This is a genomic window from Companilactobacillus sp., assembly GCF_022484265.1.
In the GTDB taxonomy this organism is placed as follows: Bacteria; Bacillota; Bacilli; order Lactobacillales; family Lactobacillaceae; genus Companilactobacillus.
Window position 1 is genome coordinate 2,076,170 of record NZ_JAKVLR010000001.1, and the last position, 230,686, is coordinate 2,306,855.

Below are 230,686 nucleotides of genomic sequence, written 5' to 3' on the forward strand. Positions count from 1 at the left end.
AAAGATCAAGAGATCCCCGAAGAAAGCCAGGAATAAAGGCTTTCTTTTTTTTTACCATTAGTTACGAGAGCTGATATTATTTGGTTTTATCTTTTTATAGTGGAAACGCGAAAAAAATTGAGAGTCACTGCATAAGCGAACCCAACATTCTGGGGCAAAACAGGGTCGTCGTATCGCTCAATCTTATGCTCTGACATCAACCTGGGGTTCTTTACGTTCTTTTTGCATTTATTACCAAAATTAATTTCACAATATGAGAGATTAATTGAATGGAAATTGCATATTATTGTGTTTATAGAAAATGGATAGATGATTTTCTATTTAAATATTATTCAATCAGAATTTATGCAAAGGTTGGTAATGTAAAAAAATGATTTTTCATGAGAAGGAAAATCGAGGCGTAATATCTTTTAGCCTGTTTATGATATTTGTTTTTCTAGCGTTTGCGGTAAAACTTCCAGCAGACTGGTTATTAAGCCTTGATACATTGATCCAAAAATTTACCACGATTCCAGCTGATTCAGTATTAGCAAAGATTTTTGAAACAGTCGCGTTCTTTGGCAGTCCGGCGGCCACATTAATCATCAGTGCAGGATTGGTAATTTACTTTATCATTAAAAAAGAGCGAGTCACCGCTCTATGGATTGCCTTTACCATCTTGGGCGGGGATGCAATTGCATTTTTCGTCAAAGAATTTATTCAAAGACCACGTCCTAGCGATATCATCGGCGGAGATAGCGGTTATAGCTTTCCCAGTGGACATGTCTTTGGAACGACCTTATTAGTACTATTCTTGATCTACATAGTTACGCCACGAATCAAAAATTATCAAAATCGTTTTATCGTTAATTGTTTACTTTGGATCTGGCTCTTTGTTATCGCTACATCCAGAATTTATCTACGAGCACATTACCCATCAGACATAGTTGGAAGCTTACTTTTAGCAAGTAGCTGGTGGGGATTTGCCCAGATCTTGTATTTAAAATTTTACGATCAAGCTTATCGAGTTTTGTATCGGATGAAGCTGAATAAGGATTCAGAATAAAAATAAGACTCAGAAATCATTTTGATTTCTGGGTCTTTTCGTGTCTAAGTCTATTTAATTTAATGGTTAAGCTACGATTTGATTCATTTTTTCAAGCATGTGGTAAGTTGCCTCAAAAGTAGGGCAGACATCGTTAGGAATTGCGTAATTATTAGTGATCTTAGTAAGTTTGTCGAAATCGCCAGATAGGTCTTCGTTGCCATTTTCGATCTTTTGGTTGATATCGTCATAGATATCCTTCACTTCAAAAACCTCGGGATGATTTTTACCGTGAGCTCTAGTGATTGCCGTGGTAAAAACATCAAGTTGGTCTTTGTTCTCTTCTAGATAATCTTTGATTTGTGACATAAGTTTAACCTCGCTTCTAATTTATAACCACAGTATAAGTAAATTGAGAAAACGATTACTTGATCTTCGTCAAGAAATGAAAATAAATCAGAGAAATATTAAAAAATAATTTTTTCAGTAGTAAACTGTGTTTGTAAGTAAACGATTTCATTTGGGGAGATGAGGAAATGCGCTTTTTTAAAAAATTGTGGGGATTACTTGCAATGATAATAGTGGCCATCTGTGGTGGAAGCTTTGTTGCCACTACTCAGAATGCTCAGGCAGCTTTGCAACAAGCGGATTATTTGATGATCGAGCATGCCTATGATTGGGGACCAGCGGTTGATCAAGTGGTCATCAGATTAGATCAGCCGGTCACTGCTCAGGGCTTAAATCCAGAAACGTTTGACGTTACTAATAGTAATACGTACATCAAGCCGACGCCACGAGAAGTTACCAAGGCCTTTTTATCGGATGTGAATGGAAAAGCGGTCGATTCGACGTCTAGTCGATACATCACTTTGGATATGACCGTCGGACCGACGATCGACGTCGCCAGGGCACTGTCGTATCGAGCTGATTCTGGCTTAAGCATTCCTGTGAAAATGCAATACCAGATCAAGCAGAAAACGGCTTTGCATACGCAAAGTGGCCAGACTTTGGAAAATATCGATCCAGTTCAAACTGATACCGATGTTAAAGCTCCGCAGGCCAAGGTCTTTGAACCTGAAAAAGCCTTTACTTATCAGGATAAGCACTTTGGGACAGTTTCGATGAATTATACGACTTATTCGCCAAAGAATAATCAAAAGCATGCGTTAGTCATTTGGCTGCATGGTGCTGGCGAAGGTGGCTACGACAACAATCAAGTTGGATTATACGGTACTAATTTGGTTGATCTAGCAACGAATAAATTCCAGAAATATTTTGACGGTGGATTCGATATTCTAGTTCCACAGGCCAAAACTTATTGGATGGATACTAGAAAGACTGACTACTCTAATCGTGATGACATTGGCGGACTTGGTCAAAAAGACACGACATCAGCTGATGCCTTAACTCAGCGTTCTAAATATGAAGACGCACTAGATTCATTGATCCAAAGTTATTTGACAGGTCATCCAAACGTTGACCGCGACCGGATCTATATCGGGGGATGTTCAAATGGGGGGTATCTTGCTTTGAGAATGTTGGTCAAAGATCCTGATAAATATTCAGCTGTGTTCCCGATTTGCGAAGCATATTTGGATAAAAATATCAGGGATCAAGACATTCAAAATATCAAGGATACGCCGATTTGGTTCACTCAGTCTAAAGGTGACCAAGTTATCGACCCTCAGCAAAATGCGATTCCAACTTATCAAAGACTAGTAGACGCCGGCTATAAGAATGTCCACTTTACTTTGTTGAATGGCGTTTACGATAAGACTGGTCAATTTAATGATCCAGACACCGGTCAACCGCATCAATACAATGATCATTTTTCATGGTTAAACGTTTTAGACGATTATCCAGCAACCGAATACGACGGTACGCAGTCGAAAAATTCCGATGGCTCTGATATGACGGTCTTTAGTTGGCTTGCGACCCAGAAGAAAGCCACAAATTGGAAGTAGGGGGAAAAACTAGTGAAGCTCAAAAAAATATTTTTAGTCTTATTGCTATTTTTTAGTACGCTTCTCGGACTGCAATTCGTAATCAATTCAAATACAGTTCAAGCTGGCGTTCAAAATTCAAATTATCAAATGATCGCGCATTCCTATGATTGGGGACCTGCAATCGATCAAGTCGTTATCAATACTGATCAGGCAGTTAAATCAAAGGACCTAAACGATCAAACATTTACTGTTAATAGTAGTAATCCATATATTGAAAGTACGCCACGTGAAGTTACTAAAGCTTATCTTTCAGATGCTCAAGGAAAAACTGTTAAATCAAACAGCAGCAATTATTTAACTCTCGATCTTAAAGTTGCACCGGATCTGACGATTTCAGATCCATTCCATTATGACAATGGTGCAACTAAATTGAATACTCAAACCAAAGTACAGTTCCAAATTACGCAACAAAATCCACTTTATTCTTCAACAAATAAAAAGATTTCTAATTTTGCACCAACTCCAAAATCAACCGATGTTTCATATCCAGAAACCAAGGATTTTTCAAAGAACTACTCATTTAATTACAATGACAAACATTTTGGTAGCCAAACTTTGCAATATACATACTACCAAGCACCAACTAACAACAAACATGCTTTGATCATCTGGTTGCACGGTCAAGGCGAGGGTGGCTCTGATCCTAATCCAATTTCATTGGAAGGAAACAAAGTCGTTGCTCTTTCGCAAAACAAGATCCAAAGTCACTTCCAAAATGGTGCTGACGTGTTAGTTCCTCAAACTAGAACATTTTGGCTGGATACTAGAATCAATAGCTATGCTAATCAAGGAGCCTTCGGTTCTGAAGGCATGGGCGATCAATTGATTGACACTTCCACTTATGATGGACAGATTCAACGTTCACGCTATGAGGATTCGTTGACAGCTTTGATTCAAAGTTACTTAACTAGTCATCCAAACATCGACCGCAGTCGTATTTATATCGGGGGATGTTCAAACGGTGGCTACATGGCCTTACGCATGATGGTCAAAGATCCAAGCAAGTTCTCAGCTGCTTATATTAGTAGCGAAGCTTATATGGACAAAAATATTACCGACAAGCAGATCGACAACATCAAGGATTCATCACTTTGGTTCATCCATGCAGCAAACGATCCCATTGTCGATCCACAACAGACAACAGTTCCAACGTACAAACGTTTGTTAGCTGCTGGAGCCAAGGACGTTCACTTCACTTATCTAGATGACGTTCACGATCAAACAGGTCAGTTCAAAGGTAGCGACGGCCAACCTTATCAATACTTAGGCCACTATTCATGGGTCAATTTATTAGATGACTACGCTGCTCCAGAATTTGACGGAACCCAGACGCAAACTAATGGTGCAGATACCACGATGATGAGTTGGTTGAGCACGAAGACAAAGACAACAACTTGGAAATAATTTTTTAAAAAAGCGAACCTTCAAACCTTTAATATAGGTCTGAGCGTTCGCTTTTTTGCGTAAGGGCTAGCACACACATAAAATCAGCAACTGATTTACAATTAAAATAATGATAATTAATTATTTTTTGGAGGAATCTTATGTCAAAATTACTCTCACCAGTTGATATTGCTGGATTATCCTTAAAAAATCGAGTAGTCATGTCACCGATGTGCCTATTCGATGTTCAGAAAAAAGACGGCGTGTTGACGCCAGTTCACTTTGCCCACTATATTACTCGTGCGATGGGGCAAGTTGGATTGTTGATCATGGAATCAACTGCAGTTGATCCAGATGGCGGTATCACCGAACACGATTTAGGCTTGTGGAATGATCAACAAAAAGAAAAATTAAGTGAGTTAGTTACAGACGTACATCAGATCGGTTCAAAAATCGGCGTGCAGTTAAATCATGCTGGTCGAAAAGCAGAAAATGCTGAACGACCGGTTGCCCCGAGTGCAATTGCCTATGATAAAGATTGGAGAACTCCTGCCAGTCTTACTACCCAAGAAATTTCTAAAATTGTTGATGAATTTGGAGCAGCTGCTAAACGTGCCCAAGAGGCGGGTATCGACATGATAGATATTCACGGAGCACACGGATACTTGCTTGATCAATTTTTATCTCCAGAAGTAAATCAGCATATCGATGAGTACGGTGGTAGTCTTGAAAAAAGATATCGTATCATTAAGGAAGTTATTGCTAGCATCAAAGCTAATTTTAACGGTTCGCTTTGGATCAGACTTTCTTTGACTGATTACATTGATAATCAAAATCCATTGGATGAATGGAAACAAGTTGGACAATGGTTGCAACGTGATGGCATCGATTTGATCGACGTATCAACTGGCGGACTATTCCCGGTGAGTCCTGATTTCCCAGTTCATGATGGTTATCAGACTCTTTTTGCGACCGAGATGAAACAAGCTGTTGATATTCCGGTCTCAACAGTTGGATTATTAGATAATCCTGGATTATCAGAGTATATTCTCCAAAACGACCAAGCTGATCTGATCCTCGAGGGTAGAGGATTGATGCGCAATCCCAACTGGGTCGCATATGCTGCCAAAGAATTACACGACCACGATTTAGAAAACTATTCCTATAATCATTCATATTATCGTGGACTGAAAAATATTTAGAATGCGAAAAAGGGAAAACCATTTTATTGTGGTTTTCCCTTTTTATACTGATTATGAAAGTAATAGATCAACTAATGGTTTAGTGTCAATGTTTCCGAGATTTGCTTTAAGGTCAACCTTTGATAAAGCGTCAGTTAAGCCTTGTTCATCAAAGTCAGCACCAAGCAAGGCATTCTCAATTAAGCTGATGTCTCCACCTGTTATGAAGTCGCCGTATATCTTGACGTTTGAGATCTTGGTATCTTTTAGTGAGAAGTTAAAAGCCACGGTTCCGATATCAAAATGTTTTGAGACGTAATTAGTGAAACCAGGATTTTCGCCATAGTTCCAAGCGTCAGTATCATATTTGCCCTTGAGTCTGGAATCGATGACTTCCCAGTCATGGTCGTTAAGCTTGTATGTCTCGATATCATCCAATGAATCAGCTTTAAAAATCCGTTTCAGCAATTCAACTTTAAATTCGTCAGCTGACATACTTCTGAAGGGTTCGTCGAGATAATCCTTGATGTTCGTGATCCGTTTGTTGACGGACTTAACACCTTTTGATTCTAGTTTATCCTGTTCAGGAGTTAGGACTTCGCTGGCAGTATCCATGCTGAGGTCAAACATCAAAGTCCCACCGGCGGCGTAAGAATGACCAACTTTAAACATAGTCATGCCAGAAAACTTTTTATCATCGACGACAATGTCGTTTCTACCACGCATTTCAACGCCCTTTGCACCCATATCATGCAAAGCATCAACGATTGGTTGAGCAAAGTATTGATAGTCGCCAAAGTGGTCATCGTCATCAATAATGATGTTTTCAAAAACTAAGTTTCCGAAATCATGATAAACGGCACCACCACCGGAAGTTCTTCTAACTAATTGAATATTATTCTTTTTCAAGTAGGGGAAATTAACTTCTGCATATGCGTTTTGATGCACGCCGACAATCACAGATGGATTGTTGATATACATGATTAATCCATGCCCAGGCAGCTTCAAGTCGTTGACCAGATAGTTGTCCAACGATTGGTTAACAATTGCGTCATAAACTGGTTTACCGTTTCTAGATGTATCAATAAAGAACATACAAACACTCCCTCTTAAATGTCATAAGGTTATTGTATGCCTTTACATTGTTAAAACAAAATATTTATTATTCTTGTTGCAGTCCCTTAACGATGGAATCAATTGTGTGATCGATCTCGGATTTTTCATCGAATTTTAAATCAGGAAAGATCAAGAAGTGCTCAGCCACATAGCCAAAGAAGGCTGAAAAAATGAAGCGGAAGATCTCACTGTTAGTCCAGTCGACAATCAAATTACGTTGCTTAAAATCATTCAAAATATCATTAAAATTTTTGACGTAATCATAGGGGATGGCCTTGACCATCCGATCTCTGATCTTTAAATCGTAAATAAATTCATCGACGAAAATTTTGATAACATTGACGTTCTCTTTGACAAAAACATTGCGATTGTTGATGACTGCCGCAATAAAATCACGCAAGCTATCATAGCGAGTCTTCAGCGTTTCCTCAGAAAATTCATTGACCACTTGGGGCAGAATGTTTCTCAAAAGCGGATTTAAGATCGAGAATAGTAAGTCTTCCTTATTCTTAAATTTTTTAAAAATGCTTCCTTCAGATACGCCAGCGTTTTCAGCGATTTCCTTGGTGCTAGTGTTGGCATAGCCACGTTCAGCAAAAAGTTGAATCGCCGACCTAAAAATCTTTAATTGTTTCTCAGTTAATCCATGTGTCTCAGGTGAGTCTTCATAAATACTAATAATATCGTGCATGGTCCTTACCTCGCTTATCGTTACTACTAGTGTAAAACAAAAAGGTTAAATAGCCTATGCTATTTAACCCCAGGTAGGAAAAATGAAAGTGGTGAATTATGCTTCGTGAGTAGTATGACTTGAATGGTTAACACCGTGGTAGCCAATGTAGAATTGGATAGCAGCTACAATAATATTGATGTAATTGAGTGCATTGAACCATGTGTCGATTCCACCAACTTTAGTTGCAGCGAAGTATACCCAGAATCCAACGATAATTGCTACGACGTTGATCCAAGCAAATGTCTTCTCTAGATTTGAGTTGTCCATTACGAACCACATCCAGATGACGTTAACTACGAACCAAACTGCTAAAATCCAAAACATTGTTGTGAACATAATAATCAACCTCTATTCTATAATAATTTCCGAATTATTCTGCGGGTGAGTACTCACTATCTCATCTGCAATTACAGAATAACACCAATAGAATTATTGTCAATATTATTTATCAAAATATTTGTATATTTCGAATTGATAATTAGATATTTTGAAAAAATTGTCTTCAGATATTGTTGATATATCGGCATTTCAAGCTAGAGAGAATCAATTTCTTAAAAATAAGTTTACACAAATATGGAGAAAATCTAATTTAAAAATTTTTCCTTAATTGATATAATGAAAGCGTAAACACATGCAATTGGAAGCTAAATATGAGGTTGATATCGATGCTAGTCGTGTTTCGACATTATATGATCTGACTCGTATGTATTTGTGCGTATTACAGGCGTGAACAGTTTCAAATTAATTGAAAAGGGGTATTTGATCATGACACAAAAAGTTGCATTTATCACCGGAGCTGCACAAGGAATTGGGAAAGCTATTGCTGAGAGACTTTCAAAGGATGGCTTTGCAATTGCAGTTGCAGATTTTAATTTAGAAGGAGCTCAACAAACAGCCGACGAGATCAATAAAGATGGCAAGGCAATTGCCGTTAAGGTTGATGTATCAGACCGAGATCAAGTTTTTGCAGCCGTTGAAAAAGCTTGCAATGAATTGGGAGATCTCAACGTGATCGTCAACAATGCTGGTCTTGGACCAACCACACCAATTGAAACAATTACACCAGAACAATTTGAAAAAGTATATTCAGTTAACGTAGGTAGTGTTTACTGGGGAATTCAAGCAGCCATTAAATGCTTCCACGAAAAAGGCCACGGTGGCAAGATCATCAATGCATCATCTCAAGCCGGCCAAGTAGGTAATCCAAACTTAGCACTATACAGTGGTACTAAATTTGCTATCAGAGGAATCACGCAAACAGCAGCCAGAGACTTAGCAAAAGACAACATCACCGTCAACGCCTACTGTCCAGGAATCGTTAAGACACCAATGATGATGGACATCGCTCATCACGTAGCAGAAGCCAACGGTAAGGATGACGAATGGGGAATGCAACAATACACCAAGGACATCGCTTTAGGCAGACTATCAGAACCATCAGACGTAGCAGCCTGCGTATCATACCTAGCAGGACCAGATTCAGACTACATGACAGGCCAAGCATTACTAATTGATGGAGGAATGGTATTTAATTAAAAAAGAGCGTAAAAACACAAGGGCTGAGGCCAGAATATAAGATTGAGCAATACGGCGGGGCCCGTTTGGCCCCAGAGTGTTGGCCGGCATTATATGCCCTGCCTCAATATCTTTTTTCGCGTTTACTCCTTGGTTGTTCGTTGGCACAGCCAACACTTTACATAGTTGCGCACGCGCCAAAGGCGACGTACGTTCCATTACAAAAAATGCATCATAAATTATCAAATTAAGGAGCTTGCACAAGACAAGCTCCTTTTTGATACAATTACCAATAAGCCCGTAGGAGGAATCAACATGTCAAAACAAGCTCAAGTATTGATCGTAATGGATATGCAGCAAGGATTTTCTGATGCATATCAGTTCAATGAATTAGTCGAAAAAATCAATGACCGCATCAAGGATTATAAAGATGCAGGTTTACCGGTAATTTTTATTCAACACAACGAAAAAGGTCTTCTTCAAGGCAGCAAAGAATGGGAATTAGCAGGCGGATTGGATGCAAAGCCCGATGATATGACCGTCCAAAAAACGCATCTGAATGCTTTTTACAAAACAGAGTTGAATGATCTATTAACTGAGAATGGTTTAAATCAATTAGAAATTTGTGGACTGCAAACCGAATACTGCGTCAATGCAACAGTTACTATGGCACACGGATTAGGATACGAACTGTTTATGCGTCCCGATATGACGACTACTTATGATAATGAATACATGACTGCCGAACAGACGATTCAATTTTTTGAAGACATTTGGAACAGCAATTTTTTGAAATTTATATAAATTATTTTTTATAAATATATATGTTATGAGCATATTTTGAACTATTATCATTTCATCGGTCTATAATAGATTCTGTGGGAGTCTGGTCTTTCAAAATAAATGAAAGGTAGCGAAAATATGCAGGGATATAAGAATTCAGCAGATCTAATTGAGCACTTGAAAGAAAGTTATCATAAATTCATTGAAGAGTATGAAGGAATTTCTGATAGTATTGCTGACAATAGAATCGCCCAAGTGGATAAAACTCCACGGGAAATGCTTTCGTACCAAGTTGGTTGGCTTCATATGATCTTATCCTGGGAACAAGCCGAGGAAAGTGGCAAAGAAATCACAACACCAACACCAGGATACAAGTGGGATCAAATGAGACAACTGTATGATGATTTTAACGTAAAATATGGCTCAGAAGGTCTGCAAAACGAGGAAAAAGAACTAAGTAGCTTGGTCAAGGAACTGACAGAATGGGTCGACAAGATGCCTGAAGACGAGTTGTTTAAGCCCGGTCAAAGAAAATGGGCAACAACAAAGGCAATGTGGCCTGTTTCTAAATGGATCAGAATCAACGCGATTTCGCCATTTACCAACTACAGTCGCCAAGTACGCAAGTGGAAGAACTTCACGATGCGTAAAAACGAAGCTCAAAGAGCTTAAATTAGATAATTAGGTTAAATTAAAAACACTTCTAAGAGTGCATCACCCAATCAGGATGATCAGCTTAGAAGTGTTTTTTGTATACTCTCTCTAGCGCAAAGAGCGCGTAGAGAGAGTGAACGGCGATTAGGGAATCTTAGCACAAAGTGCTTAGATTCCTTTATGGCGATGTTCGAAGAACATCGGCGATCCCATGCCTTTACGAAAGTGAACAAATGTAATTACCAACGAAATTCGAAGAATTGAGTGAATCAAGGTGAACCAAAGTGAACCGACAAGTTTCCATCCGGAGCTGGGTCTCATACCTCCAAAATAAAATCCATTGCCATAACTTTATCTTTTGATCATCTTATAATCATCGTCATAATAAGAACCTGAACGGATATCATCAGTCATTCCTTCATATGGCGCCTGATTAATAACGTCATCATTATTTTGACCAGCATCGCCCATATAAGTGATGTTAGCAAATTCTGGAACAACAAGCTTAGGATAAGTTTCGTACTTTTCACGAGATTCTTCCATCAAATCAATATGTTCATTTTGGAAAGTAACCGTGATTTCAGGATGTTCTTCGACCCACTTAGGGAAGAAAATAGTACCATGTAGTTTCTTTTCATTAGGCATGAAATCCAAAGCAACATCAGTACCAGTTGGTTCAGTCCAAGAAATCTTGTAAATACCTTCTGTCAACATAACAATGTCAGCTTCTTGGTCCTTGACCCAACGACCAGCTACCATGCCACCGTGGATACGATAATCGACAGTGTGATCGTTCTTGGCATACCATTCGTATTCCCAACCATTGTCATACGTGTAAATAAAGTGTGTTCCTAAAAAGTCGTCTAAAGTTTTAAATGTTTTTGCAGTCATTATTAGTACCTCTTTTATGTTATTTAAGACATGTAAATAAATACATGTTTTTGATTACTTGATTAATGTATACTCATCATAGTTAACTGTCAAGGGAGAACTTTGAAAAATGGCACAAAAAAATAGGCTTCAATACATAATCCTTGGATTATTGAATATTGAATCCCAAACAGGATACGATCTAACAAAATCATTTGATTCCGATATTGGTGAGTTTTGGTCGGCTAATCATAGTCAAATTTATCCATTGTTAAAAAAGATGGAAGAAGATAACTTGATCTCTCATCACGACATTCAAGTCGGAACTAAATTGGTTAAGAAAAGTTACGACATTTCTGACGCTGGGAAAAAACTTTTTGACGAGTGGCTTCAAGAGCCGTCTGATTTAGACAACAACCATGATGAATTTATTCTGAAATTGTATTTTATTAACGACAAGAAGTCAGAATTACTGAAGAATATGGTGGCCGAACAGCTTAATATCCGAGAAGATAAGCTTTCTGCATTGAAGACACAGATGGCAGATAAGTTTCCTAATGCGACTGCAAAAAAGCAGCAGTACGGACATTTCTGCGTTTTACAGCATGCCATTGAGCGTGAAGCAGGATATATTGACTGGTTAAAGCAGATTTGACTTAAGTGGTTTGATTTGATTGAAATAATACTATAGACATAGTATTATATTTACAGACGAAAAGAACCTATGAGGATTGCGCCCTCATAGGTTCAACATAGATTTAAAATGTTCATATTTTTACCTCCAAGATTTAGAGTCGTGACGAGGGGTAAAAACATAACATTCGATCTACTACACCCACCTCAAGCTACAACGCTCTTTGATGAATATGGATTAAGTATACATCATGAAGAGATGCGTTTTGAAAGCTGGTTTTAAAATCAGTCATATAAAAAAAAGCGATGCATACGCATCGCTAGGTTGGAATTATATCAATTAAGAAGAATCCGACGATTCCTAAGATAATCAGCAACGAGAAGTTGACGACTGAGAATCGAATTAAATACTCGCCAGGATCTTTTTTGAAATAGTAACGGTATTGCTTGAAAGCTAACAAGTTAGCTAGAGAGGCAACGACTGATCCTAAACCACCAACGTTAGTACCAAGGAAAATTGCGTGAACGTAACTTGAGAACTTAGATACTAAGATGGTTGTGGGAACATTACTGATAAATTGACTGGTAATGATTGAAGTCAAGTAAGTACCAGTCTTTGATTGGATCAAACCTGATAAGTGGTTAACAATCGAAGGATCACGGTTGATATTTCCAACTGCAATGAAGAAGCACATGAAAATCAAAACAATGGAATAATCAACTACTTGTAAGATCTTTGGATTTATGAAAACCACTAATAGCAAGGCTGCAACTAGTGACGACCACATTGGGATAACTGAGAATATACCTAAGAATATAACGATTGTAACACCCAATGTTAGGGTAAGATGCGGCATGTTCAAATCGACTGAAGGAAGCTCGGTCAATTCAATTTTTTTCTTCTTAAAAAATCTAGTTACGATAAAGATAACAATGAAGTTAACAATCGTAATTGGTGTCGACATAACGAAGAATTGACTGATATTTAAATTAAAGTGCGTCAGTAAGAATAAGTTATGAGTGTTACCAAATGGAGTGAAGATACTTCCTAAGTTAGCGGCTAAGGCAATTATAATAACTGGATAAATTGGATTGATCTTCAGATTCTTGGTGATTTTATAGAATAATGGAACCAGAGTCAAAATTGTAACATCGTTAGTTAAAAACATAGCGCCGAAGAAAGATAAACTAGCTAGCATGAAAACTAATTGTTGTTGAGTTTTAGCACGTCTGGTCAAATATGAAGCGTAATACTTTAATAAATCAAGGTAATCATAAATCTGGATGATGATCATCATTGAAAGCAATGAGGTGATCGTTTTCCAGTTAATATCTGAAAGCTGCGGTGGACTGATAAAAGATGTAATAATGGCAGCCGCACCAGCAATCCATAACACCTTGTCCGAGAAAACTCGTTTTAAGACATTCATATATGTTCTTCCCCTAGGAAATGTACCCTCTAAAATATTGATAACAAAAAAATAGCGTTATGTATATTATACATAATGATATTGATTTTGATTTATAAAAATATGCTGAATAATTCACTATTCATTGTGGACTATGGCAAGGAAAGGGTCAATATATCAAGAGATAATTATTGAAAAAATTATGATAGATATTATTGAAACAAAAAAAGAAGTTGGATTTCTCCAACTTCTTTTTGACCTTTTGACTAAATGAAAGTATATTTTGAAACCAGCCGCTGGAACGATTATTTTTCGTTCTTTGTAATGACTTCTTGTCCACGCAAGTTCCAAGTGACTGCGAACAATGCGGCAGCAATTAGACAAGAAATGAAAATTGTAATGAAACCAGCTGTCCAGCCCATGTGATCAACGATCAATCCCATGATGGCGTTGGCAGCAACTGAACCGAACAAGTATCCGAACAATCCTGTTAGGCCAGCAGCTGTTCCGGCAGCTTTTTTAGGAACAGAATCTAGGGCTTGCAAACCAATCAACATAACTGGTCCATAGATCAAGAAACCGATCATGAATAATGAAATGTTGATCATCATTAAGCTCTTAGCTTGCCAGTACATGATTACGAAGACACTAACCACGACCATGAAACTGAATCCAGCCGGACCACGACGTCCATGGAAGAGTTTATCTGATACCCAACCGGCAAAAATCGTTCCGGGGATACCGGCTAATTCGTAGATCATGTATGAGTTTGAAGAACCTGTCAGAGAAATATGTCTCATTTCAGTTAAGAAAGCCGGTGCCCAGTTTTCAACTCCGTAACGAACGAAGTAAACGAAAATATTGGCAAAGGCAATGATCCAAACCCATTTGTTGTTAAGAACATGTTGGAAAAGAATTTCTCTAGGAGTTAATTCTTCTTCATAAGTGATGTGTTCTTCGTTAGGATAGTCATCCTTGTATTCCTCGATAGGAGGCAAGCCTTGTGACTCAGGTGTATCACGCATCAAAATGTAAGCGATGATGGCAACAATGATACCGACTACAGCTGGAACGATAAAAGCACCAGTATAAGATTTCATACCAGTCACATGTGCAGCAAATAGTGTAATACCACCAGCTGCAAGTGGTGCCATGAATCCACCACCGACGTTGTGGGCAGTGTTCCAGACTGAAGTCCAGCCACCACGTTCAGAAACTGAGTACCAGTGGGTTAATACACGTCCTGAAGGTGGCCAGCCCATACCTTCAAACCAACCGATCAAGAATAGTAAGATGAACATTGCAGTGATCGATTGAGTTAGAGCCGGGATAAATCCGAACATCAAATTGACGATAGCTGTCAAAATAAGTCCTAATGGTAAAAATATTCGTGCATTGCTTCGATCAGAAATGATTCCACTAAAGAATTTACTGAAACCGTAAGCAATTGACACGGCTGAAAAGGCGATACCGAGTTGTGTTTTCGAGAATCCCTCGTCAACTAACTTAGGTATTACTAATGAAAAATTATTCCGTAATAAATAGTAGCCAGCGTAACCAATGAAAATACCAATGAATACCTGCCAACGCAACCGTTTATAAGTCGAATCAACTTTATCCTTTGGCACCATCTTTTTGGCAGTTGGCGGTGTTAAAACCCCCATGAGATAGCCCCCTAAATATGATAGTGATTACTGCGAATCAAAAAGTAACCGTTTTCATAATGAACATAAAAGTGATAAAAGTCAATAATATTTATAATAATATGTCATTTAATATTCTGAAAACTCAATAATGACAAGCAATCCAAATTGAATTTAATTTTTTACTAAATTTATCGACTGATAAAATCATTAAAAATAATATTCAAATGAAAACGTACTTGGTATAATTAGATTGAATTTTAGGGGGGAGACGAAGTCATGAATAATATCAGACTCAACTTATTTATACTAGTCTCAATGATTTTTACAGTTGTGGAGTTGACGGTAGATCCAGCACTTTATGTTGGTCGTATTTTCTTAGCGGTTTCCGCATTTTCATTTTTTGCATTCGCAATGTCGTTTATCAAAGAAAATTGGCGTTACGATTCACCAAAATCAAAACGAGAATAATGTAAGCCACTCAAGCGAGTGGCTTTTTTAATACTCGAATAATTGATATGCTTATTAGAAATGTTTGTGGAGGAACAATTAATGGATGATGTGAAAAAATTACCATCCGAAATAAAAAGTATTTGGCGCTTGGATGCTGGCATAAATTTTATCAGTTTGTTGATAGTAGCTTTAATCGTTTGGCTGATCAGATTGGCTACATCTGGAAGCTTTAAAACGGTTCTGACGACGACCATCTCAATCATTTTAGGCGCAGCCTTAGTAATTCTATTGATACAATTGGCGTTAATTCCATATCGCTGGAATTTTTGGACGTATTATATTGATGAACGACAGGTGCAGTTGCACCACGGATATTTCTTTAGAAAACAAATTATTATCCCGATTGCTCGAATCCAAAACGTTACTTTGAAGCAAGGACCGATCTTGCATTGGAAGAATTTGCAAAAAGTTATTATCGTTACCGCTGCGGGATCCAGTGAGATTTCTGGCATCAAGTCTTCTGAAGCTGACGATTTAAAAGAATTGATCATGAAGTTAGCACGGGAGGCTAGAAATGACCTCTAAACCAACTCGACTCAGTTTTGCATCACTGATCTTTTTCATGTATGAGGTCCTTAAGGGGACCATCGTGCCATTCGTGGCGGCGTTGTTTGGAACTGCAAATTTAACTTCTCGCATCTGGCAAATTGCAATCATTGTCGTATTCGTAGCGTTTATGCTTGGCACAGCGATTGTTAGGTATCTGATGTTTACATATCAATTGTTGGAAGACGAGATCGTCGTGCGTTATGGCGTCTTTGTCAAAAAGGTCAATCATGTGCCGTATGATAGGATTCAGAACGTTACGACTAACCAATGGTTTTTTCTAAAGCCATTTGGATTAGTGGAATTAGAAATTGAGACGGCAGGACATTCTGAAAAACCTGAGGTAGAACTAAAGGCTGTTCCAGAAAGTCTTCGTAGTGAAATCGATGCCTTGAGACAACGTAGTAAACAAATGGAACCTGATGAAGAAGTTGAGGTTGAAGAAACCTTTCAACCAGTTCCAGAAAATACTTATCAGATCAGTTGGAAAGATTTGATCAAATTTGCTTTAACCTCGCCTGCATTTTTAACTGGATTATTAGTTGTGTTAGCTGCCTACGGGAAAGTATCTAATTCGATCAGCAAGGAAGTTTATCAAAATTTAGCCAATGAAGCCTCTCATCTGGGTATCTTATTGATAGTCGGACTGGTAGTTTTAGTATTGCTGATTTTCTATGTTGGTTCAGTTATTGTCTTAATTGTTCAGTATTATCATTTCAAATTGACTGAGGAAGATTCAAAGTTTGAAATGGAGCGCGGACTTTTACAAACCAAAAAGACCAGTATCGCTCGTCCGCGGATTCAAGCAGTATTAGTCAAACAACCATGGCTGCGAAGCTTTTTAAAAATCGTCACAGTTCAATTAGTCATCGTTTCTAATTCGAAAAAAGGCGATTCGGAAAAAGACATCATTGTAATGCCAGTGATTGCTACTAATAAATTAGCGGAGTTCATGCAGCAATTTTTTGCAGAGATACCGCTGGAGATCCCAGATTTTAAACCAGATAAATGGACTTACTACTATAAATTACGGAATGCGACATATTTTGCGGTTCTAGGATCGATAATTTTAGTAATAGCCACGCATTGGTTTCTCTGGTTAAGCGTGACTCTAGTGATCATCTGGGTATTCATATGTTATTTGCCGGCTTATTTTTCGATAAAACGTTCGTACGTTGATGTGCCAAGAGACGATTACTTGGTGATTCAAAATAATAAACTCCTCACAAAACAGCTATTTTTTGTTCCTAAAGAAAGCATTCAATTTGTCGAACGTCGGCAAAGCATCTGGTTAAAAAAGCGTAATATAGCTAGTCTGACAGTTAATGTCCGTTCCGGTAATCGCCAGCGTAAATTGAATGTCGATTATTTGACGGAAGCAGAAATTGACCGAGTAATTAAGTGGTATAAGGAGAGTACAAATGTCGCATAAACAAAAATACATCGCAGCACTGATCTCAATGGTCGTAGTCGATTTGATCGTATTTGGACTGTATTTCTCTAATGCAATTCCAATGAGCAACGGAGTAGTGCTGACGGCGTGGCTAATAGTTGCAGTTGTGGGAATGTATTACGTGATCACTCAAATGAGAAAAATATCTCCAGATTATCAACCTAATACTAAATTTGAAAAAATATTTATCAGTGTCATAGGCATAATTTTATTGGTCATGCCTTTTTCAATTTTATTTATAAAGTAGAGAAACTATAGAGTGAAGTTCAATTGGCCGTAACTTTTTTTCAAATAAATACATACAAAAAGGAGAGCTCACAATGTGGGCTCTCCTTTAAATTTGACTTTATTTTATAAATCGCCGTCAGCAATTTTCTCAAGAACTGATTTTGAAGGGATGAAGAACATTGTTCCGGTAACGGCTGTACTGAAATCAAGTAAACGGTCGCTCTTAGTAAACATGTTCGTCAACATAGTATTTGTAATGTGGAAACTCTTTGAGTATCCGATGAAGTAAGTACCAGTGTGGTCTTTTGAAGGGTCAGAGAATGGAACGTTCATCCGAACGATCTTGTGTTCAACGCCGCCTTCTTCATCTTTTGAGACAATATTGTGGGCATTTGGAGATTTTTCGTCTTCTTCAAGCTCACGGTCAGAGAATTTTCTACGACCGATTGTCTTTTCTTGTTCGTCAGTAGGAAGAGCCTTCCAGGCATCCATGTTGTGGTTATATTTTTGAGCAAAGGCATATGAACCATTTGCAAATTCTGGATCATCGTCGCTGTCAATCAAAGTGTAATCCATTGATTCAACGCCAGCGGGATTTTCAGTACCATCAATAAATCCAACGATAGCACGTCCTTCAAGATAACGGAATCCATGAGTTTCATCGACAACAGTCGTAATCGGACGAAGGATATCCATGAATTGATCTAACACTTCATATACAACAGCGTTGATCTTGGCACGAACGTGGAAAAATAGATCTCCAGGTGTTGATGGAGCGGTATACTTTTGACCTTTGATCTCTTTGAATGGAGCTAATTCTTTTGGCTTATCAGCATTTGGGAATAGATAATCCCAAGCATCAGAACTGAATCCCCATGCGACAGCAAGTTGATCGTTTTGGTTTCTGATTCTCATACTATTGATAATTGAATTTTGTAAGTCGGCAAACTCAGCGATAACTTCGCGTTCTTTTTCGACATTTTCACGCTTTAAATTAAGAATGACAAAGTCAACGCTTTCACCAGCATCCTTAAACACGTCTTGAGCATCTTTGATATTAATTGACATAAATTAACCTCCGTATACTTTTTAATTCCAACTATAATATTACTATACAACGCAATTACCCACTTATTAAATTTAACGTGTTTTATTTATTGATTTTGATATAAAAAAGTACAACAATAAACAGATATTATAGTTTGGGGAATAACAAAACAGGAAAAGGTGAAATATATGTGCACAAGTCTTAGTTATCAAGCACTAGATGGATCAAAATTTTTAGCAAGAACCATGGATTTTGCGTTTGAATTAAACGGCAAGCCAACATTTTTGCCACGGAAGTATCAATGGTTGTCCTCATTTGATCAAAAAACTTATTCAACTGAATATGCAATTATGGGTACTGGCTCACAATTTGGCAGCAACTACATGATTGCTGACGGCTTCAACGAATATGGATTATCTGCCGCTGAATTATATTTTTCAAAAGCAGCTAAATACGATGAAGAGCCGACTGCTGGCGATATTAACGTTGTGGCAGAAGAGTTCTTGCTATGGGCGTTAGGAAACAACAAGTCGATCAAAGAATTGAACGAAAATTTAAAGCACGTCCACTTGATCGATTCAGATAAAGGTGTCATGGGAGTCAATCAACCGTTGCACTTTATCTTCAGCGATACGACAGGTTCTACCTATATATTGGAACCAATGGGGAACGGACTAGTTCTTCAAGAAGACAAAGTCGGCGTCATGACCAACACTCCTGACTACAACTGGCACAAGACCAACCTGTCATTTTATCTAGGTGCACAGACGACCAATTTCCAAACTAAGAAGATTGGCGATGAAGAGATCGAGCCTCTAGGACAAAACGGAACGTTTAGACTTCCTGGCGGATATACAGCTACTGATAGATTTGTCAGAACTGCCTTTATCCGTAATGCCGTTGAAACTCCCAAGGATAGCGATGAAGCCGTGAATTCGATTCTGCATATCCTCGACAGCGTGACGATTCCTCGTGGCGTCAACATCAAGGATAATGGCAAACCCAGTTACACTCAATATCAAACGGTACTCGATCTAACGAACCGTGTGATGTACTTTGTGCCTTATGGCAATAGAACTGTTTATTCAACCAAAATGACTGATGAATTGATCCAGAATCAAACCGAACCAAAGGAATTCCCAATCATTCAGACCCAACAATTCTCAGCCCTTAATTAATATGAAAAAATTGAACTCCTCTAATCTGCGGATTAGAGGAGTTTTTTTAATCTGTAAGCAGTTTCATTGATTGGGATGGAATTTCTTGAGAAAATAAGATATACTACAAGAAAATAATGCAACCAAATTTTATATTGGTGCGACCCAATATAAAAGAGGAGGATTTCTTGGCAGATTTAATCTATAAAAAAATCATCGATTCACTCACTAAAGAGATCGACGATGGTAAATTTCCTGACATGCGCTTGCCAGATGAACGATCATTGGCAGAAAAATATAGCGTCAGTCGAAGTTCCATCAAACGTGCTCTGGGAACGATGGCAGAGCAAGGAATAATTTTTAAGAAACGTGGTTCTGGGACTTTCGTCAACCCGCTTTACTTGAAACAAGATTCTTATTTCAACTATAGTGGTAAAAATTTGGGAATCACTGACAGTTTCCAAATCAATGGACAAAAGCCAAGCATCAAAGTTTTGAATTTCGATGTTGTTCGACCAGACAGTGAGCTACAGGACAACTTGTTTTTAAAACCTAGCGAATTTGTATACTCTTTCAAGCGATTGCGCTTGATCGACTCAGTTCCATTCATGATCGAAACTGGCTATATCCCAATTAAATTGGCGCCAGAATTATCGGAAGATATTGCCTCAGAATCGATTTTTAATTATGTCGAATCAGAACTAGATCAAGAGGTTAACAAGACGTATTTGACTATTTCAGCAGCTCCAAGCGATGAAGAAGGTCAAAAGTTATTGGACTTGAAACCGACTGAACCATTGGGGATGATGGAAGGTATTTTCTTCTTAAATGACGGAACGCCTTTTGAATTCTCAACAATGAAATTGCACTACAAATATTTCAAATACGACTCATTTGTTGATTTAGGAAACCGTTAGCAAAAATTGGGGCGGTCCAATTAATTAAATGGTTGACTTTTATTAAAATGGCGTATATTATACTAGATAAATACATAAGGAGTGTGCAGTACTAATGGCAGATTATTCATCAAAAGAATACTTAAACTTAGTAGACAAATATTGGCGCGCAGCCAACTACATTTCTGTAGGACAACTATATTTCAAAGATAACCCATTGCTAAAACGCGATGTTAAACCAGAAGATATCAAAGTTCATCCAATTGGACACTGGGGTACTATTGCAGGACAAAACTTCATTTATGCTCACTTGAACCGTATCATCAACAAATACAATGTGAACATGTTCTATATTGAAGGACCAGGTCATGGTGGCCAAGTTATGGTTTCTAACTCATACTTGGACGGTAGCTATACAGAAGCTTATCCAGAAATCACACAAGATGAAAAGGGTATGCAAAAGTTATTCAAACAATTTTCATTCCCAGGTGGCGTTGCTTCTCATGCCGCTCCTGAAACACCCGGATCAATGCATGAAGGTGGAGAACTAGGTTACTCACTTTCTCACGGTGTTGGTGCTATCTTAGATAACCCTGACCAAATCGCCGCAGTTGTTATCGGTGATGGTGAATCAGAAACTGGTCCACTTGCTGCATCATGGTTCTCAAATACATTTATCAACCCAGTTAATGATGGTGCTGTATTGCCTATCCTTGACTTGAATGGATTTAAGATCTCAAACCCTACAATCTTGTCACGTAAGACTGACGAACAATTAGCTTCATACTTCAAGGGTATGGGTTGGGACCCAATCTTTGTTGAAGGCGACGATCCTGAAAAGATGCATCCAGAAATGGCTAAAGCTCTTGATGGTGCCATTGAAAAGATCCAAGCTATTCAAACAGAAGCTAGAAAACACTCAGCAGAAGATGCTAAGATGCCTAACTGGCCAGTAGTTATCTTCCGTGCTCCTAAGGGCTGGACTGGTCCTAAAGAATGGGATGGCGTTCCAATTGAAAACTCATTTAGAGCTCACCAAATTCCAATTCCTGTAGACCAAAACCACATGGAACATATCGATGCTCTATTAGACTGGATGAAGTCATACAAACCAGAAGAATTGTTCAACGATGATGGCTCACTTAAAGATGACATCAAAGAAACAATTCCTGCTGACAATAAGAGAATGGCATCAAACCCTGTTGTAAACGGTGGTCTAGATCCAAAACCTCTTACATTGCCAGACTACAAGAACTACGCACTTAAGATCGACAAGCCTGGTCAAAAGACTGCTCAAGATATGATTGAATTAGGTAAATATCTTGAAGACGTTATTAAAGAAAACGACAAGACATTCAGATTGTTCGGACCTGATGAAACTATGTCAAACCGTCTATATGGCGCATTTGATGCTTCACCACGTCAATGGATGGAACCAGTTCATGAACCTAATGATCAATTTGAAGCACCAGCTGGTCGTATCATCGATTCACAACTTTCAGAACACCAAGCTGAAGGATTCCTTGAAGGTTACACATTGACAGGACGTCATGGTATCTTTGCTTCATACGAAGCCTTCTTAAGAGTTGTCGACTCAATGCTTACACAACACTTCAAGTGGTTAAGAAAAGCTGACGAACTATCATGGAGAAACAAGTATCCTTCATTGACAGTTATCGCAACTTCAACTGCTTTCCAACAAGATCACAATGGTTACACTCACCAAGACCCAGGTATCATTACTCACTTGGCTGAAAAGAAACCAGCATTCATTCGTGAATACTTCCCAGCTGACACAAACTCATTGTTAGCTGTTATGCCACAAATCTTGAACGATCAAGAAAAGATCAACTTATTAGTTACTTCAAAACAACCTCGTCTACAATTCTTCACAATGGACGAAGCTGAAGAATTAGCTTCTAAGGGTTACAAGGTAATCGACTGGGCTTCAAACGACAACGGCGATCCTGATATCGTTATCGCAACAGCCGGTACAGAACCTACAATCGAATCACTTGCTGCTATCAGCATTTTGCGTAAGCAAAAACCTGACATCAAGATCAGATTCGTAAACGTTGTTGACCTACTCAAGTTACGTTCACCAGAAGTTGACCCTCGTGGTTTGACTGATGAAGAATTTAACGACGTATTTACAGTCGACAAACCAGTACTATTCGCATTCCACGGCTTTGAAGATATCATTAAAGAAATCTTCTTCGACCGTGACAACCATAACTTGTATGTACATGGATATCGTGAAAATGGTGATATCACAACACCATTCGATATGCGTGTAGTTAATGAAATGGACCGTTTCCACTTGGCTGAAGAAGCTGCAGTTGCTGTTGAAGGCGATGCTGCTAGTGACTTTGCTGACGAAATGGAAGCTAAAGTTGACAAGCATAACAAGTACATCCGTGAACACGGAGACGATCTTCCAGAAGTAAACGACTGGAAATGGGATTTATAAGATTTAACCCCTAAAACTTAATTTTATAAATTCTGTTAGTTGGTCCCTTGCCTTAATTGGCTTGGGACTTTTTTTGATTTTTGATTTGATAAAATTGACTTATGTGCGGTATGAGGGCCGACTCCGGGCTGGTTCCGCTCTTTCGGCTCTGGAATGTATTGGTACCTGTCAAGTTGACATTTGATTTTTATAAAATTATAAACTCAAACTAATGGCTTTATTCCAGTATTCTGCTGGAGTAAGGCCATTTCTTGTTTCTGATCGATCATTATTATTAAAATAATTTATTCCTGCTTCTACCAATCTTTTCAATTCTTCAAAAGTTGTAGGAGTTGGAAAACGGTCCATCCATCGATTTTTAAATTCTCTCCACCAGTGTTCCATTGGAGCGTTGTCAAAAGGTGTTCCTGGTCTGGACATACTTCTAGTAACTTGATGTTGCGATAAAAGCTTATTGAACTTATTTGAGACATAGGCTGATCCCCGATCAGTATGAACAAGAGGATGTACATCACCCATTTTGTCGAACACATTTTCAAACATTTCTGTTTCAGCTTCTGCGGTCTCAGATGGGGTTAAATTGAATCCAATCAAATGTCTACCATAAAGATCCAATACACCACTTAGCTGTATCTTTTGTCTCTGTTCGATTCCGAATTCTAATTGAGTTGAATCAGATAACCAAATTTCATTTGGAGCTTTGGCATCAAAATTTTGATTTAGCACATTATCTTTAATGTATCTATCTTCATCGTCTTGACGATCCTTTTTCTTTGTACATGATTTACAGCGAATATTTAGTTCTCTCATAACTCGCTTGATTTGTTTGAGCGTAACACCAAACTCCAATGATCCTTCCATTCTAAGATTGAGAAGGATTTTACCTGCACCAATTGTTTGGGTATGAAAGTTGTAAATCTCAAGGACTTTTTTCTTTAGTAATTCATTTCTTTTTTCCCATGGACTTTCTTTACGTTTAACAAATTTATTAAAGGCCTGTCTGCTTACGCCCATATACTCTAATAAAATGGACTTCCATCCATGATGATTTTGACAAACCTCAATTATTGCCTGATAAGCTTGTCTGTTTTGTTTGTTCACTCCCCACGCTGGATTTCGTTGAATTTTTTTTCAAAGGCTTCAATTGCTTTATGTTTTTCAAGTTCAGCTTTGAGTTGACGATTCTCTAATTTTAATTTATCTAATTCTGTCAATTCAACGTGATCTCTGGTTTTCTTATGACCGCGTTCGTCTGCCAAAGCAGAATATCCAATATGTTCAGCTTTCATTACCCACATGCGTACTTGTTGGTAAGATACTTGAAAATGTTCTGAGGCTGCAGCGTAAGAATGATCTTGTAGGGTAACGTACTCAACCACTTGAATTCTTTCTTCTAACGTTGTTTTCTTTGACACGTGGATGACCTTCCTTCCAACAGGTGAATCTGTCAGTTTCTTGTCATCATTATACTGTATTAGCCAGTATCTAAGCTGCTTTGTGTCCTTAATACCATATTTACTTGTTACTTCATGTAAAGTTCCTTCACCATTTCTATATGCCTTTACAGCACTGATCTTAGTTTCCGCACTGTAATGATTAGGGGTTTTCTGCTTTTTCAAGCCTTCCGCTCCATATTCCGTATAAACCCAATACCATCCTCTAAACGTTGTACATGGTATATTTTTCGATTTCGCAAAGGTTTGTTTTGGAAGATTAGATTGTTTGAACTCTTCAATTAAATTAATCTTCTGTTCGTAAGTATATTGTCTGCCCATAATAATCCTCCATGATTATGCATGAAATTATTCCATTTCAAATGTCAACCATAAAGGGATTATCGCAGAACGTAGTGGGCCCACTTGAAGCTTACTGCAAGGTCCGCAGCAATCTCCAAGCTGCACCTTTTACTAAGCACTGCTTCGCATTGCTAAGAAAAACGTCACTACTGAGGCCGAGCGCTCCACCACCCCTCCGTCTAAATAGAGTCAAATCTCTCTCCTTGTTGAAAGAAGGTATGTCGGCAGTATTAGTAAATACTAGGAACTTGTCCATTCACTCTAGTACCCATTCAGACTATTATTTTGAATACCGCTTGAATGTAGCTAGTGGAGTCGGCCCGCATACCGCACAAAAATATCGGAACCACCCCGGAGTCGGCCCGCATATGTCCAACAAAATATACTTAGTCCAACAAATTAGTTTTAATCTAATAAATTTTAATAATCACTAAACATAAATGAAAACTACTTTTTACAAAATCCTACTGCCAGTATGCTTTTTTCACAAATAGATTCTAATTTTTAACGACTATCCATAAAACCTTTATTAGAGCCGTTCAACAACCCTTTTGTGATTAATATTACTTGATCCAAAAGTGTTGCAAGTGAAGAAATTCCGTGTTAACTTGTGTTTGTAGGAAAATATTTATAGAGGCGGGTGGAAGTTATGACAATTCAAATTATCGAATCACTTATCAAATTAACTGTGGCTGCAGTAATCGTTGCATTTGCCATGTTATTATTCGTGTTGGGAAGCCGATACACTCTACCCGTAGCTGGCATTGGAGCAATCGTCTTCGCAGTTTATGCAACTGGCAGAATTGCTAGAAAAGGCCTGCTACAACTTAGATAAGTCGATTCTTAATTTATAAATCAAATGGAGTAGATGTTCTGGTGACGCTGTTCGCTAAGACGCCAGTACTCGAACTGACCATTTGATTATCACTTACGAAAAGAGCTGGAACATTCAATGTTCCAGCTCTTTTTTTGTTAGAATGAAATCATTACTTACAAGAGGTGTGCTATGGATCAAGCAAAACAAATTCAAGAGATACGTGATTTTTCTTATCAGAAAATGTCTAAAGACAAGACGGGTCATAACTTTGATCATATCGAGAGAGTTGTGAAGATGGCTAAAAGAATTCTTAAAGAAGAACATACTGATCCGTTGATCACGATTGGTGCTGCTTATCTCCATGATGTTGCTGACGATAAATTGGTTGATGATCCTGCCAAATTGGAACGTGAGATCCGTGAATTTTTGAAGAGTATTGAGTTGAGCGATGAACAAATTGATGAGATCTTGTACATTACTCATAATTTAGGCTTCAGCAAATCTTTAAGCGAAAACCCACCTAAGCTGTCGCTGGCTGGACAAGTAGTTCAAGATTCCGACCGACTGGATGCAATTGGTGCGATTGGAATCACTCGTGCAGTTTATTACGGTGGCGTTTATCATGAGACGATTTATGATCCTGAAATTTCTCCTCGGGAAAATATGTCGATTGCTGAGTATCGTGATTTAAGCGATGAGACGATCATCAATCATTTTTATGAAAAGTTGTTTAAACTAGAAAGCATGATGAATACGCATACAGCTAAATGGATTGCCAAAGACCGTCACAATTTTATGGTGGAATTCATTGATGAGTTTAAAGCAGAATGGGATTCTAAAAGATAATAATAAAGCCACCTGATTGACAGGTGGCTTTTGTTTTGTAAAGGATAGGTTGGAATTGCAATTACATTCGGAGCGTTCCGTCCAGTTAGAGTACGCACCTTCGGTGTGCATAAAATCAAGGAATCGCAACGTTCTTACGAAGCGTTGCGTATAGTTAGAGTACGCGCTTTTTGCGCTACTCTAACTAGAAAAAGCCTGAAAGGAATCACCCTTTCAGACTTTATGCTTTTGAGTAATTTGAGCTTGAGGAGGGCTCAATTACTATTTGTTTTATATATTATGAGAATTATATATACGTTTCGAATTATGAGAATTATTATGAAGAGGTATAAGTTAAGGTGTCTTTGTTGCTCCTTTAACTTATAAATCTATAATAACGGCTAAATATGAAGAAATTATGATGCTTTTGCAATAAAATGTGGAAAAACATGTTAAAAATTTATTTCAATAAATAAATTTTTTTCAAATCGTCTATCTCATGATTGCTAACTTTAAGTTCGTTTTTGATATAATTATCAAGACTACCAGATGTCTCCTCAATCGCTTTCTGAGCGACATTCAAGTAATTTTCGTTAACTGTTAATAATGCTCTAATTGATTCAACTAAGGTTGGATCTTTGGCCTCAACTTGTTTTAACACGTTTGCAACATAAACTTTGCTAGCTTGATTTGTTAATAAATAATCTTCTTTAATAGTTGGCAATGGAACGCCCAATGTGTATAGGAAGAAAACTGCTCCCATACCGGTACGATCTTTACCTGCTGTACAATGGAATAAAACAACGTCATTGTCGTTGCTGTTTCCTAATAGTTCATCGAAAAATTGACGATATGCGTTTCTGGCGGTATCTTCGACGATCATATTGCGATAGACGTCTAACATATGGTTATATCCGTCATGCGGGTCAAAATCGATTTCAGGTATCACTTCATTCCCAATTTTGGAAGCTTCAGTTTGATCTTCACTAAATACTGGCAATGAAACGTACTTTGCTCCATTTGGAACGCGGTCTGGTTTCTTATTGATTTCATCTTGAGAACGGAAATCAACGTCTGTCTTGACGCCATAGTCTTGAAGATACTTGATATCCTTTTGAGTTAAATCACCTAAACCTGCGGAACGTAGAACTTTATGATATTTAAGAGATTGTCCAGAAGTTGTCTGGTAACCTCCTAATTCACGAAAGTTGATTCCGGCTTCAAGGTCTAAAATACGACGAGTGCTTTCAGTAGCTCTGTCCATAAAAACGAACCTCTCTCTCAATTCAATCTTAAGATTGAATAATTATATTATAGCAAAAGGAAGATTCATCCATGAAATTTCTTATCGCTCCAGGAAAATATCATGACTCATCCATTAGCTCAAAATTAGTGGGTCAAGCGATATACAGTGGTATTTCACGGGCATTGCCTAATGCTCAAATTGTTACGATGCCGGTGACCGATAGTAAATATGGTATGCCGGCGTTAGTTGCTCATACGATCGGTGGCCGTTGGGTCGATCTGCCGTTTTTTGATGCCTTCTGGCAAAACAAAATGGGCACGTATTTGCTAACTAACATTGATAGTCAGGATACCGCAATAATAGATACAGAACAAATAGTAGGTCCTGAGCTAGCTACCTCAAAAACGCGAAATGATCTTTTTCATGCTACGAGTTATGGAATCGGCGAATTCATCATGGACGCGGTGACTAGCGGTATTCATGAAATAGTTATCTGTTTAGGGACATCTGAAACGTTTGATGGCGGTTTAGGAGCCTTACAAGCTCTTGGAGCAAAGATTTACGATGAAGGCGGGGATTTGATACCGGAAGGTGAAAATCCACTGATAAACGGATATGAGGCTGATTTAGATGACGTCTATCGTATCTTGAGAAAAGTTCGGATCACAGTGCTGCTGAGTTATTCATCCAGCTATGAATCCAAAGAAAAACGTGATTATTTATCAGAAACACAAAAAGATTTTTTAGAAGATAACTTACTTTATATTACAGAAAAAATTAATAAGAAGTATAATTTAGATATACATCCAATGCCTCACTCAGGGGCAATCAAAACATTAGCTGGGGCTTTTGCTATGATGAGAGCTCATATTTCCCGAAGTTCGTTTGAATGGATAGCAAACGTGACTGGGATGGATGAGACGATTCGTTCAGCCGATGTGATGATCACTGCCACGGATGAGGTGTCGGCTGAATCTATGCATGATGAAATTCTGTTTCATTTGAGTAAAATTGCCGGATATTCGAAGATGCCGACGTTTGTCTTGTGCAACAACTTTATCGACGATTTTGAAGATTATGAACAACTTTTTACCGGGATCTTCTCAACTCAGATGTCGAATTACTCTACAAAGGTTCAGGACGAGCAATTAGTTTTTGAACATTATGAATCGATTGCTAATCAATTAGCACGAACATTGGGTGCATTTCATAATGTAAACCATTGAAATAAATAAAATTATGCATTAATCTTAAGGTAAAGCTTTTGATTAAGCGTGTTGTTGGAGGATTAAATTATGGAACAAGATTATGAAAAGATTCTAGTACCAGTTGATGGTTCTAAAGAAGCTGAAATGGCATTTCGTAAAGCCGTTAAAGTTGCACAAATGAACAAGGGTCATCTAGATGTTTTGACAGTTCTAGATACTAAGCAATTTATCGGACTTCACGGTGGAATGTTAAATGGGGATGTAATTTACCAACTTTCAGAAGATGCTCAAAAGTATCTTAATGAATTAAAGGATGAAGCTGTCAAAGATGGATTCAACGCTGATGACATTGCTATCCACGTTCGTTTTGGTGAACCAAAGACAGTTATTGCTACAGAATTTGTTGAAGAATACAAGAACGACCTCATTATGATCGGTTCAACAGGTATGAACGCTGTAACTAGATTGTTGGTTGGTTCAGTTTCAGAATACGTTACAAGAAATGCTCGTACTGACGTTATTATCGTTAGAACAGATGTTGATAACAAAGCAATCGGCAAATAATTAAATGTTTTCGTGCGACCAAATAGTTGGCACGTTCCCGCAACAACAGCAATTCAGATTTGGCGACTAAATAGAAGCCACATAATACTCGAAAAAGGATGGACAGATGTTCATTCTTTTTTATTTTCTGAAATTTTTTTGCTTGTGACTTTGCGTGCGGTTAACTACAATGAAACTGGAATAGATTTGAAGTTGGCGTCTGCCAGCTTTTTTATTTGTGGAGATAACTATGAAAAGATGCACGTGGGCTGAAGACAGCTTTAAAGAAATGGAAGATTATCACGATCACGAGTGGTGCAAACCTAGCCATGATGAACGCTACTTTTTTGAAATGCTGACTTTAGAATTATCTCAAGCGGGACTATCTTGGTCGACGATCATCAAACGCCGCGATGGCTACAAAAAAGCTTTTGCAAATTTTGATTACGATAAAGTGGCTCAATTTGATGAAACAAAGCGTGATCAGTTGTTGCAAGATTCAGGAATCATCCGCAACAAGTTAAAGGTTAACGCGACTATCAACAATGCTAAGATCATTGTTGAGATGCATCAAAATGGCGAACGATTCTCAGATTATATTTGGAGCTTTGTCGATAACAAGGCAATCGATCATCATTTGCAAGATGAGTCGCAGATGCCTGCACAAGATGAGTTGTCGCAAACCATCAGCAAGGATTTAAAGAAAAAGGGATTTCGGTTCGTTGGGCCAACGATCATTTATTCTTTTTTACAAGCTGTTGGTGTAATAAATGATCATTTAGATCAATGTGATTTTAAATAAACAAAATTTTCAGTATAATGATAGCTAACTGGAGGAAGTAATATGAATTCTGAAACTATTAGTGAGTTAGGCGAGTGGCTTGACCAAAACGCAAAGCAGATCGAGGACAAGTCAGTGGAGTTCGACCCACAACGTGTCTACAATGTGATCGATAATTTGGAGGTCTTAAGAAAGCCAATCAAAGAATACTTTGATATGACTGAGGAAGACTACTATGAAAATGAATCAGATCATCAATTAACTTTGCAAAAGCCTGACGCTAAATTGAGTGAGCTTAAAGACCGTGTCTTGGTGAATCATATCGACGGATCTTTAGCTGACCACCAAGTCAATTTTACTTATAATCATGAAAATCCTTTCCCTGACGGACAATATGATGCCAAGGTTGATGTCAACATGATCAACTATTCTTTTATTGTGATCGGCGCTGTTTTTGCCAACACAATTATCGCTGACGTGAGAAATTCAATTTCAAGAGATGCTATCTTGTCCATTGGATTAGCAGCTAAAGCGTTGGATGACTGGCAAAAATAAATGAATTTATTATCAGTCAAGGATCTATCGTTTGAAATTGGAGGTTACTTTGCGTACAAGCATGTAACCTTTTCTTTATCTCAAAATGAGGCAATCGGCATAACAGGGGATGGCGGTTCAGGCAAGACAGCCTTGTTGGAAACTATTGTTGGGATGAATGATTCTGATAGCGGATCGGTCAAGTTTGCATCAGGAACTAGAATTGGCTTTATGCCACAATTAGAAACTGAACAAATTGATGAGACGGTCAGTCAATACTTGGAAACTAATCGTCAAATTGCTGGAAAATTAGCAGTTAGTTCAGCACAATTAGTCGATCTGGCATCGTTTATGGGAATGAGACCCTATATGGATCGTTCAGTCGAAAACTTGTCAATGGGAATGAAACAGCGCGTTAGTTTTTTGAATGCAGTTGCTAAAAGACCAAATGTCTTGATCTTGGATGATCCATTTTCATTTCAAAATAGTTTTTATGCTCATAATATGATGGAAATCATCAAAGATCTCCAAGGGCACGGCTCGGGTATTATTATCGCAAGCCCAATGCGAGATACGATCATTGAAGAAAATTTGAATACTCATTATATTTTGAATGAGAAGACCCTCAATATTTTACATGTCGACCAAAGTGCTTATTTATTAGCATTTCGTGCCACGACAGATTCGATGGCGATCACTAAAGATATCGCACAGTATGCGACTAGCTCGGCAAATGGCTTGATTGAGATCAAAGTACCATTCGTGCAAAAAGAACGAGTCTTAGCTACGATGCTAGATATGAATTATTTGTTTGAGGGGATGGTAAGCCTTGAAGTTTAAACTTCTGTATGCAAATTTCACTAAGTTATTATTAGCAGATCTGATCTATCCTATTCTATTAGCGTTTATGATCATTTTTGAGATCATGTTCAACATGCTCATCGGCAGCAATACTACCATTAAATTTACTAGTATCATTATCATGAATTTCTTTATTGCAATTATTTTAGCAATGTATTTTTTGAAAAAAGATACCGATGAGAACCGCTATTTGAAACAACGGGTCAATAATTATCATTTATACGCCATCACTCAAATGCTAGTGTTGGTAACTGCCAACTTGATCTTGGCGATTTTTTCAGGAATATTTACATTTATGTTCTCGAATTCACCAGGAGCAAATGCGACAATGCTCCTGACCTTGATCACCACGCAATGGGTCGCAACGGCAATCGTCTTCACGTGTCGTTCGCAATGGACCAATCACAAATACATCGCAACCATTTGTTTAGTGATAGTGGTATTCTTTGCATTGGCAGACAGCAATAATGCCGTGTTAGTCTATATCAACTGGATTCTCCCTCCAGTTTCAAATATGGTCGTGACTTTCCAGGAAAAGTCCAAAATGTTGGCACTTTTTCCATTGGTGATTCGTCAATTAGCGTATGCTATTATCCTTTTCGGGATCAGCGAATTCTTCAATAAAAAAAGTTACATAAAGTAATAAAAAAAGCTTGCTATCGAAAGCTCAATTTGTTTAAATATCGGAATGAAGAATTTTAGTTTATGGAGGTCGTAAAATGAGTAACATCTATTTGCGTCAAGCTAGAAGTGAAGATTTACCAAAAGTATTAGACATAATTTCCGGTGCGAAAAAAACACTTAGAGATCGTGGCGTTGACCAATGGCAAACCGGCTATCCTGATGAAGCGATTTTGAAACAAGATTTAGATGATGGAATCAATTATGTAATGTTATTAGATGGTGAAGTTGTGGGAACAGCTGCACTACAACAAGGAATCGAACCTAACTACGAGAAGATCGTTAATGGTAGCTGGGATAAAGACTCTAACAAAGAATATTCAGTAATTCATCGAATTGCAGTTGAGCCAGGACATCAAGGACAACATTTATCAGCTGCTTTGATCCGTCAATTATTGACGATTTCATATCAATTAGGATACACAGATGTAAGAATCGATACTCATCCAGAAAATCTCGTAATGCAACATGTTATTACAACCAATGGCTTTGTTGAAAAAGGCGAGATCAGTATGGAAGAAGACGAAGGCGTACGTAAAGCTTATCAATTGCTTTTGTATTAATCCTTCTTACATTAATGTAAGGTCAAAAGAACTTGCAATAGTTGTATAATTATATTTATTAAAAAACCATCTTTTATGATGGTTTTTTTGTTTGTTATGGTCTAAAACATGATAATATTTAGTCGATTAGGAGAATGCAATCGTGAAAATTAAATTCCTTACTAAGAAAATTTTTAGACCGAGACCAACAGAATTTATCTCTGTTCAAACGGATAGTTTTTTGAGAAAATTGAAGCCGAGACCATTTTTTACAGAATATATCGGCAATGTTTTCACGAAAAATGTCAAACCAAACTTAACTGACAACTGTTTAACTTTGTCAGTTTTGACTGACACGCATGAAAAAGCGGTCGCCAGTTCCTCATATTATGGTCTCAATGGGGTACGTCATATTATCGAAGCAAATCGTGCCTGCGATGAGCTGCCTGTGGATTATAATGTTCACTTAGGCGACATGATCGACGGTAGCGATAAGCCCGAAATCAGTCGTGGACTTCTAAGATTTACGATGGAAAACTACGAAAGTAGCAAGCATCCATTCTTTGTTTTGGAGGGTAATCATGATGAAAACGATAAATATGATGAACACAAATTCATTACATCAGCGTCATTTGAACGTGACGACTATTATGACTTAGTCACGAAACACAATTTTGAACAATCATCAATTCATCGTCTGAATGAAGTTTCCAAAGTCGGTTGGATCGACAAAGGCGATATCCGAGCAATCTTTTTGAATACTAGCGACATTCCATATATATTAAATGGAGGCACGAAGAAATACGATTTTAAGAAGGTTCGTGGTATTAGAGAGCAACAGCTTGAAGATTTAGTTACTATCCTTGAAAAAACAGTCGACAAGCATGTTGTCGTTTTTGGTCACGCCAATTTGATCAGTCCAAGCGGAAGGTCAGCTTTGAATTTTAATGGCGATCTAGTTCAACAGATTTTTACCAGCTTCAACAACAAAGATAGCGGACGAATTAAAAATGAGTTAACAGGAGATTTTGGAGTTAACTTACGCTATAACTTCACTAACACAGGGATTTCGAAGGTCTCAAATTATATTTGTGGTCACATGCATTATGAAAAGTCCTTCAAAGTCGATGGAATTAATCATATAATATTAAATTGTTCGGCTCTTATGGGGAAAAAACATGGGCTGACTACAGATTATAATCGCAAATGGGACAGACGATACAATGAAGTGTCTGAATTAGCGGGCTATTTCATAAATATCAATCCCGATAAAATGCTGTTACAGATTTTTGGATATGGTGCAGCAACAAGATTTGTAAGTTTTGAAATTTAAGGAGAAATAATATGTGCGGTATCGTCGGTTTTGTAGACAAGAAAATTGCTGACAAAAAGCCAGTTATAGAGGCAATGATGGAAACGATCAAGCATCGTGGTCCTAATAGCTCAGGGGAATTAGTAAATGGAGACACAGCACTAGGCTTTCGTCGATTGAGTATCATCGACATCAATAGTGGTATGCAACCTATTTATAACGAGGAAAAAGATAAAGCCGTTATCTTTAACGGTGAGATTTATAACTACCAACCAATTAGAAAAGAATTGATCGAATACGGTCATACTTTTACAACAGAAACAGATACAGAAGTATTGCTTCATGGTTACGAAGAATGGGGCATGGAAGGATTACTCAACCGAATTCGTGGTATGTTTGCCTTCGTTATTTATGATTTGAAGAGCGGCGAGATCACAGGTGCCAGAGACTTCTTTGGTATCAAGCCACTTTATTACTACAATCGTAACGGCACTTTCATTTTTGGTTCAGAGATCAAGTCTTTCTTGAAACAACCAAACTTTGTTAAAGAACTAAATAAGGAAGCTCTTAAACCTTATTTGACATTCCAATATTCAGCTTTGAACGAAACATTTTTCAAGAATGTTTTCCGTATTCCTGAAGGTCACTATTTTACTTTCAAAGATGGCAAACTTCGCATTAAGAAGTATTGGGACGTTGAATTTAAAGAAAATCATTTGAGCTTTGAAGAGACTGTTGAAAAAATCGACGAAGCTTTACGCGAATCAGTTAAAGCTCATGAAATTGCTGATGTTCCAGTTGGATCATTGCTTTCAAGTGGTGTCGACTCAAGTTATATAACGGCGATCTCTAAGCCACAACATACTTATTCAATTGATTTTGACACAAGTACTTATGAAGAAGGCTCTGCAGCTAGATTGTTAGCTGACAAACTTGGACTAGAAAACACTCGTGGAATCGTTACTGCTGATGAAGCGATGAAGTCAATTCCATTGATCCAATACTATATGGATGAGCCTGATTCAAATCCATCATGTGTACCACTTTATTTCTTAACGAAACTCGCTAGTCGAGATGTTACTGTTATCCTTTCTGGTGAGGGTGCCGATGAATTGTTTGCTGGCTATGCCAACTATGGCTATCACTCACATTCGAAGACAGTTCGTGTCATAGCACAAGAATTGAAGAAACTACCTAAGGGTGCTCGTTATAAGTTAGCTCACGGTTTGAAGAAGATGCCTAACTTCCCAGGAAGATTGCATCTATACGAATCAACTGCTAAGGCAGAAGAATTCTTCATTGGACAAGCTAAGGTCTTCAGTGAACAAGAAGCAGCCGCAGTAGTTAAACCAGAATTTGAAAAATCACGTTCAGTTAAGGATATTGTTATGCGCAGTTATCGTAAGGTAGCTGACTATCCTGATGAAGTTAAGAAGATGCAATATCTTGATCTTCACCAATTTATGGCAAATGATATCATTCTTAAAGCTGACCGTATGAGTATGGCTAACTCAATGGAATTACGTGTTCCATTCCTAGATAAGAAAGTTGCTGAATTGGCTGAAACAATCCCAACTAAGTACCTTCTAAATAGTAAAGATAGCAAGTATGCACTACGTGTAGCTGCAGAACGTGCTCTACCAAAAGAATGGGCAAAACGTGAAAAATTAGGATTCCCAGTGCCAATTCGTGACTGGATCCACACTGAAAAAGTTTATAAAGAAATGCATGAATTGTTCAGTCAAGACTTCGTAAACGAATTCTTCGACCAAGACAAGATCTTGGCAATGTTAGATGGATTCTACAACGGAGAAAACGACGACCGTCGTAAGATCTGGACAATCTACACATTCTTGATCTGGTACACAGTTTACTTCATAGATGACGGTAAGAAGCCAGACATAGATCCACAAGTGAAACTATCTACTGAAAAATAGAGCGTAAAAATGACGAACTGAGGGCGGAGCATAAGCAAAGCCAATACGGAGTGGGGCTCTCCTTGCACTTCGTTCGCAGACAAGCGCTAAAGGGTTCTCATAGGATGGCGTAACGCCCTCGCAGTGTTGGATTTGTTTATGCAGTAGCCTCAGTCTTTTTTTACGCGTTTCCACTATAAATCAAAGAAGCGACCAGCAAAAAATTATAAGGATAAACGCGAAGAAAAACTCGCCAAGTCCTAGCAGTGTTGGATTGCCTTATGTAGTAAGTATCAGTGAATCTTTTCGCATTTAAGCTATAAAGTGGATAAGCGACCAACAAAAATAAATACAATTAAAAATTAATCTATAGTTCCACTCAAGAAGTTCAGCTAACCCTGAACTTTTTTCTTTTCCCACAGCACCTTTTTTCAGATAGTGCTAAGGTAATCTTAAGAAGTCAAAGGAGGAATGTTTATGGAAAGCTATACGTTGCTTGATGGTTTGAAGTTGCCAAAAGTGGGGTTTGGAACTTACAAATTAAATGGCGCTCAAGGTGTCCGCGTGATTGATTCTGCAATTGATCAAGGATATCGTTTATTGGATACAGCTTTTAATTATGAAAATGAGGGTGCTGTTGGCGAGGCTGTTCGCAGATCGTCTGTTCCTCGTTCAGAGTTGCTCATCTCATCAAAACTTCCTGGTAGACATCATGATTACCATGAAGCTATCAATACGATCGAGGAATCGTTGTATCGAGCAGGATTAGACTACTACGATCTTTATTTGATCCATTGGCCAAATCCTAAAGAAGACCATTATGTTGAAGCATGGCAAGCTTTGATCGATGCCCAAAAGTTTGGACTAGTTAGATCAATCGGTGTATCAAACTTTTTGCCAGAACATTTGGACCGTCTTGAAAAAGAAACTGGTGTAATGCCAGTGATCAACCAAATTGAGTTGCATCCTTACTTTAATCAAGAGGATCAACGCAAGTATGATCAAGAACACGGAATTTTGACACAGGACTGGAGTCCATTAGGTCGTGCCAGCGAAATGCTTCAAAATCCTACCTTGAAAAAGATTGCCGCCAAATACGACAAGAATGTTGGTCAATTGATTTTACGTTGGGAATTGCAACTAGAAACTTTGCCAATTCCTAAATCTTCGACTCCAAGTCGTCAAGCTGGCAACATCGACTTATTCGATTTTGAAATTGATGCAATGGATATGAAGACTATCAACGGTTTAAGCAAAGCTGATGGCAGATTAAAGAATCAAGATCCAGCTGTATATCAAGAATTTTAGGTTAATTATGTAGAAGCAACTAATTGCAAGGTTAGTTACTTCTATTTTTTTCAATTTGGGTATAGTTTTAGTTTGGAACTAGTATTGGTCAATAGCTGCGTGATTCGTTAAAATACTAAAAGGATTACCACAAGATTATGGATGAAAGTGATTATTGAGGAGCGTTAAAGAAGGGTAATCAATTATGACTGAAAAAATTGCAGTATTCGTTGACTCATGTTGCGATATTCCCCAGGAATATGTGCAAAAGGATGGCATTTTCGAACTGCCAATGCAGATTATTTATAAAGATGAGAACTACTTAGATCGTGTCAATATCTCCTCAGAACAAGTTTATGATAGCTTGGATAGAGAAATTCCTAAGACTTCTTTGCCATCAGGAGATTCAATCGAACGCAGTCTAGATGAGGCTTATGCGAATGGCTATCGCAAGATCATTTCAATCTCGATTTCATCGAATTTGAGCGGGACGTTCAACTTTTTAAAGACGTTCTTGGAAAACGATGGACGTTTCGAATACAAAGCCTTTGATACTAAACAAGTTGCCGTTGGTGCAGGACTGATTGCTGTTGTTGCCAAAGATTTAGTCGATGAAGGCAAAAGCTTTGAAGAGGTCGTTGATGGCGTTCAGAAGGCTTGCGACCACACGGTAACTTACTTCTGTATTCCTACTTTGACTTATCTTAGAGCTGGTGGCCGGATCGGCTTAGTTTCCTCAGTTGTTGGTGGAGTGTTAAAACTAGCTCCGATCATCACTTGCAATGAAGAGGGGATTTATACCGCAATCGCCAAAGCTAGAGGTATGAAACGTGGTCAAAAGATCATGCGCGAGAAGATCAAGGATTTCGTCGGCAGTCATCAAAAATACTTGTTAGCTGTCAGTCACGGAAATGACGAAGCAGCCGGCGGTAAAATGCTAGCTAGTTTGGAAGAAAATGGTCTGCATGGCCAAAAGGAATTCTTTGGTATAGTTGGTCCTGCATTAGGAGTTCACACAGGACCCGGACTAGTTGGAGTGGCCTGCACATTGCTAGACTAAAACTTATATTAAAATTTAAAAATCATGAAAAATGCGATAATCATAAGGAATGTAGTTTAAATAACTGCATTCCTTTTTGATTTCAGTTAATTTTTTAAAAAATATTATTGGAAAAATACGAATTTTAGTTAATATATACAATTTTACTGATAAATGAATTCAATCCTGTGGTCCTTTTCAGTTCTAAAAAACAAATATGGTATAATCAACTGTGATTGTAAATAATTAAAATAATCGAATTAGAGTGAGAGGCTGATACCTATCGAAACTGAATCAGGAAAGAAATTCACACCCGTACTTTTAGGTAGTGATATGAACGTATACGGAATGGCCCGTGCTTTCCATGAGCTATACGGTGACACAGTCAAAGCCTATGCCGAGACCCAATTGGCACCTACACGGTATACTAAAATACTTGATTTGACGCTTTTTTCAGGATTCGCCGAGGATCCAGTTTTTATCGAAAAAATGCGTGAAATCGCTAAAATATATGACAAACATGAAGAACCAGTAATATTGATCGGCTGTGGGGACGGCTATGCCGAACTTATCAGTAAACATAAAGAAGAATTGTCGAAGACATTTATTTGTCCATACGTTGACTATGACTTATTAAAATCATTGAACAACAAAGAGAGTTTTTACAAAGTTGCTGACAAGCACCAATTACCACATCCATTAACAACGATCATTACTAAGGCTGAATATGAAGACAAAGACGATATCAAGAATCCTTATGACTATCCAGTAGCTTTAAAGCCTGCTAATAGTGTTGAGTGGTTGGATATCCATTTTGAAGGCCGTAAAAAGGCATTCACCATTCATTCAGACGAGGAATTCAAGGATATTGTCGGCAAAATTTATGACAACGGCTATACGTCAGATTTGATCTTGCAAGACTTTATTCCAGGGGATGATTCCAACATGCGTGTGCTAAATGCGTATGTCGATCAAGAGCATCATGTCAAAATGATGTGCTTAGGTCATCCAATTCTAGAGGACCCAACTCCGCAATCAATTGGTAATTACGTTGCTATCGTTCCAGAATTTAACCAGGACGTTTACGACTTAGTTCAGAAGTTCTTGGAAGATATTAAGTTCACTGGATACGCTAATTTTGATATGAAGTATGATTCCCGTGACAAGACTTTCAAATTCTTTGAAATCAACCTACGTATGGGAAGAAGTAGTTTCTTCGTCACATTGAATGGCTATAACCTTGCCAAATATGTAGTAGAAGATTATATTGAAAATAGTTTAGAAAATGAACCAACTGTTTACGCAAATAAGAACAAGGCACAACACAAACTTTGGCTAGGAGTTCCAGTTAAGGTCTTCCGCAAGTATGCTGCGGATAATGACGCAACTCATTATGCTGACGAACTTATTAAGCAAGACAGAATTGGCACAACCGTTTTCTACGATAAAGATCGTTCATTCAAGCGTTGGCTATTATTGACATACATGTTCCACAACTATGTCAAACGATTCGACCAATACTTTGAAGCTAATAAAGGACGAGACTTCGAAAAATAGGGGGCTGTACAGATGGATGAATTAAAGGATTACCAAGTCACAAAGATTGAATACGATAGGATCTTGATCTGTGTAGATTCAGATGACTTCGTTTCTTCAAAAAATGCCTTTAACTATGCATGTTCTTTAGCTAAGCATTACAACGCTAAATTAGGGATCGTTTCAGTATTGGAAACAGGAGATTTGAACATTTTCCAATCATTGGACAAGGACACTCTAAACCAACGTCGTGATCAAATTAAGGATCTGCTAGAAGCTTATGGTCAAAAAGCCAAAGAATATGGCGTTGAAGATCTTCACTTGATGGTTACCGAAGGAAATCCGGGCCATGTTATTGTGGAGCAAGTAATTCCTACATTTAAGCCAGACCTAGTGATCGTTGGTGTTGAAGAGAAGAACCGTAATAGAAATACTATCGGATCTCAAGCAGCACGCATCGTTAACGATTCCAAGGTTTCTGTCAGTGTCATCAGATAAGTTAAACCTGTATTAATAACAATAGTGCTAAGAGGCAGGGAGTTGTTCCTGCCTCTTTTGCGTTCCTAGGCTCAAGGCCTAAAGATATTTTTATATCAACAGAAGTGTTATAGTATTATTCACAATATACAAAATAGACAAATTTTTTTGGTGGTGAAGGTATGTTTACAAGTAAAGTAGTTGGTGGCGCAGGCGACATGGTCAATGCTAAACCAGCTAGCTATAAAGATAATTTATACTTGGCAGTTAATGGTGAATGGCAAGAAACAGCTAAAATACCTGCTGACAAGCCTAGAACTGGTGGATTCATGGACCTTGACGAGGGTGTTGAGAAGACCTTGATGAATGAATTCCATGAGTTTGCAAATGATGAAAGTAAAGTTGACGATAAATTGCTTTTACAAGCAGTTCGTCTCTATCGTTTAGCAAATAATGTTGAACACTTGAATAAATTTCATCAACAGCCAATTCTCAAAGATATTCAAAGAATTACAGACCTTAAAGACTTAAACGATTTAAGCGAACATTTAGCAGATCTTTCGGCAGATAATTTTCCACTACCAATTGACGTCTCAATTGATGCCGATATGAAAGATACTTCGACTAATGTTGTTTATATCGAAGGAGCAAGTTTGATCTTGCCTGACAAGTCATATTACGACGATGACAATGAATCAGGGAAGACTTTGTTGAAGAAATTCAGCGAGGTTTCTGTTAAGTTGCTCTCAATGATCGGATACGACTTAGATAAAGCAAAAGCAATCGTTGAAAAAGCTTTGGCATTTGATAAATTGTTAGTTCCAATCGTTAAGAGTCAAGAAGAGTGGGCAGATTATACTAAGATTTATAACCCAATGGAATTTAGCGAGTACATTACTAAATCGAAGTCGCTGGATCTCCAAAAAGAAGTAGTTGATCTGATCAACGATACTCCTGACAAGGTTATTATCGAAGAACCACGCTACTTAGATAATTTGGGTAAAATTGCTAATGATGCTAACTTTGACGATATGAAAGCTTGGATGTTAGTAACATACTTAACAGATAATGCTTCAAACTTGGACGAAGAATTCCGTCAAACAATTGGCGAATACTCATTGGCATTGAGTGGTGCTGAAGAGCTTCAAAATAGAACCAAATATGCCTATCACAAGGCATCAAGAATTTTTGACCAAGTAGTTGGTACTTACTATGGTAAAAAGTACTTTGGTGAAGATGCTAAAGAAGACGTTCGTAAAATGGTCAAGAAGATGATCTCAATTTACGAACAACGCATCACTGACAATACTTGGTTAGGCGAGGATACTAAGAAGAAAGCCATTGTTAAACTTGAAAAAATCAAGATCAAAGTGGGTTACCCTGACAAGATCGACGATTTATATAGTAAGTATGAAGTTGAAGAAACAGCTTCACTTTACGACAATGTCATCAACTTCCATCGTATCAAGCGTCAAGATGAATTAGACAGTTATCACAGACCAGTTAACCGTGGAAAATGGCTCATGCCAGGACACATGGTCAATGCATGTTATGATCCATCAAGAAATGATATTACGTTCCCAGCTGCAATTTTGCAGGCACCATTTTATAGCTTGAAACAATCAAGCAGTCAAAATTACGGTGGAATTGGAGCCGTTATCGCACATGAAATTTCTCATGCCTTCGATAACAACGGTGCTCAATTCGACGAGTTCGGTAATATGAACAACTGGTGGACAGATGAAGATTATGCTAAATTCAAAGATCTGACACAAAAAATGATCAAAGAATTCGACGGAATCCCATACGCCGGTGGCAAGGTCAACGGAAAGCTAGTAGTTAGCGAAAACGTAGCCGATGTCGGTGGTTTAAGATGTGCCCTAGAAGCAGCCAAGACAGAAGATGATGTTAATTTGAAAGAATTCTTCATCAACTGGGCCAGAGTATGGCGCCTAAAGGCAACCCAAGAATTCAACGAACTATTGCTAAAGACAGACGTACATTCACCAGGCCCACTACGTGCAAATGTAATGGCCCAAAACATGGACGAATTCTATCCAGAATTCCAAGTAACAGAGAAGGATGGAATGTGGCTGGAGCCAGATAAGAGAGTAAATATCTGGTAAAACCAAGAGCGTAAAAAGAAATGATTTTGAGGCAAGAACATAAGATCGACAGAGACGGAGTGGGCGCGTCACGCCCCGCAGTCTTTGGCGAGCTTATGTGTCCTGCCTCATTTTCTTTTTACGCGTTTCCGCTATAAAGCATAAAAGCGACTAGCTATTAAGCATAAGATTAACTATGAAGAGAAAACGTGGCTTATGTGTCCAGCCTCATTTTCTTTTTACGCATTTCTGCTATAAAACAAAGAAGCGACTAGCTATTAAGCATAAGATTAACTATGAAGAGAAAACGTGGCTTATGTGTCCAGCCTCATTTTCTTTTTACGCATTTCTGCTATAAAACAAAGAAGCGACCAACAAACAAACTCAAAACCAACCTCAAAAACCAAGGACAACACAGTCCTTGGTTTTTTAATTACCATAATATCAAGCTAACTAAAGCCTAACCCAAAATGTAATGTTACTAACGTTAATTAGCTTTTTTCCATTCCAAAATGTAATATATTCCAAAAAAATAGGAATGTTACAATCCAAATATCCGTCCAAATTTTTCAAAATCTTGTGATAAGCTTTTGTCAGACAAGGGGGATATGAAAGTGAAAAAAACTACCATAGCTTTATTTACTATGTTTCTAGCTATTTTAGTTTTGGCTGGGTGTTCGAGTAATAAAAACTCATCATCTGATTCCAAAACTTTAAAAGCTGGTGACTTATCATCAACCAGTTACAAGAAATCGACCACATATTATCGTGGAGGCACAACTTACAAAGGCAAGTCGATCAGCCTAAACTTCGATAAGGCCAAATACACTACCAGAACGATCACTTCTGGCAACAAGAAAATCAAATATCGTGCTTATGAAAATATTGTTTACGTAAGCAAGCCAGTTGATAAAAAATACGAAACTATGAACATCTATATTCCTGAAGCTTATTTCAAGAATAAGAAGTTAAACGGATATACTAAGAATTCTGCACCAGTCTTCTTACCAAATTCAATTGGTGGATACATGCCTGGTGAAGCCACAACAGTGGGCAAGACTAGTTCATCATCAAGTGCTGCACCAGTTGCCGGCGCTCCTGGTGCAGGAGGTGCCGGAGTTTCCGCTACAGGTGGTGCACCATCTGGTCAAAATTCTGCACCAGAAAAAGCACTTAAAGAAGGATACATTGTCGCAGCCCCTGGTGCTCGTGGCAGAACTACCAAGACAAACGGTAAGTATACAGGTAAAGCACCTGCAGCTATTGTTGATCTAAAGGCTGCTGTACGTTACTTGAAATTAAATTCTAAGAAGATTCCTGGAAACCAAAACAAGATCATTTCTGATGGTACTAGTGCCGGTGGCGCAATGTCAGCCTTATTAGGTGCATCAGGAAATAATAAAGATTACGCACCATATCTTAAAGCTATCGGTGCTGCCGATACCTCGGATGATATTTTTGCATCAATGGACTTCTGTCCAATCATGAACTTGGAAAATGCTGATCCTGCCTACGAATGGGAATTCAACGGCATCAACAGTTACCAAGGAATGGCAATGCCAGGAACAACTGCAACAGCTTCAACTCAAACTTCAGCACAAAAGAAATACTCAAATGCTTTGAAGAAACAATTCCCTGACTACGTCAACGGATTGAAACTCAAAGATGACAATGGCAATACCTTGAAGATGAACGCTGACGGAACTGGATCATTCAACAATTTGATCAAGAAGACTGTTATGAATTCAGCCCAAACAGCTATCGATAAGGGTAAAAATATTACCGAGAAGAAATATCCTTGGTTAACCATCAAGAACAAGAAAGTTACTGATGTTAACTTGGCTAAGTACTACAAAGCTGTAGGTAGAATGAAGACAGCTCCTGCATTTGATGGAGTGGACTTGTCAAATGCTGAAAACCAAGAAATGGGTACAGCAACAGTCAACAAGAAACACTTTACTAAGTACAGTCAAGACAACAATACTGCCAAGAATAAGACAGCAATTGCAGATAAATCGATCATTGCATTGATGAACCCAATGGACTACGTAGGCGAAAACAACGCCGACACAGCATCTCATTGGTACATCAGATATGGTGAAGAAGATGCCAACACATCAATCGCCATACCAACAATCTTCGCTCAAAAACTAAAGAACGAAAACAAGGATGTAAACTATCACCTAGAATGGGCAAAAGGCCACGCAGGTGATTACAACTTGAACGAAATGTTTAAATGGATGAATAAAATAAGTAGAGCGTAAAAACACCCGCTTTGAGACATGACCATAAGATAAGCCAATACGGAGTGGCGCGCGTCACGCGCTCGGAGTGTTGGATTGTCTTGTGGGTTCTGTCTCAGGGTGTTTTTTCGCGTTTCTGCTATAAAGCAAAAAAGCGACCATCAACATAAGCATGCTCCAAAACACGAAGAGAAATGCGTAACGCCCACGCTGTGTTGGTTTGACTTATGTAGTAGCTTTCAGTGAATTTTTACGCGTTTCCACAACAAAACATAAAAGCGACCAACAAAAAAGCAGAGAACGCCAAAAATCCTAAAAATGGCATACTCTGCTTTTTCCATTACCATCTCTCCCAAAAAGAACTATAATAATCTAACAATTTTGGATTAGAGGGAAGTTACTATGAAATTCAAAAAAACAATCATTGCTGGAACCATTGCTTTAGCATTGTTTAGTACGGCTCCAGTGTTCACGACCAGCAATAGCGTCCAAGCTGCGGCAACTACCACGAAGATCCAAGCTAGCGCCGAATCAGATCAAACTCAAACTATGCGTTTAGCTAATCCGAAAAAAGTTACTGTCGCATACTCTCCAAACTTGTCTGCTCAAGTGAAGTCACAAATCAAATATGCAATGAAACAGTGGAATTCAACCAAAATAGTAAATTTGATCAATTATTCTGGCGACGATCCATACCAGGCCAACATTTACGTATCTAACAATAATCCGACTACTGATAGCTGGGGTTATTCTTTGAACGCGAGTGTTTCGACCAACGATTCTAATGTCAGAACATTAATCTGGACGAAGATCGATTTGGATTCTGGATTGCGTGCTGGACAGTATGATAATGCTGCAGTCGCACATACAATTTTGCATGAAATGGGTCACGCATTGGGAATGCCAGATAATTATCAAGATCCAAATGCAATCATGTATCATACGAGCGACTACATATCTGGAGTTGATCCAACGGTAAAATTGGACGCCAGCGATTATCAAATTTTAAAGCAACTTTATGCAAGTGAAGAATAGTTTAAAGCTTGGGTTAAGTTTTTCTTGATAGTTTAAGAGTGGGGAATTTTTCCCACTCTTTTTTTAAGGAGACCAAAATGACAATAAAGAATAAACGAATTCTAGTGGTAGGCGGAACGTCAGGCTTTGGACGAGAGGTTGCCTTGCAGGCTCAACAAGCAGGTGCCCAAGTTCAAGTTATCGGACACGACCAAGGACGCTTACAAAAATTTGAAGAAGAGCATCAAGGTATTTCAGCAACAGCATTAGATGCTCACAATGCTGACGATTTAAAAAGTTTTTTCGAGGCCAATTCAAATTATGATCACCTAGTTTCGACCTTAGGAGGAGCTATGGGTGGCGGATTCTTAGATAGCTCGATCGATGAAATCAGACAAACAATCGAAGATAAATTTTTTGCCGACCTGCAATTGGCTCAAATTGCCAGTCATTCGTTAAATAAATATGGCTCTATGATCTTTACGTCAGGATCTGGCGGACATCCATCGGATGCATCTGGCGCGATAGTTGGAAACTCTGCAATTAATATTATGGTTAAAGGTCTAGCAGTAGAAATGGCACCTAATTATCGAGTCAATGCAGTGTCGCCGACCTGGACGCCAACTGGTTTGTGGCGCGATATGTCCGAACCAGACGTCATGAAACAAGTCCAACAATTTTCCCAAAATGTACCACTAAGACGAGTTGCTACGATTCCCGAAGTTGCCTCCGGATATATTTACTTGATGCAAAATAATTTTGTGACCGGACAAATATTAAATATTGACGTTGGAATAGATTTAAATTAAAAAATAAGTTTAATTTAAGCTTGAATTAAGGTTGAGGAGTGATAATTATTTCATCAAGTCAAGGAGGAATCATTTATGATTATTCTAAATTCATTAAGAGCCGGCATTAGTACAGGTATCCACACTGCAGGAAACGATATTGCCGCAGTAGGTCAATTATTCAATAACATTACTAGTTTCCACTAATAAACGATTGATAGCAGAAGAGAGTGAATTAATTTAACTCTCTTTTTTAATAAACAGATATAAATATTTGCATTTTAAAAAATTGATGCTAGACTTAAAGCTAACTTCAGATAAATTATGAAAAGAGAGATCCTATGTCCACAGAAACTATGCATGAGACGGAACAACACTACCGCATTGGTGATTTCGCCGAAATAACTGGATTAACCAGTCCAACCCTAAGATATTACGAAAAAGAAGGCTTAGTAAAACCTCATCGTTCAGATAACGGTTTGAGATATTATACTGATGCCGATGTCAGCTGGATCAAATTCTTGCTGCATCTCAAGAGCACTGGCATGTCGATCGAACAGTTGAAACAATACGTTCAATGGCGTGCAGAAGGCGACTCAACGATTAATAAACGTCTTGATTTATTGAAAGAAGTTCGTAGCGAATTCTTGAAAAAGATGGATGACCTTGACCACAGTTTGACTATCTTGAATGACAAGATCGATTGGTACGCTGGCAAGAGCAATGGCGATATTCAAGACAGTGAAGATTTTGCAAGTTATTTAAAAAATATGAATCACGCAGAATAATGGAATCCAGATAATTGGATTCTATTTTTTTACATCATCTTGTGATTTATGTAACTAAATACTGCCATATATATCATGATTGCCAATTTATTAAGTTGTATAAATGTTATTGATTTTACAATATGAATAAGTTATATTTGACATATAGACAGATATCTATATGTTTGAGGTGACAAATATTATGGACTATGACAAAAACGCAGAATTGCTCAAAGCTTTAGCAGACCCTAATCGGTTAAAAATCGTTGATCTATTATCATGCGGGACACTCTGTGCCTGCGATATTTTGGAACATTTTGAATTCACGCAGCCAACGCTTTCTCATCATATGAAGGTGCTCAAGGATGCCGGAATCGTGAGTTCTGAAAAGATTGGCAAGTGGCAACACTACACTTTGAAACCTAGTTTTACTAAGGAACTTCCCAAGTTTGTCTACCAATTGCTCCTCAACGATGAAGATTGTATTTGCCATCAAACATCGACGTCTAATTGTAAAACCTGCAAGGAGGCATAGATCATGGAACGTTATAATCCGAAAGTGGATGAATTGACGCATTATTTATTCTTTACCGGAAAAGGCGGAGTCGGTAAGACCACGGTTGCCAGTGCGACCGCAATGAAGTTAGCTGACCAAGGACATTCAGTGGTGCTAGTTTCGACGGACCCTGCCAGCAATTTACAAGATGTTTTTGAAATGGAATTGGATAACAAATTGCGGCAGATACCAAGCGTACCGAATCTTTCAGTCGCAAACTTTGACCCATTGGAATCCGCTAAGGAGTACCGTGATTCCGTTATTGAGCCTTACATTGGCGTCCTGCCAGAAGCTGCCTTGGACAATATGAAAGAACAACTGTCAGGCTCATGTACCGTCGAGGTTGCATCGTTTAATGAATTTACTCATTTCTTAACTGATCCCGAAATGAACAAGAATTACGAATATATTATTTTTGACACGGCACCAACTGGCCATACATTGAGAATGCTACAACTGCCAGCTGCTTGGACTAACTTTTTAGACAACAACACTACTGGAGCTTCATGTTTAGGACAATTAGCCGGCTTAGACCAAGACCGTGCTGTCTATAAAAAAGCTGTCGAGACTTTGACTGACGGGACTGAGACAACTTTAGTGTTGGTCACTAGACCACAGCGTAGCTCGTTATTGGAAACAATCAGGACGTCAAATGAGTTGAATAAATTAGGTATCGACCATCAGGAAGTGGTTGTAAATGGCTTGTTGTCGCATGCCGACGATTCATTGTCAGAAGAAATCATGCAGCAACAACAAGCAGATCTTGATGAATTGTTGCCAAAGCTCTCTGACTACAAACAAACTTGTGTCTATCTTCGAGCAGCCAGCACTGTTGGGATCGACAACATTAGAAATATTTTGAATCCTGAAAAAATCGAAACAGTTCAGTCAGATGAAAATAAGTCGCGTAATTTTAATACGTTAGATATGATCATCAACGATTTGAACGATAGCGATAAGAGATACATTTTTACCATGGGTAAAGGTGGCGTTGGTAAAACGACTACCGCAGTTGAAATCGCCTCAGGATTAGCTGATAAAGGCAAATCGGTGCACTTGATCACCACCGATCCAGCTGATCACTTAGGGATGTTCCAAATTGACAGCGATAAAATCAAAGTTGACCACGTTGACCCAGAACATGCTTTAGAAGAGTATCAACAAGAAGTGCTGGACAATGTTTCTGAGTCGATGACCGAAGCAGACGTGGACTACTTGAAAGAAGATCTCCGTTCACCTTGTACGCAAGAGATTGCTCTATTTACAGTATTTGCACAGCTGATCGAACAGACTAAATGCGATGTGACGGTGGTCGATACTGCACCAACTGGACACACATTGCTACTGCTTAATTCAACTGAGGAATACGCTGAAGAAGTTAAACGGACCTCTGGTAAAGTTCCAGAAGCAGTTATGAAATTATTAAATGAAGTTCAAACTGGCAAAGACGTTGAAATCGTCATGGTGACCTTGCCAGAAGCAACGCCAGTCTACGAAACTCAACGATTGAGCAAAGAATTAGATCGTGCCAACATGCCACATAAATGGTGGTTGATCAATGAAAGTCTTCAGGCGACCGACATTGATAGTCCATTGTTGAAAGCTCGTGCCAGAAGTGAAGACAGATGGATCGATGAAGTCGAAAAGCTTTCTGGTGGAAAGTTTGCCGTAACGGGGTGGCAGACTAATTACGAGAGGCAACATTTAACAGTCTAATTTTTTGAATTGTAGGTGGGGGATTTGTTAGTTTTTGGATCGATATTCATATTTCTTTTAACATTAGTTTTTGTAATTTGGCAGCCTAAGGGACTGTCGATCGGCTGGTCAGCAGCCGGTGGTGCCGTTTTGGCACTCGCATTTCAAGTAGTATCTTTTAAAGACGTTGGGACGGTTACGGGAATCGTTTGGAACGCAACCTTGTCATTTGTCGCAATTATCTTGATTTCATTAATCTTAGATCAGGTAGGATTTTTTGAATGGGCCGCTTTACATATGGCTAGATTGGCTAAAGGTAATGGTGTCTTGATGTTTATCTTGATCGCCGTACTTGGCGCAATCGTAGCAGCACTATTTGCTAACGATGGTGCAGCCTTGATCTTGACGCCAATCGTGCTTTCAATGGTCCGTTCATTGAAATTTGACGACCGCAAGATTTTTCCATTTATCATTGCCAGTGGATTTATCGCTGATGCAACGTCGCTGCCACTGGTAGTAAGCAATTTAGTCAACATTGTTTCAGCAGATTTCTTCGGATTAACTTTTTCAGAGTATGCTTTGAGAATGTGGATCCCAGATATCTTTTCATTAGTTATTAGTATCGTTATTTTATACATTTACTTTAAAAAGGCGATTCCCAAAGAGTTTGATGGTAATCACTTGGCTGAACCTAAGACAGCTATCAAGGATATCAGAATGTTCCATATTTCATGGTGGGTCTTAGGATTGTTGCTTGTTGGATACTTCAGCAGCAGTTTCCTAAAAATTCCCGTATCATTGATTGCATTGCCAATTGCAGCTGTGTTCTTACTACTAGGTTCAAGAAGCTCCAAGGTTGACGCCAAAGCAGCTTTCAAAGGTGCACCTTGGAACATCGTGGTATTTTCAATCGGTATGTACGTGGTAGTTTATGGATTGCAAAATGCTGGATTAACTCATTTGCTAGCTGGAGTAATTGATCAAATGGCAAACTGGGGGAGATTTGGAGCTACGATGGGAATGGGATATTTAGCAGCATTCCTATCCTCAGTTATGAACAATATGCCAACAGTCATGATCGATGCATTATCGATTCAAGGTAGTACTGCAGTCGGACTGATCAAGAAGAGTTTGGTTCTCGCCAATGTCGTTGGTTCTGATTTGGGACCTAAGATCACGCCGATTGGTTCATTAGCAACCTTAGTCTGGTTACATGTCCTTGACCAAAAAGGCATCAAAATCAAATGGGGAACTTATTTCAAGATTGGTATCACAGTTACCATTCCAGTTCTATTTGTAACATTAGTTGGATTGTATTTATCACTATCAATTTTTCATTAAAAGGAGAACAGGAAGATGAGAAAAGTAGAAATTTATGAAAGAGCTTTATGTTGTTCAACTGGAGTTTGCGGTCCAAGTGTCGATGATGATTTAGTCCGGACCACAAATGTTGAAAGAGAAGTAAACGAGGCATCAGGTGATGCTGAAATTATTCGTTACAATTTAGCTTCAAATCCTAAAGCATTCGCACATAAACCAGAAATAAAGGCCATTTTGGAAAAAGAGAAGATCAATGGCTTGCCAATTATTATGATCAATGGTGAGATCGTCAAACATGGTGCATATCCAAGCTTTGAGGAATTTGAGGAATATACTCAAATGAAATTACACCATAGCATGACGGTTCCAGAAGATTAATGAGTGATAAAAAAGTATATTTCATTTGTACCGGCAATTCCTGCCGTAGCCAAATGGCAGAAGGCTTTGCTGAAAAATATTTCAATTCTGATTGGGAAATTCGTAGTGCCGGAGTTGAAACGCATGGATTAAATCCATTAGCTGTCGAAGTGATGGCTGAAGTTGGAATCGATATTTCCCATCACACTTCGGATTTGATCAATAATGATTTTTTACAGCAATGCGATTTGGTCGTTACACTTTGCGGTAACGCCAGAGACAAGTGCCCAATGACTCCTTCAGAAGTGAAGAGGATTCATTGGCCATTGCCCGATCCGGCACAGGCAACAGGCACGAAAGAACAAGTGTTAGCTGTATTTAGAAAAGTTCGAGATCAAATAAATACTAATGTCAGAGATTTGGCACAGAAATACAATTAAAACTTCATTCTTGGGGATGAAGTTTTTTTGTTGGTCGCGTCTTTGTTTTTTATCAGAAACACGCAAAAAGACTAGGTGATACTGCATAAGCAAAGCCAACAATGGGGGGCGTTATGCGTTTCTCTTCATGTTTTGGGTCATACTTATTTGCTAGTCGCTTCTTTGTTTTATAGTGGAAACGCGAAAAAAGAAAATGAAGCAGAACATATAAGCTTGTCCAACACTACGAGCGCGTGACGCGCGCCACTCCGTATTGGCCAACCTTATATTCTTGCTTCACCCTTTTCTTTTTTCGCTCTTTTCCCTTGACTTAATCTGCACTTTAAGTTGTTTACTATAGTCAATCAATTAATTACGGAGGTAATATTATGGCTGAAAAACAAACTGCTGGTCGCGACAACCTTGGGGAATTTGCTCCTCAATTTGCTGCATTGAATGATGATGTTTTATTTGGAGAAGTCTGGGACAAGGAAAATGAATTATCTGCCCATGACCGTTCATTGATCACTATTGCAAGTATCATGTCGGCTGGAAATATGGAACAACTTGATGCTCATCTTAAAATTGGTAAGAAAAATGGTATCACAAAAGAAGAAATTGTTGCAGAAATCACCCATTTAGCTTTTTACGCTGGATGGCCAAAGGCTTGGTCTGCATTTAATCGAGCTAAAGAAATCTGGAAATAATAATAATTGAAGGAGAAACAAATATGGCTAAAAATGAAGAACTTAAAACAAACGGAGTATTTCCGGTTGGAGACAAGAATGATGCTTATGCTCAATACTTTATTGGACAAAGCTATTTGAACGGACTAGTTAGTCCAGAAGACAACATCGACTTTGGAGTTGGAAACGTTACTTTTGAACCTGGTTGTCGCAACGATTGGCACATCCACCATGACGGATTCCAAATTCTTTTGGTTACTGGTGGTGAAGGCTGGTATCAAGAATGGGGCAAACCTGCTCAATTGCTGAAACAAGGTGATGTTGTCGTCATTAAAGAAGGCATTAAGCATTGGCATGGAGCAAACAAAGACAGTTGGTTCAGTCACGTTGCCATCACAAAAGGAACATCAGAATGGCTTGAAAAAGTTACTGATGAAGATTACGCAAAATTAGGAGAGTAATTAATGACAGTAAAAGACAAAATCGTTGTTATTACTGGTGCCTCATCAGGTATCGGCGAAGCAACTGCTAAACTTTTGGCAGCAAATGGCGCCAAAGTAGTATTGGGAGCACGTCGTGAAGCTAGACTTCAAGAAATCGTGGACGACATTGAAAAAAATGGTGGCGAGGCCGACTACCGTGTTACCGACGTGACTGTGCCTGAACAGGTAAAGGCATTAGTCCAACTTGCCAAAGATCGTTTTGGCGGATTAGACGTAATTTTTAACAATGCTGGGATCATGCCAACATCGCCAATTAGTGCACTTCATACTGACGAATGGAACGATATGATTGACATTAATCTAAAAGGTGTATTAAATGGAGTAGCAGCAGTTATGCCTGACTTTGTTTCTCAAAAACACGGACACATCATTACTACTTCATCAGTCGCAGGTATCAAGAGCTTTCCTGGTGCCGGTGTTTACGGTGCGACAAAATTTGCTGTCCGCAATTTGATGGAAGTTATCCGCACAGAAAGTGCCAGTGAAGGTACTAATATTCGTACATCTACTTTATATCCAGCTGCAATCAATACTGAATTATTGCACACGATCACTGATTCAAATGCCAAGAAAAATATGGACGCACTCTATGATCAAGTTGGTATTGCACCAGAAGCGATTGCTAGAGTTGTGAACTTTGCAATTGACCAACCTGAAGAAGTTAATGTAAACGAGTTTACGATCTACCCAACAAAACAAGCATAACCTGTCGAAATTTTATATACGCGAGGCAGGAAAATGAAAATTTTAAGTTTTATCCCACTTACTGAACAGCAGCAACGTGAGATCCGAGAATTATCAGATGATCTGACCCTAGAAGTTGTATCACCAGATAAGGCCACTAAGGAAGATCTACACGAAGTCGATGCCATTTATGGCTGGTCGAATCGGTTAGAGGATCATGCCGTAGCAAACGGTCACTTGAAATGGATTCAAACAATTCGTGCCGGAGTTGATGCACTGCCACTAGATGATCTCCGTAAGGAAAATATCGTCGTAACTAGTGGCTCAGGTGCAAATGCAATCAACATTGCTGAGCAAACATTAGCCTACATGTTGATGTTTGTCAGAAAGCTACATCTTTCGATGAGAGATCAGGACAATGACTATTGGAACGTTGACGAACCTTACGATGAGGTCTTTGGTAAAAGCGTCCTGATCGTTGGAGCCGGAAATATTGGCAGTATTTTAGGTAAATACTGCAAGGCTTTAGGCATGAAGACAATTGGTATCAGAAGAACTGCTAAAGCAACCGAGAACATGGATGAAATGATGTCGATGGATCAGTTGGACGAAGCAGTTGGCAAGACTGATTTTGTGGTCAATATTCTTCCTGACACTAAAGCCACTGAGAAAATTTTTAATGCTGATACCTTCAAGCATATGCAATCAAGCAGTATCTACATCAACATCGGACGTGGAAAAACGACAGATACTGATGCCTTGATCGATGCACTTGAAAGCAAAGAAATCGCTGGAGCAGCACTTGACGTGTTCGAACCTGAACCATTGCCAGCTGACAATCCGCTCTGGGATATGAAAAACGTGATTGTTACGCCACACAATGCAGGTCGTTCTAAACATTATGCAGAAAGAGCCTTTGCAATCTTCAAAAAGAATTTGAAGTCATTACTGGAAAACGGCGAAGTAATTGAAAATGTCGTGGACCTTAAACTAGGCTATTAAGCTATATTTGGAGTCGGAATTCCGACTCCATTTTTTGTGTCCAGATAAGTCTCTAAATAGTAAAAATTACTAACTTGTAGTATACTTTTTAGTAATGAAAAGGAGATTTTGCATCATGACTCAGACTACCGAAACTTACGATGAGGCAATCGAATTGCTCAAAAATGATAACGTCCGGATCACCAAACAACGGACAAGCATGCTGGATTACTTGTTCAACAAACGCGACTACTATGTGCCAATCACGGAGATCGACCATAAGTTGCGACAAGAATTCAGTCGGATGAGTTATGAAACTGTCTACCGCAATGTTGAAATGCTTGAGGAATTACACGTCGTTGAAACACGCATGTTCAATAATGGACTCAGAGCCAAGTACCAATGCGATTTTAACAATATCAATCACAGTCACTTCATCTGCGAGAATTGTGGTAAGGTCGTTGAACTTGACCAACCATCGATCGATGACGTAAAGAAGAAGATACCTAATTTCCAAATTGAAAAGCAGCATTACGAAGTTATGGGATTGTGCGATGAGTGCGTTAAAAAATTGAATACCGATAAATAGAAAGAGTCGCTATTAGTTAGTGACTCTTTTTTTATAAAAATCATGGTTTTAAAAGTTGTCTGGGTATAAATTAAAGTCAGTAAATTGGAGGGATGTTCAGATGACTATCAAAGAGATTCAAATTAAACCGTGGGGAAATTCTCAAGGAATTGAGTTATCTAATGAAATGTTGGCACAAATTGGGATCGATGATATTGAGCATCAATGCGTTACTGTGGAAGTAAAAGACAATTCATTGATTTTGAAAAAGGCAGATGAAAAGTCGAGATTAATGAGAAGGTTTGGTTGCCTAATTGACGAAAAACGGGTTGATGAATTCAGTTTTGGTAAACCGCTAGGAAATGAGATTATTTAACCACAAAAAAGGGGTAGGACAATTGTCCTACCCCTTATTAGCAACCTTAGCAAATTGATCAAGTGTCTGATTCATCCACTCATAATAGCCTAAGTTGCTTGGTAACGTCTCTGTCAGATAAATGATCGGAACATCATTATCTTTAGCTGTTTGTTTGATTTTATTTACGATGCTGCTGTGAACTTGTTTATTTACGACTAAGAAATCAACTTGATGATTTTTCAAACCATTTTGAATATCTTTGATGTCCTTGATCGAAGGATCAGTTCCATCTTCAATCGATTTTGCAAAATGGTTATCTTTGACAGTCACGCCGAGATCCTTTAATAAATAATCTGGCAGTGGCTCCGTAACGTAAGCATTTTTTCCATTTAAATCCTTTTTGATCTGAGATTCTTTATCGATCAACTTGTCTAATTTTTGATTATATTTATGATAATTATTCTTATAGTACTTTTTATTTAAATTATCAGATTCTGAAACTCTTTCATATAAGGTCTTTGTCAATAGCTTCATATGGGAGACACTGAACCATAAGTGTTCATTAGCTCCGTCTTTATAATGCAAAACATCAGAACCGAAATTGATTACTGAGTCTTGCTTATTATTAGCTTCAGCAAGTTTGTTGATCCAGTCGTCATAGCCAATACCATTGGAAATGATCAATGGAGCTTTGGCAACTTTTTGTGAAACATCAGCTGTGGGTGTATAACTGTGCGGATCAACATTAACTGATTTGACGATCGATTGTACCTTGTACTTGTTGCCAACAATACTTTTGACAGGTTCATAGTAAGTATTAGTCGTAGTTAAAATCTTTTTCTCAGTCGACTGTTTGCTACAACCGACTAATAGTAATAAAGATAGTAGTAATATCCCGAAAATATATCGTTTACGTTTCATAAAACCGTCCCTCTAAAAATTTTTAATTCAGCTGTTAGTTGGCTTTTCTAACTGCCAAAGTACGTTTAGCCTCTTTAATAATCTTTAAAGCACGCCGTCTAGTTTTGATGTTTGTGCTGTGAATACGGCGATTAGCACTAGCAAGATCTACTTTTTCACTCATAGCGATACCTCTTTTTCTTTAATAGTAATTGTTACTATTAAGAGTATACACCGTTTAAACGAAAAGACAACTCTAATGATTTTTACATATTTTGTAATATTACAAAAACAAAATATCGTTTATATTTAAGACTTCTTTAAGCTACCAAAGCGATTATGGAATACATAAAGGAGGTAGCTAATATGATTATTCTTAATTCAGTAAGAGCAGCTGTTGGCACAGGTATCCGTACCTTTGGTAACGACATTAATGCTGTAGGCCAATTCTTTGACCAAGTAACAAGCTTCAGATAAGGAGCCGAAGAAATTTAGTATAAATTGGCAAGAGCTGATCTTGAAAAATTTATACCGCATTTCTGGATGAACGAATACCAAGTCAAGGAGGTGCTTTGAATATGATTATTCTTAACTCAGTACGTGCCGGTGTAAGCACAGGCATCCATACAGCAGCTAATGATGTACAAGCTGTTGGTCAATTGTTTGATAACGTTACACGTTTAAAAATAAAAATCAATTAAATTAAAAACTATAAGAGGTAAATAACTATGATCATTTTAAACTCATTACGCGCAGGCGTTTCAACAGGTATCCATACAGCAGCTAACGATGTACAAGCTGTTGGTCAATTCTTCGACAACGTTACTCGTTTCTAATAAAAACTAGAGTGCCTAATTAACATGGTCTGAAGTCGGAGCATAAGATAGGCCAATACGGAGGCGGTCCGTAAGACCGGTGCAGTGTTGGACTAGCTTATGCAGTAGACTTCAATGTTAATTAGCACGTTTCAGAACAGAGTGCCTAATTAATACGAGTGAAGTCGGAGTGATCTACACAGTAGACTTCAGCAATAATTAGCACGTTTCAAACTAGAGTGCCTAGCACTCCACGCATCAATGATCGCGTTCCGCATCAAAGCCACAATTAGAATAAACTGATTTGAAAGAGGTAACACGATTATGAACAATTTCCCAAATGATTTTCATGATGCAGTTCAAGAAGCTGCACAACCAAAGCCAATGGTACATCCCGCACCATTGAAGCATTTTATCGACAAAGTATTGAAACCAATGCCTCGTTAAGATAAATCCCTAAATGTTAATAACTAAATAATAAGTGAGGAAACAAATTATGAACAATTTTCCAAATGATTTTCATGACGCAGTCCAAAAAGCTGCAGAACCAAAGCCATTAGGCCAACCAGAACCATTAAAACCTTTTATCGATAAAGCATTGAAACCAATGCCTCGTTAGGAATTAGGAAGAGTAACTTCGGTTACTCTTTTTTTATGCAAAAAACAGCTTATTAATTGACAATTATTTTACCGTTATATAACGTATAGTGTGTGCCATGAATAGACTTCACAAAGTACCGTATCAATTGTTAAATAAAATGTGTATCAAATTTCAAATAAAATAACGCTCTTTAGACTAGATCCGCTGTATTTTGAAAACCGTTTTGGTTTATTTTTTGCTTGTTCCATTTATAATTAAATTGTGAGATTGGTTATCAATAACCAAAATGAATACCATTTATGAAATTATATAATACAAAATTTAGTCTACAGATGATTGATAAATTGATGATTATTCATCAATCTTTACTCCAAAATAATTGATTTTATTGCCTATTAGGTCAAATTTACGTTTAACACATCTTATGTGACGTATTTCTGCGTAAGCTATTGAGGTAATGATTTTTGGATAATACAATTTAATAGTCAAGTTTATATTTGGAAAAATAAGTTCGCAAAAATTTAATAAAGCGGAGTGATGAGATTGTTGACGAATTCTGGGTTAGTTTCATACCTTGTTGTTCATAAAATCAGACAAAAAGCTATTGCGGATGCATTAAACGTTTCCATTTCGACTGTGTACCGTAAAATTAAGGGGTTAGGTTTTACGCAACAGGAAGTGTTTCTATTGAATCAGAAATTAGACATACCTGTACATACGTTCTACGATGAGATAATTGAGTTAAGTGAACACGAGTAAATAACTATTGGTTCAATATAAATACGACTACTGGTATGCGGACTAAATGGAGGACAACTAGTCCTCGGTATTTAACGTAATTGGCAGTTGCTACTTGTATTGTAAAAAAAGAGATCAACCATTTCGAGTTGATCTCTTTTTTTGACTTCTATTCTCTTATTTGACCATTTCCGTTTACTAAATACTTGGTTGTGGTTAGTTCGTTAGCACCCATTGGTCCTCTAGCGTGGAGCTTTTGAGTACTGATCCCAATTTCAGCTCCAAATCCGAATTTGTTGCCATCGGTGAAACGAGTTGAAGCATTGACGTAAACAACGGCGGCATCAATTTGCTTCTGGAATTGACGACTATTTTGATAGTTATCGGTAATGATAGCTTCACTATGTTGCGTATTGTATTTATTAATGTGCTTAATGGCACTATCAAGGTCTGAGACGACTTTTATTGCAATAATATAGTCATTATACTCAGTTGACCAATCTTCTTCTGTGGCGGGTATAACGTTGTCTATGAGATCTTGTGTTTCTTGATCGCCACGGATTTCAACATTATGTTTCCGCAATTCTTTAACTAAGGTTGGTAAGAATGTTGCTGCAACGCTTTGATGAACGATAACTTTTTCAGCTGCGTTGCAGACAGAAGGACGTTGGACTTTAGCATTGATGATGATCTTGAGTGCCTTATCCAGGTCAGCAAATTCATCAACGTAGATGTGGCAGTTACCGGCACCGGTCTCAATGATTGGGACCTTAGCTTTGTTGACGACCATTTTAATGAATCGTCCACTTCCACGTGGAATCAAAACGTCTAAGTATTCGCTTAACTCCATCATCTCTTGGGCAACTTCGTGACTAGTGTCATGAACTAATTGAACGGCATTTTCGTCTAGTCCGGATTCCCGTAGTGATGCTCGTAAAGTATCTGATAGGGCAATGTTGGAATTAATAGCTTCTTTACCACCTCGTAAAAAAGCTGCGTTTCCGGATTTAAAACATAATCCCGCTGCATCAACTGTCACGTTAGGGCGAGCTTCAAAGATTATTCCAATCACACCTAGGGGAACTCGTTCTTGAACGATGTCTAAACCATCTTCAGTCGTCCAGCCTCGATCGATTTTGCCAATAGGATCTTCTAGATCAGCAATTTCGCGTAGGCCATCTGCCATCCCTTTGATACGGTCGTCATCAAGCAATAATCTATCTTGCATTGCTTGAGTCATATCGTTTGCTTTGGCATTGGCTAAGTCCTTAGCGTTCGCAGCCAAGATCGCTGCAGAATTTTTTTCAAGGTCGTCTGCCATTTTAACTAAGGCTTTATTTTTTTGTAAAGTACCCAGTTGTCCGAGTCCGAACTCAGCCTTTTGAGCGGCTTTACCCATTTGATTTAAATCAGTCATAACAGTTCCTCCTTAATTAGTTTCAGAGAAAAGCGTCCCGACGTTATCGCCTGCCAGGATATTTAAGACGATGTCAGGTTCTTTACCATCTGCCAAGATCATTTGTTGATGATGCTTCAAGATCAACTTAGCAGCTTTTAATTTTGTAGTCATACCGCCAGTTCCGTACTTACTGCCATGTCCGCCAGCAGCGCCAATGATCTCTTCGTTGATAGCGTGGACAGTGTCGTATTTGACCGTGGATTCTTTTTTTGGATTGCCATTATAAAATCCGTCGATATCAGACAGCATGATCAAAAGATCAGCGTTGATTAAGTTAGCGACGATGGCTGACAATTGGTCGTTATCGCCAAATTTAGTATGGTGGTCCATTTCTGAGACAGTTATTGAATCATTTTCGTTAATGATCGGAATTGCGTTTGGAATTTCTAACAATTCCTGAAAGGTGTTCATCACATTCGTGTGACTTTCAGGGTAGTCAGTAATGTCTCGAGTTAGCAACATTTGTGCGGCTACCATATCGTTTTTGTGGAGTGCTTGATTGTACAATTGGATCAGTTCAGTTTGACCAACAGACGAAACAGCCTGTTGCTTTGAAATTTTAAATGGTCGTTCTTTGAGTCCTAAAACTCCCATACCGACGCCGATGGCACCAGATGAAACTAAAACTACTTCTTTGCCGGCTTTTTTCAAGCTACTTAAGACGTAAGCTAGTCGTTCGATGACGTGCATATTAGGTTGACTATTGTTGTGGATCAAGGTGCTGGTTCCAATTTTGATTACGATTCGATCTGCGTGAATTTCTCGTTTGTTTTGCATGATTTAATGTCCTTATTTAAAAAAATTGATTGTAGTATTCCAAATAAGTTTCATCTTCATTTAAGGAAACAAGTTTGGTAACACTAGTGTTTCTTGGTTCAGGAAGGCTCATTAAATCACTGGGTCGAAGGACGTCTAGGGCAAAGGCTTTAACTGTAAAACCGTGTGTGACAACGATGATTTTTTCAGAAGGATATTTCTTAGTCATTTCGATCCGAAAATCTCGTGCTCGGTCGATCACATCTTCAAACCTTTCACCCTCAGTGGCGTATTTGACATAGGTTGGCAAAACATCGTTTAGATAGTCGTTAAAAACGTCAGGATAATCTTCACGTAGTTCGGAGTTTTTCTTGCCGTCCCACTGACCGTAAGAAATTTCTAACAACCTATCATCATAGGTGATCGGGAGATGATGTTGGGCATTTAGCGTTGCGGCAGTTTTGCGAGTCCGGTCAAGCGGGCTGCAAATGATCCTGTCAGCGAAACTTATATCAAAATTATCAGCTAAGTTTTGGGCTTGTTGTTGTCCGACATCGTTCAAGTGGGTAATGTCCGTGTTGATCACGCCTTGCTTGAGTCCTAGGGCATTTGCACTTGTTTGGCCATGTCTGATCAAATAAAATTCAGTCATGTATTCTCCTTCTTCCTCTATGTATTAACTTAATTATGCACTGAATATGATTGTATAGCTAGTTGACAATTTAATTTCTAATTGTTACAGTGATTTTAAGTTAATTGGAGGTTTTTTAATATGTTTAATAAAAACAATTTTAGCCTAACAGTGTCCTCCTTGTCTACACGTATATACATGTAGGCTTATTAACGTAGCGTTAAACCTCATGTATGATGGACAATCTTATCTGTGAGGTTTCTAATAATTGACTAGTCGTCCTCACAGAATCTGTCTGTGAGGATTTTTTTATCTCGACATCGCTGATTGTCGTTGGTTGATGTCAAAAAAAATAGGGAGTGGAATGATGACAATTTATAATTTTTCAGCTGGTCCAGCAACTATGCCAGATCCAGTCATAGTACAAATCAAAGCAGATTTACCTTCATATAAAAATTCTGGAATGAGTGTAATGGAGATCTCCCATCGTTCTGCGCTTTTTGACGATATTATCAATCAAGCACAACAAGACCTCCGTGACTTGCTGCAAATTCCAGACAATTACAGCGTGCTGTTTTTTCAAGGTGGAGGGACTTTGCAGTTCACCGCAGCACCATTAAATTTAGCAACCAAATATCATCGCATCGGATTGCTCGACAGTGGCCACTGGGCTGATCGTGCGGGTGATGAAGCTAGTCGAGTTAATGTCAAAGTCGACGTTTTAGCTTCTACTAAAGATGATAAGTACACGCACTTGCCAGAAATGCCGGACTTAAAACAAAATACTTACGACTACGTACACATTTGTACTAATAACACGATTGAAGGAACAGCCTATACGAAGCTTCCTGATACTGGAGACACAGAATTAGTCGGCGACATGTCGTCAAACTTCATGGGTCAACAATATAACGTTAAAGACTTCGGTGCTATTATGGCTGGAGCTCAGAAGAACCTTGGCATTGCCGGATTGACCATCGTGATCGTCAGAAATGACTTGATCGGCAAAGCTCAAAATTTACCAAGTATGTTAGATTACGAGCTTTTTGCTAAAAAGAATTCGATGTTCAATACGCCACCAGTTTTCGCCATCTATGCCGCTGGTCTAGTTTTGAAATGGCTCAAAGAACAAGGCGGAGTTGCAGAAATGGAAAGACGCAACCGGAAAAAATCAAACTTGCTGTACGACTTTTTAGATGAGTCGAAGATGTTTACGGCTCCAGTTGTCAAAGCTGACCGTTCGCTGGTCAACGTACCGTTCGTGACTGGCAATAAAGATCTTGACGCAAAACTGATCAGTGAAGCAACTGAACAAGGCTTGCTCAATATTAAAGGTCATCGTTCTGTTGGTGGCATGCGTGCCAGTTTATACAATGCAATGCCTTATGAGGGCGTTGAAAAATTAGTCGACTTTTTAAATAACTTTGAGAAAAATAATGGGGGAGTTCAATAATGTTTCAAGTAAAAACTTTTAATGCAATTGCAAAAACTGGTTTGGAAACTTTTGACGATAATTTTAAGATCAACCAAAGCGAGGACCCAGATGCTTATTTGATCCGTTCGGTCAATTTGCTAGCAGCCGAATTTCCAGAAAGCTTGAAGACAATCGTCCGCTGTGGCGTGGGCTACAACAACGTACCGCTAAAACGTGCCACTGAAAAAGGTATCGCTGTCTTTAATACTCCAGGAAGCAACGCAAATGCGGTCAAGGAATTGATCATCGCATTGATGATTGCGACTGCTAGAAACCTTTTTGCAGCGAATGCTTATTCAAATCAACATACTGAGGCGGATATTTCACAACGTACTGAAAAAGATAAGACGAAGTTTAACGGAACTGAATTGGCGGGCAAGAGATTGGCTGTTATCGGCTTAGGAAACGTTGGCTCACGTGTTGCTAATGCTGCTTTGGCATTAGGGATGAAGGTTGTCGGTTACGATCCATACTTGTCAGCTAATGCTGCTTGGAGAATCGACAACAAGGTCAAGCGTGCTGGCTCGATTCGTCGTGCGGTTAAAAATGCCGACTTCGTGACGATCCACGTGCCAAAGAACGATGAGACGGTTGGCTTGTTTAGTACGACTGAGATCACTGCGATGAAGGATAAGGCAGTCTTGTTCAACTATTCAAGAATTGGAATTGCAGACAATAAGGCTGTGGTCGAAGCGGTCAAATCTGGAAAAATTGCTCATTATTGTACTGATTTTGGTGAGCCTGTAATTGCTGACCAACCTAACGTTACGATCACGCCTCATATTGGTGGTTCAACTTTGGAAGCTGAATCAAATGGGGCTGTGCAAGGCGCTAATACTGTGATGAATTATTTGAAGTCAGGGGATACTAAAAATTCGGTCAACTTGCCTAATATGACGGTGCCGTTTGAAGCTCCTTATCGTGTGACAGTAATTCATCAAAACGTGCCTAATATGGTTGGACAAATTGCTACGGCGATGGCTGAACGTGATATCAATATTGAAAATATGGCCAATGCTGCTAAGGAAAAAACTGCTTATACAGTTGTGGATGTTAATTCTATCGATGGTGATGAGGGGCGTGATTTGGTGGAGGCACTGAACGCTATTAAAGAAGTCTATCGTGTTAGGATTATTGAACATCAATAAGAAAGTGCAAGTTTAAGTTCAAGTTCATAAGACCTTTGCTGGTGCTGGAGACCGACTCCGGACGAAAATCGCTTTCGGGGATCCGTGACATGCTGGGCACAACTTTAAGCCAAGTGTCACTGCGTGACGGCTTGTCTTAAAGCTTGGCCTCATCCTAAGCAATAAATTGCTAAGGATGATTTCAGCATTTGGTCCCCACGCGATTTCCGTCCTCCGTCTAGGTTAGTGGTTCCTATATAATAAACAGCTGGATTTTTTCTATTGAAGTTTAGTGTCATTTTCGTTCAAAGGATAAGTATGCTGTTTATGCGCATTACTTTTATGAGTTCAAAGGAAAAGTATGCAGTGTTTGCGCTCCACTTTTGTGAGTTCAAAAGCATCCTCTGACTTTGATTCCTCTTAAACAAAGTGTCCGTTTGTGTAATTTTTTCAATTGTTGGTATACTTGGTTTAATTAATTAATGTACGTTTTCTGCGGATGCGTGCTTCTGTCGTGATGTTGGCTTGGCTAACCTCTGGCAGTTAGAAAGGGTAATCCTATGTACAAAGTTTTAGTTGTTTTACATGATGGCGATGATTATATCCGAATGAACAAGGTCTTCTTGGAGAGTATGCCTGTTGCTGGGGAGTATATTGTTCACTCTGATGGTTTGCCTTATTTGGTTGAAGAGGTCACGACTTTTGTTGGCTACGTTAGTTCTAAGGGTGCAACGACTATTTTGGTGGTCCATCCTGCTGATAAAGATGCTGCGGTCAATGATTTATATGGGATCGACATTGCTCGTGATATGGATGACCCTGAGTATAATAAGAAAGAATGATTTTTGCGGTATTATTCATAAATAAATCGCTATAAAATATTAGAAAATCATATTTAAAAAATTATGAGGGTTGATACAGTACGTATCGACTCTCTTTTTTTATTAATAAATATTAAAAATTTTTTTAATCTAATTTCACAAAACTATTTCAATGTTTCTTCAGTAGTTGTACAATTTAATACAATCACGAAACAAAAATGGGATTGATGCGGGCATTGTTCGTATTCATTCTAAATTGAAGTGTTGTTGTTAACTTACAAAAGCATCGAGGTATATTTTTTTTGCCTTCTTTAGCTTTTGAACAGGTCAGTTTATCAACGAAAGGGGCGGAATAATGAAGCGTTACTTGGTATTAGAAGATGGCAATATTTATCCAGGACAAGCATTCGGCGCAGAAGCTACCGCAGTGGGCGAGTTAGTTTTCAGTACCGGTATGTCCGGCTATCAAGAATCAATAACAGATCAGTCATATAATGGCGAGATCTTAATGTTTACTTTCCCACTAATAGGAAATTACGGTATTAACCGCGATGACTATGAATCAATTACTCCAACTTGTAAAGGTGTAGTAGTACATGAACTGGCCCGACGAGCTAACAACTGGAGAATGGACTTATCACTGGACGAATATTTAAAAGAGAGCGGCATCCCTGGAATTCAAGGTGTTGACACTCGTGCGGTAACGCGACACATTCGTGCTAAAGGTGCTTTGAAGGCAACTATTGTTGACGAAGTAACTGAGAACACAGTGAAAGATCTCCAGAACACTGAATTACCAACTAATCAAATTGCACAAAGTACTACCAAAAGTGCATACCCAGTACCTACACACGGTAGAAAAGTTGTCTTGATCGATTATGGTCTCAAACATTCTATTTTAAGAGAATTAGCTGACAGACATTGCAACTTAATGGTCTTGCCTGCTGACGCAACTGCTGAACAAGTTCTCGAACAAGATCCAGATGGCGTTATGTTGACTAATGGACCCGGTAATCCAAAGAGCGTACCAGCTACTTTAGATATGATCCGCGAAGTTGAAAAACATGTACCACTATTTGGAATCTGTATGGGTCATCAACTGTTTGCTTTAGCAAATGGCGCTGATACCTTTAAAATGAAATTCGGACATCGTGGTTTTAATCATCCTGTCAGAGACTTAACTACTGGTCGAATCGATTTTACATCTCAAAATCATGGGTATGCTGTTGATCGTAACTCACTTGATGGTACAGATTTGGAAGTAACTCATGAAGAAATCAACGATAATACTGTTGAAGGATTGAGACATAAGATCTATCCGGCCTTTTCTGTGCAATATCACCCGGATGCTGCTCCTGGTCCTCACGATGCAGATTATTTATTTGATAGATTCATGAAGTTGATCGATGAAAATAAAGCGAAGGGGACAATCACAAATGGCCAAAAGAACTGATATTTCAAAAATTATGGTGATCGGTTCTGGTCCAATTATCATTGGCCAAGCTGCTGAATTTGACTATTCAGGAACTCAAGCATGTCTAGCTTTGAAGGAATTAGGTTACCAAGTAGTTTTGGTCAACTCAAACCCAGCTACGATCATGACTGATACTGAGATCGCCGATAAAGTTTATATCGAACCAATCACATATGAATTCGTATCAAAAATTTTACGTAAAGAAAGACCTGACGCCATCCTACCTACATTAGGTGGTCAACAAGGTCTTAATATGGCAAAGGAATTAGACGATTCAGGCATTTTGAAAGAACTCGACATCGAACTACTTGGTACTAAGATGTCAGCAATCGATCAAGCCGAAGACCGTGAAAAATTCCGTGCTTTAATGAATGATTTAGGTGAACCAGTTCCAGAATCTGCCATCGTTCATGAAGAAGAAGAAGGAGTCGCTGCTGCTAACCGTATCGGCTATCCGATCATTGTTCGTCCAGCTTTCACCATGGGTGGAACTGGTGGCGGTATCGCTAACGATGAAAAGGAACTCCGTGAGATTTTGCAAAACGGACTTAGTCTTTCGCCAGTGACTCAATGTATGTTGGAACAAAGTATTGCCGGATACAAAGAAATCGAGTTTGAAGTTATGCGTGATGCATCAGACAACGCAATGGTAGTCTGCAACATGGAAAACTTTGATCCCGTTGGTATCCATACTGGTGACTCGATCGTTTATGCGCCAGTGCAAACTTTGTCTGACCGTGAGGTTCAAATGTTACGTGATGTTTCCTTAAAGATCATCCGTGCTTTGAAAATCGAAGGTGGCTGTAACGTTCAATTAGCTTTGGATCCTAACAGTTTCAAGTACTTCGTGATCGAAGTTAACCCTCGTGTTTCACGTTCTAGTGCCTTAGCTTCTAAAGCTACAGGTTATCCAATCGCTAAAGTTGCTGCTAAGATTGCTGTCGGTCAAACTCTTGATGAGATCATCAACCCTGTTACCGGAACAACTTATGCTGAATTTGAACCAGCTTTGGACTACGTTGTCTGCAAGATCCCACGTTGGCCATTCGACAAGTTCACGCACGCTGACAGAACTTTAGGAACACAAATGAAGGCAACTGGTGAAGTTATGGCTATCGGTAGAAATATCGAAGAAGCTACTTTAAAAGCTGTTCGTTCACTAGAAATCGGCCTAGTGTCACTCGACAAGCCAGAACTACATGAGATTTCTGATGAAGAACTTGATCATGGCTTAGTTCATGCTCAAGATGACCGTCTATTTTATCTAGCAGAAGCAATTCGTCGTGGCTATAAGATTGAAAAAATCGCTGACATGACTAAGATCAATTTGTTCTACTTAGATAAATTGCTTCATATTGTTGAAATCGAGCGTGAACTTCGCGACAATCCACAAGATTTAGATGTATTGTTGAATGCTAAAAAGAACGGTTTTGCCGACAAATCTATTGCTAAGATCTGGAACGTCGACATTGACTCAGTTCAAAAATTGCGTGAAGACAATGATATGAGACCAGTTTATAAGATGGTTGATACTTGTGCTGGCGAGTTCGATTCGCAAACGCCTTACTTCTATAGTACTTATGAATTCGAAAACGAAAGCATCGTTGACAAGAAGCCATCGATCTTAGTTATCGGTTCAGGCCCAATCAGAATCGGACAAGGTGTCGAATTCGATTACGCCACAGTACATTCAGTTAAGGCTATTCAAAAAGCTGGTTACGAAGCTATCGTTATGAACAGTAATCCTGAAACAGTTTCAACTGATTTCTCGATTTCTGACAAATTGTACTTTGAACCATTAACGCTTGAAGATGTTTTAAACGTCATCGAACTAGAAAAACCAGAAGGAGTTATCCTTCAATTCGGTGGTCAAACTGCAATCAACTTAGCTGAACCACTCTTGGCTCATGGCGTAAAAGTCTTAGGTACTAGCGTTGAAGATATTAACCGTGCCGAAGACCGTGATGAGTTTGAAAAAGTTATCGTTGCAAATAACATTGCTCATCCAACTGGCGACACAGCTTCTGATGAAGGTACAGCCGTGAAGATTGCTGAAAAAGTCGGCTATCCAGTCTTAGTTCGTCCTAGTTATGTTCTTGGTGGTCGTGCCATGGAGATCATTAACAAGAAAGATGAACTAAATTACTACATGCACAACGCGGTCAAAGTTTCTCATGACCATCCTGTTTTGATTGACCATTACTTAGTTGGCAAGGAATGTGAAGTTGATGCCATCTGCGATGGTACTGATGTCTTGATCCCAGGAATCATGGAACACGTTGAACGTGCCGGAGTTCACTCAGGAGACTCAATGTCAGTTTATCCTGTTCAAACTTTGTCTAAGCACGTCCAAGACCAAATCGTTGAGTATACTGAAAAATTAGCTCATGACTTAAATTGCTTTGGTATGATGAATATCCAATTCGTTGTTCAAAACGACCAAGCTTACGTCATCGAAGTTAATCCAAGAGCTTCACGTACAGTACCTTTCTTGAGTAAAGTAACTGATATCCCAATGGCACAGATTGCCACTAGAGTTATCTTAGGTCACACGCTTAAAGAACAAGGCTACAAGAACGGTGTTGCTCCAGTAAGCAAGTTGATCCACGTTAAAGCACCAGTGTTCTCATTCTCAAAACTAGCAGATGTTGATAGTTTGTTAGGACCTGAAATGAAGTCGACCGGTGAAGTAATGGGAACTGACAAGACTTATGAAAAAGCACTTTACAAGGCCTTTGAAGGAACTAAGACGCATATCCCTTCAGCTGGAAAAGTTATTTTTAGCGTTAAAGACGCTGATCTGGAAGAATCTCTTGGTCTAGCTAAGAGATTCGTTGAACTAGGATTTGAGATCTTAGCCGAAAACGATACTGGTGACTTCTTCAAGAAGAACGGTATCGAAGTCGAAGGTTTCGATGATTCATTTGATGGCATGATGCAGCTAATTGGCGACAAGCACGTTCAAGTAGTCGTAAATACTATCGATGAAGAAGAATCTGGCGAGACAGATGGTAAGGTAATGAGAGGCGTAACAACCGAACATTCAGTACCACTGTTTACAGCACTAGATACAGTCGATGCAGCACTTAAAGTGTTAGAAGCACAAAGTTTCTACATTCATTCAATTTAAAGTTAAAGGCATCCTATTTATGGGATGTCTTTTTTTTTACAGATCAAATCGATTTGGGGGTTTTGTAAAAACATTTAATATGCACATATGAACATACAAACATATGTAATATACTTAATGTACAAGCTGATAAGATTCAATGATTAGTGTTATATTGAAGTTATTAGTAAATATATATCAGAAAGAGGTTATTGTATGTCAAAAACTAAGGTAGTAATTATTGGCGCATCACACGGTGGTCATCAATCAATTTTGGAATTGTTGAAGCGATACGATGATGTTGATATTAAGTTATTTGAGGCTGGCGATTTTGTCTCATTCATGTCTTGTGGAATGGAATTATATCTGGAAGATAAAGTTACCGATGTTAATGATGTTCGCAACTTTAGTCCTGATGATTTTGCAAAAAATGAAAACGTTGAGATTTTGAACAATCATGTTGTGACAAAGATCAACACAGATAAGAAAACAGTCACAGTCGTTGATAGCAAATCTAATACTGACCAAGACTATCCATATGACAAATTGATTTTGAGTTCAGGTGTAACTCCTAAATCACTTCCTGTCCCAGGTGCAGATTTAGAGAATGTCTTCTTAATGCGTGGATATGACTGGGCTACAAGTATTAAAGCAAAGCTTGAAGATGCTTCTGTCAAAAATATTACTGTTATTGGTGCCGGATATATCGGTATTGAAGCAGCTGAAGCCAGTCGAAAAGCTGGTAAGAACGTCACTTTGATTGATGTGATCGACCGTCCATTAGGAACTTATTTGGATTCTGAGATGACTGATATTCTAGCTAAAGAGCTCGAAGAAAAAGGTGTCAAAGTAGTTACAAGTGCTAAGATCACTGAATACGTTGGTACTGATAAAGTAACTGCGGTTAAAACTACTGATGCCGAATATCCTAGTGACTTAGTCATCCAAGCTGCCGGTGTTAAGGCTAATACCGATTATCTAAAGGGCACAGTAGATCTTGATGATCGTGGTTGGATCAAGACTGACGAATATTTACAAACGAATGTTCCTGATGTTTATGCAGTTGGGGATGCTACTTTGGCATACTCGATTCCAGCTAACAATCATGTTCCGATCGCCTTGGCAACAGTTGCTCGTCGAGAAGCAAGATATGTTGTTGAGCACTTGTTTGAAAAACAGCCATCAGTTCCATTTGGTGGCGTAGTTGGATCATCAGCTTTGAGCGTATTTGATTATCACTTTGCCCAAAGTGGTCTCAACAGTTTCACGGCTGGTCGTTCGAACGTTAAGATCAATTCATCATTTTATGTTGGTCAATTAAGACCAGCTTATATCCCAACTGGCAAAGAAAACCCTCAAGTATGTGTTCAACTATTCTTTGCACCAAGTTCACACGTTCTTTTAGGTGGAGCTGTCTTATCAAAATATGACGTTACTGCACAAGCCAACGTTTTGGCATTAGCCATCCAGCATAAACTGACTGTTGAAGATCTAGCCGAAGCAGACTTCTTCTTCCAACCAGGATTTGATAGACAATGGAGCATTTTAAATGTTGCTGCACAACATGCTCTTGGGGAAAAAGATTTTTAAAGCAAAGTATTTCATATTGAATTTGAGTTGATCCAAAGGGGCTAAACTCCTTGGATGTTAAATCGTCTGATCACGTAATGTGATTGGGCGATTTTTTTATTCACATCATCTTCACAAAATGTCTACATCATTTTAAGGGACTTTAAAGCTTCAGACGCAATAATGTAACACATAGCAAGGAGGAAACAACAAACCACTTGCTACTAAAAATGATATTAAACTTACTTATTACATAAAAAAACAAACCAAGGAGAAACATTATGAATAACTTTCCAAACCAATTCCCCGAAGCATTACAACAAGCAGTAAAGCCAGCTCCAAACGGTCAAGCTCCAATCGACCAAAAGCTATTGCACCCAGGTAAATAGTTTTACCAAACTGGATGAAGCATAAGTGTCACAAGATCTCACCCAAAATATTATCTTGAGAGACATTTATTCAACGTCCCCACTGAACTTAAAAAATAAAAACGAAGAAGGATACAAACTATGAATAACTTTCCAAACCAATTCCACCAAGCATTAAATCAAGCAGTAAAGCCTGCACCAAATGGTCAAGCACCATTGGACCAAAAGATTTGGCACCCAGGAAAATGATTTTTCCCCGATAATTGTTTACAAACAAATTGATAGATTGCAAAGGCCCAACCGTAAGGTTGGGTTTTTGTTTTGTCCAAATTATGTTGTCAGATAAGGATATACTGAATATATAAAATTATTTGTATGGAGTGATCTTATGAACACTAAAGATCTGCAAGTATTTACGACAACTTATAAGAGCAATTCTTTTTCGCAGGCGGCTGCCAAAATTTATATGTCTCCGCAAGGGGTGTCAAAAACGATTACCAAATTAGAGACAGAATTAGGCGTCCAATTGTTCGATCGAACTAAACAAGGCATCGAACCAACGACCTCTGCGCGAATGCTGTACGAGAAATCCACTGACCTGCGAGTGATTTTTCAAAGTATCTCGATGGCCGATTCAGAGAACAACTTGCATCAAGAGATGATCAATCTGTTCATTGCTGATGACTTTTCATCATATTTGGGATTCGATTTTTTTTATAATTTCCAATTGGAAAACCATAATAAGACCCTCAATTTCGTTGAATTTCCGGATTCGATGCTCAATAAAGCTTTGATCAGTCATGGAAATATTGGCTTTATCGAAGGCCCAATTGACTTTAAAAAATTTGATGGGATTTATTTCGACACTAATTATTACTGTGCAATCATGTCGCCCAAAAATCCCTTGGCAGTGGGTGATAAGGTCAACATTCAAGACCTAAATCATGAATCTCTGGCAACTAAGAGTAAGGAATTTCAAATTTTTAACGCACATCTTAGCGAATTAGTTAAGCATCATGTTTTTCCAATTCATACCTTGCAAACTTCGAATAATGATTTCATTGTAGAATTTGCTCGTCGCAATTTAGGTATCGGGATCGTGCCCAACTATCTGATGTCGCTGCCACACTTTAAGGATTTGGCTGAAAAAGGCGAGGTAGTTCAAAAGCAGTTAAATGGTGCGGAATTAAAACGCGATATTTATTTTGTGCAAGTGAAGGGTAAAGAATTAACTGCTGGTGAGCAAATGTTTAAAGACTATGTGGTCAACTATCTTGAAAATAAAGAGAATCATTGGCGTTGCAACTTTTAGTTGAAAGCTGACACCTGAAAAGTATATTCACTGAATTGTGGAAAGGGGTTACATTCTACTTGTGAATATTTTTACTAATTCAGGAGGATTTATCATGGCACTTACAAAAAATAAATCATATGATCTCGTAATTATTGGAGCTGGTGCATCAGGCTTCACGGCTGCCTATCAAGCAGCAAAAAACGGACTGTCAGTAGTTGTCTTAGAAAAAGGCCGTCACACTGGTGGTAGTGGCGACTGGGTCGAAGGGATTTTTGCTGTCGACTCAGATATGCAAAAAGCTAAAAACGTTAAACTAACTAAGGATGACGTTTTAAATGAAGAACTCGAATACTCTCACTATGAGGCTGACACCAATAGCTGGAAACAATATATCGACCACAGTGCTGAAATGATCAACTGGCTCAAAGACTTGGGCGTTAAATATGTTGACGTTCAAGGACTTGGTTCTGGGAATGTTACTTGGCACTTGATGGAAGGTAATGGTAAACAAGCAATACACACAGCAATTGAACCTGAAACCATCAAAGCTGGAGCTGAGATCGTTACCTCAGTTGCCGCTAAGTCATTGATCAAAGATGACGAAGGCAAGATTTCTGGCGTAGTCATTGAAGACCAAGCTGATAAACATACCGAAACGATCGATGCTAAAGCTGTTATCATCGCAACTGGTGGCTACTTGAACAACAGCAAGTTGATCGACCAAGACACCAACTACAACGCTAAACAATTGATTCCAGTTAACTCTGGTAAAAATACTGGTGATGGATTGGAATTAGCTTGGGATGTTGGCGCTCAAAAATATCGGATGGGCATGGCAATGCTCTTTGGCGGATACGTTAAAGACTCAACTAACCCTTCATATATTTACAGAACTTCAGATATGAACGGGGCTGTGACTCAACAATCATTATTGTGGGTCAACGAAAATGGCCAACGCTTTACTAATGAAGAAGTCGTTGATAACTTCTCGCACGCTGGTAATGCATTGTTTACACAAAATAAAATTTTTAGCATTATCGACCAAGGAACTATCGATCACTTGATGAATGTTGGCTTGTACAAAGACATGGGAACATACTTTACAACTCAAAAGACTTTGGACGGTTTACAAAAAGAAATCGATGAGTCATTAGACAAGAATTTGCCATTTATTCATAAAGCAGACACGATTGCTGAGCTTGCCAAAGAAACTGGCTTGACTGGATTAGAAGATGAAGTCAGCCATTACAACGAACTTTGCAAGAACGGTAAGGATACAGACTACAACAAGGATCCTAAGTTTATGGTCGCAGTTGACCAAGGACCTTATTATGCATTTGAACTTGGTATCGGTGCTTTTTGTACCATGGGTGGCTTAAAAGTTGACCTTGATAATCGAGTTCTGAATGACGATGGCGAAGTGATCGAAGGATTATACGCTGCCGGAAACGATGCCGCTGGTATCTTGGTCGGCGATACATACGGACCAAATATGCCAGGAACTGAAGGTGGTTACGCATTTTACTCCGGCCGCCACAGTGCAAATACAGTGACAAAATATTTGAAAAAATCGTCAGTACTAAACTAAAGTAAAACAGACTTGTTCTTATTTAATAGGAACAAGCCTGTTTTTGTTAATTTAGTTTTATCCAAAATATACTTTGATTTTCACGCGTGATGTATATATACTGCATTTGAAAATTAACATACTTTATATATAAGGAGTATATAAAATGTCTGAAAAAGTACTAGTTTCTTTTAAAACTAATAAACAGGATAAAGAACGAGCAACTGACACCTTCAATTCTCTCGGCTTAAATCTTTCAACTGCCATCAACATATTTCTTAAACGTAGTATTACTGAAGGTGGACTACCTTTTGAAGTTAAAGATCCATTTTACAGTGAAGCCAATATGAAAGAGTTGCGGAAGAGAGCAATGGAACTTGAGAACGGAACAGCAGAAGTTGAGAAACATGAAATTGAGAGTGAGTAATTTTGGGACATGCTTAGGCATGTCTTTTTTTAGGCAGTGTTGGTCGCTTCTATCTTTATAGTGGAAACGCGCAAAAAAACATTGAGGCAGGACACACAAGCCAATCCAACACTACGAGCGCGTGACGCGCGCCACTCCGTATTGGCTTGTTTTGTGTTCTTGCCTCAGAACATGTTTTTTTGCGCTCTTTTTTGTCTATTCACATTTCTTTCAACTCCTTTTAAGTTACCTTTAAGTTCGGCCTGCAATAATGTGTACTTGTAAGGGAGATATAGATAAACATTTTTTCCCTTACACCTCCTCATAATTCAAATTCTCAAGATAAATTCTCAAAATACATTCTCAAATTAAAAAATTCAGCGAGTTGATAGGCGTTGGATTTTTCTCAAAAGATTTAACTTCTCAAATATTCAAATTCTTACAGTATTACAAAATTACAAATAAACAATAAATAGAGGTGTGCTTATGATTGAACCTAAAATTTACTACCCTGAAGTTACTATAAATAAAATGAATGAACCGTTTACGATCAAACTAGCTGTTACTCAACCTGGTCCTGTTATTGACCATATTCTTGAAACAACAACTGCTTTGGTTACCAAAGATTTAGATGAAATCGATAATAAGTTTTCACCTTTAAAAATTGATTCATTGATTTCAAAATTTCATCGCGGAGATAACGAAGTATTTTTCCAAGATGCAATGTTCCAAAGCGTTTATAACCAATGTGCCATCGCTAAAATAGCTACGAATGGCTACTACGATGCATTTAAAAATGACCGATTTGATCCAACTGACATTTTGCTCGGCTGGACGATCGAGACTGAATTCCAGAAACATCTCAAGCCACTGTTAGTTGATCCTAGTATCGTCGGAGTTTCGTTGAGCTCTAACGAACAAATGCAGTTGGCAACGAAGACTGATAGCAATTTTGCCTGGAATATCGGCATTACTAATCCTGACGATGCACGTGATATCCTAGCAGAATACAACATTCAAAATGGAGCCATAGCTACCGCTACCATGAATTCTGCCGATCATGCGCGTCACAATTTCAAACAATTGACGATTTTATCTAAAGGTTTAACCGAAGCTTTCGTAATGGCAAATTCCGGACTTCAAGACTCAACTGATGTGGTTGAAGGCTGGATTGAACATTCAAAACTGACCGGATTAATGATCGACACCAAAGACGAAATGACAATGTTCGCCAGTGGTGTAGTTGATAATTTTGCCTTAGCACAAATGTAATAGATTGATTTTTAACACTTTCCAGAAACTGGAAGGTGTTTTTTGTAGAAAAAATTTAATTAGTTATTAATTTTAAGCAGAGGTTAAGTCATTTCAGTCACAATAATTGCAATGAATATCCGCTGTTTTTACCAATGAAAGGGTATTTAAAATGAGAAAAATTGTTGGTACTTCATTATCAGTAGCGGTGGCGATTGCTATGGCGGTTGACGGTTATATCGTCTTTTTCAAAGGGAATCAACAGACTGCTGCTGATAACACAGTGAAAACTAAATCGACTTCAGTTAAGAAAAAATCGACTTCGACGACGACTAAAAAGACGTCTGACGGTCAATATAAAGATGGGACATACACTGGCGAGGCTACTAGTACTCAGTGGGGCGACGTTCAAGTTCAAATTAAAGTGTCCAATGGAAAGTTAGCGACGATCAACGTTTTGCAAAGTCCTGATTCGGAAAATAAATCGGTTCAGATCAATGAACAAGCATTGCCAACTTACAAGTCTGAAGCTATTACTGCACAAAGTTCTAAGATCCAACAGATTTCTGGAGCCACTGAAACTTATAAAGGTTTCACTGGTTCGCTACAAAATGCATTAGATCAAGCACAAGCCTAATTTTTAAAAAGGAGAATTGAGCAATCATGATGAATCAAACTACCATTTTATATCCCAATGCGGTTATCGATCAGATGACGATTCCTTTTACCGTTAAACTTGCCATTACCGAATACGATGATATCGTTGCCGAAGAATTTCAAGATGCATATGCAAAAATCAATGCTGGACTGGCCGAAATCAATCAGAAGTTCTCGACATTTCAAGAAGATTCATTAGTTTCAGAATATCGGCGTACGCAAAATGCTTCGATCATGTTTGACGATGAATTTCAGTCAGTCTATGGACAATGTACGATTGCAACAGAATTAACTGATGGATACTTCGACCCATTTTTTGACGGCGGGTACAATCCTACTGGATTGGTTAAAGGCTGGGCAATTCAATCACTTTTTAATGCTTATTTACGGCCACTTTTAGACGACCCCAAAATCGTTGGCGTTTCCTTAAATGGTGGTGGCGACATGCAATTGGGTGCCCGAGTCGACAGTGGATTCGTGTGGAATGTCGGGATTGAAGATCCTAATGACCTACAGCGGATCATTGCTGAATATCACATCCAAAATGGTGCTATCGCTACCTCAGGGATGAACAAGCGTGGACAACACATTAGACGCCGACCTAGCAGTATTCAACAAGTTACTATGGTGGCTAACGACCTGACGGAAGCTGATGTTTGGGCCACCGCAGGTATCGCTGCAGGGACTGATAAATTCGAACATTTGATCAGTGAATCGAAACTCACAGGAATGTTAGTTGACACTCGTTCTGGTCTAACTTCATTTGCCGGAGGAAAAATTAAGCATGCTACAGAAACACAGATATAGTCTTTGGCTATTTTGGCTAATTGCCATCTTCTTATTGCCACTGCCATTTTTACAAACACTTTCTGCAGGTCTTCCCACGATTTATAGTGGCGAATCCCAGGCTATTTATTATGGAACAATTGCGTATGTTTGGATGCTATTTGCCGTTTATTTGAGCACCAAACCCAAATGGCTTGACCGCTTGATCGGCCTGCCAGATATGTATATGGTCCACGGGATACTCGCAATCGGTGCGATCGTCCTCGCCTTTTTGCACAAAGAAAATACCCAATCATTTGGCTGGATCAAAACAACCGGAGATTGGGCATTCGATTTATTTTTAGGATTGATGATCTATTCGCTGATTTTCATGGCCGGATGGCTGACGAATCGGATCCCAATTTTGAAAAAAATTAAACATACTCTTGAAATTATTTTTAGACATGAATTGTCGGTCTGGGTCCACCGCTTGAACATCGTGGCCGTAGTTTTGGTATTCATCCACGTGCAACTGATCAGTTATATCGTGGCAATCAAGCCATTTATCGTTTTGTTCGACGTCGTCAGCGGATTAGTCTTGCTGAGTTATTTATGGGCAAAATTCATTGCACCGACAACCTACAATAACGGTACTCTGGTAAAAAATCAGCCGATCTCAGACAACATTTACGAGTTGGCAATCAAGTTGCCTAACCATGCAAAAATCGATTTGCAGGCTGGAGACTACGTCTTCATTTCTTTCCCAGACATCAAAGGATTAAAGGAAATGCATCCCTTCTCATTAGCAACGAATCCTAATACTGATGAGAATATCGACCTCCTGATTCGAGGGGATGGTGACTTCACGAAAAAGCTCCAAGACTTACCAAGAGGCACTAGAGTGTTGATCGACGGTGGCTATGGCCGCTATCAAGCCTTTTTAAAAGAACAACCCGAGAACAGCAACATTGTTATTCTGGCTGGTGGTATCGGCGTAACGCCACTGTTATCGACGATTGCTGCCAATCTAAATCGCAAGATGCAAGTATTCTATACTGCACACAATCCGTCTGATTTATTGGCAACCAACGAGTTCAGTCAATGGAGTCAATTGAAAAACTTTACCATGCATCAGCAAGTCGGACGATACAAGGATGACCAGATCTTCTCAGATTTGCCTGACAATTGGCAACAGGACACGATTTTTCTGATCAGCGGACCAAGCACGATGATGCACCATTACGCTAAATCGCTGAAACGTCAAGGAGCATCAGCAGGTTCAATCTACTACGAATAATTTTCGTGGTAGAAGCGGCTAAGCATGCAAATATGAACGTAGGAAATAGCAGTGCTCCGTGTTATACTATTGGGGACTTAAAGAGCCCACGGGGTGCGCGCCTCGTGAGCTCTACCGCAAGTCAACATGTTTAAGGTGAAGGCTAACCCTTGCGGTTAGTCTTTTTTAACACCCGGATAGCTTTTGCAAAATTATAGCAAGCCTTACGCACAATCAAAAATACGCATCCAACAATTAATTTTGTTAGATGCGTATTTTTTAATGCCTAAAATATTTTCGTTCATTTACTTGCTCCTCATATTCACGTATTAAGATCATTGCGATTAGGAGTAGGGAAGAATCCAAGAATAGATTACTGTTGTAGTAGTACAAAAGTACTGACAGTATGGCGATACTTCCCACTACGAGCCAGTAAATTATATCTAAAATACGAGCCATATTCACGCCTCCAAGAGGACCTTACCCGTTTTTTAGATGGTGTCTGTGCAAATAGAGATGGATCCGTGTGCTGAAGAATGAGATAAGAAGAAAGACCATGACCGAATCGCTGAGCAAAGCAGCTCCAGAACCGGCACCAAATTTTACGTTTATGATAATTAAAGCAATCAGAAGTATCACAGTTATAATATCGATAGAACGGTTCAACCATCTATCCAAAATTAATCCTGAAATCTATTTTTTAAAGTGAAGATCGTTGCGGAATTTATGTCTTAAATTACGCAAGTTAGCCGAAAGATCACTTTGTTCCTTGGTGATTAAATAAAGCGTCGTCCCGACCAACAAAATAATTGCCAGGATAACTAATAGGGAACTATCGCTATATAACAATGTGAACCAGTAAATTGCCAATGCAATCAAAATGAGACGAATTGCGTAATCGATCCATTTATTAAGCATGCAATCACCTTCCGTAGTCCTGCGACCAAATCCATAACGCAAGAGTCAGATAAATCTTACGTCCAGAATCCCATTCTTCAATCGCATAATACTCCGATTACAAAACAACTTGTATGCAAAAAAACAGATTTTAATTAGTTAAAAATGACGAAGTGCTTCAATGAATTAATTATCGCGCCGTTATGTAGATTACCGGCTGTATAACATCTGGTACATCGATTGAAGTGGACATTTTGCAATTATAAGATGAAATCATCAAGTTTTCGGAGGGAAGAAATTTGGAAAATATCAAAAATAGATGGAACGCATTTTCGACTGCAGGAAAGGCAATTATCATCATCGTGCTACTAGGCATCATCGGGGGAATTTACTATGCACATAGCGTGAGGATCAATCCAGTTGGAAAGAGCTATGCAATTAAGGCCGTTGATCCGTCGCATCCTAATTCTAAATATCAACTAATGGATGTGGAATTTGAAAAAGATGGCAAGCTAAAAATGACAGATACGGATTCCGGCGATACATTCACTGGCAGTACTTACAGTTATACTCAAAAAGAAATTGATATGAATATGAAACAAGAGTATTCGGAAACCAGAGCTTTGTTCAGAGTCACCGATATCAAGAAGAAATCTAAGGGGACGATCAGTGGTAATTTACACTTCAAAAATGAAAAGGCAGTCCCAGTTGAATTTCAACAGAAATAATCAACTAATATAACAATATCAATAGTTTCCATTCCAATACGAGTAAACAATCCCTATGATTTCTAATCCAAAAATTCATCGACAAAATGATAAGGTTTTTAAAGCATTTTTATTTTGGAGGGAATTATGGGAAAAGTTATTGACCGTTGGAACATGTTTTCACGCAATGGGAAAATTATTATTGTGGCATTTATTTTATTAATTGTTGGGGGAGTGTCGCTGCATCAAGTTAAACGCATCAACATCGTTGAAAAGACATACGCACTCAAGCAACCAACCGACTCAAAACCAACTGGGATTTCGTTGAAGTTTCAAAAGGACGGCAAGGCAGTTTATCAATTGAGCGACAATGGTAAAAAATTGCCAGCAGCAGAGATGCCTTATAAGTATGATCAACATTCGATCACGCTAAAGACACAATTTTCAGGTAATCAAAAAGTTAAGTTAACTAACCTGAAGAAAAAGTTGAATGGCGATATCTTGGCAACCGTTAAATCAGACGGAACCGAAGACAGCTTAGAATTAGTCTTACAAAAATAAATGAGAAGCATTATCCAGTGGTTTAAGTAAACAACTGGATAATGCTTTTTTTCGGTATCCATTTTGGATAAATGAAAAGTATAAATCAAATATAACGTTTATAAGTAAGAATGATTTACTTCTCATGTTGCAGGCTGTACAATATGCTGTACAGTGAAAGGAGATAATATCATGGACTCAGTTAATTACACCAACTTTAGAAAAAAGCTTAAGGAATACATGACGCAAGTAAACGATGATTCGGAACCATTGATTGTCACTAACAAGGATAGTAATAATGATATCGTTGTATTATCTAAAGATGATTATGATTCAATGAATGAAACCATGCGAATTCTCTCCAATCCACCTCTAATGGATAAAATCAGACGAGGGGATGCACAATTTTCGAAAAATAAGGGAACTCAGCATAATTTAATCGATTCTGAGGAGATGTGACATGGGACTCTTTTGGTCAGATGATGCATGGGATGATTACATGTATTGGTTTAAGCAGGGAGATAAAAAGAAAATACGTAAAATCAATAGTTTAATCAAGGATATCAAACAACACCCTTTTTCAGGACAAGGAAAGCCAGAACCATTAAAGTATGAATTGACAGGAAAATGGTCGAGACGAATTACAGGAGAGCATCGTCTAATTTATAGCATTGAGGACGATACTGTCTATTTATATTCAGCTCGAGATCATTATTGAAAATAATTGAGTCCTGCAAGTAAAAAAACATCCCATTATTACTGAAATGAATCAGTCAATGATGGGATGTTTTTTTGTGAAATGATAATCATTTTATCTGATAATGAAATTTTGAACAATCTAAATGAGGGCACAAAAAAAGAGTAGAGACCTACCACAAATCTCTACTCCTCGGGATATGTAAGTTGAGGGACTACCACGAACCTCTATTACAAAAGTTGAGAAGGAATACTTCTGAAAATTATGAATTGAAAGGTGTACATTGAGGATGTACTTTCTAACTTCATAAGACATAACGACTAAGTCATTATATTCATCAGGATCACTCCTAATGAACAATTCATATTATATAGAGTCCGTTTAAAAAATACTAGTAAAAAGGTGCATATTTGACTATTTTAACATAACTGTAACATAATGATAAGCATTATTATTAACTAATATCAATGATGGTAAATACCAATTATTGAAAACGATAACACCGGAATATCATGATATACATAGTCAAAAGTTAGTGAAATGATTATTTTGCACAATTGAAATATTTTCGATTTTTAAAATATATTTTTTTATCAGTTGATACATTATTTTGTTGATTTTATGAAATGAAGGTTATATAATCTTTTTGTTGTCAGTTTACTAAGTCTTTTTGAGAAACACCTACCACAATAGTTTCTCGAAAAGATTTATCGGTCAGCTCGTTCATATCCCTGGATTTTACCCAATTTTCAGATCGAGCCGCCGATAAGCTGGTTAATTCCTTTTGATGACAGATAAACTAATATATTACAGTTTTTAACCTTTCATTTTTTTGAAGGACTACCACAAACCTTTATTACAAGAGTTGAGAATTAAAAACTGTCGAGAGCAGCTGCGAGGATACTGAGTATCTTCAAGGCTGCTTTTTTGATAGAAAAATTTAGTTTTTATAAAAAATCATTTATTGAAAAAAATAATTTCGTTTTTAGAATACTAAACACCTCCATTTGGGTAGATTATTAAAGCGTCAATAATAATTGACCTTGTTTGGAGGACTTCTAATGAAAATGAAAAAAAGTTTAATGGGCGTATTTACCTTTTCTGCCGTAATTCTCGGAGCAATTACTACGAGTCAAACAGTCAAGGCAGATGCAGTCACAGATCAACAACAGCCAAGTGTTGAAGAAAGTCAGACCACTACTCAACCAACTTCGGCAACAGCTACAATTGGCACAGTTGATCCTGCATCATCAGTAAATACAGCCAAGACAACACCTACCGCGACAGTTTATGATCCAGCAAGTACTGATACGGCAAGTGTAAATAAAAATAATAATAGCAATACAACACAAACAACTATCGGAACAAGTTCTATTACACCAACTACTATCTATAATGGTTTTGATAATACTCAATCAACAAGTACTAGCGATAATTCGAACTATACAACAACTAATACTGTGAACGAAACAACTAATGATTATCAAACCACAACAGTCGCACAACCTTCTCAAACTACTAATACAAATGGTGGCGACTGGAATGGCGATGTAACTTACGCAAGACCACAAGACAATTTTTACATGTCCGAAAATGGTGCTTGGGTAAATGAAACACAAGTTAATGATGCCACACCTGAACAAGGTACCTTTAACGATGTGACAGCTAGTGTCGACCAACAAGTCGAAAATGACTTTATCAACTTATCAAACGGAATGGATTCAGCAGGTTACGCCATGGATTCAGCTACTTGGTTCTATCAATTGACTTCTGGCGATGACCTCAGCAACGTCGGCGTGATCACACCTGATATGAGTCTTGAAGTAGAGAATATCTTGAAGATGACCAATATCAACCAAGTAAACGGTGCGTTTACTAATATGATCGGTCGTGATCAACCAACGCCATTTTCAATTATCATCGGTCGTGACCAAAACGATCCTACCAAACAAGCTATCTACTTATTTGGTGCTCAACCTTTGATGTTGACAGACCAAGGTATAGGTTCAGATGAAGAAAATGCTGTCGTCGGCTTTTTACAAGCAGCAGGTTATTCTGACGATGTTATCCAAGATATCATCACCGGAACCGTCAACTATGACCAGTTGTTGATGAATACCGAAACAGCTCAAGATTTGAGTGCAGAGCCAGAAATTACTTCTAATTACGCACAAGTTGGTTTCCAAGACTTAGCTGATACTTCTCAATACATCAACTTCAATGCTATTTTCCAAACGTTGATGGGAGAAACGCCAGACTACGTCTACGAAATGACTCCTTCATATTTCAATAACTTATCTAAGTTAGTCAATCCAGATACGTTTAACGATTTGAAGGGTTGGTTGATTTCTGATTTGATCCTATATCGTGCCAGTGAATTGCAAAATATCACTGATGGATTCGAAGATTATTTGCAGACTAACTACCCAGAACTTAGTCAAGAATACCTCGAAGATCCAGACGATCTTTCACCACAATTGCAACAAGAATTTGCATATTATCTAACTTCAACAGCATTTACCGATGCATTTAGTCAGTATTACGGCCCACAGATCATGTCTCAACAAGAAAAAGATGCCGTAACTACGATGACTAAAAAAATTATCTACACTTATTCAACGCAGATCATCAACGCTAATTGGTTAGACAACCAGACTAAATTGAATGCCTTGGGCAAACTTAGTCGACTACAAATTAAAATTGGTTATCCAACTAGCAAAGATTTTGATTATCTGAATAAAGTAGATATCGAAGGTAATAACTCAGCATATATCAACTACCGTAACTTAGTCGGAACACAAGCTCTGCAAGCATTTGCTGACTTTAAAGATCCAGTTAACCGTAGTGCTTGGGACGAAGGCGACTCTGCCTTAACACCAGATGCATCATACGATGTCTTGACCAACTCGATCACCATCAATGCCGGTATCGTCCAAAGTCCATTCTTCAGTACCGATAATACTGATTCGCAAAACTTAGGTGGACTAGGCGTTATCATCGGACATGAGTTGACTCACGCCTTTGATGCTAATGGTTCCTTATACGACGGAAATGGCGAGTACAACGATTGGTGGTCTAGTGACGATAGAGCTAGATTTAATCAATTAGTTGACGACATGGCTGCCGAATATAACGGAATCCCTTATGGTGGCGGCTACGTCAACGGTGTTCAAACTGAAAATGAGAACATTGCCGATAACGGTGGTTTAAACGTTGCCTTAGCAACTCTAGAAAATGAATCAAGTTACGATTTGAATCAATTTTTTGAAAACTATGCTTTAGGTTGGAGATCTAAGTACAACACCGAACTCCAAGCAGCACAGCTCGAAGATGTCCATACACCAGACAGCATCCGTGTTAACACATCATTACAAAATATTGGTGCATTCTACGACACGTACGATGTTCAACCTGGCGATGGAATGTACTTAGCTCCAGATCAACGTGTTAATATTTGGTAAATTACCAATTCAAAGGAAGTGGTAAACGGACTTTGAATGAACCATTGTAAAAATTAGATTGTGATTATTATTATTCCTCCTCAGAATAGCCAATCAATTAATCTGATTGATACAGACATGAAGATCACAGGGAAGCTCAGGATTATGTCCTGGGCTTTTTTTGTTTGCTAGGCGGTATGCGGGCTGACTCCGGACGGAAATCGATTGCCTTTCGTCTGGAACGTAGGGGAGACACTTTGAGCTATTTTCACAAACCGAAAACATCTCAAAGCTGCCTCTTATTGTAAGCCGGCGTCGTCGCCGACCAACAATAACTTCCCTACTGAGCCGGGCATCGATTTCCGTCCTCCGTCTAAATAGAGTCAATTCAAGCACTCTAAATATATTTGAAATAAGGAATGCAACCTCTGTTTGCATAAGATTGAAGTTAGTCGATAAACTAAAGTGATCAGACAAGTTCAAAGTTGATGCGAACACTGCCGACATACCTTCTTTCAACAAGGAGAGAGATTTGACTCTATTTAGACGGAGGGGTGGCGGAGCGCTCGGCCTCAGTAGTGAAATTCTACTTGCAATGCGAAGCAGTGCTTAGTAGAAGGTGCAGCTTGGAGATTGCTGCGGACCTTGCAGTAAGCTTCAAGTGGGCCCACTACGTTCTGCGATAATCCCTTTATGGTTGACATTTGAAATGGAATAATTTCATGCATAATCATGGAGGATTATTATGGGCAGACAATATACTTACGAACAGAAGATTAATTTAATTGAAGAGTTCAAACAATCTAATCTTCCAAAACAAACCTTTGCGAAATCGAAAAATATACCATGTACAACGTTTAGAGGATGGTATTGGGTTTATACGGAATATGGAGCGGAAGGCTTGAAAAAGCAGAAAACCCCTAATCATTACAGTGCGGAAACTAAGATCAGTGCTGTAAAGGCATATAGAAATGGTGAAGGAACTTTACATGAAGTAACAAGTAAATATGGTATTAAGGACACAAAGCAGCTTAGATACTGGCTAATACAGTATAATGATGACAAGAAACTGACAGATTCACCTGTTGGAAGGAAGGTCATCCACGTGTCAAAGAAAACAACGTTAGAAGAAAGAATTCAAGTGGTTGAGTACGTTACCCTACAAGATCATTCTTACGCTGCAGCCTCAGAACATTTTCAAGTATCTTACCAACAAGTACGCATGTGGGTAATGAAAGCTGAACATATTGGATATTCTGCTTTGGCAGACGAACGCGGTCATAAGAAAACCAGAGATCACGTTGAATTGACAGAATTAGATAAATTAAAATTAGAGAATCGTCAACTCAAAGCTGAACTTGAAAAACATAAAGTAATTGAAGCCTTTGAAAAAAAATTCAACGAAATCCAGCGTGGGGAGTGAACAAACAAAACAGACAAGCTTATCAGGCAATAATTGAGGTTTGTCAAAATCATCATGGATGGAAGTCCATTTTATTAGAGTATATGGGCGTAAGCAGACAGGCCTTTAATAAATTTGTTAAACGTAAAGAAAGTCCATGGGAAAAAAGAAATGAATTACTAAAGAAAAAAGTCCTTGAGATTTACAACTTTCATACCCAAACAATTGGTGCAGGTAAAATCCTTCTCAATCTTAGAATGGAAGGATCATTGGAGTTTGGTGTTACGCTCAAACAAATCAAGCGAGTTATGAGAGAACTAAATATTCGCTGTAAATCATGTACAAAGAAAAAGGATCGTCAAGACGATGAAGATAGATACATTAAAGATAATGTGCTAAATCAAAATTTTGATGCCAAAGCTCCAAATGAAATTTGGTTATCTGATTCAACTCAATTAGAATTCGGAATCGAACAGAGACAAAAGATACAGCTAAGTGGTGTATTGGATCTTTATGGTAGACATTTGATTGGATTCAATTTAACCCCATCTGAGACCGCAGAAGCTGAAACAGAAATGTTTGAAAATGTGTTCGACAAAATGGGTGATGTACATCCTCTTGTTCATACTGATCGGGGATCAGCCTATGTCTCAAATAAGTTCAATAAGCTTTTATCGCAACATCAAGTTACTAGAAGTATGTCCAGACCAGGAACACCTTTTGACAACGCTCCAATGGAACACTGGTGGAGAGAATTTAAAAATCGATGGATGGACCGTTTTCCAACTCCTACAACTTTTGAAGAATTGAAAAGATTGGTAGAAGCAGGAATAAATTATTTTAATAATAATGATCGATCAGAAACAAGAAATGGCCTTACTCCAGCAGAATACTGGAATAAAGCCATTAGTTTGAGTTTATAATTTTATAAAAATCAAATGTCAACTTGACAGGTACCAATACATTCCAGAGCCGAAAGAGCGGAACCAACCCGGAGTCGGGACCCATACGTACAACTAAATATACTTAGACTACAAAATAGTGTTTAGACCATTTAATTAAAAATAAAACCAAATATTTTGAATAAAACGAACATATCTATTTAATAATAGAAATTATTTATAGAAATAAATCAATTTTGAATATATTTACTATATTAATCTGGCTATTTTTTTGCTTATAAATCATTCATAATTACATTCAGGGAGAATTATCTCCCTGGTAGTTGCAAAAAGAATTACGTGAAACATAGAACGGGAGTGGAGCGAGTACTATGGACATACAATTCATGGATGATCAAACAATGATCACGTCCTTGGGTGAATCCGTAGCTCAATTCAATCTTATTTCCGAGAGAAAACTGATTGATATTGCTATGGAATTCATCAATCGAATGGAAACTGAGGAGACGGGTCCGACGTTACTTCGATTTCGCATGTACCTGCGCATCTACGACAAAAAGACCAAACATGCTCATCAACAAAATGTTGATGAACTGATCTTTAAGATAGATCAATACTTTGAATGCGCAAATGCACATGCGAGCCAATACGCTTAGAGATAGGCGTATTTTTTTTATCATTATTTCTATAAATGATATTATGTTGATAGAAATGAGGTGAGCTGATGATAAAAATATATAAGCGGCTCTTGCAAGATGTTCCGATATTGGAAGTTGTTGAGGAAGAATATCGTTACAGCAAAACACCGATTGTTATTTTTTATCACGGTTGGAGATCTGATAAAGAATTGGTTTTGACGCAAGCTAGGAAGTTGGCCAGCAAAAATATCCGGGTGATCTTGCCTGATGCGATGAATCACGGCGAAAGGCTGCACGACGTGTCGTCGATTCCATCGTTTACTTTTTGGAATACCATTCAAGGAAACATTGCCGAGTTCTCGCTGATCAAGGGTTTTTATAAAAAAAGAGATTTGATCAATGATGGCAAAATTGGTGTTGGTGGCTATTCAATGGGCGGGATGACGACGGGTGCGTTGTTGACTCAGCATCCGGAAATCACTGCAGCAGCGATCATTATGGGTAGTCCGAAATTGAACGACTACGCCAAGCTGGTCCGCGAGTCGGCTGATAAACATGATCTGTACATACCGGACGATATGAAAAAATTAACTAGTTGGATCGATGACTATGATCTCAGCAATTATCCAGAGACGATTGCTAATCGGCCATTGCTGTTTTGGCATGGTACTGATGATGAGCGGATTCCTTATGAGGAACCGAAGTCGTTTTTTGATGAGATCCAAGGTCAGCCATATGCTGAACAGGTGGCTTTCATTACTGGATATAAGGCTAAACACCTGGTTGAACCGCCTTTGATGGATAAAATTGCTAACTTTTTCGAATATTATTTGGAATAATTTTCATGAAAACTTTGAAAATATGAGCAAAATTATAAATAAGATTGTGAAAAAATATTTTTAATATTGTGACTATCAATAATTGATAATATTTCTTTTGAAAAGGATAGATTAAAAAATTGTATCCGAGATTATAATTTGTTTGTACCAAATAATAAAAATAAGCGTGAGCATTCATCACTGATTTGATTTCTGTTACCCAGCGGGAATCGGATCAAACACGGAAAATTGGTACTATACCAAACATGAACATCCCCATCCATAATTGTTAAACGTTTGGTTTGGGACGAATTAAATGAAAGAAGTCCCAGCAGAAGCTACGGTACGTCGTGGCTTCTTTTTTTTGAGGTATGGGACCCGGCTCCGAGGGGGTGTCGCTTTGTTCGGCGCTGGAACGCTGTGGGTACACTTGAAACTTATTGCAAAGACCGCAACAATTTCCAAGCTGCACCTTTGCCTAAGCACTGCTTCGCATTGCTAACGCAAATTTCACGGCTTAGGCCGAACGCGACACCCCCTCGAAGCCTAAATACGTTCAAACATAAAGGAACGAATTATCGTATCTTGCTAATGGCATTCTTGTCGGTTTACATCTCAAATCCAATATTTTTAAATCAGTGAATTTCGATTACTTTTTGGAAGTTACCAATGATCAGAAGTTTGATTTGATTTTGGATAACAAAAATCAAACGTTCTAGTTTTGAGATCCTAAGGATTTGATTTTTTTTATGTTCGAATGGAGCGCAAAAGAAAACAGGTCTTTCCTTTCAATATCAACAAATAATGCATGTTGAATAACAAAGTTTACATCTATCCAGCCGGAAGGATGAGATTGCGTTTGGCCCAAGTAGTGAAATTTGCATTAGCAATGCGAAGCAGTGCTTAGGCAAAGGTGCAGCTTGGAGATTGGCGCGGTCCTTGCGGTAAGCTTCAAGTGTGCCCACTACGTCACGGAGCCAAGAAAGCAATCTCATCCCGGAGGCGACATATATAGACTAGTCTAGAGTCAAAAAAAAGCCTCAGCTTTCGCCTCGGCTTCTCTCTATAATGGCTCGTATTCTTCCTCATTCAACTTTCTTCTCAATATCTTGCCACTTGAGGTGAGTGGCATCTTTTTTAATAATCTAAACTCTCGTGGCACCTTGTAATGAGCCAAGCGATTGCGGCCGTACTCGATCAAGTCTGGTCCGTTCAAGAAAACGTTCTTGCCGACTGTGATATAGGCCACTGGCACTTGGCCCCAGTCGTCATCTGGAACGCCCACGATTGCGATTGACTCCAATCCATCGATCTTGGCGTATACATTTTCGACTTCTTCAGGATAGATATTTTCTCCACCTGAGATGATCATATCGTCTTTTCGGCCGTTGATATATAAGAAGTTTTCTTCATCCAGATGTCCCAAATCGCCGGTACGGTAAAAGCCATCATCAGTGATCTTCGCTGCAAAAAGTTTTGGTTGATTTAAGTAGCCTTTCGCTACGTTAGGAGCCTTGATCTCGATATCGCCAATGCCGTCTTCGTCTGGATTGGTGATCCGCAAGTGCACTGGAAAGAGTGGTTGTCCGGATGATCCGACTTTTCTTTCAGCATCTTCAAAGTTTAATGCAACGACGTTAGATGCTGTCTCGGTCATTCCGTATGACTGAATGACTGGTATTTCTGACATTTGACAACGCAACAAGGTCCAATTATCGATCGGACCGCCGCCTAAGAAGACGCATCTAAAGTTAGGATTGTACTTCTGTCCGGTCTTTAATCCATTGAGACAACGCTTGAGCATCGTTGGTACTAATGAAATGATCGAAGCTCGTTCGTTGATCAAAATCTTGTTGATGTAGTCAACGTCAAAATGTTCGATCAAATAGACGGGAATGCCGTAGATCAACGACCGCATCATGATCGAAAAACCTGAGATATGAAACATTGGCACGGTCATGACCCAAGAATCTTTTTGATTGATACCTAGGTTTAACGACATACCGATGGCGGAATAAAAGTGGTTTCCGAAAGTTTGCAGAACTCCTTTTGGGCGTCCAGAGGTCCCAGACGTGTACATAATAGAAGTTACTGAGTCATTGTCGAATTCAGCAACTGGCTGATAACTGTCAGACGGCTCCATCGACAAAATTTCGGACATATAAGTTTTTTTAACAGTCGTAGCTTCTAGTTGAGCATCATCGGTGGCGTCATCAATCAAGACGACTGAAACGCCAGAATCCTTGATCTGGAAGTTCAATTCTTCGTCAGACAAGCGGATGTTTAAAAAGACGATCTCCACGCCCAATTGTTGCAAGGCTAGGGTGGCGATGTAGCCGTTGAAAGAATTAGCGGTGAAAATCCCTACGCGGTCGCCTTGATGAATGCCGTTGTTGAACAGTTTCGAGGCGTACAGCTGGACCGTCGAGTTCAATTCATTAAATGTAAAATCAGTATATTGGTAAATTAGGGCAACTTTGTTAGGACTTAAGGCTGCCCGTTTGGTTAGCCAATTTTCCATAAAGTTTAACCTTCTCTCTATGGGAACTTAGGAAATTTGTCGAAATCTGGGTCGCGTTTTTCAAGGAATGCATCACGACCTTCTTTACCTTCATCAGTAGTGTAGAACAACATTGTTGAGTCTCCGGCCATTTGTTGCAGACCAGCAAGACCATCGGTGTCAGCGTTCATTGCTGCTTTGATGAAACGAATTGCAGTAGGTGACTTCTGCAAGATCTCGTCGCACCATTCAAGTGTAACTTTTTCAACGTCAGCTAGGGGAACGACTTTGTTGATCCAACCCATTTGGAAAGCTTCGTCAGCTGTGTAAGGCTTGCACATGAACCAAACTTCTTTGGCACGCTTGTGGCCAATGACACGTGCTAAGTAAGCTGAACCATATCCAGCGTCAAATGAGCCAACTTTTGGACCAGTTTGCATGAACTTAGCATTGTCGGCCGCAATAGTAAGGTCACAAACTAATTGCAAGATATTACCTCCACCAACGCTCCAGCCCCGGACCATCGCGATAACAGGCTTAGGAATGATGCGGATCAAGTGTTGCAAGTCTAGAACGTTCAAACGAGCAATGTGGTCAGGTCCAACGTATCCACCATTTCCACGGACGCTTTGGTCTCCACCTGAACAAAAGGCGAGGTCGCCTTCACCAGTCAAAATAATGGCACCAATTGAAGAATCGTCGCGGCAATAATTGAAAGCCTCAATCATTTCTTGTACAGTAACAGGTGTAAACGCATTTCTTTTTTCAGGACGATTGATGGTGATTTTGGCAACTTTGCCCATTCGTTCGAAAAAGATTTCTTGATATTCTTTAATAGTTTCCCATTTACTCATAAAAATAACCTCCGAGGTGTAAAAATGAATTTGTTAGAAAATTTAGGGATCGAAGTCACTGATAAAAGTAAGACTCGCGTGATCCTAAAGATGAAACTTGAAGATAAGCACATGCAGCCGTACAAGATCATGCATGGCGGTATCAGCACTGTGTTAGCTGAAACTGCTGCTAGTATCGGTGCCAACTTAAATATCGATGATGACGACAGCGTTGCCGTGGGCGTTGATATCATGACGCATCACCTTAACCCAGTTAAAGATGGGGTGTTAGTCACTGAAGCTACTCCAGTGCGAGTCGGCAATTCAATCCAAACTTGGACTGTGACGACTCACTTGGATGGACATGCTATCGCAACAAGCTTGAGTACGGTTACACTTAAAAAAGTAGCGCTAAAAACAGTATAAGCTATTTTTTCCGTCCATAGAGTCGTGAATTGATAATTTCAAAGAATGCTAAGACGATCAAAGCTACGCCAAATAGTTGGTATAAGAAGATGATCGTTTTAGATGGGTTCAAAATAAACACGACTCCGGCGATGATCAAAAGCGCCGAGTATAAATAATCTAGCCAAGGCGTCACGTTGACGGTCTTTCTAGTTTCGTGCGAATCACGGAATTGGTTGATACCGTTAGCCAATAAGATGATCCCCAATACAGGTGGGACCAATGCGACTAGAAATTTTGCCACGAACAAGATCAAGATAGCCACGATCAGCGCCAAGACGCCGAATCCCATGTTCATGTTATTTTCCCCAGTCTTACGTTTTAGACTGAATCCGTCGATCAACGACAGGACTCCGTAAAAAGCAACATAAGCTGAGACGATGTAGATGATGAAGTCCAAACTTTTGGTCGGCTCTAAAACGATGAGGATCCCTGCAGTCGCAAGGAAAATGAATCGTAGCCAACGGTAGAGTTGGAATTGTTTGACCATTATTTCACTTCCTAAAAGTATTCATATCTTAATAATATCAGAAATTTAATCCAATTAAATTTTGAATATTAATGACCATTTTCACAAGTTATATATTATTTTCAACAATCCCTTGAAAATAAAAGCCTAGTCAGAATACTTTTATTGTGAAAAAATAGTGGTAAAGTATATATTGATATCGTTATAGGAGGACAATTATGAAAGTACGTGCATCAGATAAGATGGTAGACATTATGTCCAAATGGGGCATAGACAATATTTATGGTATTCCCGGTGATTCAGTCGACACAACGATCGACGCTATGTATCGAGCTCAAGACAAGATCAAGTTCACTCACGTTTTGCATGAAGAAGTAGCTGCTTTGTCAGCTGCTGCCCATGCCAAGCTAACAGGTGAGATCAGTGCTTGCTTTTCAATTGGTGGACCAGGTGCTATTCACTTAATGAATGGACTTTACGATGCCAAAATGGACCATGCGCCAGTTCTAGCTATATTAGGTTGCGTTAACTCAAAATTGATCAATACCGACTTTTTCCAAGAAGTTGATACTCATGTTTTGTTCGCTGATGTTGCCGTTTACAACAAAATCGTTATGGATCCTCAATCACTTCCAAGAATCGTCGACGAAGCAATTAGAACTGCCATTTCAAAACGAGGAGTTGCTGTCCTAACAATTCCTGATGACGTTCCTAATCATATGATCCAAGATAACTATCAACCAAATGTTGACACATTTAAGCTTGAAGATTTGCGTGTTGACTCCGGCGAGATCGACAAGGCTTTGGACTTGATCGAAACTCATGAAAAGCCAATCGTCTTAGCCGGTCGTGGTATCGAAAATGCCAAAGAAGAAGCTAAAGAATTCATTGAAAAATATAAGATTCCGGTCATTCAAACAATGCCTGCTAAAGGCTTGATCGATGATGACCACCCATACAACTTGGGACAATTAGGTAAGTTAGGTACTAAGCCTGCTTTTGAAATGATGAGAAAAGCTGACTTAGTCATTATGCTTGGTACTGACTATCCATATGCACCATATTTGAATAAAAAAGTTGACGCTATTCAAGTCGACAATGATGGTGACAAACTAGGTAAACGTCGTAACGTGACTGTCGCTATCCAAGGTGACACTGCAGACGTCTTGCGTCAATTGATCGACCGTGGAGAAGAAGTATCAACACGTCCATTCTTAGACCAAGCCGAAGCTAAGATCACTCTTTGGAGAAAATGGCTCAAAGATGTTTACTCTAAGAACCATAAGGGTGTTCTTCCATCACTCTTGTTCCACAATATTTCCGAAAATGCTCCATCAAACGCTGTTTGGTCAATTGATGTTGGTACTTCAACTGCCTTTGGTGCCAGATTTATCAATGCTAAGCATACGCAAAAATACACCATCTCAGCTTGGTTAGGTACCATGGGATGTGCTTTGCCTGGTGCTATTGCTGCCAAAAAAGCTTATCCAGATCGCCCAGTTTATGCTATCGCTGGTGATGGTGCTACTTCAATGGTCATGCAAGACTTTGCTACAGCCGTAAGATACGACTTGCCAATGCTCTACATTGTCTTGAATAACAAATTGTTAGCCTTCATTGAATACGAACAACAATCTGCTGGTCAACAAACATACGGAATCTCGCTACCAGATATCGACTTTGCAAAATTTGCTGAAGCTGCTGGCGGTATCGGTGAACGTATCACAACTGATCAACAATTCAGTGAAGCAATCGAGAAGTATCGTAACCCAACTAAGCCAGTGCTTTTGGATGTTGCCGTTACTGATGAAGCTCCACTTCCTGGTAAGATCATGATGGATGAAGCTAAAGGATACATGAAGTTTGGTTTCGTTCACTTGAAAGACAAGGGTACAATGCCTACACTTCCTCCATTCAGAGAAATCATGAGATCATTCTTATAGGATACTTTAATTAAATTTAATCTAAGAAATAGGATAACTACGAAATGCCGTGGTTATCCTTTTTTTATGCATATTTTTATTTTTTTACCCAAAAATCGTTTATTTTCGTTGCACGTAAATTAGAAAAAGATTAGAATATCCTTATTTACCACAAAACTAATTTAAGGAGGTGTCATTATGGGAGCTCAAACAGTTGGCCATAATCACGAAAAAGATAAACGTCTGATCGATCGTGAGAATCAATATTTTGCTACTGCCGGCCGGATCAATTACTACGATCTAGTGATCGATTCAGCGCACGGTGCGATCCTCAAGGATGTAGACGGGAATGAATATATCGACTTGCTAGCTAGTGCATCTGCTACTAACGTCGGTCATACTAACGATTTGGTGGTCAAGGCCATTCAGGATCAGGCAGAAAAGCTCATCCATTACACACCTGCTTATTTTCATCATGTACCAGAACAAGAACTCGCTGAAAAATTAGCGAAGGTCGCACCTGGATCAACGCCTAAGAAAGTTGCTTTTGGAAATTCTGGTTCAGAATCAAATGATGCAATTATTAAATTTTCCCGAGCTTATACAGGACGTCAATATATTGTGTCGTATATGAATTCTTATCACGGCTCAACTTATGGTTCGATGGCATTATCTGGCGTCAGTTTGAACATGACTCGAAAAATGGGTCCATTGATGCCAGGAGTCGTCCACGTTCCATACCCAGACTTGTATCGCAGAGAAGCTGGAGAATCCGAACACGATGTGGCTGTCAGATTTTTTGAAGCCTTCAAGCAACCGTTTGAAAGCTTTTTACCAGCTGATGAAGTTGCTTGCGTTTTGATCGAACCTATTCAAGGAGATGGCGGACTCGTCAAAGCTCCTGAAGAATATATGCAGCTAGTCTATAATTTCTGCCACGAACATGGTATTTTATTCGCGGTCGATGAGATCAACCAAGGCATGGGTCGAACAGGCCATATGTGGGGTATTCAAAATTATCACGATATCGAACCCGACTTGATGTCGGTCGGCAAGTCGCTTGCTTCAGGGATGCCTTTGTCTGCTGTCATCGGCAAAGCTGACATCATGGAAAGTTTGGCAGCTCCAGCTCACGTTTTTACCACTTCGGGAAATCCAGTTTGTTGTGCAGCTGCTTTAGCAACCTTAGATGCGCTTGAAAAAGACGATTTGATCGAAAAATCTAAAGTTGACGGCGAGTATGCTAAGCAACGTTTTGAAGATATGAAAGAGCACCACGAAAACGTTGGGGATGTCAGAATGTTTGGCCTCAACGGAGGTATCGAATTAGTTACCGATAAAATCAGCAAAAAAGCTGATCCTGATTTTGCTACCAAAGTTATCAGTTACGCTTTTGAACATGGTGTCGTCATGATCACGTTAAGAGGGAATATTTTACGTTTTCAACCACCACTAGTAATTACACGTCAAGAATTAGATCAGGCTTTAGATGTGCTCGATGAGGCATTTACAGCTGTAGAAAATGGGGAAGTTAGTTTACCAGATACTGATACTAAGATCGGCTGGTAGTACACAATTGGAGGAGTTTTTATGAGTAGTTTATGGAGTCGAATGAATCGACGAGAAGATCCGAATATATATCAAGATAAAGATGCGCATTTATCACGTGTCTTGAGAGTTAGAGATTTCTTAGCATTAGGTGTTGGTACCATCGTTTCAACATCGATCTTTACTTTACCGGGTGTGGTTGCCGCACAACACGCTGGTGCTGCTGTTTCATTATCATTTTTAGCAGCCGCTATCGTTGCCGGCATGGTGTCTTTCGCCTATGCTGAAATGTCATCAACTATGCCATTCGCTGGTTCGGCTTATTCCTGGATCAACGTTGTCTTTGGAGAATTCTGGGGCTGGATCTCAGGTTGGGCCTTACTGGCAGAGTACTTTATCGCTGTAGCCTTTGTTGGTTCTGGACTGTCGGCCAACTTCCGGGGGTTGATCGCGCCGCTTGGTGTTAAGTTCCCAAATGCTTTGGCTAATACGCTAGGTTCAAACGGCGGGATCATGGATATCACTGCCGTGGTCGTAATTGCTTTAGTCGCATTTCTTCTATCATACGGAGTTTCAAATGCTGCCAGAGTCGAAAACGTCCTAGTTGTCCTAAAAGTTTTAGCAATCATTCTATTCATTATCGTTGGTTTAACAGCCATCCATCCACAAAACTATGTACCATTTATTCCTTCATATCATGTTAATCCTGATGGTTCAGCCTTTGGTGGCTGGCAAGGAATTTACGCCGGTGTTTCTGAAATTTTCTTAGCATATATCGGTTTTGATTCAATCGCCGCAAACGCTGCTGAAGCCAAAGATCCAGAAAAGACAATGCCTCGTGGAATCATCGGTTCATTATTGATCGCCGTAGCACTTTTCGTTGCCGTATCGTTAGTTCTAGTAGGTATGTTCCACTATTCTAAATACGCTAACAATGCTGAACCAGTTGGTTGGGCACTACGTACAGCTGGACACGGAACTGTTGCCACAGTCGTTCAAGCCATTGCTGTTATTGGTATGTTTACAGCCTTGATCGGTATGATGATGGCTGGATCACGTCTGCTTTATTCATTCGGACGTGATGGAATGCTTTCAGGTTGGTTAGGTAAATTAAACAAACACAACTTACCAAACAACGCATTATTGATCTTAACTTTAGTTGGTATCGTAATCGGAGCATTATTCCCATTCGCCTTTTTGGCACAGTTGATCTCAGCCGGAACTTTGATTGCGTTTATGTTCGTGTCAGTCGGAATCTACGCAATCAGACCAAGAGAAGGCAAGGACTTGCCAAAACCAGGCTTCAAGATGCCACTATACCCAGTATTACCAGCAATCGCCTTCTTAGGAGCATTCGGAGTATTCTGGGGCTTGGACATCCAAGCAAAAATGTACGCCGGAGTATGGTTCTTAATCGGACTATTAATCTATTTCGGCTACGGAATCAGACACTCATACTTAAATAAAAAAGAAACGAAGGAGTTAACCGACCTCGAGAGAGCAGAAAACGCAGAAGAGGCAGAGGATAACTATCAAAAATAGAGCGTAAAAACACCCGCTTTTGAGACAAGACCATAAGATAAGCCAATACGGAGTGGCGCGCGTCACGCGCTCGGAGTGTTGGATTGTCTTGTGGGCTCTGTCTCAGGGTGTTTTTTCGCGTTTCAACTATAAATAATTAAAGCGATCAGCCAAAAATAGGGCAATTAGCAAAGGGCTGACGCGTCACGCGCTCGCAGTGTTGGACAAGCTTATATGTCCTGCTTCATTTTCTTTTTGCGCGTTTCCGCAACAAAATAGTGAACAGGCCCGTTTGGCCCCAGAGTGTTGGGCGAGCTTATGTGTCCGGCATCAGGGGTTCTTTTCGCGTTTCGGCTATAAAAAGTAAAAGCGACCAGCAAAAATTAAAAAGGCGTGTCCCGATCAAGGACACGCCTTTACTTATTCTAATCTGAGTTCTTTAATCAAAGCTTGTGTAGCAATTTGAGAAACGTCTATTCCATTTTCTATTGCTAAAGTATTGATGTATTCAGGAATAGTAATTGTCTCATTAACTAAATGAGAATTATTTTGAATCCATTTATTCATATCAACAGGTACATAGACGATTATTTGATTATCGTTTAGTTCCCAGTTACTAGGATCCACCGATTTTGGATAATCTTCATCTTCCATCATTGTAGCAATTGCATCAATTGACCAATAAGCTGCGTCAGCCATCGTGTCTCCTTGTGTCACCATTCCCGGAATAATTGGAGACGTAGCGACGAAGTATTCGCTATCGTCTGTAAATTTTGAAATGATTATTGGATAAATCAATAGATTGTGTTCTCGTTTCACATTTGAATCGACAGACATCCAAATCACCGTCCTATCAGATTACTGACTTGAATATACAATCATAATTATCTCATCTCAACAAGATACAGAAAATCAGTCAAAAATAAGGTGTGCCTCCAAAGGGCGCACCTTATTCTTCATCATCAATATCAATAAACACCACGGTATCGTCATCGCCCAAATTAAGTCCATCTGGATCCAAACTCTCTGGGAATTCTTTATCCTTAACTAGATCTTTCAGCTCATCTTCAGCTTGATAGACTGCCTCTTGAAAAGTATTTCCTTGAACGTCCAACTCAGGGATGTTGGGGGAAGATGCGGTGTAATAATCTTCTTGTTTGTGTTCAGTCACGATGACTGGGAAATTACGTTTGGTCATGGCCTAAACCTCGCTTTATATATTTGAGGTAAGTGTACACTTGCTACCAAATTTCCTCAATGGTCTTCAGTTGCTTTTTTGGAAATGTTTCCATACGATTAAATCAAATTGAATAGAAGGTGATTAGTAATGGCATATGATGCAACATCGCTCGCAAAAATGATACGTGATAAACAAGTCTCTGTCTCCGAACTCATCGAACAAACGCAACGCAAGATCGACGAACAAAACCCGGCTTTGAATGCAGTCACGCACCGTCGTTCTCAAACTGGAATCGCTGAATCGATCGCAGATAGCGGGCCTGGTCCGTTTGCTGGAGTACCAAGTTTATTGAAGGTCCTGGGCCAGCAGTTGAGTGGCGAACCCGATACCGCAAGTTCCAAGTTGCTTAAAGATAATGTTGCACCATTGACCGATAACTACGTGAAGTCGTTGCAAAAAGCCGGCTTAGTCATACTGGGCCAAACTAATGCTCCCGAATTTGGTTTCAAAAATATCACCGACCCAGATCTTTACGGTCCAACGAGAAATCCTTGGAATACCGATTTTTCAGCCGGTGGTTCTTCAGGTGGGGCAGCGAGTGCTGTTTCAGCTGACATCGTACCGATTGCTGCCGCAAGTGACGGTGGTGGTTCCATCAGAATTCCAGCGTCATTCTCTGGTTTGATTGGCTTAAAACCAACTAGAGGACGTGTCCCAGTAGGTCCAGATGGCTGGCGTGGTTGGCAAGGAGCATCGATCAACTTTGCCTTAACTCGCTCAGTTCGTGATACTGCCACCTTATTGGACAGTCTCCAGACAGTTCAACTAGCGGCACCATTTCAAACTGAAACACATAAACCAGGTTTCTTGAAAACGCTCAGTCAGCGTGTCCCTGAAAAAATCAAAATTGGCTACACGACTGAATCACCAGTTGGTACACCTGTGTCAGACGAGGCTAAACAAGCAGTTAAAGATGCAGTCAAATTTTTGAATCAACAGGGCTTTAGCACCTATGAAGCTAAGCCTCAGACTGACGGTATCGCCTTGATGAAATCTTATTACATCATGAATGGTGGCGAGACTGCAGCGATGTTCGAGTCGATCAACCACAACCTTGGTCGAGAAACGACGATTGACGATATGGAATTGACCACTTGGACGATTTATCAAGCTGGTAAGTTAGTCACAGCGGCTGATTATAGTCGCAGTTTAGGCGCGTGGGACAAGGCGAGTTACCAAGCTGATCTATTCTATAACGACTATGACTTGTTCCTGTCGCCAGCAACGGCCTATCCAGCTCCAAAGATCGACCAAGAATTGATGAGCCAGGCAACCATCGACAAGATGAAAAATGTCACTGAGCTCGACAAACAAGAACGATTGGACTTGATCTGGGAATTCTTTGAAGCTAGTTTGACCTTGTCGCCATTCACGCAACAAGCCAATCTGACAGGGCAACCGGCAATCAGTTTGCCAACGCATGTCACCAAAGACGGCCTGCCATTAGGAATTGAATTCACTAGTCGCAAGGGCAATGAAGCATTGCTTTTGCAAATGAGTAAACTATTCGAGGATGAGCACCAGTTCAAATTTTTACATCCAACCGAACAATTATAATTATATATTTGTGAAATTAAATTTAAATATAAATAAGGCTTAACCAAAACACTATTGTGCCGTGGCTAAGCCTTTTTTTCGTCTTTTTTGAAAAAATTAAGGATAGCTTAAATCTATTGTCGTCGATATTTCACATAGATAAAATAATAATCATCAAATGTTAGGGAGGATTCATTGTATGCAAAAGAAACACGTTAGATTTTGTAAAACAAGCGCCGCCAACTTATTAAAAGTTTTGTCAGTGGCGTTCATCTTCAGTTTGATCTTAGTAGGATGCGGCAAGCAAAGCACCGCATCCGATAGCAATAAGCCACTCGTGGTCGCAACATCAGGAACGCTTTATCCAACGTCTTATCACAATACGAAGTCGCAAAAGTTAACAGGTTACGACATTGAAGTAGTTCGTGCAGTAGCGAAAAAATTAAATCGCAAAGTGATCTTCAAAGAGTACAACGTCGATGGTCAATTGACAGCCGTTAAGACTGGCAAGGCCGACATTGCGGCCAACGATTTCAGCATTTCCCCTGCACGTAAGAAAGAATTCGCCTTTTCAACACCATACAAGCATTCGTTCAGTAGTATGGTCGTTCGAAAGTCTGACAACTCAGGCATCAATAACTGGTCAGATATCAAGGGTAAAAAAGCAGCCGGAGAAGCAGGAACTAATTACCAACGTTTAGCTAAAAAATTGGGTGCTACCTTGGTAAATTACGATAACGTCTCAAATGATGTTTATTTAAAAGATGTTAAAAATGGCAAGACAGATCTGATCATGAACGATTATTACTTACAAAAATTGGCTTTAGCAGCTGTACCAAACAACGGCTTAAAGATCATGGACAACATGTATTACATGACTAAAGAAGACAAAGCCGGTGCCGGAATGGTCATGAAGAAGGGCAATACTAAATTACAAAAACAGATCAACAAAGCTTTGTCAGAACTTCAAGAAGATGGAACTTTGACTAAAATATCTAAACAGTTCTATCACGCTGATGTCACTAAGAAGCCAACTGAAAAAATCTCAAGAACCTTTGATGAATAAATGTAGCAGGTGAAAATATGTTGTGGTTGCAATATTTATCAATTCCAGATTTTTTCAATGCTCCATTAGCAGTCTCATCGATTCCTAAGATACTATTAGGATTTCCGATGTCGTTGATCTTAACGGTAATCAGCTTTTTATTAGCTAATATTTTGGGTTTTTTCTTAACCTTAGCTCAGTTGAGTAAGCGACGTTGGTTGCGTTGGCCCGCTCGAGTATATATTTCATTCATGCGTGGAGTGCCGATGTTGGTAGTTTTGTTCATCATTTATTTTGGTTTCGGTGCTGAAGCACTGCCAGCGGCGATAATCTCATTCACCATCATCTGCAGTGCCTTCGTGTCAGAAGTCTTTCGCTCATCATTTTCTGCAGTCGATATCGGGCAGTGGGAAGGTGGATTCTCGGTAGGGATGAACTATCGCCAAGTAGTCCGCCATATAATTTTTCCACAGGCATTTCGAATCTCGATTCCAGCACTAGGCAATATCCTGCTAGATCTGTTTAAAGGAACATCTTTAGCAGCGATGATCACAGTGACGGAAATGTTCATGCAGGCAAAAATCATTGCCGGAGCCAATCAAGATTACATGACAATATACATCACCATAGCATTCGTCTATTGGTTCTTCTGCTGGATGATGACAATAGCCCAGACAACACTAGAGAATAAATTAAAACTAGATTGAAATTATATTTCGATTTAAGGTTACATATATAATAGTAGAAAACGTTTTTTTGAGAAAATATTACGTTCATTGATCTTTTAATTCATTCGAAAATATATAAATACATATGTATTTTGTGATAAAAAGTTAACTTTAAGTCACATATGACAACAATTATCATGTAAATGTATTTATCTGATCTGTTAATTAGACCAAAAAAGGAACTGATTCTAAACGAATCGGTTCCTTTTTTTAAAATCCCTATAATGATGGGATATATTAAAGGTTAAATTGATCTTTGAATCCTTCAAACCAGCATAGTAATGAATACATAAAAAAGACCTCCTATTACATAAATATTGATAACATATAGAGTATAAACCAAAGATATTTTAATTGGAAGAGAAAATATAAATTATTTTATAAAAGAAAATGTTTTTTTTATTACTTTTGTTGTACCAATCGATTTAATCAAAAAAACGCCACTTCTGGGGTGAAGTGACGTATCTCTTGAGGGAGGGAGGAATGCTATATTATAAAATCATTTAAATTTGTGTTAGTGCGTAAATAAGAATTTGAGTTCTTATTTACAATATAAAAGTAGTCCTTAGTTGTGAAGAAAGTGTGAACCTGGCTTGATTACCATTGTGTGAGAAGATCCCTTTCCTTTAAAAAAGAGTACAAAAAAAGGCGAAACTCATTGAGTTCGCCATTATTCTTATTTAGAGCTGAATCCTAGAGTCCTGCGATAAATGGACTGATAGCAATAGCAGCATACATCAAGAAACCGTTAAATAATACTGTAAGCATTGTAATCCCTCCCTTCAAACTAAACACATTATAACCTATTTGATGAAAATTCAATAGTTCAATCCTAAGTGTGTAATATAATTTTAATATAATGACAATATTTTCGAAATTTGAAATAATTTAAATAATTCTATTAGTATAATAAGAAAATGTTGAATTTATAATTATTATTGTCTTTCTTAAAAAAATGAATTGTGTGATTCAATATGGAAATCAACAGTTACTGTAATTTGCTGATTCTAAGCTATTGATCATATTCTGCAAATTAAGCATCAACGCAAAATTAGATAAAACTCCCTGGGGTACAGTTGCGAAATCAAAAATTATAATGATTTCAACTATTTAATCATAATTAAATACAAAATTATTTTTATATTTAATTATTATTGTGGTAACATGTTTGTATCGAGTAGGGCGAATATCATTTACCTATCGAAAAACAAACTGAGGAGGAGATACAATATGTTAAACAATACTTGGTATCTTTTAAGCAACACATTGAGCTGGAAGAAAGACTTTGTCTTGAATCTTGTTAGTGGTGCATTCAACCATCAATAAAAAGAAATAAGCTCGTTGGCAAAAGCCAACGAGCTTTTTTTTTACACAAAAGTTCATAATTTGTACCAATATCTTAATGATGTATAAGTTATTCCTATATATTACATTAGTAATATCTATGTAAACAAACCTTAATATCCGGATAAAATTATTGTGCTATGATTGATTTATCGGATGGGGATCGTAAGTTACACCTTTCGATAAAGAATAGAGGAGGATTTACAAATATGATTAACAACATTTGGTACCTATTGAGCAACTCACTTAGCTGGGGCAAGGACTTGTTCCTTGGATTTTTAGGTAAACTATTTTAATTAGCAATATTGCTAATTTTGTCAACAAAGACTCTTTCAGTCGAAACTTCGATGGGACTACCACGGTTTGACCAAGAGTAATCGGTTATTCGCCCATCTTTGTTGATACAAGCCATTGGTTCTGAGACCAATGGCTTTTTTTGTGTCCTTGGACAAAAAACAAGAGCCAACTTCCTCCAGAAGCTGGCTCTTGTTTTATTCATAAATGATTATTGATTTCTAATATCTGAAGCTTTGATTGTTGTACGTCCATCTTTTTGTGCATTCTTGATGGCCTTAACAATATCATTGTCGCTCCATGCGGCAACGTTCTTAACTCCTTGATCAGTTAGATCTTGTCTGGCTTTAGAAATATCGCTGTCGGTAATAGTCTTACCATTTGATTTTCTGCTTTCAATATCGAAGTCGCCCTTTGCAGCAGGATTGTCGCTGTCTGATGACGTTGATGCCTTAGTACTGTCTGAACTATTGCTTGAACTACTATCGGAACTATTAGTAGTTGATGATTGAGATGAACCTGAAGAACTATTTTGTAATAAATCAACAGCCTTCTTGTAAATATCTGAGTAATACTTACCATTGATTCCCTTGAAGTTTAAGACTGTCTTCAAAAGACTCATTCCAGCAGCATTATCGCCGTTATCGATCATGTCAGAAGCATTCTTAACGCTCTTATTTAAATCAGAACGGTTGGATTTGATTTTCTTAACTTGTTTCAACATGTCTTTAGCACGATCATTCATGGCTGAATTGCCATTTGATTGATTACGGACATCATTTAATTGGTCCTTTGCTGTATCAAGATCATGTTTATCCATAGAATTCTTGGCAGCTACTAAATTCTTAGCTTGTTCTTTACTTGCTGAAGCTTCTTTATCGCTTTTAGCATCATTTGCGGAAGTGAAATAAGCTAAGGCCTCGGAATAATTCTTCTTATTAACAGCACTGTTACCATTATCCATGGCTTTATTGTACAAACTGTTGTTGCCTCCGTTAGAACCGGAGCTACATCCTACAAGTAACAGCAGTGAAGCACTGATGGTTACTAGTAAAGCTATTGTTCTTTTCATATATACCCTCCAAAGATGTATTACACGAATTATACCATGAGAAAACAAAAAGAGCAGGCGCGTTGGACGCCTACTCTTCTTACTAATTTATAATTCGTTAGGAATTGACAAATTAGAACAAACTTCGATGAGAAATTTGTTAGGAACGAATACCAGTACTTAATATAACTCTATTTAATAAATTTTTAAATAGTATTAATAAAGAAATATTTCCGTTTTTACTATTTCACTCGTTATTATCTGTGTAAGTTGATTGATTCAGCTGGTCGAAAAGCTTACAAATACAAGGAATGAGGTAGATTTCATGGACTGGGAAAAAACATCTATTAAGTTAACTTTATTAAACAAAGAAAAATATACAAAAGGATATATTGTTCGAACATTTAACAATATTGTACCAAATCCCAAACCTGAACAACTTAAATTGTTCGGTGAAGCAATCGAATTATTATCAGACGGCGACACTTTCTCATCAGCAAAGGTAGTACTTCAAGATAAATACATCAATGACTAATATTAATGGGGGATACTAATGAAAAAATTACAACTAACATTCAATACAGCGGACGGTAAGAGACATAACTTGGCTTTGAACTACATTAAAGAAGATTTAGGTGCTGATACGACTAAAAGTGCCATGGATAAGATCATCCAAAGCGAGATATTTCAAAAAGAAGGGCTTAAGTTGTTTGCGGAAGTTGTTGGTGCGAAGTATATCGATCGCCAAGAATTTCCAGTATTTTCTCCAAATATCAAAAATTCATAAAACTGTAACATTTCTTTATAAGTTGATAATTGGAATCCTGTGATAGTCGAAAGATGTTGTCCTGCAACGGGTTGCAGAGATGACATCTTTTTTTATATACCAAAAAATCTACAAAAAAATAAAAAAGTATGAATTTTGCACTTTTCAAAACATGAAATATGTTGTAATATTCATTCGTTGGTATTTAGGTATTACACATCTTACAAATTAATTTACCCACGAGTATTTCCAAGTATTAATAATTTGTTACTTCCTATCACGGTAATATTTTTAATACGATTTATTATTGAAAATAACTCAATAGAATGTTAGTTTATAAATGTACTACCTAAGAATTATGAGAATTTTGAGGAGGAATACCACATGAAAAAATCTATCAAATATGCTGGAGTTGCTGCTGCTACATTATTAGCTGTTGCACCAGTTGCTGCACCTGTCTTCAACGGACAAAGTGTTGCACCTACAGCTGCTAATACAGCAAAAGCTACATACAGTACTGCTACACAAGAGGATGCATACAACGCATTCGATGCAACATTCAAAGACTACAACAATGCTACACAAGCTGACTTCGTAATCGGCCAATTAGGTGAAACAGTTTTGACACAAAACCGTGGAATCTATTCAGCATTGCAAGCTAACGCTATCTTAAAACCATTGCACCCACAATATCGTGGAATTGGTGACGTTGACGTTCTTGCACAATTGAACGAAATTGCTTTCCTTGTTTTACCTGCTAACGGCGAAACAACTGCTGAATGGAGAGCTGAAATGGTTGCTGCTTCAGAACATGGTGGCTCAGTTTCATACCGTATCGTTGGTCTTCCATTACAAGACATCAAAGATCACGCAACATGGTCAAACCAAGAATTGATCAAGTACTTCAAACCAGTTGAATTAAACGGTCACGCATTAGACAAGACTGTTACTGCTAAGACAGAAGTTGCTCAACAAGAAGTTCACGCAATGAACATTAACTTCGACACACCTGTTGATGGTTATGTTGGTGAATCAAAATCTGACTTCTACTCAAACGGTAAATACCCTGTTACAATCACAGACAACAAAGGTAACGCTGTTCAAGCACAAGATATTGCATCTAACTTCTACAATGGTTTAGATACAGCTACATTCATCAATGGTTCAGAACTTCCAAAGGCTGGAACTGTTACTCAAAAGATGACAATCAAGTTCAACCGTAACGAATACAATGCACTATTTGCTGATCTTGACCAAATCACAATCAACGGCCAAGCATTCTCAGGCGGTCTTCTTTCAAAAGTTTGGGACAAAGCTGGTAACACTGTAACAGTTACACGTACAATCAACGTTGGTCTTGACAACTACACTGATACAACAGTTAATGGTCAAGTTCACACACCAGTTCAAGACATGAGCAACAACACAATCGTTACTCACTTGTACGATGCTAAAGGTAACCAAGTTGCTTCACGTGGTTTGAGCCAAGGTACTGACTGGTTCACAGATACAAAACGTGTAAACAACGCTACTGGTGAAACATACTACCGTGTATCAACAAACGAATGGGTTAAAGCTTCTGATGTATCATACTCAGACAACTCAGACGAAAACAACAACAACGGTGGAAACACAGACGAATCAGGTCTTACAAACATCACAGCATTACCAGCTGGCTCAACAGTTTCATTAGCTGGTCCTGCAGGATTCGTTTACTCACTATATGGTAAAGATGGTTCAACTGCTACACGTGGTTTGGCTGGAGACTCAGCATGGTCAACAGACCAACAAGCTACTGATGCAGCTGGTAACACATACTACCGTGTATCAACAGACGAATGGATCATGGCAGGTACAGGTGTTACACTTAACTAATTCTTAGTTAGTGAAATGCTTTTACTTAACTGATAACATTTATAGAAAGAGCTCACAGTGGGTGAGCTCTTTTTTTTGTGCTCAAAATCGTCAATTTATTAAGAAAATTCAAAGCTATCAAAAGAAAAATATTTTTTATAAAAAAATTATGGTTCTGTCACAATTGACTTTAAATTGAGACTATTTTGCAGTTATATTAAATTTCCTGAAATAACTTTAAATAAATGAAATAATATAATATCATAACGGTAGACATACAGTAGTATGTTGAGGAGGGATATTATATATGAAAAAATTAACCAAATCATTGTTAGTTTCTGCAACAGTCTTACTATCACTAGCACCAGCCGCAACGTTGGCTGCTGGAGCAACAACAGTTAATGCTGCTGACAACATCACTTATGATGAAGCAGGCCACTGGAACGGTCCTTCACTAGATGTTCAATACAACAACGCTTATCAAGTTAAGACAGGGGCAAGCCAATCTGATCTAACTCATATTTCATCAGATGCTCTTAAAGTTGTTACTGCCTACACAGGCGAAACTGTAGCATCACACGCCCAAGGTGACGCCACACTTTACAAGACATCACAAGGTGCTGTATTGCAACAACCTAGTCAAGCCGTTGAAAACCCAACAGCTAAGGCTGGCGAGACTTATTACCAACGTGTATTAGTTCAAATTGATGGACTAGACACAGAAAATGCATTGTTATCAATGAAGTTCCCATACACAACCGCTAGAATCTTGTTCAACGGCGCTGCTATGACATATGCTAACTATGCAGGCATCAAAGGCAACTTTGCAATTTATCGTAAGGTTATCATTACTGACAACCCTAACAACACAAAGCCTAATACTGATGGCCCAGAAGTACTTTACACAGATAACAAAGCTAACGGTACTGTAACTACTCAAAGTAAGACAGGAACAACTAAGCTTTATGATCCAGAAGGCAACGTTATCAAGAACAGAGCCTTAGGTCCTAACACAGACTGGTATACAGATACACAACGTGTTATGAACGATGGTAAAGTATACTACCGTGTATCAACATCAGAATGGGTAGCAGAAACAGACATCAACTATTACCCAACAGCAACAACTACTGCAACAAACTAATTTTTACGAAAAATAATTAAAGCGCTAGGCTCAAATGCCTAACGCTTTTTTTGTTGAAAAAATATTTTTCTCAATTAGATTGATAATTAATTATATGAAATATTAGTACATTAAATAATTGAAATAGTGAAATATATTGCAATAATGTTTCAATGACTACATAATCATTACAATATCAGTTTATTCAAAATTTCGTATTGAAATGCGACAATTCTTTCCATATACTTTTTGCTTGTGGGACAGCCCACTACATAAAAAAGATTTAATCCAGGGAGGATTAACACATGAAAAAGGGAATTAAATACGCAGGTATTGCTGCTGCAACATTATTAACAGTTGCACCCGTAGTTGCTCCAGTGGTAGGTTCAACTACACAAACAGTTCAAGCTGCTGCAGATACAACTAAAGATAAAGATGCAGATATTGATGCAGCAATTAATCAATATGAATCTAACTTCAAAGATCAAACATTGACAGAGACACAAATGAACAATCTTGTTGATGATTTGACATTCAATTCTGGAGATAAGTTACCAGCTGGTAAAGTTTCATTAGATTTCGCTGACTTTAACGGTAGTGCTGACAAAACAAAAAAGAATTTATCAAAGGTCAACGGTAATACTTCTGAAGCAAACCAAAATATTCTTATTAATCCCAAAAATAATGTAAAGGTTAATTTGACATTTGATACAATTTCAACAAGTAGTGATTTCACCTTGATGAAGGGAGAACTTAATGCAAATACTCGTAAGACCGTTAAGTTCAACATTGAATTGACATACACGGATGCCAATGGTGCGGAGAAGAAATCATCAAAGGATATTACATATACGAAAGTCGCAACTCCTGATGAAGCAACTGCTACTACTGCAACTGCAACTTATACAACGCCTTACAATGTTGCAGTTGACTCAAGTTTGAATTCTGTTAAATATTCGTCAAGTCAAGATTTTGCAATTGTCGATCAAGATGGTAAAAAAATGGATGTTGAATCAATTGACTTGCAAGCTGTTTTTGGAAGCGTTTCAGAAGTAAATAACGCAGTCGACGGTATTAAAGGATTTGTACCTGCTCCAACATCTCCAGCAACAACTCCAGAAAAACAAGATTTCAATATTTCAACTGTTACAACGAATTCAAAGGAATCAAATATTAAATTTGATAAGGCTGGTAAAGTGTTCTATCAACCTATCACAGTTACATTTAAAAACACTTCAGAATTAGGGAAGTTTGTTAACAATTATACAAATAACAATTCTGAATCAAAATACAAATTGACAATTAATGGTCAAACATTGAATAACGTTGAACATAAAATTGCAGCAAAAGATGCAAACTTAACGACAATTACATTAGTACGTACAATTAATGTTGCTGATAAGGAAGTTGCTCCAGAATGGACTGTTGAAGATATCAATGGTCAAGTACACACTGATAACAACCAAGTTGGTATTACTATGACAGATGGTAAAGCAAGTACACGTTCATTGGCTGCTAAGACTGACTGGGCAACTGATAAGAAGCGTACAAATGCTAAGGGTGAAGTACAATACCGTGTATCAACAGACGAATGGGTTAACGCTAAAGACGTTCGTTTTACTGACGGTTCAGCTACAACAACTCCTTCAACAGACGCATTGACAGACATCCAAGATCTTCAAGGACGTCACACAGTTACACTTGCTGGACCTGCTGGATTTGTTTACTCATTGTTCAGAACAGATGGTAGCAGAGCTACTCGTGGTTTAGGTGGAGATACAGCATGGGCTACAGACAAGATGGCTAAAAACTCAGCTGGTCAAACTCTTTACCGTGTATCAACTGACGAATGGGTAGTTGCTGGCGAAGGCGTAACATTCAAATAATTAGCTTTCGTTAATTACGATTTACTTTTCAAATAATTGGTTCACTAGGATCAATTACAAATGAAGGAACGGTTGAACCGTTCCTTTGTTGTTAGAACTGGGAATAGTCTGACAACATTCATCTCAAGTGCCGTGATGACGCACTGAATATTCCACGGAGATCCCAATCTCCAAGTAAAACCGACCTTTTTTACAGAAGTGGGGCTGTACGGTTTTGTTAAAATAGGAAATATCCAATATCTATCCAGAGGATCCGCTGATGCGGGTCCTTTTTTTATGAATCGGTCATAAAAGATTGTGAAAACGTGTTCTATGCCATGAAAACGTTACAGTTTGGTTAAACTCCTCTTAACAAAAAAATTAGAATTAACAAAAAAATGACAATAAAATGCCCAATATTTGTAAAAATGAGTATTTATTGTTTCAACAATATTTCAATAATACATTAGAGTTACATTTATGATTAATATCAATACATAAATTGATTCACAATTGTTTTAGAAATATACTAGTTGTTGTGGAAAGATACCACAATACAAAAAATTAATTCAAGAATTTTAAGTCCTGGGGAGGATTACAAATGAAGAATAATATTAAATATGCTGGAATAGCTGCTGCTGCATTGTTGACAGTAGCACCAATTGCAACACCAGTTGTAAATTCAGCAACAAACACACAAGTAGCCCAAGCCGCTACGACTACACCTACTGGTGAGGCTTCAAAACCACAAAAGGATGTTTTGGCAGATTACTTTAATACATTGACTGGTAAAACAGTTAATACAGCTGCTGATTTTAACTTCTTCGACGATATAACAAATAGTAACTACGGAATTAACCAAGTTACTGGAAAAGAAAATGACATTGATTTTAAGACATTTTCAAATCTATATGGTGTTAAGGCTACAAACACAACACTTAAAGATCTATCAGAAATTGATGGATCAAACGGAACAGAAGCACCAATCCAATACAATGTTACGGTATTAGATGGATCATCAACATTAAGAACAGCTGCTGATGTTAAGACAAAAGTTAATGACATCAAGCAAAATGGTGGATCACTTACATTGGCCATCTCAGCAAAAGATGCAACCGGTCAACTACAAGCAAAACAATTGACATTTACAAACAGTAATAAGGTTACTGAAGGTGTAAAAGCACTTAATGTTCAATTCACAAGCCCACTTAAAGTAGATTTGAATTCATCTGTTGTTCCTGTTAAATACACAACATCTGTTGATGCAACTGTTGAAGATCAAAACGGTAACGATATTAAGACAACAAATCCCGTAGCTTCACAAAATATCTATACAAATGCACAAGATGCATTGAACATGGGTACAAAGAACAAGTTCACTAACTCAACATTTGATCAAAAGGGAAGCTACTATCAAGCTGTTGAAGTAACATTGGATGATTCATCAGTTAATGCTGATCAAATCTTCAAAGATATGCAAAGTGGTAAAGATGGTCTTGTAACATTTAACGGTCAACAAGCTATCCAAAAGAACGTTAGTGGTAACACACTTCGCTTTGTTCGTGAAATCCAAGTTGGTGATCCAACTCCTGACAAGGGTGAATGGGAAGAAACAGCTTCAGCTGGTAAAGTAACTGTTGGTAACTCAATTGCTCACCTTTACAACGATGACAATGATTTGACATCACGTTCTGTTGCAGGTAACACTGATTGGGCAACTGACAAGTATCGTACAAATACTAAGACTGGCCAAATCCAATATCACGTATCAACTCATGAATGGGTCAATGCTACTGATGTTACATTCACTGGCAATGGCAACAACGGTGGTAACACAAACAACGGCGAAGGTTTAACTAACGTTACTGATCTTCAAGGTACTCACGTAGTTAACTTGGCTGGTCCAGAGGGATTCGTTTACACATTGTTCACACTTAATGGTGGTCAAGGTAACCGTGGTTTAGCTGGATTAACATCATGGGCAACAGATAAGACTGCTCAAGATGCTAACGGTAATACATACTATCGTGTTTCAACTGACGAATGGGTACGTGCAGGTGAAGGCGTTACATTTAACTAATAGTCTCAATTCCAACTCATAACTTTCTAAAAGAATCACTCAAACACAGAAAAAGGATCGCCTAACGGCGGTCCTTTTTGCGTGAAATTAATCTTCTCTTTCAGCTAGTATCAACTGGGTTTTGATACAGTCAACATCGAAATGAATGAGATTGTTGGATTCTCGATCTTTAGCGATTTTATTTCCAACAACGTGAGCCCAAATGTCTCTCGGGAAACGATCCTTGGCGCCCTTAATAGTCAGTTGAATCAAATTACCAACTTTTACATTTATCTCGCGGTCGTATATCACAAGTTGGTAATTGTTGTAGTCACGGTAATTCAAGGGGATATGATCTAAACGTTCTTCGAGACTACGAAGATATTCTTCGTACAACTCGTCAAAAATCTTTTCATCGTTTAAACATTTTTCGGTCATGAATCGAATCACATCGCCGATAGCTAGATCATCGACGAAGCCATTACTTTTAAAGTAGTCTTGTTTCTTCTGGTACTCAGCATCTTTTTCCCAAACATACATGGCTCTTTTAAAGTTCTTCTTACGGTCCAAAATCACAGCTCCTTCATATTTTCTGACTTCATCATACAGATAAAGTCCGTCAAATACTAACGATATGGCAACAAGAATGCTTATGATATAGCGTTGTAAAAATTGTGTATCCGTGACCAAAAAAATCAGCTTTCTTGAAAATTTTATTTTTATAAAAAATATTTTTAAATGACATTTATGATGAATTTGTGCATTATCTTTGATCGTATAATATGCGTTTAATTATCGTAATTCACAAGTTATTATGATAATTATTCAACGATATTATTGATAAATTTCAATGTAAATTTTGTGTAAATTTAAAGTTAAGGAAAAGTTAAGCCAATAAATTTTTTGTTGAAAACATATCCTCATGACATTATTCTCAGAGTGCGTAATCGTAGCGTGATAAAACTGCCATAGAACGCACACAAGGGGGAGAATACCATGAAAAAAATAACGTATTTCGGCATAACGGCTGCCACACTGTTAGCACTGTCACCAGTAGTGCTGACGCCAGAGAATGATGTGGAGGCAGCAACAAGTAATATAAGTACTAATCAGAGCGTTGGATTACTTGATGTTTTTAGAGCAACTAGAGAAAATAATGCAACCATGTTTATAAATAATCTCAAAGATTTCAATAAAAGTAGTAATCCTAGTGCTTGGCCTGATGGATTTAACAAAATTGCCACCGCATATGGTAAACACTTGAGCTCTAACGATTTTAAGAATTTGGATTTAGAATCGCTGGGTAACAATGTACTAGCTGTCGATGCTATTGTTGGTTACTTAAAAATTATTCCAGGTAGATACGCAGTTATTGACACTGATTCTGGTACAAATACACTGGACAAAGAATTTACAGATCTTCGTTACAATGGGGGTAAGGGTGTTAAAGTTAGGCTTTCTATATATAATCCATGGAATAATCTCTTAGCAGCCAAAACACTTACGTTTACCAACAATGCACCATATACTCCAGAAGTTGCTTTCAAAAACATCTCCGGTTTCACCAACACTGATGTCAAGACTTGGCCTGATGCTATTCATCAATTGACTTCTTCGTATGGTAAAAAGTTATATACGAAGGACTTTGATGCGATAGATATGAAGTCTCTTAACGCTAAAAAGGACGATCTTTATGCTATCGACTACTACTTGAATTCTCATGATGGCAGTTACGTAATGGTTGGTTCTGGTGATGATCAGTCAACTATCAACGATCAGGTTTCTGATATGCATTACGAAGGTTATGGTAAGAGTGTTCAGATTCCGATTGCTTTGTATTCAGACAAGGGAGATAAAGTGGCTTCAAATACAATCACCATCACTAACAAAGCCGCTTATACTTCTGACGTGACTCAACTTAACTTAACTTACCTTGATCCGATTCAAGTTCCTAAGGACACGGCAACTGTTACGGTTAAGTCTGCTGATGCTGCTGGAGTGACTGCAACTGACCAAAACGGCGCTTCAGTCGACTTTTCGGCAAAACCTGGTGAATTATACGGAACGATGAATGGAGCTCTCAAACACTCTGGAATGACGTTTAACAAGGACACATTCGACGAGTCTTACCAAACTTATTATCAACCGGTAACTTTGTCATTTGGTCAAAATTCCAAGGTCAAAGTTCAAGCTATGATGAATTCTAAAAAAGATGCCATCACCGTCAACGGCATCAGCATTAAAAACTTTTTAGGAAAATTTGTTTCTAACGAATCTGACAACACTGTGACCTTTGTCCGCCAGGTGGAAGTCCAAAAGCCTGACAAGGATGCTGCTGCCAAAGCTTATAACGGCTGGACGGAAGTTCAAGAAAGCGGCGTTGTTGAAGTTGGCAATGATCCGGCTCAACTTTATGTCGATGATGGCAGCGTATCTAACCGCTCGCTTTCTCCATACACGCCTTGGAAGACCGACAAATATCGTCTTAATCAAAAAACTAATGAGATCCAGTATCACGTTTCAACGCACGAATGGGTCAATGGTACTGACGTCAAATTTTTACAACAAGAGGGCAACCAGGCTACGCCAGCTCCATTGACAGGAATTACCAACTTTACTGGTAAGGAAGATGTTCTGTTAGCTGGATCAAGTAAAAATATTTATAAATTGTTCAAATCTGACGGTACGCAATCGAACCGTAGTATTTCTGGAAACACGGCTTGGTTCACTGATAAATCAGCCAAAGACGTCAATGGAAACACTTATTATCGTGTCTCGACTGACGAATGGATCGAACAAGGTACTGGTGTTCAATTGAAATAATAATAATCAAACATTGTTTGTTGACGTAAATGAAAAAACTTGTAGCTTCCGGCGATTTCCTTAGGTATTATTAACTATGGAACACAGCAAATCCTTATGTTTCTTAGTAAATATAGGGATGTCCATTAGAGTCTATCTGAAAAGATAGGCTCTTTTTTTAAAGTTAAAGCTAAGTTTTTATTAATCTATAAAATATTTTGTTGTCAGTGATATTAATCTCTTATATCATTTTAATTACGTGGTCGGGAAAGAGGACTATGTAATTTTAAATCCTGGGGAGGATATTTATGAGAAAGATTAAGTTTGCTGGAGTAGCTGCTGCCACATTATTAGCTATTTCACCAGTCGCAACAAATGCGTTGGGTAATACGGAGGGTGTTGCTCAAGCAGCAACCACAGATACAACATCTACACCAAGTTTTGGTTCAATCATCGAAACAATCCTTAATAAAGTAACTGACTATATTAAGGGGTTACAAGACAAAGGTACAGACAGTACTGCAAAACCAGAAACATCTGCTGCTCAAAAAGCTGTTGATGATATCAATGGTTTGAAAGATACTTACACATTTGATGAGAAAAATGTGGCTACATGGAAATCATTCTCAGCTCTTTACAATGCCAATAATATCGAGAAACAAGATATTGCTGTATTGACAGATGCATTGTATCCATCATTGAAATTGGATGACAAGACAGTTGCTGAGATCAAGGCTGCTGATAACTTGAAAGTAACTATTTCAGGTGCTGCTGACAACTCTGATTTTAAGAAGACAATCATGAACATGGTAAATAACGGAAATGGTCAACAATTCCAAGTTAACATCCAAGTTACTGATTCAAAAGCTGACAATCCTGATGCTACATTAGTTAACAAGACAATTACATTTGTTAACAACAAACAAGTAACTGTTCCTTCAACTAGTTTAGCTATTAAGTATACTAGTCCAGTTAGCTTGCCTGTTGGATCAAGCGTACTTGAACAAACATTGACAAGCAGTGTCAATGATCAAGTTACAAATGAGGCTGGAGCAACTGTAAAACCTGCATCAGTAAACGCTGGTGATTTTTACAAGACAGCTAACGATGCAATTGCCGGAACTAATAAATTAGGACTTGGCGCAAACTTCAATGTTGATGGAGCTACATACTATCAACCAGTTACACTAACTTTTGACAAAAACGCTGTTGATATTTCAAAGATCTACAATGAAATGATCACAACTGGTGAAAAAGTTTTAACTCTTAATGGTGAAAACGTTGGATCAAATGCAATTAAAGGCAATACGATTACATATGTTCGTACTATCCAAGTTGGTGCGGGTTTCGTAAATCCTGACAACAACAATAACAACGAAAATAACAACAACAACAACACAAATACTGAAAATGGTATCTGGGTTGAAGACTCAACTATTGGTACTGTTCAAGTTAAGAACAGCACTGCATCACTTTACAACGATGACAACGACATCACTAACCGTGCTTTAGCTGCTAACTCATCATGGGCTACTGACAAGAGCCGTGTTAACTCAAAGACTGGCTTGAAACAATATCACGTTTCAACTCACGAATGGGTAAACGCTAGTGATATCACATTTACATCAAAAGATGGCAACACAACTAACAACAACGGATCAACTTCAGGTTTGAACAATATCACAGACCTACAGGGTTACCACGCTGTTAAATTAGACGGACCTACAGGTTTCGTTTACGCACTTTACTCACAAAACGGTACACGTTCAAACCGTGGATTAGCAGGTTTGACTTCATGGTACACAGACAAGTCAGCAACTGATAACCAAGGTAACACATACTACCGTGTATCAACTGACGAATGGGTACGTGCAAGTACAGGCGTTACATTAAACTAATTCGTTAAACAACTTTTTGTAAAAATATATTATTCAAAAAAACAAGCATTAGCCTTAATTGGCTAGTGCTTGTTTTAATTGGTAGCATTTCTCATAGCTGCGTCGTTTTGTGCTGCGGAGTTGTCTCGTGCATCGGACAAACTGCCATTAAATAGCGTGAGTCCTAAGTGTAGTCGTGGAGAATATAATTTAGTTTTTGAAATGATTTTAAATGTGTCTTGATTGTTGTCAAAACTCCCTTCACCTTGCATGTTTGGTGTGCCTGAAACAACCAACTGATTGCCGGAGACTCTATAGCTGGCATTGTCTAATCCTGCACCAGCTTTCATGCTCCAGTAGATCATGGAATTAGACTCTGCACTGAAACTGACGAAAGCTCCACCGTTGCCATCTTCTGTAAAGATTTTTCCTTCAAAGTATGAAGCAGGGATACTTTCGTTGCTTGAACCTTTTGATTCAGTAAATTTAGAATTGCTTGATGAATCATTTGTGTTTGAACTGTCTGTTTCTTCAGTCGATTCTGTATTCTCAGAGTCAGTCTTTCCAGTCATATTGTCGTACTTCTCTTTGGAATAACTCTTGAACCAGTCGACGTCATCCTTGCCACGATTGTTGACCTTGTTGTAGTCAGTCAAATCGCTAGTTTTGTTATAGTCTCCGTAAATGCCGAGGTAAGTCTTGTTACGCTTAACTCTGATGCCGATTTTCAGATACTTGGCAGTCTTGCTACCAGAAGTTTTACCTTTGATCATGTAGGTGTCGCTATTTAGTTGCTTGTATTGAACGCTGTTCAGTTTGAGCTTGCCGACAGACACTTGATCATTTTGAAATTCCATTCCGACAAAATTTTTCTTAGTGTCGCCATTTTTTCCATAATAGCCACTGTAAACGCCGGGCACACCAGAGTGGAATTTTTGCGATGTCGAATTGTTAGCCGATTTACTCCCGCAGGCTGCTAATACTAGAAACATCAACAATCCCATCACGATGAGTCCGATTGATTTCTTTTTCATGTAATCTCCCCTAAAAATATTAATATATTTATATTATAGGAAAATACTCGTTCTGTATAGGTCATGGATTGATGAAAATCAGATTAAATGTAAGTAACAAATCGTGGTCAAATGGGATGTTTAAGGTGTTTTTAAGCTGATTCATAGTATAATGAAAGTAATATTTTTTACTCGGGGGTAGGGGATATGTTGAAAAAATTATGGTGGGTGGTGAATGTGATCTGGGCGGCCATATTTGTCAGCGGCGCCGTTTTTCTATTAGTTAGAAAATACGATGCTGCCGGCATTTATCAGACCACGGAATTGCGCTTGTCGGCACTAGCTGTCGAAGGAGCATTCTTGATTTTTATCGGCCTATGCCAAGCACTGGCATACTATTTCATCAAAAGATCATCGCAAGTTCATCATCAATAAATGAAAAAACAGGTTCAGGATATCATTGATATCTTGGACCTGTTTTGGTGTGTGGATTAGTAGTAAATTCAGTGAATTTGTCATGAAGTAATGCAAAATATCAGCAAGTTGAAATTAACTATAAGTAAATTGATATTTTGATTGATAATTCACAAATAATTTTATATGCTATGTAATAGTAAAGAACTATACCAAACGGGGGAATATAGGGATGAATAAAATTAAGTTTGCTGGAGTTGCTGCAGCAGCTTTGCTAGCAATCACGCCAGCCACGACGACAACGTTGGCTGCAAGCAATAATGTGGAGCCAGTGGGGACAAGTAAGGCAGTTGGAGATTCAATAAATTTTAATGATCTATTAAATAAAGTTGGTAATTATTTTGTCGATCAGATTAAACAATTGATAAATAATAAACAACCGAACAATACACCTGCTTCGGCTGAAGATCAGGCTACTGCTGTGATAAATGGGATTAAGGATGTTTCATATGATGAAAACCATCCCATTTCTATCTATAGTTCAGATTTTGATGGAAAAATTGCTACGCCAATTGATTCCGATACATTTGCACATTTACTTGGTGACATTGGTCTTACAAATGAAGGCCAAGGGAAAATTATTGCAAGCGGTGCAAAATATAGATATAGAATTTCTGGAACATCATCAGATACTCCGGATGATATAATCACCAAAATTAATCAGTTGCATGAAGGAAACGGAAATCAAGTTGTATTAACTTTTGAAAGTTTAGATTCAAATAATCAAGTTAAAAATAAAAAGAGTGTTACTTTTACAAACAACATTAAGGCTGTAACGACGGCAAATAGTTTGAATATTAATTATAAGACGCCGATTTATGTTCCTGTCGGAAGCAAAACACAAGATGTACAACTTTCTAACAGTGCTACTGGGAATACCACGGTGGATAATAATCATGGACAAAATGTTGCCTTTAAAGCAATGAAAGCATGGAGCCTTTATAGTAATCAAGAGAATGCACGTAATTTCAATCATCCACTAGATTTGGGAACAAAATTCATGCAAAAAGATGCAACATACTATCAACCAGTAACCATCTATTTTGATCCTAATAAAATAAACATTAATGATTTGACTCAAGAATCAATGCAATCACAAGATACAGTATTCAATATTAATGGTCAAAATGTAAAATGGGAACAAATCAACCAACATGATTTGCAGAACAGTGTGACTTACGTTCGTGAAATCAAAGTAGGTCAAGAACCAACTAAACCTAACGACAACAATAATAACAACAACAACCAAAACAACAACGGCAACAAAGATGACAACCAAAAGCCTACTAACCCGGCTGATCCTGTTGGTGTTTGGAAGACTGAAGATCACAATGGTATCGTTGCTGTCGGCAGTCACGTTGCTGACTTAGTTGATGAGGATAGTTCATATACTACTCGTTCACTTGCACCACACACTAAGTGGCAAACTAATGCTACTCGTGTAAATACTGTAACTGGTGCTAAGCAATATCGTGTTTCAACTAACGAATGGGTCAGTGCTGAAGACGTTAACTTCCAAGATGCAGCACCTAAATTTTTCAACAACGTACTCCAATATCCTGGTTACCAAACTGTTCACTTAGCTGGTCCTAGCGGATTCATTTACGCTTTATTCAATCAAGATGGCGTAAGACTTGATCGTGCTCTTCAAGGAGACTCTGCTTGGGCAACTGACGAACGTGCTACCGACTTTGACGGCAACATCTATTACCGTGTATCCACAAACGAATGGGTCAAGACCGGTAACGGCGTTTCTGTTAATTAAAAAAATTTGCAAACTAAAAGGGACTCGCATCTGCGGGTCCCTTATTTTATTGGTCTGATTTTCGATGAGCCTTTTGGTCGTTCTTCAATATCCGACCATGCTCGATCTCGTATGGAATCGTTTCTCTTTCGGTCACTAACTTGACTATCCGTTGTGGCGACTTGATCATTTGGAAGCTCTTCGTAATGTTGGCAGTAAAGATAAAGAGCAAGAGTGAAAATTGTAAAGCAATGGGTAGTGTGTTTTTCATTTATTCTCCTAAAATTATGGTATCTATAAGTATATCATGAATCTGACTTTTTAAATAGTGGCTTTGATAATTATTTTTCTTTTCAAAATATATGAGAATTTATATTGAAACCGATTACAAATCATGAAATAATGTACAGACTGGGTTGAAAAATTAATCACAAACTAGTTATTTGGGAGGAATTAGATTGATGACTAAAAAGAGGATGACTCAACTATTTTTGACGCTAATAGCATTAGTTCTTGGTGTGTTCTTTAGCCAACAACAAGCTGATGCTAGTAAGGTAGAAGACTATCCAAACGTTTTGGATGTGTCAGCAACACCATCTGCTGATTTTTACAAGGCAGGAACTTCAGTTAACAAGTATTCGCATTTTTCAGATATGGGTGCTTGGCATGGATATTATTTGCCAAAAGAAGGGGATGCTTCGATGTACGGCGGGTTCGTTGGCCCAATGATCGTTGCAGAAGAATATCCAGTCAACTTATCCAAGCAGATTTCAAAACTGAATTTGACGAATGCAACGACTGGCAAAGCTTATGATTTCAAAAATGCTAAACACGAATTCGTATATTATCCAGGACGCTTGCACCAAGAATATGTATTCACTGATTTGACAGTGTCGATGGACTTGATTTTTGCTAGCGACCGCACGGCTTTGATCAGAACTAACATTAGAAATACTAGCTCCAAGACCTTAGAATTAAAGGCCAACTGGACTGGCGACATTTTGAATAAATTAACTATTGGAAGCAAGACGACTGACTTGCAACAAAGCTTGTCTGCCAACGACAATGGCGTGCAGGTCAACTTTGAAACGGTTAGAAATTCATCCAGCTATATGACGACTGACCAGAATAAATTTGACGTAACTTACAGCCAACCAATCACGACGCAAGTTGATGGCAACAACTATATCAGCAGTTTGAACAACAATATTAAGCTTGCTGCAAACGATTCGACTGATATTTTTACCACTGAATCATACGTTTTTACCAATGAAGAACTGGCAACTGAAAGAGCTAACTCAGCCAGTTATTTCGACAATGGCTTGAGCTACTTCACGAAAAACGATCAACGTTGGGAAAACTATCTCGACAAGACTGAAACAAGTAACACAACTGCTCGTGATAAAAAATTGAATCGTGCGGCAGTTAAGAGTATGGAAACTCTCAACACTAACTGGTTGAGTCCAGCTGGTAAACTCAAGCATGACGGTATTGTTCCAGCAATGGGTGACCGCTGGTTCGTTGGCCTCTGGGCTTGGGATTCATGGAAAGAAGCTACTGCAGTAGCTGAATATGATCCACAACTTGCCGAAAGCGTTGTTCGTTCGTTGTTTGACTATCAGATTCAACCGGACGACAGCTTGAGACCACAAGACGCTGGGATGATCCCAGATGCAATTTTTTACAATCAAGACCAATATCGTGGTGGCGATGGTATCAACTGGAATGAACGTAACTCTAAACCACCATTAGCTGCATGGTCAGTATGGCAAATTTATCAACAAAATCACGATAAAGAATTCTTAGCCGAAATGTATCCTAAACTAGTTGAATATCACAACTGGTGGTACACGAATCGTGACCACAACCATGACGGTTTAGCTGAATACGGTGCAACGGTGCACGACTTGCATTACAAGACTGTAAACGGTCAAAAGGTGCCTGATACAGACGAGATCATCTTAGGTGCTGCTTGGGAATCTGGAATGGATAATGCCGTGAGATTTGACGCCGAAGGTGCCGGTAAGGACGACCAAGGTGTTCAAGTTTTGGAGAATAAAAATTCTGACGGTAAGACAGTTGGATTCTCGATCAATCAAGAATCCGTTGACCTAAACTCATATCTTTATGCTGAAAAAGGTTATCTAGCATCAATGGCTAAAGTTTTAGGCAAAGATTCAGATGTAACTGAATATACTGATGAAGCTAAGACTTTAAGAGATAAGATCAATCAAAAGATGTACGACAAGAAGACTGGTTTTTACTACGACTTGCAGTTCGTTGGCGACAAAGAACAAATGGTCTCAGAACGTGGTAAGGGTACGGAAGGCTGGATCCCACTGTGGGCCAAAGTTTCCAACCAAAAAGAAGCTGGAACAGTTAAGGATGTCATGATGAATCCGGCAATGTTCAACACTTATATGCCACTGCCAACTACTGCTCGCGACAGTAAGAAATTTACATCGACTAGATACTGGCGTGGACCAGTTTGGCTAGATCAAGCATTCTTTGGTATCGAAGGCTTGCAAAACTACGGCTTTCAAAAAGATGCCGATACTTTGACTAACAAGCTTTACGATCACGCTGAAGGATTGTTGGGAGATGGTCCAATTAGAGAAAACTACAATCCATTGAACGGTCAAGGATTGAACTCAGAAAACTTTAGTTGGTCAGCCAGCGTATTCTACATGTTGCATCATGACGTGTTTGGAAATGGCAAGACAACTTCTCAGACAGCTTTTTCAATCGATGAATAATTAGGCGTCCACTTCGGTGGGCGTTTTTCTATTAACAAGTAATTCGTTACAACTACATAACAAGATTTTTAAAAGTTTGCTAAGAGTATATTCACTCGATTACTTTTTGAAAAGTTAAGGTATAATGAATTACAACAGAAGTATTAAAAAGGTGGTAAAAAAATGCTTGAAAATGTGAATGGTATCGTCAAAGTTAATCAAGATGAACGATACGTCGTTTTCTTATTCGATACTTATGAAGCAAACCGCAAGATGCTCCAAGATAAATTTGTTAAGGGTCAATCATCATGGTACACCGATGCTAAGGGGACAGGTGACGATGGTAAGGTATTCTACCGCATTGCCCAGGATAGCGAATGGATCGAAGCGGAGTACGTTGATTTTATTGAGACAAATGACTAATTAGTGATTATAGGCGGACTGACTGGGGGACCAGTTGGTCTTTTTTTGTAGGCTAGAAAGATAAGCCGTTTGTTCCAAACTCGCAAACCATTCGGTTTACTGTTTTATAGTCTAAACGCGCAGAACCCAAGCTGGGTGCTACTGCATAAGCCTGTCAAAGACTGCGGGGTGTTGCGCACCCACTCCGTCTCTGCCAGTCTTATGCTCCCACCCAAGACGCTTGGGTTAGCGCTCTGAAACGCGAGAAAGTCACACTGAAGCAGGTCACATAAGCTTGTCTAACACTCTGGGGTCTGACGGACCCCGCCGTATTAGCCAATCTTATGTTCGAGCTTCACCCAGTGTGATTTCACGCTCTGATTTCTTAAATTTTTCCAAACTTTATTTAGATAAAGTTACGTTTCACTGTAGTGTATTGATTGTCTATTTTTGTAACCGTAAACTAAACCTAACAATAAAAATTGGGGGAAACGTCAATGAATAAAAAATGGGTGGTTTCCACGGCCTTTGCAAGTTTCCTTGCGGCTGTTGGAATTTCAACAACTACGTCCCACGTACGTGCTTCGGTTTCAGCTAATGATAAAGACGAAAACGATACTGACGCTGACCAACAAGATCTCGAAAATCAAGGCGCGGTTAAAGATCCTACTGTTGCTAGTGTTATGGATGCGCAGGGTGCTCCTGTGACTGAATCTGTTCCTAGCGACGAATCTGTTTCTGCTACTTCTGATGATTCGACTTCTGACGACAAGTCAACTTCTGCTAGCGTTCAATCTTCTACTGAAGCTCCAACTGACAATGAGACTGACACTACTACAAATTCGACTGATTCATCTCAAACTGTTAACAATGCTTTAAGTGCTTCGACTCAGAGCAGCACGGCTGATCCTGCTTCTGAACAAGCTACGCAATCTGCACCAGTTGCTAGTTCAGATTCTAGTGAGTCTGCGGCTACTTCTTCTACTTCTGCTGACAGCAGTTCTGAAGATGCAAACGGTCAAACAAGCACCGGCACAACTGTAAAAACTGCACCTGGTTTTTCAAAGGAAGTTCAAGCTGCTATTTCAGCTTCACCTGAGACTAACTCACAAGTGTTGCCAACTAACGATGGTACTGTACTAGAAAGAAGTGCTACTTCTGATGGTGCAGTTACTCAAGCTGCCACAAATTCAGAACAAGACGAATTTTTAGCAATGGCTGCTCCAATGGCTGAAAAAGCTGCCGGTGAATATGGCTTATATACATCAGTTATGCTTGCTCAAGCTATTTTGGAAAGTGGCTGGGGCCAATCTGATTTAGCAACTGAAGCCAACAACTTATTTGGTATCAAAGGTGACTACAATGGTGCCTATGTTTCCATGCCTACTAGTGAGTGGAGTGCTGATCAAGGTTGGTACAAGATCTACGCTAACTTTAGAAAGTATCCTAGCTATTACGAGTCATTCCTCGACAATGCTGATAAGCTCAGAAATGGTATCAGCGGCAGTTCGACTTTTTACAGTGGGACTTGGAAAGAAAATACTACTTCATACAAGGATGCAACTGCTTGGTTGCAAGGCCGTTACGCAACTGCGCCTAACTATGCCTCAACTTTGAACAATATTATTGAGACTTACAATTTGACTCAATACGATACTGATTCAGAGACAAATCCTAATTTGAACGATAACAATAATTCTTCTGGCAATAATGAAAATACCGGATCAACAACTAATCCAGATACTAACGTTGGTGGGACTCAAACTGCGTTGGACGACGTGGCTGTGGTCACTAACCTTGACAATGCTCCAATTTATACAGACGCATATATCAACCAACCTTCAGCTCGTGCTTTAGGCTATGGTACTGCTTGGAAATTGGCATCTAAAGTGGTCGACGAAAGCGGCAATGTGTTCTATCAAGTTTCAACGCACGAATTCGTCTTGGCTACCGATGTGCAATTGCAATCACAAGGTGGAACTACGACTGAACCTCCTGTAAAAATTGATGATACGGTCATCGTAACTGGAGACTCCGGTGCTCCTGTTTATAGTGCTGCAAATATGAATTCAGCTACTAGCAAAGTCTTGCCTTATTCATCAGAATGGAAGACGACAACTTACGTAACTGATAGCGACAACAACACGTTCTTCTTAGTAGGTTCAAACGCCTATGTATTAGCTTCTGATGTTGTGCAAAAATCTAAGATCGGTTCAAATGACGAATATTTGAATGATACAACTGTGGATTATCCTGATATCTTGAAGGTCATCACTGCGCCTAGTGCTAAGCTTTACGATACTAAGCATAACTTGCTATCAACTAGTTTAACTAATGGCACTGACTGGAGAACTGACAAGAAGTCAACTCACGCTGACGGTACTGTGTGGTATCGTGTGTCAACTGACCAATGGGTCAGTGCGTCTGATGTCCAAGTCTTAGGATCAAACTACGTTAAGACTGTTCAAGGTACTGTAAAAATCAACTATATCCCTGGATATGGTGTAAATGTTTATAACAGTCCAGCTGCCAACAACAAGTTCACCGGAACTCGTTTAGCTGATGGTACAACATGGAAAGTAACATCAAAACAAATCGTTGACGGCCAAACTTGGTACGAAGTACCAGCTGGCTGGGTAAACGGTAAGTATTGCTTGTTTACTCCTGCAAATTAATGTTTTCTTTGAGCCGCCGCCTTTTTTAGGAAGGCGGCTTTTTTATATTATTCATTAGACAAGGAGTGAAACATATGTGTTCACCAAGATTGGATCTTGGGCAATTTGGCAATATGAAAATAACCAAAGATTTTTTGTTACAGGAAAATCAAGTAGTGCAGATGTACATTAAAGATGATTTCGAATTCGATGATGATGTATATGCAATTTTTTCAGTTGATAATTGTGAACATGGAAAGTCGATAGTTTGTCATCTAAAACATGGAATTTTTTTCGTAGACCGTACGTCTGTAAAGTTAATCAATTCCTATTGGAAACACAATTTTAGAGGTTTTTTGATTTCAAAAGCGATAGCAAGGATTTCAAAATTGACCGATCACTTACCACTTGTTGATGGACACATTGTTTATGTACCGATGTCAGGAAAGAGAAGTAGAAACCCAGATTGGGTGGGACTTCACCATGTAGAAGATTATTCAGAATTTGCAGGGAAAGCGACTATTAAGACTACTGGAGGGATGTTACTGCAATTGAACATCTGTGGTATGTCGCTTCAGAAAAAAGTCCATGACGGCAGTTTTATGAGCGAATTTCATTTAGGAATAATTACCAATACTGTCCGACGTTATGGCAGTTTCAAGGTAGATTCTTCAAAGGCAGGAATCACTAATAAGTTCATACATTGTTCATGTCGATTCCACTCGTTGATTCCCCGCAGTGAAGAAGAAGTTCACCAGTTCTGGAGTAATTTATTCACCGTCTTATTTAATGAATTAGCTAAATCTGACGTTACGATGTCAGTTGCCAAGTCATTTAGGGTCATATCTAGTTTATTTAATAAAGTTCGTCGCTGGTGACGCAAAAAGCCCGTTTACGCGGGCTTTTTATTTTTGCTGTTATTTTAGATTACGCATTTATCGGCGTTTATTTTTTTCAGTGACGATTATTATTACATTTAATTTTTCGTTATATTGTCCCTACCACAAGCGCTTGTGAGTTTGGAAAAGGGGACTCGCAATGGATTTACAAGACGGTTTTATCGCAGCAATGGAGAATGAAAAACTAATCTATGGAGTATTGAAACGACTCCACATCTACATCACCAATGACAACTACCAAGATTTTTTTCAAGAAGCACTGATCATTTACGCTGAATCGTATGTCGAGTATCAACGGAAAAATCAACCAATGGATAAGTTCAATGTCTATATTTTTCAAAAATTAGTCTGGCGACTGACTGATCTATTACGCAAGGAACAAACTTTTTTCAATGTTCATTCTTTAGAGGTGTTTGATTTTGATCGGGTCGAACAGGAGGAATCAGACGAAATGCTGTCCGAGATCAATCTCGATAATCTGACTGAACCAGAAAAACGACTATTTTTTGACTGTTTTATTGAAAAAATTCCGTTAGTGAAACTTAGTTCAAAATACCATTGTAGTGCTCGTAACCTGCGGTATAAAAGGAATTCTCTTCGTGAAAAACTCTGTAAAATGCTTTCATAATAATCAAAATTTAATACTTATAGTTTACTTTAAGGTTACATATGTGTAACTTTAGTATATGGTACAGACCGATTTGATAAAATTTGGTTATTAAGAAATTTGGGGGATCAATGATGATGTTTAATAAAAAACTAATTGCCAGTGCGGTAACTTCCGTTGCTTTGGCGGGTATGGGGTTCGTAACTACACAAGTAGCACCGCAAGCAGCTACTCAGGAAGTACACGCTGACGCATGGGTCAACGACTATATTTCGAAGAATAATATCAAACCAGTCGGTATCGAGAATCGTGAAGGTACTTTTAATCAATGGTTTGGTTATGAGAATGGTGTCGGAAAACCGGAAGGTGTGTTGATTCACGAAACTGCAACACCTAATGCAACAGCGGAAAATGAAGTTAGTTATTTCAACAATCATTGGAAGAAACTTTCAACATACGTCCATGCATTTATTGATGGAAACAAGATCATCAACATCAAGAACACTAACTATGGTGTCTGGGGTGCTGGATATACAGCTAACCAAAAGTATATCCAAGTAGAATTGTGTAACGTCAACACAGCTGACCAATTTGCTCGTTCAATTTCAAACGATGCTTATTACACTGCAGCTAAGTTGATCCAATATAATTTGCCTTTTGTGCCTAACAAAACAGTTGTAACGCATAAACAAGCTGCAAGCTGGTGGCACGATACTAACCATACAGATCCAGATGGTTATTTAGCTCGTTGGGGTTACGATATGAACCAATTCAATGACTTAGTTGGCAAGTATTACAACAACCTCAAGGACCATGGCACGACTGACGACCAAAATGGTCAAACTACTCAACCATCAACACCGGATCCAAATAAACATGTCGGACGCGTTAATGTTAACAATCCTGACAGTTTTGCCAGTCCATTAGTATCCTTTAACGGTGATACTATGAAAGACGTTGTTAACCGTGGTTTAGGAAACAACACTCCATGGTATACCGATCAACAAAAGCAGCATGATGGACACACTTACTACCGTGTATCTACCAACGAATGGGTATCTGATCAATACGCAACCTTTACTGCTGAGTAAGCATGTTAAAAGAGTTTCACAACTCCCTAGATGAATTTCTCAATTAACGAAGAATGCTTATATATAAACGAAGAGCTGGCCATAGGTCAGCTCTTTTTTGTTCCAATCCTGAAAATTTTTTCTCTTAAAGACTGAATGCCTGCAATAGGGTTTACAGGATATCGTTAGGATGATAAAAATTTTGTTTTGAGAACGAAGGTGAGAATGCGATGAACAATTGGTTTGTAAAACGTCAACGGTTATTTGAAGCTGTCATTTTAGGAATCTATTTTTGTTATTTCGCAATTCTTAGGATATTCATCGTTCCTTTTGGCGACGATCAATTCTGGTGGGGTCCAGCGGGTAAGTTCTTGATGGATCACCACTTTTTTACCTTGGAAAATCAACAATATATTGGTGGCTCTAGCAACGGACGCTACGTCTCCAATTTGTCGATGATCTATACGACGCACCATCCGATCTTGATGTACTTGCTATTTGCAGTCGCCAGCACCCTGTTGGTTTGGATGATCTATCGTCTGACTAGTCGTAAGTTTATCGTGTTTATCTTAGCCTTGTGTCTGCCGTTCTCATTAAGTATCTCGTTTCAAACTACCACTTGGTTTTGGTACGCAGCTTTCATCAATTACGTCACCGGTGCCGTATTCATCTTTAGCTATTTACTGCTTTTGAAGCGTGATTGGTTTGAAAAAAATCTGACTGATTCTTGGATATTAACTTGTGCTGTGTTTGTCTTATCCGTATTCGGTGGATTGATTGTTGAGCATATTACCTTATATCAACTAGCAATTAGCATTTTTTCCGTAATAGTTTCGTATTTTATTTATCATAAGATTAATAAATATCAGTTGGCATATTTGGTAGGTGCAATCGCTAGTGCAGTGATAATGTTCTCAAATGGCTCATATTGGGCCCACACGCAATATCGTTCCGTATCGCCGTCAATTAGTCGAAGTCTAGTTACTTATGCCCAGACATCGCATTTTTGGGTAATAACGACCAATTTTTGGTTGATCTTACTATTATGTCTGATGATTTTAGTGTATAACTGGCAAAACGTTAAACAGTCAGTCGTTAAGCAAGTCTTGATTTTCAGTTCAATCGGCTTCTTACTCTATTATTTAATCGTCAATCTCTACTTAGGGAAGCTGAAGTTGCAACAAAGCTTCTTGCCATTGATCAATTCCGATGGCTTCCTGGCCCTAGATAGCTTGATGTCGTTATTGTTTATCGCATATTTATTCGTGTCAGCTTGGTTCATCGTTGATACAAGATTGAGATACGTTTTGATATTTTGTTTAGTTTCGTTCCTATTTCTAATTGCTCCATTTTTAGTCATCGTTCAACCTAATTCAGCTCGAGAATTCTTTAATGGGGTACTGTTCCTATACTTGTACGGATTTTTATTGTTGAACCGAATCGTTTTCAAACCCAAGTGGATCGAACGTCTGCTAGTCATTGTTGCAGCAGTACTGTTGATAGGTTCAGCCAGTTATACACTGCAGGCAAACATCAAGAACCATGTCGCATATTCCAACCGAACAGAAGAATTAACCACACCAGGTGGATTTTCGCAGAAACTGCAGGTGCCTTATCCCTTGTGCATGCCGAATCAAGACTTGTATATCACCCAAGATAGCATCAGATACTGGCAGCTATACCGACAACATGATTTTTGGCAACGATTGTGGGTGTTCGATTATACAAAATAATTGATTAAATTTATAAAAGTCGAGTGGATCTCGGCTTTTTTTGTGAAGAAATAATTTTGACATATCATTCATAAATGAAGCTTAAGGATGCGGATGAAAGCGTTATATTGAAATAATAGGTTCATATTACTGAAAATTTCTTTAGGTTGACGTTAAGTACACAATTCCTATGATTTCGGGGTTTAACAGATATAGTTAGGGAACTAACGTGATTATATTTGCATGAATCATCGCTTTAATACTCAAAAATTACCTTATTATTACAGTTTTATTACTATTAACATATCATGGTAAAAACTTGTTAAGATGGACTGGTTAAGAAAATTAACTGTGGGAAGGGTATTATTTATGTTTTCAAAGAAGAAGATGGTTGCAAGTATCGCTACCGCTGTTGCCTTGACAGGTGTTTCATTTGTTGCAACTAACGAAGTTGCACCCCAAACATTTGCACAGCAAGAAGTTAAAGCTGATTCTTGGATCAACAATTATATAAATCAAAATGGAATTCAACCGGTTTCAATCCAATATCGTGAAGGGACATTTACTAACTGGATCCCTTACGAAAACGGTGTTGGTAAGCCAGAAGGTGTCGTTGTTCATGAAACTGCAACACCAGGTGCTACTGCTGAAGATGAAGTTTCATACTTCAACAACAACTGGCCAACAATCCAAACATACGTCCACGCATTCGTTGATGATACATCGATCATCAACATTCACAGTGCCGACTACGCGGTTTGGGGTGCTGGTCCAACAGCCAACTCTAAATATATTCAAGTTGAGCTTTGTGAAACTAGTTCGGTAGATGCATTTGCTCGTTCAGTTGCTAACGACGCATACTACGTTGCATCTAAGTTGCATCAATATGGATTGCCTGTTGAATACGGCAAGACTGTGGTTTCTCATGATCAAACATCACAATGGTGGCATGAAACTACACATACCGATCCAACTGGCTACTTTGCTAAGTGGAACTACGATATGGAACAATTTACTGCTTTAGTAAACCAATACTACAGCACAATGGATGGTTCAAATACTAATAGTGGCAATACCAATACAGGTAACACTAATACTGGTACTAACAATGGTGGCGTATCTTCAAACACTTCAGAAGGTACAGTTACTGTTAAAAATCCATCAAGTTTCATGGTTCCTTTAGTAGCATTCAATAACCATGGTGGCATTACTAAGTCTAACCGTGGATTAGCTAACAATACTCCTTGGTATACTGACCAAACTAAGACATACAACGGTCACACATACTACCGTGTATCAACAAACGAATGGGTCATGGACTCATACGCAACATTTACAGCTAAATAATTGAAATACTTAAGGTGAAATTAATAGTTTATTATTAGTTTTGCCTTTTTTTCTGGGTTTTGCATTGAGGGGGAGATTCACATGTTCAAAAAAAATAAATGGCTCGCAAGTATTGCTTCAGCAGTTCTTTTAGTTGGAGTTGGTTTTACTACTACCATGCAACTTGCACCACAAATGGTCCAACAAGATGTTAGAGCTGATTCTTGGATCAACGATTATATCGATCAAAACGGTATCCAACCAGTTCCAATCACTTATCAAGAAGGTACTTTTAGCGACTGGTTCGGTTATGAAAATGGTGTTGGTAAGCCAGAAGGTGTCGTCGTTCATGAGACTGCTTCACCAAACACAACTGCAGCAACTTTTGCTCAAAGCTTCAATAATAATTGGGAAACGTTAGAGACTTACGTGCATGCTTTTACTGATGATACGCAAACTATTAACATCCACAACACTGACTACGGTGTTTGGGGTGCTGGTCCTACAGCTAATTCCAAGTATATTCAGATCGAACTGTGCGAAGTAAATACAGCGGATAAATTTGCCCGTTCAGTCGCTAATGATGCTTTTTACATTGCTACGATGCTTCACAAATACAACTTGCCTGTTGAATACGGCACAACAGTTGTAACGCATGACCAAACTGCACAATGGTGGCACGAAACTGATCACACTGACCCAACTGGCTACTTTGCCAAATGGGGTTACGGCATGGATCAATTTATGCCATTGATCCAAAAGTACTATGACCAAATTGGCAATGCCGGAAGTACTGCTGCCGGCACCGATACAACTAATAATGGCGGTGCTGCTCAAGGTGAAACAGGCACTGTCAAAGTCAATAACTCATCCAGTTTCATGGTTCCATTAGTTTCATTCGATACTGCTGGTAATGCTAAGAACGCTAACCGTGGTTTAGCTAATAACACGTCATGGTTCACCGACCAACAAAAGACTTACAATGGTCACACTTACTACCGTGTCTCAACTAATGAGTGGGTCATCGATAGTGCTGCAACTTACACAGCTAGATAATTTTTTGAATATTAATTAAATAATATTAATTACAAAGGTCAGCCAAACGGCTGGCCTTTTGCAATTAGAGCTTTTCAGCTTTTAGCTACATTTTCAACTTTCCGTTGTATAATATTTGATAATCAGAGAGAAATATTATAGATTTTGAAAAATTTCAGTCGATTCTCACCTTACTTGATTGTAAAGTTTTGGCCTTGGGGGATTCATGGGTCGGACTTGCATAAGATCAATCGATTACAGGAAAATGTCGAATGAGGGAATACATATGCCATTTTTTGCTTATATCGTGATTGTGGCTGTGTTAGAAGTCGCTCTGGTCATGAATGTCCGATCGCTATTTAGCCGACATCCGGTACCGACTTTTATCGCAGTCACGATTTTTATTTTAGGGTTATTGCCACCAATCATAAAAGCTCAATCGATGACTAATTTGTCGCCGCTTTATACTATCTTTCTAGCTTTTATTTTCTGCGTGGATCTAATGTTTTTAATTATCATGGGTATCTATACTTTTTACGTCAACTATTTTGCCAAACGTGCCAGAGTTGAACAGGCAGACTACATCGTGGTACTGGGTTCAAAATTTATGAGCAAGCGAATTCCACCGATCATGATGAGCCGCTTGGACAAGACGATTCAAGTTTATGAACAGATGGAACCAAAGCCGAAGATCATCGTCAGCGGCGGCGAAAGTTCAATTGTTAAGATCAAAGAGTCGACTATCATGCGTCAATACTTGTTAGAACAGGGAATACCGGATTCTTCGATCATCGTTGAAAATAAGTCGATCAACACTGCCGAGAACTTGGAGTACTCTTCAATTGCTATCAAACGATTGTGGAACTTGCCAACTGTTCCCAAGATAATCGTCGTGACCAGCGAATTTCACGTTCCAAGGGCAAAGGAGTACGCGCAAAAAATTGGATTCTCGGCAAATTTCGTACCTTCGATCACTCTGCCGATTTTTAAATGGCCGGCAATGTTTCGTGAGTTCACAGCAATAATCTGGTATTATAGATACACTATCGAAACCGTGATGTTGATGATGATAGTGCTACTTATTTGTACCTTTGTTCCCTAAGGAGTTTGCTGTATGACTATTTATGATAAATTTGTCGCCAATAAAAGATTGCGGCGAACAGTTCTATTGCTACTCGTCATTTTGATCTTTTGGTTGTTTAGAAGCATGCTGAGCTTGTTCTTGCTGACATTTATTTTTACATTTTTGTCAGTCCAATTAGTTCGAGCCGTTCAAAAGCATGTTAATATCCGGCCGATCTGGATCATTGCACCAGTCTATATCTTGATCATTGCATTGTTGGTATTTGCAATTACCAACTACGTTCCGCAATTGGTCCATCAATCGATCAAGATCGGTGACTCATTGACCAAGTTTTACCAGAGTAAAGAAGTTCGCGATAATAAATATCTATCCTATGTTTACGATTATTTGCAGCAGATCAATCTTGATAATCAGATTAAGACCGCTGCTTCTCAATTAGTCAATTACATTACTAGCGTTGGTGCGATTGGATTAAATATCTTCCTATCATTTATATTGAGTTTTTTCTATACGTCACAGATAGAAGATATGAATCGCTTTGGACGTCAGTTTTTAACTAGCAAATATGGTTGGTTATTCGACGATGTTCGCTATTATGGTCAAAAATTTATCAATACCTTTGGTGTCGTTATTGAGGCTCAATTGATGATTGCCGTGGTCAATACGATTTTGACAACCATTACGTTGATCGTCATGAAGATGCCCGGAGTAATTGCTTTAGCAGCGATGGTCTTCATTCTTTCCTTGATTCCAGTCGCTGGTGTGATTATTTCGTTGATACCACTGAGTTTCGTCGCTTATTCAGTCGACGGATTCAAGTATGTGGTATATATCATCATCATGGTTATTGTGATCCACATGATCGAAACATATTTCTTAAATCCACAATTTATGTCAAGCATGACCCATTTACCGATATTCTTTACATTCGTAGTCTTGATAGTTTCAGAAGAACTACTAGGAGCATGGGGCTTGATCATCGGTATTCCAATCTTTGTTTTCTTCCTCGATATCTTAGGAGTTCATCAAATAGGGGGAACAAAACAACCGAAAAGACGACGAATACCTTGGAGAAAATCATAAAATGTAAGAGAGTGGTCCAAAACACGGGTAACTTTTGAGCATTAACGTAAAAACGTACCTAATTCGCACTCTGAATTAGGTACGTTTTGTAGTTAAGCGGAGAAAGTTGTGTTTTGGAGCACGTTTATACTGCATATTTATTGATAAATGTAGTTATGTCGCGGATACTTTATTATAATGGGTGTTAAAGTCAATTTGATTAGATAGGAGATTTGGTTATGTCTTTTTTTGATAGAAATAAAAAGAATGGCGACAACAACGATGATCACCAACAAAATGGTGCTAACAATTCGCAATTAAATAACCAATTTAGTAGCGTGCCACCATTCCCACAACAAGCTGCAACTAGTGCAACAGCAGCACCGATTCAACCAGATCCACAGATGAGTGCGGATCCACAACAAAACTTCAACCAACCAACAGAACAAAATCAACAACCGATCGATCCACAACCAGCAGAGAATACTTTTTCACAAGGGGATTCAGTCCAACCTGATGGTCCAGAATTGAATGGCTACTACTACGAGGAACAGCCAGTGCCTGAAAAGGACAACAATGACTGGGAAAATACCGAGGAAGATCTACAGGGAATCATCAATCAAGAAAATGACGTTAAGAAACAATTGCGTCATCAACTTTTGTCGGCCAGAAGTTATTACAACTATGTTTTACGTAGTTTAGGCAATGATCAACAAAATGCCCGCAAAGAAACCAATGACCAAGTTTCAAAGATCAATACATCCTTGAAAAAATGGTTTGGTTCTGACGAAATGGCAAACGAAATTTTCCTTGATCCTAATCGTAACTACTTCATTTTTAATGACCACTTGGATGTCAATCCTAATGATGGCGAACGTCAAATGTGGCGTCAATTAACTAAGACGTTTGATGATCACGGTTTTTTAGCAAATACCATCACTGTGTCTTACGACGACCTCGCAAACCAAACTTGGACTGACTACCAAAACTCGGACTTAGTTAATCCAAATTCATATTTATTGAACATGTACAACGATTTACAAGGACGCAACAACAACGTGTCAGTTGCTCCAGCCGAAATTCCTTATGAAGACGACTATCGGATCGAACACGATACTGATAAGAACATCGACAAGGTTTATGATGGCGAAACTTTGGTCATGGAAGTTGCTCGCAACAACCATGGTCAATTAAAGGTCATTAGACATTATGACGACCGCAAGTTGTTGAGTCGTGATATTTTTGATGTCAATGGCGTCAATTCGGCAACGCAATTTTACGATCCACAAAATCCTAATCGCGTTATTCGTGAAAACTTCTATCGCCAAGATGGCACTTTAGTTTTGATCAAGAGTTATACCGAAGACGAACCTTTCATTCAATTGTTTTCCGCTGGCAACGTTTTGATCAGTACTTTCAGCAGCGATGAAGAATTGATCTTCTGGTGGCTTAAGAATCAAGCACTTCGCAATATGCAAGCTACTATCTTTGTTTCAATCGATTCGGCTTTTTACAAGAAATTATTGCAACTTAGAAAGTACAGTATCGAGATCATTCCTATCATTATGACGCAGGATCAGAATGCGGGAATCGTGACTGATTTGTTGAATGGAACTGATAAAGTCACTGCTGTATTTGCAGGAAATGACAACGTAAATGGCTATTTGAACAAAAATGCCAAAGTAAAAATGGATATTTCGACTCTTGAAGATGTCGAGACTCCAATTTATAAACACTAAAAGTGGGCCCGTACCACTTTTTTTTATTGAATAAATCGTGTAATATATAACTTGTTTAAAGAAATGAAAAGAGGAAATGAAATGGCAAAATTAGTTTTCATTCGTCACGGACAAAGTGAATGGAATTTATCTAATCAATTTACTGGCTGGGTTGACGTTGACCTTAGTGAAGAAGGCGTTAAACAAGCACAAAATGCTGGTAAACTTCTTAAAGAAGAAGGAATCGAATTCGACCAAGCATATACATCAGTATTAACACGTGCTATCAAGACATTGCACTACGCTCTTGAAGGCTGTGGCCAACTATGGATTCCAGAAATGAAGACATGGAGATTGAACGAACGTCATTATGGTGCTCTTCAAGGCTTGAACAAGAAAGAAACAGCTGAAAAGTACGGTGATGAACAGGTTCATATCTGGAGACGTTCATACGATACTTTGCCACCATTATTGAAAGCAACTGACGAAGGTTCAGCAGCTAACGATCGTCGTTACGCAAACTTGGACCCACGTATTATCCCTGGTGGTGAAAACCTTAAAGTTACTTTGGAACGTGTTATTCCTTTCTGGGAAGACGAAATCGCTCCTAAGTTGTTAGACGGCAAGAACGTTATCATTGCAGCACATGGTAACTCACTACGTGCCCTAACAAAATACATCGAAGACATTTCAGATGCTGACATCATGGACGTTGAAATGGCAACTGGTGAACCAGTTGTTTATGACATGGACAAAGATCTTAACATCGTAAGTAAGAAGAAGTTGAACTAATTTTTGATTAGTTGAGCTGAGAAGACTCCACAGTGTGTGGGGTCTTTTTTTTGACCTTTATTTGTGTAAGAGATTAAGGTGGTTGTGTACGCAAACTGTCTCTAAGACAAACAAATCAAATTTAACTCATATTTGATAGGAGATGGATATTCTTCGACTCAAAAAACAAACCATGATAACATAAAGTCAGACATAACAATGAAGGGAGGTTAGGATGATGACGACGTTATTACGCATACCAGTTGACGGAAAAGTTATTCAATGGGCAATTGATAATGGTGAGAAAAATGATGAAGACCTACTGAAGAAATATTCGATAAATAAATGGAAAAACGCAAAGAACAAAAGTGACTATCCTACCTTCAATCAACTACAAGGCTTTAGTCGCGATACCAAGATTCCTTTTAGGTATTTGATCAAAAGCTCCATTCCAGAGGAAAATAATGATTTTGTGAAGTACAGGACTGTCAATAATAGCGACGTTCTGCCAAGCCGAAAATTAGTGGATACCATCCATCAGATGGAATCACGACAAGCATGGATGAAACAATATCTACTTGAACAAAAAACAAATCACAAATTTGATTTATTAAATCAACTGAGTGTAAATATTGATCCAATTAGTGCATCAAGTAATGTAATTGATATTTTAAATTTGAGTTCGGTTTATCAATCATTCATGACAGACGACGATTTCTTTTCATTGTTAAAAAATAGAATTAGCGATTATGGTGTTTTAGTGATGCAAAACGGAATAGTGGGTTCCAATACCCAACGCCCGTTGAATGTGGATGAATTTAGAGCATTTGTATTGATAGATGATATTGTTCCACTTATTTTTATTAATTCTAAAGATAGTAAAACTGCAAAAATATTTTCACTGATTCATGAATTTATTCATATTCTTTTGGGGAACAATGAAATTTTAAATGTGTCTCCAGATGTCGATGTGAAAGATGAAAGATGGATAAATACTGTGACAATCAATGTGTTGATGCCAAAAGAACGAGTCTTGAAAATTGTAAATTGGAATGATTCACCGGAAGATAATGTACGAAAACTATCTCGAAAATTTCATACGAGCATATTGGCAACGTCGATAAGAACTGTTGAATTAAATATTTTTTCTCAAAAAATTGTTGATTGGGCACAAGTTGAGCAAAAAAATGCACTTGCAAATAAGAAATCATCTTCTGGTGGGAATTTTTATAATAATGCTGTTTCTCGAGTTGATTTGAATTTTGCCAATGCCGTGATTTCAGATGAAGCTACAGGTAATATGCCGTTATCTACTGCCGCAGATATGTTAGGAGTTAGTTTAAAAACTTATCAGAAAACTGTTAATAAAATTTTAGGATTGGAATAAGTGATGGGATATCTAATAGATACTAATTCATTAATTGACGGTAGCACAAAGTGGTATCGTAGATCTGTTTTCCCCTCTGTGTGGAAATTCTTGTCACAACGTGATGACGTTGTTATGATACAGCAAGTATTTGATGAAGTTACATATCCTAGTGATTTGACTATATGGGTAGATCAAACTTATCGAGGCCGTTTGATTAAAGTTGATCAGGACATCCTTGATAAATATGGAAAAGTTCAAGATTGGATATCTATGTCAAACCGATGGAGTGATGCCGGAATAAGTCGATGGGACGATGTCGATAAGGCAGATCCATGGTTAATAGCAGTTGCAATTTCTCAAGGACATACAATTGTTACATTCGATGGCGCAGCTAAATTGAGTTTGCCAGATGTCGGCAGTGAGTCAGGACGGGAGCCCAAAATCTCTGGTGTCGCGAATCAGTTTGGCATTCGTGTCATTACATTTTATGAATTGCTTGAAGAATTACAACTGACATTATAATTGTATTCAATGAATCGCTAACCAGACATCAATTTGAAACTCAAATTGGTGTTTTTTCTTGCCTTCGACCCTACTATAAGGTTTATCATTTATTTAATGATTAAATAATGATGGGAGTATTACTATGACTAATTTAGCACGTAACTCAACGAGAAATTTTTCCAGCAAGCAAGTCGATTTGGATACTTTAAAGGCGATTGTCAGTGAAGCTCAACAAGCTCCATCATGGGAAAACAGTCAGCCTTATCACGCCTTTTTAGCAACTGGAGAGACTGCTAACAAGATTCGTGCAGCTCATGAAAAAGCTGTTGCTGACAAGACTAAGAGTTGGACGGAAGTGATGCCTCCACAGGATTGGACTGCAGCTGCTGACGCCAATATTTTGGATTGGCAATATCAAGCTTCTAACCATCCAGAAAGTAAAGAGTTTGGCGATTTAAACAACGTCTTATTCAATGCTTCAGCAATTCTTTATATTACTATCAAAAAAGACGCTTCAAGCTACGTTGCTTATGATGCTGGTGCCTTTGGTTATGGTGTATTATTAGCGGCGGAGAACCATGGCGTCGGAGCAATTCCTGCATATGGTTTTGTCAGATATCCACAAGAAATTCATGATCAATTTGAGATTCCTGATGATGAAGCAATTTTTATGGGTATTGGATTAGGTTATCCAACTGAAGATCCAATCAACCAATTCAAACCTGGTCGTGACGATTTAGATAAGATATTACAAATCAAGGATTAGAGTTGCATTTGAGTCGCAAATCGATTTAAATAGCATAAAGATGTTTTTTGAGAAAGTGAGAATTCTATGCGTTATTTTTTAAAAACGTTATTAGGTGGGGTAGCAGTTGTAGCGATGATGATCGGTTTAGTGGGATTTGCCGGTTATCTGTCAACTGACGGCAATAATTTGTCAGCCAATTCTCAAGTAAATCAGGTGCGCACATCACTGATGCAGAGTGCCGAAAGATTTTTATCGAGCATCGGCTTTGGGAAAGTCGAAGTTAGCTCGAATGGCCAAACGATGAAGCAAAAGGTTGAAAAGCCGAAAGCTACGAATTCAAGTACGCCAATTGAGTCCAACGTTCAACAAGTCGCATTGTCGAACATTTACTATTATCATTTTCAAGATGGCACGCCTCAATCTGTAAAAAATGTGTTTGAGACTGCCATTGCAACTTACAACAATACCGGCATCGTTAAGCTGATCGCGGGAACTGCTGGAAGTCGTCAAAACGAGATCACCATGGGGACGTACAGTCAAAATACGACTAACGTCCAGGGCAACACGGTCGATATGGAATTAGGTAAGGGTGGACCAGAGACTTTCGCCAGCACGATTGGCGATTGGAGTCACGGTACTGCTCAAATAAATACTTATTATCCAAACGCGGTATCAGTTTCAGTTGCGACCCACGAATTGGGACATGCACTAGGTCTGGGACACAGTAGTGATCCAACTTCAGTAATGTATCCAACGGATCAAGGCATGACGCAATTGACGGCTCAAGATATCAAGACCTTGAATGCCATTTACAGTTCAAGCCAAAATTAAATAAAAAACAGGAGTCATAGGTATAATAAAAAGCGGAAGGGGATGTTTTTATGGCTATGAAACCCCGGAAACTTTTGAAATTGATGCGGAACAACGGCTTTGTCGAGAAATCGCAGACCGGTTCGCATTTGAAGATGTACAATCCAAATACCAACGTGACTGTACCTGTGCCAGTTCATTTCGATAAAGAATATGAACACGGCATCGAAAGCAAAATTTTGAAGCAAGCAGGGATCAACTTAAATAAGCCTACACAGCAGTGATGCGTGTAGACTTATTTTTTATTCAATAATTTTATTTCTCTGATATTTACGATTACGGTTGAGGTTTCTTCAAAGGTCACGCGACCTTTTTTCAAATCAATCGATTTATACAATCCTTTGACGTGGTCATAGTAGCCGGAATCCTCGTTGAAGTAACTGACGTCGACTTGCAAGGGATGCGTCTGCAAATATTTCAATTGGCGCATGATTTGTTGCTCTTGTTCAGCATTGGAATACTTCTTCCGTGCGTACATCTTGGTCTTTTCTTGGATCAAGCCGTTGAATCCTTCCAAAGCCCCAAATGGCGCAAATTGAAAGGCTCGGTCCAGCTGATTCATTGGTAAGTGCCGTTTTGATTGCTGGTACGGTCGTTCCATTATGTCGTTGTATCGGGAGGTATCGTTAAAAATCTTTTTCTCGATTAACTTTTTTTCATCCATTAGGCGTGATGACCTCCAATCTGATTATTTCGTTCGATCGTTGTTGAACCCTTTTCGAGGTCGGAAGCTTTTAAAATAACGTTCTTATTATCAAATTTTTTCTGCAGCTCCAAGATGGTTTCCTGAATCTTGCGGTCTTGCTGACGTTTCTTCTGAGCATCTTGATCGTGCTCGATTTCTGCCTCGGTATTGGCAAAAAGGTTAGTTTGCTTAAACTTCATTTCTTGCTGGGACTCGACTTCATCGACTAAGTTGTTGGCGGTCAAGGTCACGCGTCTTATCAAAAGTTTGTCGTTGATGTTTTGTTTGTAAATTTCTTTGTAGCTATTTCTAAGTTCTAATGAAGAACTAGTTGGAGCATCGAGCTTGATATTGGCGTGGTCAGGCTTTGGCGTTTTGCGACCATAATAGTCTTCGACTAATTTGCCGCTGAAGTTACCATCGAGACTTTTGATGTCGTAGTCGACCACGATCCCAATCCGGTCGGTGACTTGCTTTCTCTGAACTAGGTAAAGTGCCAGAATATCGCTCATACCACGAACGATTTTTAAACCATCTTCATAAGAAGTGGGTTTCATCAATACTTGGCTTTGGTACAACCCGTGATCGTCTGCTCGATAAGTTTTGATATCAGCCAAGGTTGCTGACTCGTGTCCCCAAGCGTGGTTGATCAACAGTTCTGCATTTTTACCAAATTCACGATACAGCACTTCTTCGTTCATTTTGTCAGATAGAGTTCCTAAAGAACAACGGGCAATATCGCCCATGGTATTCAAGCCTAATTTTTCCAAGCGCTTTGAGTAGCCACGTCCGACTCGCCAAAAATCAGTCAAAGGAGTGTGCGCCCACAGCAGATGACGGTATTGCTGCTCGTCCATTTGGGCGATTCGCACGCCGTCGGAATCTCCAGGGATGTGCTTTGCCACGATATCCATGGCAACTTTGGCCAAATACAGATTAGTGCCAATGCCAGCGGTGGCGGTGATGCCAGTTTCTGCTTGGATCTGTTGGATAATAGTTTTGGCTAGCACGTGAGCGGAGACGTCATGGGTCGCCAAATAGTCGGTGACATCCATCAGAACTTCATCGATCGAATAAACGTGGATATTTTTGGCCGCGATAAATCTCAAGTAGATTCCGTAGATCTCAGTACTCTTGTGCATGTAAAAATTCATTCGTGGTTTAACGACTTTGTAGCCAATTTTTAGTGATGGCGAGTTCAATAAATGTTGTCGATTGATTGAAGAATACTTAGTCAAACGGTGACTTTCGAGTTGATCGCTTCGCTCACGGTTGAGTTTTCGAACGATTTGTTCGACTTGAAAAAGTCTTGGACGTCCAGGGACTCCAAATTGCTTCAACGCTGGCGAAACTGCCAGACAAATTGTTTTATCGGTTCGCGAGTTATCGGCAACGACTAAATTGGCATTCAACGGATCGAGGTCGTGGTCGATACATTCGACTGAGGCATAAAAAGATTTTAAATCGATTGCCATGTAAGTACGTTCGCTTTTTTTCATCAATTTCTGCCTCCTTAGAAAAATAAAAAGGCGCTATATCAGCACCCTGTAGTTGTTAGTAGAACTCTTGTTCTTATTATATCATGTTTATCATTAATGAATGGCAAGACAATTCTTGAATTATTCTGCTATATTAGAGAAGATGATTTTTATTTTTAGGGGGATCTAGCGGATGTACGCAAAACACTACCAGTTACGGACAGTAACTTTTATTTTGACAGCATTTATGTTGGGATGTAACGAATTTATGGTCGTTGGTATCTTGTCCGATTTGGCGAAAACTTATCACGTCTCGCTGTCGTCGATCGGTATCTTGGTAACGACGTTTGCTTTGGTGTATGCCTTTAGTACGCCATTATTGACTACATTTACCAGCCATTTTGACCGGCACAATTTATTGATGGTCTTGATGGCAGTGTTCTTTATCAGTAACACTTTGACGGCCGTGGCACCGTCGTTGTTCTGGCTCTTCATTGCCAGAATCATGACCGCTTTGGTTGCCGGGACGATCATTACTTTGATCAATGAATTCGCCAACTTGGTCACGCCATTGCCGAAAAAGCCGATGGTATTAGCCTGGGTCGGTGCTGGGTTCAGTATTGCTTCTGTTATTGGTGTACCTCTAGGTACGACTATCGCGACCTTGATCAACTGGCACGCCAGTTTTGGGATCGTATCAGTTTTGACGTTGATCGTCTGGGCACTATTGGCCTGGTTAACGCCACATGAAAAACCACAAGTTACTGGTAACTTCTTTGAACAACTTCAACTTTTTACCGATAAAAAAATCTTGTTAGGCGTTGGTATTGTTATCGCCGTCTTGAGTGTTCAATATACTTTTTATACTTATATTCGTTCGCTGATCACCACGGTCATGGGCTACGACTTAACTAGTTTGAACTGGTTGCTGTTTGCTTTAGGTGTGATGAGTATTTTAGGTAATCAAATAGCCGGGATGGTCGCTGGTCGAAGGGGGACTTCTAAGCTTCCTTATGTCTTTATTTTGATGATCATTTTCTGTCTGTTATTGGGAACTGCTCTGCAAAACAAAGTCTTAGGAATGGTAGTTCTGGGCGTTCTTTGCTGCTTAGTGATTATTCACGGAACAACGATGCAACTCGGATTTATGAATGAGGCTGCAAAAAATTATCCACAATCGCTAGCTTTGTCGACGGCACTGATCTCAATTTTTTCAAATGTCGGCATTTCTTTAGGTTCATTTACGGCTGCCAATACGGTTAAATTCTTCAGCTTAACAGCAGTGGGATATGTCGCCGCAATTTACGCTGTGATTGCCTTGATCTTAGCTTTAGTTTTGAAGCGAAAAACTAAGGACTCACAAGAGTGGTAGTTATATAGACAGACAATTTTTTTAATGATATATTGGTTTGGAAAAATTAAATAAATGGGGTGGACGAGATGGAAATAGCACATGTTGGTATTTATGTTCAGGATCTGGATAAGGAAGTGGCTTTTTTCAAGCGATACTTTGACGTCAAGGTTTCAGAGGAATATCACAATCCTAAGACCACGTTCACTTCAAGATTTTTGTCGTTTGATGGCGGGGCTAAGTTAGAGGTTTGCACCCGCGACGATATTAATTTGGACAGGTTGTCTGGTTATCCTGTTGGTTATGCTCATTTGGCTATTTCCTTGGGTTCTAAGCAAGATGTTGACGAGTTGACTGAACGGATCGAGGAGGATGGTTACGATCATCTGGACGGACCTCGGACTACTGGTGATGGTCAGTATGAAAGTTTGGTGTGTGACCCAGAGGGGAATCAGATTGAATTGACTGTTTAGTTTGTAATTTTGAGTTAAATGCAGTTGTGGTGGTTGGCTGCCGGCTCCGGGTGGAAATCGATTGCCTTTTGTCTGGAACGCTGAGGAGACACTTTGAGCTTTTTTCAAAGACCGAAAAAATCTCAAAGCTGCCTCTTGTCGTAAGCTGGCGTCATCGCCGGCTAACGACAATTTCTCGGCTGAGCCAGGCATCGATTTCCATCCGGAGCCTAGATTGGTTTAGTTCAAAATCCTCTCTTTTTTGGTGGAAGGGGGTATGTCGGCTGTTTTTTCGCTGAATGTTTAGTTAGTCTAATCTTATTCACCGACTTCGTCGGTTGCATGCTGACTGTCTGCTCAATAAACTAATTAAAAACTTCAAATACATGGAATGGATGTTGAAAACTTTTTGTTTTCAACATCCTTATTTATTTTCTGTAGAATTATGGAAAATTTTATTCGAAAAAATTATAATTATATTTATTTACTTATCGAGGTTAGATTTCATGTCTAATACAAAAGAACATTTGGCGGATGCTTTGATTTCAGAGTTACGGACTACTCCGGTTGATAAGATCACGATTCAAAAACTTGTCGACGACTGCGAATTAACTCGGCAGACTTTTTACAATCACTTTGCTGATATTTATGAACTGGTTGAATGGACTGCTAAGCGGGCTACTGATAAGGCTTTGCAGAATGTGGCTACTTATGATGATTGGCAACAGGGGTTTTTAAATGTTATGCGCGACGTTGAGGATAATCAATATTTGGTCACGAATACTTATCAATCTGCTTATCGTGATATTTTGGAAAAGTACATTTACAAGGTGCTATACGAGTACATTATTGCTGTGGTTGAGCGTCAAGCTCAGGGGTTAAATGTTTCGGACAAGCATAAGCATTTTATTGCTCATTTTTACAGTCTGGCTTTCATTGCCTTGATTTTTGAATGGGTCGCTAATGGTTTTAATGACAAGCCTGAGGACATCGTTGAACAGACTGGGGTCTTGATCCAGGGCGATTTTAAAAAAGCTTTACTGCGTTATTCTGAAAAATAGATAATATCGGCAAATTGTCAAAATTTTGACAGTTTGCTTTTTTTGTAAATTGTTTCACTAAGGGTGCGGAACTAATCTAAAAACAGGCACAAAAATTTTTTAGAAGAAGGTCTTATCATGAACATTTACAAAACTATGTATCGTCCTAAAAAACCATTAGGGGTCGATGACCGTCAGGCTAACATTGTTGGTGGAGGTATCGCTGGATTGGCTACTGCCGTTTTCTTGATCGACGATGCGCAAATGCCAGCTCGCAACATCAAGATTTTTGAAAAAAAGCCAGTCATGGGTGGCTCCATGGATGGTACTAAAGATGCAGCTGGATATCTTTGTCGGGCTGAACGTGAGCTAGAGCCATATATGGAATGTCTTTGGTACTTGTGTAGCAAGATTCCATCATTGGAAAATGAAGGTCGCACGGTTCTTGATGACGTTGTTGATTTCAACCGTGACGAACCAATTCATAGTGAAGCACGTGTGATCATCAACCAAGGCGAGATCGATGCTCATTATCATGATTACAAACTAGAACCAAAATATGCTGAAGCAATGAGAAAAATCATTGCATCTTCAGAAGAAGAATTAGCCAACTTGAGTTTGAATGACTTTTTCGATGAAGGATTTTACAAGACGAACTTCTGGACTTGCTTCCACAGTCAATTGGCTTTCAAAGACTATCACAGTGTTATCGAATGCCGTCGTTATTGGCAAAGATTTACCTTTATCACCAGACACGAATACCTCGAAGGATTTATTCATACAAAATATAACGAATATGACGCAATTATTCTCCCAATCGAACGTTACCTAATTGATAAAGGAGTAACATTCACGAATGACTTTGCTGTAACTGATTTGGAATTAACAGACGACAACAATACTGTAAAAAATATTATCGCCAATCACGCTGGCCAACCAGCAAAGGTTGCAGTCAGCGCACAAGACTTAGTATTCGTAACCACAGGTTCAATCAGTGAAAACAGTACCTTCGGCGACAACAACACAGTTGCTGAAACTAATACTGACACAACAGACATGGGAACTTTCACCATCTGGAAGAATCTCGCCAAGAAGGATGAAAAATTCGGCCATCCAGAGAAATTCTTAGGCCAGATCGACAAGACCAAGTGGATCTCATTTTTCCCAACAGTCAAAGGCTACCCAGAATTTTTCAAACGAATCGAAAGACTATCAGGAAGCCCAGCCGGAACAGGTGGCTTAATGGTATTCAAAGATTCCAATTGGGACCTATCATTTGAGATCCATCACAAACCATTCTTCCCATATCAAGCAGAAGACGAAGAAGTAGGTTGGGGATACGGCCTATACGGAGAAAACGAAGGAAACTACATCAAGAAGAGAATGTGGGACTGCACCGGCGACGAGATCATGACCGAATTGCTATACCACCTAGGAATGTTAGACATCAAGGACGAAGTCTTAGCCCACACCTACATGTCAACAGCAATGATGCCATACTGTACAGCTCAATTCATGCCAAGAGAATTAGGCGACCGCCCATTAGTAATCCCAGCAGGCTGCACAAACCTAGCCTTGTTAGGACAATTCGTAGAAATCAAAGATGACGTAGTCTTCACAGTAGAAACGTCAGTCAGAACCGCCTTAGAAGCAGTTTACGGCCTGTTAGACATTGAAAAAGATGTCATAGAAGTAAACCCATCAAGATACGACATCAGATATCTATTAGAAAGAGTAAAACGCTTCGCAGGAATCAAAGGAGACGTCAAGCCAAGTGACTTACCAGAAATAGACCCAGCAGAGCTACCACAACTAGAGGCAGCATTGTTGAAGATGATAAACGACGTCCCACCATACTATCAAATGTACTTAGGAAGAGATCAAACAATCCCAACCAAAAAATCAGTGCTACATCCAGAAGCACCCCTAAGCGAATAAAAAAGAGACGAAATCGAAAGATTTCGTCTTTTTGCGTGGATAAATAAATTGAATGAATTGAGATGTTCGGCAAGAGGGAAGACCTTGCGAGATTGGCGAAGCCAAGCAAGCAATAAGCACAAGTAAACAATGCAGAGCAAGCATAGAAGACAACGACAAAGAAAAAAGTAAAACGTAGGTGTTCATAAAAAGTAGGAAGAAGAAAGCAAAAATAGGAAGGAGGATGAGCCAGAAACAAAGTATCCAACAAGTAAATAATGCATACGTTGGAAAAAAGAGGGGGAGGGTTAAGCATTTGATTTAAACCAGATTAGACTCCGGGGTGGTGGAGCGCTCGGCCTCAGTAGTGATATTTTTCTTAGCAATGCGAAGCAGTGCTTAGTAAAAGGTGCAGCTTGGAGATTGCTGCGGTCTTTGCAGTAAGCTTCAAGTGTACCCACTACGTTCCAGAGCCGAAAGAGCGGAACCACCCCGGAGTCGGCCCGCATGCCGCACATAAGTCAGTTCAACCAATTGCCCGCATACCACCCAAAAAGCAGCTTAAGCAAACCCAGGCATAAGAAAAGAGCCCCCAAAACTGGGAGCTCTAATCATTATCTCGAAAATCAAAAGCTTAACCGATCATAAGTTATGCTGTTAATTATTATCCGAAACAAAGTGTGGTTAATCATCGTGTTACTATGCTTGTGAGTAAACAATTATTATCTTTTTTCGTGATAAATTGAATTGTAATTAGCTTTTATTTTTTAAAAACGAACTAGTGAAACTTTCAAATGTTTCAATGATCAGTTTTAAGCCTTTGACTGAGATATATTCCTATCCCGGAATACTATCTGTCGACAACCATAGTATACGATATTGTGATACTTTTAACAAGTGTTTTTCACAAAAATTGTTGATAAAATCTTGTAACAGTTATATAGTGTACTAGTAAACTAATACAGTAGGAATTGAGGTGACTGTTTTGAAGTTTGATGACAAGATTCCGATTTATATCCAGATCAAGAATTACTTGTATCGAAGAATCATAACAGGTGACTTACAGCCGGGAGAGAAGCTTCCTTCGGTCAGACAACTAGCAGTCGATGTTACGGCAAACGTCAACACCGTCCAACGAGCTTTGTCTGAAATGTTGGCTAATAAGGTCATTGAATCGCAACGAGGTAAGGGAAACTTTGTGACTGCAGACGAGGAAATGATCAGCAATTTAAAGACGGAAGTCGTTCATAAACAAATTTCGATTGCTTATGAAGAATTGCATAGCTTAAAGCTCACCGATGAAGAGATTATTAAAGAATTTCAACAATACATTCATGATAGGAGTGCACAAAATGCCTGAACTATTAAAGATTGAAGATCTGAACTATAGTCACAGATTAAAAAAGATTTTGCATGACGTTAACTTAAAACTAGATCGTGGCAAGATTGTCGGATTATTAGGAGAAAATGGTGCTGGTAAAACGACTTTGATGCGTTTGATCACCGGCAGTGCTCATGGACACGGAATTATTGAATTAGACAATTCATTTTCCGCTCCCGAACGTAAGAGCAAAGTTAGTTACATGGACCGCTTAGGCGGATTTCCATTAAGTACCCCAATCGCTAAAATTGAAAAATTTTACGAGACTGTCTATGAAGATTTCGACGACAAACGTTTTAACGAATTGCTCGAGTTTTTGAAATTAGACAAAACAACTAAAATTTCAGCTCTTTCAAAAGGTAACAAGGAAAAACTCGTCATTGCTTTGACCTTATCTCGCCAAGTTCCTTTGTACTTGTTGGATGAACCGTTTGATGGAATCGATTCGATGAGTCGTAAGCAGATCATCAACAGTATCATTAAGTGGAAGCCCGAAGATTCAACAATCGTTATTAGTGACCACTACGTGACTGAAATCGCAACATTGCTTGATGAGATCGTCGTAATCAAAGACGAGACTATAAATTGTCACAAACAAGCTGACAAGATCCGTGAAGATACGGGCATGGACATCGAAGACTTTTACGAAAGCTTGTATCAAGAAGGGGGCAAACAAGATGACTAGTTTCGGCAGATTTTTCAAAGCAACCTTAAACGATAAATTCCGTAGCACAAACTTTATCTTATTGATCAACATTATGGCCATTTTCGTTTCGATCATCTGGTCAGCCGTTGATGGTAATTTTTCAAAAAATAGTTGGTTCCAATTTACTTTTACATGGTCATTCTTGGCTATCTTGATTGTCTTTATTCGATTGACAGTCTTACAAGAACGAATTTACACCCGCGATAGTTATCGACTAGTGCCAATTGGCGATATCAAGTTTTATCTGGCAAACCTAGCTAGTTCGTTTGTTGGAATGATTTACGCTTTAGCAGTTGAATTCATTATGTATTTCATCACAATTGCTATTAACTGGGATGACTATAGTCAGGCATTAAAAATGATGGCAATGATGAATGGTCAAAGATCAAATTTTGAAGTTTCACAACTTTGGGGCATTGTCGGTATCTGGCTTTTAATGATGTTAGCCTTAATGCTATTAACTTGGACTACTATCAACTTGATCCACTTGTTATCCAGAACTGGTAGCAATTTCTTGCCTAGCACGGGACGCAGAGTATTGAACGTCGTAGTTTACATCGTCGTTATTTGGGCAGTTCTTAGAATTGTTAGTTACATTATGAGTACCTTAAATAATTCAGTTAATATGTTATCCAATTCCTCAGACATCTGGAGCTTCTTACTCTATATCTTGATATATGTAGTAGTTGCCGCACTTGAAGCAGCTGGAAGCATTTACTTGTTACACAATTGGGTTGAAACAGTTTCTGAATCATAAAATCAAAAAATCCGACTACATGATAAATGTGGTCGGATTTTTTGATCAAAGATGTTATTCTACTGAGATTTTCAATTGTTTTCCCATTGCACCAGCTAATTTATTCAAGGTATCAACATTTACGTTATTACCTTTTTCAATTCTAGCAACGGTCGATTGCGGAACGTCGGCTTTTTCAGCTAATTCACGTTGGGTCCAGCCGATTTCAGCACGTGTTTCGTAAATGGCCATAGCAGCTGTCATTTTATTTTTTTCATAGGTGTATTGTTCTTTAAAGATAGGATCTTTACTTTGTTCCTTAATGTAGTCGTCAAATTTAATGTTTTTAGTCATTGCCACCATCCTCATTAGAAAAAAATTCTTGTCTCATTTTTAGTGCGTGTTCAATTTCTCTCCTAGGCGTTTTTCGTGTTTTCTTAGTAAAACCATGCGTAATGATATATCGGTTTCCGTCGACATGAAAGTAAACGGCTCTTTGGATATTTGAAGAAACTTGAGATCTTATTTCATATAAATTAGTGTTTATTTTTTTGATCCATTGGAGTTTTTGAGCGAAAAGTAAACCATATTCTTGAACAGAATCTATTCTTATAAGCAATTTGATTTTATCTTTATCTGATAACTGTTCTAGAAAATTTTTCATTTCATTGGTGCCGTTTGGACGCGTATAAAATTCAAATTCTGGTTTTTTCATACACTCATGATAGCACGTATGCTATCAAAAACAAATTATTACACTAATGTTTTGACTCCCATGTAGATCAATAAAACTGCGATAAAATAATTGATCCATTCTGGATGCTTGCTTTTAGCCAATACATTTACTAGCAATGGAGCAATCACCGCACCACAGATAGCACCGATGAGCAGAGGTATTCCTGCTTGCCAGTACACATTGCCGGAACTGATATGAAAAATTGAACCTAGAATGCTCATGCCAACTAGTACATACGCTGAGGTCGCCGTGGCGTTGAAGGTATCTAACCCTAAGAGCAGGAGCCCAGCCAGGATCGGTCCACCGCCACTTAATCCAGCAACGCCAACCATTAATCCTCCAAGTATCCCGTATGCTGCAGCTGCGTATGGGTTTTGATTGATCGAATCTTGTTTCGATTTTTTAAAAAAGATTTGTAAGCCTAAAATTATCAAAATTATGCCGATGATCCATGTATAGATAACTTTTGGAATATGTGGCGAGATCAGAGAACCTATCACAACTGCGGGAAGTGCTGCTAACAGCATCTGATTGCCAACGTGGAAATCGATCCGTTTCTGCTTGGCATATCCAATGACGCCAATGACTAGTGCCGGCAACGAGGTGATGATCGAAGTTGCAGCAGCGCTGGCGGGCGAGAGGTGGAAGCTGGACGAGAGGATGCCTAGATAGATGGCACCTCCGCCTCCACCTAGTGCAATCACAATTGTTCCAACTAGAATTCCGACAATTATGAGTACAAATGTTGTCAAGATAAAGCCCTCTTTCAAAATATTCGTCAATTTCATTGAGGTCATTACTCAGAATGACTAGAATGAAAGACAACTGGATAAATCAATTAATTACACAACGTAATTATATTCTACAATGTGTAAAATTCAAGCGGAGGAATTTTCTTTGACAGCTAGAACACTTTCTAAATCCAAAATTGTTGATACGGTCATTGAATTGATTCGTCAGCAAAAGCCAACTACCTTTTCGCAGATCAGCAAGCAATTAGGAATGCGCTCGCAATCGATCTATAATTATTTTTCCGATGGCAATGAACTAAAAGCAGCTGTAACAGTGCGTTTTTATGCGAAACTGACTCAAGAACTGCAGAATAAGATTTTTGGATTATCTGGGAAAAAAGCTGTGTTAAAGTTTTGCCAGGTCAGTGTAAACTATGCCATTGATGACTTCTTAGTCCTGCAGTACGTCATCAGTATGCCGAAGGAAATGTTTCATGGCGACAAAGAAGTCGAGTCGACCTTAGATAATTTGTATCAACTATTATGCCAATTATTAGATCCACTGATTTCTGATAAAAAGCAACAGTTGGTGTACGCACGCCTGATTCGAAGCTTGATTGCTGGAGAAGTCATCCATATTGGAACTGGCAGATTTGATAATGATCTAGTCCCGGCTGACGATAGTTTTTTACAAATGTTGGAAATTGCTTTAGCTGATATTCCAGATTAGACATGCAAAACGATGCAATGTTGGATAGAATGTAAGTGCTGTACCTGATTTACGGAGGGTGTCAAATGACAAAAATGTATGCTTATGTGGCAAAGAACGATAAGGCTAAACCACAAATGAAAAAAATCGATATGCCAGAAATTACCAATGATCAAGTCTTAGTTGAGGTCAAAGCTGCTAGTATCAATCCAGTGGACCAAAACTACCACATGATGCATCAGTTGTTTAAGATACCGACCTAATATCCATTGACCTTAGGTAATGATTTTTCTGGCGAGATCGTTGAAATTGGTCATAACGTCACTGACTTTAGTGTTGGCGATGAAGTTTATGGAAGAACTGACCACGGTGAAACCGGAACGTTTGCGGAGTATTTAGCGACTGAACCAGAAGCAATCGCCAAGGTTCCCAAGAATATTCCGTTGCTCCATGCTGCCGCAGTCCCATTGGTGGGATTAACCGCCTATCAAGCCTTATTTGAAGTCTTGAAAATCCAAAAGGACCAAAAAGTCTTCATCAATTCAGGTTCAGGTGGCGTGGGTTCAATGGCCATCCAATTAGCTAAAAATGCTGGGGCCTATGTAGCAACAACAACGAGTCAGCATAATACTTCATTAGTCGAAGGATTAGGTGCTGACAAGGTCATCGACTATCACAAAAATAAATTCGCTGATGTCTTGCAAGATTACGATGCAGTCTTTGACAGCCGTGGCGGTGCTGAAACTGCTGATGGTTTGAGAATCTTAAAGAGTGGTGGCGGACTGGTAACAATCTCAGGAATGCCAACGCCAAAACTAGCCCGTGAACAAGAAATGGGCTTGACTAGAAGAATCCTATTCTCAATGATCTCTCGTTCGTTAAGAAAAACCGCCCGCATCAAAGGAGTCAGTTATGATTTCTTGTTGATGAGAAGCGATGGCGAACAATTGGCAGAAATCACCAAATTAATCAAAGCTGAAAAAATCAAACCAGTGATCGATCGAGTATTCCCATTTGATTCGATCAAAGAAGCGCTAGAGTATACTTCAAAGGGACACGCAGTCGGTAAGGTATTAATCCAAATCGGAGAGTAAAGAATAGAGAGAGCGTCAAAAGCGGGTAATTTCCGAGCATTGCTCAGGATATGGCTTATTGCGAATTGTGCAATCAGTCATATCCGTGGCAAACGGAAGAAATTGCCTTTGAGAGCTCGTTTCAGATCAGGGAGCGTCAAAAACGTCCAACAAAATAGCAGTCAATTCAAAATGTGAATTGACTGCTATTTTTCATGTTTCAAAAAATTTTAATATTGCGATGCAAATTAACGTTCAGCAAACATTTTTTCAATCTTTTTGGTTGTGTTGAAGTTTCTAGCGGTAGTTTGTTTGTAAAGGTCAGAACCACCGATCTTTGAGTAGAAAGATTTGCTATGATCCTTTTTCTTAGTCGATGTCCAAAAGATGATATTTGGGGTGATCAAGACCTTGTCGTAATCTTCGGTAGCATTTTCTTTGAGCCAGTCATCGTTGACTGCTTTGTAGTCGTTGAGCTTGAAGACTGCATTATGACGCAATTCTTGGTCTTGTCCCCACCAGTCTGGCGCTTGTTTGAGGTCGAGCAAGAAAGCTTCTTTTGAAATCAAACGAAAGTCGATCGCAAAATCGAAATTTTTCTTCAGGACTTCTGCGACCATTTGCTCAGCTGTTAATTGGTCGACATTTCCCATGATAAAAATATTTCCACTATTGATATATGTATCGACATTTTTGAAGCCAGCCTCAGTTAACATTTTTTTCAATTTGGGCATGGCAACGTGATTATTGCCGCCAACATTGATGCCACGCAATAAAAGTAAATAATCCAAGATGATGATCCTCCTAAATGCAATCTTTCTGTCAGTATATCATTGGTACATCGACAATTAGCGACTTTGACAAAGATTGATTATAGTCATAGTATTTTAAGTTATGAATACTTATTTTGCGTAATTTAGTTTCGGGGAATAGACAGGGGAAATGAAATAGTGAGTCGAAATAGAAAATTAATCGTTACATTCGCTTTGATACTTTCAAATGCGATGGCAGGACTGGATGCAACTATCATCAACACCGCCTTGCCAGCAATTGTCAGTGATCTGCATGGTATCCAATATATGGGATGGCTAGTGGCTATCTTCCTATTGGGTATGGCGGTCGCAACGCCTTTGTGGAGCAAGTTTGGGGAACGAAAGGGTAATAAGACAGCTTATATCGTGGCCACAGTGGTGTTCATGATTGGTGCGTTATTCCAAGGTTTAGCCCCAAATATTGTCTGGTTTATCATTGCCCGTGGATTCATGGGAATCGGTGCTGGTGGAATGAATACCATACCGTTTATTATCTACTCACAAATTTTTAAAAATTTACGACGTCGTGCACAAGTCATTGGCGTGGCTGCAGCATCATTTAGTGGGACCTCAATCATCGGACCGCTATTAGGTGGTTGGATCGTTGATGCATTCAGTTGGCACTGGGTATTTTATTTGAACTTGCCGATTGCCTTGATCTCAATCTTGATCATCGTGTTCTTCTTCCATATCAAAGAAAATCTCAACAAGTCAAAGGTCGACTACCATGGGGCAGTCTTGATGATCTTGGGATTGACTTCGATTTTAGTCGGGATTCAAGAATTAGGGATGTCATCGATTTGGGTGCCACTCGCCTTTATCGCCGTTGGTGCGATCTTAGTTGCCAGAATGGTTCAAATTGAAAATAAAGCCGAAGATCCAATCGTGCCAAATCGTCTTTTTAAAAATTCGAAGTTAGTCATTGATATGATTCTGTTCGTCTTTTTATGGGGAGCATTCGTTGCCTTCAACATTTATATCCCGATGTGGGCACAAGGAATTATGGGACTAAGTGCGTTGATTGGTGGTATGACGCAGATCCCAGGTTCGATCACTAACTTCATTGGTTCAGAAGCCGGTCCAGTCATGCAAAGACGCCTTGGACGCTACAACTTGATAGCTATTGGTACTGCAGCCTTCTTGATTGCCTTTCTTGGATTGTTCATCGCTAAAGAATCTGCTAGCTACTGGTTCCTGCTAGTGATGGGAGCCTTTGAAGGCTTTGGAATTGGACTATGTTTTAACGTCTTACAAGTTGCTGTTCAATATGATGCCGAACCTCGAGACGTGCCGATTGCAACGTCATTCGCTTATTTAGTTCGGATCTTAAGTCAGACATTCATGTCCGCCATTTATGGTGTGATCTTAAATCATGCGCTGTTAAAGGGAGTTCGTGGCAGTCATGGTCAATTAACAATGTCAATGATGAATAACTTGAGTAATTCTCAGACTGCAAAAAATCTGCCGCAGCATTTGCTTCCAGAAATGAGAGCCATCTTGTTCAGCGGTATCCACAATATCATGTTGACCGCCTTGATCTTGATTTTGATCGTAGTAGTGGTTCTAATTATCTTGTTTAGAAGCGGCTTCACCAAACCAGTGAAGAGTCGAGATATTTAAATTGGGCTATAACAATTTTGCAAGTATTTTGCTTATGGCTCAACAGCAGTGTTTTCGAAGATAATATTAGTAAATAAATAGTTAATAAAATTAAAACAGCGTCAGCATTGAATTAAGAAATTCAGTACTGACGCTGTTTTTGCGTGGATGAGATTTACTAATCGATTTAGTTACTAAGGGCGTATTAATGTTCAAATTATATCATAGAAAAGACAAATTTTTTCAAAAAGCGATTTTTTTATGAAGAAATTATTAAATCAAAGCAAAATTGGTATAGGTGTGATAATATACAATCATAAACGGAAAGCAAGATTAAAATTTACAAAGCAGGTGTATATACATGGAACTAAACGATAATACGGAAGCTAAGAAAGTTTTATCGGAGCTTTACACGGATATCAACGCAAATAAGGATATTGATAAAGATAACTACGTTAAAGACTTAGTATTGAGAACATACAATTTGATCAATGAAAAATATTCATTCACATATCTTTTTGGTCGTCTCAAGGATGACGAGCACGTTATCAAGACAATCAAGCAATTGCGTATCGAAGACAATAACTATGAAGAACAAATCAAGTTCTTGGCAAAAGGCGCAACATACGCATTATATTAAAATTTGAAATTAGTAGGGTCTCGCCAAATGGCGAGGCTTTTTCATTGCAAAAATTAATTCCAAGTATCTCGGTCATTCGAGATGCTTTTTTGTTACAATGGATTTCTATTCAGAGGATTTTAGGAGATATTATGGCTAAAGCATTAAGAGCGGCGATTCGCGCCTTGGTTTATGAACTATGTGTCTTTGGTGTGATCTATTATGGTTTGATTGTTTTTGGAGCGATGACAAAAACTGTCAATCTGTGGGGATTCTTAGTTTTTATCGTAATTTTGTTTTTTGCACAATGGTATTACTTCTATCGCAAGCAAAATAGTAATTAAATTGTTATAATTGGCGATACAATTCAGTTAAAGAAGGGAATGATTACTATGGCAACAATTTATGATTTTTCAGAAAAAGAAATGGGTGGCAAAGATATTAATTTTGCTGACTACAAGGGCAAAGTCCTATTGATCGTAAATACTGCTTCTAAGTGTGGACTAGCTCCGCAGCTTGAAGGCATTGAAACCTTATATGAACGTTATCATGATAAAGGCTTGGAAGTTATTGGCTTGCCATCTAATCAGTTCCACCAAGAATATTCTGACGAGCAGGAAACGAATGATTTTTGTCAGATTCACTATGGCGTGACATTCCCAATGACGACTAAGATCTTGGTCAACGGCAAGGGTGAGGACCCATTGTTCACGTATCTTAAAGACACTGCTGGTCACGGTCGTATCAAATGGAACTTCACCAAGTTCTTAATTGCAAAGGACGGTTCAATGATCGATCGTTACGCACCATTGACGAATCCAAAGGCAATCGAACCAGATATTATTGCAGCGTTGAAAGCATAGAAAAAGCAGTTAATTCGTTTTATTGAATTAACTGCTTTTTGTTATTTTTGATCAACTTGGTCGTTATCAATCAAACCGAATAATAGAATTGCGATACCAATTAGTAGGGCAATTACAAAGTAGAAGAAAATCATGGTGATGCTGACTTTTAGACCTAATGACAGTCCAACCAAGTAAGGTCCGATGGTTGCACCGATTCGTCCAATTGCTTGTGTGAAACCAATTCCAGTTCCACGGTGTGAAATAGGATACTGTGTTGGTGTCAAAGCAATCATGATTCCCCATGCACCTAGAGTGAAGAAGGAAAGTAAGATACTACCGAAAATAACCATGGCATTTGAAGAAGCTGTACCGAATATGAAGGCACCAATTAAAGTTCCGACTAAATAAATTGCCAGAACCTTTTTACGACTGATCTTATCCATTAAGTAAGCTGCCAAGAAGTAACCAGGCAATTGTGCAAAACTGGTTAGTAAAGTGTATCCAAAACTATGGAACATATTGAATCCTTTAGTCATCAGAACACTAGGTAACCACAAGAATAGGCCGTAGTAAACGAACATGATGATGAACCATAACAGGCTCAAGCAAATTGTGGCACGTCGATGTTCTGGCGACCAGATTTGCGAAATCGAAGCTTTAATATTTGTTTTAGTATTTTTAACATTAGTTTCTTCCGGTAAATGACGACGTAAAACCAATGTGTAAATTGCCATCAATGAAGTAATGATGACAGTTGGACGCCAACCGTAAAGTGGCATGAATAAGAATGCCAACAGTGAAGCGAAGATCCAACCAACTGCCCAAAAACTGTCAACTAAGATCAACATTTTTGAACGGCGGTCCCCTGAAAATGAATCAGCAATGATCGTTGCAGCAACAGGTAATTCCCCACCTAAACCTAGACCTGTGATGAAACGAATGATCATGAATTGGTAAATGTCTTGAGTAAATGCCAATCCCAAGTTACTGATCGTAAAAATTAATAGCGTGAGCATAATAATGTTCTTTTTACCGTGTCGGTCAGCTAAATAACCGAACCAGATGGCACCAACCATCATACCAACAGTAGTAATAGCACCAACGGAACCTAATAGTCCCGGTGTTAGAGCCCATTCCTTTTTGATCAACGGCATGATAAATGACAGTAAAGCCACATCTGCTGCATCAAAAAGCCATGCGGTCCCTAAGACCATTAACAATTTGATTCCAGTATTTTTCTGGACTGTTTCCAAAATTTTATCCCCCAAATTTATATTTTATATTTATTAAATTATTAAAGGTACAATTTACCTTTATTAATCTAAAAAAAGACTATCACTAGTCTTTTCGAGGGTCAAGAATTTGCTTTAATTTATACAATTTTGCAGGACGACCGCTTTTTCCATGTTTTATTCCGACTTCGGTGAATAGATGGGAGTGGGTCTTGCGAAAGTTCGAATTGTCGATTTCCGTCAGCGATTGCTTCTGGAAAATTGCATAGACTTCACGGGCTTGTTTCAAGGTAAAACTGGTACCCAGAATCAATAGAATCGTAGGTAAGTAGTCGAGTCGGTTAGTCACGCGATTAAAGGCCTCACGTAAGATCAATGCGTGGTCAGAGATCAAGTTGTCAGAAGTATCGAATTGATTGATTTTTTGATAAAAATTATTTTCGTTGATATTGTCAGGTAAGGTTTTAAATTCTAAGTTTTGATGTGTCAACAAGTACGAATTTTCATCTGAACCAATTGCAAACCAGGCAACATCTTTTGCACCATATCCGGGTGTCAAATCAGGCATTGAGGGAAGGTAAGTCATGTACGTCAAAGCTATTTCACGTTGATTTTGGCTGCGATTGACGTCACTGAAAGTTTCCAATTGTTCGGTGTAAAAATCAGGCAGGTCAATGCCGATTTTTTCACGGATCAGACGCAATGAAGCTTCTTCAGCATTTTCGTTATCGCGCAACAATGTCGTTGGCAGACCCCACTTGTTCAGGTATGGTTGATAATTATTTTGGACTAACAAGACCATGACTTGCTCGGCTTTCGGATCAAAACTCCAGATAATATTTACAATGTTGACGGTCAATTCTTTGGATGAACTCATGTGAAATACCTTCCCAATTAATTAACCTATATTATAGATTAGTTTTTTGAAAACGAACATGAAAAGATAATGCGGTTGAATTTAGCGAGTTAGAAAATAATTATTCCGCATTCCAAGCTTTATCAAAATCAATGAACTTGCCGTCTTTTTCGCGTTCTTTTATTTGATCAATTACACCGTTCTTTGCCAAATGGAGTGTTTCTTGCATAGCATCCCAATGTTTTTTGCTAATGATAACGACATCGTAGTCAGTGCCTTCAGGTGATTTGATGGTCACAGGTTTTTCTTCAGAGTTAACATCTTTAGTAATGTCAGAAAAATTTTTCTCAGCTTCGGAAATTGTGTAAGTTGTTTTCATATGATTTTCCTTTTTTGTCGTAGTTGTTGGATAAAGTTTATAACAACTAGTTTGTCAAATTACAACAAAATAAAAAAACAGCCATGATTGACTGTTTTTCAGATTTTAATCAACAATTGGCGATGCACTTTCCAAATTGAAAAGCGATGCTGTGTTGTTGTATATGTGTTTGGCTGTATCGGATTTATTCATCGTATAAAGGTGAATTCCATCAACGTCGTTAGTTACTAGGTCAACGATTTGGTCGACGGCATAAGCGATACCAGCTTCTTTTAAAGCAACTGGATTGTCTTTGTACTTATCTAAGATAGCGATGAACTTCTTAGGCAAGGTTGCGTGGCAGTTTTCCACGACGTGTAGAGCTTGCTTACGATTGACAACAGGCATGATACCGGCCAAGATCGGCACGTTGATACCAGAGATAGCACACTCTTCTTGGAAACGATAGAATTCATCATTATCGTAAAAAAGCTGTGTAATCAATTGGTCGCAACCAGCATCGACCTTCTGCTTCAAGTGGACGATGTCGTCGATCCGATTTTTTGAATCGGGATGGGTCTCTGGATAAGCAGCGCCAGAAACATGAAAGTTAGGCTTTTGCTGTTTGATAAATTTAGTCAGGTCGCTAGCGTATTTGAAGTCTGTCTCAGGAGTGAATCCGTCAACGATGTCTCCACGCAATGCCAAGATCTGGTCAATGTGCATGAGTTCCAACTGATCCAAAATGTGGCTGACTTCTTTTTTAGTAACGTAAGCAGCTGGCATGTGGACCATGGTTGGACAGTCTAATTTTTCATGAACGTACTTGGCTAGGTCAATGGTGGTCTTGGCATAGTCTAATTTGTGGTTGCTGCAAGTAACACTGATAAAACTAGGGTCTAGACCCTTCAATTCATCTAAAGTTCCAGTCAACTTATCGACCCCAACTTGAGAATTAGGAGGGAAGACCTCAAAGGACAAACGAGGTCCTGCATTTTGTGTGGCCATAATACTAAATCTCCTCTTTAACTTCCGCTCTAACTTCCTTGGCAGCTTCTGTTAAGTTCTCGACACTTGCTTTTGCTTCTTTGATTCCACGAGTCTTGAGTCCGCAATCAGGATTGATCCAGACTTTTTGAACAGGGACTTTGTCGATGATCTTGTGGATCGTGTTCTTGATCTCGTCGACAGATGGGATACGTGGCGAATGGATATCGTAGACACCAGGTCCGACTTGAAGCTTGAAGTGTTCAGCCTGCAAAGCATCCAAAATCTCGAGATTTGAACGTGAGGCTTCAAATGAAATAACGTCAGCATCCATGTTTTGGATGGCAGGAATAATATCTGTAAATTCTGAATAGCACATATGCGTGTGGATTTGTGTTTCAGGTTTAACTTTACTGTGAACTAATCTAAAGGCTGGGATTGCCCAATCAAGGTATTCTGAGTACCAGTCTGATTTTCTAAGTGGTAGTTTTTCACGTAAAGCTGCTTCATCAATTTGAATGATCTTAATACCATTTTTTTCAAGATCCAAAACTTCGTCTTGAATTGCTAAAGCAATTTGAATAGTTGATTCACGTTTAGAAATATCTTCACGTGGGAATGACCAGTTCAAAATTGTTACTGGTCCTGTCAACATACCTTTGACAATCTTGTCAGTTTTGCTTTGAGCGTATTTTGACCATTTAACGGTGATAGGTTTGTTTCTGGCAACGTCGCCCCAGATGATTGGAGGCTTAACGCCACGAGTACCGTATGATTGAACCCAACCGTTTTTACTGAATAGGTAACCATCCAGATTTTGGCCGAAGTACTCAACCATGTCGTTACGTTCGAATTCGCCATGAACTAGGACGTCCAAACCGATATCTTCTTGCCACTTCAACCATTCGTCGATGTGTCCGGCTAAAAATTTGTCGTATTCTTCTTGAGTGATTTCGTGTTTTCTAAATTGGGCACGAGTCTTTCTGACTTCTTTAGTTTGTGGAAATGATCCGATCGTAGTTGTAGGCAATACAGGTAGCTTAAATTCGGCTTTTTGAATCTTGGCACGTTCTTCAAGTGATGGGTGACGTGTAAAGTCATCGTCTTGTAATGATGCGACACGTTCGTGAACCTTAGGGTCTTCTTTGACACGAGGTTTTTCGAACAATTCTTTGTTGCGAGTTTCAGCAGCTTGATCTTTTCCAGACAAGATAGCTTGGATCTCTTTTAATTCAGTCAATTTCTCTTTAGCAAAAGCGAAGTGTTTCTTGATATCTTCTGGGAATTCTTCGTTTTCGATTGTAAAAGGAACGTGGAGCAATGAACATGAAGTTGAGAGAACGATATTTTTAGCAGGCAATGACTTGATCAAATTGATCGTATCTTCATAATGATTGCGCCAAATATTTTTACCATTAACGACTCCGGCAAAAAGCACTTTGTCATCTGGGAAACCTGATTTAACTAGTTCAGCTGTTTTACGACCTTCGTGGAAGTCTAAACCAACACCGTCGATTGGCAAATTGATCAAGTCATCGTATACATCACGGACGTCGCCAAAGTAAGTTTGAACTAAGATCTTCAAGTTAGTTTGCTTGTCTTTTAGAAGTTCTTTATAAACTCTGATGAACAAGTCGTATTTTTCACCAGTAACGTCCTTAACTAGTTCAGGCTCGTCTAATTGGATCCATTCTGCACCTTGGTCAGCTAGCTTTGCAAAAACTTGTTTGTAGGTGTCGACTAATTTGTCAAAAATCGTATCAGGCTTTGAGTTGTGATATTCGCTCAAACTAAGCAATGTGAAAGGACCAACCAACGTTGGGCGTGTTTGAATACCAGCGTCTTTAGCTTCTTGGTATTCGTCAAAAATCTTTGTTCCGTTTAATTTGATATCTGTATCTTCATAAACTTGAGGTACTAAGTAGTGGTAGTTTGTGTTGTACCATTTCTTCATAGGTAAAGCTTTTACGTCGCCTTTGTCGCCATGATAGCCACGTGCGAGAGCAAAATAGCGATCAAGTGGGGATAGATCCAATGCTTTAACGTTATCAGGAATAATGTTGAACAATACCGCTGTATCTAGAGTATTATCAAAAAATGAGAAGTCGTTTGAAGGGATGTCATCAATACCAGCATTTTTAACTAGTTCCCAATGTTCCTTACGTAAGTTTTTGGCGAAGTCTTGAAGTTGTGCTTCAGTGATCTCGTTGCGCCAATATTTTTCAGTGTTGAATTTTAATTCACGATTTTCTCCGATTCGGGGAAATCCAATAATTGATGTAGTCATATATAAATGTCTCCTTGAGTAGTAGTAGTTGTTGTTCTTGTTCTTGTTGATAGATACAAGTTAACACCGGATTTGATTGTTGGATAACTGTTAAAAGTATGGAAAGGTTATAGTTTAAAACTATATGATACGTTATAATGTATACAAAATTTAGGAGTCAATTATGAGAATACAACAACTACAATATCTCGAAACCATTGTCAGAACAGGCTCGATCAACGAAGCTGCCAAGCAATTGTATTTGACGCAACCCAGTTTATCCAACGCCATTAAAGAACTAGAATCAGAAATGGGCATCAAAATTTTATTGCGCAGCAAGCTTGGAGTTTCTTTAACAGATGATGGACGCGAATTCATGGTCTATGCTCGACAAGTTTTAGATCAAGTCCAATTACTTGAAGGACGTTATGAAAAAAATACCGTCCGCAAGCAAGCTTTTTCAGTATCCGCCCAGCATTACGCTTTCGTAGTGCACGCCTTTGTCGAGTTGATCAAGACAGTCAAGGCAGATGAATACAACTTCACTTTGCGAGAAACTGAGACCGAGAACATCTTAAGTGACTTGACGACGTTTAAAAGCGAATTGGGAATTTTGTACTTGAACAATTTCAACCGCCAAGTTTTGCAAAAATTATTCAAGGAGCAGGATTTGGAGTTCACGCCTTTATTCAAAGCTACGCCGCACGTCTTTGTCGGTAGTCAGAATCCTTTGACTAAAAAAAGGACAGTCACACTAGAAGATTTAGTGGACTATCCTTATTTGTCATATGAACAAGGCGATAACAATTCATTTTATTTTTCTGAGGAGATTTTGAGTACGCTTGATCGTAAGAAAAACATCAAAGTGTCTGATCGGGCAACGATTTTTAACTTGATGGTCGGTTTAAACGGCTACACCATCAGTTCCGGTATTATCAGTAACAAGTTAAACGATGACAAAATCGTAGCAATACCGCTAGAAGTTGACGACTCAATGACTCTCGGTTGGTTGAAGCATCGCCAAATGGAACTGTCGCCAATCGCAGTCGACTACTTGAAAATGTTGAAGGAACACATCGAGGGATATGGATTTGCCATCATAGATGATGAAAAATAATTATTTTGCTATCAATTGATTACAAAATGATTTTTCATATTTTGGGACAAACAGTATTTCGATAACTGGGGCTGTTTACCACAAGAATCATTTTGGATTTGCTCCCAAGAATTATGAATTATTGCTTGATGCGATGGAGAATGAACGATTGATAGATATTTTTCCAACTGAGAATTATCTAGGAGAAAATATAAAATTACTAGATTCGCCTGACATCGGAATTCTCAATAATGAGGAGTTAAAAGCGTTGGAAAAGGTTAGGAAAAAATTTCAAAATTTCGATAATCAAAAAATTATTGAATATTCTGAGAGAAGAGAAGTATGGAAAAATTCAGAACTTCGTGAAGCTATTGACTATCAACCGTTGTTTGAGCTGGAGTAAGTACTAATCATTACTAAAGATCCATTATGTAAAATCCATCCATTACGTTGCTGTGGTCGCTACTTTTGATTGGTCCATTCAGTCTGGTGAATCCAGCTTTGGAATAAATGTGTAATGCGGCTGTTAAATTGTGGTGTGTCTCCAAATATAGTTTTGAATATCCAGCATCTTTAGCTTTATCTTTAATTAAGTCAATTAACTTGTAGCTCAGTCCATGACCACGTCCAGCTTCAGACAAGTACAATTTTTGTAGTTCGGCAACTTTATTGTTTAAGTCAAATTCTCCAAATCCTGCACCACCGAGGATTGTGCCGTTATCATCAACTACGTAATATCCACGATTGGAGTTGCCAGTATAATATTGATCCAAAGTATCTAGATTCGTGTCGAAATAGGCAGTTCCGGGAATATCTAGTTTAGCAGCCTTTAAATCGGTTTGGAGAATCTGTTTAATAAATGGGGTATCTGATTTTTGTATTGGTCTGATTAACATGGTAAAAGTCTCCAATTCATTTTAGAGACGTATTTTACCACTATACGAAAAAAAACTCGCTATCTAAAATTGATAGCGAGTTTTTTTGAATTTCAGTTTTTGATGCTCTCTGATTTGAAACGAGCTTACAAAAGCAATTTCTTCCGCTTAACTATTGAATGCAATGATTCCACAATTCGCAAATCCTTCCATTCCTACGTTAATGCTCGGAAATTACCCGCTTTTGACGCTCTCTTCATATTTCCTAGTAGTGGTCCGAAGAGATGTTTTCAACGTTTATTGTCTTCAGAATATCAATTAATTGCTCTTCCTCGGGCTTTAAGATGTAGCTTGAACGATAGACTATTGAGACGTTGAAGTTCTCTGGAATGGGATTTTTGATCTCTAAGCAGGTGATGTTGTCATCGTACTTATTGATCTCATCTCGTACCAAAACGCCGATGCCGATATTGGCTCTGACGAGACTTTTATACCAAGAGATATCTGGTGTCTTTTGGATGATCTCCGGGTTGATACCGGTGTGTTCAAAATAGTCATGCAAAATTCTTCCATGAATAAATTGTCCAGCAAAGTCGATAAATTTCTCATCAACGAGGTCTTTGAAGTCGACTGCCTGTTTTGATTGGGCTAGGGGATGCTGCGAACTGACGATGAGACTGAAAGGACGGCTCCCCAATTGCGTGACTTGAAAGTTTGGATTGTTGATCGGCAATAGCGAACCGATGACAGCTACGTCAATGTCGCCATCTGCCAATTGTTTGAACAGTGCATTTGAACCACTTTCAAAAATTTGTAGTTTATCTAATAGATCGTTTTGAGCAATCTTGCCAACGACTTGTGGAAAATAAAGTGTCCCAATAATTGGCGGTAACCCAAACTTAATTTTTTGACTATCAGCAGCCTTGATCTCTTTGTGTGCGAGATCGAGGTTTTTTTGAATGGCTAAAGATTTTTCAAATAGAAGATATCCGGTTCTAGTTATTTCGGTTTTTTGATGGACACGGTCAACATTGACTAACTTGGTCTCGAATTCTTTTTCTAGACGCTTGATAGCTTGGGTGATCGTTGGTTGAGAAACGTTAAATATCTCCGCCACTTCAGTGTAGTTACGTTTTTCAACTAAGGTCCTGAAATAATCTAGATCCTTCGTATTCATATTTGCCTCCATCTTTACCACATTCCGATAAGTTTCATCCACATTGAACCGATAACGATCCAAATAATAAAGTAAAGTATACCGAGAATTGCGTTCATTCTCCACCATTCACTTTGTTTTACATAGCCGGAACCGTAAAGAATTGGTGCTGGTCCGTTACTGTAATGTGTTGTTGATGAATCCAAGTTACCGAAGAAACCAAGCATCAAGGCACCTAGCATTGGTGGAACTCCGGCTGAAATAGCTACGGCCAGGAAGGCACTGTACATAGCTGAGATGTGGGCTGTAGAACTGGCAAACAGGTAGTGAGTGTAGAAGTAAGCAACGAGCAAGATGATCATTACTAAGATCCAGTTCATACCCTTGAGACTGCCACCGATGGCACCACTTAACCAAGGAATAAATCCAAGTTTGTTAAGTTGTGAAGCCATCATAACTAGGACTGAGAACCAAACTAATGTGTTCCAAGCGCCAGTTTCATGCAAGACATCACTCCAAGTTAGGATTCCCGAAAGGATCAAGAGTGAAAGAGCGATGAATGCTGTTAAGGTAGCATCGATTCCTAACATTCCGCCTAAGATCCAAAGAAGCAAGGCGATGATAAAAATTCCGGCCATCAATTTTTCAGGCAAAGTAATTTTGCCCATTTGTTCTAATTGTTCATCGGCCCATTTTTTAGCATCAGGTGTCTTTTTGATTTCTGGTGGGTACATTTTGTAAATAACAAAAGGAATCACGATCAATGAAACTAAACCAGGTACTAATCCGGCTAAGAACCAGCCCATCCATGAAACGTGGATGCCCATTTGGCCAGCTAATGAAGCTGCCAGTGGGTTACCAGCCATGGCGGTCAAGAACATTGCTGCTGTGATCATATCGCCGTGGAATTCAGCAAAAATCAAGAATGATCCCATTTTTCTTTCGGTTCCTTTTTTAGGATCAGAACCGAACTCTTCAGCTAGTGACTTGATGATTGGATACATGATACCACCAGCACGAGCAGTGTTACTTGGTGTAGCAGGAGCGAGTATCAAGTCAACTCCAAGTAATGAGTAGGCAAGACCAAGAGTGCTTTTTCCAAAGGTCCGAACGAACAGTACGGCAATTCGTTTTCCTAGTCCAGTCTTGATAAAGCCGCGTGAGATGAAGAATGCCATGGCGATCAGCCAGATGCTGGCATTACCAAATCCAACGATGGCAGTGTCCATCTTGACTGTTCCAGTCAAAACGGTCAGAGTAAATCCAATAATAGCGACCGCACCAATTGGTAGTGGTTGAGTGATACAGCCAATAATTGTCGCAACAAAAATGGCGAACATGTGCCAAGCCAAAAGGCTGACGCCAGCTGGTTTTATTGGTGAGAGAAACCAAATGATCAAACCAACGATGATAGGTGCTAGGAACTTTTTATAGTCCAAGCGTTGCAAAGTCATAGTTATTTAGCAGCCTTTGCTTGTAGATACTTGAAAGATTGTTGTCCAGCTTGTCTCCCAAAAATAACTGTTTCAGCAATGGAATTTCCACCAATACGGTTGTTTCCATGCAATCCCCCAGCAATTTCCCCGGCTGCAAATAATCCTTCGATTACGTTGTTTTTTTCATCTAAAACTTGAGTCTTATCATTGATTGCTACGCCACCCATTGTGTAATGAACGGCAGGTGCAATATGAATTGAGAAGAATGGTCCTTGTGAGATATCACGATCCATACCAGTTGTCCGATTGAATTCTTTGTCCCCATTTTTGACTGCTGAATTCCAAGTAGCAACTGTTTCTTCAAGCGTAACTGGATCGATGTCGATTTCTTTAGCCAATTCTTCTAGCGTTTGACCTGTAGTTACTAGTCCAACGTGGTCATAAAATTCGATAGCTTTAACACGGTCACGAATACCTTGGTCCAAGATCAAGTATGCTCCGTGTTCATTAAGGTCATCGATGGCAGCTGTAACATTTTTTCTGGTGTCGAGTTCGTTAACAAAACGTTTTCCAGCTTTGTTGACCAAGATAGCACCTTCACCACGAACAGCTTCACCAATCAGGAATGGATGATCAGTATCTTGTTGAACGGTAGGGTGGACTTGGACTTGGTCCATGTCGACTAGTTTTGCGCCAACGTCACTAGCAAGTTTGATACCGTCACCAGTTGCGCCAGGTTGGTTAGTAGTCTTGTAACCTTTGAGGTCAGGACGATATTTAATTAACAAGTCTTGGTTGGCTGCGAAGCCTCCAGTGGCTAAAACAACAGCATTAGTTCTGATCTCGGTAGTTCTAGCATCGATGTCTAAGGTAACGCTAGAAACTTTCCCGTCAGTTTGATTGATCTTTGTTACGTAGACGTCAGTGAATAATGGAATCTTTTCTTTTTCAACTTGTTTGAGCAATTCTTCAACTAGGAATCCACCGATTGGTGCCATTGAACTAGGACGGTGAGTTCTCATTACGCTCATACCACCAGTGATGGTAAGGTCGTCCAAAATAATGCCATGGTTAGCTAACCAGTCGATAGCTAGAGCTGAGTGAGTGGTGAAATATTTGAGCAATTCAGGATTGTTCTTTTTGCCACCGCCATTAAAAGTATCGTTGTAAAAATCTTCCATATTATCAACGATCTTGTGGTCGAGTTGTACGTAGGTTTCGGAAGCGTTCATACCAGATGAAGCACGAGTCGTATTACCACCGATCGCGTCCATTTTTTCCAAAATAACTGGTTTGAGTCCTAATTCGTGTGCTTGTAGTGCGGCTGTAAGTCCAGTCCCACCAGAACCAACAATGATCAAGTCATAGTAGTCCATCAGTTGGTTAATGTTAGTAGGTTGAAATTTGTATTTTTCTGCCATGATATCCTTCTTAAAAAATTATTTTTGATCAATATTTGTCATGTTGATAGGTACGACCCATTCGTCAAATTGTTCAGGTGTTAGTAATCCTGATTTGACGGCTGCTTCACGCAATGATGTACCTTCTTTTTGAGCATCTTGAGCAATTGTGGCACTTTCGTGATAACCGATATGTGGAGATAAAGCAGTAACAGTCATCAATGATTGTTCAACTAATTCTTCCATACGATCTGAGTTAACTGTTAGACCGTGGATCATCTTGTCGGCAAATCCAGTCATTGTTCCAGCTAATAATTCAGCTGATTCTAGGAATGCGCTGATCAAGACTGGCTTGTAGACGTTCATCTCAAAGTTTCCTTGTGATGATGCCATGTCGACAACGACGTCATTTTCCATGACACGAACGGCTGCCATGGTGATAGCTTCAGCTTGAGTAGGGTTAACTTTACCAGGCATGATCGATGAGCCAGGTTCGTTAGCAGGGATGTTCAATTCGCCATAACCTGAACGAGGACCAGAACCTAAGAATCTAATATCGTTGGCGATCTTCATCAAATCAGCTGCTAAAGTCTTGATAGCACCGTGAACAACGTTTAGTCCTGAATGATGTGCTAGACCATAGAACTTGTTAGTATCGGCAGTAAATTCAACGCCGTATAATTTGCTCATTTCTGAAGCAATGATGTCAGCAAATCCTGGTGCAGCATTTAAACCAGTACCAACGGCTGTTCCACCCATTGCCAATTCGCCAAGCGTAGGATTTAATTCTTTTAAATATGAGAGATCATGTTCAAGAGCTGAAACATAGCCACTAACTTCTTGTCCAAAAGTTAATGGAGTGGCATCTTGCAAGTGAGTCCGACCGATTTTAACTGTGCGCCAGTACTTGTCTTGTTTGACTTTTAGTTCAGCAATTAAGTGTTCAAGTGATTCTTCCAATTTATCAACTGCGACTGAAGCAGTGATGTTCATTGCTGTTGGGAAAATATCGTTTGAACTTTGACCTTTGTTGACATCATCGTTAGGCAAAATTTCGATGTCAGGGTTGATCTTAGCAGCCATGTGGGCAACTACTTCATTACAGTTCATGTTAGTTTGTGTACCTGAACCTGTTTGATAAATTACCAATGGGAAATCTTTTCTAAGATCTTCGTCATCTAAAGCCAAAAGTTTGTCGATAGCTTCAACAATCAAATCAGCCTTATCTGCATCGATCGATTTAACTTCTTTATTAGCAATCGCAGCGGCCTTCTTAATTTGTAGCAAAGCCTTGATGATTTCAAGCGGCATCTTTTCGCCGGTAGGGAAGTTGTTACGTGAACGTTCTGTTTGTGCTCCCCAGAGTGCTGTTTCAGGAATCTTAACCTCGCCTAAGGTATCTGATTCAGTTCTAAAATTTGTCATTGTGCTGGTCCCTCCAAATGTAATTTCTCAATTCATATCCTTGTGATATTTGTATCATAAAGGTGACTTAAGATTATAGTCAAATGTTAAATATGCTATTAATAAAATTTATGAGGTTGATATATCAGCTGTTTAAGGAGTGCGGTCTTGCGTAACAGAATATTTTTTCAAAAAAATAAAAGTTTATTGGTTCACAATAAGCGTGGATAACCTCATGAAGATATTATCCACTAATTAGCCTCAAAACTCTTTTAAAAAGCATTTTTTCCATTCAAAACTGATATATTGATAGTAGAAAGTCAGGTGAGATCAGATGGGAAAAACTAATAATCGACGTTGGTTCGCTTTAACGGCGCTGTGCATTGCTGTCTTCATGTCGTTATTGGATTCGACAATTGTCAATGTAGCTTTGCCGACGATTCAAATGGAACTCAAAGCTTCATATACTGAACTTCAATGGATCATTAATGCTTATACCTTAGCGTTTGCGATGTGTTTGTTGTTGGCATCGAAATTTGGCGACCTGTTTGGCCGGAAAAAAATCTTTCTGATCTCGCTCACGATTTTTACCGTTGGGTCATTGGGCTCAGCACTTTCACCGACAGCACTAACTTTAAATCTCGCTCGTGTGTTCCAAGGTATCGGTGGAGCAGGGATGATGAGCTTATCCATGACTATCGTTGCAGAAACGTTTGATGACCGAGAACGTGGCATTGCTTTTGGCGTCTGGAGTTCAGTCGTCGGTGTCGCTACGGCATTAGGCCCGGTAATTGGCGGATATTTGATCAAAGTGTCGAGTTGGCGGTCGATTTTTAGTATCAACATTCCAATCGGCATTATCGCAATTATCATGACTTTTAAATTCGTTGATGAGACCTTTGGAAATCGTGGTGAAAAAATCGATTGGTGGGGCATGTCAATTTCCACTGTCATGATTTTTTACCTAGTCTTCGGATTGGTCCAAAAGGAGACCCACGTCAACTGGACTTGGGGTAATCCGCATGTTTGGCCTTGTTTTCTAGTCGGATTGGTACTATTAATAATCTTTATCATCATTGAAAAACGGATCAAACAACCGATGGTCGATCTGGCAATTTTTAAATCGTGGGCCTTTAACGGCACGGCAATTGCTTCATTTTGTCTGGGTGCTGGATTGTATGCCTACTTTACTTATATGACGATCTGGATGCAGAACTATCTCAATTACTCGGCGGAGCAGACTGGTATCAGACAGTTAGCAATCGGATTGATGAGTCTGATCATTGGACCGATTGCTGGAATCATGTCGAATCGATTTGCTAAACGCTGGTTGATCGGTGGAGGACTTCTGATTATCTCTCTAGGACTGTTTGAAATCGTTCGAGTCGTATCGCTGCAAGTGAGCTACATTGATTTTGTTGCTGGCTTTATCATTATTGGTATCGGTAATGCCATCGTGAATCCACCGTTGTCGGCGGCGGCCATGGAAAGTGTTGACCAAAGATTCGTCGGAATTGCTAGTGGAGTCGTAAACGTTTTTCGTCAACTGGGAAGTACCTTTGGAATCGTGATTTTAGGACTAATTTTGAGCAACGGTTATCAAAATGGCATCGCAAAATATGTTGCTAATTTGGAAGTTTCAAAAACTGCTAAACAGGGAATCATCAACGCCTTGCAGTCAGGTGGTCCCGTCAGCAATAAAGAAGTATTCAAAGTCGTTCAATCGTATTTGAATCATTTGACCAATGGCAGTCAGTTAGCACAACAATTAAAAATCGCAATATTCAAAGCATTCAACCAGGGCTATATTCAAGTCCTCTATGTTTCGATAGGTATCATTTTACTGGGAGCTGTCGTAGCAGTTTTAACTATTAAAAAGAGAGCAAAATAAAAGCTATTGTCGATCAATTTAATTGATCAGCAATAGCTTTTTATGTTCTAGCTTTCAGCGTCGTGGATGGCGCCCAAGATGTCTTCATTTGAAAAATCATGTTTCATATATGATTCACTGTGAGTTGGCAAATGTTGTTCCAAACTGTCGAATTGTTGGAAACTAACAGTTCCTGATACTGACGTGAATTCTAAGATATGGCCACCAAAATCGTGTGAGTCTGACATGAAGTGACTGTGGAATCCGCCAACAGCAGCTCCGTCAAAAATTTGTGGAGAGTAATAACTCAACAAAGTACCGTCAACTGTTTCGCGGTCAAAGATGCTTTGTTTTTCAGCCGTGATAGCCAAAGTATCGTAAGGCTTTGTTGACTTTTGAACAGCACGAGTCTTCATGTTTTTGAAAGTTCCTTTAATGATGACTGAGTAAAAAGTATTTGCACTGGCAGTTTTTTCATCGATGAGCTTTTGTAGATTGTCTCGTTTGATGTCATTTACGTCGACTAATTCTTGATATGAAGCAAAGTGACTATTGGCAAAAGGTAACATGAATGAATCTTTCACAATATTAACATTTCCCTTGCCATCGACTTGATAGGGAACGCCATCTAAGATGATCAGTTCTCCGTCAAGTCCTTCGCCAGTTCCGATTCCGGTATCGCCGTGTGCCAATAATTCTTTCATTGGCAAAGTGCCGTCCAGGAGTCCGGGAACTAAGAGTGCCAGAGTTCCATGTTGATATAAAACGTTTGTGTTAGTCATGTAGATTTCCTTTCTGTTAGTTCACGTAGTCGTCTAATAATGTTGATAGTAATTTAATATTATCACTGTAATCAACAGGAATGTCGATCACGGTTGGGCCTTGTTTAGCAAAGGCCATCTTCAAGGCACCTTCTAGTTCGTCAGCTTTATTGATGTGAATACCTGTAGCACCGAAACTTTCGGCATATTTGGCAAAGTCAACTGAACCGATATCAACACCAGAGTTACGACCGTATTTAGCTTCTTCTTGGAATTTAACCATGTCGTAGTAACCGTCGTTCCAAACTAATTGGACGATGTTTAGGTTCAAACGAACGGCAGTTTCAAGTTCTTGACCTGAGAATAAGAAACCACCATCACCAGCGACTGAGACTACTGGTTGGTCAGGTCGTTCAAGAGCGGCAGCGATTGCCCAAGGCAAGGCTACACCAAGTGTTTGCATACCATTACTGAATAGTAAGTGTCTTGGCTTGTAGCTTCTGAAGTGACGTGCCATCCAGATGTAGTGCGAACCAACGTCAACGGTAACCGTTGTGTCGTCGTTAACTTGGTTTTGCAAAGTGTGGATGATCTCAAGTGGGTGAACGCCCTTAGCAGATTTTCTTTCTGGAACGGCGTCTTTTGAAAGGAAGTTATCTTGCATTTGGTGCAAGTGTTGTTTCATATCGTCGTTTAAAGAAATGTCAGGTAAATCTTTGCTTAACTGATTTAAAGTTTTGGCAATATCGGCTTGAACGACTAGCTCTGGTTGATATTCATTTGAAATTTCTGGAGCAATACTATCAAGGTTGATGATTTCTCCAGTTCTGTCGACATTCCAAAGACGAGCTTCGTATTCAACAGGGTCATAGCCAATTGCGATTACTAAGTCGCTTTCTTTAAGGATTGCATCACCGATTTGATTTCTGAATAAACCAACACGACCGTAGTAGTTACGTTCGAGGTCGCGGTTGATAACACCAGCACCCTGGAAGGTTTCCACAACTGGAATCGAGAACTGGTTTAAAAAGTTTTGGATCGATTCAGTCACAGCCTGATCAGATGAACGCATACCAGCTAGAATTACTGGCAATTTAGCTTTTTTCAACTTAGCGATGATCTTGTCGATTGTTTCTTGGTCAGCACCGCCTTGCTTGATTGGTGTTAGGGGCTTGATTGTTTCAGTAGTTACTTCGTCGTCTAAGACGTCTTTTGGAAGCGAGACGAAAGTTGCTCCAGATTTAGGAGCCATGGCAGTTTGATAAGCATTCGCAAAAGTTTCTGAGATGTTGTTTGAGTCTTGGACTTCAACGCTGTCCTTTGTGGCAGTACTCAAAAGTTCCTTACTAGGGATACTTTGATGAGTTAATCTAGCAACGTCATTTCTAGGAACTTGTCCACCTAAAGCAACCACAGGGTCACCTTCAGAAGTTGCTGTGATCAGACCAGTTGCCAGGTTTGAAACGCCAGGTCCTGATGTTGTTGCGACAACGCCAGGTTTACCAGTCAAACGACCGATACCTGATGCAATAAATGCAGCGTTTTGTTCATGTCTTGTGATGATTAATTTGGGTGCCTTAGGATTGTTGCTGTATTGCATCAAATCAAATAATTTATCGACCTTTGCACCAGGTAAACCAAATACGTATTTGATTCCTTGGTTGATCATTGATTCGAATAATGCGTCTGCACCAGTTTTCTTTGCCATAATGTCTCCTTGTTTATCTGTGTTTAAGATGTTATTGTTTAAAGATAAATCGTATGTGTTGATTTGTCAACACGTAACAACTGGAGAAGAATATGAAAAATATCGGCTACCTCGCTCAAGACATTTCGATCCTGCACCGACAGTATTATAAGGATACTCGTGAACAGTTCGATGCTTTAAAATTAAATCCTACCGCTGCCTGTATTTTGCTGTCGATTGGTGACTATCCTGAAATTACGCAAAATCATGTTGCTCGTCTTTTAGTTGTTGATAAAGGATTGGCTACTCGTGAGATCAATAAGATGGAAAAACTTGGCTATCTCAGTAAGCATAATGGGGTGGGTAAGACTAAGGTGCTTTTATTGACGGAGCTTGGCCAAAAAGTTGTGGATGAGGTGCAGTCGATTCGGACGAAGTGGTGGCAGCAAAAGTTTTCTGAGACTGGTCTCAATTCTGACAGTCCATTGTTGAAGACGATTGAGACAGTTGTGGATACAATTGTGGAGCCACTTGAGGGGTAGAGGTGGAATGCCGACTTCGGGGTGGTTCCGCTATTTCGGCGCTGGCATCATTGATTGTTCGTTGGCGTAGCCAACATTTTAGACGGTAGCGCACGCGCCAAAGGCGGCGTACGTTCCATAATTTATTTCACGGCTTAGGCCGAACGCTACACCACCCCGAAGTCTAAATAGAGTTAGTCAAAATCTCTTTTCCCCTAGTTAAAAAGGGTATGTGAATTTTATTGGCAAAGACTATGAGTTTAGTCTGTTCACTTGTTGTATAGTCTCAAATATTGGAATACTTTTAATTCATCCATGTTAGAATTTACTGAACGCATAAAATCACCTTGTTAAAGGAGCTTTTCTATGGATACTTTTGATTCGCATTCACTTGACCGTGATTATATTTTTTTGCAGGACAATCATTTGAAACAACTTTCTCAGGATGATCTTGTTCAGTTATTGGACGATTATTACAATAGCGACAATAAAGTTGTTGATATCTTGAGTCGTCATCATCTTTCAATGCGTCCTGGTGATCTCAGTCGCGAACTTCCTTATATTAAAATTGAAGAACGTTGTCCGTATGACAATTCACGACTGCTTGAACAAATTCCTTCTAAGACTCGGACACAGAATTGGCTTAATAATAAAATCTGTCGGCAATGTGGCCATACAGTTTATTATCAAACTAATTATTTGTGCGATTGTTTTGGATGCCAGGAGAAACGTAGTGAATTTCGCGATGATTTGGCAAAAATGGGGACGAAAATTTCCAAGCAGAAAAAGGATTATCAAAAACTTTCATTAGAATCTAAAGTTGATTTATCTGCTTTTATTAAAATGGATAATAATCCATTTGGCTACAGAAAAGTAGGAGTTACCCATAAAAATACTGACACCGGCTTTTTAATCACTGAATCTTTGAAAGAACAAAAATTGATTTATCCTTCACGCGATAATGATCCTGAGGATTTTGATAAGATTGATTTTAAAAGTATGAGTTATCGCGGGAATTGGGAAGAAATCAATTGGGAGTTAAATATTAAAGTACTCAATTATGACTATCGGCAAACGCTAGATACCGTCGAGTACATGATGTTAAATCAAGACTTGGATGATTTTGAAGTTGAAAGTTTGTATCGGAAGATAGCAATCGAGTCGCTGACTAATTATTTTTTATATTCCACCGAGTTTTTATCGTATGCGACTCCATCAAAAGAAACAGTTCAACAGGTAGTTCAAGAATTACTGAGCGAATATACTCCGGAAATGTTTTTGGAAACAATCTTGAGTACTTTGCACAATTATGACCTGCTAGCTAAAAACCGTGAAAAACTATTTGAAAAAAAGGGTTTTATGAATCTAGTTCAGAATGAAATCAAAAAGACTAAAAAGAGTAAGGGGACGGGGCGTCCTGCAGAAAAACGTAGCATTGAAGCTGCTGAACTGTTATCAGATCCTAAGGCGGATGCCTTTTTTGAAAATGTCGTTGATGATCCAGCTTGGATGGGAAAGATGATTCCTGCAGAGAACGATTCTGCTCAAAAGTTACCAGCACACGAATTGGAAGCAATGATTGATTATGTCGAGGATGATATTTCGATAATCCCTGAAGAATTGGCAGGTGCCAAATCATACTCCATCACTGAACACGGAATACTAGTTAACTACAAACTTGGAACGATCATGTACTCTGACCAATTGTCGTTATATAAATTAGCAAAGGAAAAAAATTTGTTGTCAGAGGGATCAGATTGGTGGTCCACAAACGGATTTAATTTCACCGTTGAAAAATTTTATTCATTGAAATTTTTACTCGAATTAGCAAAAACATTGACTAATAGCAATATCAAACAAAAATAAGGAGCTCTGCTTGCGCAGGTGCTCCTTATTTCTTTAGGTCATCTGGATCAGCAACCTTGGTTGTTCGTTGGCGTAGCCAACATTTTAAACGGTAGCGCACGCGCCAAAGGCGACGTACGTTCCATAATCTATAATAAGTAATTCTACCTTTTACGAGTGCTCCTTATTTTTTCAGGTCGTCAGGATCAGGTATTATCGTCACTGTTACATCAAAGACGTCGAAATCCTTGTGTAGCTTTCGTTCGATTTTTTCATTCGTGTGATAGATTTCCATGGCTGTTGCCTTTGGGTCGACCATGATAAAGATGTCTACGATTAGTAGGTTGCCGTTGTAGCGACTTCTCAAGTCCACTACTTTATGGACTTTTTTAAACTGCTCGACCTCGGCTTTTAATTGTGATTCCAACTTTGGGTCGACATAGTCGGCCAGGTTCAACGTCGACTCTTGAAAAATTTGTAATCCTTGCCATAAGATGAATCCGCCGATCAAGACACTGACAGCTCCATCAAGCCAGGCTAAATTTAAGAAAAACGATATTAAAACAGTTATCGTGGTGCCTAAACTAGTTACGACATCGCCCAAGCTGTCTTTTGAAGCGGCCATTAATGAAGCGTTGCCGATTTTTTTACCATAGTGGCGATTGATGTAAAATTCGCCAAACATCATTACCGTCGCGATTCCGGCACCTAAGGCTGACATTAGATTAGGACTGGATTTGTCTTCGAGGTGGAACAAACCAATGATTCCGGTGATGATGATCTGTAGAGAGATCAATAAAATAATGAAGCTAGTTACCAATGTAAAAACTGTTTCTAGTCTGAATCGCGATAGTTGTAAGGTATCCTTGCTGCGGACGCTTTTGGTCGGTAATTGTTTGCCGATGATGTCATCGTCATTAACATTGGTAGCTTCCCACAATCCAAAAATCAAGACACCTGTTGAAATGACGCCAGATAAATTGTTCAAAGCATCAGCTTTCAAGGCTTGAGAATTTCCGATAATAGAAAGCCAGTATTCGATAATGGTAATTAAGATATAGATCGAGACGTTGATCCACAGATACTTGATTGCAGACTGCAACTTATCGATCTCTTTTTGACGTTCAATTGTTTGATGATGCGTTTCCCGTAATAAATATTTCGTTAAACGATTCATATTAATTCTCCAATAGTTCACTTTGACTCAATTATAGATTTTTCACTCAGAAATTAAAGAAAATAAAGTCTTAGTTGGATGCAATATTAGTCAAAAATAATGATATTATTGAATTGAAATATAAGAATATTAATGAATTTTCCACGATTGGGGATGACAATATGAAGAATTCAAAAATGGCCTTGATCAGTTGGATTTTTATCTTCTTGTTGGTAGTGACTGAAATAGTTGCTGCCGTAATGATGGCACTGAATCAAAGTTATTTTGGGGTAGTAGTGCATATTTTGATTGGGGCGGCATTTTTGATAATTGGACTGCGAGCTACGTCACGAGTCCATTTTCAAAATGACATCAGTAAAAACTTTTTTTCAAAAAATTATGTTTACACGTTATTAACAACTAATTTAATTATGCTGCTAGTAATTTCGATTCACGACGTTGACCACATGAGACAGGCGATGAGCTGGGGATACCATTTCACAGTTCTATTGTTGCTAGTTAACATCATCGTTTACTTGCCAAACTTGATCTCAATGTATTTAGTCGGAAAGGACAAATTCAGCGGGATCATCTGGTCAGCTGTCAGTGGTCCGTTGATTGCAATCGGTTTCTTGAAACTACATTTATTAGGAGCCTGGATACCAGTTTGGGGCCCATGGAACCGTTCGTTCTTCGCACTTGGAGTGGACAAATTGAGCTGGTGGATTTTAGCCATCACAGCATTTGTCGGCGTGGCAACTAGCATGATTGCAATTTATTGTTTAGGCAGAGTGCAGGATAGAGAGAAATACGTTAAGTAAAATAATTTTACAATATAAAAGCCATTTGGAGTTTGAATTCCAAATGGCTTTTTAAAATTTGTCAGTGGTAAATATCTCGGGAAGAAATTCATTTACATTGGTGAAGGGATTAGGTAGAGACTCCCTATTCTGATTAATGGAGAGTCGATCAGCATTTGCCATTGCAACATTAACTTTATTTGCTAAATATGGGCTAAGATCATTTCCCTTAAAACGTTCATAATCCGTGTTGAAATATTTTTTCTTGGACAATTTTGTATATAATTCTTGTTTTGTATAGGACTTGGAAACTGGTTCAAAGTGCATTAAGATCCAAATCTCAAAATTGATATTTGAAAAAATTATTTTGATACCATTTCTTTTGGCAAATTTTCGGCATCTCAAAAGTTCAGCGTATTCAATATTGTCACCATCAAAAACGACATAGGTACTTTCAATGACGAACCTCGTATTCTTTTTGCCTATAGATTCTAAGCTTTTGTTTGAAGCAATTGCACGTTGAAGCAATTTCATGTGCGATGAATTCTCATTCTTGATCAAGATTGAATTGACATTGAAGCCTCGATACTTTTCTTTTAACATTTCGAAATATCTCAACTCAGTTTCGCCTTCACAGTAAATAGCCGTTCTTTTTTTTAAACGTAAATGCCTCGATTTTCTGCCCATTACAAAACTCCATATTAGTTAGTTTTCATACCGATTGACGTTCTCATTTTGTCGGTATCCACTTGTGGAATTGCTCCAAAGCGTCCTTGCATATAATTACGCATAAAACTAATATCTCTTCGTGCATTTTTTCTAGAATCATTAAAATCGAAGATCGATTTGACAGAACTTACTCCTTGAAAATCTTTCTCAATCAGATATATTTGATCGACACGTAATGGTGCATCTAACAGTTGCAGTTCGTGAGTTGTCAAAATAAATTGATTTCTATTTTCGGCTGAATTGAACAATTCGATGAGTGCGTTAGATAATTCAAAGTGTAAAGAATCATCAAATTCGTCGAATAATAATGTTTTTCCATTTCCGTTAATTTGTGCATTGATAATTGAAAGGGCAATTAGAAAAATTTTTTGAGTGCCACGTGACTCTTGGGAAAGTGGGAATTCCTCTTCTCCAACTACATCGCCGATGGGATTGTACAAAGTATGACTCGTATAGATTTCCTGACTCGTGGTAAGCGATTCGTAATCATCTGGGGCAGTTTTCTTTAAAATTTCTCGTGCACGTTCTGATAGAAGCGGATCTGGAACGTTTCTAACTTTGATATCAGTTATATTGAAGTCAGCAACCTTGAGAAATTGTAGCAATTCATTTTTAATCTGTACGTCCTTGGTTAAATTAATCAATTGGGAAGGTATTTTTCTCGAATTGACAAATACTAGATCATTTTTAAACCACTGCATCACATCAATGGCCGGCTGATCATTTGCTTGCTGAGCGTTATATAAAAATAATGTATTTGGCTTAGTTTTGCTGGCGATATCACTTAAGTCGCTATTTTTTACATTAAAAATTTGATTTTTACGTTCGAAATGAATCGTTTCTCTTCGGTTCTTAATTGTTTTAAGAGTTTCATAGGTGATGGCATCTTCTGAAAATGCGAAAGCATACTCAAATGTAATCAGCTTGTAATTGAATTTGATGTCAAAATAAATATCCTGATTTTTAGTTGAGGTATCCAATTGGAATGGTAAGTAATCAAATGATTCAGTTACGCTGGTCCGATTGTCTAAAACCATGTTTTTCATCATCATCAATGCATCGATTAGATTAGATTTACCTGAGCCGTTGGGACCGAATATCAGTAAGTTTTTCAATAAGGAATAATTGTTTTCTTTTAAGGTATTAGTTTCTTTGAAGCGACTGAGTCTTTCGCCAGTTTCTGCAGATAAAACAGTTTCATCTTTAAAAGATTTGAAGTTTTTCAATGAAAAATCGATTAGCATAAGTTCAATCCTCCTTAGTAATTGGATTTTAACATATTATAAGGTCAAATCACATAATTATGTGATTTGTCCAAAATAAAAAAGCTGCCGAATTTGGCAACTTTAGTTATTCATCTTTATGATCTTGCGACTGTGACCAAGGTGATTCATGTAACATCCATTGGACGCCGTATTTATCGGTAAAGGCACCCATTTTACCACCCCAGAATTGTTCTTCAAATGGCATTGTGATGCCGACTTCGCCGGATTTTTCCAAATTTTTGTAGAGGTCATCGGCTGCTTGATGGCTTTCTGGGTCCTCGCTGTCAATGTCGAGCATCAACTGAAGTCCCTTAACTGGCGTTGAATCGCCGTTGAATGCATCGGCACACTCGAATTTCATACCTAAGATCGTGAATCCACCGTGCATTGTCATGCCGTCAAGATCTGCATCTGCTGGCAAATGAAACATTTCTGCCTGTTCCTTTTTTGGACTTAGGCGGTAAACGTCAGTTGCTCCAAAGATTCTTTGATAGTATTCAATGGCCTCTTTGGCATTTTGAAAAGCAAAGTACGGATAAACTTGAGTTCTCATTCCAACATCCTCCGATATTTTGATGGACTAAGTGTACCATTAACCGCTTACAAAAAATCATTAAATTAATGTGCCATCAAAATGGTCGATCTCATGTTGAATTATCTCTGCTACAAAGCCATTGAAACTTTGCGTATGTGGATTGAATTTTTGGTCGAGAAATTCGACTTCAATATCTTTATAGCGTGTCGTTTCACGTTCGCCCTCAAGCGAAAGACAACCTTCGCTGACGGTATATGGCTGTGACTTTTTAACAATTTTAGGATTGATCATGGCAACGTTGACCATGCCCATATTGATAGCAATGATGGTCTTGTTAACGCCAATCATATTAGCGGCCATACCGACGCAATCTTTTTTATGGGAAGCCAGTGTATCTAACAAGTCAGTCACGACATTCAAATCAGCTTTGGTAGCAGGATCTGAAGGAATCGAAAGCGACATTCTGTCTGTATTAATAGGTTTAATCATAATTTTCTCCTGTCGCTTAATTATACAAAATTTACCGAAATTAGCCATGATATAATTAAGTATCAATTATGTATTGTGAGGGATGCATATGAACTTATTATTTGCCATAGATGACAACGTCAGCACACAGTTGATGACTTGCTTATACTCAATCGTTTCGAATACGCCCAACGAAACTTTTGATGCTTACGTTATCCAAAAGGAGAAGTTGGCTGCCACAGATCAGATCGAATCTTTTTGTAAAAAAGTCGGCGTGAACTATCATCCGATTATTGTTGATCCTAAAATTTTTAAAGATGCTCCGATCACTGACCGTTATCCAGAAACGATTTATTATCGCTTGTTGGCACATGAATATTTGCCAAAGGATGTCCATCAGATTTTGTACTTGGATGTTGATATTTTAGTATTGAATAGCTTGAAACATCTGTATGAAAAAGATTTAGGGGACAAGTTATATGCGGCTGCGAGTCATTCTGATTTGACCGCAAATATGACTGAGCAGTTCAACAAATTGCGACTAGGAAACTATGAAGCTGAAAGTTATTTTAACTCCGGCGTATTGCTGATGAACATCGATGCTATTCGCCAAAAGGTCAAAGCTACAGACATTTTCAACTACATTAGCGCCAATAAACTTTCACTGTTTTTGCCTGATCAAGACGTTTTAAATGCCTTGTACGGCGATCAGATCGTCAAGATTCCTGACGAGATCTACAATTACGATGCTCGGATGAGTGCAATTTATTACGCAATCGGCAATGGTCAATGGGACCTCGACTGGGTGATCGACAACACAGTTATCCTGCATTTCTGTGGTCGCGACAAGCCATGGCGCAAGGATTACACGACACGTTATTCAGGATTGTATAAACATTATGCACACAAGGTGTCACTATTGATGAATTAGAAATGCTACACTACTGATATTACATTTGGAGGAAACTTATGACTTTTGAAAAAATCTTACCCAAGATCAAATCTGGTAAAAAAGCAGTAAGAACTGGTTGGGAAGGAACTGAATTGTTCATTATCCTAATTCAAGAAGGCAAATTTGATGGCGATACATTGAACCCTTACTTCTTGATCAAGACCGAAGACGAAGAATACAGTGCCTGGTCACCAACTGATTGCGACATTTTGGCAACTGATTGGGAATTGGTCCAAGACTAATGGCTGAAGATTTTTCAGGCCAAGTAGTTGTCGTTACAGGGTCAGCTTCCGGAATCGGATTAGCGCAAACACAGCTTTTTTTAAAAAATGGGGCTGTGGTCATTGGCATTGATAAGGACGAGACGCCAATTGTGAATGAAAATTTCGTCACGATCGTGGGCGACGTGTCGAATGGCTTAGTGTTTGAAAAACTCCGTCGCTTATTGACCAAGTCTTTTAAAAAAATCGATATAGTCTGCAATACTGCTGGGAAACTCGATGGCTACGCTAACGTTATCGATACGTCAGTGGAGCAGTGGAACGACATTATCCAGACTGACTTAACGAGTCAATTTTTGATGGTCAAAACGGTTCTGCCTATGATGCTTGAACAAAAACATGGCGTGTTCGTTAATATGGCCTCGATTGCTGGTATGGTCGCTGGTGGCGGAGGAGTTGCCTATACTGCCGCCAAGCATGCAGTGATCGGTCTGACGCAACAACTCGACATCGACTATGCCGACCAAGGTATCCGTGCCAACTGTATTGCACCTGGTGCAATCGATACACCAATGAACGCTGCGGACTTTGCCGGAGACGGCAAGATGGCTAAATGGGTCGCTGATCAAACGCCAGCTAAACGTTGGGCCAAGCCAGAAGAAGTCGCCGAACTGACTTCGTTTTTAGCTAGCTCGAGGTCTGATTATATCCACGGAAGCGTAATTCCGATTGACGGCGGCTGGACTGCCAAGTAAAATAAATAACAGATGCGTAAACATCACTAAGATACTTATTTCCTTTGATCTTAGTTATTAGTAGCCAAAGAGCTATAAAGGAGCCTTTTTTATGAAGAATTTAACCAGGACATCAAGTTCAACAGTCCAAACTATCGTTAGTACCGCAATCATCGCTGCCATGTATGTCGCAGTGACGATGATAATTCAGCCAATCGCTTACGGCCCAATCCAGGTCCGCTTGTCAGAAATGTTTAATTATCTAGTACTCTTTAAAAAACGATACATTTGGGGCGTTACGCTTGGTGTCTTTTTATCTAATTTCATGTCGCCAACTTGGACGCTAGATGTGCCTATCGGGACAGTTTCGACCTTGATAGTCTTGTTCTTTATCCTTTGGTTAGCCAAATTTACCAAGGATATGCGGATCAAGTTTGTCATCATGGGCGTGATTTTTGCACTATCAATGTTTACCGTTGCGGGCGAGCTATACATTGCCTTCAAGACACCATTTTGGATCAGTTACTTAACCATCGGAATCGGCGAAGCATTGTCGATGGCAATCGGTGGAATGATCATGTATTCAGCTAACAAACGCTTAGATTTTGCTAATATGAAATTGTAAAAAACGGAGATACTCAATTTTGAGTGTCTCCGTTTTTGCTTTGAAATGTGTATGTGTGTAAAAAGTTAGTCAGTTGCAACTTTTTCGTCTCTAAAGTAGTCGATAATATTTTCAACTAAGTCAACAACTTTAATTACGATGAAACTGATCAATCTAATTGTTTGTCTAATCATTTAATTACCATCTCCAATCGGCTCTAAAGTCCTCGCGACGTCCCATTCTTGGATCATCGCAACCGTGCATGCCACGGCCACCACGACCGTGTCCCATTGGGCCAAAGCCTCTTGGACCATGACCTTTGCCATGCATCATCATACCCATGTCACGCATTTTTGAACGCATTTCCTTACGGAAAGCCCGAGCATCTTCTTCAGACATACTCTCAAAGTCGTCGCCGTATTTTTTCAATAGGTCATCACGGACTTTTTGCATGCTGGCGAATCTGTCCATTGGGTCAACGAAACTGTCCGCTTGTTGCTTGAAGTCGTCGTCCCAGCCTTCAGCAACTTTATCCAAGTTGTCTTTAAGTTGTTGTTGTTCATCGTCTGATAGGCCAGAGAAAAATCTTTCCGTGGCGTCTTGAACCTTTGAAGCTGAGTTTTGTTCAGCCGCAACACGTCCAGCATCAGTCAACTTGATACGTTTGATACGCTTATCAGTTGGATCTTCCGAACGAGTAATCTCGCCCTTATCCTCTAACTTCTTCAACAATTCTGCTAAAGAACTAGGACGAAGATCAAGAACCTCTTGGAGATAACTCTGTGACAAGTTATCTTCCAGATTCAAGATCGATAGGACACGTTGTTGTCCCGTCAAACGTTGGTTATTTTGGTGCATGTATTGATTGCTAGCCTTGCTAACAAAGTGTAGTTGTTTCATTAAGTTATCTGTAAATTCACTCATATATAAAAACCTTCTTTCTGCGAATATAAAAACATTCGGTACCGAAATATATTTCATGAATGAGTATACTTCGGTACCGAACGGTTTGTCAACAGATTAAATGAAAATTTTTATTTTGAACGAATTTATCGCGTCAGATAGGGATTAGAGTGTATAATTTTAATTATAAATATATTTATATATGGGGGAAGTTATGACTGAATATGATAAAAGCTCGTTAAAAGTATTGTGCAAAATTGAAAATGAGGAATCGATAGATTTGTCAGGTGGCAAGCCCACAGCAAAAGTAAAAATATTATCCAATGATCCAAAATATGGCTTTGATTCTGATCATACAACGATAACTTTACAAACTGGATTTGAACCCTTAGAAAAGGAAACGCAACATGAATTGTGGCAACGTATTGGTGAGGGAAAAGTGATTGCTTGTTCTTTATCAAAGGGACGAGATCTTTATGCAAATGAAAAAACTGGTTCGAAATTGTTTGATACCGCTGATGATTTTACTAATGATGATGAATATTTAACATTTCCAATTTTTTTTCAAAGTGAAGATTATCCAACAGTCCAAAAATATATTTCAATGCTTAAAGAAGATGGTGGATTATATTCATATTTTTGGAAAGATGAGTATCCTTTAGCTAAAATAATTGTTTTTAAAACCAACGATTCAATATTTTATTTTGATGGAATTAATAAACAAGAAACAAATAACGATGGATTTACGAAATATTCAATTAAAAAAATTGAAAAACTAAAATTTAATCCCGAATTCTTCAACAAACATAGTTATTCGGTTGTACAATCTGACGAAGTTCAAAAAACAGCTGTTGGATTCATTAGCAAAAAATATTTTGATGAATCAATAGATGAAACTGAAGGACTATTGATTGACGATTTTAAGAGAGAAGCTTCAAAACAGGGACTTTATTATAGCGATGACGACCTGATTAACTTTCACACTGCAATGAAAAGTGATGGAATGGTCGTTTTAGCAGGACTAAGTGGTACGGGAAAAACACAAATGGTCCGTACCTATGCAAAGACATTGGGTATTGAAAATCGGACTATTTGTATTCCAGTCCAGTCATCATGGACGGATGATTCCGATTTGTTAGGTTTTATGAATTATCAAACTGGAAATTTTCAACCAGGTGATAGTGGATTAGCAGATATTTTGATTGATGGTTCTAAGACCAAAAATAAAAATAAGCTTTATATTGTTGAATTAGACGAAATGAATTTGGCTAAAGTTGAACACTATTTTGCACAATTTCTATCAGTACTGGAAATGGACGGTAAAGATCGAGAAATTACCTTATTCAGCGACGAAAATCATTTGAACGTATCTAAAAACGGATACCCTTCAAAGGTACATATTGGCAACAATATTATGTTTGTCGGAACAATTAACACTGATGAGTCCACTTACAAGTTTTCAGATAAAGTATTAGACCGTTCTAATGTAATCAGAATGAATATTATTCCATTTTATGAACCATATGAAAATCAAAAAAATCAAGAAAATAGAGATATTGATGATGATGAAAACATTAGGCTTGGTGCAGAATTAGTAAATCAACAAGACAATCAAGGAACTTATAGTTTGTCAGACTTTTATTTAATGAATGACTCTCTTTTCTACCACGAACCTGATACGGATGAACTGACTTTCCTTTGGAATATTCATGAAGCAATTAATTCAGCTGATCAAAATACCGGAATTGGTTGGAGAGTAGTTAAACAAATTGAAAACTATTTAGATAATCTTCCAAAGAACTTGGACGATGGAATTACTCGTGAAGATGGAATGGATTTTCAAATAAAACAAAGAATCCTTCCAAAGATTACCGGTTCAATTGATTTATTACGTAATTTAATAGGTGAAGATGTTGATAAGTATGTTCAGAAAGAAAAAATCCAACCTGAATATAAAGATAATTTGGGTACGTTAAGAAATATTTTGCAGTACGGAAAAGCCAAACCAGATGAAAACAATAAAGTATCTGTAAAAGATGCAACATTGAATTCAGAAGGAAAGGTAATGTTTCCTAAATATAATCAATCCATGGATGCTATCAATACTAAAGCAAAGGATTTGAACAATAATGAATTCACCATTTAAGGTTGATCCAACTCAAATTAGTTTTAGAATGCATGCAGAAGTGGACAATGAGGGAATAGATAAAGATTTTATTTTTACCTCAGACCGAAGTTGCATGGATCCTGTTTATCAATATGCATGTCGGATTCCTGAGTCGACAAATTTTTCAGTAGTGTTGGAAACAGATAATCCTAATGATGAATTATATATTGATGATTTTAATGAGACGGTCAGAGATGCTGATGTCGATCATCGAGATTTTCCAACCGATGGTAAAGGTTACCGTTATTCTCCGAATAAGATTGGATCTTCTGGACGGTATAAATGCTCTGTAAAAATTTTTAATAGAGGACGTAACGATCCTTACTATACTTTGAGCCCCGGTATGTATGGCTTAAGTGTAATTTCTAATGGAAGACGGTATTATTGTTCCATTGAAATAACTTTAAAGAATCTGATTTCGGATTCATCTTGGATAAATATGGAACATGACATTGATGAAAAAATAAGTCAATTGTCTCGTAGCTCAGTTAAAAATTATAATATGAAATTTGCTGTTACCGATCAACGCCGAAAGCAGGATCCTCAAGATGAGGCTGCAGCTGATGATTTGATTCAAAATTCCAAACAGTTGACAGCAAATTTGCAAAAATTGCCTGAAATTCTTAGGTTTCAAATAAGAAAAGATTATAAATGGAAAGACAACAAAAAAAGTATTCGCACTGATGCCAAGTCATTGAAAATGATGACCAGGTATCCTGAAAGGACTGCTAAAGAATCCTTTTCTAGATATAATGCTTTAGATTATGATATTAAAGCAAACCAGTACATTAAATTTTCAATTGAATATCTTGCTAGATTTGTGAACAAGCGGATAGATTATTATCAAAATATTTTAAAAAATGAATTGGATTTGATGAAAAATAATTCAAATCAAAACAACGGTTATTTATTTCAAAATGAGAAAGAAGAGCTAACGCAAAAGGTTAAACAGCTAACTCATATTCGTGCCGTTGCGAATCAAACTATCAGAAATAAAGTCTTTAAAGATGTTAAAAGTAAATTTCCAAATTCTATTCCAAAAACGATTATTCTAAATCCGGTGTATCGTAATATTTTCAATCAGTATGAGAATGTTAGAGTCAAAAAATACCAACTTTCATTAACTGAGACCAATAGGATCAATTGGAAACCAACACATGAAATCTATGAAATTTGGTCATGTTTGACTTTGGTGGATCTTTTCTTAAGTGACGGTTATAACATTGTTGAAGATTGGGATTTAGGGAATAGATATGATTCCATTCAACGTTTCACAGACGGTGCCAACATCACGATTGAAAATCCTGAAAAACACTATTTGCTTAAAATTACTTATAATCAGAGAATAGAAAATAATTCAGTGCCAAATTTTACCGCCAGTAGCAAACACAATTATCCTGACATCAGAATTGATATCAAAGTCAAGGATAATTACGTTGGATCAATTATTTTAGATACAAAGTATCGATCAATTTATCAAGTAGTACTTGGTAAAAAAGTAAACGAGTCGACGGAAGAAAATGGCTCTTCAAAATATGAAAAAGGTTCTTCAAATTTGGGACAATTGATTTCATATAAAGATTTTATAAGAAATAAAAAATTTGATTCAAAGGAAAAGACCGTTATTTGCGTATATGCGTTATTACCTGATATTCCCAAGAAAGTATGGGGGAGGTTAAAAGGTAAGATGGATTGGGTGGAAAAAGAAAAAGATGTATTCATAAAGCCATTTAAGCGAACTAACGAGGTTGATCCAATTAGCAGTGAGGATCGTGTTGAGGGTCACAATATCATCGAATGTATCAATACTGCAATTGACGAACGTGTTAAATCTCTGAAAAAAATTTAGAAAATATTAGCTATGATTCTGTTTTTAAGAATCATGGCTTTTTTACTATACCAATATCCCAAAAAATCAAACCAACCTAAAAATATATCATAAAAATGACATATACCAACCGAAATTAAAATTTCTATATGGAATAATTTTTTACCCCTTAATTTTTTCCCCTCAATGGTCTACAATTAAATTGTGAATGTAATCGCTTTCACAACGAACGACGTTTTATCCGGACAAGATTTTATCTAAAATCACAAGGGGGAAATATCATGAGTGACCGCAATACAGCAAATGTTTTATGGTTCGACGAACTACATCGATCAGATGTTAACTTAGTGGGTGGTAAATCATCCTCACTAGGAGAAATGACTTCTTCAATGGATGTACCAGTACCCTATGGTTATGCAACAACCGCTGCTGCCTATAGATATTTTATGGAAGCAACAGGATTGAACAAAAAAGTTAACGAGTTGTTAGATGGTCTTCAAGACTATGAAAATTCTGATCAACTCCGCGACACTTGTAAACAGATCCGTGATTTGATCGTGGGTGCTAAAATGCCAGATGATTTGGCAAAGGATATCAAGGATGCATATGCTTCATTGTCTGAAAAAGTTGGACAAGCAGATCCTTTCGTAGCCATCAGATCATCCGCTACAGCTGAAGATCTACCCGATGCATCATTTGCCGGACAACAGGAATCATATTTAAACATCAAGGGAGCAGATGACGTTGTAGATCGTGTTCAACAATGCTATTCATCATTATTTACTGACCGTGCAACTTACTATCGTCATAAACAACAATTCCCATATGAAAAAGTTGCTTTATCAGCAGCTATTCAAATGATGGTCTTTTCAAAATCATCAGGTGTTATGTTCTCTGTTAACGTTGCAAATGGTGACGATACAAAACTTGTTGTCGATTCAATTCGTGGATTAGGTGAATATATCGTTTTAGGTAAAGTTACACCTAACCACTTTGTAGTCGATAAGGAATCAATGAAGATCGTTGAAAAAAATGTTGTTAAACAAACAGTTGAATTAACACGTCTTCCAGGCGGTGGAACTAAAGAAGAAAAAGTTCCAGAAGATTTGCAAGACAAACAATCAATTACTGATGAACAAGTAATCGAATTGGCTGGCTATGTAAAGAAGATCGAAAAACATTACGGCTGCTACATGGACATGGAATTCGCTTTGGATTCCAATACAAACCGCTTGTGGATCGTTCAAGCACGGCCAGAAACTGTTTGGTCACAACGTAACAAGGATAAGAATAACGACGATGATGGGGATGAGAACGTGGTATCAGAATCAGATGCTAAAGTTATGGTACGTGGATTGCCAGCAAGTCCTGGACTATCAAGCGGTACAGTTCACGTAATCGATGATCCTAAGGATATCGATCAATTCAAACAAGGCGAAGTTCTGGTAACCGTCATGACATCTCCTGATTGGGTACCTGCAATGAAGAAAGCTGCAGCTATCATCACTAATAATGGTGGTATGACTTGTCACGCAGCTATCGTTTCTCGTGAAATGCAGATTCCATGTATCGTTGGTACTGAAAGTCGTGGTGCCACAGCTACAGACGTATTCAAGACTGGCGATGTAGTTACAGTTGATGCTAAAAATGGTGTAGTTTACGAAGGTAAAGTTTCTTCAATGCTTAAAAAAGCTGCTCCAGAACAAGCAGGCGGCCAAGTTGTGGCTGCTGAAACATTTGCTCCAACAGCCACACGTGTCATGATGAACTTAGGTGACCCTGACTTGGCAGAGAAGTACTCGACATTGCCAGCAGACGGTATTGGTCTAATGCGTGAGGAATTCTTGTGGACAACATTTATCCATGAACACCCACTATATCTCATTGACCAAGGCCATCCTGAAAAAGTTGTCGACATGCTATCGGCAGGTATTTCTAAGGTTGCTCGTGCAATGGCCCCTCGTCCAATGGTATTACGTCTTTCAGACTTCAAGTCAAGCGAATATCGTAATCTAAAAGGTGGAGACAAGTATGAACCAGAAGAACCAGCTGACTTATTAGGTTGGCGTGGCGCTTCACGTTACTACGATCCAAAATATATCAATGCCTTCAAGCTTGAATTGGAAGCTGTTAAAAAAGTTCGTGAAGAATACGGTTTGAAGAATTTGAACATTATGATTCCATTCGTCAGAACTGTTGAAGAAGCTAGAAAAGTTACAACAATTATTAAAGATCAAGGCTTAGTTCGTGGTCCTGACTTCAAGATCTACATGATGGCTGAAATTCCATCAAACATCATCCTGGCTGATCAATTTAACCAATATGTTGATGGCTACTCAATTGGTTCAAATGACCTTGCAATGTTGATCCTTGGATGCGATCGTAACAATGATACAGTTTCACCATTGTTTGACGAACGTAACTTAGCAGTTAAACGTGCAATCCGTCACTTGATCAAGGCAGCTCACAAAGATGGCAAGACAGTCTCAATTTGTGGTCAAGCTCCTTCAGAATATCCAGAATTTACAGACTTCTTGATCAGAAGCGGTATCGACTACGTTTCAGTTAACCCAGATATGGTTAAGGAAACAAAACGCAATGTCGCACACTTTGAACAACGTATCATGTTGGACAAGGCAACTGGCAGGGGTTTGCAAGATCCAACTGACTATGAATGGTAGTCAAATATTAATGTAAAAAATCGAGAGAACTGACTAGTCAAAGTTGGCTCTCTTTGATTTTTTACAGCTCGGGTTGGTTGATATGTATATCGCTACAAATATTTTTGACCATATGCTAGACTTAAATTAAACCAAATAAGCACTAGGGGTGTTTCCAAAGAAACTGAGATAGGCTATACCTGATCCCTTTGAACCTGTAAGTTAATGCTTGCGTAGGAAAGTGCGATAATCTGGGCAAACGTAAGCCACGATTCTAAATCCTACGATTAGAACCGTGGCTTTTTCTATAATCTGGAGGAAAAACATGCAAATCGATTTATTACAAAAGGTAAGAACTGATAATCCAATGGTGTTAAATATCGCAAACTCAGTAACTCAAGGCGACGTTGCAAATGCAATCAGCGCCATTGGTGCATCTCCATTAATGACTAACTATGACCAAGAATTGAAGACTTTGGCACAATTTGCCAACGGGATCTGTATCAATATTGGGACGTTAGACCAACGTCAAAACGAACTCAGCAAGTCGTTGCTCAAGTTAGCCAATGATTTTAACAAACCAGTTGTCCTTGATCCCGTGGGAATTGGAGCCGTACCTGAACGTTTGAACTTTGTTGAAGAACTATTTCAAGCTGGTAAACCCACGATCATTCGTGGAAATGCTGGAGAAGTTGCTAGTTTAGTGGGTGCATCGTGGTCTGCTAAGGGAATTGATTCGATCGATGATGGACAAAGCCAATCAGTTGATGAGATCGCTAAAGACTGTGCCAAAAAGTTCTCTTGCGTTACAGTCGTAACTGGTGTGACTGACACGATTGCTACAGATACCTCAATTGCCCATGTCTACAACGGCCACAAGATGTTTACGACTCGAGTGGGAACTGGTGACATGCTATCCAGCATAATTGCGGTATTTGCTGGTGTCTCTGATAATGATTACTTTGAAGCTGCCAAGATGGCTAGTCTGGTATTTAGTCTTTCTGGTGAATTAGTAATGAAGGAAAGTCCTAACATTGGACCATCAGAATTTGGCGGACGTTTGCTCGACCAACTTTATAACATTACAGTTGAAGATGTGAAGAAATGGGGTAAATACGATGAATGATATAAATAGTTTTCCTCAGACGCTAACGATTGCTGGAACTGACAGTGGTGGTGGTGCCGGAATCATGGCAGATATGAAAACGATGCAAGAATGTGGTGTTTTTTCAACGGCTGTCGTAGTTGCAGTTACCGCTCAAAACACAATTGGCGTGCAAGATTTTCAAGCATTATCTCCAAAGATGATCAACGAGCAGTTTGACTCGATCCATGACGACTTTGAGATCAAAGCTTGCAAGACAGGGATGCTCGCAGATGCAGAGCACGTGGAATTAGTGTATAACAACTTGAACAAATATGATTTTGGCCCATTTGTGCTTGATCCAGTTATGATTGCTAAAGGTGGAGCCCAGCTGATTTCTGATGAGGGAATCGATCTGATCAAAACTAAATTGATCAAATTAGCAACGCTCGTAACGCCCAATATGCCTGAAGCTGAGGCTTTGATTGGTTCAAAGATCGAAAGCCAAAGCGGTATGCTAGTTGCTGCCAAGAAAATTCAGAAGCTTGGTGCCAAGAACGTCTTGATCAAAGGAGGTCATGGCGATTCTGAAATGGTTAGAGATATCGTCTTGCTTGAAAATGGCGACAGTTTTTGGATGAATTCCAAACGAGTGCACACAGTTAGAACTCACGGAACTGGCGATACAATTTCTTCAGCCATTGTGTCACGCTTGGCACTAGGCGATTCGATGAAGGATGCCATTTTATTTGGTAAAGATTTTGTCGAGGCAGCTATCAAAAATACTATTCAAGTGGGACATGGTCATGGTCCATTAAATCATTGGGCTTATAATAAGGAGCACGATAAAGATGAAGTTTGATCCAGATATGTTGAAGGCTTATTTTGTCTGTGGAAGTCAGGACTTAATAGGTCAGGATTTTGAAAAGCTATTAGAACAGTGTATTGAAAGTGGCATCACGGCGTTTCAATACCGAGATAAAGGAAACTCAAAATTGACTGATGCTCAAAGATTAGACCTTGGTAGAAGTTTGCAGGAGATCTGTAAAGCTACCCACGTGCCATTTATCGTTGATGATGATGTTCAGATGGCCAACGCACTCAACGCTGACGGTGTTCACGTGGGTCAAAAAGACGAACGGATCACCAAAGTTGTTCAAGAAGCAGCTCCAGGAATGATCATTGGGCTCTCTTGTCAAACCGTCGAACAAGTTCATCAAGCTAATAAGATTGATCGAATTGACTATATCGGTGCTGGTCCAATTTTTCCAACTTCTTCTAAAAATGATGCAGTGGCTCCAATGGGGTTACCTCTGATGAAAGAAATGTCTCAAGTAAGTCGGGTGCCGTTCGTTGCCATTGGTGGAATCGACGATGAAAATGTCTACGACCTGAAGCCCAATGGGGCAGTCGGTGCTGCTTTTATTTCTTTGGTCACGAAGTCAAACGATGTCGACCGAACTATCAAGAATGTTTTGAATGCATTTGCTTAGCATACCTAGTGCATCTGCTTTTTTCGTGGTTAAATTGTAGTAGTACGGGTAAGGAGTTCAATATGCGAAAAACGTTAGAAATGCTGGGCGGCGGTGCCTTGAATTTAGTGGCCAACGCTGGCGTAGCGATACCATATTTCTTTGCATTAATGCTATACAATCAACACAAAACTGAGCCAGTCTTTGCACTGCCATTTTTGATGCTTTATACCTTTAGATGTATCGGAATGTTGTTGACGTCTCAGATTAAAAAGTCAGCTTCAACGATGCTCAATGTTTCCAACTTGTTTGGGGTAATCGGTTCAATTGCACTGATGTTTTCTGGACAAGCATTCTTCGGCGTTCTTGGAGGAATTCTTTTAGGATTGTCATCATCTTGGACTTGGCCTTATTTTTTAACGATGAGGTCTCGTGGAAAACTTGATAATGAGTTTTCCATGGATAAGAAGCAATTGGCTTCATCCGGCGTAACGCTACTTATTTTATTGCTAGTGAGTTGGTGGGCAACGAAGACCAACGATATGGCGCTAGCGTTTGCCTTTTTAGCGGTCATGTTCTTATTGTCTTGGGTCGGTGGAGTCTTCATGAAACAAGAGATCGACTTTTATCATAACGACGATTACAAAGCGAAATTCGTTTCGCCAAGTCGAGTGATCCTCAATTTGGTTTACTTAACGATCTTAGTTATCTTAATGTTTTCAATCAGATATTCACGACTAACGACCACCTCGCATTATGTCGACTTGATCATGTGCATATTTGCAGCGATTGTCTTTGGAATGTTGATCTATTACCAACTAGGACTGCATAAACGAATTTTTCCATTAAGCCTTGGTGCCATCAATCGTGGGATCGTCATGAACTTTTTATTGCTATATTCTTCGTTTGATAGCACGCTACGGTTTGGTTTCAATTCCATGGTCATCGTGTTTGTCATCTATTTATTGGGATTTGAATTAGGACCAATGATCTTGAAAAAACATGTTGAGTTGAGATTTCCGCTGTTGCTGATTGGACTTCTTTTGTCATTGTTCAACTTTGCACCAATTTACTTTATTGGACTGTTATTCTGTGCAATCTTTGTCGGAGCCGACAATGTGATCTTAAACAACTCATTGTATAGCCATCCTAATTTAGATGGAGAAAGAGCATTTTTGATCAAGTATCAGTTGTCCAGTGTGGGTAACATCTCGCAACAATTGATCTACATGACGGCTATTTATATTCTCAGTTACTTCAATAACTTGAACGTTCTGTCATTTTTCAACAGTACCGTAAAGGGTGCGACATATTCAATGCTTACGGGATTGCATACCGGGATCACACTAGAGATATTCGTCATCTCAAGTATTACTTACTACTGTATTTGGAAATTCTATCCAAAAAATCAATTATCATAAATTTTCTAAGCTACCCAATAATTTTGGGTAGCTTTTTGTATACATTCATTTGTTAAAAAAATTAAATATTCCATGAACTAATTGATAACGTTCTTTACTTTTGCGCGTCTACAATATAGTTGAATCAATCGAGGACTATATTTACATTTACGCAATCATTGAGGAGGTGATTGTTCATGAGAAATAGATTGAAATTGATTCTTCTTTCAGCTCTAGCCTTTATTTTGGCAGTAATTGGATTTAGTTTTGCCAATACAGCTCAAGCTGCTGTGATTCCAGTAACTGGTTCTGATGCTGCGAATGCATTGATCAACCAAGGTAATTTCAATAGTTCAACTCAAATTGAAGATTGGGAAACAGTGCATGTTGGGTATAACTGGAGTATTCCTGACGGCGTACAAATAAACGCTGGGGATACCGCAACGTTTACTTTACCTAGTAACGTTGCTCCAATAGCTGATTTGTCATTTGATGTCCTTGATAGCGAAGGCAATGTAATTGGTACTTTTGCAATTGCTAAAGGATCTCAAACAGGTACTTTAACTTTCAAGACAATACCAACTGACATTTCTAACCGTCATGGTACCTTAGGCTTTTCAGCAAATGGTACTTATCACAATACTGAAAATCCCAATGACTTTATCCTTAATAAATATGGTTGGGTAAGCAATCAATACATGGGTTCTAATACGAGTCCTGCTACGACAGGTGTAACCACTTTATCAGGTGAAACTGCATCTGGCGAGGAAACTCCTACTAGATTGACTTGGAATGTTGCTTTTAACTCAACTGGTAAAACAATGACTAATGTCACATTAACTGATACTTTGGGTCCAAATCAGACCTTCGTTCCTGGATCAGTTTATGCTGAAACTGGTTATTATTTGAACGGTTCATTCGTCGCTACTGGTACGATTTCACCTTCAAGCGTAACTGTTAACGGCAATCAAATTATTATGAAGTTTCCTGAAGTCACAAGTATTGTCAACTTGACGTATCAAGTTGACGTTTCAAACGTTGATCCCAATACCATCAACACTTGGCATAACGATGTTTTGCTACAATCTGATCAAGTAAGTAGTGAAGCTAGTCACGACATCACTTGGGGTGGCAATGGTACTGGTACTGGTGACCAAAACGGTAGCGTTATTTTGACCAAGACTAATACCGCCAATGGACAACCTATTCCTGGAGCAGTCTTTGAACTTTTGGACTCACAAGGTAACGTTGTTCAACAAAATTTGAATACTGATGAAAATGGTCAAATTCAGATCAATGGTCTTGCACCTGGAGATTATGTCTTAGTTGAAACTGGTGTACCAGACGGATTCCAGACTAGCAACAATATCGAGTATCCATTTACGGTCGTTGCTGGACAGACAGCTAAGATCAGTGCAACTAATACCCCTGATCCAGTTCTTCCAAACACAGGTACAGTTGACTTAGTCAAGACTGATGCTGAAACTGGCATGACATTAGCAGGCGCAATGTACAATTTGCTTGATGCTAATAAAAATGTCATTTCAACGCAATTAGTAACCAATTCAGACGGCATGCTTTCATTGCCTGGACTAGAACCAGGTACTTATTATCTAGATGAGATCTCAGCTCCAACTGGATATGAGATCAATTCAGAACCAATTGAATTTACGATCACTACAGGTGAAACAACTACAGTAAATGCTAAAGATGTTAAAACTGGTTTACCCGTTCCACCAGTTGTTACACCTCCAACAACTGAGCCACCAGTGGTTGAACCTGGCACTGGTACAGCTCAAATCATGAAGATTGATGCCTTAACAAATCAACCTTTAGCAAATGCCGTATTTGATCTGTATGATTTGAAAGATAACTTGCTGCAATCTGGACTAACAACTAATGAATTAGGTATCTTATCAATCGTTGATCTTCAACCTGGCACCTATAAGTTAGTTGAAACAACAGCCCCAGAGGGTTACCAATTAGATTCTGATCCAATTCAATTTACGATCGACTCTAATGAAACAACAACGATTTATGTTCGTGATTCTCAATACGGAGATCCAGGTGTTCCACCAACTGTTGAAGAACCAGAACCACCAACAGAACCTGGTACAACAGAACCTGGTGTTACAGAGCCCGGAACCACAGAACCTGGCACAACAGAACCTGGCGTAACAGAACCTGGTACTACTGAACCCGGTACAACAGAGCCTGGTACAACAAATCCTGCTGCACCTGAACCTGAGATTCCTTCTGTTCCAACACCCGGTGAATCAAATCAAAGCAATAACAACAATGCAGGTGGGTCCAGTGCTGTAAATCCTGGAGCTACAATTCCTGCAGGCAAACCATCAACTGGCTCAGCTAGTTCAACTGGACAAGCTAGTGGTACCGGAATTAACAAGGGTACCGGTCTGGGAGTATTTCCACAAACTGGTAACGTTGTAAGCATCGGTGCAATTATTGCCGGAATCGTCTTAGGATTATTCGCAATTTTGAGAACAATTTCGTTAAGAAGACGTAAAAATTAAAATATAGTTTCAAAAATATCCCTTAGAGAATTTCTCCGAGGGATATTTTTTTGTTAAATTATGTAAAAATTTTCTTGTATTAATGATTTTTTTGCCGATAACAAGGATTTTATAATGAAATTGTTCAAAAAAGAGAGAAGAAAATTCTCAGGAGGCGATTGTGGTGAAAAAGTTGAACAAACCAACTTTCCTTTTGATCATTGGGATCGTTTTAGCAATCGTAACTTTTTTAACATCATTTAAACCGACTCAAGCTGCAGAAGTCAACATGAGTGGAATTACTACTGAAGATGCAGTTTTGACCGATTCAAACGGTAACGATATTACTAATTCTGATCAACTGAATCCTGATCAAACATACAAAGCAACTTATAATTGGACGATTTCAAATGGGCAAGTTATTTCAAACGGAGATACAGCAACTTTACAATTGCCGAAAAATGTATCTACCGATACGAATTTAATAATTTCTGTCAAAGATGCTAGTGGCAATTATTTAGGAACTTTGACGATTCCTAAAGATAGTACAACTGGAACCATTTTGTTCTCTCAACCTATCAGTAGTGCAGATAATGATATTCAGGGAATAATTTCGTTTTCAGTCGTTCCAAATTCAAATACAACCAATGAAGAACCAAATACGACTGATCTAGCTGATAATGAATCAGATAAAACTACCAGCCCAGCACCGGATACAAGTACAAACAACGATGTGGATTCAACTCAGAACACTAACGCAGCCGATAACGACCCCGTGGTTGAAAAAAGCACTACGCCAGCCAGGATCTTTGTTGGCGATCCAATTTTAGTTGGGGATGGTCCCGAGACTCCATCCGTTGCTAATAACAGTGGGCTCTCAAGTTCCGCGGTCAATCCAACACATGCGACTGTTTTTCCAGCTCTGACAAATAAGTTGCCTCAAGCTGGAAACAAATCTGATGACAATCTGACTTTTATTGGTATGGGATTATTGATCTTGGTCACAGGTATTTCGTATTTAATTTGGCGTCGTAAGAAAATCGATTAATTATGTAACAGCAAAAGGGTTTTGTTCAAATTATGTAAATTATAATTTTATTCAATGAGTATTTTGGTACAAAAAAGTAATTATACTATTGAGTTGAACCATAAATTATATGATTTTGGAGGCGATCCGATGAGACGGAAATCCTATAGTTGGTTAATATCAATAGTTTCTTTGGTATTAGCATTAATTTCATTAGGTATTTTCAGTATTAACACTTCTCAAGCTGCCACGATCCCAATGACTGGGACTTCAGCGGCAGATGCCACAATTTATGATTCGAATGGGAATCAAGTTTCCAATTCTAACAGCTTAATGACCTATCAAACTTTTAAAGTTAGTTATGATTGGACAATTCCTAGTGGGCAGACAATCGCCAACGGCGATACCGCCTCTGTTCAGTTACCTAGTAATGTGGTTACCCAGACTGATTTAAGCGTTCCTATCATTGATAAGGCAGGAAATAATATTGGTACATTTACAGTCACTAAAAATTCTCAGACTGGTACCATCACATTCAATCAAAATTTGGCCGCAACTGATTCGCCAAGAATCGGGACATTAGTTTTTTACGCAAATGGTAATAATGCATCTGACGTAAATAACGTTCAATTTGTCGTAAACAAGTACGGCTGGATCAGTGGCACTACCAATGGTACTGAACCAACAACGTTAACTTGGAATATTGCCTTAAATTCGGCTGGCAATAGTTTAACCAATGTCAAATTAGTTGATGCTATGGGACCAAATCAGACGTTTGTCCCTGGCTCAGTTAGTGCGCAAACAGGTTATTATTCTTCAACTGGTACCTTTGTCAATCAAGGTAGTATTTCACCAACAGTCACCCAAAACGGCAATGTGATCACCATGAATTTTGGCTCGATCAATAAAGCAATCAACTTAGTTTATCAAGCCAATGTTTCAAATCTTGATACGGTCAATGCAAATTCCTGGAGCAATTCAGTTAATATGACCTCTGATCAAGAATCTGGTTCTTCCAGTCATCAAATTGATTGGGGTGGTTTAGGAACCGAGATGTCTAACGGTGGGGTTTATTTGAAAGTAACAAGTAGTAAAGATTCTTCAGCGTTAGCCAATGCAGTTTACAATTTGCAAAATTCCAGCGGCACTGCAATTCAAAATAAATTGACCACTAATTCTGATGGCCAGATTGCAGTTAACAATTTGACGCCGGGACAATATTCATTTGTTGAAACTAAAGCACCTACTGGCTATACATTAAATGCCACGACAATTCCATTTACGATTGTTTCCGGACAAACTAGTCCAGTGCAAGTCTCAACTACGAATACACCAGTTGCCACAACAGATCCGGTCGATCCGCCAGCAACTAATACTGATCCGATAGATCCACCAACAGATCCAGTCGATCCTCCGACAGTAACGACAGATCCTAAAAATCCTGCTACTGACCCAGTGGACCCACCGGCAACTAATACGGATCCAGTTGATCCACCAACAGATCCAGTTGATCCACCGGCAGCAACGACAGATCCTAAAGATCCTGCTACCGACCCAGTTGATCCACCAGCAACAACGACCGATCCAGCTGATCCAACCACTACGACTGATCCGAAGACTACTACGACCGATCCAGCTGACCCAGTGATCACCGATCCTAGTGATCCAGCTCCAGCTTCCATGTCAAAAACGACTAGTTCATCAGTTGGATTGATCGATCCACCAGCAACTAATGCTGATCCTACAACTGATACAACAAGTTCTACGCCTGCTTCAACTAGCAAAACTACTAAAGCTACTGTAACGACAACGGCTCATGTTCCAGTATCTGGTGCAACAAGTGCTGTGACGCCAACTTATAATGCGGGACAAAAGGTTTATAACCCAATGAGTAGTGGATACAATGACAATAGTCCATTGTCAGCTACGAATGCTAAATTCCCACAAACAGGTAACAGTAATGACGGAGTGCTTGAAACTATCGCCGGAATTTTAGTTTTGATGATTCTAGGTAGCGAATGGTTCTTTTGGAGACAGAGAAAAGGTTAAGAACTTAAATAATAAATAGTTTTGAATATAAAGGTTGTGACTCCTTGGAGTTGCAACCTTTTTGTATGAAAAAAACATTAAAATGTAAAACGTTTACATATTACAATTCGAACAAAATTCCGGAAATCGGACAAGAATCGTTTTTTAAAGTAGTAGACTAGTAGTTATAACTTACATATTGGGGATGCTATTCAGTTTTGAAAATAAAATCGATACTTTTAATTTTAATTCCAACTTTCTTATTCAGTTCGATGGAAATTGCCTTAAAGATCGCCGGAGGATCTTTTAACCCCATTGAATTGAACTTTATTCGTTTCTTGATCGGGGGATTAGCTCTACTACCATTTGCCTGGGCTTATCTGAGAAAACACAGTATTTTGCTATCAAAGACGGACTTATTGAGATGTGCAGCCACGGGTTTTGTCATTGTTGTTGTCAGCATGTCGCTTTATCAACTATCAATTCAACTAACGGATGCTTCAATTGTTGCTATCATGTTGAGTGCCAATCCAATCTTTGGCTTGATCATCGGCTTTATTTTCTTAAAAGAGAAATTATCACGTACAAATATTTTTGCCTTAGTTTTAACTTTGATTGGACTTTTGGTCATCATTGACCCATTCCACTTAAAAAATCCGATCGGTATTACTTTAGGATTATTGTCATCAATTATTTTTGGTGTCTACGGTGTCATGTCGCGTGTCCACAGTCACAAAATTGGTATCAATGCTTTAACTATGACTTGTTTGTCATTCTTGTTTGGTGCTGGGGAATTAGCAATTTTGATGGGACTTAGTCATACCGGATTAGCTTCATTTATTCCAAAGAATTACAGCGAATTCGTTAATATCCCATTTTTCCAAGGAATCACATGGTCAACTTTGCCATTGATACTTTATATTTCAGTCTTAGTTACTGGTGCTGCGTTTGGATTGTACTTCGTTGCCATGGACGAAGTTGGAGTTGTTCAAGCTTCGTTGATTTTCCTAGTAAAACCTGCGTTAGCTCCAATTTTAGCTTTAGGAGTGTTGGGCGAAGCCATCGTTCCAAGAACGATCGTTGGTATCGTTATTATCTTATTAGGTTCAGCAATTACACTTGTTGGTGCCAAAATCGCTTACGGAGTTATCTCGATTTTTATCAGTGATTCCAAGAAACCTAAAGAAGAAGTTGAACGTCAGATGGAACGTGATATGGAAAATCTTCCTTCAGACGACCAACCAAATAAAAATAAACTAACTGCTAAAATTCATGATCAACTTGAAAATCAAAAAGAAGTTCAAGCTGAATTAAAAGAAGAAATTCAAAGTCATCGTTCTTCGATGCAAGAACAGAAAAACTAAAAAAATGTCCGCTAATTCCAACAATTAGCGGACATTTTTCGTATGTTAGTCTTTTTCACCTTGTTTGATAAAGTATTCGAAAATGCGACTCTTAGTGATTTTTCCAATCACTTTAGTATTTTCAGTTGTGTCAACGACGGGTAATGAGTCGACCTCGTGTTCTAGCAATAACTTTCCGACACTCATGATCGACATGTCAGGAGTGACTGTGATCAAGTTCGGCATCCGTGTCATGACCATGCTGGCGACCATTGACTCAGTATCGGAATTATTCACGGTAACTGCTAGCAAGTCTTTTCTTGAAATCAAACCTAATAAGTTTTGATCAGAGTCGACGACGTAAAGTGAACCTGTATCCTTTAAAAAGAGGTTATTGACGCACTCTTGTAAAGTAGTATTGGGTTCGACTAGAGCAGGTTTTTTCACGATATCGTTGATTTTTTGCTCGTATAAATTAGCATAGTTGACTTGGGTATTTTTAAGTCCAGTATATTCATAGCCGACTTTGGGACGAGAGCCTAAAATACCCACAGCTGTCAGCAGTCTCAAGTCGCCACGGATGGTAGGGATGCTGAGTCCTAGCTGGTTAGCGATTTGCTCACTAGTTAGTGGACTAGTCTTTTTAGTCATTGCAATAATTTCTTGTTGTCTAGTAGTTAATTCCATTTTAATTCCCCGGTGCGTTTGTTTAAATTTGTAATCGACTTTAATTATATATGTAATAACATATTGTGGCAATAATACGTTATATATATCATTAATTGATAAAATTAATATGAAATTATTTTCAACCACTCACTGAAAAAATTCGACATATTTAATCTTTTTTCACGGATTATATTGACCTGTTAAGCATTAAGATTAGAATAAAAATTGTATTCAATAAAAGTAAATTAATAGTTGATCGGAGAGTAAATTGATGAAATATTTGAGTAAAAAGCAAGAACGGGAGTTATATCTTCCTACTACTACACCCAAAATCGTCAATGTCCCAGGCCAAAAATTCATTTCTTTGCACGGAGTCGGCGACCCAAACGGCCCAGAATTCAAAGAAAAGATGGAAACTTTATTCCCTGTAGCATATGGACTGAAGGCTGCTTATCGTAAATATTGCGAAGGAAAAGACGTTGAGTTTGATGACTACGTTGTTTTTCCACTTGAGGGAGTATGGTCTCTGACTGAGGCTGGTCAAAAGTTAGATCATCTCGACAAAAATGAATTCGAATACGATGTAATGATTCGTATTCCCGACTTTTTCCCAGCTGATTTAATTGAACCTAGTATTGAAGAAATCAAATCGAAGAAGCATCTGAAATTGATCAACGACTTAGAGATCAAAGAATATCCTGCTATTGAGGCGGTCGAAGTTTTGCACGTCGGTAAATACGATGATGAACCTGCAAGTTTTGCCAAGATGGATAAATTGGTTTCCGAACAAGGCAAACAGCGTGCTTCAATGATTCATCGCGAGATTTATTTATCAGATGCCAGACGGGTTGAACCAGAAAGATTAAAGACAGTTTTGCGTTATGAAATAAAATAATTATTTTTTTAAACAAATCTGTTGATAAATGATTCAATACCTGCTATTCTCTATCGTGGACTTAGTAATTATTACTATTAAACATGACTTCCCATTATCAAAAATTTTTGAAAAAGGGTAGGTACGTGAATGGCACGTAAAGCAAAGTTAGAACGTGAAAAAAGATTGCACGCTACTGTGAACAAATACGCAGCATTGCGCAAGCAATTGAAAGAAAATGGCGATTATGAAGCTCTTAGCAAATTGCCTAGAGATGCATCTCCAACCAGATTGCATAATCGTGATAAAGAAGACGGCAGACCGCATGCTTATTTGAGAAAGTTTGGTTTGTCTAGAATTAATTTTAGAAATTTAGCGCACAAGGGTCAGATCCCTGGTGTTCGTAAAGCTAGCTGGTAAATAGCTAGGCCAGTCACTTGAACAAGTCAATCTGTTATGTCAAGAGATTATTCCGCAGGAACTGTGACTGGCCTGGACCTATGAGGTAACAAACTCAAGAGGTCTACGATCCTCCTCATACACAAAACCCGAGATATTTATCTCGGGCTTTTTTTGTGCGGTTTACTTTAGGTTAGTCTATATAATGTCGCCTACAGGATGGGATTGCTTATTGGCTCCGCATCCTTGGTTGTTCGTTGGCGTAGCCAACACTTTAGAAGGTTGCGCACGCGCCAAGGGCGACGTACGTTCCTTTATTTCACTACTTGGCCAAACGCAATCCCATCCTTCCGGCTGGTATTCTCAAATCTTTTTGTTTATGAGGTAGTAATTTATTTATCCAAACTTTAAGTATGAAAATATATCCGAAAATTTTATCCACTGAACGCAACCATGAATAATTAGTCGATTAGAATGAACTAACTTTTTCCATGATGTATCAAATATTTTTGTACCTCTCTTGATTCAAAAGTATAATTTAACTATCTACTAACATTTTGGAGGTTTTACCATGGATCACTCTCGTATCGATTCTGTTCGCCAATACTTGCAGGCCAATGACTTGGATGCTTTTTTGGTTTCTGATAAACAGGATCAATTTTATTTGGCTAATTATACTGGAGACGATGGCTTTGTTGTCATCGATTCTTCTCAGGTTTTCATTATTACTGATGGTCGCTTTTTTGAACAGATCAAGGTTGAAGCTCCTGAGGCTTCTATCGTTGATGTTAAAGAACAGAGTCTGGCTGAGTTTCTATCAGCTCATTATGACAAGGTTGCGATTGAATCGGATAGCTTGTTGACGAGGGACTATCAAACTCTGCTTGAAAAAAATCTTACTACGGTCAATGCCGATTTAGTTGTTAAATTGATGAGAATGCACAAATCTGCTGCCGAGATCTCCTTGATCAAAAAAGCTGTCGAGATCACTGATGATGTTTATGTGCATATTTTGGAATTCATCAAAACCGGTATGACAGAAATTGAAGTTGCTAACGAGATTGAAGCTTATGGTAAACAACGTGGTGCTCAGAAGTTGTCATTTGAAACAATTGTGGCATCGGGGATTCGTTCATCATATCCACATGGAAGTGCAACGGATAAAGTGATTGAAACTGGAGATGTTGTCACGCTGGACTTTGGTTTTGTCTACCAAAACTATTACTCAGATATTACCCGAACAATCGTAATGGGCAAGGCGTCCGATGAAGTCAAAAAAGTATACTCAGCAGTCTTAAAGGCAGAATCGTTAGGCATAAGATTTGCACCGATGGTCGAAACTTTTGGTGATCTTGATCGGGTCATTCGAGGTTCGATCGATGACTCAGGTTATGGAAAGTACTTCATGCATGGATCAGGTCATGGCTTAGGACTAGTCTGCCATGATTATCCGATCATCAGAACTTCTAACGATGACCAACTAGAGTCAAATATTGTCTTCACGGTCGAACCTGGCATTTATTTGCCTGGAAAATTTGGAGTCAGGATCGAAGATGATGTCTACAAGGATGATTCCGGCGAGATGGTACGCCTGACCAATTCCACTACGGAACTACAAGAAATTTAATACTAAAAAATTCAAATCATGTAAATATTTCTAGTCAAAAAGCATCTGCGTTGCAGGTGCTTTTTATTATAATAATTATATGAATATACCAGAAAAAACATAATATCTTAAAAACATTATTTGATAAATTGACACTTTTTTGGAACAATGGTTAGATTATAAAGGATATTTCTAAAGTTAACTTTAACTGTCAATTATCAATGGGTATATTTGTATTTTGGTATCAGCTTGGACAGATTGCTCATCTTACAAAACTGTAAGGTGATTGTAAGAAGAAGTGATGTTTTGAAAAGTTGAAGAGAACTAGTATGAACTGTGAGCTAAATTTAGCCTACTCATAGAGTAATGAGGTGAGTGATTTGATGATCAAAATTTTAAACTTTTTAAAGAAACCAGCATCGATCTTTATTTTAAGAACTGTGTTCTATTTCGCAATACTCTTAATTCTTTTATATATCTACGGTTACAACGGTGTAGGTAGCGCCAAGTTTATTTACAACGATTTCTAGCTGAAAGAAGGGGATATAATGAACAAAATTATCGATAGAATCACTCGTATCGCACAAACAAATCCAGACAAGGTTTGTTATCACAATGGCGACGTCACAGCAACGTATCGTGACCTCGATAGTCAATCAGATAAGATTGCTAGTTTCATTCAAGAAAAGTTTCTTCCGCAAGGAAGCCCCATTATTATTTTTGGCGGACAACAATTTGAAATGTTAGTTATGTTCCTTGGAGCTATCAAATCTGGGCACGCATATATCCCAGTCGATGACGGTTCCGATTCTGACCGGATCAAGCAAATCAATAATGTGGCTAAGCCTTCGTTGGTATTAAATTGGAGCGACAAAGATGACTTTGGTATTGAAACTACGATCATTGCTAAAGATGAGCTAGCCTCCGTCATGAACTCAGATCATGACACTTACGATGCAACATTAAGCGTTGGACCAGATGATAACTTCTATATTATTTTTACATCTGGAACTACTGGTACACCTAAGGGTGTTCAGATCAGCACGAACAACTTGCTCGACTTTGTCGAATGGGTAGACGCTGAATACAAGTACACTAGTCAAACGCATGTAATGCTGCAAGCACCGTTCTCATTTGACCTTTCTGTTTTTTCAATCTATCCAGGTTTGACCAATGGCTCAACTTTGGAAGTATTGGATAAAGAGACAGCCAAGAATTTGGCTAAATTGCAACAAGCAATCATTAATACTGAAGCAACAACTTGGATCTCAACGCCTTCATTCTTTGAAATGTGTCTATTCTTCAAGGACTTCAATTCAGAGACCTTGCCTAACTTGAAAAAATTTATTTTCTGCGGCGAGGAATTAACGCACGTCACGGCTGATAAATTGCTCAAACGTTTTGAAGGCGCAGAGCTTTATAACACTTATGGACCAACGGAAAATACCGTTGCCATAACCTCAATTCAGATTACACCACAAATTTTGGATCTCTTCGATCGTTTGCCAATTGGCTATTTGAAAAAGAATATGGAACACAAATTGGCTAACGTTGAAGAAAAGGACGGTGAAAAAGTCGGCGAACTTCTAGTAAGCGGCCCTGATGTTTCAAAAGGCTATCTGAATAACCCCGTTCAAACTGAAAAAGCATTTGAGAGTATTGAAGGTAAAACGTTCTATCACACTGGCGATATGGTGAGTGAGAATGAAGATGGTCTCCTTTTTTACAAAGGAAGGACCGACTTCCAAATCAAGATGCACGGTTACAGAATCGAGTTGGAAGAAGTGGATTCTCTGCTGTCTAATCTTGAGGAAGTAAAGCAATCTTGCACGGTCCCTCTATATAATAGTAAAAAGCAAGTTAACAAGATCATTGCTCATATCGTGCTTGACGAAAAATACCAAGATGTTGACGAGAAGGAAATGAGTCGTCAGATCAAGGAAGAGCTCAAGCAAAACACGATGGAATACATGATTCCTAATATCCTTAAATTCGTAAAACAATTGCCTATTAGTAAGAACGGAAAGATTGATAGAAAGGCATTGATAGGCGAAGTAAATGCATAATATAACACCTTATAGTAGTCCAGTTTATTTTATATATTTAATACTTCTGTTACTGCCAATAATGATTGGTCTTTACAACGGCAAACGTTTTAGAGTTTATGAAACACTCGCAACAATTGTAATTTTGATCACTGCCTTTTTCGGAGGCAATATGAGTCAAGGTATTTCTTTGATAGCTTATATCCTCTTCGAAATGGTATTGGTCCTGTCGTACTTGAGGTATCGAACTAAAGAAGGTTCCAAGAATAACTTCTGGGTCTTCTTCTGGTCAGTGATTTTGGCCATCGTACCGCTAGTATTTGTAAAATTGGATCCGTTGATCAACAACGCGACGATCTCACTGTTTGCCTTCATGGGTATCAGTTACTTGACCTTCAAGTCAGTTGAAATGATCATGGAGATCCGTGATGGGGCAATCAAAGAAGTTAAGCCTTGGGAATTTATCAGATTCTTGCTATTCTTCCCAACCATTACTTCTGGTCCTATCGATAGATTCAGACGTTTCCAAAAAGATGTTTTGAAGCCACCTTCCAGAGAAGAATACGTCAAGCTTTTGAAGAGTGGTACTAATCGATTGATGTTAGGTTTCTTGTATAAATTTATCATCGGATATATTTTCGGAACCTTATTGCTACCTAAAGTTTCTGACTTGGCCTTGTCTTATCAAGGACAAGCACCACTAGGACTTTCATGGTGGGTACTAGCTTATATGTACGTCTACAGTATGTATCTGTTCTTTGACTTTGCAGGATACTCGCTGTTCGCGGTTGGTATCTCTAATTTCTTAGGTGTCAAAACACCAATGAACTTCAACCGTCCATTCCAATCACATAACATTAAAGATTTTTGGAATAGATGGCACATGACCTTATCGTTCTGGTTCCGTGATTTCATCTACATGCGTTTAATGTTCTTTATGATGAAAAAGAAGTTGATCAAGAATCGTGTCACAATGGCTAATATCGGCTACTTAACACTATTTCTTATCATGGGATTTTGGCACGGTGAAACTTGGTTCTACATCGTCTATGGTTTGTTCCATGCCGGTGCAATGATCACCAACGATGCTTGGCTGAGATACAAGAAGAAGCATAGAAAATCAATTCCAAGCAACAAATTTACTGAAGCTTTCGCAATATTCTTAACATTCAATGTCGTTTGTTTCAGTTTCCTAATCTTTTCAGGATTTTTAAATACACTATGGTTTAGCTAAGGAGAAAAATTATGGACGTAAAAGCAGAAATTATTGCAATTTTGAAAGATGTTACAGGTTTAGATGATGTAGGTTCAGATCCAGATGCAAACTTATTCCAAGATGGTGTGCTTGATTCAATGGCAACTGTTGAAGTTTTAGTAGCAATGCAGGACAAGTTCGATATCCAAGTTCCAGTTTCAGAATTCGACCGTAACCAATGGAACACTGTTAACAAAATGGTCGACCGTGTAGGAGAATTGGAAGAAGAATAAAACTATGAAGAAAAAACTGTGGATGATTTTTGGACCTGTAATTATTGCTATTGCAGCTTTATTAATTCTTCTATGGACACCTATCAACTTTAAGACCGTGACTCCAGAGAAGGTTAATCAAGCCGCCACATCATTGGATGCCCGTGTATTAAAGGGTGAGGATATTAAAAATACCGCGGAAGAAGAAAATTACATACCGATCATTGGTTCATCTGAGTTATCCAGAATGGATCCATTCCATCCATCTTCCATGGCACAAAAATATCATTGGAAAAATCAACCTTTCTTACTAGGTAATCCTGGTACAGCATCACTGACGCAAGCAATGAACATCAGTGGTATGTCCAAGTTGAAAAACCAAAAAGCTGTTTTCATTATTTCTCCACAATGGTTCACCAAGAGCGGTGCTAGAAGCGATGCCTTTAAGTATTACTTCTCTCCATTGCAAATGACAGGCTTTATCTTGAATTCCGACCACGGCGATAAGGATATGAATCAATATATCGCAAAGCGGATCATTCAACTTGGCATCAACAAAGGTTCTATCGAAAACGATGCGATCAGAAGAATCGCTGCAGGTGAACAGATCACTAGCTTTGAAAGATTTTATTTTGAAAGAAATAGATCTAGTCTTCAAAGCCAAGATGAGTTGTTTGGTTCAGCATTCTTGAATGACCATCAAGAAAGAATCGACAAGGCTACTAAACAATTGCCAGATACTTACGACTATAAGAATTTAAATAAATTGGCAATTAAATTAGCTAAGGAACATTCTCATGAAAATGATCTTCAAATTGGAGATTCTTTCTACAGAAGACAATTGAATCACCGAATCGCTCAATATAAGAATTCGCATACTAAAGCGGATTACTTACATTCGCCTGAATATAACGATTTCCAAGCGGTTTTGTATATGTTTAAACAAAATCACGTGCAAGTGATGTTTGTTATCCAACCTGTTAATAAGAAGTGGATGGAATATACTGGTATGCCGCAGAGTTCACTTGATAACTTTGATAAGAAGATCAAGTATCAATTGAATTCGCAAGGGTTCCATAATATCGTTGATTTGACTACGGTCAAGAATTCTAACTATATTGCTGAAGATACTATTCATATGGGTTGGCGTGGATGGTTGATGCTTGATAAGAAGCTGAAGCCTTATTATGAAGATAAGCATGCTGATCCGGCTCAAACGAAGTATAAGATGGATAATTATTTCTTGACGGATGATTGGGCTAATAATACTGATTTTAAATAGTTGTTTTGATTAAGTGATGCCTTTGTTGGTGTCACTTTTTTTGTTTGCGGTATGCGGTATGCGGGCCGGAGCCGGGGTGGTTCCGCTCTTTCGGCTCTGGAACGTAGTGGGTACACTTGAAGCTTACTGCAAGATCGGCAGCAATCTCCAAGCTGCACCTTCTACTAAGCACTGCTTCGCATTGCTAAGTAGAACTTCACTACTGAGGCCGAGCGCTCCACCACCCCGGCTCCTAAACAGAGTTAAATCAAATACTCTCTCTCTGGGTTGAAAGGGGGTATGCCTCTTGTTCTGGCAGAAAGTTTGGGTTGGTCGGTTCACTATGGTTTTTCGGTTTGGTGTCTCCGCTTCGCTTGACACCTCTTCAAACCCCGTCAAACCTCTTCAAACCCTCCAAATATAGCTTTCTTCTCTGATGTCTTCGCTTTGCTTGCCACTTCTTTCATTTTTTCCATGACTTTGGTCAACATTGTTATCTTGTTTGTATTGATCTATTCAATTGATTTGAGTAGCACATTCTTTTTATCTTTATTTGTACCTGATATTGCCGTGTTTGTTGGCGTTTTTATTTTGTGCTCGTGAAAATATTAAAGATTTTATTAAGTTTTTGTATATGGTGTTATATTAAGCCTGATTGGTGCTAAATCGGTCAGATAAGACATTTTATGTAATCCGTCGTTTGAATGGGAAAAAGATATTTGTTAAGGTTATCTAGCACCGCAGTTATTTATTTGTAATAAGTAATTGCTTTTTTTATTTCCAAGAATGGAGGATTAAATGACTGTTAAAGTTGAAGTCAAAAATTTAACTAAGATTTTTGGTAGACATGTCAATAAGGCTAAAGAGTTGCTTCGCAAGGGCGAATCTAAGCCTCAAATTTTGAAAGAGACTGGTGCGACTGTGGGGGTCGACCGGGCTAATTTTGAAGTTAACGATGGTGAGATTTTTGTCATCATGGGTCTTTCTGGTAGTGGTAAATCTACTTTGATCCGTATGATCAATCGTTTGATCGAACCTACTGATGGTTCTGTTTCTATTGATGGCGAGAATCTTATGGAGATCGATAAGAAAGAATTGCGCGAGGTTCGTCGCAAGAAGATGAGCATGGTATTCCAAAATTTTGGTTTGTTGCCCAATCGTACTGTTTTAGAGAACACCGAGTATGGTCTTGAAATTCAAGGCGTTGATAAAGAAGAACGTCGTAAAAAAGCTAAGGTTGCCCTAGGTCAAGTTGGAATCGATGGATATGATGATGAATATCCTTCACAACTTTCTGGTGGTATGCAGCAACGTGTTGGTTTGGCTCGTGCCTTAGCCAATGACCCACAAATTCTATTGATGGATGAGGCCTTTTCTGCGCTTGATCCTTTAAATAGAAATGATATGCAAGATCAATTGCTCGACTTGCAAGAAAATCTGCACAAAACTATCATCTTTATTTCTCATGATTTGAATGAGGCTTTAAAGATTGGTGATCGTATTATGATCATGCGTGATGGTGAGATCGTGCAAACTGGTACTCCTGAAGATATCTTGACGCATCCTGCTAACGAATACGTTGAGAACTTCATCGAAAACGTTGACCGTAGTAAAGTTCTTACTGCAAGTAACGTTATGATCAGACCAGTAACGATCAATGTTGATAAGGCTGGTCCAAGATTAGCTATCAAACGTATGCGTAATAATGAAGTTTCAACTGCCTATGTAGTTGATAACTCACGTAAATTGGTCGGTATCGTCGACGCTAACGACGTTATCAAGCTGATCCGTAAGAATAGTAGTGACCTTCGTTCTGTCGTTAAGACGGACGTTCCTACGACTCACGAGGATAAGCCAATTTCAGACTTAATGGATAGTATTTCTCATACTGGTATTCCAATTGCCGTAACTAATGATCAACAACAATTATTAGGTATCATCGTTCGTGGTGCCGTACTTGGCGCATTAGCCGGAAATGAGGTGAATGAGGATGAATAGTATTCCACAATTGCCACTTGCACATTGGATCGACAACTTTGTTGATTGGTTGGTTCAATTTACTGGCTTTTTCAATGGCGTTACTAATTTTATTGGTGCGATCAATAATGCCTTCCAATGGGTATTTGATCTGATCCCAATTTGGCTCTTCATCGTCATCGTATTGGCGTTAACTTTTTACGTTAATCGAGACAATCAAAGATGGAGCCTGCTGATTTTTGAATTCTTAGGTCTCTTATTGATCTGGAATTTGGATTACTGGCGTGATATGACCCAAACTTTGACGTTAGTTCTGACGTCAAGTTTGATTGCTTTAGTTATTGGTATTCCACTAGGGATCTTAATGGCAAAAAGCAATATCGCTGAGATCATCTTGAAGCCTATCTTAGACTTTATGCAGACTATGCCAGCCTTTGTTTACTTGATTCCTGCCGTTGCACTATTTGGTATCGGTATGGTTCCTGGTATCGTTGCATCTGTTATTTTCGCAATGCCTCCAACAGTTAGAATGACTAACATGGGTATTCGTGAAGTTCCAGACGAATTGATCGAAGCCGCAGATTCATTTGGTTCAACTGAGTGGCAAAAATTATTTAAGGTTGAACTACCACTTGCCAAAACTAGTTTGATGGCTGGTGTTAACCAATCGATGATGCTTTCTCTATCAATGGTAGTTATCGCATCAATGATCGGTGCCATGGGATTAGGTACAAAAGTTTACTTTGCCGTTGGACGTAATGACGCTGGTAATGGTTTTGCTGCAGGTTTAGCAATCGTTATCTTGGCCATCATCTTAGACCGTCTAACACAATCATTAACTCGTGACCGCAAGAAAGGATAGGTGATTTTTTTGAAAAAACGCAAAATTTTCAGTCTGTTCTTTTTGACGCTCCTGATCGTTCCACTTATCGCTGCCTGCAGTTCGCAGACGCAACCATACAATAGCAAGGAAAAAATCGGTCCTCAGATCAACTATACGATCACAGGTATCGATGCTGGTGCCGGTATCATGGCGTCAACCCAAACTGCTTTAAAAGATTATGGTTTGGAAAAAGCTAACTGGCAATTGCAGACGAGTTCTACCGCTGCAATGACTAGTACTTTGGATAAGGCAATCAAGGATAAACGTCCAATCGTGATCACTGGTTGGCAACCACACTGGATGTTTACAAAGTTCCCAATCAAATTTTTAAAAGACCCTAAGAATGTTTATGGAAAAGCTGAAAGCATCCATACTATTGTTAGAAAAGGTTTGAAAAAGGACAGTCCTGAGGCTTACACGATTTTAGACCGTTTCCACTGGGATCCAACACAAATGTCAGACGTAATGTTAAAAGTTAACAATGGCATGGATCCACAAAAGGCTGCCAAGGAATGGATCAAAGCCCATCCTAAGGAAGTCGCTGAATGGACTAAGGGCGTATCGAAAGTCAAAGGTAAGTCTTTGAAGATGACTTACGTAGCATGGGATTCAGAAATTGCCTCAACAAACGTTGTCGCACAAGTATTGAGAGACCAAGGCTACAAAGTAACGATTCAAGCAATGGAACAACAACCAATGTGGGCTTCAATCGCCACAGGAGCAGCTGACGCACAAGTATCAGCTTGGCTACCAAAGACATCAGGCTTGTTCTACAAAGACTACAAGGGCCGCTTCGAAGACCTAGGACCCAACCTACACGGAGCCAAAGTCGGACTCGCAGTACCAAAATACATGAAAAATATAAACTCTATAGAAGATTTGAAAAATAAGTAGAGCGTAAAAAGAAAAGGTTTGAGGCAAGAGCATAAGATCGACAGAGACGGAGTGGGCGCGTCACGCCCCGCAGTCTTTGGCGAACTTATGTGTCCGGCCTCATTTTCTTTTTGCGCGTTTCAAAATCAGAGTGTAAAAAAACAAGATTTGAGGCCAGAACATAAGGCAAGCCAATACGGAGTGGCGTGCGTCACGCGCTCGCAGTGTTGGATTGACTTATGTGTCCGGCCTCATTGTTTTTTTACGCGTTTCCGCTATAAAAATAAATGCGACCAACAAAAAATAAATAGTCCAAAAAAAATCCTACAAAAAATTTGTAGGATTTTTTACTATCCATTGCCTTTTTCACAATGAAACAACTACCTTGTGATGAAAATGCTTGGGTGTACTGTAAGCGATTACTGATTATTGATATGAAAATTCACTTGTCAATTTCACTATGTATATAATTTAGGAATATTTTATATATAATTTAGTTATTTACAAATTTATTCTGCAAGATTAAGATGATATAGAAATCAGCTATTTGAATTAATTATAAGCTATACAAAGGAGGATAATAATAGTATATAATTTGGTTCGTGAGATAAAAATTATGATACAGGGGTGGTCACGTGAACATTCAATCTTTTATTGATAAAAGAAAAGAAATGGGACTATCACAAAAGGAACTGAGCAAGGGTATTTGCACACAAGCAACGCTTAGTAAATTCGAAAATAACGGTAAGATTCCATCAATGAAAATTTTGATCCAATTATGTAATCGACTTAACTTAGCACTTGATGACATCATTGGTTTGGCAAACAACGGCAATAAAGACCAAATCAAAGCCATGAACAAGGCTGAATTTAACCTGATTATTGAAGAGTATCAAAATTCCTGGGATATCTTGAATAGTATCGATCTTGATTCGATCAAAGAAGATAAACAGGCCACGATGCAATTTTACTATTTGCAAGGCTATTTAAACGTTTTAGACGATGGGGACTTATTGGAAGCAGTATTCGATTTTAATCAGATCCTATCTGACTTAGATACAGAAGGCGAAACGATTTTTACCTTCTTAGCATTTGTCGGTATGGGGATGGTTTATGGCCAACAAGGCGATAACGACAAGAGCGAATATTACTTCAGCAAAGTTTTTAACGATATCTACGGCATGCAAATCGACGACGTCACCAAGATCTGGCGTTACGTCAACATTATTTTCTACTGTTCGCTGTACTATTCCGAACGCAAAGAGTTGGAAACTGCCAACACGTTATTAGATTATGGCTTAAAAATTTGTCAGGATAATCATGTGACATATTATGTTGCTAGAATTTATGAGCAATTGGCGATCAATGAATGTGAAGTCAACGGAAAAAGCGATAAGGTGCTAGACCTTTTGGATAAAGCCAAAGTATTTTCTGAATTCAATCATAATGAGAACGAACTAGTCAAAATTCGGGAGCTGATTAAAGACTGTAAGTAAACGAGGGGATATTTTTGACGTCTTATAAGAAGCTGAACAAGACTTTGTTATGGACGCTCGTAATTGCTTTTTCAATCTTGATTGCTGGGGGACTCTTGATTTTTAAGAACGAAGCACCACGTCCTTCAAAAATTGTGAATGAGCAAGGAACGACTGTCGTTACAAAGCAACAATTGATTTCCGGACAAGCTGTTTATGAAAAATACGGTTTGACTGACTATGGTACTTATCTAGGTAATGGTACTTATTTTGGACCTGACTACACAGCTCAAGCTTTGCATGTCTATTTGCAAGGGATGAACCAGTATTATGCCCAAAAGAAATATTCTAAGGATTGGAACGAACTCAATACTGATCAAAAATCAGGAATTAAAGGTATCGTTCAAAAAGAGATCAGAGTTAATCGCTATAACGCAAATAAAGACCAATTGACTTTGACAACTGCTCAAGTAGCAGGCTTGAATCATTTGACGAAATATTATCGTCACGAATTCCACAATAACCCGAAAGAAGCCGGGATGCCTGAAAATATGATCCACAACAACACGGATGATTTCATGCATCATGGTAATAAAATCGACCAACTGACTTATTTCTTCTTCTGGGGAGCTTGGTTATCTTCAACTAACCGTCCACACCAAATCTATTCATACACCAACAACTGGCCATATGACCTTAATGCCGGTAATGTTATGACTAGTGATACCATGCTTTGGACTGCTATTTCTGTGGCATTGTTCGTTGCAGGTATGGGTATCGTGATCTACTTCTACAAGAAGTATTCATTCGATATGGATTACACCGAAGCATACGACCAGATGGGCGAGATCAAGACTAGCGAACCGATCACGCCATCGCAAAGAAAAGCTGCTAAGTATTTCTTAGTCGTTATGTTGATGTTCTTGGTTCAAGTACTATTAGGTGAGTTAATGTCTCACTACTATGTTGAACAAGGATTCTTTGGACTGCCACTGCAATATATTTGGCCATTTAATTTGGCAAAAACTTGGCACTTGCAGCTAGTTATTTTCTGGATTGCAACTGCTTGGTTAGCAACGGGTATTTACATTACGCCACGAGTTCTCGGTCACGAACCAAAACATCAAGGTGTATTGGTCGATATTTTGTTCTGGGCTTTGATCATCGTTGTCGGTGGCTCAATGCTTGGAGAATGGGGCTCAGTTACAGGTGTTATCAACGGCAAGTGGTGGCTGTTTGGTCATTACGGATGGGAATACGCCGAGATGGGTAAATTCTGGCAGCTCCTATTTATTGCCGGAATGATCCTCTGGGTAGTTATCCTTTGCCGTGGATTTATTCCTGCAATCAAGAAACGTGTCAACAAAGATAGATCAGTCCTTTTGACATTGCTTTTAGCAGGTTCAATTGCAATTCCACTGTTCTATCTAGCTTCATTATTTATCCTACCTAACTCCCATGTAACCTTTGCAGATTACTGGAGATGGTGGATCGTCCATCTATGGGTAGAAGGTATTTTTGAATCATTCGCGGTTATTTTGATTGGTTACTTGTTAGTCGATATGAAGCTAACTACCATCAAATCAACTATTAGAGCTTTGTATTTCCAATTGATCCTGTTACTTGGAACAGGTGTCGTAGGTATGGGACACCATTACTTCTGGGAAGGCGACCACTCGATCTGGTTAGCCTTAGGAGCAAGTTTCTCAGCTCTAGAAGTTATCCCACTATGTCTATTAGTTTGGGAAGCTTACACGCATTATCGTGTTTACCGTGAAAGTAAAATGGACTTCCCATACAAGGGAACATTCATGTTCTTAGTTTCAACTGGATTATGGAATGCCCTTGGTGCCGGAGCTTTGGGATGGTTGATCAATGCACCAGCAATCAACTACTTCGAACACGGAACACAATGGACTTCAGCTCATGCTCATGCCTCAATGGCAGGTGTGTACGGATTTTTCTCAGTCGCAATTATGCTGTTTGCAATCCGTCACTTGACTAAGACCGAATTCTGGACTGAAAAAGTCGAGAAGTGGGTCAAATGGGCTTGCATCACCATGAACGTTGGACTAGCCGGAATGACATTCATCACATTGATGCCATTAGGATTCATCCAATTAAAGGATGCACTAGAACACGGATACTGGCACGCAAGACAAGCCAGCTTCTATCAACAACCACTAGCAAAAGGATTAACAATAGCCAGATCAGTACCAGACGTAATCTTCACAGCCGGAGTAGTGATCTTACTAGTAATCTTCTTAAGAGCAATGTGGAACTTGAAGAAGTCATCCAACAAATTAGATCCAATCGATTATGAAATTAAGTAGAGCGTAAAAATTTACGCTTTGAGAGCGGAGCACAGGAAAAGCCAATACGGAGTGGGTGCGTAACACCCATGCAGTGTTGGCTTTTGTTGTGCAGTAGCTCTCAGTCTTTTTTGCGCGTTTCCGCTATAAAAATAGAAGCGGCCAGTAAAACATCAACACATAAAATAACTAAATTGAATTTCCAACATCTTGTCCCACAACACCAACACTTTACTACACACCATTTGGTATAATTAGTTGTCCATCACCGATTCTCACGTAATCGGTGGTGGTCTTTTTTTGCTTATTTAGACAAAAAAATCTCAAACTCATCAGTAATAAATCTAATGAATTTGAGATTAATTATTTAGTCCTCTTCATGTTTTGAAGCACTGGCAACATCATCTAGCGAATCATCAAAGTTTTGTTCATCAATGCTAATAATACCGCCATCAGTGTCATAGTGGATTCCCTTTGAAACAGGTGCCTTGATATTCAGAAATTCTTGCCACTCTGGCGTTGGGTGATGGATCTTTGCAGTAATGTCAGTGACGCGTATTTTCCAAACTGGAACGTTAGTCATAGTCTCAGCATGCAAAGCAACTGGAATATCACGAACGTAGCTGTGCAGGATGGTTCTTAAAGCGTGAACTTTTTCATTGTTATTATCGATTTTTTCAACCTTACCGTGACCCATAATACTTCTAAAAGCCGGTCCAAATGCTCCTTCAGCAGGTGGTGTATAAGTCAAGGCTTCATGTCCGCCATCTGCTTCAAAGCTAATCATGGATTGTTCGTTCAAAGCTTTTCCCTTGTCGCCGTTGGAAGTTCCGTGAACATAAATGATGTACGTGCCGTCGGCAGCAACTTCATAACCATAGTTGACCGGAACAACGAACGTTCCCTGGTTGTTAGAGAGTCCTAAATGTAGTATTTTGCAGTGATCAAGCGTCCAATTGATAGTTGGGTGATCGGTGTAGATTTCATTTTGCATGTATAAGTGCCCCCAAATTGTTAAATAAACCAGCAAGTAAATGCCTTTAAAACATTGCTTAGACTGAGATGGCTGAGTAATGTGCCATTGAAATAACATTTACTTACCTTCGATAAGTGATAATCATAACATAAATATAATTATAAAATTATTCTAAAATGGCAACTAGGTCCGACGTTTTCACAACATGCAAACTCAAAGATTTTTTACTAATTAAATATGAATTCAACTTCATTACAACATTACGATTACATTATGCTTCTTGGACGTTTCTGGCAAATATATCTGATAAAATGGTATAGGAAATTATTTTAAAGAATTTGATAAATACAAAGGGTTAGTACCCGATTTACCAGGGGTGGTTTTTTGAGTATTGAAAAAAGCAAATTGCAATTTGAAGATAAATTAATCGATTATTTAGTCAATCTAGGTGGAACTAAGCAATGGGATTATCTTCCACACATAAAAACAACGGATCAGTTGTGGTCCAATTTTAAATCTATTGTTGAACAGCATAATCAAGACAGATTGGATCAACCATTGTCTGATGCTGAGTTTCAACAAATTAAAATGATTATTAGTCAGCTAGAAACACCATATCAAGCAGGTCAATTTTTATATGGGATTAATGGGATTTCACAGGTTGAGATTGATCGTGATGATGGACAACACGTTTATCTAAAAATCTTTGATCAAGACAACATTGGTGCCGGAGATACAATCTATCAAATAGTTAATCAGATTGAACGTCCAGCTGTTATTCCGGGAAGAAAAAATCGTCGATTTGATACTACATTATTGATCAATGGCTTACCAATTTTACAAATTGAAGAAAAGGCAGATGGTCATGATGCCAAAGAAGCCTTAAATCAAATGCATCAATATATGGAGGAAAGACAATACACTGATATTTTTTCAACTGTTCAGTTATTGGTCGCAATAACTCCTCATGATAGTCGCTATATGGCTAATACAACGGCTGATAAATTTAATACAGACTTTGCGTTTCGTTGGCAAAAAGCAGATGACAATAAGCCTGTTTTTGATTGGAAAGAATTTTCCAACAATATGCTATCGATTCCAATGTCACATCAAATGGCAACCAATTTTATGATTTTAGATGGAACGCCTAAACATCAAATGATTAAGGCTATGCGTCCTTATCAAGTTTATGCAACTCAGCGTGTTATCAATAAATTGCGTCAGCATACGTTTGGCATTGATGATCAAGGCATCGGCTATGTCTGGCACACAACTGGTTCAGGTAAAACTATTAGTTCCTTTAAGGCTGCTTGGTTGGCATCAAGATTTCCTAACGTTGATAAAGTCGTATTTTTAGTAGATCGTGTTGCACTTACTAATCAAACTGTCGATGAATACAAGGCTTATGATCCTGAGAACACAGAAGACAGTAATGGCGGAGTGGTGTCGGATACGTCAAACCGTTGGGTATTAGCAAAGAAATTAAACAAAAAAGGTAATGGAATTATCGTTACTTCAACGCAAAAGATGGATGCTATGGTTCGTCAAAAAGATTTTGAACCAATTAATAAGAATGTTGTTTTCATTGTCGATGAAGCTCACCGTTCTACATCAGGAGATATGTTGGAACGTATCAAGGATGGTTTTAGAAAATCCGCCTGGATAGGTTATACTGGAACACCTGTTTTTGATAGTGCTCCAACGACCCAACAGATCTTTGGTGATTTAATCCATGCTTATACAATTAGGGATGCAATTGCAGATGGTAATGTTTTGGGATTCAAAGTGGATTTTGAAACTACATTGTCAGACGATGTCTTGAGAAATGAATATTTACCAGAATATTTCAAAGCACGTTTTCCAAAGATGTCTAAAGATGCGATTGATGCAAAAATTGAAAATATGTCAGCTGATGACATGGACGATACGGTTGAACCAAGTGTTTATGACAACAATGATAAACACGTTGAATTAGTAGTTACCGACATCATCAATAATTGGAATAAACGTTCTCGTGATGGAGAATACAATGCATTATTCACCACTCACGTTGGTGGGGGGAAAGCTTCAACACCAATGGCAATCAAGTATTACAAAGAATTTAAAAAACAAAATCAATCAATAGATAAACCATTAAAAATCGGTATTACGTTTAGTCAGGATACATCCAATGGTGACAAACAACTAGAAAACAATAACTCGTTAAGAGATGTGATGAATGATTACAATCAAGAATTTGGAACGAGTTTTGACGATAAACAAGTTAAAGAGTATACAGCTCAGGTTGTTTCACGATTAAATCGGACAATCGATGATGGTAATTATTTGGATATTGTTATCGTAATTGATCAATTACTAACAGGATTCAATGCGCCACAATTAAATACACTTTATGTTGATCGGACACTTTCTGGAGCAGCCTTAATTCAAGCATATTCACGTACAAACCGAGTTTATGATATGCAAACAAAACCGTTTGGTCGGATTGTAAATTATCGTTGGCCACATCATTCAGAAAAGTTAATGAAGGAAGCCTTAGCTAAATATGCAAATCGCGATTCTGCCAATATTCAATTAGATTTGATCGATGGCGATGACCCTGATGGAGTGATTGCTAAATCATACGAAGCAGTTAAAGATGAGCTAACAGATGTTGTCCAAAAATTATCTGATTATTCTCGTGAATTTACAGGAACTCCAGACGTTGACGATGATCGAGTAGAAGAGATGTACACGGATCTAAGAAAATACAACCGTTTAATGGCTATGGCAAAACAAGATGATCAATATAATGATGCTGATCCATCAGAATTAGTCGAGGAGATAGGATTTGATCTGGATACTGAGGAGATTTTAACAACGACCCTGGCTAATCAGTTAAAAGAAAAAATTGCAATTAGACATAACGTCGATATTTCACAGATTGATTTGAAGATGGAACATATCAAAGAAATTCGTGTTAATTATGATTATCTAGAAGAATTGATTGCCGATATGATGAACCAATATCATGATGAAGAAATGGAAAAAGCTAACAAGACAGCTGATGAGATCAAGTCTATTTCTGACAAGATTGAAGATCGAAAATATGCTGAACAAATTAACCAATTCATTCGTGATATTTTGGCAGGAAATGTCACCTATGGGAAATATCCTGTTGATCAAAAGGATGTGAAAAACATCGTTTCTAGACACACAGATACGCAACTAAGAAAAGATGTTTTTGAGTATAAAAAGCAATGGGGCTTAGCCGATATCAAGAATTCATATCAGATCAATGAAATTGTTGCTAATCACGTTAAGTATGCTGATGATTTGAATATTAATGGTGCTTTAGATGAAATTGTTAAAGAGGGTAGCAAGGTTTATAAAACTGACGCTGAATCATCAGACGTAGCCAATCTTTCAGGTATTAAGTATCGGACTCACTTTAGAAGAAGTTTTAAAAAATTCGCTGACCAAATGGTCGATAAGTATTAGGAGAAAATATGAGTAAAGCACAAGAAATAACTAGTCAAATTTGGGAGATGGCTAATAAATTACGAAGTAACATGGATGCCAGTGAATATCGTAACTACATTCTAGGATTTATGTTCTATCGTTATTTATCAGAACATCAAGCTGAAAGAATGGTTCAAAATGATCTTATCCAGGTTGAAGAGGGTCAAAGTATCAATGACGCATATATTGAACAGGCCGGTGGGGATGATCTTAATGATTATCTTGAAGAATTAGCCGACTCATTAGGTTATGCGATTGCTCCACAATATACTTGGCAAACTATTGTTGATAAGGTTAATAACAACTCGATTGCACCGTCTGACTTTCAAGATATGTTGGATGATTTTAACCATAACGTTGACTTGAATACCCATGCCAAACAAGATTTTCACGGCGTTTTTGCAGATATGAATTTAGGAAATTCTCGTTTGGGTCAAACAACTGCCGCACGTGCTAAAGCTTTGACTGAAATTGTCAATTTGGTCGACGAAGTCGAATACAAAGATGATGATGGACATGACATTCTAGGTGATATTTATGAATATTTAATTGCTCAATTTGCTGGGAACTCTGGTAAAAAAGCTGGAGAATTCTATACACCTCACCAAGTGTCCGAAGTCTTAGCAAAATTGGTAGCTATTGGATTGGACTCTGACGAAGATAAGCCAAGTGTTTACGATTTTGCTTGTGGATCAGGGTCACTATTGTTAACAGTGCAAGAACAAATCAAAGATCGCCGATTATTTTATTATGGTCAGGAGTTGAATACGACAACTTATAACTTGGCCAGAATGAATTTGATGATGCATGACGTTTCATATATGAACATGGATTTGCGTAATGCTGATACTTTGGAATCCGACTGGCCAGATGGAGTTGATGCACAAGGAATCGATCATCCAAGAAACTTTGATATGGTTGTCGCAAACCCTCCTTATTCTGCTCGTTGGGACAATAACGATAATAAGATGAAAGATGCTCGTTTTAAGGATTATGGAGGTCTGGCTCCAAAAACTAAAGCTGATTATGCGTTTTTACTACATGGTTTATATCATTTAAGCAATCGAGGAACCATGGCGATTGTTCTTCCACATGGTGTTTTATTCCGTGGTGCTAAGGAAGAGAAAATCCGTCGTGCATTGTTAGGAAAAAATCAAATTGATGCCGTAATTGGTTTGCCAGCGGGATTGTTCTACTCAACAGGAATTCCAACGGTTGTTATGGTATTGAAGAAGAATAAGACTAACAAAGATGTTTTATTTATTGACGCTAGCAGCAATTTTGAAAAAGGCAAAAATCAAAATATCTTACGTGACGGTGATATCAACAAGATAATTGATACTTATAAAGAGCGTAAGGATGTTGATAAATACGCTCATGTGGCAACAATTGATGAAATAAATGAGAATGATTTTAATCTTAATATTCCTCGATACGTGGACACATTCGAACCTGAGCCAGAAATTGATTTGGGAGAATTAACAAAAAATATAAAAGAAAATAATAAAAAAATTGAAGAAAATAAAAAGGAGCTACTTTCAATGATGAAAGAGCTCACTTCTTCGGATGAAAAAATTCAAAATGATCTTAATGATTTCATCAATATGTTGAATGATGAGGTGAATCATAATGGATAAACGTGTCCCAAAGGTGCGGTTTAAAGGATTTACTGATGATTGGGAACAACGTTCATTCGATTCACTGGTTAGAAGAAAATCTGCAACATCAAACGATAAAAATTTATTCAAGATTGAATATGAAGATATAGTTCCTGGTTTGGGAATCATGAATGGAGCTCCAAAGTTAAATATTACCGAACGAAAAGGTATTTTGTTTCAACAAAATGACATTTTATTTGGAAAATTACGTCCCTATTTAAAAAATTGGTTAATACCATCCTTTAGAGGCGTTGCAATCGGTGACTTTTGGGTCCTAAAACCCGTCAAAACAAACTACTTATTTGATTATTATTTAATACAAAGTGAGAGATTTCAATCCAATGCGAATTTATCTACCGGTACAAAAATGCCAAGATCAGATTGGAAGTTGGTTTCCAAATCACAATACCGAATACCAACGAATGCTGACGAACAAAAAAACATTGGAAACTTGATAAACAAACTTGAAAATTCTATAACACTTTATCAACGGAAGTTAGAGCTTTATACCAATCTAAAAAAAGCTTTATTACAAAGAGTTTTTACAGTTGATTCCGAAAAATCACCGAAAATCAGATTTACAGGTTTTAATGATGATTGGGAACAAGTAAAGTTTGGAGATATTTATAAAAAAGTTAACGAAAAAAATAATATGGACTTTTCCGAAAACGATATAATCTCAGTTGCAAATATGTATTTCAAAAATGAAAATAAGAAGCCAACCGCAGATTATATGCGAACGTATAATGTTTTCAGAATAAAGGATATAGCGTTTGAAGGAAACAAAAGTAAATACTATTCACATGGGAGATTTAAAGAGAATATCATTGGTGATGGAATTGTATCGCATGTATTTGATGTTTATAGGCCTCTAAATCCAGACAATCACGATATAAATTTTTGGAATTACAGAATCAGTGACGAACGAATTATGGGACCTGTTTTAAGTAGGGTAACAACAAAGTCAACAATGATGACCAATCTTGTAGCAAAGGACTTTCTGAAATTTCCAACATTATTACCATCTTTCTCAGAACAAAGAAGAATAGGTTTAGTTTTATTGGAGATGGATGATTTGGTTCAGAAGTATCAGAAACAACTTCAGCAAATAACACAGGTAAAATCTTTTCTTTTAAGATCAATGTTTGTTTAACTAATTTAAAAATCACATTAGAACTGCCATTTCTCGCATAATTTTATCATTATCTCGTGTCTCCAATTCTTGTATGATATGCAGATATGTGTCCTGAGTTGTTGTCATGTTGGCATGTCCCAATCTTTTTGCAACGCTAGCTATTGAAACTCCACCGAATAGCAACAACGAAGCATGGGTATGGCGTAGGCCATGAACAGTTATGACTGGAATATTGGCGGCATGGCAAACTGACTCCAGTCTCTTATTAACAGTAGAATTAAATATTCGTCCGTGAACAAATATTGGTTTGTCGTTAGGTAAATCCTTCATCATTTGAGAAAATTGCATGGCAAGTTGCCAATCAATTTGAATTTTTCTCACTGATGAAGGATTTTTTGTTGGTTGAAACCCTCCCGTAGTCAATCGATAGTTCCAAGTTTTATTTACAGAGATAAGTTGTTTGGAAAAATCGAAATCATCTGGAGTCAACGCTAAGGCTTCCGCAAAACGCATCCCAGTTTTCACGACCAGCAGAATATACCAGTCCCAATTGAGTTGATCAGATAAATTGAGTTGTCTTATCAACTGTTGAACTTCATATTGGCTTAAAAATTTAGGTTTCTTCTTAGCAGGCTTTTTACCCTTAATAACAATTTTTCGAGTTGGATTCTGCTTAATTAATCCTTCATCGACAGCATCCATAACCGCACTCTTGACTTGATGATGAAAATCTTGCGTCGTTTGTTTTTCATGACTGACTGCATAATCATTCATCAATGTTTGGTACGCTCTTCTGTTTAGATCACATAGCTTCAACTCAGGTGCAAGCTTGGTTATCCATTTTAGAGTCATGTAATACTTTTCCAATGTGACATTTCTAATGGCATTAACCTTATACAGCTCTATCCATTCCTCGTAATATTTGTAAAAAAGAATGTTGCTTTTACTTCTACGCATACAAAAAACCTCCAAATAATTTTTGATATTGTGGTAAATACCAATTTTTATTATCTGGAAGTTTTCAATTTTTATTAAACGATACGCTTATATGAACATTTTTTGTAATAGAGTTGATTTCAAATTATTTAATTTTTTGATTTTATATACAAATTCATCAATTTCAGAATCCATTGACGATAATAAATCAATAGTTTTATTTTGAAATTTAAGCGATGGTATGGGTAATTTCAAATCCATCAGGACAGATCCGTTTAATTTTGAACGACTCCCCCCTACCAAAAAAGGTTCGATGTAAATAGATTTGATTGCATACATTAAAAATTTATTTTTAACCGTATTTTCATCAGCTTGAAGAACGTGAACATGATTATTTGCCCAAAAGCAGCCATCCACATACCTTACTGGATAATCTTTCAAGTCATTGGCACCGTCCTCAGCAATTAATACAAATGGCCCCTTATGAGTATATCCATGTACGAAATCCTGAATTCCATTTGCGCCATAGTAAGGTGTTTTCCCTGGGATGCGTTTAGAGGTTGTGATTGGAACTCTTAAGTTGTCATAGTTAGTACATAAATCACCTAACCTAAACAAGTGCCAGTTACTCTCACAATTTTTAAATGAAAGATTAGTCTTTTCACGACGTTTATTCGGAAAAAGCTGATGGAAAATTGTATTTCGAAGTTTAACAGTTAAATTAAGTTTATCTTGATAAAGCACTAAAATAGATTCTAATGTTGTCAATATTTTGCCAATTTCCCTTTGTTCATTATTTGATGGGAAGTAAATTGATATTTCCAGAGCTTTCTTCTTAGAAATATTGAATCGTGATATTCCTTGAGCGAGAAAAATAAACTGTTTCCGAACATGAGGCGTTCTGAGATTAAACCCCAAAAAAATTGGGTTAATAGGATATTCAAGATGAACGCCAAAGCAAAAACTATTCAGATAAATATTACTATCATTGTGCAGCCAAACCGAAGACATTCCAACCTCATTAGGTGTTTCCGAGGATATTGTGAATAAAGCATCTCCATATTTGACTAAATTTTGTTTATGATCTATTTCAATTTTTTCAGTGCGTTCAATTTTTGAAAATGTATTTTGAAACACATCTAAATATGTGATAAATTTGGCATCTCCGTGATTAAAATCTTGTTTTGATTTTCCACTAAGTCCTGAGTACGCCGATCCTATGTCTCGAAGCTCATGCTGTTCCCAAGCGATTGCAGTTTGGGAACAACTAAAGTTATATTCATAATAATTAATTATTCAATAATACTAAATATTAATATCATTCCAATCCCATCAAACGGATTGGAATTTTGTATTTATAATATTATGTCTATTCAAAGTTTATTAGAAAAATATTAAAAAATTGGTATACAAATCAAATAAATGGGTATAAAATATTCAACTAATAATTTAAAAATTCCAAACGAAAAGAATGTGATGATTATGAACGTTGTGTTTATGCTCTTATCAACTATGTTGGTCTGGATCATGGTACCTGGGATCGCTATTTTTTACAGTGGTTTCGTACCAAAAAGGGATGTTACTCGGATTATCTTTAATTCATTCTTAATGTTTGGTATAGCCGGATTGATGTGGATTATTATCGGTTTTCCAGTCACATTTGAGAACAGTAATATTGGGTTGGGTGTTGATCTCCACCATCTGTTTTTAGAAGGAATCAACTTACATGCTGAGTATCAACAGACTGGTCTTCCAACTGCGGTCTATTTATTGTTCCAAATGATGTTTGCAATTCTAACACCGGCACTGTTTTTAGGGGCAGTTGCTAGTCGTGCTCGAATTAAATTTATCGCGCTATTTGTAATTTTCTGGTCGTTATTAGTTTATTATCCGATGGCTCACATGGTCTGGGCGGGCAACGGATTTTTAGCTAGATTAGGTGTCCTCGACTTTGCTGGTGGGACGGTTATTCATATCAATGCTGGTATTACGGCAATGATCTTAGCAATTACTTTGCGAAAACCGTATCAGTACAATAACGAAAATGAAAAGGGCAATCCCATGTGGATCTTAATGGGAACAATGCTCTTGTGGATCGGCTGGTATGGATTCAACGCCGGTTCCGCTTTACACGTTGGGACGCAAGCTATCGATGCGTTCTTTACGACGACGGTCGCTGCCTGTGCAGCCTTGATTGCCTGGGTGATTATGGAAAAAATGTTCAAAACTCGTGTCAGCGTAAATGGTGCTTGTACTGGTAGTATCGTTGGGTTGGTCGGGATAACTCCCGGTGCTGGCTATGTTTCGATGATCGGTGCGTTGTTTATTGGCGTCATCTCGGCTATGTGCAGTTTTTATTTCATGAACGTGATCAAGTATAAGCTTCATCTCAATGATTACTTAGATATTTTTGGCAGTCATGGAGTAGGTGGTATCGTTGGTTCGCTTTGCGTTGGTCTCTTTGCTAACAACACAGTCGACAACCAAGTACCAATGAATGGCTTGTTTTACGGCGGTGGCTTTAAGCTACTTGGCATCCAATTTGTCGGCGTAATATTTACGGTCGTCTTCGTTTCCGTGATCTCGGGACTATTAGTCTATTTAATTAGAAAATGTTTCAAGAATGATGTTGGTATCGATGCTCCATTAGACCTTACTTAAATATCACACTTAAAATTCTAATTTA

Annotated in this window: 212 protein-coding genes, 1 pseudogene and 1 riboswitch (1 of these 214 only partly in view); of the genes and pseudogenes, 159 read left to right on the forward strand and 54 right to left on the reverse strand. The window is 38.5% G+C overall.

From position 1 onward, the window contains the following. Together LKF16_RS09925 and LKF16_RS09930 are read left to right on the forward strand one after the other, a co-directional pair. Nucleotides 1-36, forward strand: the end of a protein-coding gene (locus tag LKF16_RS09925; protein WP_291471019.1) for a phosphatase PAP2 family protein. The gene continues 642 nt to the left of window position 1, outside the view; 36 of the gene's 678 nt are visible here — the last part of the coding sequence; its start codon lies off the left edge, out of view; it ends in the stop codon at nt 34-36. 385 nt (nt 37-421) lie between these two features. After that, nucleotides 422-1,045, forward strand: a complete 624-nt coding sequence (locus LKF16_RS09930; protein WP_291471021.1) for a phosphatase PAP2 family protein — start codon at nt 422-424, stop codon at nt 1,043-1,045. 66 nt (nt 1,046-1,111) lie between these two features. Here the strand turns inward: LKF16_RS09930 and LKF16_RS09935 are convergent, their stop codons facing one another. Beyond that, nucleotides 1,112-1,393, reverse strand: coding sequence for an iron-sulfur cluster repair di-iron protein, ric (locus LKF16_RS09935; protein ID WP_291471023.1), 282 nt, complete (start codon nt 1,391-1,393; stop codon nt 1,112-1,114). Nucleotides 1,394-1,560: 167 nt separating this feature from the next. Here LKF16_RS09935 and LKF16_RS09940 point away from each other — a divergent pair, with 167 nt between their 5' ends. From LKF16_RS09940 to LKF16_RS09950, 3 genes are all read left to right on the forward strand, one after another. Then, complete coding sequence (locus LKF16_RS09940; RefSeq protein ID WP_291471024.1) at nt 1,561-2,988, forward strand: prolyl oligopeptidase family serine peptidase; 1,428 nt, start codon at nt 1,561-1,563, stop codon at nt 2,986-2,988. Nucleotides 2,989-3,000: 12 nt separating this feature from the next. After that, nucleotides 3,001-4,434, forward strand: a complete 1,434-nt coding sequence (locus tag LKF16_RS09945) for a prolyl oligopeptidase family serine peptidase (protein ID WP_291471026.1) — start codon at nt 3,001-3,003, stop codon at nt 4,432-4,434. Nucleotides 4,435-4,574: 140 nt separating this feature from the next. Next, nucleotides 4,575-5,615, forward strand: a complete 1,041-nt coding sequence (locus LKF16_RS09950; protein WP_291471028.1) for an oxidoreductase — start codon at nt 4,575-4,577, stop codon at nt 5,613-5,615. A 51-nt stretch (nt 5,616-5,666) separates the two neighbouring features. Here LKF16_RS09950 and LKF16_RS09955 read toward each other — a convergent pair whose 3' ends face one another. The 3 genes from LKF16_RS09955 to LKF16_RS09965 form a co-directional block, all read right to left on the reverse strand. Continuing rightward, the gene (locus LKF16_RS09955) at nt 5,667-6,689 is read right to left on the reverse strand and encodes a lipoate--protein ligase (RefSeq protein ID WP_291471030.1); all 1,023 of its coding nucleotides are present in this window, start codon (nt 6,687-6,689) and stop codon (nt 5,667-5,669) included. Nucleotides 6,690-6,756: 67 nt separating this feature from the next. After that, on the reverse strand, nt 6,757-7,401 hold the full coding sequence (locus tag LKF16_RS09960; RefSeq protein WP_291471032.1) for a TetR/AcrR family transcriptional regulator: 645 nt from the start codon (nt 7,399-7,401) through the stop codon (nt 6,757-6,759). A 96-nt stretch (nt 7,402-7,497) separates the two neighbouring features. After that, complete coding sequence (locus LKF16_RS09965) at nt 7,498-7,779, reverse strand: hypothetical protein (protein ID WP_291471034.1); 282 nt, start codon at nt 7,777-7,779, stop codon at nt 7,498-7,500. 429 nt (nt 7,780-8,208) lie between these two features. Between LKF16_RS09965 and LKF16_RS09970 the strand changes: the two genes are divergently transcribed. From LKF16_RS09970 to LKF16_RS09980, 3 genes are all read left to right on the forward strand, one after another. Then, nucleotides 8,209-8,979 carry a (S)-acetoin forming diacetyl reductase gene (locus LKF16_RS09970; protein ID WP_291471036.1) on the forward strand — a complete coding sequence of 257 codons (771 nt, stop codon included), beginning with the start codon at nt 8,209-8,211 and terminating at the stop codon, nt 8,977-8,979. Between the two features lie 294 nt (nt 8,980-9,273). Further along, a complete protein-coding gene (locus LKF16_RS09975) occupies nt 9,274-9,762 on the forward strand; it encodes a cysteine hydrolase family protein (protein ID WP_291471038.1) in 489 nt (162 codons plus the stop codon). Nucleotides 9,763-9,879: 117 nt separating this feature from the next. Next, a complete protein-coding gene (locus LKF16_RS09980; RefSeq protein WP_291471040.1) occupies nt 9,880-10,413 on the forward strand; it encodes a ClbS/DfsB family four-helix bundle protein in 534 nt (177 codons plus the stop codon). A gap of 333 nt (nt 10,414-10,746) precedes the next feature. Here LKF16_RS09980 and LKF16_RS09985 read toward each other — a convergent pair whose 3' ends face one another. Continuing rightward, complete coding sequence (locus LKF16_RS09985) at nt 10,747-11,286, reverse strand: phenolic acid decarboxylase (protein ID WP_291471042.1); 540 nt, start codon at nt 11,284-11,286, stop codon at nt 10,747-10,749. A 109-nt stretch (nt 11,287-11,395) separates the two neighbouring features. Here LKF16_RS09985 and LKF16_RS09990 point away from each other — a divergent pair, with 109 nt between their 5' ends. Further along, nucleotides 11,396-11,920 carry a PadR family transcriptional regulator gene (locus LKF16_RS09990; RefSeq protein WP_291471044.1) on the forward strand — a complete coding sequence of 175 codons (525 nt, stop codon included), beginning with the start codon at nt 11,396-11,398 and terminating at the stop codon, nt 11,918-11,920. A gap of 298 nt (nt 11,921-12,218) precedes the next feature. On the opposite strand, the gene LKF16_RS09995 is transcribed toward LKF16_RS09990, so the two are convergent. Further along, a complete protein-coding gene (locus tag LKF16_RS09995) occupies nt 12,219-13,328 on the reverse strand; it encodes an SLC13 family permease (RefSeq protein ID WP_291471046.1) in 1,110 nt (369 codons plus the stop codon). 284 nt (nt 13,329-13,612) lie between these two features. Then, complete coding sequence (gene pgtP, locus LKF16_RS10000; protein ID WP_291471047.1) at nt 13,613-14,971, reverse strand: phosphoglycerate transporter protein PgtP; 1,359 nt, start codon at nt 14,969-14,971, stop codon at nt 13,613-13,615. Between the two features lie 258 nt (nt 14,972-15,229). Here pgtP and LKF16_RS10005 point away from each other — a divergent pair, with 258 nt between their 5' ends. From LKF16_RS10005 to LKF16_RS10020, 4 genes are all read left to right on the forward strand, one after another. Further along, the gene (locus tag LKF16_RS10005) at nt 15,230-15,421 is read left to right on the forward strand and encodes a hypothetical protein (RefSeq protein ID WP_291471049.1); all 192 of its coding nucleotides are present in this window, start codon (nt 15,230-15,232) and stop codon (nt 15,419-15,421) included. 81 nt (nt 15,422-15,502) lie between these two features. Then, the gene (locus LKF16_RS10010; protein ID WP_291471052.1) at nt 15,503-15,988 is read left to right on the forward strand and encodes a PH domain-containing protein; all 486 of its coding nucleotides are present in this window, start codon (nt 15,503-15,505) and stop codon (nt 15,986-15,988) included. Continuing rightward, nucleotides 15,978-17,441 carry a PH domain-containing protein gene (locus LKF16_RS10015; protein WP_291471054.1) on the forward strand — a complete coding sequence of 488 codons (1,464 nt, stop codon included), beginning with the start codon at nt 15,978-15,980 and terminating at the stop codon, nt 17,439-17,441. Before LKF16_RS10010 ends, LKF16_RS10015 begins: the two co-directional genes overlap by 11 nt. Continuing rightward, nucleotides 17,431-17,709 carry a hypothetical protein gene (locus LKF16_RS10020; RefSeq protein WP_291471056.1) on the forward strand — a complete coding sequence of 93 codons (279 nt, stop codon included), beginning with the start codon at nt 17,431-17,433 and terminating at the stop codon, nt 17,707-17,709. The genes LKF16_RS10015 and LKF16_RS10020 overlap by 11 nt, the downstream gene beginning before the upstream one ends. Before the next feature lie 104 nt (nt 17,710-17,813). Here LKF16_RS10020 and LKF16_RS10025 read toward each other — a convergent pair whose 3' ends face one another. Further along, a complete protein-coding gene (locus LKF16_RS10025) occupies nt 17,814-18,758 on the reverse strand; it encodes a Dyp-type peroxidase (protein WP_291471059.1) in 945 nt (314 codons plus the stop codon). Nucleotides 18,759-18,926: 168 nt separating this feature from the next. Between LKF16_RS10025 and LKF16_RS10030 the strand changes: the two genes are divergently transcribed. From LKF16_RS10030 to LKF16_RS10040, 3 genes are all read left to right on the forward strand, one after another. After that, a complete protein-coding gene (locus LKF16_RS10030; protein WP_291471062.1) occupies nt 18,927-19,916 on the forward strand; it encodes a choloylglycine hydrolase family protein in 990 nt (329 codons plus the stop codon). A 167-nt stretch (nt 19,917-20,083) separates the two neighbouring features. Beyond that, nucleotides 20,084-20,812 carry a GntR family transcriptional regulator gene (locus LKF16_RS10035; RefSeq protein WP_291471064.1) on the forward strand — a complete coding sequence of 243 codons (729 nt, stop codon included), beginning with the start codon at nt 20,084-20,086 and terminating at the stop codon, nt 20,810-20,812. Between the two features lie 94 nt (nt 20,813-20,906). After that, nucleotides 20,907-23,261 carry a phosphoketolase family protein gene (locus LKF16_RS10040; RefSeq protein ID WP_291471066.1) on the forward strand — a complete coding sequence of 785 codons (2,355 nt, stop codon included), beginning with the start codon at nt 20,907-20,909 and terminating at the stop codon, nt 23,259-23,261. A gap of 195 nt (nt 23,262-23,456) precedes the next feature. Here the strand turns inward: LKF16_RS10040 and LKF16_RS10045 are convergent, their stop codons facing one another. Further along, nucleotides 23,457-24,362, reverse strand: coding sequence for an IS3 family transposase (locus LKF16_RS10045; RefSeq protein WP_291711173.1), 906 nt, complete (start codon nt 24,360-24,362; stop codon nt 23,457-23,459). Continuing rightward, nucleotides 24,359-25,036, reverse strand: coding sequence for a helix-turn-helix domain-containing protein (locus LKF16_RS10050; protein WP_291711171.1), 678 nt, complete (start codon nt 25,034-25,036; stop codon nt 24,359-24,361). Before LKF16_RS10050 ends, LKF16_RS10045 begins: the two co-directional genes overlap by 4 nt. Before the next feature lie 670 nt (nt 25,037-25,706). Between LKF16_RS10050 and LKF16_RS10055 the strand changes: the two genes are divergently transcribed. Then, nucleotides 25,707-25,892, forward strand: a complete 186-nt coding sequence (locus tag LKF16_RS10055; RefSeq protein ID WP_291472190.1) for a hypothetical protein — start codon at nt 25,707-25,709, stop codon at nt 25,890-25,892. Nucleotides 25,893-26,063: 171 nt separating this feature from the next. Beyond that, entirely contained in the window at nt 26,064-26,720 is a 657-nt protein-coding gene (locus LKF16_RS10060; RefSeq protein WP_291472192.1) for an HD domain-containing protein, read from the forward strand. Between the two features lie 439 nt (nt 26,721-27,159). Here LKF16_RS10060 and LKF16_RS10065 read toward each other — a convergent pair whose 3' ends face one another. Then, on the reverse strand, nt 27,160-27,963 hold the full coding sequence (locus LKF16_RS10065; protein ID WP_291472193.1) for a tyrosine-protein phosphatase: 804 nt from the start codon (nt 27,961-27,963) through the stop codon (nt 27,160-27,162). 71 nt (nt 27,964-28,034) lie between these two features. Between LKF16_RS10065 and LKF16_RS10070 the strand changes: the two genes are divergently transcribed. The 29 genes from LKF16_RS10070 (at nt 28,035) to LKF16_RS10210 (ending at nt 55,724) form a co-directional block, all read left to right on the forward strand. Then, entirely contained in the window at nt 28,035-29,171 is a 1,137-nt protein-coding gene (locus LKF16_RS10070; protein WP_291472194.1) for a glycerate kinase, read from the forward strand. Nucleotides 29,172-29,240: 69 nt separating this feature from the next. Further along, nucleotides 29,241-29,717, forward strand: a complete 477-nt coding sequence (locus LKF16_RS10075; RefSeq protein ID WP_291472196.1) for a universal stress protein — start codon at nt 29,241-29,243, stop codon at nt 29,715-29,717. A gap of 229 nt (nt 29,718-29,946) precedes the next feature. Beyond that, nucleotides 29,947-30,498 carry a DNA-3-methyladenine glycosylase I gene (locus tag LKF16_RS10080; RefSeq protein WP_291472198.1) on the forward strand — a complete coding sequence of 184 codons (552 nt, stop codon included), beginning with the start codon at nt 29,947-29,949 and terminating at the stop codon, nt 30,496-30,498. Between the two features lie 42 nt (nt 30,499-30,540). Further along, nucleotides 30,541-31,032, forward strand: a complete 492-nt coding sequence (locus LKF16_RS10085) for a hypothetical protein (RefSeq protein WP_291472200.1) — start codon at nt 30,541-30,543, stop codon at nt 31,030-31,032. Next, complete coding sequence (locus LKF16_RS10090) at nt 31,033-31,851, forward strand: ATP-binding cassette domain-containing protein (RefSeq protein ID WP_291472202.1); 819 nt, start codon at nt 31,033-31,035, stop codon at nt 31,849-31,851. Beyond that, entirely contained in the window at nt 31,841-32,515 is a 675-nt protein-coding gene (locus LKF16_RS10095) for a hypothetical protein (RefSeq protein ID WP_291472204.1), read from the forward strand. Before LKF16_RS10090 ends, LKF16_RS10095 begins: the two co-directional genes overlap by 11 nt. 76 nt (nt 32,516-32,591) lie before the next feature. Further along, the gene (locus LKF16_RS10100; RefSeq protein ID WP_291472206.1) at nt 32,592-33,116 is read left to right on the forward strand and encodes a GNAT family N-acetyltransferase; all 525 of its coding nucleotides are present in this window, start codon (nt 32,592-32,594) and stop codon (nt 33,114-33,116) included. A 142-nt stretch (nt 33,117-33,258) separates the two neighbouring features. Next, nucleotides 33,259-34,428, forward strand: a complete 1,170-nt coding sequence (locus LKF16_RS10105) for a metallophosphoesterase family protein (RefSeq protein ID WP_291472207.1) — start codon at nt 33,259-33,261, stop codon at nt 34,426-34,428. A gap of 11 nt (nt 34,429-34,439) precedes the next feature. Further along, complete coding sequence (asnB, locus tag LKF16_RS10110) at nt 34,440-36,344, forward strand: asparagine synthase (glutamine-hydrolyzing) (protein WP_291472208.1); 1,905 nt, start codon at nt 34,440-34,442, stop codon at nt 36,342-36,344. A gap of 456 nt (nt 36,345-36,800) precedes the next feature. Beyond that, on the forward strand, nt 36,801-37,631 hold the full coding sequence (locus LKF16_RS10115) for an aldo/keto reductase (protein ID WP_291472209.1): 831 nt from the start codon (nt 36,801-36,803) through the stop codon (nt 37,629-37,631). Between the two features lie 184 nt (nt 37,632-37,815). After that, on the forward strand, nt 37,816-38,670 hold the full coding sequence (locus LKF16_RS10120) for a DegV family protein (protein WP_291472211.1): 855 nt from the start codon (nt 37,816-37,818) through the stop codon (nt 38,668-38,670). Between the two features lie 312 nt (nt 38,671-38,982). Continuing rightward, nucleotides 38,983-40,206, forward strand: coding sequence for a carboxylate--amine ligase (locus tag LKF16_RS10125; RefSeq protein ID WP_291472213.1), 1,224 nt, complete (start codon nt 38,983-38,985; stop codon nt 40,204-40,206). A 12-nt stretch (nt 40,207-40,218) separates the two neighbouring features. Then, nucleotides 40,219-40,683: a universal stress protein gene (locus LKF16_RS10130; protein ID WP_291472215.1), complete on the forward strand. Its 465-nt coding sequence runs from the start codon at nt 40,219-40,221 to the stop codon at nt 40,681-40,683. A gap of 197 nt (nt 40,684-40,880) precedes the next feature. After that, entirely contained in the window at nt 40,881-42,788 is a 1,908-nt protein-coding gene (locus LKF16_RS10135) for a M13 family metallopeptidase (RefSeq protein ID WP_291472292.1), read from the forward strand. 593 nt (nt 42,789-43,381) lie between these two features. Next, nucleotides 43,382-45,031: a subtype B tannase gene (locus LKF16_RS10140; protein ID WP_291472217.1), complete on the forward strand. Its 1,650-nt coding sequence runs from the start codon at nt 43,382-43,384 to the stop codon at nt 45,029-45,031. Nucleotides 45,032-45,412: 381 nt separating this feature from the next. Next, nucleotides 45,413-46,045 carry a M57 family metalloprotease gene (locus tag LKF16_RS10145; RefSeq protein ID WP_291472219.1) on the forward strand — a complete coding sequence of 211 codons (633 nt, stop codon included), beginning with the start codon at nt 45,413-45,415 and terminating at the stop codon, nt 46,043-46,045. A gap of 77 nt (nt 46,046-46,122) precedes the next feature. Further along, entirely contained in the window at nt 46,123-46,833 is a 711-nt protein-coding gene (locus LKF16_RS10150) for an SDR family oxidoreductase (protein ID WP_291472221.1), read from the forward strand. A 320-nt stretch (nt 46,834-47,153) separates the two neighbouring features. Next, entirely contained in the window at nt 47,154-47,600 is a 447-nt protein-coding gene (locus LKF16_RS10155; RefSeq protein ID WP_291472223.1) for a MerR family transcriptional regulator, read from the forward strand. A gap of 181 nt (nt 47,601-47,781) precedes the next feature. Next, nucleotides 47,782-48,114 (forward strand): ArsR/SmtB family transcription factor, encoded by a 333-nt coding sequence (locus LKF16_RS10160; protein ID WP_291472225.1) that lies wholly within the window; start codon nt 47,782-47,784, stop codon nt 48,112-48,114. A 3-nt stretch (nt 48,115-48,117) separates the two neighbouring features. Further along, the gene (gene arsA / locus LKF16_RS10165) at nt 48,118-49,851 is read left to right on the forward strand and encodes an arsenical pump-driving ATPase (RefSeq protein ID WP_291472227.1); all 1,734 of its coding nucleotides are present in this window, start codon (nt 48,118-48,120) and stop codon (nt 49,849-49,851) included. Nucleotides 49,852-49,875: 24 nt separating this feature from the next. Further along, the gene (locus LKF16_RS10170) at nt 49,876-51,171 is read left to right on the forward strand and encodes an arsenic transporter (protein WP_291472229.1); all 1,296 of its coding nucleotides are present in this window, start codon (nt 49,876-49,878) and stop codon (nt 51,169-51,171) included. 15 nt (nt 51,172-51,186) lie between these two features. Next, nucleotides 51,187-51,528: an arsenite efflux transporter metallochaperone ArsD gene (gene arsD / locus LKF16_RS10175; RefSeq protein ID WP_291472231.1), complete on the forward strand. Its 342-nt coding sequence runs from the start codon at nt 51,187-51,189 to the stop codon at nt 51,526-51,528. After that, nucleotides 51,528-51,947 carry an arsenate reductase (thioredoxin) gene (gene arsC / locus LKF16_RS10180; protein ID WP_291472233.1) on the forward strand — a complete coding sequence of 140 codons (420 nt, stop codon included), beginning with the start codon at nt 51,528-51,530 and terminating at the stop codon, nt 51,945-51,947. Before arsD ends, arsC begins: the two co-directional genes overlap by 1 nt. A 368-nt stretch (nt 51,948-52,315) precedes the next feature. Beyond that, nucleotides 52,316-52,633 carry a carboxymuconolactone decarboxylase family protein gene (locus tag LKF16_RS10185; RefSeq protein ID WP_291472235.1) on the forward strand — a complete coding sequence of 106 codons (318 nt, stop codon included), beginning with the start codon at nt 52,316-52,318 and terminating at the stop codon, nt 52,631-52,633. A gap of 23 nt (nt 52,634-52,656) precedes the next feature. Next, complete coding sequence (locus tag LKF16_RS10190; RefSeq protein WP_291472237.1) at nt 52,657-53,073, forward strand: cupin domain-containing protein; 417 nt, start codon at nt 52,657-52,659, stop codon at nt 53,071-53,073. A 3-nt stretch (nt 53,074-53,076) separates the two neighbouring features. Next, nucleotides 53,077-53,820 carry an SDR family oxidoreductase gene (locus LKF16_RS10195; RefSeq protein WP_291472239.1) on the forward strand — a complete coding sequence of 248 codons (744 nt, stop codon included), beginning with the start codon at nt 53,077-53,079 and terminating at the stop codon, nt 53,818-53,820. Between the two features lie 33 nt (nt 53,821-53,853). Continuing rightward, the gene (locus tag LKF16_RS10200) at nt 53,854-54,801 is read left to right on the forward strand and encodes a D-2-hydroxyacid dehydrogenase (protein ID WP_291472241.1); all 948 of its coding nucleotides are present in this window, start codon (nt 53,854-53,856) and stop codon (nt 54,799-54,801) included. Between the two features lie 115 nt (nt 54,802-54,916). Further along, nucleotides 54,917-55,369: a Fur family transcriptional regulator gene (locus LKF16_RS10205; RefSeq protein WP_291472243.1), complete on the forward strand. Its 453-nt coding sequence runs from the start codon at nt 54,917-54,919 to the stop codon at nt 55,367-55,369. A gap of 100 nt (nt 55,370-55,469) precedes the next feature. Further along, on the forward strand, nt 55,470-55,724 hold the full coding sequence (locus tag LKF16_RS10210) for an AbrB/MazE/SpoVT family DNA-binding domain-containing protein (RefSeq protein ID WP_291472244.1): 255 nt from the start codon (nt 55,470-55,472) through the stop codon (nt 55,722-55,724). A gap of 27 nt (nt 55,725-55,751) precedes the next feature. Here the strand turns inward: LKF16_RS10210 and LKF16_RS10215 are convergent, their stop codons facing one another. Then, nucleotides 55,752-56,627 (reverse strand): metal ABC transporter solute-binding protein, Zn/Mn family, encoded by an 876-nt coding sequence (locus LKF16_RS10215; protein WP_291472246.1) that lies wholly within the window; start codon nt 56,625-56,627, stop codon nt 55,752-55,754. 34 nt (nt 56,628-56,661) lie between these two features. Further along, nucleotides 56,662-56,790 (reverse strand): putative metal homeostasis protein, encoded by a 129-nt coding sequence (locus tag LKF16_RS10220; protein WP_291472248.1) that lies wholly within the window; start codon nt 56,788-56,790, stop codon nt 56,662-56,664. A 394-nt stretch (nt 56,791-57,184) separates the two neighbouring features. On the opposite strand from LKF16_RS10220, the gene LKF16_RS10225 reads away from it, so the two are divergent. The 3 genes from LKF16_RS10225 (at nt 57,185) to LKF16_RS10235 (ending at nt 58,040) form a co-directional block, all read left to right on the forward strand. Further along, nucleotides 57,185-57,307: a hypothetical protein gene (locus tag LKF16_RS10225; RefSeq protein WP_291472250.1), complete on the forward strand. Its 123-nt coding sequence runs from the start codon at nt 57,185-57,187 to the stop codon at nt 57,305-57,307. Nucleotides 57,308-57,745: 438 nt separating this feature from the next. After that, a complete protein-coding gene (locus LKF16_RS10230) occupies nt 57,746-57,868 on the forward strand; it encodes a hypothetical protein (RefSeq protein ID WP_291472252.1) in 123 nt (40 codons plus the stop codon). Between the two features lie 49 nt (nt 57,869-57,917). Next, a complete protein-coding gene (locus LKF16_RS10235; protein ID WP_291472254.1) occupies nt 57,918-58,040 on the forward strand; it encodes a hypothetical protein in 123 nt (40 codons plus the stop codon). An 889-nt stretch (nt 58,041-58,929) separates the two neighbouring features. Here LKF16_RS10235 and LKF16_RS10240 read toward each other — a convergent pair. From LKF16_RS10240 to LKF16_RS10250, 3 genes are read right to left on the reverse strand one after another with little or no spacing between them, the layout of a single operon-like run. Next, on the reverse strand, nt 58,930-60,177 hold the full coding sequence (locus LKF16_RS10240; RefSeq protein ID WP_291472256.1) for a glutamate-5-semialdehyde dehydrogenase: 1,248 nt from the start codon (nt 60,175-60,177) through the stop codon (nt 58,930-58,932). A gap of 12 nt (nt 60,178-60,189) precedes the next feature. Then, nucleotides 60,190-60,996 carry a glutamate 5-kinase gene (gene proB, locus LKF16_RS10245; RefSeq protein WP_291472257.1) on the reverse strand — a complete coding sequence of 269 codons (807 nt, stop codon included), beginning with the start codon at nt 60,994-60,996 and terminating at the stop codon, nt 60,190-60,192. 16 nt (nt 60,997-61,012) lie between these two features. Beyond that, nucleotides 61,013-61,627, reverse strand: a complete 615-nt coding sequence (locus LKF16_RS10250; RefSeq protein ID WP_291472258.1) for a histidine phosphatase family protein — start codon at nt 61,625-61,627, stop codon at nt 61,013-61,015. A 346-nt stretch (nt 61,628-61,973) separates the two neighbouring features. Here LKF16_RS10250 and serC point away from each other — a divergent pair, with 346 nt between their 5' ends. From serC to LKF16_RS10315, 13 genes are all read left to right on the forward strand, one after another. After that, the gene (gene serC / locus LKF16_RS10255) at nt 61,974-63,059 is read left to right on the forward strand and encodes a 3-phosphoserine/phosphohydroxythreonine transaminase (protein WP_291472260.1); all 1,086 of its coding nucleotides are present in this window, start codon (nt 61,974-61,976) and stop codon (nt 63,057-63,059) included. After that, nucleotides 63,059-64,228, forward strand: coding sequence for a phosphoglycerate dehydrogenase (locus LKF16_RS10260; RefSeq protein ID WP_291472262.1), 1,170 nt, complete (start codon nt 63,059-63,061; stop codon nt 64,226-64,228). Before serC ends, LKF16_RS10260 begins: the two co-directional genes overlap by 1 nt. Before the next feature lie 539 nt (nt 64,229-64,767). Further along, on the forward strand, nt 64,768-65,049 hold the full coding sequence (locus tag LKF16_RS10265) for a LysR family transcriptional regulator (protein ID WP_291472264.1): 282 nt from the start codon (nt 64,768-64,770) through the stop codon (nt 65,047-65,049). Nucleotides 65,050-65,383: 334 nt separating this feature from the next. Next, nucleotides 65,384-66,481: a carbamoyl phosphate synthase small subunit gene (locus LKF16_RS10270; RefSeq protein ID WP_291472266.1), complete on the forward strand. Its 1,098-nt coding sequence runs from the start codon at nt 65,384-65,386 to the stop codon at nt 66,479-66,481. Then, entirely contained in the window at nt 66,465-69,632 is a 3,168-nt protein-coding gene (carB, locus tag LKF16_RS10275) for a carbamoyl-phosphate synthase large subunit (RefSeq protein WP_291472268.1), read from the forward strand. The genes LKF16_RS10270 and carB overlap by 17 nt, the downstream gene beginning before the upstream one ends. Before the next feature lie 195 nt (nt 69,633-69,827). Further along, nucleotides 69,828-71,201, forward strand: coding sequence for an NAD(P)/FAD-dependent oxidoreductase (locus LKF16_RS10280; RefSeq protein WP_291472270.1), 1,374 nt, complete (start codon nt 69,828-69,830; stop codon nt 71,199-71,201). Between the two features lie 735 nt (nt 71,202-71,936). Continuing rightward, nucleotides 71,937-72,860, forward strand: a complete 924-nt coding sequence (locus LKF16_RS10285; protein WP_291472272.1) for a LysR family transcriptional regulator — start codon at nt 71,937-71,939, stop codon at nt 72,858-72,860. Nucleotides 72,861-72,954: 94 nt separating this feature from the next. Further along, entirely contained in the window at nt 72,955-74,430 is a 1,476-nt protein-coding gene (locus LKF16_RS10290) for an FAD-dependent oxidoreductase (protein WP_291472274.1), read from the forward strand. A gap of 145 nt (nt 74,431-74,575) precedes the next feature. Beyond that, nucleotides 74,576-74,836, forward strand: a complete 261-nt coding sequence (locus LKF16_RS10295; RefSeq protein WP_291472276.1) for a type II toxin-antitoxin system RelB/DinJ family antitoxin — start codon at nt 74,576-74,578, stop codon at nt 74,834-74,836. A 465-nt stretch (nt 74,837-75,301) separates the two neighbouring features. Next, entirely contained in the window at nt 75,302-76,087 is a 786-nt protein-coding gene (locus LKF16_RS10300; RefSeq protein WP_291472277.1) for a hypothetical protein, read from the forward strand. A gap of 151 nt (nt 76,088-76,238) precedes the next feature. Continuing rightward, nucleotides 76,239-76,703: an FMN-binding protein gene (locus LKF16_RS10305; protein WP_291472278.1), complete on the forward strand. Its 465-nt coding sequence runs from the start codon at nt 76,239-76,241 to the stop codon at nt 76,701-76,703. A gap of 26 nt (nt 76,704-76,729) precedes the next feature. Continuing rightward, a complete protein-coding gene (locus LKF16_RS10310) occupies nt 76,730-77,530 on the forward strand; it encodes an FAD:protein FMN transferase (RefSeq protein ID WP_291472279.1) in 801 nt (266 codons plus the stop codon). Continuing rightward, a complete protein-coding gene (locus tag LKF16_RS10315) occupies nt 77,508-78,785 on the forward strand; it encodes an FAD-binding oxidoreductase (protein ID WP_291472281.1) in 1,278 nt (425 codons plus the stop codon). The genes LKF16_RS10310 and LKF16_RS10315 overlap by 23 nt, the downstream gene beginning before the upstream one ends. 672 nt (nt 78,786-79,457) lie before the next feature. On the opposite strand, the gene LKF16_RS10320 is transcribed toward LKF16_RS10315, so the two are convergent. Further along, on the reverse strand, nt 79,458-79,682 hold the full coding sequence (locus tag LKF16_RS10320) for a hypothetical protein (RefSeq protein ID WP_291472282.1): 225 nt from the start codon (nt 79,680-79,682) through the stop codon (nt 79,458-79,460). 278 nt (nt 79,683-79,960) lie between these two features. Here LKF16_RS10320 and LKF16_RS10325 point away from each other — a divergent pair, with 278 nt between their 5' ends. The 9 genes from LKF16_RS10325 (at nt 79,961) to LKF16_RS10365 (ending at nt 88,826) form a co-directional block, all read left to right on the forward strand. Then, entirely contained in the window at nt 79,961-80,389 is a 429-nt protein-coding gene (locus LKF16_RS10325) for a hypothetical protein (RefSeq protein ID WP_291472284.1), read from the forward strand. A 126-nt stretch (nt 80,390-80,515) separates the two neighbouring features. Then, entirely contained in the window at nt 80,516-80,929 is a 414-nt protein-coding gene (locus LKF16_RS10330; protein ID WP_291472285.1) for a hypothetical protein, read from the forward strand. 171 nt (nt 80,930-81,100) lie between these two features. Beyond that, nucleotides 81,101-81,367, forward strand: a complete 267-nt coding sequence (locus tag LKF16_RS10335) for a type II toxin-antitoxin system Phd/YefM family antitoxin (protein ID WP_291472286.1) — start codon at nt 81,101-81,103, stop codon at nt 81,365-81,367. A 1-nt stretch (nt 81,368) separates the two neighbouring features. Beyond that, nucleotides 81,369-81,626: a Txe/YoeB family addiction module toxin gene (locus LKF16_RS10340; protein ID WP_291472288.1), complete on the forward strand. Its 258-nt coding sequence runs from the start codon at nt 81,369-81,371 to the stop codon at nt 81,624-81,626. A 1,040-nt stretch (nt 81,627-82,666) separates the two neighbouring features. Continuing rightward, nucleotides 82,667-85,066, forward strand: a complete 2,400-nt coding sequence (locus tag LKF16_RS10345; RefSeq protein ID WP_291472290.1) for a M13-type metalloendopeptidase — start codon at nt 82,667-82,669, stop codon at nt 85,064-85,066. Between the two features lie 724 nt (nt 85,067-85,790). After that, nucleotides 85,791-86,468: a helix-turn-helix domain-containing protein gene (locus LKF16_RS10350; RefSeq protein WP_291712165.1), complete on the forward strand. Its 678-nt coding sequence runs from the start codon at nt 85,791-85,793 to the stop codon at nt 86,466-86,468. Next, nucleotides 86,465-87,370 (forward strand): IS3 family transposase, encoded by a 906-nt coding sequence (locus LKF16_RS10355; protein ID WP_291711173.1) that lies wholly within the window; start codon nt 86,465-86,467, stop codon nt 87,368-87,370. The genes LKF16_RS10350 and LKF16_RS10355 overlap by 4 nt, the downstream gene beginning before the upstream one ends. A gap of 350 nt (nt 87,371-87,720) precedes the next feature. Then, nucleotides 87,721-88,005, forward strand: coding sequence for a hypothetical protein (locus LKF16_RS10360; protein ID WP_291471719.1), 285 nt, complete (start codon nt 87,721-87,723; stop codon nt 88,003-88,005). Between the two features lie 68 nt (nt 88,006-88,073). After that, nucleotides 88,074-88,826 (forward strand): alpha/beta fold hydrolase, encoded by a 753-nt coding sequence (locus LKF16_RS10365; protein WP_291471717.1) that lies wholly within the window; start codon nt 88,074-88,076, stop codon nt 88,824-88,826. A 1,042-nt stretch (nt 88,827-89,868) separates the two neighbouring features. Here the strand turns inward: LKF16_RS10365 and LKF16_RS10370 are convergent. Next, complete coding sequence (locus LKF16_RS10370) at nt 89,869-91,326, reverse strand: o-succinylbenzoate--CoA ligase (RefSeq protein ID WP_291471715.1); 1,458 nt, start codon at nt 91,324-91,326, stop codon at nt 89,869-89,871. Nucleotides 91,327-91,343: 17 nt separating this feature from the next. Then, nucleotides 91,344-92,159: a 1,4-dihydroxy-2-naphthoyl-CoA synthase gene (menB, locus tag LKF16_RS10375; protein ID WP_434735168.1), complete on the reverse strand. Its 816-nt coding sequence runs from the start codon at nt 92,157-92,159 to the stop codon at nt 91,344-91,346. Nucleotides 92,160-92,183: 24 nt separating this feature from the next. Here menB and LKF16_RS10380 point away from each other — a divergent pair, with 24 nt between their 5' ends. Further along, the gene (locus tag LKF16_RS10380) at nt 92,184-92,564 is read left to right on the forward strand and encodes a PaaI family thioesterase (protein WP_291471714.1); all 381 of its coding nucleotides are present in this window, start codon (nt 92,184-92,186) and stop codon (nt 92,562-92,564) included. 1 nt (nt 92,565) lies between these two features. Here LKF16_RS10380 and LKF16_RS10385 read toward each other — a convergent pair whose 3' ends face one another. Next, nucleotides 92,566-93,093 carry an HdeD family acid-resistance protein gene (locus tag LKF16_RS10385; RefSeq protein ID WP_291471713.1) on the reverse strand — a complete coding sequence of 176 codons (528 nt, stop codon included), beginning with the start codon at nt 93,091-93,093 and terminating at the stop codon, nt 92,566-92,568. Between the two features lie 197 nt (nt 93,094-93,290). On the opposite strand from LKF16_RS10385, the gene LKF16_RS10390 reads away from it, so the two are divergent. From LKF16_RS10390 to LKF16_RS10400, 3 genes are all read left to right on the forward strand, one after another. Then, on the forward strand, nt 93,291-95,015 hold the full coding sequence (locus tag LKF16_RS10390) for a pyruvate oxidase (protein WP_291471711.1): 1,725 nt from the start codon (nt 93,291-93,293) through the stop codon (nt 95,013-95,015). A gap of 177 nt (nt 95,016-95,192) precedes the next feature. Next, nucleotides 95,193-96,563: an aspartate aminotransferase family protein gene (locus tag LKF16_RS10395; RefSeq protein WP_291471709.1), complete on the forward strand. Its 1,371-nt coding sequence runs from the start codon at nt 95,193-95,195 to the stop codon at nt 96,561-96,563. A gap of 21 nt (nt 96,564-96,584) precedes the next feature. After that, on the forward strand, nt 96,585-98,084 hold the full coding sequence (locus LKF16_RS10400; RefSeq protein WP_291471707.1) for an APC family permease: 1,500 nt from the start codon (nt 96,585-96,587) through the stop codon (nt 98,082-98,084). A gap of 399 nt (nt 98,085-98,483) precedes the next feature. Here the strand turns inward: LKF16_RS10400 and LKF16_RS10405 are convergent, their stop codons facing one another. After that, nucleotides 98,484-98,900 carry a type II toxin-antitoxin system HicB family antitoxin gene (locus tag LKF16_RS10405; protein ID WP_291471705.1) on the reverse strand — a complete coding sequence of 139 codons (417 nt, stop codon included), beginning with the start codon at nt 98,898-98,900 and terminating at the stop codon, nt 98,484-98,486. Nucleotides 98,901-99,012: 112 nt separating this feature from the next. Further along, entirely contained in the window at nt 99,013-99,261 is a 249-nt protein-coding gene (locus LKF16_RS10410) for a hypothetical protein (RefSeq protein ID WP_291471703.1), read from the reverse strand. 129 nt (nt 99,262-99,390) lie between these two features. On the opposite strand from LKF16_RS10410, the gene LKF16_RS10415 reads away from it, so the two are divergent. The 3 genes from LKF16_RS10415 to LKF16_RS10425 all read left to right on the forward strand — a co-directional run bounded on the left by LKF16_RS10415 (nt 99,391) and on the right by LKF16_RS10425 (nt 102,591). Further along, the gene (locus LKF16_RS10415; protein ID WP_291471701.1) at nt 99,391-100,860 is read left to right on the forward strand and encodes an amidase; all 1,470 of its coding nucleotides are present in this window, start codon (nt 99,391-99,393) and stop codon (nt 100,858-100,860) included. A gap of 178 nt (nt 100,861-101,038) precedes the next feature. After that, nucleotides 101,039-101,905: a transporter substrate-binding domain-containing protein gene (locus LKF16_RS10420; RefSeq protein ID WP_291471699.1), complete on the forward strand. Its 867-nt coding sequence runs from the start codon at nt 101,039-101,041 to the stop codon at nt 101,903-101,905. A 17-nt stretch (nt 101,906-101,922) separates the two neighbouring features. After that, nucleotides 101,923-102,591 (forward strand): amino acid ABC transporter permease, encoded by a 669-nt coding sequence (locus tag LKF16_RS10425; RefSeq protein ID WP_291471697.1) that lies wholly within the window; start codon nt 101,923-101,925, stop codon nt 102,589-102,591. 1,870 nt (nt 102,592-104,461) lie between these two features. Here LKF16_RS10425 and LKF16_RS10430 read toward each other — a convergent pair. After that, entirely contained in the window at nt 104,462-105,322 is an 861-nt protein-coding gene (locus tag LKF16_RS10430) for a hypothetical protein (protein ID WP_291471696.1), read from the reverse strand. Between the two features lie 304 nt (nt 105,323-105,626). On the opposite strand from LKF16_RS10430, the gene LKF16_RS10435 reads away from it, so the two are divergent. From LKF16_RS10435 to LKF16_RS10460, 6 genes are all read left to right on the forward strand, one after another. Beyond that, nucleotides 105,627-105,836, forward strand: coding sequence for a DUF1659 domain-containing protein (locus tag LKF16_RS10435; RefSeq protein WP_291471694.1), 210 nt, complete (start codon nt 105,627-105,629; stop codon nt 105,834-105,836). An 18-nt stretch (nt 105,837-105,854) separates the two neighbouring features. Beyond that, on the forward strand, nt 105,855-106,088 hold the full coding sequence (locus LKF16_RS10440) for a DUF2922 domain-containing protein (RefSeq protein WP_291471692.1): 234 nt from the start codon (nt 105,855-105,857) through the stop codon (nt 106,086-106,088). 363 nt (nt 106,089-106,451) lie between these two features. Further along, the gene (locus LKF16_RS10445; protein WP_291471690.1) at nt 106,452-107,942 is read left to right on the forward strand and encodes an SLAP domain-containing protein; all 1,491 of its coding nucleotides are present in this window, start codon (nt 106,452-106,454) and stop codon (nt 107,940-107,942) included. A 286-nt stretch (nt 107,943-108,228) separates the two neighbouring features. Next, complete coding sequence (locus tag LKF16_RS10450) at nt 108,229-109,065, forward strand: hypothetical protein (RefSeq protein WP_291471689.1); 837 nt, start codon at nt 108,229-108,231, stop codon at nt 109,063-109,065. A 284-nt stretch (nt 109,066-109,349) separates the two neighbouring features. Next, nucleotides 109,350-110,930, forward strand: coding sequence for a hypothetical protein (locus tag LKF16_RS10455; protein WP_291471687.1), 1,581 nt, complete (start codon nt 109,350-109,352; stop codon nt 110,928-110,930). A gap of 580 nt (nt 110,931-111,510) precedes the next feature. Continuing rightward, nucleotides 111,511-112,989, forward strand: coding sequence for a hypothetical protein (locus LKF16_RS10460; RefSeq protein ID WP_291471685.1), 1,479 nt, complete (start codon nt 111,511-111,513; stop codon nt 112,987-112,989). An 87-nt stretch (nt 112,990-113,076) separates the two neighbouring features. On the opposite strand, the gene LKF16_RS10465 is transcribed toward LKF16_RS10460, so the two are convergent. Beyond that, nucleotides 113,077-113,658 carry a hypothetical protein gene (locus LKF16_RS10465; protein ID WP_291471684.1) on the reverse strand — a complete coding sequence of 194 codons (582 nt, stop codon included), beginning with the start codon at nt 113,656-113,658 and terminating at the stop codon, nt 113,077-113,079. 306 nt (nt 113,659-113,964) lie between these two features. Between LKF16_RS10465 and LKF16_RS10470 the strand changes: the two genes are divergently transcribed. Next, entirely contained in the window at nt 113,965-115,791 is a 1,827-nt protein-coding gene (locus tag LKF16_RS10470) for a hypothetical protein (protein WP_291471682.1), read from the forward strand. Nucleotides 115,792-116,078: 287 nt separating this feature from the next. After that, on the forward strand, nt 116,079-117,668 hold the full coding sequence (locus LKF16_RS10475; RefSeq protein ID WP_291471680.1) for a hypothetical protein: 1,590 nt from the start codon (nt 116,079-116,081) through the stop codon (nt 117,666-117,668). Nucleotides 117,669-117,742: 74 nt separating this feature from the next. Here LKF16_RS10475 and LKF16_RS10480 read toward each other — a convergent pair whose 3' ends face one another. Further along, entirely contained in the window at nt 117,743-118,681 is a 939-nt protein-coding gene (locus LKF16_RS10480) for a hypothetical protein (RefSeq protein WP_291471678.1), read from the reverse strand. Between the two features lie 186 nt (nt 118,682-118,867). Between LKF16_RS10480 and LKF16_RS10485 the strand changes: the two genes are divergently transcribed. Further along, nucleotides 118,868-119,095, forward strand: a complete 228-nt coding sequence (locus LKF16_RS10485; RefSeq protein ID WP_291471676.1) for a DUF3923 family protein — start codon at nt 118,868-118,870, stop codon at nt 119,093-119,095. Nucleotides 119,096-119,306: 211 nt separating this feature from the next. Beyond that, nucleotides 119,307-120,899, forward strand: coding sequence for a hypothetical protein (locus LKF16_RS10490; RefSeq protein ID WP_291471674.1), 1,593 nt, complete (start codon nt 119,307-119,309; stop codon nt 120,897-120,899). 46 nt (nt 120,900-120,945) lie between these two features. Here LKF16_RS10490 and LKF16_RS10495 read toward each other — a convergent pair whose 3' ends face one another. Continuing rightward, the gene (locus LKF16_RS10495; protein WP_291471672.1) at nt 120,946-121,149 is read right to left on the reverse strand and encodes a hypothetical protein; all 204 of its coding nucleotides are present in this window, start codon (nt 121,147-121,149) and stop codon (nt 120,946-120,948) included. Nucleotides 121,150-121,339: 190 nt separating this feature from the next. Here LKF16_RS10495 and LKF16_RS10500 point away from each other — a divergent pair, with 190 nt between their 5' ends. From LKF16_RS10500 to LKF16_RS10585, 18 genes are all read left to right on the forward strand, one after another. After that, nucleotides 121,340-123,634 carry an MGH1-like glycoside hydrolase domain-containing protein gene (locus LKF16_RS10500; RefSeq protein WP_291471670.1) on the forward strand — a complete coding sequence of 765 codons (2,295 nt, stop codon included), beginning with the start codon at nt 121,340-121,342 and terminating at the stop codon, nt 123,632-123,634. Between the two features lie 162 nt (nt 123,635-123,796). Further along, on the forward strand, nt 123,797-124,036 hold the full coding sequence (locus LKF16_RS10505) for a hypothetical protein (RefSeq protein WP_291471668.1): 240 nt from the start codon (nt 123,797-123,799) through the stop codon (nt 124,034-124,036). Between the two features lie 476 nt (nt 124,037-124,512). Beyond that, a complete protein-coding gene (locus LKF16_RS10510) occupies nt 124,513-126,690 on the forward strand; it encodes a glycoside hydrolase family 73 protein (RefSeq protein ID WP_291471666.1) in 2,178 nt (725 codons plus the stop codon). Between the two features lie 368 nt (nt 126,691-127,058). Beyond that, complete coding sequence (locus tag LKF16_RS10515) at nt 127,059-127,547, forward strand: hypothetical protein (protein WP_291471664.1); 489 nt, start codon at nt 127,059-127,061, stop codon at nt 127,545-127,547. Nucleotides 127,548-127,707: 160 nt separating this feature from the next. Further along, nucleotides 127,708-128,196 (forward strand): sigma-70 family RNA polymerase sigma factor, encoded by a 489-nt coding sequence (locus LKF16_RS10520; RefSeq protein ID WP_291471662.1) that lies wholly within the window; start codon nt 127,708-127,710, stop codon nt 128,194-128,196. Nucleotides 128,197-128,309: 113 nt separating this feature from the next. Beyond that, entirely contained in the window at nt 128,310-129,266 is a 957-nt protein-coding gene (locus LKF16_RS10525) for a peptidoglycan recognition protein family protein (protein WP_291471660.1), read from the forward strand. A gap of 209 nt (nt 129,267-129,475) precedes the next feature. After that, nucleotides 129,476-130,978: a DUF6056 family protein gene (locus tag LKF16_RS10530; RefSeq protein ID WP_291471658.1), complete on the forward strand. Its 1,503-nt coding sequence runs from the start codon at nt 129,476-129,478 to the stop codon at nt 130,976-130,978. A gap of 348 nt (nt 130,979-131,326) precedes the next feature. Next, the gene (locus LKF16_RS10535; protein ID WP_291471656.1) at nt 131,327-132,304 is read left to right on the forward strand and encodes a peptidoglycan recognition protein family protein; all 978 of its coding nucleotides are present in this window, start codon (nt 131,327-131,329) and stop codon (nt 132,302-132,304) included. Nucleotides 132,305-132,385: 81 nt separating this feature from the next. Continuing rightward, nucleotides 132,386-133,339: a peptidoglycan recognition protein family protein gene (locus LKF16_RS10540; RefSeq protein ID WP_291471654.1), complete on the forward strand. Its 954-nt coding sequence runs from the start codon at nt 132,386-132,388 to the stop codon at nt 133,337-133,339. A 265-nt stretch (nt 133,340-133,604) separates the two neighbouring features. Further along, the gene (locus LKF16_RS10545; RefSeq protein WP_291471652.1) at nt 133,605-134,420 is read left to right on the forward strand and encodes a YdcF family protein; all 816 of its coding nucleotides are present in this window, start codon (nt 133,605-133,607) and stop codon (nt 134,418-134,420) included. A 12-nt stretch (nt 134,421-134,432) separates the two neighbouring features. Then, nucleotides 134,433-135,485, forward strand: a complete 1,053-nt coding sequence (locus tag LKF16_RS10550; RefSeq protein ID WP_291471650.1) for an AI-2E family transporter — start codon at nt 134,433-134,435, stop codon at nt 135,483-135,485. 218 nt (nt 135,486-135,703) lie between these two features. Next, complete coding sequence (locus tag LKF16_RS10555) at nt 135,704-137,203, forward strand: hypothetical protein (RefSeq protein ID WP_291471648.1); 1,500 nt, start codon at nt 135,704-135,706, stop codon at nt 137,201-137,203. A gap of 81 nt (nt 137,204-137,284) precedes the next feature. Next, a complete protein-coding gene (locus LKF16_RS10560) occupies nt 137,285-137,974 on the forward strand; it encodes a 2,3-diphosphoglycerate-dependent phosphoglycerate mutase (protein WP_291471647.1) in 690 nt (229 codons plus the stop codon). 214 nt (nt 137,975-138,188) lie between these two features. After that, entirely contained in the window at nt 138,189-139,340 is a 1,152-nt protein-coding gene (locus tag LKF16_RS10565; RefSeq protein WP_291471644.1) for an ImmA/IrrE family metallo-endopeptidase, read from the forward strand. A 3-nt stretch (nt 139,341-139,343) separates the two neighbouring features. Further along, a complete protein-coding gene (locus LKF16_RS10570) occupies nt 139,344-139,844 on the forward strand; it encodes a DUF4411 family protein (protein ID WP_291471739.1) in 501 nt (166 codons plus the stop codon). Between the two features lie 124 nt (nt 139,845-139,968). Further along, nucleotides 139,969-140,592 carry a nitroreductase gene (locus LKF16_RS10575; protein WP_291471642.1) on the forward strand — a complete coding sequence of 208 codons (624 nt, stop codon included), beginning with the start codon at nt 139,969-139,971 and terminating at the stop codon, nt 140,590-140,592. A 66-nt stretch (nt 140,593-140,658) separates the two neighbouring features. Further along, the gene (locus LKF16_RS10580) at nt 140,659-141,405 is read left to right on the forward strand and encodes a M57 family metalloprotease (protein WP_291471640.1); all 747 of its coding nucleotides are present in this window, start codon (nt 140,659-140,661) and stop codon (nt 141,403-141,405) included. Between the two features lie 50 nt (nt 141,406-141,455). Beyond that, on the forward strand, nt 141,456-141,668 hold the full coding sequence (locus LKF16_RS10585; protein ID WP_291471639.1) for a type II toxin-antitoxin system HicA family toxin: 213 nt from the start codon (nt 141,456-141,458) through the stop codon (nt 141,666-141,668). A gap of 11 nt (nt 141,669-141,679) precedes the next feature. On the opposite strand, the gene LKF16_RS10590 is transcribed toward LKF16_RS10585, so the two are convergent. Then, the gene (locus tag LKF16_RS10590) at nt 141,680-142,108 is read right to left on the reverse strand and encodes a hypothetical protein (RefSeq protein ID WP_291471637.1); all 429 of its coding nucleotides are present in this window, start codon (nt 142,106-142,108) and stop codon (nt 141,680-141,682) included. After that, nucleotides 142,108-143,628: a Y-family DNA polymerase gene (locus LKF16_RS10595; protein WP_291471635.1), complete on the reverse strand. Its 1,521-nt coding sequence runs from the start codon at nt 143,626-143,628 to the stop codon at nt 142,108-142,110. Before LKF16_RS10595 ends, LKF16_RS10590 begins: the two co-directional genes overlap by 1 nt. 172 nt (nt 143,629-143,800) lie before the next feature. Between LKF16_RS10595 and LKF16_RS10600 the strand changes: the two genes are divergently transcribed. The 7 genes from LKF16_RS10600 (at nt 143,801) to LKF16_RS10630 (ending at nt 151,211) form a co-directional block, all read left to right on the forward strand. Next, the gene (locus LKF16_RS10600) at nt 143,801-144,979 is read left to right on the forward strand and encodes an MFS transporter (protein ID WP_291471632.1); all 1,179 of its coding nucleotides are present in this window, start codon (nt 143,801-143,803) and stop codon (nt 144,977-144,979) included. Between the two features lie 68 nt (nt 144,980-145,047). After that, nucleotides 145,048-145,431 (forward strand): VOC family protein, encoded by a 384-nt coding sequence (locus LKF16_RS10605; protein ID WP_291471630.1) that lies wholly within the window; start codon nt 145,048-145,050, stop codon nt 145,429-145,431. A gap of 485 nt (nt 145,432-145,916) precedes the next feature. Beyond that, complete coding sequence (locus tag LKF16_RS10610; protein ID WP_291471628.1) at nt 145,917-146,471, forward strand: TetR-like C-terminal domain-containing protein; 555 nt, start codon at nt 145,917-145,919, stop codon at nt 146,469-146,471. 117 nt (nt 146,472-146,588) lie between these two features. Beyond that, nucleotides 146,589-148,388, forward strand: a complete 1,800-nt coding sequence (locus tag LKF16_RS10615; RefSeq protein WP_291471626.1) for an oleate hydratase — start codon at nt 146,589-146,591, stop codon at nt 148,386-148,388. 964 nt (nt 148,389-149,352) lie between these two features. Further along, a complete protein-coding gene (locus tag LKF16_RS10620; protein WP_291471737.1) occupies nt 149,353-149,727 on the forward strand; it encodes a GntR family transcriptional regulator in 375 nt (124 codons plus the stop codon). Continuing rightward, nucleotides 149,720-150,433 (forward strand): ATP-binding cassette domain-containing protein, encoded by a 714-nt coding sequence (locus LKF16_RS10625; protein ID WP_291471624.1) that lies wholly within the window; start codon nt 149,720-149,722, stop codon nt 150,431-150,433. Before LKF16_RS10620 ends, LKF16_RS10625 begins: the two co-directional genes overlap by 8 nt. Continuing rightward, nucleotides 150,426-151,211, forward strand: coding sequence for a hypothetical protein (locus tag LKF16_RS10630; RefSeq protein WP_291471622.1), 786 nt, complete (start codon nt 150,426-150,428; stop codon nt 151,209-151,211). Before LKF16_RS10625 ends, LKF16_RS10630 begins: the two co-directional genes overlap by 8 nt. A 54-nt stretch (nt 151,212-151,265) precedes the next feature. On the opposite strand, the gene LKF16_RS10635 is transcribed toward LKF16_RS10630, so the two are convergent. The 3 genes from LKF16_RS10635 to LKF16_RS10645 are packed head-to-tail and all read right to left on the reverse strand — an operon-like array spanning nt 151,266 to nt 152,678. After that, nucleotides 151,266-151,544, reverse strand: a complete 279-nt coding sequence (locus tag LKF16_RS10635) for a helix-turn-helix domain-containing protein (protein WP_291471620.1) — start codon at nt 151,542-151,544, stop codon at nt 151,266-151,268. After that, a complete protein-coding gene (locus LKF16_RS10640; protein ID WP_291471618.1) occupies nt 151,537-151,905 on the reverse strand; it encodes a type II toxin-antitoxin system RelE/ParE family toxin in 369 nt (122 codons plus the stop codon). Before LKF16_RS10640 ends, LKF16_RS10635 begins: the two co-directional genes overlap by 8 nt. A 38-nt stretch (nt 151,906-151,943) precedes the next feature. Continuing rightward, the gene (locus tag LKF16_RS10645; RefSeq protein WP_291471616.1) at nt 151,944-152,678 is read right to left on the reverse strand and encodes a sulfite exporter TauE/SafE family protein; all 735 of its coding nucleotides are present in this window, start codon (nt 152,676-152,678) and stop codon (nt 151,944-151,946) included. Between the two features lie 145 nt (nt 152,679-152,823). Between LKF16_RS10645 and LKF16_RS10650 the strand changes: the two genes are divergently transcribed. The 3 genes from LKF16_RS10650 to LKF16_RS10660 all read left to right on the forward strand — a co-directional run bounded on the left by LKF16_RS10650 (nt 152,824) and on the right by LKF16_RS10660 (nt 154,460). Next, complete coding sequence (locus LKF16_RS10650) at nt 152,824-153,387, forward strand: TetR/AcrR family transcriptional regulator (protein ID WP_291471614.1); 564 nt, start codon at nt 152,824-152,826, stop codon at nt 153,385-153,387. 65 nt (nt 153,388-153,452) lie between these two features. Further along, nucleotides 153,453-153,629 (forward strand): hypothetical protein, encoded by a 177-nt coding sequence (locus tag LKF16_RS10655; protein WP_291471612.1) that lies wholly within the window; start codon nt 153,453-153,455, stop codon nt 153,627-153,629. Between the two features lie 6 nt (nt 153,630-153,635). Then, the gene (locus LKF16_RS10660; RefSeq protein WP_291471610.1) at nt 153,636-154,460 is read left to right on the forward strand and encodes an NADP-dependent oxidoreductase; all 825 of its coding nucleotides are present in this window, start codon (nt 153,636-153,638) and stop codon (nt 154,458-154,460) included. 227 nt (nt 154,461-154,687) lie between these two features. On the opposite strand, the gene LKF16_RS10665 is transcribed toward LKF16_RS10660, so the two are convergent. Beyond that, nucleotides 154,688-155,230 (reverse strand): DUF1697 domain-containing protein, encoded by a 543-nt coding sequence (locus LKF16_RS10665; RefSeq protein WP_291471608.1) that lies wholly within the window; start codon nt 155,228-155,230, stop codon nt 154,688-154,690. Between the two features lie 156 nt (nt 155,231-155,386). Here LKF16_RS10665 and LKF16_RS10670 point away from each other — a divergent pair, with 156 nt between their 5' ends. The 4 genes from LKF16_RS10670 (at nt 155,387) to LKF16_RS10685 (ending at nt 158,332) form a co-directional block, all read left to right on the forward strand. Further along, a complete protein-coding gene (locus LKF16_RS10670; RefSeq protein ID WP_291471735.1) occupies nt 155,387-156,871 on the forward strand; it encodes an MFS transporter in 1,485 nt (494 codons plus the stop codon). Between the two features lie 340 nt (nt 156,872-157,211). After that, entirely contained in the window at nt 157,212-157,490 is a 279-nt protein-coding gene (locus tag LKF16_RS10675) for a hypothetical protein (protein ID WP_291471606.1), read from the forward strand. 131 nt (nt 157,491-157,621) lie between these two features. After that, on the forward strand, nt 157,622-157,813 hold the full coding sequence (locus LKF16_RS10680) for a hypothetical protein (protein WP_291471604.1): 192 nt from the start codon (nt 157,622-157,624) through the stop codon (nt 157,811-157,813). 48 nt (nt 157,814-157,861) lie between these two features. Continuing rightward, a complete protein-coding gene (locus LKF16_RS10685; RefSeq protein WP_291471603.1) occupies nt 157,862-158,332 on the forward strand; it encodes a glutathione peroxidase in 471 nt (156 codons plus the stop codon). Nucleotides 158,333-158,373: 41 nt separating this feature from the next. On the opposite strand, the gene LKF16_RS10690 is transcribed toward LKF16_RS10685, so the two are convergent. From LKF16_RS10690 to metE, 5 genes are all read right to left on the reverse strand, one after another. Beyond that, complete coding sequence (locus LKF16_RS10690) at nt 158,374-159,528, reverse strand: MFS transporter (RefSeq protein WP_291471734.1); 1,155 nt, start codon at nt 159,526-159,528, stop codon at nt 158,374-158,376. Nucleotides 159,529-159,652: 124 nt separating this feature from the next. Then, nucleotides 159,653-160,423, reverse strand: coding sequence for an NUDIX hydrolase (locus tag LKF16_RS10695; protein ID WP_291471601.1), 771 nt, complete (start codon nt 160,421-160,423; stop codon nt 159,653-159,655). A gap of 100 nt (nt 160,424-160,523) precedes the next feature. After that, nucleotides 160,524-160,781 carry a type II toxin-antitoxin system Phd/YefM family antitoxin gene (locus LKF16_RS10700; protein WP_291471599.1) on the reverse strand — a complete coding sequence of 86 codons (258 nt, stop codon included), beginning with the start codon at nt 160,779-160,781 and terminating at the stop codon, nt 160,524-160,526. 105 nt (nt 160,782-160,886) lie between these two features. Then, nucleotides 160,887-161,768, reverse strand: a complete 882-nt coding sequence (gene metF / locus LKF16_RS10705; RefSeq protein WP_291471597.1) for a methylenetetrahydrofolate reductase [NAD(P)H] — start codon at nt 161,766-161,768, stop codon at nt 160,887-160,889. Nucleotides 161,769-161,772: 4 nt separating this feature from the next. Continuing rightward, nucleotides 161,773-164,034, reverse strand: a complete 2,262-nt coding sequence (metE, locus tag LKF16_RS10710) for a 5-methyltetrahydropteroyltriglutamate--homocysteine S-methyltransferase (RefSeq protein ID WP_291471595.1) — start codon at nt 164,032-164,034, stop codon at nt 161,773-161,775. A 163-nt stretch (nt 164,035-164,197) separates the two neighbouring features. Here metE and LKF16_RS10715 point away from each other — a divergent pair, with 163 nt between their 5' ends. After that, nucleotides 164,198-165,130, forward strand: a complete 933-nt coding sequence (locus tag LKF16_RS10715; protein ID WP_291471593.1) for a LysR family transcriptional regulator — start codon at nt 164,198-164,200, stop codon at nt 165,128-165,130. 40 nt (nt 165,131-165,170) lie between these two features. Then, nucleotides 165,171-165,512 (forward strand): annotated as a pseudogene (locus LKF16_RS10720) (type II toxin-antitoxin system antitoxin SocA domain-containing protein); the annotation flags it as partial. A gap of 13 nt (nt 165,513-165,525) precedes the next feature. Here the strand turns inward: LKF16_RS10720 and LKF16_RS10725 are convergent. From LKF16_RS10725 to LKF16_RS10745, 5 genes are all read right to left on the reverse strand, one after another. Then, nucleotides 165,526-166,005: a GNAT family N-acetyltransferase gene (locus tag LKF16_RS10725; protein ID WP_291471591.1), complete on the reverse strand. Its 480-nt coding sequence runs from the start codon at nt 166,003-166,005 to the stop codon at nt 165,526-165,528. A 244-nt stretch (nt 166,006-166,249) separates the two neighbouring features. Further along, nucleotides 166,250-167,161 (reverse strand): LysR family transcriptional regulator, encoded by a 912-nt coding sequence (locus LKF16_RS10730; protein WP_291471590.1) that lies wholly within the window; start codon nt 167,159-167,161, stop codon nt 166,250-166,252. A gap of 14 nt (nt 167,162-167,175) precedes the next feature. After that, nucleotides 167,176-168,594: an anion permease gene (locus LKF16_RS10735; RefSeq protein WP_291471588.1), complete on the reverse strand. Its 1,419-nt coding sequence runs from the start codon at nt 168,592-168,594 to the stop codon at nt 167,176-167,178. Between the two features lie 2 nt (nt 168,595-168,596). Then, nucleotides 168,597-169,997: a flavocytochrome c gene (locus LKF16_RS10740; RefSeq protein ID WP_291471586.1), complete on the reverse strand. Its 1,401-nt coding sequence runs from the start codon at nt 169,995-169,997 to the stop codon at nt 168,597-168,599. 18 nt (nt 169,998-170,015) lie between these two features. Then, complete coding sequence (locus tag LKF16_RS10745) at nt 170,016-171,401, reverse strand: class II fumarate hydratase (RefSeq protein ID WP_291471584.1); 1,386 nt, start codon at nt 171,399-171,401, stop codon at nt 170,016-170,018. A gap of 313 nt (nt 171,402-171,714) precedes the next feature. Here LKF16_RS10745 and LKF16_RS10750 point away from each other — a divergent pair, with 313 nt between their 5' ends. After that, nucleotides 171,715-173,271, forward strand: a complete 1,557-nt coding sequence (locus LKF16_RS10750) for an MFS transporter (protein WP_291471582.1) — start codon at nt 171,715-171,717, stop codon at nt 173,269-173,271. A 47-nt stretch (nt 173,272-173,318) separates the two neighbouring features. On the opposite strand, the gene budA is transcribed toward LKF16_RS10750, so the two are convergent. Together budA and alsS are read right to left on the reverse strand one after the other, a co-directional pair. Next, entirely contained in the window at nt 173,319-174,032 is a 714-nt protein-coding gene (gene budA / locus LKF16_RS10755; RefSeq protein ID WP_291471580.1) for an acetolactate decarboxylase, read from the reverse strand. 16 nt (nt 174,033-174,048) lie between these two features. Next, complete coding sequence (gene alsS / locus LKF16_RS10760) at nt 174,049-175,722, reverse strand: acetolactate synthase AlsS (protein WP_434735182.1); 1,674 nt, start codon at nt 175,720-175,722, stop codon at nt 174,049-174,051. Nucleotides 175,723-175,811: 89 nt separating this feature from the next. On the opposite strand from alsS, the gene LKF16_RS10765 reads away from it, so the two are divergent. Then, the gene (locus tag LKF16_RS10765; protein WP_291471576.1) at nt 175,812-176,240 is read left to right on the forward strand and encodes a MarR family winged helix-turn-helix transcriptional regulator; all 429 of its coding nucleotides are present in this window, start codon (nt 175,812-175,814) and stop codon (nt 176,238-176,240) included. Nucleotides 176,241-176,585: 345 nt separating this feature from the next. Then, complete coding sequence (locus LKF16_RS10770; protein WP_291471574.1) at nt 176,586-178,085, forward strand: hypothetical protein; 1,500 nt, start codon at nt 176,586-176,588, stop codon at nt 178,083-178,085. Between the two features lie 163 nt (nt 178,086-178,248). On the opposite strand, the gene LKF16_RS10775 is transcribed toward LKF16_RS10770, so the two are convergent. Beyond that, nucleotides 178,249-179,241, reverse strand: coding sequence for a cation diffusion facilitator family transporter (locus LKF16_RS10775; RefSeq protein WP_291471572.1), 993 nt, complete (start codon nt 179,239-179,241; stop codon nt 178,249-178,251). 161 nt (nt 179,242-179,402) lie between these two features. Here LKF16_RS10775 and LKF16_RS10780 point away from each other — a divergent pair, with 161 nt between their 5' ends. After that, nucleotides 179,403-180,041, forward strand: coding sequence for a hypothetical protein (locus LKF16_RS10780; RefSeq protein WP_291471570.1), 639 nt, complete (start codon nt 179,403-179,405; stop codon nt 180,039-180,041). Nucleotides 180,042-180,092: 51 nt separating this feature from the next. Here LKF16_RS10780 and LKF16_RS10785 read toward each other — a convergent pair whose 3' ends face one another. The 4 genes from LKF16_RS10785 to LKF16_RS10800 form a co-directional block, all read right to left on the reverse strand. Beyond that, nucleotides 180,093-180,707, reverse strand: a complete 615-nt coding sequence (locus tag LKF16_RS10785) for an RloB family protein (RefSeq protein WP_291471568.1) — start codon at nt 180,705-180,707, stop codon at nt 180,093-180,095. A 14-nt stretch (nt 180,708-180,721) separates the two neighbouring features. Next, nucleotides 180,722-181,993 carry an AAA family ATPase gene (locus tag LKF16_RS10790; protein ID WP_291471566.1) on the reverse strand — a complete coding sequence of 424 codons (1,272 nt, stop codon included), beginning with the start codon at nt 181,991-181,993 and terminating at the stop codon, nt 180,722-180,724. 106 nt (nt 181,994-182,099) lie between these two features. Continuing rightward, nucleotides 182,100-182,567 carry a VOC family protein gene (locus LKF16_RS10795; RefSeq protein ID WP_291471564.1) on the reverse strand — a complete coding sequence of 156 codons (468 nt, stop codon included), beginning with the start codon at nt 182,565-182,567 and terminating at the stop codon, nt 182,100-182,102. 60 nt (nt 182,568-182,627) lie between these two features. Next, complete coding sequence (locus LKF16_RS10800; protein WP_291471562.1) at nt 182,628-183,038, reverse strand: peptide deformylase; 411 nt, start codon at nt 183,036-183,038, stop codon at nt 182,628-182,630. Between the two features lie 88 nt (nt 183,039-183,126). Here LKF16_RS10800 and LKF16_RS10805 point away from each other — a divergent pair, with 88 nt between their 5' ends. The 4 genes from LKF16_RS10805 to LKF16_RS10820 all read left to right on the forward strand — a co-directional run bounded on the left by LKF16_RS10805 (nt 183,127) and on the right by LKF16_RS10820 (nt 185,549). After that, nucleotides 183,127-183,948 carry a glycosyltransferase family 8 protein gene (locus tag LKF16_RS10805; RefSeq protein ID WP_434735169.1) on the forward strand — a complete coding sequence of 274 codons (822 nt, stop codon included), beginning with the start codon at nt 183,127-183,129 and terminating at the stop codon, nt 183,946-183,948. Nucleotides 183,949-183,986: 38 nt separating this feature from the next. Continuing rightward, nucleotides 183,987-184,211, forward strand: coding sequence for a DUF2829 domain-containing protein (locus LKF16_RS10810; RefSeq protein WP_291471558.1), 225 nt, complete (start codon nt 183,987-183,989; stop codon nt 184,209-184,211). Then, complete coding sequence (locus tag LKF16_RS10815) at nt 184,211-184,945, forward strand: 3-oxoacyl-ACP reductase (protein ID WP_291471556.1); 735 nt, start codon at nt 184,211-184,213, stop codon at nt 184,943-184,945. The genes LKF16_RS10810 and LKF16_RS10815 overlap by 1 nt, the downstream gene beginning before the upstream one ends. A 91-nt stretch (nt 184,946-185,036) precedes the next feature. Continuing rightward, entirely contained in the window at nt 185,037-185,549 is a 513-nt protein-coding gene (locus LKF16_RS10820) for a QueT transporter family protein (protein WP_291471554.1), read from the forward strand. A 177-nt stretch (nt 185,550-185,726) separates the two neighbouring features. Here LKF16_RS10820 and LKF16_RS10825 read toward each other — a convergent pair whose 3' ends face one another. After that, the gene (locus tag LKF16_RS10825; RefSeq protein ID WP_291471552.1) at nt 185,727-186,452 is read right to left on the reverse strand and encodes a MarR family winged helix-turn-helix transcriptional regulator; all 726 of its coding nucleotides are present in this window, start codon (nt 186,450-186,452) and stop codon (nt 185,727-185,729) included. A 193-nt stretch (nt 186,453-186,645) separates the two neighbouring features. Here LKF16_RS10825 and LKF16_RS10830 point away from each other — a divergent pair, with 193 nt between their 5' ends. The 11 genes from LKF16_RS10830 (at nt 186,646) to LKF16_RS10880 (ending at nt 203,974) form a co-directional block, all read left to right on the forward strand. Then, on the forward strand, nt 186,646-188,577 hold the full coding sequence (locus LKF16_RS10830; protein ID WP_291471550.1) for an McrB family protein: 1,932 nt from the start codon (nt 186,646-186,648) through the stop codon (nt 188,575-188,577). Then, complete coding sequence (locus tag LKF16_RS10835; protein WP_291471549.1) at nt 188,561-190,447, forward strand: nuclease domain-containing protein; 1,887 nt, start codon at nt 188,561-188,563, stop codon at nt 190,445-190,447. Before LKF16_RS10830 ends, LKF16_RS10835 begins: the two co-directional genes overlap by 17 nt. Before the next feature lie 260 nt (nt 190,448-190,707). Beyond that, on the forward strand, nt 190,708-193,107 hold the full coding sequence (gene ppsA, locus LKF16_RS10840) for a phosphoenolpyruvate synthase (RefSeq protein WP_291471548.1): 2,400 nt from the start codon (nt 190,708-190,710) through the stop codon (nt 193,105-193,107). Nucleotides 193,108-193,241: 134 nt separating this feature from the next. Then, nucleotides 193,242-193,343: riboswitch (TPP riboswitch) on the forward strand. A gap of 68 nt (nt 193,344-193,411) precedes the next feature. Further along, nucleotides 193,412-194,212 carry a hydroxyethylthiazole kinase gene (thiM, locus tag LKF16_RS10845; protein ID WP_291471547.1) on the forward strand — a complete coding sequence of 267 codons (801 nt, stop codon included), beginning with the start codon at nt 193,412-193,414 and terminating at the stop codon, nt 194,210-194,212. Continuing rightward, nucleotides 194,205-195,032: a bifunctional hydroxymethylpyrimidine kinase/phosphomethylpyrimidine kinase gene (thiD, locus tag LKF16_RS10850; RefSeq protein ID WP_291471545.1), complete on the forward strand. Its 828-nt coding sequence runs from the start codon at nt 194,205-194,207 to the stop codon at nt 195,030-195,032. Before thiM ends, thiD begins: the two co-directional genes overlap by 8 nt. Beyond that, nucleotides 195,022-195,663 carry a thiamine phosphate synthase gene (gene thiE / locus LKF16_RS10855; protein WP_363305649.1) on the forward strand — a complete coding sequence of 214 codons (642 nt, stop codon included), beginning with the start codon at nt 195,022-195,024 and terminating at the stop codon, nt 195,661-195,663. The genes thiD and thiE overlap by 11 nt, the downstream gene beginning before the upstream one ends. Before the next feature lie 62 nt (nt 195,664-195,725). Further along, complete coding sequence (locus LKF16_RS10860; protein ID WP_291471543.1) at nt 195,726-197,063, forward strand: hypothetical protein; 1,338 nt, start codon at nt 195,726-195,728, stop codon at nt 197,061-197,063. 176 nt (nt 197,064-197,239) lie between these two features. Next, nucleotides 197,240-199,576: a SpaA isopeptide-forming pilin-related protein gene (locus tag LKF16_RS10865; protein ID WP_291471541.1), complete on the forward strand. Its 2,337-nt coding sequence runs from the start codon at nt 197,240-197,242 to the stop codon at nt 199,574-199,576. Between the two features lie 163 nt (nt 199,577-199,739). After that, on the forward strand, nt 199,740-200,603 hold the full coding sequence (locus LKF16_RS10870) for an Ig-like domain-containing protein (protein WP_291471539.1): 864 nt from the start codon (nt 199,740-199,742) through the stop codon (nt 200,601-200,603). A 129-nt stretch (nt 200,604-200,732) separates the two neighbouring features. Further along, nucleotides 200,733-202,631, forward strand: coding sequence for a SpaA isopeptide-forming pilin-related protein (locus LKF16_RS10875; RefSeq protein WP_291471537.1), 1,899 nt, complete (start codon nt 200,733-200,735; stop codon nt 202,629-202,631). A 197-nt stretch (nt 202,632-202,828) separates the two neighbouring features. Further along, nucleotides 202,829-203,974, forward strand: coding sequence for a DMT family transporter (locus LKF16_RS10880; RefSeq protein WP_291471535.1), 1,146 nt, complete (start codon nt 202,829-202,831; stop codon nt 203,972-203,974). Between the two features lie 45 nt (nt 203,975-204,019). Here LKF16_RS10880 and LKF16_RS10885 read toward each other — a convergent pair whose 3' ends face one another. Then, on the reverse strand, nt 204,020-204,640 hold the full coding sequence (locus LKF16_RS10885; protein ID WP_291471532.1) for a CBS domain-containing protein: 621 nt from the start codon (nt 204,638-204,640) through the stop codon (nt 204,020-204,022). A 253-nt stretch (nt 204,641-204,893) separates the two neighbouring features. On the opposite strand from LKF16_RS10885, the gene LKF16_RS10890 reads away from it, so the two are divergent. The 13 genes from LKF16_RS10890 to LKF16_RS10950 all read left to right on the forward strand — a co-directional run bounded on the left by LKF16_RS10890 (nt 204,894) and on the right by LKF16_RS10950 (nt 219,815). Further along, nucleotides 204,894-205,517, forward strand: a complete 624-nt coding sequence (locus LKF16_RS10890; RefSeq protein WP_291471530.1) for a GyrI-like domain-containing protein — start codon at nt 204,894-204,896, stop codon at nt 205,515-205,517. Nucleotides 205,518-205,646: 129 nt separating this feature from the next. Next, nucleotides 205,647-205,916: a 30S ribosomal protein S14 gene (gene rpsN / locus LKF16_RS10895; RefSeq protein WP_291471528.1), complete on the forward strand. Its 270-nt coding sequence runs from the start codon at nt 205,647-205,649 to the stop codon at nt 205,914-205,916. A gap of 550 nt (nt 205,917-206,466) precedes the next feature. Continuing rightward, nucleotides 206,467-207,522 (forward strand): M24 family metallopeptidase, encoded by a 1,056-nt coding sequence (locus tag LKF16_RS10900; RefSeq protein WP_291471526.1) that lies wholly within the window; start codon nt 206,467-206,469, stop codon nt 207,520-207,522. A gap of 362 nt (nt 207,523-207,884) precedes the next feature. Then, nucleotides 207,885-208,031 carry a teichoic acid D-Ala incorporation-associated protein DltX gene (locus tag LKF16_RS10905; protein ID WP_291471524.1) on the forward strand — a complete coding sequence of 49 codons (147 nt, stop codon included), beginning with the start codon at nt 207,885-207,887 and terminating at the stop codon, nt 208,029-208,031. Nucleotides 208,032-208,049: 18 nt separating this feature from the next. Continuing rightward, nucleotides 208,050-209,567 carry a D-alanine--poly(phosphoribitol) ligase subunit DltA gene (dltA, locus tag LKF16_RS10910; RefSeq protein ID WP_291471522.1) on the forward strand — a complete coding sequence of 506 codons (1,518 nt, stop codon included), beginning with the start codon at nt 208,050-208,052 and terminating at the stop codon, nt 209,565-209,567. Further along, a complete protein-coding gene (gene dltB / locus LKF16_RS10915) occupies nt 209,560-210,780 on the forward strand; it encodes a D-alanyl-lipoteichoic acid biosynthesis protein DltB (protein ID WP_291471520.1) in 1,221 nt (406 codons plus the stop codon). Before dltA ends, dltB begins: the two co-directional genes overlap by 8 nt. A gap of 11 nt (nt 210,781-210,791) precedes the next feature. Beyond that, entirely contained in the window at nt 210,792-211,034 is a 243-nt protein-coding gene (gene dltC / locus LKF16_RS10920) for a D-alanine--poly(phosphoribitol) ligase subunit DltC (RefSeq protein WP_291471519.1), read from the forward strand. 4 nt (nt 211,035-211,038) lie between these two features. Continuing rightward, entirely contained in the window at nt 211,039-212,295 is a 1,257-nt protein-coding gene (dltD, locus tag LKF16_RS10925; protein ID WP_291471517.1) for a D-alanyl-lipoteichoic acid biosynthesis protein DltD, read from the forward strand. A 777-nt stretch (nt 212,296-213,072) separates the two neighbouring features. Continuing rightward, nucleotides 213,073-214,272 carry a quaternary amine ABC transporter ATP-binding protein gene (locus LKF16_RS10930; protein WP_291471516.1) on the forward strand — a complete coding sequence of 400 codons (1,200 nt, stop codon included), beginning with the start codon at nt 213,073-213,075 and terminating at the stop codon, nt 214,270-214,272. Then, complete coding sequence (locus tag LKF16_RS10935; protein WP_291471514.1) at nt 214,265-215,113, forward strand: ABC transporter permease; 849 nt, start codon at nt 214,265-214,267, stop codon at nt 215,111-215,113. Before LKF16_RS10930 ends, LKF16_RS10935 begins: the two co-directional genes overlap by 8 nt. 9 nt (nt 215,114-215,122) lie before the next feature. After that, nucleotides 215,123-216,028 (forward strand): glycine betaine ABC transporter substrate-binding protein, encoded by a 906-nt coding sequence (locus tag LKF16_RS10940; protein WP_291471513.1) that lies wholly within the window; start codon nt 215,123-215,125, stop codon nt 216,026-216,028. Nucleotides 216,029-216,642: 614 nt separating this feature from the next. Further along, nucleotides 216,643-217,503 carry a helix-turn-helix domain-containing protein gene (locus LKF16_RS10945; protein ID WP_291471511.1) on the forward strand — a complete coding sequence of 287 codons (861 nt, stop codon included), beginning with the start codon at nt 216,643-216,645 and terminating at the stop codon, nt 217,501-217,503. 14 nt (nt 217,504-217,517) lie between these two features. Beyond that, a complete protein-coding gene (locus LKF16_RS10950) occupies nt 217,518-219,815 on the forward strand; it encodes a nitric-oxide reductase large subunit (RefSeq protein WP_291471510.1) in 2,298 nt (765 codons plus the stop codon). A gap of 346 nt (nt 219,816-220,161) precedes the next feature. Here LKF16_RS10950 and LKF16_RS10955 read toward each other — a convergent pair whose 3' ends face one another. After that, nucleotides 220,162-220,788, reverse strand: a complete 627-nt coding sequence (locus tag LKF16_RS10955; RefSeq protein ID WP_291471509.1) for a pyridoxamine 5'-phosphate oxidase family protein — start codon at nt 220,786-220,788, stop codon at nt 220,162-220,164. Nucleotides 220,789-221,154: 366 nt separating this feature from the next. Here LKF16_RS10955 and LKF16_RS10960 point away from each other — a divergent pair, with 366 nt between their 5' ends. From LKF16_RS10960 to LKF16_RS10970, 3 genes are read left to right on the forward strand one after another with little or no spacing between them, the layout of a single operon-like run. Further along, the gene (locus tag LKF16_RS10960; protein ID WP_291471507.1) at nt 221,155-224,250 is read left to right on the forward strand and encodes a type I restriction endonuclease subunit R; all 3,096 of its coding nucleotides are present in this window, start codon (nt 221,155-221,157) and stop codon (nt 224,248-224,250) included. Nucleotides 224,251-224,258: 8 nt separating this feature from the next. Next, complete coding sequence (locus LKF16_RS10965) at nt 224,259-225,908, forward strand: type I restriction-modification system subunit M (protein ID WP_291471505.1); 1,650 nt, start codon at nt 224,259-224,261, stop codon at nt 225,906-225,908. Next, entirely contained in the window at nt 225,901-227,082 is a 1,182-nt protein-coding gene (locus tag LKF16_RS10970; RefSeq protein ID WP_291471504.1) for a restriction endonuclease subunit S, read from the forward strand. The genes LKF16_RS10965 and LKF16_RS10970 overlap by 8 nt, the downstream gene beginning before the upstream one ends. Before the next feature lie 12 nt (nt 227,083-227,094). On the opposite strand, the gene LKF16_RS10975 is transcribed toward LKF16_RS10970, so the two are convergent. Together LKF16_RS10975 and LKF16_RS10980 are read right to left on the reverse strand one after the other, a co-directional pair. Next, nucleotides 227,095-228,021, reverse strand: coding sequence for a site-specific integrase (locus LKF16_RS10975; RefSeq protein ID WP_291471503.1), 927 nt, complete (start codon nt 228,019-228,021; stop codon nt 227,095-227,097). A gap of 87 nt (nt 228,022-228,108) precedes the next feature. Next, a complete protein-coding gene (locus tag LKF16_RS10980; RefSeq protein ID WP_365893213.1) occupies nt 228,109-229,296 on the reverse strand; it encodes a restriction endonuclease subunit S in 1,188 nt (395 codons plus the stop codon). Nucleotides 229,297-229,482: 186 nt separating this feature from the next. Here LKF16_RS10980 and LKF16_RS10985 point away from each other — a divergent pair, with 186 nt between their 5' ends. After that, nucleotides 229,483-230,661 (forward strand): ammonium transporter, encoded by a 1,179-nt coding sequence (locus tag LKF16_RS10985; protein WP_291471501.1) that lies wholly within the window; start codon nt 229,483-229,485, stop codon nt 230,659-230,661. The last annotated feature ends 25 nt before the right edge of the window (nt 230,662-230,686 follow it).

Coding starts and splice junctions, on each gene's coding strand:
- LKF16_RS09930 (WP_291471021.1), top strand. CDS start 422: ATGATATTTGTTTTTCTAGCGTTTGCGGTAAAACTTCCAGCAGACTGG.
- LKF16_RS09935 (WP_291471023.1), bottom strand. CDS start 1,393: ATGTCACAAATCAAAGATTATCTAGAAGAGAACAAAGACCAACTTGAT.
- LKF16_RS09940 (WP_291471024.1), top strand. CDS start 1,561: ATGCGCTTTTTTAAAAAATTGTGGGGATTACTTGCAATGATAATAGTG.
- LKF16_RS09950 (WP_291471028.1), top strand. CDS start 4,575: ATGTCAAAATTACTCTCACCAGTTGATATTGCTGGATTATCCTTAAAA.
- LKF16_RS09955 (WP_291471030.1), bottom strand. CDS start 6,689: ATGTTCTTTATTGATACATCTAGAAACGGTAAACCAGTTTATGACGCA.
- LKF16_RS09960 (WP_291471032.1), bottom strand. CDS start 7,401: ATGCACGATATTATTAGTATTTATGAAGACTCACCTGAGACACATGGA.
- LKF16_RS09965 (WP_291471034.1), bottom strand. CDS start 7,779: ATGTTCACAACAATGTTTTGGATTTTAGCAGTTTGGTTCGTAGTTAAC.
- LKF16_RS09970 (WP_291471036.1), top strand. CDS start 8,209: ATGACACAAAAAGTTGCATTTATCACCGGAGCTGCACAAGGAATTGGG.
- LKF16_RS09975 (WP_291471038.1), top strand. CDS start 9,274: ATGTCAAAACAAGCTCAAGTATTGATCGTAATGGATATGCAGCAAGGA.
- LKF16_RS09980 (WP_291471040.1), top strand. CDS start 9,880: ATGCAGGGATATAAGAATTCAGCAGATCTAATTGAGCACTTGAAAGAA.
- LKF16_RS09985 (WP_291471042.1), bottom strand. CDS start 11,286: ATGACTGCAAAAACATTTAAAACTTTAGACGACTTTTTAGGAACACAC.
- LKF16_RS09990 (WP_291471044.1), top strand. CDS start 11,396: ATGGCACAAAAAAATAGGCTTCAATACATAATCCTTGGATTATTGAAT.
- LKF16_RS09995 (WP_291471046.1), bottom strand. CDS start 13,328: ATGAATGTCTTAAAACGAGTTTTCTCGGACAAGGTGTTATGGATTGCT.
- pgtP (WP_291471047.1), bottom strand. CDS start 14,971: ATGGGGGTTTTAACACCGCCAACTGCCAAAAAGATGGTGCCAAAGGAT.
- LKF16_RS10005 (WP_291471049.1), top strand. CDS start 15,230: ATGAATAATATCAGACTCAACTTATTTATACTAGTCTCAATGATTTTT.
- LKF16_RS10010 (WP_291471052.1), top strand. CDS start 15,503: ATGGATGATGTGAAAAAATTACCATCCGAAATAAAAAGTATTTGGCGC.
- LKF16_RS10015 (WP_291471054.1), top strand. CDS start 15,978: ATGACCTCTAAACCAACTCGACTCAGTTTTGCATCACTGATCTTTTTC.
- LKF16_RS10020 (WP_291471056.1), top strand. CDS start 17,431: ATGTCGCATAAACAAAAATACATCGCAGCACTGATCTCAATGGTCGTA.
- LKF16_RS10025 (WP_291471059.1), bottom strand. CDS start 18,758: ATGTCAATTAATATCAAAGATGCTCAAGACGTGTTTAAGGATGCTGGT.
- LKF16_RS10030 (WP_291471062.1), top strand. CDS start 18,927: ATGTGCACAAGTCTTAGTTATCAAGCACTAGATGGATCAAAATTTTTA.
- LKF16_RS10040 (WP_291471066.1), top strand. CDS start 20,907: ATGGCAGATTATTCATCAAAAGAATACTTAAACTTAGTAGACAAATAT.
- LKF16_RS10050 (WP_291711171.1), bottom strand. CDS start 25,036: ATGGGCAGACAATATACTTACGAACAGAAGATTAATTTAATTGAAGAG.
- LKF16_RS10055 (WP_291472190.1), top strand. CDS start 25,707: ATGACAATTCAAATTATCGAATCACTTATCAAATTAACTGTGGCTGCA.
- LKF16_RS10060 (WP_291472192.1), top strand. CDS start 26,064: ATGGATCAAGCAAAACAAATTCAAGAGATACGTGATTTTTCTTATCAG.
- LKF16_RS10065 (WP_291472193.1), bottom strand. CDS start 27,963: ATGGACAGAGCTACTGAAAGCACTCGTCGTATTTTAGACCTTGAAGCC.
- LKF16_RS10070 (WP_291472194.1), top strand. CDS start 28,035: ATGAAATTTCTTATCGCTCCAGGAAAATATCATGACTCATCCATTAGC.
- LKF16_RS10075 (WP_291472196.1), top strand. CDS start 29,241: ATGGAACAAGATTATGAAAAGATTCTAGTACCAGTTGATGGTTCTAAA.
- LKF16_RS10080 (WP_291472198.1), top strand. CDS start 29,947: ATGAAAAGATGCACGTGGGCTGAAGACAGCTTTAAAGAAATGGAAGAT.
- LKF16_RS10085 (WP_291472200.1), top strand. CDS start 30,541: ATGAATTCTGAAACTATTAGTGAGTTAGGCGAGTGGCTTGACCAAAAC.
- LKF16_RS10090 (WP_291472202.1), top strand. CDS start 31,033: ATGAATTTATTATCAGTCAAGGATCTATCGTTTGAAATTGGAGGTTAC.
- LKF16_RS10100 (WP_291472206.1), top strand. CDS start 32,592: ATGAGTAACATCTATTTGCGTCAAGCTAGAAGTGAAGATTTACCAAAA.
- asnB (WP_291472208.1), top strand. CDS start 34,440: ATGTGCGGTATCGTCGGTTTTGTAGACAAGAAAATTGCTGACAAAAAG.
- LKF16_RS10115 (WP_291472209.1), top strand. CDS start 36,801: ATGGAAAGCTATACGTTGCTTGATGGTTTGAAGTTGCCAAAAGTGGGG.
- LKF16_RS10120 (WP_291472211.1), top strand. CDS start 37,816: ATGACTGAAAAAATTGCAGTATTCGTTGACTCATGTTGCGATATTCCC.
- LKF16_RS10125 (WP_291472213.1), top strand. CDS start 38,983: ATGAACGTATACGGAATGGCCCGTGCTTTCCATGAGCTATACGGTGAC.
- LKF16_RS10130 (WP_291472215.1), top strand. CDS start 40,219: ATGGATGAATTAAAGGATTACCAAGTCACAAAGATTGAATACGATAGG.
- LKF16_RS10135 (WP_291472292.1), top strand. CDS start 40,881: ATGGTCAATGCTAAACCAGCTAGCTATAAAGATAATTTATACTTGGCA.
- LKF16_RS10145 (WP_291472219.1), top strand. CDS start 45,413: ATGAAATTCAAAAAAACAATCATTGCTGGAACCATTGCTTTAGCATTG.
- LKF16_RS10150 (WP_291472221.1), top strand. CDS start 46,123: ATGACAATAAAGAATAAACGAATTCTAGTGGTAGGCGGAACGTCAGGC.
- LKF16_RS10155 (WP_291472223.1), top strand. CDS start 47,154: ATGTCCACAGAAACTATGCATGAGACGGAACAACACTACCGCATTGGT.
- LKF16_RS10160 (WP_291472225.1), top strand. CDS start 47,782: ATGGACTATGACAAAAACGCAGAATTGCTCAAAGCTTTAGCAGACCCT.
- arsA (WP_291472227.1), top strand. CDS start 48,118: ATGGAACGTTATAATCCGAAAGTGGATGAATTGACGCATTATTTATTC.
- arsD (WP_291472231.1), top strand. CDS start 51,187: ATGAGAAAAGTAGAAATTTATGAAAGAGCTTTATGTTGTTCAACTGGA.
- arsC (WP_291472233.1), top strand. CDS start 51,528: ATGAGTGATAAAAAAGTATATTTCATTTGTACCGGCAATTCCTGCCGT.
- LKF16_RS10185 (WP_291472235.1), top strand. CDS start 52,316: ATGGCTGAAAAACAAACTGCTGGTCGCGACAACCTTGGGGAATTTGCT.
- LKF16_RS10190 (WP_291472237.1), top strand. CDS start 52,657: ATGGCTAAAAATGAAGAACTTAAAACAAACGGAGTATTTCCGGTTGGA.
- LKF16_RS10195 (WP_291472239.1), top strand. CDS start 53,077: ATGACAGTAAAAGACAAAATCGTTGTTATTACTGGTGCCTCATCAGGT.
- LKF16_RS10200 (WP_291472241.1), top strand. CDS start 53,854: ATGAAAATTTTAAGTTTTATCCCACTTACTGAACAGCAGCAACGTGAG.
- LKF16_RS10205 (WP_291472243.1), top strand. CDS start 54,917: ATGACTCAGACTACCGAAACTTACGATGAGGCAATCGAATTGCTCAAA.
- LKF16_RS10210 (WP_291472244.1), top strand. CDS start 55,470: ATGACTATCAAAGAGATTCAAATTAAACCGTGGGGAAATTCTCAAGGA.
- LKF16_RS10215 (WP_291472246.1), bottom strand. CDS start 56,627: ATGAAACGTAAACGATATATTTTCGGGATATTACTACTATCTTTATTA.
- LKF16_RS10220 (WP_291472248.1), bottom strand. CDS start 56,790: ATGAGTGAAAAAGTAGATCTTGCTAGTGCTAATCGCCGTATTCACAGC.
- LKF16_RS10225 (WP_291472250.1), top strand. CDS start 57,185: ATGATTATTCTTAACTCAGTACGTGCCGGTGTAAGCACAGGCATCCAT.
- LKF16_RS10230 (WP_291472252.1), top strand. CDS start 57,746: ATGAACAATTTCCCAAATGATTTTCATGATGCAGTTCAAGAAGCTGCA.
- LKF16_RS10235 (WP_291472254.1), top strand. CDS start 57,918: ATGAACAATTTTCCAAATGATTTTCATGACGCAGTCCAAAAAGCTGCA.
- LKF16_RS10240 (WP_291472256.1), bottom strand. CDS start 60,177: ATGACTGATTTAAATCAAATGGGTAAAGCCGCTCAAAAGGCTGAGTTC.
- proB (WP_291472257.1), bottom strand. CDS start 60,996: ATGCAAAACAAACGAGAAATTCACGCAGATCGAATCGTAATCAAAATT.
- LKF16_RS10250 (WP_291472258.1), bottom strand. CDS start 61,627: ATGACTGAATTTTATTTGATCAGACATGGCCAAACAAGTGCAAATGCC.
- serC (WP_291472260.1), top strand. CDS start 61,974: ATGACAATTTATAATTTTTCAGCTGGTCCAGCAACTATGCCAGATCCA.
- LKF16_RS10260 (WP_291472262.1), top strand. CDS start 63,059: ATGTTTCAAGTAAAAACTTTTAATGCAATTGCAAAAACTGGTTTGGAA.
- LKF16_RS10265 (WP_291472264.1), top strand. CDS start 64,768: ATGTACAAAGTTTTAGTTGTTTTACATGATGGCGATGATTATATCCGA.
- LKF16_RS10270 (WP_291472266.1), top strand. CDS start 65,384: ATGAAGCGTTACTTGGTATTAGAAGATGGCAATATTTATCCAGGACAA.
- carB (WP_291472268.1), top strand. CDS start 66,465: ATGGCCAAAAGAACTGATATTTCAAAAATTATGGTGATCGGTTCTGGT.
- LKF16_RS10280 (WP_291472270.1), top strand. CDS start 69,828: ATGTCAAAAACTAAGGTAGTAATTATTGGCGCATCACACGGTGGTCAT.
- LKF16_RS10285 (WP_291472272.1), top strand. CDS start 71,937: ATGAACACTAAAGATCTGCAAGTATTTACGACAACTTATAAGAGCAAT.
- LKF16_RS10290 (WP_291472274.1), top strand. CDS start 72,955: ATGGCACTTACAAAAAATAAATCATATGATCTCGTAATTATTGGAGCT.
- LKF16_RS10295 (WP_291472276.1), top strand. CDS start 74,576: ATGTCTGAAAAAGTACTAGTTTCTTTTAAAACTAATAAACAGGATAAA.
- LKF16_RS10300 (WP_291472277.1), top strand. CDS start 75,302: ATGATTGAACCTAAAATTTACTACCCTGAAGTTACTATAAATAAAATG.
- LKF16_RS10305 (WP_291472278.1), top strand. CDS start 76,239: ATGAGAAAAATTGTTGGTACTTCATTATCAGTAGCGGTGGCGATTGCT.
- LKF16_RS10310 (WP_291472279.1), top strand. CDS start 76,730: ATGATGAATCAAACTACCATTTTATATCCCAATGCGGTTATCGATCAG.
- LKF16_RS10315 (WP_291472281.1), top strand. CDS start 77,508: ATGCTACAGAAACACAGATATAGTCTTTGGCTATTTTGGCTAATTGCC.
- LKF16_RS10320 (WP_291472282.1), bottom strand. CDS start 79,682: ATGCTTAATAAATGGATCGATTACGCAATTCGTCTCATTTTGATTGCA.
- LKF16_RS10330 (WP_291472285.1), top strand. CDS start 80,516: ATGGGAAAAGTTATTGACCGTTGGAACATGTTTTCACGCAATGGGAAA.
- LKF16_RS10335 (WP_291472286.1), top strand. CDS start 81,101: ATGGACTCAGTTAATTACACCAACTTTAGAAAAAAGCTTAAGGAATAC.
- LKF16_RS10340 (WP_291472288.1), top strand. CDS start 81,369: ATGGGACTCTTTTGGTCAGATGATGCATGGGATGATTACATGTATTGG.
- LKF16_RS10345 (WP_291472290.1), top strand. CDS start 82,667: ATGAAAATGAAAAAAAGTTTAATGGGCGTATTTACCTTTTCTGCCGTA.
- LKF16_RS10350 (WP_291712165.1), top strand. CDS start 85,791: ATGGGCAGACAATATACTTACGAACAGAAGATTAATTTAATTGAAGAG.
- LKF16_RS10360 (WP_291471719.1), top strand. CDS start 87,721: ATGGACATACAATTCATGGATGATCAAACAATGATCACGTCCTTGGGT.
- LKF16_RS10365 (WP_291471717.1), top strand. CDS start 88,074: ATGATAAAAATATATAAGCGGCTCTTGCAAGATGTTCCGATATTGGAA.
- LKF16_RS10370 (WP_291471715.1), bottom strand. CDS start 91,326: ATGGAAAATTGGCTAACCAAACGGGCAGCCTTAAGTCCTAACAAAGTT.
- menB (WP_434735168.1), bottom strand. CDS start 92,159: ATGAGTAAATGGGAAACTATTAAAGAATATCAAGAAATCTTTTTCGAA.
- LKF16_RS10380 (WP_291471714.1), top strand. CDS start 92,184: ATGAATTTGTTAGAAAATTTAGGGATCGAAGTCACTGATAAAAGTAAG.
- LKF16_RS10385 (WP_291471713.1), bottom strand. CDS start 93,093: ATGGTCAAACAATTCCAACTCTACCGTTGGCTACGATTCATTTTCCTT.
- LKF16_RS10390 (WP_291471711.1), top strand. CDS start 93,291: ATGAAAGTACGTGCATCAGATAAGATGGTAGACATTATGTCCAAATGG.
- LKF16_RS10395 (WP_291471709.1), top strand. CDS start 95,193: ATGGGAGCTCAAACAGTTGGCCATAATCACGAAAAAGATAAACGTCTG.
- LKF16_RS10400 (WP_291471707.1), top strand. CDS start 96,585: ATGAGTAGTTTATGGAGTCGAATGAATCGACGAGAAGATCCGAATATA.
- LKF16_RS10405 (WP_291471705.1), bottom strand. CDS start 98,900: ATGTCTGTCGATTCAAATGTGAAACGAGAACACAATCTATTGATTTAT.
- LKF16_RS10410 (WP_291471703.1), bottom strand. CDS start 99,261: ATGACCAAACGTAATTTCCCAGTCATCGTGACTGAACACAAACAAGAA.
- LKF16_RS10415 (WP_291471701.1), top strand. CDS start 99,391: ATGGCATATGATGCAACATCGCTCGCAAAAATGATACGTGATAAACAA.
- LKF16_RS10420 (WP_291471699.1), top strand. CDS start 101,039: ATGCAAAAGAAACACGTTAGATTTTGTAAAACAAGCGCCGCCAACTTA.
- LKF16_RS10425 (WP_291471697.1), top strand. CDS start 101,923: ATGTTGTGGTTGCAATATTTATCAATTCCAGATTTTTTCAATGCTCCA.
- LKF16_RS10430 (WP_291471696.1), bottom strand. CDS start 105,322: ATGAAAAGAACAATAGCTTTACTAGTAACCATCAGTGCTTCACTGCTG.
- LKF16_RS10435 (WP_291471694.1), top strand. CDS start 105,627: ATGGACTGGGAAAAAACATCTATTAAGTTAACTTTATTAAACAAAGAA.
- LKF16_RS10440 (WP_291471692.1), top strand. CDS start 105,855: ATGAAAAAATTACAACTAACATTCAATACAGCGGACGGTAAGAGACAT.
- LKF16_RS10445 (WP_291471690.1), top strand. CDS start 106,452: ATGAAAAAATCTATCAAATATGCTGGAGTTGCTGCTGCTACATTATTA.
- LKF16_RS10450 (WP_291471689.1), top strand. CDS start 108,229: ATGAAAAAATTAACCAAATCATTGTTAGTTTCTGCAACAGTCTTACTA.
- LKF16_RS10455 (WP_291471687.1), top strand. CDS start 109,350: ATGAAAAAGGGAATTAAATACGCAGGTATTGCTGCTGCAACATTATTA.
- LKF16_RS10460 (WP_291471685.1), top strand. CDS start 111,511: ATGAAGAATAATATTAAATATGCTGGAATAGCTGCTGCTGCATTGTTG.
- LKF16_RS10470 (WP_291471682.1), top strand. CDS start 113,965: ATGAAAAAAATAACGTATTTCGGCATAACGGCTGCCACACTGTTAGCA.
- LKF16_RS10475 (WP_291471680.1), top strand. CDS start 116,079: ATGAGAAAGATTAAGTTTGCTGGAGTAGCTGCTGCCACATTATTAGCT.
- LKF16_RS10480 (WP_291471678.1), bottom strand. CDS start 118,681: ATGAAAAAGAAATCAATCGGACTCATCGTGATGGGATTGTTGATGTTT.
- LKF16_RS10485 (WP_291471676.1), top strand. CDS start 118,868: ATGTTGAAAAAATTATGGTGGGTGGTGAATGTGATCTGGGCGGCCATA.
- LKF16_RS10490 (WP_291471674.1), top strand. CDS start 119,307: ATGAATAAAATTAAGTTTGCTGGAGTTGCTGCAGCAGCTTTGCTAGCA.
- LKF16_RS10495 (WP_291471672.1), bottom strand. CDS start 121,149: ATGAAAAACACACTACCCATTGCTTTACAATTTTCACTCTTGCTCTTT.
- LKF16_RS10500 (WP_291471670.1), top strand. CDS start 121,340: ATGACTAAAAAGAGGATGACTCAACTATTTTTGACGCTAATAGCATTA.
- LKF16_RS10505 (WP_291471668.1), top strand. CDS start 123,797: ATGCTTGAAAATGTGAATGGTATCGTCAAAGTTAATCAAGATGAACGA.
- LKF16_RS10510 (WP_291471666.1), top strand. CDS start 124,513: ATGAATAAAAAATGGGTGGTTTCCACGGCCTTTGCAAGTTTCCTTGCG.
- LKF16_RS10520 (WP_291471662.1), top strand. CDS start 127,708: ATGGATTTACAAGACGGTTTTATCGCAGCAATGGAGAATGAAAAACTA.
- LKF16_RS10525 (WP_291471660.1), top strand. CDS start 128,310: ATGATGTTTAATAAAAAACTAATTGCCAGTGCGGTAACTTCCGTTGCT.
- LKF16_RS10530 (WP_291471658.1), top strand. CDS start 129,476: ATGAACAATTGGTTTGTAAAACGTCAACGGTTATTTGAAGCTGTCATT.
- LKF16_RS10535 (WP_291471656.1), top strand. CDS start 131,327: ATGTTTTCAAAGAAGAAGATGGTTGCAAGTATCGCTACCGCTGTTGCC.
- LKF16_RS10540 (WP_291471654.1), top strand. CDS start 132,386: ATGTTCAAAAAAAATAAATGGCTCGCAAGTATTGCTTCAGCAGTTCTT.
- LKF16_RS10545 (WP_291471652.1), top strand. CDS start 133,605: ATGCCATTTTTTGCTTATATCGTGATTGTGGCTGTGTTAGAAGTCGCT.
- LKF16_RS10550 (WP_291471650.1), top strand. CDS start 134,433: ATGACTATTTATGATAAATTTGTCGCCAATAAAAGATTGCGGCGAACA.
- LKF16_RS10555 (WP_291471648.1), top strand. CDS start 135,704: ATGTCTTTTTTTGATAGAAATAAAAAGAATGGCGACAACAACGATGAT.
- LKF16_RS10560 (WP_291471647.1), top strand. CDS start 137,285: ATGGCAAAATTAGTTTTCATTCGTCACGGACAAAGTGAATGGAATTTA.
- LKF16_RS10565 (WP_291471644.1), top strand. CDS start 138,189: ATGATGACGACGTTATTACGCATACCAGTTGACGGAAAAGTTATTCAA.
- LKF16_RS10570 (WP_291471739.1), top strand. CDS start 139,344: ATGGGATATCTAATAGATACTAATTCATTAATTGACGGTAGCACAAAG.
- LKF16_RS10575 (WP_291471642.1), top strand. CDS start 139,969: ATGACTAATTTAGCACGTAACTCAACGAGAAATTTTTCCAGCAAGCAA.
- LKF16_RS10580 (WP_291471640.1), top strand. CDS start 140,659: ATGCGTTATTTTTTAAAAACGTTATTAGGTGGGGTAGCAGTTGTAGCG.
- LKF16_RS10585 (WP_291471639.1), top strand. CDS start 141,456: ATGGCTATGAAACCCCGGAAACTTTTGAAATTGATGCGGAACAACGGC.
- LKF16_RS10590 (WP_291471637.1), bottom strand. CDS start 142,108: ATGGATGAAAAAAAGTTAATCGAGAAAAAGATTTTTAACGATACCTCC.
- LKF16_RS10595 (WP_291471635.1), bottom strand. CDS start 143,628: ATGAAAAAAAGCGAACGTACTTACATGGCAATCGATTTAAAATCTTTT.
- LKF16_RS10600 (WP_291471632.1), top strand. CDS start 143,801: ATGTACGCAAAACACTACCAGTTACGGACAGTAACTTTTATTTTGACA.
- LKF16_RS10605 (WP_291471630.1), top strand. CDS start 145,048: ATGGAAATAGCACATGTTGGTATTTATGTTCAGGATCTGGATAAGGAA.
- LKF16_RS10610 (WP_291471628.1), top strand. CDS start 145,917: ATGTCTAATACAAAAGAACATTTGGCGGATGCTTTGATTTCAGAGTTA.
- LKF16_RS10615 (WP_291471626.1), top strand. CDS start 146,589: ATGAACATTTACAAAACTATGTATCGTCCTAAAAAACCATTAGGGGTC.
- LKF16_RS10625 (WP_291471624.1), top strand. CDS start 149,720: ATGCCTGAACTATTAAAGATTGAAGATCTGAACTATAGTCACAGATTA.
- LKF16_RS10630 (WP_291471622.1), top strand. CDS start 150,426: ATGACTAGTTTCGGCAGATTTTTCAAAGCAACCTTAAACGATAAATTC.
- LKF16_RS10635 (WP_291471620.1), bottom strand. CDS start 151,544: ATGACTAAAAACATTAAATTTGACGACTACATTAAGGAACAAAGTAAA.
- LKF16_RS10640 (WP_291471618.1), bottom strand. CDS start 151,905: ATGAAAAAACCAGAATTTGAATTTTATACGCGTCCAAACGGCACCAAT.
- LKF16_RS10655 (WP_291471612.1), top strand. CDS start 153,453: ATGACAAAAATGTATGCTTATGTGGCAAAGAACGATAAGGCTAAACCA.
- LKF16_RS10675 (WP_291471606.1), top strand. CDS start 157,212: ATGGAACTAAACGATAATACGGAAGCTAAGAAAGTTTTATCGGAGCTT.
- LKF16_RS10680 (WP_291471604.1), top strand. CDS start 157,622: ATGGCTAAAGCATTAAGAGCGGCGATTCGCGCCTTGGTTTATGAACTA.
- LKF16_RS10685 (WP_291471603.1), top strand. CDS start 157,862: ATGGCAACAATTTATGATTTTTCAGAAAAAGAAATGGGTGGCAAAGAT.
- LKF16_RS10690 (WP_291471734.1), bottom strand. CDS start 159,528: ATGGTCTTAGGGACCGCATGGCTTTTTGATGCAGCAGATGTGGCTTTA.
- LKF16_RS10695 (WP_291471601.1), bottom strand. CDS start 160,423: ATGAGTTCATCCAAAGAATTGACCGTCAACATTGTAAATATTATCTGG.
- LKF16_RS10700 (WP_291471599.1), bottom strand. CDS start 160,781: ATGAAAACAACTTACACAATTTCCGAAGCTGAGAAAAATTTTTCTGAC.
- metF (WP_291471597.1), bottom strand. CDS start 161,768: ATGGCCACACAAAATGCAGGACCTCGTTTGTCCTTTGAGGTCTTCCCT.
- metE (WP_291471595.1), bottom strand. CDS start 164,034: ATGACTACATCAATTATTGGATTTCCCCGAATCGGAGAAAATCGTGAA.
- LKF16_RS10715 (WP_291471593.1), top strand. CDS start 164,198: ATGAGAATACAACAACTACAATATCTCGAAACCATTGTCAGAACAGGC.
- LKF16_RS10725 (WP_291471591.1), bottom strand. CDS start 166,005: ATGTTAATCAGACCAATACAAAAATCAGATACCCCATTTATTAAACAG.
- LKF16_RS10730 (WP_291471590.1), bottom strand. CDS start 167,161: ATGAATACGAAGGATCTAGATTATTTCAGGACCTTAGTTGAAAAACGT.
- LKF16_RS10735 (WP_291471588.1), bottom strand. CDS start 168,594: ATGACTTTGCAACGCTTGGACTATAAAAAGTTCCTAGCACCTATCATC.
- LKF16_RS10740 (WP_291471586.1), bottom strand. CDS start 169,997: ATGGCAGAAAAATACAAATTTCAACCTACTAACATTAACCAACTGATG.
- LKF16_RS10745 (WP_291471584.1), bottom strand. CDS start 171,401: ATGACAAATTTTAGAACTGAATCAGATACCTTAGGCGAGGTTAAGATT.
- LKF16_RS10750 (WP_291471582.1), top strand. CDS start 171,715: ATGGGAAAAACTAATAATCGACGTTGGTTCGCTTTAACGGCGCTGTGC.
- budA (WP_291471580.1), bottom strand. CDS start 174,032: ATGACTAACACAAACGTTTTATATCAACATGGAACTCTGGCACTCTTA.
- LKF16_RS10765 (WP_291471576.1), top strand. CDS start 175,812: ATGAAAAATATCGGCTACCTCGCTCAAGACATTTCGATCCTGCACCGA.
- LKF16_RS10770 (WP_291471574.1), top strand. CDS start 176,586: ATGGATACTTTTGATTCGCATTCACTTGACCGTGATTATATTTTTTTG.
- LKF16_RS10775 (WP_291471572.1), bottom strand. CDS start 179,241: ATGAATCGTTTAACGAAATATTTATTACGGGAAACGCATCATCAAACA.
- LKF16_RS10780 (WP_291471570.1), top strand. CDS start 179,403: ATGAAGAATTCAAAAATGGCCTTGATCAGTTGGATTTTTATCTTCTTG.
- LKF16_RS10785 (WP_291471568.1), bottom strand. CDS start 180,707: ATGGGCAGAAAATCGAGGCATTTACGTTTAAAAAAAAGAACGGCTATT.
- LKF16_RS10790 (WP_291471566.1), bottom strand. CDS start 181,993: ATGCTAATCGATTTTTCATTGAAAAACTTCAAATCTTTTAAAGATGAA.
- LKF16_RS10795 (WP_291471564.1), bottom strand. CDS start 182,567: ATGAGAACTCAAGTTTATCCGTACTTTGCTTTTCAAAATGCCAAAGAG.
- LKF16_RS10800 (WP_291471562.1), bottom strand. CDS start 183,038: ATGATTAAACCTATTAATACAGACAGAATGTCGCTTTCGATTCCTTCA.
- LKF16_RS10805 (WP_434735169.1), top strand. CDS start 183,127: ATGAACTTATTATTTGCCATAGATGACAACGTCAGCACACAGTTGATG.
- LKF16_RS10810 (WP_291471558.1), top strand. CDS start 183,987: ATGACTTTTGAAAAAATCTTACCCAAGATCAAATCTGGTAAAAAAGCA.
- LKF16_RS10815 (WP_291471556.1), top strand. CDS start 184,211: ATGGCTGAAGATTTTTCAGGCCAAGTAGTTGTCGTTACAGGGTCAGCT.
- LKF16_RS10820 (WP_291471554.1), top strand. CDS start 185,037: ATGAAGAATTTAACCAGGACATCAAGTTCAACAGTCCAAACTATCGTT.
- LKF16_RS10825 (WP_291471552.1), bottom strand. CDS start 186,452: ATGAGTGAATTTACAGATAACTTAATGAAACAACTACACTTTGTTAGC.
- LKF16_RS10830 (WP_291471550.1), top strand. CDS start 186,646: ATGACTGAATATGATAAAAGCTCGTTAAAAGTATTGTGCAAAATTGAA.
- LKF16_RS10835 (WP_291471549.1), top strand. CDS start 188,561: ATGAATTCACCATTTAAGGTTGATCCAACTCAAATTAGTTTTAGAATG.
- ppsA (WP_291471548.1), top strand. CDS start 190,708: ATGAGTGACCGCAATACAGCAAATGTTTTATGGTTCGACGAACTACAT.
- thiM (WP_291471547.1), top strand. CDS start 193,412: ATGCAAATCGATTTATTACAAAAGGTAAGAACTGATAATCCAATGGTG.
- thiD (WP_291471545.1), top strand. CDS start 194,205: ATGAATGATATAAATAGTTTTCCTCAGACGCTAACGATTGCTGGAACT.
- thiE (WP_363305649.1), top strand. CDS start 195,022: ATGAAGTTTGATCCAGATATGTTGAAGGCTTATTTTGTCTGTGGAAGT.
- LKF16_RS10860 (WP_291471543.1), top strand. CDS start 195,726: ATGCGAAAAACGTTAGAAATGCTGGGCGGCGGTGCCTTGAATTTAGTG.
- LKF16_RS10865 (WP_291471541.1), top strand. CDS start 197,240: ATGAGAAATAGATTGAAATTGATTCTTCTTTCAGCTCTAGCCTTTATT.
- LKF16_RS10875 (WP_291471537.1), top strand. CDS start 200,733: ATGAGACGGAAATCCTATAGTTGGTTAATATCAATAGTTTCTTTGGTA.
- LKF16_RS10885 (WP_291471532.1), bottom strand. CDS start 204,640: ATGGAATTAACTACTAGACAACAAGAAATTATTGCAATGACTAAAAAG.
- LKF16_RS10890 (WP_291471530.1), top strand. CDS start 204,894: ATGAAATATTTGAGTAAAAAGCAAGAACGGGAGTTATATCTTCCTACT.
- rpsN (WP_291471528.1), top strand. CDS start 205,647: ATGGCACGTAAAGCAAAGTTAGAACGTGAAAAAAGATTGCACGCTACT.
- LKF16_RS10900 (WP_291471526.1), top strand. CDS start 206,467: ATGGATCACTCTCGTATCGATTCTGTTCGCCAATACTTGCAGGCCAAT.
- LKF16_RS10905 (WP_291471524.1), top strand. CDS start 207,885: ATGATCAAAATTTTAAACTTTTTAAAGAAACCAGCATCGATCTTTATT.
- dltA (WP_291471522.1), top strand. CDS start 208,050: ATGAACAAAATTATCGATAGAATCACTCGTATCGCACAAACAAATCCA.
- dltB (WP_291471520.1), top strand. CDS start 209,560: ATGCATAATATAACACCTTATAGTAGTCCAGTTTATTTTATATATTTA.
- dltC (WP_291471519.1), top strand. CDS start 210,792: ATGGACGTAAAAGCAGAAATTATTGCAATTTTGAAAGATGTTACAGGT.
- dltD (WP_291471517.1), top strand. CDS start 211,039: ATGAAGAAAAAACTGTGGATGATTTTTGGACCTGTAATTATTGCTATT.
- LKF16_RS10930 (WP_291471516.1), top strand. CDS start 213,073: ATGACTGTTAAAGTTGAAGTCAAAAATTTAACTAAGATTTTTGGTAGA.
- LKF16_RS10935 (WP_291471514.1), top strand. CDS start 214,265: ATGAATAGTATTCCACAATTGCCACTTGCACATTGGATCGACAACTTT.
- LKF16_RS10955 (WP_291471509.1), bottom strand. CDS start 220,788: ATGCAAAATGAAATCTACACCGATCACCCAACTATCAATTGGACGCTT.
- LKF16_RS10965 (WP_291471505.1), top strand. CDS start 224,259: ATGAGTAAAGCACAAGAAATAACTAGTCAAATTTGGGAGATGGCTAAT.
- LKF16_RS10970 (WP_291471504.1), top strand. CDS start 225,901: ATGGATAAACGTGTCCCAAAGGTGCGGTTTAAAGGATTTACTGATGAT.
- LKF16_RS10975 (WP_291471503.1), bottom strand. CDS start 228,021: ATGCGTAGAAGTAAAAGCAACATTCTTTTTTACAAATATTACGAGGAA.
- LKF16_RS10985 (WP_291471501.1), top strand. CDS start 229,483: ATGAACGTTGTGTTTATGCTCTTATCAACTATGTTGGTCTGGATCATG.